The organism is Glutamicibacter sp. NPDC087583, assembly GCF_044743685.1.
In the GTDB taxonomy this organism is placed as follows: Bacteria; Actinomycetota; Actinomycetes; order Actinomycetales; family Micrococcaceae; genus Glutamicibacter.
In genome coordinates this window covers 1-225971 of record NZ_JBIUWY010000003.1, presented here as the reverse complement: position 1 = coordinate 225971, position 225971 = coordinate 1, and the positions used below count along the sequence as shown (strand labels likewise).

General features: G+C 60.7%; 214 protein-coding genes, 2 pseudogenes and 1 riboswitch (1 of these 217 running past the window's edge). Of the genes and pseudogenes, 103 read left to right on the top strand and 113 right to left on the bottom strand.

The genetic code is table 11. The features are described from left to right. Window positions 1-143, top strand: the 3' portion of a protein-coding gene (locus ACIOU9_RS10225) for a TetR/AcrR family transcriptional regulator (RefSeq protein WP_402696841.1). The gene continues 463 nt to the left of window position 1, outside the view; 143 of the gene's 606 nt are visible here — the last part of the coding sequence; its start codon lies beyond the left edge, outside the window; the stop codon is at window positions 141-143. Here ACIOU9_RS10225 and ACIOU9_RS10220 read toward each other — a convergent pair. The 7 genes from ACIOU9_RS10220 to glsA all read right to left on the bottom strand — a co-directional run bounded on the left by ACIOU9_RS10220 (window position 140) and on the right by glsA (window position 5615). Further along, window positions 140-1270: a signal peptidase I gene (locus ACIOU9_RS10220; RefSeq protein WP_402696839.1), complete on the bottom strand. Its 1131-nt coding sequence runs from the start codon at window positions 1268-1270 to the stop codon at window positions 140-142. The genes ACIOU9_RS10225 and ACIOU9_RS10220 overlap by 4 nt on opposite strands. A gap of 1 nt (window position 1271) precedes the next feature. After that, the gene (locus tag ACIOU9_RS10215; protein ID WP_332489202.1) at window positions 1272-1847 is read right to left on the bottom strand and encodes a hypothetical protein; all 576 of its coding nucleotides are present in this window, start codon (window positions 1845-1847) and stop codon (window positions 1272-1274) included. Continuing rightward, entirely contained in the window at window positions 1844-2530 is a 687-nt protein-coding gene (locus ACIOU9_RS10210; protein WP_332595419.1) for a hypothetical protein, read from the bottom strand. The genes ACIOU9_RS10215 and ACIOU9_RS10210 overlap by 4 nt, the downstream gene beginning before the upstream one ends. Beyond that, entirely contained in the window at window positions 2527-3024 is a 498-nt protein-coding gene (locus ACIOU9_RS10205) for a signal peptidase I (protein ID WP_402696838.1), read from the bottom strand. The genes ACIOU9_RS10210 and ACIOU9_RS10205 overlap by 4 nt, the downstream gene beginning before the upstream one ends. 68 nt (window positions 3025-3092) lie before the next feature. After that, entirely contained in the window at window positions 3093-3668 is a 576-nt protein-coding gene (locus tag ACIOU9_RS10200) for a hypothetical protein (RefSeq protein ID WP_402696837.1), read from the bottom strand. Between the two features lie 25 nt (window positions 3669-3693). Then, window positions 3694-4248: an alternate-type signal peptide domain-containing protein gene (locus ACIOU9_RS10195; RefSeq protein ID WP_332489206.1), complete on the bottom strand. Its 555-nt coding sequence runs from the start codon at window positions 4246-4248 to the stop codon at window positions 3694-3696. Window positions 4249-4586: 338 nt separating this feature from the next. After that, window positions 4587-5615 carry a glutaminase A gene (gene glsA, locus ACIOU9_RS10190; protein ID WP_105656141.1) on the bottom strand — a complete coding sequence of 343 codons (1029 nt, stop codon included), beginning with the start codon at window positions 5613-5615 and terminating at the stop codon, window positions 4587-4589. 244 nt (window positions 5616-5859) lie between these two features. Here glsA and ACIOU9_RS10185 point away from each other — a divergent pair, with 244 nt between their 5' ends. Together ACIOU9_RS10185 and ACIOU9_RS10180 are read left to right on the top strand one after the other, a co-directional pair. Continuing rightward, complete coding sequence (locus ACIOU9_RS10185; RefSeq protein ID WP_105656140.1) at window positions 5860-6282, top strand: acyl-CoA thioesterase; 423 nt, start codon at window positions 5860-5862, stop codon at window positions 6280-6282. Between the two features lie 198 nt (window positions 6283-6480). Further along, window positions 6481-6903, top strand: a complete 423-nt coding sequence (locus ACIOU9_RS10180; RefSeq protein WP_332489207.1) for a VOC family protein — start codon at window positions 6481-6483, stop codon at window positions 6901-6903. 4 nt (window positions 6904-6907) lie between these two features. Here ACIOU9_RS10180 and ACIOU9_RS10175 read toward each other — a convergent pair whose 3' ends face one another. Both ACIOU9_RS10175 and ACIOU9_RS10170 read right to left on the bottom strand, forming a co-directional pair. Further along, on the bottom strand, window positions 6908-7747 hold the full coding sequence (locus ACIOU9_RS10175; protein ID WP_400341351.1) for an SGNH/GDSL hydrolase family protein: 840 nt from the start codon (window positions 7745-7747) through the stop codon (window positions 6908-6910). A 71-nt stretch (window positions 7748-7818) separates the two neighbouring features. Then, window positions 7819-8427, bottom strand: a complete 609-nt coding sequence (locus ACIOU9_RS10170) for a GNAT family N-acetyltransferase (protein ID WP_402696836.1) — start codon at window positions 8425-8427, stop codon at window positions 7819-7821. 125 nt (window positions 8428-8552) lie between these two features. Between ACIOU9_RS10170 and ACIOU9_RS10165 the strand changes: the two genes are divergently transcribed. Genes ACIOU9_RS10165 through ACIOU9_RS10155 form a run of 3 tightly spaced genes read left to right on the top strand, consistent with a single transcriptional unit; the run spans window position 8553 to window position 11382 of the window. Next, a complete protein-coding gene (locus ACIOU9_RS10165) occupies window positions 8553-9845 on the top strand; it encodes a sensor histidine kinase (RefSeq protein WP_402696834.1) in 1293 nt (430 codons plus the stop codon). Then, window positions 9833-10522 (top strand): response regulator transcription factor, encoded by a 690-nt coding sequence (locus ACIOU9_RS10160; protein ID WP_332727922.1) that lies wholly within the window; start codon window positions 9833-9835, stop codon window positions 10520-10522. The genes ACIOU9_RS10165 and ACIOU9_RS10160 overlap by 13 nt, the downstream gene beginning before the upstream one ends. Continuing rightward, window positions 10519-11382, top strand: coding sequence for a hypothetical protein (locus tag ACIOU9_RS10155; protein WP_402696832.1), 864 nt, complete (start codon window positions 10519-10521; stop codon window positions 11380-11382). Before ACIOU9_RS10160 ends, ACIOU9_RS10155 begins: the two co-directional genes overlap by 4 nt. Before the next feature lie 86 nt (window positions 11383-11468). Here the strand turns inward: ACIOU9_RS10155 and ACIOU9_RS10150 are convergent, their stop codons facing one another. The 3 genes from ACIOU9_RS10150 to ACIOU9_RS10140 all read right to left on the bottom strand — a co-directional run bounded on the left by ACIOU9_RS10150 (window position 11469) and on the right by ACIOU9_RS10140 (window position 15111). Continuing rightward, window positions 11469-12296 carry a PspA/IM30 family protein gene (locus ACIOU9_RS10150; RefSeq protein ID WP_105656123.1) on the bottom strand — a complete coding sequence of 276 codons (828 nt, stop codon included), beginning with the start codon at window positions 12294-12296 and terminating at the stop codon, window positions 11469-11471. A gap of 84 nt (window positions 12297-12380) precedes the next feature. Further along, the gene (locus ACIOU9_RS10145) at window positions 12381-13100 is read right to left on the bottom strand and encodes an AAA family ATPase (RefSeq protein ID WP_402696830.1); all 720 of its coding nucleotides are present in this window, start codon (window positions 13098-13100) and stop codon (window positions 12381-12383) included. A gap of 112 nt (window positions 13101-13212) precedes the next feature. Further along, a complete protein-coding gene (locus tag ACIOU9_RS10140) occupies window positions 13213-15111 on the bottom strand; it encodes an FAD-dependent monooxygenase (RefSeq protein WP_402696828.1) in 1899 nt (632 codons plus the stop codon). Between the two features lie 169 nt (window positions 15112-15280). Between ACIOU9_RS10140 and ACIOU9_RS10135 the strand changes: the two genes are divergently transcribed. Further along, the gene (locus ACIOU9_RS10135; RefSeq protein WP_105656120.1) at window positions 15281-15946 is read left to right on the top strand and encodes an IclR family transcriptional regulator; all 666 of its coding nucleotides are present in this window, start codon (window positions 15281-15283) and stop codon (window positions 15944-15946) included. 408 nt (window positions 15947-16354) lie between these two features. Beyond that, window positions 16355-17119, top strand: a complete 765-nt coding sequence (locus tag ACIOU9_RS10130; RefSeq protein ID WP_133834164.1) for a DUF2786 domain-containing protein — start codon at window positions 16355-16357, stop codon at window positions 17117-17119. Here the strand turns inward: ACIOU9_RS10130 and ACIOU9_RS10125 are convergent. After that, on the bottom strand, window positions 17116-18363 hold the full coding sequence (locus ACIOU9_RS10125) for an MFS transporter (RefSeq protein WP_286134065.1): 1248 nt from the start codon (window positions 18361-18363) through the stop codon (window positions 17116-17118). The two genes, ACIOU9_RS10130 and ACIOU9_RS10125, sit on opposite strands and share 4 nt — an antisense overlap. A 115-nt stretch (window positions 18364-18478) precedes the next feature. Further along, on the bottom strand, window positions 18479-18937 hold the full coding sequence (locus tag ACIOU9_RS10120) for a GatB/YqeY domain-containing protein (RefSeq protein ID WP_332489211.1): 459 nt from the start codon (window positions 18935-18937) through the stop codon (window positions 18479-18481). 109 nt (window positions 18938-19046) lie between these two features. Here ACIOU9_RS10120 and ACIOU9_RS10115 point away from each other — a divergent pair, with 109 nt between their 5' ends. Then, window positions 19047-20471: a DUF4232 domain-containing protein gene (locus ACIOU9_RS10115; protein WP_402696825.1), complete on the top strand. Its 1425-nt coding sequence runs from the start codon at window positions 19047-19049 to the stop codon at window positions 20469-20471. Window positions 20472-20483: 12 nt separating this feature from the next. On the opposite strand, the gene ACIOU9_RS10110 is transcribed toward ACIOU9_RS10115, so the two are convergent. Both ACIOU9_RS10110 and ACIOU9_RS10105 read right to left on the bottom strand, forming a co-directional pair. Continuing rightward, complete coding sequence (locus ACIOU9_RS10110; protein ID WP_133834167.1) at window positions 20484-21758, bottom strand: carbamoyl-phosphate synthase; 1275 nt, start codon at window positions 21756-21758, stop codon at window positions 20484-20486. Window positions 21759-21771: 13 nt separating this feature from the next. Next, entirely contained in the window at window positions 21772-22914 is a 1143-nt protein-coding gene (locus ACIOU9_RS10105) for a peptidoglycan bridge formation glycyltransferase FemA/FemB family protein (protein ID WP_133834168.1), read from the bottom strand. Window positions 22915-23010: 96 nt separating this feature from the next. Between ACIOU9_RS10105 and ACIOU9_RS10100 the strand changes: the two genes are divergently transcribed. From ACIOU9_RS10100 to ACIOU9_RS10075, 6 genes are all read left to right on the top strand, one after another. After that, window positions 23011-23340, top strand: coding sequence for a metal-sensitive transcriptional regulator (locus ACIOU9_RS10100; RefSeq protein ID WP_105656113.1), 330 nt, complete (start codon window positions 23011-23013; stop codon window positions 23338-23340). Between the two features lie 59 nt (window positions 23341-23399). After that, window positions 23400-23714: a heavy-metal-associated domain-containing protein gene (locus ACIOU9_RS10095; protein ID WP_105656112.1), complete on the top strand. Its 315-nt coding sequence runs from the start codon at window positions 23400-23402 to the stop codon at window positions 23712-23714. 56 nt (window positions 23715-23770) lie between these two features. Then, window positions 23771-26029 (top strand): cation-translocating P-type ATPase, encoded by a 2259-nt coding sequence (locus ACIOU9_RS10090; protein ID WP_133834169.1) that lies wholly within the window; start codon window positions 23771-23773, stop codon window positions 26027-26029. Window positions 26030-26351: 322 nt separating this feature from the next. After that, window positions 26352-26463, top strand: a riboswitch (glycine riboswitch). Window positions 26464-26676: 213 nt separating this feature from the next. After that, entirely contained in the window at window positions 26677-28179 is a 1503-nt protein-coding gene (gene cycA / locus ACIOU9_RS10085) for a D-serine/D-alanine/glycine transporter (protein WP_402696823.1), read from the top strand. A gap of 258 nt (window positions 28180-28437) precedes the next feature. Further along, window positions 28438-28758 (top strand): helix-turn-helix domain-containing protein, encoded by a 321-nt coding sequence (locus ACIOU9_RS10080; RefSeq protein ID WP_402696783.1) that lies wholly within the window; start codon window positions 28438-28440, stop codon window positions 28756-28758. An 8-nt stretch (window positions 28759-28766) separates the two neighbouring features. Beyond that, complete coding sequence (locus ACIOU9_RS10075; protein WP_402696781.1) at window positions 28767-29609, top strand: IS3 family transposase; 843 nt, start codon at window positions 28767-28769, stop codon at window positions 29607-29609. A 122-nt stretch (window positions 29610-29731) separates the two neighbouring features. Here ACIOU9_RS10075 and ACIOU9_RS10070 read toward each other — a convergent pair whose 3' ends face one another. The 5 genes from ACIOU9_RS10070 to ACIOU9_RS10050 form a co-directional block, all read right to left on the bottom strand. Next, the gene (locus ACIOU9_RS10070; RefSeq protein ID WP_133835028.1) at window positions 29732-31180 is read right to left on the bottom strand and encodes a PepSY domain-containing protein; all 1449 of its coding nucleotides are present in this window, start codon (window positions 31178-31180) and stop codon (window positions 29732-29734) included. Window positions 31181-31225: 45 nt separating this feature from the next. Then, window positions 31226-32428 carry a Dyp-type peroxidase gene (locus tag ACIOU9_RS10065; RefSeq protein WP_402696821.1) on the bottom strand — a complete coding sequence of 401 codons (1203 nt, stop codon included), beginning with the start codon at window positions 32426-32428 and terminating at the stop codon, window positions 31226-31228. Continuing rightward, a complete protein-coding gene (locus ACIOU9_RS10060; protein ID WP_133835026.1) occupies window positions 32428-33000 on the bottom strand; it encodes a copper chaperone PCu(A)C in 573 nt (190 codons plus the stop codon). The genes ACIOU9_RS10065 and ACIOU9_RS10060 overlap by 1 nt, the downstream gene beginning before the upstream one ends. Before the next feature lie 394 nt (window positions 33001-33394). Further along, complete coding sequence (locus ACIOU9_RS10055; RefSeq protein ID WP_133835025.1) at window positions 33395-34018, bottom strand: hypothetical protein; 624 nt, start codon at window positions 34016-34018, stop codon at window positions 33395-33397. Between the two features lie 612 nt (window positions 34019-34630). Continuing rightward, window positions 34631-35011, bottom strand: a complete 381-nt coding sequence (locus ACIOU9_RS10050; RefSeq protein WP_166650874.1) for a hypothetical protein — start codon at window positions 35009-35011, stop codon at window positions 34631-34633. 708 nt (window positions 35012-35719) lie between these two features. On the opposite strand from ACIOU9_RS10050, the gene ACIOU9_RS10045 reads away from it, so the two are divergent. Next, entirely contained in the window at window positions 35720-37039 is a 1320-nt protein-coding gene (locus ACIOU9_RS10045; RefSeq protein WP_402696820.1) for an MFS transporter, read from the top strand. A 163-nt stretch (window positions 37040-37202) separates the two neighbouring features. Here the strand turns inward: ACIOU9_RS10045 and ACIOU9_RS10040 are convergent, their stop codons facing one another. Both ACIOU9_RS10040 and ACIOU9_RS10035 read right to left on the bottom strand, forming a co-directional pair. Continuing rightward, window positions 37203-39143, bottom strand: coding sequence for a heavy metal translocating P-type ATPase (locus ACIOU9_RS10040; protein ID WP_402696819.1), 1941 nt, complete (start codon window positions 39141-39143; stop codon window positions 37203-37205). Then, on the bottom strand, window positions 39140-39508 hold the full coding sequence (locus ACIOU9_RS10035; RefSeq protein WP_013350243.1) for a helix-turn-helix transcriptional regulator: 369 nt from the start codon (window positions 39506-39508) through the stop codon (window positions 39140-39142). The genes ACIOU9_RS10040 and ACIOU9_RS10035 overlap by 4 nt, the downstream gene beginning before the upstream one ends. 802 nt (window positions 39509-40310) lie before the next feature. Between ACIOU9_RS10035 and ACIOU9_RS10030 the strand changes: the two genes are divergently transcribed. The 3 genes from ACIOU9_RS10030 to ACIOU9_RS10020 are packed head-to-tail and all read left to right on the top strand — an operon-like array spanning window position 40311 to window position 42261. Then, entirely contained in the window at window positions 40311-40787 is a 477-nt protein-coding gene (locus tag ACIOU9_RS10030; RefSeq protein WP_402696818.1) for a S8 family serine peptidase, read from the top strand. A 2-nt stretch (window positions 40788-40789) separates the two neighbouring features. Next, window positions 40790-41650, top strand: a complete 861-nt coding sequence (locus tag ACIOU9_RS10025) for a hypothetical protein (protein ID WP_133835020.1) — start codon at window positions 40790-40792, stop codon at window positions 41648-41650. Then, window positions 41650-42261: a hypothetical protein gene (locus ACIOU9_RS10020; protein ID WP_402696816.1), complete on the top strand. Its 612-nt coding sequence runs from the start codon at window positions 41650-41652 to the stop codon at window positions 42259-42261. Before ACIOU9_RS10025 ends, ACIOU9_RS10020 begins: the two co-directional genes overlap by 1 nt. 535 nt (window positions 42262-42796) lie before the next feature. On the opposite strand, the gene ACIOU9_RS10015 is transcribed toward ACIOU9_RS10020, so the two are convergent. Further along, entirely contained in the window at window positions 42797-43792 is a 996-nt protein-coding gene (locus ACIOU9_RS10015; protein WP_402696815.1) for an arsenic resistance protein, read from the bottom strand. A gap of 154 nt (window positions 43793-43946) precedes the next feature. Continuing rightward, on the bottom strand, window positions 43947-44336 hold the full coding sequence (locus ACIOU9_RS10010; protein WP_133835017.1) for a heavy metal-responsive transcriptional regulator: 390 nt from the start codon (window positions 44334-44336) through the stop codon (window positions 43947-43949). A gap of 107 nt (window positions 44337-44443) precedes the next feature. Between ACIOU9_RS10010 and merA the strand changes: the two genes are divergently transcribed. The 4 genes from merA to ACIOU9_RS09990 all read left to right on the top strand — a co-directional run bounded on the left by merA (window position 44444) and on the right by ACIOU9_RS09990 (window position 49078). After that, entirely contained in the window at window positions 44444-45874 is a 1431-nt protein-coding gene (gene merA / locus ACIOU9_RS10005) for a mercury(II) reductase (protein WP_133835016.1), read from the top strand. A 283-nt stretch (window positions 45875-46157) separates the two neighbouring features. Beyond that, the gene (locus ACIOU9_RS10000) at window positions 46158-46751 is read left to right on the top strand and encodes a recombinase family protein (RefSeq protein WP_402696812.1); all 594 of its coding nucleotides are present in this window, start codon (window positions 46158-46160) and stop codon (window positions 46749-46751) included. Window positions 46752-46823: 72 nt separating this feature from the next. After that, window positions 46824-48266, top strand: coding sequence for a Mu transposase C-terminal domain-containing protein (locus ACIOU9_RS09995; protein WP_402696810.1), 1443 nt, complete (start codon window positions 46824-46826; stop codon window positions 48264-48266). Beyond that, window positions 48266-49078: an AAA family ATPase gene (locus ACIOU9_RS09990; protein WP_105553695.1), complete on the top strand. Its 813-nt coding sequence runs from the start codon at window positions 48266-48268 to the stop codon at window positions 49076-49078. The genes ACIOU9_RS09995 and ACIOU9_RS09990 overlap by 1 nt, the downstream gene beginning before the upstream one ends. A gap of 268 nt (window positions 49079-49346) precedes the next feature. Here the strand turns inward: ACIOU9_RS09990 and ACIOU9_RS09985 are convergent, their stop codons facing one another. After that, the gene (locus tag ACIOU9_RS09985) at window positions 49347-50012 is read right to left on the bottom strand and encodes a class C sortase (protein ID WP_402696959.1); all 666 of its coding nucleotides are present in this window, start codon (window positions 50010-50012) and stop codon (window positions 49347-49349) included. 244 nt (window positions 50013-50256) lie between these two features. Further along, window positions 50257-51126 carry a DUF1295 domain-containing protein gene (locus ACIOU9_RS09980; RefSeq protein WP_402696808.1) on the bottom strand — a complete coding sequence of 290 codons (870 nt, stop codon included), beginning with the start codon at window positions 51124-51126 and terminating at the stop codon, window positions 50257-50259. 550 nt (window positions 51127-51676) lie between these two features. On the opposite strand from ACIOU9_RS09980, the gene ACIOU9_RS09975 reads away from it, so the two are divergent. After that, window positions 51677-53539 carry a long-chain fatty acid--CoA ligase gene (locus tag ACIOU9_RS09975; protein ID WP_133835012.1) on the top strand — a complete coding sequence of 621 codons (1863 nt, stop codon included), beginning with the start codon at window positions 51677-51679 and terminating at the stop codon, window positions 53537-53539. A gap of 159 nt (window positions 53540-53698) precedes the next feature. After that, complete coding sequence (locus ACIOU9_RS09970) at window positions 53699-54394, top strand: fasciclin domain-containing protein (protein WP_133835011.1); 696 nt, start codon at window positions 53699-53701, stop codon at window positions 54392-54394. Window positions 54395-55031: 637 nt separating this feature from the next. Here the strand turns inward: ACIOU9_RS09970 and ACIOU9_RS09965 are convergent. After that, complete coding sequence (locus tag ACIOU9_RS09965; protein ID WP_402696806.1) at window positions 55032-55367, bottom strand: hypothetical protein; 336 nt, start codon at window positions 55365-55367, stop codon at window positions 55032-55034. A gap of 166 nt (window positions 55368-55533) precedes the next feature. Beyond that, on the bottom strand, window positions 55534-56304 hold the full coding sequence (locus ACIOU9_RS09960) for an MBL fold metallo-hydrolase (RefSeq protein ID WP_133835009.1): 771 nt from the start codon (window positions 56302-56304) through the stop codon (window positions 55534-55536). Between the two features lie 106 nt (window positions 56305-56410). On the opposite strand from ACIOU9_RS09960, the gene ACIOU9_RS09955 reads away from it, so the two are divergent. After that, window positions 56411-56860 (top strand): MarR family winged helix-turn-helix transcriptional regulator, encoded by a 450-nt coding sequence (locus ACIOU9_RS09955; protein ID WP_402696805.1) that lies wholly within the window; start codon window positions 56411-56413, stop codon window positions 56858-56860. 88 nt (window positions 56861-56948) lie between these two features. On the opposite strand, the gene ACIOU9_RS09950 is transcribed toward ACIOU9_RS09955, so the two are convergent. Further along, window positions 56949-57335: a VOC family protein gene (locus ACIOU9_RS09950; RefSeq protein ID WP_133835007.1), complete on the bottom strand. Its 387-nt coding sequence runs from the start codon at window positions 57333-57335 to the stop codon at window positions 56949-56951. A 140-nt stretch (window positions 57336-57475) separates the two neighbouring features. Here ACIOU9_RS09950 and ACIOU9_RS09945 point away from each other — a divergent pair, with 140 nt between their 5' ends. Then, entirely contained in the window at window positions 57476-60001 is a 2526-nt protein-coding gene (locus ACIOU9_RS09945; protein ID WP_133835006.1) for an excinuclease ABC subunit UvrA, read from the top strand. 28 nt (window positions 60002-60029) lie between these two features. Here ACIOU9_RS09945 and ACIOU9_RS09940 read toward each other — a convergent pair whose 3' ends face one another. Next, window positions 60030-60872 carry an NmrA family NAD(P)-binding protein gene (locus ACIOU9_RS09940; protein ID WP_402696803.1) on the bottom strand — a complete coding sequence of 281 codons (843 nt, stop codon included), beginning with the start codon at window positions 60870-60872 and terminating at the stop codon, window positions 60030-60032. 99 nt (window positions 60873-60971) lie between these two features. Between ACIOU9_RS09940 and ACIOU9_RS09935 the strand changes: the two genes are divergently transcribed. Continuing rightward, window positions 60972-61316: a helix-turn-helix domain-containing protein gene (locus ACIOU9_RS09935; RefSeq protein ID WP_286172339.1), complete on the top strand. Its 345-nt coding sequence runs from the start codon at window positions 60972-60974 to the stop codon at window positions 61314-61316. Between the two features lie 1579 nt (window positions 61317-62895). Here ACIOU9_RS09935 and ACIOU9_RS09930 read toward each other — a convergent pair. Further along, window positions 62896-63225 (bottom strand): carboxymuconolactone decarboxylase family protein, encoded by a 330-nt coding sequence (locus ACIOU9_RS09930; protein WP_133835002.1) that lies wholly within the window; start codon window positions 63223-63225, stop codon window positions 62896-62898. A gap of 223 nt (window positions 63226-63448) precedes the next feature. On the opposite strand from ACIOU9_RS09930, the gene ACIOU9_RS09925 reads away from it, so the two are divergent. Then, window positions 63449-64093 (top strand): substrate-binding domain-containing protein, encoded by a 645-nt coding sequence (locus ACIOU9_RS09925; protein WP_402696801.1) that lies wholly within the window; start codon window positions 63449-63451, stop codon window positions 64091-64093. A gap of 50 nt (window positions 64094-64143) precedes the next feature. Here ACIOU9_RS09925 and ACIOU9_RS09920 read toward each other — a convergent pair whose 3' ends face one another. Further along, a complete protein-coding gene (locus ACIOU9_RS09920; protein WP_133835000.1) occupies window positions 64144-64755 on the bottom strand; it encodes a TetR/AcrR family transcriptional regulator in 612 nt (203 codons plus the stop codon). A 288-nt stretch (window positions 64756-65043) separates the two neighbouring features. Here ACIOU9_RS09920 and ACIOU9_RS09915 point away from each other — a divergent pair, with 288 nt between their 5' ends. Then, the gene (locus ACIOU9_RS09915; protein WP_402696799.1) at window positions 65044-65673 is read left to right on the top strand and encodes an isochorismatase family protein; all 630 of its coding nucleotides are present in this window, start codon (window positions 65044-65046) and stop codon (window positions 65671-65673) included. A gap of 147 nt (window positions 65674-65820) precedes the next feature. Next, window positions 65821-66258, top strand: a complete 438-nt coding sequence (locus tag ACIOU9_RS09910) for an OsmC family protein (protein ID WP_208294306.1) — start codon at window positions 65821-65823, stop codon at window positions 66256-66258. Between the two features lie 128 nt (window positions 66259-66386). Here the strand turns inward: ACIOU9_RS09910 and ACIOU9_RS09905 are convergent, their stop codons facing one another. Next, window positions 66387-66794, bottom strand: a complete 408-nt coding sequence (locus ACIOU9_RS09905; RefSeq protein ID WP_133834998.1) for a nuclear transport factor 2 family protein — start codon at window positions 66792-66794, stop codon at window positions 66387-66389. On the opposite strand from ACIOU9_RS09905, the gene ACIOU9_RS09900 reads away from it, so the two are divergent. Next, complete coding sequence (locus ACIOU9_RS09900) at window positions 66681-67277, top strand: winged helix-turn-helix transcriptional regulator (RefSeq protein ID WP_402696797.1); 597 nt, start codon at window positions 66681-66683, stop codon at window positions 67275-67277. The two genes, ACIOU9_RS09905 and ACIOU9_RS09900, sit on opposite strands and share 114 nt — an antisense overlap. 138 nt (window positions 67278-67415) lie before the next feature. On the opposite strand, the gene trxA is transcribed toward ACIOU9_RS09900, so the two are convergent. From trxA to ACIOU9_RS09885, 3 genes are all read right to left on the bottom strand, one after another. Further along, window positions 67416-67742, bottom strand: coding sequence for a thioredoxin (gene trxA / locus ACIOU9_RS09895; protein WP_402696796.1), 327 nt, complete (start codon window positions 67740-67742; stop codon window positions 67416-67418). Window positions 67743-68366: 624 nt separating this feature from the next. Then, the gene (locus ACIOU9_RS09890; RefSeq protein ID WP_402696794.1) at window positions 68367-69158 is read right to left on the bottom strand and encodes an IclR family transcriptional regulator; all 792 of its coding nucleotides are present in this window, start codon (window positions 69156-69158) and stop codon (window positions 68367-68369) included. Window positions 69159-69483: 325 nt separating this feature from the next. After that, a complete protein-coding gene (locus ACIOU9_RS09885) occupies window positions 69484-70056 on the bottom strand; it encodes an OsmC family protein (protein WP_402696792.1) in 573 nt (190 codons plus the stop codon). A gap of 710 nt (window positions 70057-70766) precedes the next feature. Here ACIOU9_RS09885 and ACIOU9_RS09880 point away from each other — a divergent pair. Both ACIOU9_RS09880 and ACIOU9_RS09875 read left to right on the top strand, forming a co-directional pair. Continuing rightward, complete coding sequence (locus ACIOU9_RS09880) at window positions 70767-72026, top strand: MalY/PatB family protein (RefSeq protein WP_402696788.1); 1260 nt, start codon at window positions 70767-70769, stop codon at window positions 72024-72026. Window positions 72027-72241: 215 nt separating this feature from the next. Then, on the top strand, window positions 72242-73708 hold the full coding sequence (locus tag ACIOU9_RS09875) for an amino acid permease (protein WP_402696787.1): 1467 nt from the start codon (window positions 72242-72244) through the stop codon (window positions 73706-73708). A gap of 544 nt (window positions 73709-74252) precedes the next feature. Here the strand turns inward: ACIOU9_RS09875 and ACIOU9_RS09870 are convergent. Together ACIOU9_RS09870 and ACIOU9_RS09865 are read right to left on the bottom strand one after the other, a co-directional pair. Beyond that, window positions 74253-75541, bottom strand: a protein-coding gene (locus tag ACIOU9_RS09870; protein WP_402696957.1) for an IS3 family transposase whose coding sequence is annotated in 2 segments (ribosomal slippage) — window positions 74253-75268 and window positions 75268-75541 — 1290 coding nt in all. Because the reading frame shifts where the segments join, the coding sequence is not laid out codon by codon here. 928 nt (window positions 75542-76469) lie between these two features. After that, the gene (locus tag ACIOU9_RS09865; RefSeq protein ID WP_402696785.1) at window positions 76470-77390 is read right to left on the bottom strand and encodes an AEC family transporter; all 921 of its coding nucleotides are present in this window, start codon (window positions 77388-77390) and stop codon (window positions 76470-76472) included. Window positions 77391-77446: 56 nt separating this feature from the next. On the opposite strand from ACIOU9_RS09865, the gene ACIOU9_RS09860 reads away from it, so the two are divergent. The 4 genes from ACIOU9_RS09860 to ACIOU9_RS09845 all read left to right on the top strand — a co-directional run bounded on the left by ACIOU9_RS09860 (window position 77447) and on the right by ACIOU9_RS09845 (window position 80298). Further along, on the top strand, window positions 77447-77962 hold the full coding sequence (locus tag ACIOU9_RS09860; RefSeq protein ID WP_286172337.1) for a CGNR zinc finger domain-containing protein: 516 nt from the start codon (window positions 77447-77449) through the stop codon (window positions 77960-77962). Window positions 77963-78626: 664 nt separating this feature from the next. After that, window positions 78627-78947, top strand: coding sequence for a helix-turn-helix domain-containing protein (locus tag ACIOU9_RS09855; RefSeq protein WP_402696783.1), 321 nt, complete (start codon window positions 78627-78629; stop codon window positions 78945-78947). An 8-nt stretch (window positions 78948-78955) separates the two neighbouring features. After that, window positions 78956-79798, top strand: a complete 843-nt coding sequence (locus ACIOU9_RS09850) for an IS3 family transposase (RefSeq protein ID WP_402696781.1) — start codon at window positions 78956-78958, stop codon at window positions 79796-79798. A 176-nt stretch (window positions 79799-79974) separates the two neighbouring features. Further along, entirely contained in the window at window positions 79975-80298 is a 324-nt protein-coding gene (locus ACIOU9_RS09845) for a 4a-hydroxytetrahydrobiopterin dehydratase (RefSeq protein WP_402696779.1), read from the top strand. On the opposite strand, the gene ACIOU9_RS09840 is transcribed toward ACIOU9_RS09845, so the two are convergent. The 4 genes from ACIOU9_RS09840 to ACIOU9_RS09825 form a co-directional block, all read right to left on the bottom strand. Then, window positions 80282-81337, bottom strand: coding sequence for an FUSC family protein (locus tag ACIOU9_RS09840; protein ID WP_332502702.1), 1056 nt, complete (start codon window positions 81335-81337; stop codon window positions 80282-80284). The two genes, ACIOU9_RS09845 and ACIOU9_RS09840, sit on opposite strands and share 17 nt — an antisense overlap. Continuing rightward, entirely contained in the window at window positions 81334-81786 is a 453-nt protein-coding gene (locus ACIOU9_RS09835; protein WP_105662061.1) for a MarR family winged helix-turn-helix transcriptional regulator, read from the bottom strand. The genes ACIOU9_RS09840 and ACIOU9_RS09835 overlap by 4 nt, the downstream gene beginning before the upstream one ends. Window positions 81787-81956: 170 nt before the next feature. Beyond that, a complete protein-coding gene (locus ACIOU9_RS09830; RefSeq protein WP_332489047.1) occupies window positions 81957-83480 on the bottom strand; it encodes a GMC family oxidoreductase N-terminal domain-containing protein in 1524 nt (507 codons plus the stop codon). 127 nt (window positions 83481-83607) lie between these two features. Further along, complete coding sequence (locus tag ACIOU9_RS09825; protein ID WP_105656105.1) at window positions 83608-84585, bottom strand: DMT family transporter; 978 nt, start codon at window positions 84583-84585, stop codon at window positions 83608-83610. A gap of 125 nt (window positions 84586-84710) precedes the next feature. Here ACIOU9_RS09825 and ACIOU9_RS09820 point away from each other — a divergent pair, with 125 nt between their 5' ends. Beyond that, window positions 84711-85262: a CGNR zinc finger domain-containing protein gene (locus ACIOU9_RS09820; protein ID WP_105656104.1), complete on the top strand. Its 552-nt coding sequence runs from the start codon at window positions 84711-84713 to the stop codon at window positions 85260-85262. 322 nt (window positions 85263-85584) lie between these two features. Further along, on the top strand, window positions 85585-85893 hold the full coding sequence (locus tag ACIOU9_RS09815) for a hypothetical protein (RefSeq protein ID WP_105656103.1): 309 nt from the start codon (window positions 85585-85587) through the stop codon (window positions 85891-85893). Window positions 85894-85909: 16 nt separating this feature from the next. Here the strand turns inward: ACIOU9_RS09815 and rraA are convergent, their stop codons facing one another. From rraA to ACIOU9_RS09785, 6 genes are all read right to left on the bottom strand, one after another. After that, a complete protein-coding gene (gene rraA, locus ACIOU9_RS09810; RefSeq protein ID WP_105656102.1) occupies window positions 85910-86386 on the bottom strand; it encodes a ribonuclease E activity regulator RraA in 477 nt (158 codons plus the stop codon). A gap of 83 nt (window positions 86387-86469) precedes the next feature. Beyond that, window positions 86470-87864 (bottom strand): amino acid permease, encoded by a 1395-nt coding sequence (locus ACIOU9_RS09805; protein ID WP_402696956.1) that lies wholly within the window; start codon window positions 87862-87864, stop codon window positions 86470-86472. Between the two features lie 207 nt (window positions 87865-88071). Further along, entirely contained in the window at window positions 88072-88365 is a 294-nt protein-coding gene (locus tag ACIOU9_RS09800; protein ID WP_286134039.1) for a hypothetical protein, read from the bottom strand. 38 nt (window positions 88366-88403) lie between these two features. Further along, window positions 88404-88997, bottom strand: coding sequence for a DUF308 domain-containing protein (locus ACIOU9_RS09795; protein WP_332499084.1), 594 nt, complete (start codon window positions 88995-88997; stop codon window positions 88404-88406). A gap of 56 nt (window positions 88998-89053) precedes the next feature. Next, a complete protein-coding gene (locus ACIOU9_RS09790) occupies window positions 89054-90274 on the bottom strand; it encodes an alpha-hydroxy acid oxidase (RefSeq protein WP_402696777.1) in 1221 nt (406 codons plus the stop codon). Between the two features lie 34 nt (window positions 90275-90308). Continuing rightward, window positions 90309-91622: an MFS transporter gene (locus tag ACIOU9_RS09785; RefSeq protein WP_133834824.1), complete on the bottom strand. Its 1314-nt coding sequence runs from the start codon at window positions 91620-91622 to the stop codon at window positions 90309-90311. 130 nt (window positions 91623-91752) lie between these two features. On the opposite strand from ACIOU9_RS09785, the gene ACIOU9_RS09780 reads away from it, so the two are divergent. The 3 genes from ACIOU9_RS09780 to ACIOU9_RS09770 are packed head-to-tail and all read left to right on the top strand — an operon-like array spanning window position 91753 to window position 92904. Next, window positions 91753-92388 (top strand): GntR family transcriptional regulator, encoded by a 636-nt coding sequence (locus ACIOU9_RS09780; RefSeq protein ID WP_105656097.1) that lies wholly within the window; start codon window positions 91753-91755, stop codon window positions 92386-92388. 20 nt (window positions 92389-92408) lie between these two features. Continuing rightward, a complete protein-coding gene (locus ACIOU9_RS09775) occupies window positions 92409-92771 on the top strand; it encodes a hypothetical protein (protein ID WP_133834823.1) in 363 nt (120 codons plus the stop codon). Further along, a complete protein-coding gene (locus tag ACIOU9_RS09770; RefSeq protein WP_166650859.1) occupies window positions 92749-92904 on the top strand; it encodes a hypothetical protein in 156 nt (51 codons plus the stop codon). The genes ACIOU9_RS09775 and ACIOU9_RS09770 overlap by 23 nt, the downstream gene beginning before the upstream one ends. A 29-nt stretch (window positions 92905-92933) precedes the next feature. Here the strand turns inward: ACIOU9_RS09770 and ACIOU9_RS09765 are convergent, their stop codons facing one another. Further along, window positions 92934-94274 carry an MATE family efflux transporter gene (locus ACIOU9_RS09765; protein WP_133834822.1) on the bottom strand — a complete coding sequence of 447 codons (1341 nt, stop codon included), beginning with the start codon at window positions 94272-94274 and terminating at the stop codon, window positions 92934-92936. Window positions 94275-94426: 152 nt separating this feature from the next. Between ACIOU9_RS09765 and ACIOU9_RS09760 the strand changes: the two genes are divergently transcribed. Then, window positions 94427-95260, top strand: a complete 834-nt coding sequence (locus tag ACIOU9_RS09760; protein ID WP_286172311.1) for a hydrolase — start codon at window positions 94427-94429, stop codon at window positions 95258-95260. Between the two features lie 41 nt (window positions 95261-95301). Here ACIOU9_RS09760 and ACIOU9_RS09755 read toward each other — a convergent pair whose 3' ends face one another. From ACIOU9_RS09755 to ACIOU9_RS09715, 9 genes are all read right to left on the bottom strand, one after another. Next, on the bottom strand, window positions 95302-96501 hold the full coding sequence (locus ACIOU9_RS09755; protein ID WP_133834821.1) for an MFS transporter: 1200 nt from the start codon (window positions 96499-96501) through the stop codon (window positions 95302-95304). Window positions 96502-96504: 3 nt separating this feature from the next. Further along, the gene (locus ACIOU9_RS09750; RefSeq protein ID WP_133834820.1) at window positions 96505-97275 is read right to left on the bottom strand and encodes a CPBP family intramembrane glutamic endopeptidase; all 771 of its coding nucleotides are present in this window, start codon (window positions 97273-97275) and stop codon (window positions 96505-96507) included. 138 nt (window positions 97276-97413) lie between these two features. Continuing rightward, the gene (aqpZ, locus tag ACIOU9_RS09745) at window positions 97414-98178 is read right to left on the bottom strand and encodes an aquaporin Z (protein WP_133834819.1); all 765 of its coding nucleotides are present in this window, start codon (window positions 98176-98178) and stop codon (window positions 97414-97416) included. Between the two features lie 158 nt (window positions 98179-98336). After that, a complete protein-coding gene (locus tag ACIOU9_RS09740; RefSeq protein ID WP_402696773.1) occupies window positions 98337-99395 on the bottom strand; it encodes an FUSC family protein in 1059 nt (352 codons plus the stop codon). A gap of 200 nt (window positions 99396-99595) precedes the next feature. Next, window positions 99596-100519 carry a LysR family transcriptional regulator gene (locus ACIOU9_RS09735; RefSeq protein WP_208294295.1) on the bottom strand — a complete coding sequence of 308 codons (924 nt, stop codon included), beginning with the start codon at window positions 100517-100519 and terminating at the stop codon, window positions 99596-99598. 149 nt (window positions 100520-100668) lie between these two features. Further along, a complete protein-coding gene (locus tag ACIOU9_RS09730; protein WP_402696772.1) occupies window positions 100669-102753 on the bottom strand; it encodes an ABC transporter ATP-binding protein in 2085 nt (694 codons plus the stop codon). After that, entirely contained in the window at window positions 102754-104487 is a 1734-nt protein-coding gene (locus tag ACIOU9_RS09725; protein WP_402696770.1) for an ABC transporter ATP-binding protein, read from the bottom strand. 256 nt (window positions 104488-104743) lie between these two features. After that, complete coding sequence (locus ACIOU9_RS09720; protein ID WP_402696768.1) at window positions 104744-105994, bottom strand: amidohydrolase; 1251 nt, start codon at window positions 105992-105994, stop codon at window positions 104744-104746. 140 nt (window positions 105995-106134) lie between these two features. Beyond that, on the bottom strand, window positions 106135-106785 hold the full coding sequence (locus ACIOU9_RS09715) for a 4a-hydroxytetrahydrobiopterin dehydratase (RefSeq protein ID WP_402696767.1): 651 nt from the start codon (window positions 106783-106785) through the stop codon (window positions 106135-106137). 190 nt (window positions 106786-106975) lie between these two features. On the opposite strand from ACIOU9_RS09715, the gene ACIOU9_RS09710 reads away from it, so the two are divergent. Continuing rightward, a complete protein-coding gene (locus ACIOU9_RS09710) occupies window positions 106976-107512 on the top strand; it encodes a hypothetical protein (RefSeq protein WP_402696765.1) in 537 nt (178 codons plus the stop codon). Next, entirely contained in the window at window positions 107512-107967 is a 456-nt protein-coding gene (locus tag ACIOU9_RS09705; RefSeq protein ID WP_133834812.1) for a DUF421 domain-containing protein, read from the top strand. Before ACIOU9_RS09710 ends, ACIOU9_RS09705 begins: the two co-directional genes overlap by 1 nt. Window positions 107968-108041: 74 nt before the next feature. On the opposite strand, the gene ACIOU9_RS09700 is transcribed toward ACIOU9_RS09705, so the two are convergent. The 3 genes from ACIOU9_RS09700 to ACIOU9_RS09690 form a co-directional block, all read right to left on the bottom strand. Beyond that, window positions 108042-108380, bottom strand: coding sequence for a hypothetical protein (locus tag ACIOU9_RS09700; protein WP_105656083.1), 339 nt, complete (start codon window positions 108378-108380; stop codon window positions 108042-108044). After that, complete coding sequence (locus ACIOU9_RS09695) at window positions 108371-108967, bottom strand: cysteine hydrolase family protein (RefSeq protein ID WP_402696764.1); 597 nt, start codon at window positions 108965-108967, stop codon at window positions 108371-108373. Before ACIOU9_RS09695 ends, ACIOU9_RS09700 begins: the two co-directional genes overlap by 10 nt. A 245-nt stretch (window positions 108968-109212) precedes the next feature. Continuing rightward, complete coding sequence (locus ACIOU9_RS09690) at window positions 109213-109467, bottom strand: hypothetical protein (RefSeq protein ID WP_332503937.1); 255 nt, start codon at window positions 109465-109467, stop codon at window positions 109213-109215. 193 nt (window positions 109468-109660) lie between these two features. Here ACIOU9_RS09690 and ACIOU9_RS09685 point away from each other — a divergent pair, with 193 nt between their 5' ends. Then, window positions 109661-110077 carry a CBS domain-containing protein gene (locus ACIOU9_RS09685; RefSeq protein ID WP_402696762.1) on the top strand — a complete coding sequence of 139 codons (417 nt, stop codon included), beginning with the start codon at window positions 109661-109663 and terminating at the stop codon, window positions 110075-110077. Window positions 110078-110181: 104 nt separating this feature from the next. Here ACIOU9_RS09685 and ACIOU9_RS09680 read toward each other — a convergent pair whose 3' ends face one another. From ACIOU9_RS09680 to ACIOU9_RS09670, 3 genes are read right to left on the bottom strand one after another with little or no spacing between them, the layout of a single operon-like run. After that, complete coding sequence (locus tag ACIOU9_RS09680; protein WP_332595009.1) at window positions 110182-110430, bottom strand: hypothetical protein; 249 nt, start codon at window positions 110428-110430, stop codon at window positions 110182-110184. A gap of 27 nt (window positions 110431-110457) precedes the next feature. Beyond that, window positions 110458-110613 (bottom strand): hypothetical protein, encoded by a 156-nt coding sequence (locus ACIOU9_RS09675; RefSeq protein WP_181149051.1) that lies wholly within the window; start codon window positions 110611-110613, stop codon window positions 110458-110460. Window positions 110614-110637: 24 nt separating this feature from the next. Further along, entirely contained in the window at window positions 110638-110898 is a 261-nt protein-coding gene (locus ACIOU9_RS09670; protein ID WP_332727876.1) for a Rho termination factor N-terminal domain-containing protein, read from the bottom strand. Window positions 110899-111209: 311 nt separating this feature from the next. Between ACIOU9_RS09670 and ACIOU9_RS09665 the strand changes: the two genes are divergently transcribed. Continuing rightward, entirely contained in the window at window positions 111210-112130 is a 921-nt protein-coding gene (locus tag ACIOU9_RS09665; RefSeq protein ID WP_402696761.1) for an SDR family oxidoreductase, read from the top strand. A 37-nt stretch (window positions 112131-112167) separates the two neighbouring features. Here the strand turns inward: ACIOU9_RS09665 and ACIOU9_RS09660 are convergent, their stop codons facing one another. Then, window positions 112168-113262 (bottom strand): hypothetical protein, encoded by a 1095-nt coding sequence (locus ACIOU9_RS09660; protein WP_400341423.1) that lies wholly within the window; start codon window positions 113260-113262, stop codon window positions 112168-112170. Window positions 113263-113507: 245 nt separating this feature from the next. Here ACIOU9_RS09660 and ACIOU9_RS09655 point away from each other — a divergent pair, with 245 nt between their 5' ends. Both ACIOU9_RS09655 and ACIOU9_RS09650 read left to right on the top strand, forming a co-directional pair. Next, window positions 113508-113678 carry a hypothetical protein gene (locus tag ACIOU9_RS09655; protein ID WP_359185095.1) on the top strand — a complete coding sequence of 57 codons (171 nt, stop codon included), beginning with the start codon at window positions 113508-113510 and terminating at the stop codon, window positions 113676-113678. Window positions 113679-113725: 47 nt separating this feature from the next. Next, a complete protein-coding gene (locus tag ACIOU9_RS09650) occupies window positions 113726-114898 on the top strand; it encodes an alcohol dehydrogenase catalytic domain-containing protein (RefSeq protein ID WP_402696760.1) in 1173 nt (390 codons plus the stop codon). Between the two features lie 3 nt (window positions 114899-114901). Here the strand turns inward: ACIOU9_RS09650 and ACIOU9_RS09645 are convergent, their stop codons facing one another. Further along, window positions 114902-115867, bottom strand: coding sequence for a Ku protein (locus ACIOU9_RS09645; protein WP_402696759.1), 966 nt, complete (start codon window positions 115865-115867; stop codon window positions 114902-114904). Between the two features lie 164 nt (window positions 115868-116031). On the opposite strand from ACIOU9_RS09645, the gene ACIOU9_RS09640 reads away from it, so the two are divergent. The 3 genes from ACIOU9_RS09640 (at window position 116032) to bcp (ending at window position 119682) form a co-directional block, all read left to right on the top strand. Further along, the gene (locus tag ACIOU9_RS09640; RefSeq protein ID WP_402696758.1) at window positions 116032-118548 is read left to right on the top strand and encodes an ATP-dependent DNA ligase; all 2517 of its coding nucleotides are present in this window, start codon (window positions 116032-116034) and stop codon (window positions 118546-118548) included. Between the two features lie 14 nt (window positions 118549-118562). Continuing rightward, window positions 118563-118820: a DUF4235 domain-containing protein gene (locus ACIOU9_RS09635; protein ID WP_105656071.1), complete on the top strand. Its 258-nt coding sequence runs from the start codon at window positions 118563-118565 to the stop codon at window positions 118818-118820. A gap of 385 nt (window positions 118821-119205) precedes the next feature. Then, window positions 119206-119682 (top strand): thioredoxin-dependent thiol peroxidase, encoded by a 477-nt coding sequence (bcp, locus tag ACIOU9_RS09630; protein WP_402696757.1) that lies wholly within the window; start codon window positions 119206-119208, stop codon window positions 119680-119682. Window positions 119683-119796: 114 nt separating this feature from the next. Here the strand turns inward: bcp and ACIOU9_RS09625 are convergent, their stop codons facing one another. From ACIOU9_RS09625 to ACIOU9_RS09610, 4 genes and pseudogenes are all read right to left on the bottom strand, one after another. Continuing rightward, window positions 119797-120876, bottom strand: coding sequence for a YbdK family carboxylate-amine ligase (locus ACIOU9_RS09625; protein ID WP_402696756.1), 1080 nt, complete (start codon window positions 120874-120876; stop codon window positions 119797-119799). A 328-nt stretch (window positions 120877-121204) separates the two neighbouring features. Beyond that, window positions 121205-122196, bottom strand: a pseudogene (locus ACIOU9_RS09620) (IS481 family transposase). Next, window positions 122193-123371: a Cmx/CmrA family chloramphenicol efflux MFS transporter gene (locus tag ACIOU9_RS09615; RefSeq protein WP_332595015.1), complete on the bottom strand. Its 1179-nt coding sequence runs from the start codon at window positions 123369-123371 to the stop codon at window positions 122193-122195. Before ACIOU9_RS09615 ends, ACIOU9_RS09620 begins: the two are co-directional and overlap by 4 nt. A 21-nt stretch (window positions 123372-123392) precedes the next feature. After that, the gene (locus ACIOU9_RS09610) at window positions 123393-123446 is read right to left on the bottom strand and encodes a chloramphenicol resistance leader peptide (RefSeq protein ID WP_402696954.1); all 54 of its coding nucleotides are present in this window, start codon (window positions 123444-123446) and stop codon (window positions 123393-123395) included. Window positions 123447-124123: 677 nt separating this feature from the next. Between ACIOU9_RS09610 and ACIOU9_RS09605 the strand changes: the two genes are divergently transcribed. Next, on the top strand, window positions 124124-124441 hold the full coding sequence (locus ACIOU9_RS09605; protein ID WP_286134036.1) for a hypothetical protein: 318 nt from the start codon (window positions 124124-124126) through the stop codon (window positions 124439-124441). Between the two features lie 142 nt (window positions 124442-124583). Here the strand turns inward: ACIOU9_RS09605 and ACIOU9_RS09600 are convergent, their stop codons facing one another. Then, window positions 124584-125960, bottom strand: coding sequence for an NAD-dependent succinate-semialdehyde dehydrogenase (locus tag ACIOU9_RS09600; RefSeq protein ID WP_402696753.1), 1377 nt, complete (start codon window positions 125958-125960; stop codon window positions 124584-124586). A gap of 430 nt (window positions 125961-126390) precedes the next feature. On the opposite strand from ACIOU9_RS09600, the gene ACIOU9_RS09595 reads away from it, so the two are divergent. From ACIOU9_RS09595 to ACIOU9_RS09570, 6 genes are all read left to right on the top strand, one after another. Then, complete coding sequence (locus ACIOU9_RS09595) at window positions 126391-127263, top strand: hypothetical protein (RefSeq protein WP_402696752.1); 873 nt, start codon at window positions 126391-126393, stop codon at window positions 127261-127263. A gap of 9 nt (window positions 127264-127272) precedes the next feature. Further along, entirely contained in the window at window positions 127273-127698 is a 426-nt protein-coding gene (locus ACIOU9_RS09590; RefSeq protein ID WP_105656065.1) for a phage holin family protein, read from the top strand. Continuing rightward, complete coding sequence (locus ACIOU9_RS09585; RefSeq protein WP_105656064.1) at window positions 127695-128273, top strand: DUF3618 domain-containing protein; 579 nt, start codon at window positions 127695-127697, stop codon at window positions 128271-128273. Before ACIOU9_RS09590 ends, ACIOU9_RS09585 begins: the two co-directional genes overlap by 4 nt. 155 nt (window positions 128274-128428) lie before the next feature. Further along, entirely contained in the window at window positions 128429-129811 is a 1383-nt protein-coding gene (locus tag ACIOU9_RS09580; protein WP_181148758.1) for a deoxyribodipyrimidine photo-lyase, read from the top strand. 316 nt (window positions 129812-130127) lie between these two features. After that, entirely contained in the window at window positions 130128-130538 is a 411-nt protein-coding gene (locus ACIOU9_RS09575; protein WP_105656372.1) for a DUF4383 domain-containing protein, read from the top strand. Further along, a complete protein-coding gene (locus ACIOU9_RS09570; RefSeq protein ID WP_105656063.1) occupies window positions 130535-131209 on the top strand; it encodes a hypothetical protein in 675 nt (224 codons plus the stop codon). Before ACIOU9_RS09575 ends, ACIOU9_RS09570 begins: the two co-directional genes overlap by 4 nt. A gap of 52 nt (window positions 131210-131261) precedes the next feature. Here ACIOU9_RS09570 and ACIOU9_RS09565 read toward each other — a convergent pair whose 3' ends face one another. Beyond that, complete coding sequence (locus ACIOU9_RS09565) at window positions 131262-132323, bottom strand: 2,3-butanediol dehydrogenase (protein WP_402696749.1); 1062 nt, start codon at window positions 132321-132323, stop codon at window positions 131262-131264. A gap of 186 nt (window positions 132324-132509) precedes the next feature. Between ACIOU9_RS09565 and ACIOU9_RS09560 the strand changes: the two genes are divergently transcribed. From ACIOU9_RS09560 to ACIOU9_RS09530, 7 genes are all read left to right on the top strand, one after another. Continuing rightward, window positions 132510-133040 carry a very short patch repair endonuclease gene (locus tag ACIOU9_RS09560; protein WP_219844105.1) on the top strand — a complete coding sequence of 177 codons (531 nt, stop codon included), beginning with the start codon at window positions 132510-132512 and terminating at the stop codon, window positions 133038-133040. Window positions 133041-133095: 55 nt separating this feature from the next. Further along, a complete protein-coding gene (locus ACIOU9_RS09555) occupies window positions 133096-134379 on the top strand; it encodes an MFS transporter (RefSeq protein ID WP_181148757.1) in 1284 nt (427 codons plus the stop codon). A 216-nt stretch (window positions 134380-134595) separates the two neighbouring features. Further along, window positions 134596-136140 (top strand): ABC transporter substrate-binding protein, encoded by a 1545-nt coding sequence (locus tag ACIOU9_RS09550; protein ID WP_105656060.1) that lies wholly within the window; start codon window positions 134596-134598, stop codon window positions 136138-136140. Between the two features lies 1 nt (window position 136141). Next, a complete protein-coding gene (locus tag ACIOU9_RS09545) occupies window positions 136142-137095 on the top strand; it encodes an ABC transporter permease (protein ID WP_286134035.1) in 954 nt (317 codons plus the stop codon). After that, window positions 137088-137939 (top strand): ABC transporter permease, encoded by an 852-nt coding sequence (locus tag ACIOU9_RS09540; RefSeq protein ID WP_286134034.1) that lies wholly within the window; start codon window positions 137088-137090, stop codon window positions 137937-137939. The genes ACIOU9_RS09545 and ACIOU9_RS09540 overlap by 8 nt, the downstream gene beginning before the upstream one ends. Further along, a complete protein-coding gene (locus tag ACIOU9_RS09535) occupies window positions 137932-139470 on the top strand; it encodes an ABC transporter ATP-binding protein (RefSeq protein ID WP_105656058.1) in 1539 nt (512 codons plus the stop codon). The genes ACIOU9_RS09540 and ACIOU9_RS09535 overlap by 8 nt, the downstream gene beginning before the upstream one ends. A gap of 68 nt (window positions 139471-139538) precedes the next feature. Next, a complete protein-coding gene (locus tag ACIOU9_RS09530; protein WP_181148756.1) occupies window positions 139539-140378 on the top strand; it encodes a transporter substrate-binding domain-containing protein in 840 nt (279 codons plus the stop codon). 104 nt (window positions 140379-140482) lie between these two features. Here the strand turns inward: ACIOU9_RS09530 and ACIOU9_RS09525 are convergent, their stop codons facing one another. Beyond that, window positions 140483-141256, bottom strand: coding sequence for an SDR family NAD(P)-dependent oxidoreductase (locus ACIOU9_RS09525; RefSeq protein ID WP_105656057.1), 774 nt, complete (start codon window positions 141254-141256; stop codon window positions 140483-140485). Window positions 141257-141501: 245 nt separating this feature from the next. Here ACIOU9_RS09525 and ACIOU9_RS09520 point away from each other — a divergent pair, with 245 nt between their 5' ends. The 6 genes from ACIOU9_RS09520 to ACIOU9_RS09495 all read left to right on the top strand — a co-directional run bounded on the left by ACIOU9_RS09520 (window position 141502) and on the right by ACIOU9_RS09495 (window position 148167). Next, window positions 141502-142839, top strand: a complete 1338-nt coding sequence (locus ACIOU9_RS09520; protein ID WP_105656056.1) for an MFS transporter — start codon at window positions 141502-141504, stop codon at window positions 142837-142839. A 53-nt stretch (window positions 142840-142892) separates the two neighbouring features. After that, a complete protein-coding gene (locus ACIOU9_RS09515) occupies window positions 142893-143777 on the top strand; it encodes a transketolase (protein WP_105656055.1) in 885 nt (294 codons plus the stop codon). Then, window positions 143778-144770 carry a transketolase family protein gene (locus ACIOU9_RS09510; RefSeq protein WP_105656054.1) on the top strand — a complete coding sequence of 331 codons (993 nt, stop codon included), beginning with the start codon at window positions 143778-143780 and terminating at the stop codon, window positions 144768-144770. A gap of 124 nt (window positions 144771-144894) precedes the next feature. Continuing rightward, window positions 144895-145557: a GntR family transcriptional regulator gene (locus ACIOU9_RS09505; protein WP_105656053.1), complete on the top strand. Its 663-nt coding sequence runs from the start codon at window positions 144895-144897 to the stop codon at window positions 145555-145557. A gap of 673 nt (window positions 145558-146230) precedes the next feature. Next, on the top strand, window positions 146231-146884 hold the full coding sequence (locus ACIOU9_RS09500; protein WP_402696744.1) for a helix-turn-helix domain-containing protein: 654 nt from the start codon (window positions 146231-146233) through the stop codon (window positions 146882-146884). Next, complete coding sequence (locus ACIOU9_RS09495; RefSeq protein WP_402696743.1) at window positions 146881-148167, top strand: type II toxin-antitoxin system HipA family toxin; 1287 nt, start codon at window positions 146881-146883, stop codon at window positions 148165-148167. Before ACIOU9_RS09500 ends, ACIOU9_RS09495 begins: the two co-directional genes overlap by 4 nt. A gap of 83 nt (window positions 148168-148250) precedes the next feature. Here the strand turns inward: ACIOU9_RS09495 and ACIOU9_RS09490 are convergent, their stop codons facing one another. The 4 genes from ACIOU9_RS09490 to ACIOU9_RS09475 form a co-directional block, all read right to left on the bottom strand. Beyond that, window positions 148251-149324 carry an alkene reductase gene (locus ACIOU9_RS09490; protein ID WP_105659175.1) on the bottom strand — a complete coding sequence of 358 codons (1074 nt, stop codon included), beginning with the start codon at window positions 149322-149324 and terminating at the stop codon, window positions 148251-148253. A 211-nt stretch (window positions 149325-149535) separates the two neighbouring features. Then, entirely contained in the window at window positions 149536-150288 is a 753-nt protein-coding gene (locus ACIOU9_RS09485) for an SDR family NAD(P)-dependent oxidoreductase (protein ID WP_105659174.1), read from the bottom strand. A gap of 179 nt (window positions 150289-150467) precedes the next feature. Next, entirely contained in the window at window positions 150468-151265 is a 798-nt protein-coding gene (locus tag ACIOU9_RS09480; RefSeq protein WP_105659173.1) for an IclR family transcriptional regulator, read from the bottom strand. Window positions 151266-151358: 93 nt separating this feature from the next. After that, entirely contained in the window at window positions 151359-152720 is a 1362-nt protein-coding gene (locus tag ACIOU9_RS09475) for a flavin monoamine oxidase family protein (protein WP_286172303.1), read from the bottom strand. 73 nt (window positions 152721-152793) lie between these two features. On the opposite strand from ACIOU9_RS09475, the gene ACIOU9_RS09470 reads away from it, so the two are divergent. Continuing rightward, window positions 152794-154170, top strand: a complete 1377-nt coding sequence (locus ACIOU9_RS09470; protein WP_402696741.1) for a PucR family transcriptional regulator — start codon at window positions 152794-152796, stop codon at window positions 154168-154170. 107 nt (window positions 154171-154277) lie between these two features. Here ACIOU9_RS09470 and ACIOU9_RS09465 read toward each other — a convergent pair whose 3' ends face one another. The 15 genes from ACIOU9_RS09465 to ACIOU9_RS09395 all read right to left on the bottom strand — a co-directional run bounded on the left by ACIOU9_RS09465 (window position 154278) and on the right by ACIOU9_RS09395 (window position 170439). Continuing rightward, on the bottom strand, window positions 154278-155789 hold the full coding sequence (locus ACIOU9_RS09465) for an MFS transporter (RefSeq protein ID WP_286134432.1): 1512 nt from the start codon (window positions 155787-155789) through the stop codon (window positions 154278-154280). 530 nt (window positions 155790-156319) lie between these two features. Then, the gene (locus tag ACIOU9_RS09460; protein WP_105659169.1) at window positions 156320-156505 is read right to left on the bottom strand and encodes a hypothetical protein; all 186 of its coding nucleotides are present in this window, start codon (window positions 156503-156505) and stop codon (window positions 156320-156322) included. Beyond that, the gene (locus tag ACIOU9_RS09455; protein ID WP_402696740.1) at window positions 156502-156891 is read right to left on the bottom strand and encodes a riboflavin kinase; all 390 of its coding nucleotides are present in this window, start codon (window positions 156889-156891) and stop codon (window positions 156502-156504) included. Before ACIOU9_RS09455 ends, ACIOU9_RS09460 begins: the two co-directional genes overlap by 4 nt. A 36-nt stretch (window positions 156892-156927) precedes the next feature. Further along, window positions 156928-158406 (bottom strand): aldehyde dehydrogenase (NADP(+)), encoded by a 1479-nt coding sequence (locus ACIOU9_RS09450; protein WP_402696738.1) that lies wholly within the window; start codon window positions 158404-158406, stop codon window positions 156928-156930. Between the two features lie 31 nt (window positions 158407-158437). Further along, a complete protein-coding gene (locus ACIOU9_RS09445; protein ID WP_402696736.1) occupies window positions 158438-159244 on the bottom strand; it encodes a 2-keto-4-pentenoate hydratase in 807 nt (268 codons plus the stop codon). Window positions 159245-159339: 95 nt separating this feature from the next. Continuing rightward, window positions 159340-159765, bottom strand: a complete 426-nt coding sequence (locus ACIOU9_RS09440; RefSeq protein WP_332489374.1) for an ester cyclase — start codon at window positions 159763-159765, stop codon at window positions 159340-159342. Window positions 159766-159769: 4 nt separating this feature from the next. After that, entirely contained in the window at window positions 159770-160303 is a 534-nt protein-coding gene (locus ACIOU9_RS09435; protein ID WP_208294291.1) for a flavin reductase family protein, read from the bottom strand. A gap of 9 nt (window positions 160304-160312) precedes the next feature. Further along, the gene (locus ACIOU9_RS09430; RefSeq protein WP_402696734.1) at window positions 160313-161701 is read right to left on the bottom strand and encodes an LLM class flavin-dependent oxidoreductase; all 1389 of its coding nucleotides are present in this window, start codon (window positions 161699-161701) and stop codon (window positions 160313-160315) included. Between the two features lie 531 nt (window positions 161702-162232). Continuing rightward, the gene (locus tag ACIOU9_RS09425; RefSeq protein ID WP_402696733.1) at window positions 162233-163624 is read right to left on the bottom strand and encodes an ATP-binding cassette domain-containing protein; all 1392 of its coding nucleotides are present in this window, start codon (window positions 163622-163624) and stop codon (window positions 162233-162235) included. Continuing rightward, complete coding sequence (locus ACIOU9_RS09420; protein ID WP_402696731.1) at window positions 163621-164379, bottom strand: energy-coupling factor transporter transmembrane component T family protein; 759 nt, start codon at window positions 164377-164379, stop codon at window positions 163621-163623. The genes ACIOU9_RS09425 and ACIOU9_RS09420 overlap by 4 nt, the downstream gene beginning before the upstream one ends. Window positions 164380-164386: 7 nt before the next feature. After that, window positions 164387-165193 carry a glycosyl transferase family 9 gene (locus ACIOU9_RS09415; RefSeq protein ID WP_105659162.1) on the bottom strand — a complete coding sequence of 269 codons (807 nt, stop codon included), beginning with the start codon at window positions 165191-165193 and terminating at the stop codon, window positions 164387-164389. A gap of 117 nt (window positions 165194-165310) precedes the next feature. Next, complete coding sequence (locus ACIOU9_RS09410; RefSeq protein WP_402696730.1) at window positions 165311-166408, bottom strand: nucleoside hydrolase; 1098 nt, start codon at window positions 166406-166408, stop codon at window positions 165311-165313. A 37-nt stretch (window positions 166409-166445) separates the two neighbouring features. Next, complete coding sequence (locus ACIOU9_RS09405) at window positions 166446-169430, bottom strand: DUF3427 domain-containing protein (protein ID WP_402696728.1); 2985 nt, start codon at window positions 169428-169430, stop codon at window positions 166446-166448. Next, window positions 169430-169819, bottom strand: a complete 390-nt coding sequence (locus ACIOU9_RS09400; protein WP_133834774.1) for a (deoxy)nucleoside triphosphate pyrophosphohydrolase — start codon at window positions 169817-169819, stop codon at window positions 169430-169432. Before ACIOU9_RS09400 ends, ACIOU9_RS09405 begins: the two co-directional genes overlap by 1 nt. 305 nt (window positions 169820-170124) lie before the next feature. Next, window positions 170125-170439: a restriction endonuclease gene (locus tag ACIOU9_RS09395; RefSeq protein ID WP_402696727.1), complete on the bottom strand. Its 315-nt coding sequence runs from the start codon at window positions 170437-170439 to the stop codon at window positions 170125-170127. On the opposite strand from ACIOU9_RS09395, the gene ACIOU9_RS09390 reads away from it, so the two are divergent. Both ACIOU9_RS09390 and ACIOU9_RS09385 read left to right on the top strand, forming a co-directional pair. Then, window positions 170433-171014: a recombinase family protein gene (locus ACIOU9_RS09390; protein WP_402696725.1), complete on the top strand. Its 582-nt coding sequence runs from the start codon at window positions 170433-170435 to the stop codon at window positions 171012-171014. The genes ACIOU9_RS09395 and ACIOU9_RS09390 overlap by 7 nt on opposite strands. A gap of 49 nt (window positions 171015-171063) precedes the next feature. Next, window positions 171064-171918, top strand: coding sequence for a hypothetical protein (locus ACIOU9_RS09385; protein ID WP_402696723.1), 855 nt, complete (start codon window positions 171064-171066; stop codon window positions 171916-171918). A gap of 140 nt (window positions 171919-172058) precedes the next feature. Here the strand turns inward: ACIOU9_RS09385 and ACIOU9_RS09380 are convergent, their stop codons facing one another. Continuing rightward, a complete protein-coding gene (locus tag ACIOU9_RS09380; RefSeq protein WP_402696722.1) occupies window positions 172059-173378 on the bottom strand; it encodes a hypothetical protein in 1320 nt (439 codons plus the stop codon). Between the two features lie 835 nt (window positions 173379-174213). Between ACIOU9_RS09380 and ACIOU9_RS09375 the strand changes: the two genes are divergently transcribed. Genes ACIOU9_RS09375 through ACIOU9_RS09365 form a run of 3 tightly spaced genes read left to right on the top strand, consistent with a single transcriptional unit; the run spans window position 174214 to window position 182100 of the window. Beyond that, on the top strand, window positions 174214-177765 hold the full coding sequence (locus ACIOU9_RS09375) for a TerB N-terminal domain-containing protein (protein WP_402696953.1): 3552 nt from the start codon (window positions 174214-174216) through the stop codon (window positions 177763-177765). Further along, a complete protein-coding gene (locus ACIOU9_RS09370; protein ID WP_402696721.1) occupies window positions 177762-179177 on the top strand; it encodes an ATP-binding protein in 1416 nt (471 codons plus the stop codon). The genes ACIOU9_RS09375 and ACIOU9_RS09370 overlap by 4 nt, the downstream gene beginning before the upstream one ends. 4 nt (window positions 179178-179181) lie before the next feature. Further along, the gene (locus tag ACIOU9_RS09365) at window positions 179182-182100 is read left to right on the top strand and encodes an exonuclease domain-containing protein (RefSeq protein WP_402696720.1); all 2919 of its coding nucleotides are present in this window, start codon (window positions 179182-179184) and stop codon (window positions 182098-182100) included. Between the two features lie 500 nt (window positions 182101-182600). Here the strand turns inward: ACIOU9_RS09365 and ACIOU9_RS09360 are convergent, their stop codons facing one another. Further along, window positions 182601-183047, bottom strand: a complete 447-nt coding sequence (locus ACIOU9_RS09360; protein WP_402696718.1) for an SRPBCC family protein — start codon at window positions 183045-183047, stop codon at window positions 182601-182603. A 786-nt stretch (window positions 183048-183833) separates the two neighbouring features. On the opposite strand from ACIOU9_RS09360, the gene ACIOU9_RS09355 reads away from it, so the two are divergent. Then, window positions 183834-185363, top strand: a complete 1530-nt coding sequence (locus ACIOU9_RS09355; RefSeq protein WP_332499456.1) for an ATP-binding protein — start codon at window positions 183834-183836, stop codon at window positions 185361-185363. Between the two features lie 173 nt (window positions 185364-185536). Here ACIOU9_RS09355 and ACIOU9_RS09350 read toward each other — a convergent pair whose 3' ends face one another. After that, entirely contained in the window at window positions 185537-186256 is a 720-nt protein-coding gene (locus tag ACIOU9_RS09350) for an ankyrin repeat domain-containing protein (RefSeq protein WP_402696717.1), read from the bottom strand. A 210-nt stretch (window positions 186257-186466) separates the two neighbouring features. Here ACIOU9_RS09350 and ACIOU9_RS09345 point away from each other — a divergent pair, with 210 nt between their 5' ends. The 3 genes from ACIOU9_RS09345 (at window position 186467) to ACIOU9_RS09335 (ending at window position 188933) form a co-directional block, all read left to right on the top strand. Next, window positions 186467-187609 (top strand): sensor histidine kinase, encoded by a 1143-nt coding sequence (locus tag ACIOU9_RS09345; protein WP_402696715.1) that lies wholly within the window; start codon window positions 186467-186469, stop codon window positions 187607-187609. After that, window positions 187606-188232 (top strand): response regulator, encoded by a 627-nt coding sequence (locus ACIOU9_RS09340; RefSeq protein ID WP_402696713.1) that lies wholly within the window; start codon window positions 187606-187608, stop codon window positions 188230-188232. Before ACIOU9_RS09345 ends, ACIOU9_RS09340 begins: the two co-directional genes overlap by 4 nt. Before the next feature lie 152 nt (window positions 188233-188384). Beyond that, the gene (locus ACIOU9_RS09335) at window positions 188385-188933 is read left to right on the top strand and encodes a DUF4822 domain-containing protein (RefSeq protein ID WP_332489366.1); all 549 of its coding nucleotides are present in this window, start codon (window positions 188385-188387) and stop codon (window positions 188931-188933) included. A gap of 201 nt (window positions 188934-189134) precedes the next feature. Here ACIOU9_RS09335 and ACIOU9_RS09330 read toward each other — a convergent pair whose 3' ends face one another. The 3 genes from ACIOU9_RS09330 to ACIOU9_RS09320 all read right to left on the bottom strand — a co-directional run bounded on the left by ACIOU9_RS09330 (window position 189135) and on the right by ACIOU9_RS09320 (window position 192303). Next, window positions 189135-189605, bottom strand: coding sequence for a GNAT family N-acetyltransferase (locus ACIOU9_RS09330; RefSeq protein ID WP_402696711.1), 471 nt, complete (start codon window positions 189603-189605; stop codon window positions 189135-189137). 70 nt (window positions 189606-189675) lie between these two features. Further along, on the bottom strand, window positions 189676-191040 hold the full coding sequence (locus ACIOU9_RS09325; protein ID WP_402696709.1) for an MFS transporter: 1365 nt from the start codon (window positions 191038-191040) through the stop codon (window positions 189676-189678). A gap of 177 nt (window positions 191041-191217) precedes the next feature. Further along, complete coding sequence (locus ACIOU9_RS09320) at window positions 191218-192303, bottom strand: YbdK family carboxylate-amine ligase (RefSeq protein WP_402696708.1); 1086 nt, start codon at window positions 192301-192303, stop codon at window positions 191218-191220. A gap of 421 nt (window positions 192304-192724) precedes the next feature. Between ACIOU9_RS09320 and ACIOU9_RS09315 the strand changes: the two genes are divergently transcribed. Together ACIOU9_RS09315 and ACIOU9_RS09310 are read left to right on the top strand one after the other, a co-directional pair. Continuing rightward, window positions 192725-193519, top strand: coding sequence for a YsnF/AvaK domain-containing protein (locus ACIOU9_RS09315; protein WP_402696706.1), 795 nt, complete (start codon window positions 192725-192727; stop codon window positions 193517-193519). A gap of 241 nt (window positions 193520-193760) precedes the next feature. Further along, window positions 193761-194228: a DUF4383 domain-containing protein gene (locus ACIOU9_RS09310; protein ID WP_402696704.1), complete on the top strand. Its 468-nt coding sequence runs from the start codon at window positions 193761-193763 to the stop codon at window positions 194226-194228. Between the two features lie 152 nt (window positions 194229-194380). On the opposite strand, the gene ACIOU9_RS09305 is transcribed toward ACIOU9_RS09310, so the two are convergent. The 5 genes from ACIOU9_RS09305 to ACIOU9_RS09285 form a co-directional block, all read right to left on the bottom strand. Beyond that, window positions 194381-194689 (bottom strand): DUF4193 family protein, encoded by a 309-nt coding sequence (locus ACIOU9_RS09305; protein WP_402696702.1) that lies wholly within the window; start codon window positions 194687-194689, stop codon window positions 194381-194383. A 160-nt stretch (window positions 194690-194849) separates the two neighbouring features. After that, the gene (locus ACIOU9_RS09300) at window positions 194850-195404 is read right to left on the bottom strand and encodes a type 1 glutamine amidotransferase domain-containing protein (RefSeq protein WP_105658754.1); all 555 of its coding nucleotides are present in this window, start codon (window positions 195402-195404) and stop codon (window positions 194850-194852) included. Between the two features lie 204 nt (window positions 195405-195608). Then, on the bottom strand, window positions 195609-197138 hold the full coding sequence (locus tag ACIOU9_RS09295; protein WP_133834760.1) for a tripartite tricarboxylate transporter permease: 1530 nt from the start codon (window positions 197136-197138) through the stop codon (window positions 195609-195611). Continuing rightward, entirely contained in the window at window positions 197139-197705 is a 567-nt protein-coding gene (locus ACIOU9_RS09290) for a tripartite tricarboxylate transporter TctB family protein (RefSeq protein WP_402696700.1), read from the bottom strand. It lies immediately after the preceding gene. Continuing rightward, complete coding sequence (locus ACIOU9_RS09285) at window positions 197702-198685, bottom strand: tripartite tricarboxylate transporter substrate-binding protein (protein ID WP_332499251.1); 984 nt, start codon at window positions 198683-198685, stop codon at window positions 197702-197704. Before ACIOU9_RS09285 ends, ACIOU9_RS09290 begins: the two co-directional genes overlap by 4 nt. Window positions 198686-198843: 158 nt before the next feature. On the opposite strand from ACIOU9_RS09285, the gene ACIOU9_RS09280 reads away from it, so the two are divergent. The 4 genes from ACIOU9_RS09280 to ACIOU9_RS09265 all read left to right on the top strand — a co-directional run bounded on the left by ACIOU9_RS09280 (window position 198844) and on the right by ACIOU9_RS09265 (window position 203551). Then, window positions 198844-200481 carry an ATP-binding protein gene (locus ACIOU9_RS09280; RefSeq protein WP_402696698.1) on the top strand — a complete coding sequence of 546 codons (1638 nt, stop codon included), beginning with the start codon at window positions 198844-198846 and terminating at the stop codon, window positions 200479-200481. After that, window positions 200474-201238, top strand: a complete 765-nt coding sequence (locus ACIOU9_RS09275; RefSeq protein WP_402696697.1) for a response regulator — start codon at window positions 200474-200476, stop codon at window positions 201236-201238. Before ACIOU9_RS09280 ends, ACIOU9_RS09275 begins: the two co-directional genes overlap by 8 nt. A 95-nt stretch (window positions 201239-201333) precedes the next feature. Beyond that, the gene (gene tcuA, locus ACIOU9_RS09270) at window positions 201334-202821 is read left to right on the top strand and encodes an FAD-dependent tricarballylate dehydrogenase TcuA (RefSeq protein ID WP_359198290.1); all 1488 of its coding nucleotides are present in this window, start codon (window positions 201334-201336) and stop codon (window positions 202819-202821) included. 88 nt (window positions 202822-202909) lie between these two features. Next, window positions 202910-203551 carry a GntR family transcriptional regulator gene (locus ACIOU9_RS09265; protein WP_359198293.1) on the top strand — a complete coding sequence of 214 codons (642 nt, stop codon included), beginning with the start codon at window positions 202910-202912 and terminating at the stop codon, window positions 203549-203551. A 385-nt stretch (window positions 203552-203936) separates the two neighbouring features. Here ACIOU9_RS09265 and ACIOU9_RS09260 read toward each other — a convergent pair whose 3' ends face one another. Both ACIOU9_RS09260 and ACIOU9_RS09255 read right to left on the bottom strand, forming a co-directional pair. Continuing rightward, window positions 203937-205073, bottom strand: coding sequence for an alpha-D-ribose 1-methylphosphonate 5-triphosphate diphosphatase (locus tag ACIOU9_RS09260; protein WP_402696695.1), 1137 nt, complete (start codon window positions 205071-205073; stop codon window positions 203937-203939). Next, entirely contained in the window at window positions 205067-205783 is a 717-nt protein-coding gene (locus ACIOU9_RS09255) for a GntR family transcriptional regulator (protein WP_402696694.1), read from the bottom strand. Before ACIOU9_RS09255 ends, ACIOU9_RS09260 begins: the two co-directional genes overlap by 7 nt. A 180-nt stretch (window positions 205784-205963) precedes the next feature. Between ACIOU9_RS09255 and ACIOU9_RS09250 the strand changes: the two genes are divergently transcribed. The 7 genes from ACIOU9_RS09250 to nhaA all read left to right on the top strand — a co-directional run bounded on the left by ACIOU9_RS09250 (window position 205964) and on the right by nhaA (window position 212873). After that, the gene (locus ACIOU9_RS09250; RefSeq protein WP_402696693.1) at window positions 205964-206917 is read left to right on the top strand and encodes a phosphate/phosphite/phosphonate ABC transporter substrate-binding protein; all 954 of its coding nucleotides are present in this window, start codon (window positions 205964-205966) and stop codon (window positions 206915-206917) included. Between the two features lie 41 nt (window positions 206918-206958). Beyond that, on the top strand, window positions 206959-207738 hold the full coding sequence (phnC, locus tag ACIOU9_RS09245) for a phosphonate ABC transporter ATP-binding protein (RefSeq protein ID WP_402696691.1): 780 nt from the start codon (window positions 206959-206961) through the stop codon (window positions 207736-207738). Beyond that, window positions 207735-209402, top strand: a complete 1668-nt coding sequence (phnE, locus tag ACIOU9_RS09240) for a phosphonate ABC transporter, permease protein PhnE (RefSeq protein WP_402696689.1) — start codon at window positions 207735-207737, stop codon at window positions 209400-209402. Before phnC ends, phnE begins: the two co-directional genes overlap by 4 nt. Continuing rightward, window positions 209378-210451, top strand: a complete 1074-nt coding sequence (locus ACIOU9_RS09235) for a zinc-binding dehydrogenase (protein WP_402696687.1) — start codon at window positions 209378-209380, stop codon at window positions 210449-210451. The genes phnE and ACIOU9_RS09235 overlap by 25 nt, the downstream gene beginning before the upstream one ends. A 28-nt stretch (window positions 210452-210479) precedes the next feature. Further along, window positions 210480-211166, top strand: coding sequence for a phosphonatase-like hydrolase (locus tag ACIOU9_RS09230; protein WP_332489313.1), 687 nt, complete (start codon window positions 210480-210482; stop codon window positions 211164-211166). A 181-nt stretch (window positions 211167-211347) separates the two neighbouring features. Next, window positions 211348-211509, top strand: a complete 162-nt coding sequence (locus tag ACIOU9_RS09225; protein ID WP_166650850.1) for a hypothetical protein — start codon at window positions 211348-211350, stop codon at window positions 211507-211509. Window positions 211510-211595: 86 nt separating this feature from the next. Next, entirely contained in the window at window positions 211596-212873 is a 1278-nt protein-coding gene (gene nhaA / locus ACIOU9_RS09220) for a Na+/H+ antiporter NhaA (RefSeq protein WP_402696685.1), read from the top strand. A gap of 54 nt (window positions 212874-212927) precedes the next feature. Here the strand turns inward: nhaA and pstS are convergent, their stop codons facing one another. Then, a complete protein-coding gene (pstS, locus tag ACIOU9_RS09215) occupies window positions 212928-214004 on the bottom strand; it encodes a phosphate ABC transporter substrate-binding protein PstS (RefSeq protein ID WP_402696951.1) in 1077 nt (358 codons plus the stop codon). Window positions 214005-214214: 210 nt separating this feature from the next. Next, a complete protein-coding gene (locus ACIOU9_RS09210) occupies window positions 214215-214376 on the bottom strand; it encodes a hypothetical protein (protein ID WP_402696684.1) in 162 nt (53 codons plus the stop codon). Between the two features lie 196 nt (window positions 214377-214572). On the opposite strand from ACIOU9_RS09210, the gene ACIOU9_RS09205 reads away from it, so the two are divergent. Genes ACIOU9_RS09205 through ACIOU9_RS09190 form a run of 4 tightly spaced genes read left to right on the top strand, consistent with a single transcriptional unit; the run spans window position 214573 to window position 219346 of the window. Continuing rightward, window positions 214573-215277, top strand: a complete 705-nt coding sequence (locus tag ACIOU9_RS09205; RefSeq protein WP_402696683.1) for an ATP-binding cassette domain-containing protein — start codon at window positions 214573-214575, stop codon at window positions 215275-215277. Beyond that, a complete protein-coding gene (locus ACIOU9_RS09200; RefSeq protein ID WP_105658744.1) occupies window positions 215274-215948 on the top strand; it encodes an ATP-binding cassette domain-containing protein in 675 nt (224 codons plus the stop codon). The genes ACIOU9_RS09205 and ACIOU9_RS09200 overlap by 4 nt, the downstream gene beginning before the upstream one ends. Before the next feature lie 57 nt (window positions 215949-216005). Then, window positions 216006-217541 carry an ABC transporter substrate-binding protein gene (locus ACIOU9_RS09195; RefSeq protein ID WP_402696681.1) on the top strand — a complete coding sequence of 512 codons (1536 nt, stop codon included), beginning with the start codon at window positions 216006-216008 and terminating at the stop codon, window positions 217539-217541. Next, the gene (locus ACIOU9_RS09190) at window positions 217541-219346 is read left to right on the top strand and encodes an ABC transporter permease subunit (RefSeq protein WP_402696679.1); all 1806 of its coding nucleotides are present in this window, start codon (window positions 217541-217543) and stop codon (window positions 219344-219346) included. Before ACIOU9_RS09195 ends, ACIOU9_RS09190 begins: the two co-directional genes overlap by 1 nt. A 118-nt stretch (window positions 219347-219464) precedes the next feature. Here ACIOU9_RS09190 and ACIOU9_RS09185 read toward each other — a convergent pair whose 3' ends face one another. From ACIOU9_RS09185 to arsB, 3 genes are read right to left on the bottom strand one after another with little or no spacing between them, the layout of a single operon-like run. After that, entirely contained in the window at window positions 219465-220892 is a 1428-nt protein-coding gene (locus tag ACIOU9_RS09185) for an FAD-dependent oxidoreductase (RefSeq protein ID WP_402696677.1), read from the bottom strand. 42 nt (window positions 220893-220934) lie between these two features. After that, window positions 220935-221348, bottom strand: a complete 414-nt coding sequence (locus ACIOU9_RS09180; RefSeq protein ID WP_402696676.1) for an arsenate reductase ArsC — start codon at window positions 221346-221348, stop codon at window positions 220935-220937. An 11-nt stretch (window positions 221349-221359) separates the two neighbouring features. After that, window positions 221360-222415 carry an ACR3 family arsenite efflux transporter gene (gene arsB / locus ACIOU9_RS09175; RefSeq protein ID WP_402696675.1) on the bottom strand — a complete coding sequence of 352 codons (1056 nt, stop codon included), beginning with the start codon at window positions 222413-222415 and terminating at the stop codon, window positions 221360-221362. A 143-nt stretch (window positions 222416-222558) separates the two neighbouring features. Between arsB and ACIOU9_RS09170 the strand changes: the two genes are divergently transcribed. Further along, window positions 222559-222933 (top strand): ArsR/SmtB family transcription factor, encoded by a 375-nt coding sequence (locus ACIOU9_RS09170; RefSeq protein ID WP_402696674.1) that lies wholly within the window; start codon window positions 222559-222561, stop codon window positions 222931-222933. 179 nt (window positions 222934-223112) lie between these two features. On the opposite strand, the gene ACIOU9_RS09165 is transcribed toward ACIOU9_RS09170, so the two are convergent. Together ACIOU9_RS09165 and ACIOU9_RS09160 are read right to left on the bottom strand one after the other, a co-directional pair. After that, window positions 223113-223328 carry a CDGSH iron-sulfur domain-containing protein gene (locus ACIOU9_RS09165; protein ID WP_402471566.1) on the bottom strand — a complete coding sequence of 72 codons (216 nt, stop codon included), beginning with the start codon at window positions 223326-223328 and terminating at the stop codon, window positions 223113-223115. Next, complete coding sequence (locus ACIOU9_RS09160; RefSeq protein WP_402696672.1) at window positions 223325-224353, bottom strand: iron-containing redox enzyme family protein; 1029 nt, start codon at window positions 224351-224353, stop codon at window positions 223325-223327. The genes ACIOU9_RS09165 and ACIOU9_RS09160 overlap by 4 nt, the downstream gene beginning before the upstream one ends. Before the next feature lie 920 nt (window positions 224354-225273). On the opposite strand from ACIOU9_RS09160, the gene ACIOU9_RS09155 reads away from it, so the two are divergent. Together ACIOU9_RS09155 and ACIOU9_RS09150 are read left to right on the top strand one after the other, a co-directional pair. Beyond that, window positions 225274-225510: a hypothetical protein gene (locus tag ACIOU9_RS09155; protein WP_105658704.1), complete on the top strand. Its 237-nt coding sequence runs from the start codon at window positions 225274-225276 to the stop codon at window positions 225508-225510. A gap of 146 nt (window positions 225511-225656) precedes the next feature. Next, a pseudogene (locus tag ACIOU9_RS09150) lies at window positions 225657-225971 on the top strand (acyl-CoA desaturase); the annotation flags it as partial.

The window sequence follows — 225971 nt, the reverse complement described above, 5'->3', positions numbered from 1 at the left end:
ATGTATGGGAAATCGACGGAGAGTCGACACGCGCTTTCAGCGAGTCACTGCCCACTGCCCTGGGCGACGAGGACCGGGCGTCAAAGACCTTTGCGGTGGGCCTTGATCTGATTATCAATGGTCTATATTCGCTGCCAGACTAGTGCGGTTGGCAGGTTAGACGCTTGTTGATGCCCAGAAGTCCGGCGCTGCCATGAATTTGAGTAAAGCTCACGGGGGCTGAACTCCATGATCCGTAATTCGCCCTGATAGCCACCGTGAATTTTCTGTCGAAGCCTACGAGCAAATCCAGCAGGGCGCCCAGTAGACCCTGGCTCGAAGACAGGGATGTCGTGTAGCTTCGTGTGTTGCCAGCAAGCGACTCTGTCTTTACCGTCGAGCTGCCATTGAGTTGTCCGGTGATGGTATAGGACGTTGGTTCTGGTCCGGAAACTGACCAATCGAATCGGATGGTTTGCTGGTCCCCGACGTTGTCTGTGCATTGAGCGTTGGCTGGAGGCAGAGCTGTGAGCGCAGTAGCCGTGGCGGAAGCCGCCGCTTGGCTGGAGAAAGCTGCCTGGGTTTGTTCGATTTGGATCGGCAAAATGCACAACGTGAGTATTGAAAACATGCCAGCCATCTGAATCAGGGTCCGTCGCCGAGATCGTTGCGACATGGATTCCCGCCCAGCTCCGGATACCCGAAATTCAGTGGCTTGATGCTCGCGACCGGCAAAAGGGCCTGGGTCCATTTCGGCCTCATTCATGCCCTGTCCTGATGAAAGTCGGCCGCTTCCACCATCCCTCTTGATGAACGCGACATAGAGCAGGTAGGCGCACAGCAGTCCGCCGAGAAAATAGGCCCATGGCTGGGACAGCCACGATACGACGTAGCCCAGGACCGGTACACTGGCCAGCAGCTTGTCGACGCTGTCCACCGCATACGGTTGCAGGTCCGCGACGGGATTGGCATCACCCTTGAGGATCAGCCCCGCGTCCGTCTTTTCGACAACCCGGTGCGTCACCCGCACTTCGTCACTGATCACCACCGAAACCACCTCGCCCGTGGCGACGTCCTCTACCGAGGTCGGAACAGCCAGCCCCAGGGAACCGGTGGGGATGCCCGGTCCCATTGATCCCGAGGCGAAAACCAGGGGCTTGATCCCGAAAGCCAACGCCAGCACCGCCATGACCAGGCACAGGGTCCCGGCCGCGGCGCAGGCGTTCAGCACGAGGCGCTGGAACAGCGTCAGAGAAGATCCTGTGCGGGGTCCAGTTCGATTCGACTTCATCTCATGAACCCACCGTCGAAGTGAAGTCCAGGGTGATTGCCGTCGTGGCGCCCTGCAGGGTATTGGCCGCGGTTACTGGCAGCGAGTACTGCACGCACAGGGTTTCGCTGCTGCCGGCGGCCAAGGGCCTGGCGGCCGAGGCACTGCCGAACTGGGATCCAGCGTTCTTCGACAGCAGCGTGGTTCCGCCCGAGCAAGTAACGCTGGAGCCGGTGCCGCTGACCGTGGCGCCTGTTTTTACAACGATATTGAGTGCCGCCCCCAGCGCAGCGTTGCCCGATTCGGTGATTCTTCCGCCGAAAACATAGGGCGCCGAGATGGAACCGGTGTTCTTCACTGTCACGACGGATGCCGATGTCGAGCCCGGAAACAGGTTATTGCCGCTGATGGGCATCTGGTAGCTGGCCGAGGTTGCGCTGGTCGCAGTAGCTCCAACTCCCAGGGCAACGGTGGCCGTGCTGACGTTCGAGGTAGCCGTCGCTTGTCCGGTCCATGAGGCCAGCGTCGAGACGGTGCCGAATCCTACGAGGATGCCCAAGGACAGAATTGCCTTGATGCGCATTGAACGGTCGCTCATTCTTCCACTCCGTCCGTTTCAAGTTCCTTTTGTTTCCTGCGTTGCGCAGCAAGCAACGATAATCCCCCGATACCCGCGATGCCTGCCGCTGCAAGCAGCGCCGCACCGCGGAACCCGGTATCTCCGAGCCCATCATGCCGCTCGGGAGGATCCGATTGGGGCAGCTCTTCCCTCGGCGCATCGCTGTCGGGCGAATCCCCTTCGTCAGGCGGCCGCGAAGAATCCGGAGCTTGCCCATCTCCGCCTGCTAATTCGACGGCGTCGATGCGCACCTGCAACGAAGGCACCTGCTGGTCCTCCGACTCATTTTTCGCCGACCAGGGCAGTCCGACCCTCAGTCCGAATTCCGCGGCTTTGTCCGGTTCCAACCGGACTACCGTGGCTCCGGCTGTTTCGAAATAGATCCTGGTTGACGCAGCGGGCTCGATCGTCCGGATGCGGACTTCGATATCCGACTCCCGGTCATTGCGAATCCACAATGATCCTGTGGATTCAACGCCCGGCGCCAAGACCGGGGCTCCTCCAAATACCTGCGGTGGGGCATCGGAATAGACCCGGCCGTCCAAGCTGTAGCTTAGGCCCTGGTCAGTTTCCGCGGCTGATGCGGGCAGTGCTAGACCGAGTGCCGCGCAGGGAATCACGGCCGTCATGGCCGCACTGGCTGCAAGAAAACGGAGCTTCATCGATGCCCTTTCCCCTGCCGTTCACGCCATGCCCCGCCGAACATCACCAGCGAATACACGATCAATCCGCTCGTTGCGATCCAGGTCAGCCACGTTCTCTGCTGGAGTGACAGAGCGCTGTTCACGTATCCCAGGAGCGGGACGGAATACCAGAGCTCGCCCCGGATCTGTTCGGGTTGCACCGGAGCGTCATCGGTGTTGTTTGCATCCCCGCGGAAAATGAATTGTTCTTCCCCGCCCAGGCTCGCGCCGATAGCGGAAACACGGTGCGTAACGACTTCAGGCTCACCTGATTCCAGCTGGTAGGTGGCAACCTCGCCAATGCGAAGGTGCTGCGGGTCAATCGGCTTCACCACCACCAAAGTACCGGGCGGCAAATGCGGCCGCATGGATCCGGTGAGCACGGTATACGCCGTCGCCCCGCCCAATTTCGGAACCACGATCATGACGGCAATCAGGGCAAGGACGATGAACAGCACGAGCCAGGAAAGCACCTGACCGCACCACCACCGGATCCCTGTGCGTTCCTGCTGTTCCCTGCGCCGGACGCGATTCCCAATTGTCATCGTTGCTGCCCCGCGAACCCCAGCTTGAGCGCTACTTTCCCGCCGGAAGCCGTTTGAGGTGCTCCAGAGGGAACCGAAACACGAATGCACAAGGCCTCATTCGCCATCGCCGGCGCGGCGCGCAGCACCCTGGCAGCTGCGAAGGAGGCGGTGGATCCCAGCGGCCCGGCATACAGCCGTTCCCCGGCCAACGGCTGGTCGGCTTCGCAGGCCGCTTGGTCCATGCCGGAATAGATGCTCAGTTGCAAAGCGCTGGACAGGGCACGATCAGCGGCAGTCGGCGAAGCGGTCGCATTGACCGCCCCATCCAGCTGATAGGTCAAGTCCACAGTGCCAGCATTGGTGATCACCAGTGGTGCTTGCGTAAACGCCCCGGGGATCAGCTCGCTGCTGGACAGATTGGCGAACTGGTGCTCGGTTTCGCCACCGGCCAGTAATGCCAGCGAACCGGTTTTCAAGGCTGGCGGATCCACCGTGCTTTCGGCGCGCCAAGTTGCGGCCGTGCCTTGCGCGCTGATACCCAGCAGCAAGAGCACAACCGCGACCATGGCGAACTTCAAGGGTTTGGGCATGCACCAGCCAATCCACGTTCCATGACTAAGCGCGGACTTGGTCCAAGGTCAGCGTCAGCGCTTCAAGATCCAGCGGCTGGTCGTAGGTCGACGGCGGGGTGTCCCCCACCGCTCCTTCGGCAAAGGTGACGGTGATCAGGAATGGAACTGAATAGGTGCCCGGATCGGCAAAGCTCAGTGTGCCGTCAGCTTCCTCCGTAATCCCCGGCGCCGATGCATCGACCTGCAGAGCGACGGTCACGTATCCTTCCAACGCTCCCAGCGCCGTAGCCGCCTGGTCGACGCTCAGCGATCCAGCAATGTTCTTGCCTTCGGCATCGATGGTGGCGGTCTGGCTGAACGCAACAACGTCCCCGGGAACGAGCTGCTGGGTTGCCGGGTCGAACGGCTCGGGCGCTTCCGGATTGCTGATGTCCTGCCAGCTGCCCTCCCCGTTGGTCGTCAAGTTCAGGTGGCCGGTTTCCACGGTGCCCGCGTCAATAGTCTGCTGCGCCTGCCAGCGCGCGATCGTTCCAGCGCCGCCGAGCAACAGCGCTCCGGCTGCAACAGCAGCAATGGTTGCCTTGGTTACTTTCTTCATGAATTACGCATCCTCAAAGTTTCAGGTGCCCCCAGTGACACACACTTTAAGTAAAGCTTGTTTAGTAGGTTTTACAACCCCCGGACGTCACATGTCGCTGCCGCCGGCCTGCACCACGAAAGGGAACAACCCAACCGCCGTGGAAGCGTCTTCTCAGAGCATTGACAATTTCGGACAACCCGCACCTGACCAGTATCTTTGCACGAGGATTCCAACTCTCGAAAAGATCCGGCGCCGGATGGCGAAAGATGGACGGCACAGGCCATCCACCTGTCCATGAAAGTCTAGCTAGTTGGCGAATCAATCCGCCTTTTGGACAATGCGCGAAACGCCCGGGATCAGCTTTCCCGGTCCGGAGCCGAAGCGAAGAGGTTCAGGCCCATGGCACGCGAAAGCTGCCCGATGGCAAGCTGCGCCCGCACCGAGTTCCCGGCCATATCCAAGGGTGGCGAGAACGCGCCAATGGCGCCCTTGCCCGGAGCGACCGCGACAATGCCGCCAGACACCCCGGACTTCGCCGGGATGCCGATCTCGAACAGCCACTCGCCGGAACGCTCGTACAAGCCGTTGGAGGCCACGGTCGCCAGGGTATCGCGGCATACGTCTGCATCGACGACGCGCTTTCCGGTCACCGGGTTCACTCCGCCATCGGCCAGCGTCGCGCCCATGACGGCAAGATCATGCGCGCTGATATTCAGCGAGCACTGCTTGGTGTACACATCAACGGCATCCGCAGGTTCGTTCTCCAGCCGCCCATAGCTCTTGAGCAAATGCCCCAGGGCCTTATTGCGTTCGTTGGCCAGCGATTCGGAGTGGTAGACCTCGTCATCCAGGCTCAGCGCCCGGCCGGCAAAGGCGGAGAGCCCTTCCCGGACGTTCTCCCACTTCTTGGCAGCGGTCTTGCCGGGCATCATTGCTGTCGTGGCGATGGCGCCGGCATTGACCATGGGGTTCATCGGCAAGCCGTTGTTCAATTCGACGGCCATCACAGAGTTGAAAGACATGCCCGTATTGTTCACGCCGATGCGTTCGCGAACGACCTCGCGCCCGTGCTCCTGCACCACCAGCGCGTAGACGAACATCTTGGAGATCGACTGGATCGAGAACAGGTGATCGCAATCGCCAACCATGTGGACAGAGCCGCCGACGTGGGACATGGCGATGCCAAAGAGATTGGGGTCCGCTTGGCCCAGGATCGGAATGTAGTGGGCAAGGAGCCCGTCGTCGGCATCCGCGTATCGCTCATGGGCTTCCTTGAGCAGGGAATCGATGCGATCATGTTCCAGCTCACCGGTAGAAACTTGCTGAACGACGTCGTCGAAATCGGTGGGAATAGTTTCGTTATTCCCTTCCGAAGGATAGGTCATTTTCACCTGCCTTTTAGTCCTGGGTCCGTTGATTCATGCTGCTTGATTTGACCTTATCAACAGCATTGCCGCTTAGCACCTTGGATACAGCCATCAACAGGCAGGAAGCATTGGGCCAGTTCTCCCGGCGCCCGCTCCAATCACGTGTCCACTTGGTGCTCAATGCATGAATCGCATGTGTTTTCCCCTACATTGTGGAGCAACTTACAGCGCAATGCACCCGATCTGACTTAGCATTTTGTGTATGGCTAAGGGTATTACTTTTCATACGCGCAAGTGGGTTCGCCCAGAAGACTTGAACGCAAACGGCACGCTGTTCGGCGGCAGCCTGTTGCGCTGGATCGACGAAGAAGCTGCGATCTACTCGATCATCCAGCTGGGCAACAAGCACGTTGTCACCAAGTTCATGTCCGAGATCAACTTCATCGCCTCCGCAAAGGAAGGCGACCTGATCGAGATGGGCCTGACCGCTATCGACTTCGGCCGGACTTCGGTCACCCTGCGCGCAGAGGTGCGCAACATCTTCACCCAGGAATCGATCCTGACCATCGAGAAGATCGTCTTCGTGAACATCGGCGAAGATGGCAAGCCGGCACCGCACGGCTACGACCACATCACCTACACCCGCGATCGCATCCCGCTGGAAATCACCAAGGCACTGATCTAGTCCCCGTTTGAATGCCCGAAGCCCTCAAGAATTCAAGGGTTTGATTCAAGGCCCCGCACGGCCGCGCTTAACTGCGTGCCCTAGCGGGGCCTTGTTTCATTTCAAGGTTAATCCCGCATAGCTCTTGCGCTCGGTTCATGCGTCCAGCAAAGTTGTTTTTGCACTGAGGAATTCCCCCGACGCAGAAGCGAGAAACCCATGGGCCAGATGATTTTCGTCAACCTACCGACCGCCGATCTAGCCAGAGCCGACAAGTTCTACGAGGCCATGGGCTTCACCAAGAACACGACGTTCTCCGATGAAAATGCCACCTCATGGATCATCGCCGAGAACATTCTCGTAATGGTCCTGCGCCAAGAGTTCTTCGCAAGCTTCCTGGTCAACGGCGATAAGCCGGCGCTCGGAAGCGGCCTGCGCGAAACCCTCAATGCCCTCTCGGCAGAAACCCGTGAAGGCGTCGACGACTTCGTTGCGCGGGCCGAGGCCGGTGGCGGCAGCGTCTACCGCCCGGCAGATGAGCCATTCCCGGGCATGTACCAGGCAGCCGTCCAGGACCCGGATGGCCACGTCTGGGAAATCGCGTGGATGAGTCCAGAAGCAATGGAAAACCCAGGCAGCTAGGCTGCTAGCCGACCTCGGAATTCCGCAGGTGCCGCAGCTCTTCTGCTTTGCGGCGCTTGCGGAACTGCTTCTTCATCCCCTTGGCCGGATGCATCGGCTCCGGCCAGCGGGGACGCAACTGGTCCCCAAGGGTAATACCGCGCATGCGCCGCCCGAACATCGGTAGCACCCACTGCCTCAGCCATTCCACGTCGCGCTGCGTGGCCTGCCAGAATCCGACCCGGTCCGCGGCGCCAAAAGGATCGAAAACCAGCTGGTGCGGATACCCGAGGATCTCCAGGATCCTGATGGCCATGTAGCGATGGCCGGCACGATTCATGTGCAGCTTGTCGATATCCCACATGCGCTTATCCCGGTAGGCCTCCCAATTCCAGTAGTCAACGAGCACTACTGAGTCCGGATAGCGTTCAGCGAGCCGGCGCACGTGGTCATTGAAGCGCCAGTTGCGCCGCTTGAACGGGGCGAGCACCGGGTGCACGGGGATATCGAACCCAGTGAACAGCAGGACCTTGGCACCCGTGGAAACCAGGGCTTCGACAGCTTGCGAGTATCGGGCAAGGAATTCCTTCATGTCCTTGCGGAATTCCAGGATGTCGTTGCCGCCGGCATAAAAGGTGATCACCTCCGGCCTGAGTTCCAGGGCTACGGGGATCTGCTCGTCGATAATCGACTGGAGTCGTCGGCTGCGGATTCCCAGGTTCACGTACTGCCACTCGGGATCCGCTTTGGATAGCTGCTTGGCCACGCGATCGGCCCATCCGCGTACCCCGTTGGGCAGCCTGGGTTCCCAGTCCCCCACGCCTTCGGTAAAGGAATCCCCGATCGCCATAAACAGCCGTCCCATGCTACCGACGCTAGAAGCCGAAAGTGCATAGCATGAAGCTTGCGGTTGAATTTCTGGTAAACCCTGGCGGTTCAGAAAACCATGCGCATGATCAGCCGGGGCATCCTGCTGGCCTGGGCGTCGCTGACCCCGACGACCTCGAACCCGGCCTGCTCGAACATCTTCCTGGTTCCGACGAAGGCCATGGTCAGGTCCATCCGCCCTGCCGGATCCACGGGGTAGGCTTCGACCGCCTGCGCCCCGAGGTCCCGCGCATACTGCACTGCGCCTTGGACCATTTCCCGATTCACGCCCTGGCGGCGATAGCCGCTGCGCACCACCATGCAGGTGATGCTCCAGGCCTCCAGATCATCCACGGGCCTGATGAGCTTGGACTTTTCCAGCAGTGGGATCCTCGATCGCGGAGCGATGCTGCACCAGCCCACCGGTTCCCCTGCGCGATAGGCGATCACTCCCGGGGCAATCGGCTCGGTGCTCAGCGAGCGCATGGCGGCGAACCGGTCCCCTGCACCTCGTTCCCTGATCTCGGCAGCACCGATCCGGTGCGACAAGCACCAGCAATGATTCTGCCTCCGGCTCGGATTCACTACCGTCGCGAAGTCATCCATGCGTTCTTCGGCCAGGGGCCTGATCTCGATGGGCGCTGTTCCTGCCGCCTGCGAATCCTGGTTCGTGTCCATCTGCCCATCCTGCGCTCCGAAAAGCCAAAAGGGCACCCTGGGAGGCAAATTCTTCGGGTTTTCCATAATGAAGAACTCCGGTTCCCTCGGTGTTGGCGCTGACCTGCGCGCTCTAGTGTTGAGGTATGACTTCGACACCTAAGGTTCTACCGGGCACCGCACCTGCCCGTCCCCCGCTGAGATTGGGCATGACGCTGCTGCATATGGCATTGTTCGGGTCTGCCGGCCTGATCCTGTTTTCGCTGCTGCTGGCCTGGCTCTCGGTAGGCGTCGCGCTGACCCCGATCCTCGGTTTGGGCCTGCTCGTCTTGGCCGGATTGGTCTATGCGCTCTTCGGCCTGGCCCGCTTCGAGCTGACTCGAGTCAGCAACCTCTACGACATGGACGTCGCTCCGCTGACCTGGCGGCCACGCCGCCGTGAAGGCTTTGGCGAATACGTCCGTTCGCTCGGGCGCAATGTGTCCAACGGACGCATGTGGGCGTTGCTGGGAAGCTTGCTCTTCTCCTGCCTGGCCGGCTCGCTGATGCTCACTGCCCTGCAAATGGCCGTGCGTTCGTCCATCGTTGCCTTCGCCCCGGTCTTGCAGGCAGATAGTGCCGACCCGCTGGGAACCGTTCCCGGGCTGTGGGGCTTCCAGACCCCGGTAAGCCAGGCACCTTGGCTGGTGCTGGCGGCGCTGCTGGGAATAGCAGTGGTTATCGGCTTGGTTTTCTTGCACCGGATGGTCACCGTGGGAATCGTCGGCTCTATTGCCCGCGAGAGTGCACTGGTCGAACGCGTGCGCACCACCGCGGTGCAGCGCGAAGGAGCGGTGCGCGCCGCAGAGGTGGAGCGCACCCGCATCGAACGCGACCTGCACGATGGGGTCCAGCCCCGGCTGGTCTCCGTGGCCATGACCTTGGGGCTTGCGCACCAGCAGATCGACAGCGATCCGCAGCAGGCCAAGGAACTGGTGGCCGAAGCCCACGCTTCAACCAAGTCCGCGATTACCGAACTGCGCCAGCTCACCCGCGGAATCTACGCGTCGGTGCTCGATGACCGCGGACTGGATGCGGCGCTCTCGGCTATCGCAGGCCGCTCGCATATCCCGGTTGGCCTGGATATCCAGCTCAATGGGCGCTATCCGCGCGTGGCCGAAGCAGCGGTGTACTTCGCCATTGCCGAGGCGCTGACCAATGCTGCCAAGCATTCGCGGGCCCAGCGCTGCCAGATCACCGTGAGGGTCCGGGAGCATGAGGGCCAGCAAAGCCTGTGGGCCCGCATCGAGGACAACGGCACCGGCGGGGCGCGCATCACCCCCGGCGGCGGCCTGGATGGAATCAATAATCGGGTGCTCGCCGCCGGCGGCACCTTTAGCCTGGACAGCCCCCAGGGCGGGCCAACTGCAGTGGAGGTGAACGTGCCATGCGCGTACTGATTTGCGAGGATTCGGTCCTGCTGCGTGAAGGGCTGGTCAGGTTGCTGGCCCACAGCGGCCACCATGTTGTCGCGGATTTGCCCGAAACCAGCGGGCTGATGGATTTCCTGGACAACTCGTCCGCCGATGATTTCCCGCAGATCTGCATCCTGGATGTCCGTCTCCCGCCGACCTACACGGATGAAGGCATCCGTGCGGCGCTGGAACTGCGCAAGAAGTATCCGGATCTGCCGGTGCTGGTGCTCTCCCAGTACGTCGAGGAGCGCTACGCCTCGGAACTGATTTCCACCCAGTCCGGAGCGATCGGCTACCTGCTCAAGGACCGTGTTGCGGATGTCAGCGAGTTCATTGCTTCGCTGGAGCAGATTGCAGGTGGTGGAACCGTCTTGGACCAGGAAGTGGTGGCACAGCTGTTGACTCGACGCAATCACGATGACCGCATGCAGAAGCTGACCGACCGGGAACGCACAGTCCTGGCCGCACTGGCCGAAGGAAAATCCAACCAGGCGATCGCCGCGCTGCTCTTCCTCTCGGAGGCCAGCGTAGAAAAGTACATCACTTCCATCTTCCAGAAACTCGGCTTGGAAGCCGACGGAACGGGCAACCGGCGCGTGCTGGCAGCCCTGGCTCATATTGAAACCCTGGGCACCAACCGCACAGACAGGACAGGATCATGACTACCACGCAAACCATGCCGCTACCGCCAAACCCACCGGCGCCACCCAACAACGGCAAGCCGCTGAATATCATCCTCGCGGTGCTCGGCGGGCTGGTCATTCTCACCTTGGTCATCGCCACGGCACGCAGCGCCTTTGCTTCGGTCTCCCGGGAGCATTCGGTCCACGAAGCAGAGGTCTCCGGGGTGACCGCCTTGGAAGTTTCGGCGAGCTCGGGACGCTTCGATCTGGTCTTTGCGGACACCGACAAGGCAACACTTGAAGTCAAAAGCGCCAAGTCCGCGAGCTGGAAGCTGCATCGGGAGCACGATCGGCTCATCGTCGAAGCCCCGAATGCCTGGGACAACTTCTGCTTCTTCGGCTGCGGATTCGATGACAACGAGGCTACGCTGGTGCTTCCGCAATCCATGAACAATGGAACGCTGGATGCGGACTTCGAGCTGTCCGCCGGATCCTTCAACGCAGTCGGTGCCTACAAGGACCTGGTGGTTGAAGTCGGTGCCGGGGAGCTGAACCTCGCCGGCAGCGCGCACACCGCCGATATCGGCTTGGGCGCAGGGGAAGCAACGGTGCGATTGGGCGATGTCCGAAGCGCCCGGTTTGATATCTCGGCCGGCGAACTCATTGGCGAACTCTCGGGCAAGGCGCCCAAGAGCATCGAGGGCAGCGTCAGCGCCGGCTCGCTGGAGCTGGAACTGCCCGAGGCCACCTACGACCTGCGGCAGAATACGGCCGCCGGTTCCGTCGAGAACCTTCTCGCCACCGATCCGAACTCCCCCAACAAGATCACGATCGATGTCTCCGCAGGCAGTGCCACCTTGAGTCCCGCAGGAACCGCCCAGGAATCGGTTGGCCGCTAGACCCGGTTTCCACGAAAAAGGCAAAGCGTCCCTTCCCGGATCAGTAGTGATCCGGGAAGGGACGCTTTGCCGCTTTTGGCTAGGACCTAGGCTTGGTTCTTCTTCAAGGCGGCCAAGCGTGCCTCGATCTCGGAAACCTGCGGTGCGCCGGCTTCGATCTGTGCGGCGCCGTCGGCTTCCTCGAGGATGTCCTGCGGGGCGTTGCTGGCCTTCAAGGCTGCCAAGCGCGCATCGACTTCGGTCTCGGCACCAAGGTCTTCCAGCTGCGCGAACTGCGCATCGAGGGAAGACGCCGCCAGTTCCTGCGCACCGCGGACCTTGGCTTCGTCCTGGCGGATCTGCTGCTCGAAGCGGCTGATCTCGCTGGTCGGGTCGTTGATGTCCAGGGCCTTGAGGGTGTCCATCATCTGATTCTGGGTCTTGGCATTGCGCGCGCGGGCCACCAGCTCATCGCGCTTGGCCACCAGTTCCTGGCGCTTGGTCTGCATGGTGTTCAGACCGGTCTTCAGCTTGGCGACGACATCACGCTGGGTGGTGATCGTGGATCCCAGGTTCTTGGCGCGCTTCTCGGCGTCCATCTGGCGCTGGATGGCCACAGTGGCCAGCTGGTTGAACTTCTGCTGGTTGGTGCTGTCACCGGCGGCAGAATATTCATCAGCCTTGTTCGACGCGGCCAGAGCCTTGTTGCCCCAATCCTTGGCTTCCTGCTGGAACTTGGCGTGGTCGTCCTCGGCCATGCGCAGGTTGCCGATGGTCTGGGCGACCGCCTGCTCGGCCTGGGCAATGTTGTTGGTGTATTCGCGAACCGACTGGTCCAGCATCTTCTTCGGATCCTCCAGAGCATCCAAAGCGGCATTGGCGTTAGCCTTGCCGATACCGAACATTCGAGCCCAAATTGAGCGCTTCTTGGCCATAGTGCGTCCCTTCGTCTTCCGTTGCTTAAAGCTTAGGGGAATTAGCTGCGCCGCTCTAACCGAAGACCACGCTGCGTCGGCAATCTAGTCATTGAAATGGCGCAGGTACCGTCCCGGGGCATCCAGGAAAAGCCGCCAGTTCCGCACCATGTCCAACTCGTCGTAGTCCGATTCGCGGATGCCCCACTCCCCGATTTCATAGATTCGCGCCTCCGGCAAGGAAGCAAGAATTGGCGAGTGGGTGGAGAGAATTACCTGGGAACCGGAACGCAGCAGATCTGCAATATGCGAGAGCAGCATGAGGCAGCCATTGAAGGACAGCGCTGATTCGGCTTCGTCGAAGACCCACAACCCGTTGACATACGAGCGCTCGGTGAAGAACTCGACGAAGGATTCGCCATGGCTCTGGAAATTGTGCTTTCCGCGCGAGCCGATGGAGCCCAGATAGGCGAAGTGCCCGTGCATGGTTTCCGCGCGCAAGAACACGCCGGCCTTGGACGCACCGGCTCCGCGTTCCAATTGCAGGTGCGAGGACAACCCGGATTCGGTGGGTTGGGTCTGGTGCATGCTGTTGCGGGTTCCGCCCTCGGCATTCAGCCCAAAGGCCGCTGCAATCGCCTCGACAAGAGTTGATTTTCCCGCGCCGTTTTCCCCCACCAGCACAGTCAGCTGGCCCAGTTCAAGGCCCTCGTCAAGCAGTTGCTGCACCGCCGGGATCTGGGCGACCCAGTCGGAACGATCCATGGGTGCCTTGGGATGTTCGGTGATGCGGCGAACCGGCAGCGTGTCGAAAAGTGCGCTCATGCACCCGAGGCTACCAGCAGCGCGCGACAGCTTGGCGGCAGTTATGCAGGCTTGGCCCCTTGGCCGCACCCATGGTTCAGCAGGGTGCGGCCAAAAGAGCCACTAGGGTTTTCTAGCCGTTGACCGGAAGCATGTTCCCGGCGAAGAACCCGGCAATCTCCTCACGCGCATCCAGCGGGAAGATCCCGGCGACGTACTGATCCGGGCGGACCACCACGATGGCGCCGTCCTTGCTGATTTCGCGGTCGCGGAAGATGTCGCGGCCGTGCCCGGCTGCGAATACCTGGTTGATGTCGTGCAGGCCGTACGGGACCTTCAGCGGCTGGAAGGCCTTGGGCACATCATGCAGCTCGACCTGCGTATAGTCCTGCTGGTAGATGGCCTTGGTATCGAAAACGGCATCCTCGTCCCCGCCCGCCGGAGTGTACAGGTTGCGCGGCGATGCCGGATCGGCGCTCCACCAAGCGGCGAAGTCGGCCATTGCGGTGCCCTCCAGTGCCGGTGCAGCCGCGTCGGCGAAGGCGTAGATGCGCCAGCGTCCGTCAGCCTCGTGGAAGTGGCCCAGGTGGCGCCAGCGGTTATCCGAACGGCGAATGACCTCGGCGGACTTGAAGCGCTTGCCCACCGGGAAGCCCGGGGCCAGATCCTGGTGCTCCAGGCCGGCGGTGATCGGCGATTGGGTGTACTGCGTCATGAACCCGGCAGGGAATTCCTGGGTCTTGGTGTAGTACTTCTCCAGCTCGTCAGGGTCTTCCCAATCGTCCACCGACTTGGCCATCAGGGTGGACCATTCCTTGTCGAAGGCGATCAGGTTCTGCGCGATGACCTTGCGTTCCCCGGCGTAGGTATCCAGCAGCGCATCCGGGGCGCGGCCTTCGAGCACGGCGGCCAGCTTCCAGCCCAGGTTGAAGCCGTCCTGGATGGACACGTTCATGCCCTGCCCGGCCTTGGCCGAGTGGGTGTGGCAGGCATCGCCCATGATGAAGGCGCGCGCGCAGCGGGTGCCGCGCTCCTCATCGGAAACGTCGTCGAAGCCGTCGGTGATCCGGTGGGCCACCTCGTAGACCGAGAACCAGGCGACGTTCTTCACGTCCATGGTGTACGGATGGATGATGCGGTTGGCCGTGGCCACGATTTCCTCGACCGGGGTGTTGCGGATGGCCCCGGCATCCTCGGCGGTCAGCTCGCCCAGGTCCACGTAGAAGCGGACCAGATAGCCGCCCTCGCGCGGGATAAGCAGGATATTGCCCGCGTCATGGGACTGGATGGAGCATTTGACCTGGATGTCCGGGAAGTCGGTGTTGACCATGACGTCCATGACGCCCCAGGCATGCAGGGCCGCATCGCCGTGCAGCTTGTGGCCCAGCGAGCGGCGCACCTGGCTGCGCGCGCCGTCGCCGCCAACCAGGTACTTGGCCTTCACGGTGCGCTCTTCGCCAGTACGCGGCCCCGCCACGTACTTGATGCGCGCGGACACCGGGTATTCGGCGTCCGGGTCGATCTCGCAGCCGAGGTATTCCACGCCGTAGTCCGGGGTGATTTTGCCCGGCGCGCGTTCGGCGTCACGCAGGAAGTAGTCCAGGATGCGCGACTGGTTCACGTAGATGTGCGGGAACTCGCTCATTCCGGTGGAGTCGTCGGCAGCACGCGAATGGCGCTTGATGTTCGCCGGGTTCTCGGGGTCCGGGGTCCAGAAGCACATTTCGACATTGCGGTAGGCCTCTTCGACAACCTCGTTGGCGAAGCCGAAAGCCTGGAAGGTTTCCACCGAGCGGGCCTGGATGCCGTCGGCCTGGCCGACGTCGAGCCGGCCCGGGCGCATCTCGATGGCGCGGGCGTTGATGCTCGGGAAGCGCGAGAGCTGCGCGGTCACCACGGCGGCCGCCGGACCGGTTCCAACGATCAGCACATCCATTTCATCGGGAATTTGCTCGGCGCGGTCGATGCCGTAGCCGGCCGCTTCCTTGACCCGTGGATCCCCGGAAACGTATCCCCTGTGGTGAATCTGCATAATGTGGCTCCCCTATCGCTGTGCCGCTGAACTTCATTGTCTCTATAATTGCGACACTGTTCTAACTATAGAAACAATCGTAGCTTTCACGTAGGCTGTAGGCAAGACGTGGATCACACCGGGAACAGCACGGCAGGCATCTGCGCAGGCCAGATGGAATGATTGGAACATGAGCAAAACCACCGAAGGCGGTTCGCAGACCCTGGGCCGCGGGCTAGAGGCACTGACCCTGATCGGGGAATCCGCGACGCCGCTGAGCGTCTCGGAACTCGCCGGACTGCTGGGCGTGCACCGCTCCATGGCCTACCGGCTGGTCAAGACCTTCGAGCAGTACGGTTTCGTGGAACGCAATCCTGCAGGCGAGCTCGAGTTGGGAGCCCGCCTGGGCGCGCTGGCGCGCAACGTCGCCAAGTCCCTGCAGGCCGCGGCCGCACCGCATCTGGCCACTGTCTCCGATGAGCTGCAGATGACGGCGCTGCTTGTCGTCTTCGATGGCGAGGCAGCCGTTACCCTGAGCACCGCAGAACCCCGGCTCGCCGATGCCACCGTGGCCCAGCGCCCGGGCACCCGCCATCCGATCGACAACGGCGCACCGGGACGGGTCATCCGTTCCATGCTCAATCCCCAGGAGCACCCGGCCAAGGACTTCGAATTCAGCCATGACGAAGTGATCCCGGGGTTGACCTCGATTGCCGTTCCGCTGGTGCTCCCGCAGGGCAAGCCCGCGGCCATCGCCGTCATCTACCCGCCGCTGGAACGCGATCGCAACCACATTGCAGCCGTGCTTACGGCCGCCTCGGCACGCATCTCGGCAAGCCTGGGCATCCGCTCGTGAGCGGTACCTGCCCGCACGCTGCGCTAGCTAGGCGGTGCAGGCCTCATTGGAGCACCCCGCATCACGCGGACGGTAGGTCTGGGTTCCTTCGACCTTCTCCCACACTATGTGGCGGTGCTGCCCGCAGCGATCGCATGAAGGAGCCAGGTACGTGGCCCGCTCTTCCATGGTGTATGCACGAAAATCACCCATCACAACCTCCGATGACCAGCCGCGAAGCGAAGTTCGCGGGCCTGCTGGACCTGCTTGGTGCCTTCACTCTACGCGCGGTTTGCACAACCGGCTAGGGTCCACTGGCGGCAGTTACCCACAGCCCCTCAAGCAGGGCTCTGCACCTCGTGGCAAACTAATGCAGAGAACCGGATATGACCGCTTCGCCACCGCCGGACCGCTAGCAAGGAAGAAGCCATGAGCACCTCTGAGCAAAAGCTGCAACGCTTGAAAGAACGCATTGCCCTATTGCTGAACAAGGCCGAGAACACCACTTATCCGCACGAAGCGCAGGCCTTCCAGGAACATGCCGAACGGCTCATGGTGCGCTATGGCATCGGCCGTGCGGAACTGGATGCCGACTCGGCCCACCGGGGCAAGAAGAAGGAAGCCATTATCGAGGAGCACTTCGATATGCGCGGCGTCTACCGCCTGGGACAGCGCGATGGCCTGTCCGCGGTGGGCCGGGCCTTCCGCACGGTGTCCATGCTGCAAAGCAACTACTCGACCTCGTGCAGGCTGTACATCATCGGCCATGAATCGGATGTAGCTACCGTCAAGAATCTCTTCGCCTCCTTGGTTGTCCAGGCGACTGCCGCCATGGCCCACTGGTGGGCACAGGAGGGCAAGCTCTACGCGAACTGGTACACCGATTCCGAGAAAACCATTGAACGCCGCGAATTCCAGCGCAGCTTCTACCTGCAAGTCGCTTCGCGCATCGCCATCCTCTACCAGGAAGAAAGCGTGCACAGCGGCAGCGGGACCGAACTGGTCCTGGCTAGCCGCAAGGAACAGGTCGACGAATTCGTCAGCAACCAATATCCGTTCCTGCGCCGCAGCAGGAACCGCGCCGCAGCCGGAAGCGCCAATGCCTCATTGGCCGGACGGGTCGCAGGAAGCCAGGCAGATCTCGGTTTCGACAAGCACGTCGACTCAGCCGCGACCGGCGAAGTCGCCAGCTAGCGCACTTGCTCTAGTTGCGTGTCCTCGATGTAGCGCGGACGCCCGGCCATGATGCCGACCAGGGTCTGGAAAACGATCAAGCCGGCAATAAGCCACATTGGCGCAACCCATGAACCCGAAGTTTCGTGCAGCACCCCGACCAGGAACGGACCGGGGAACGCCAGCAGATAGCCCGCAGACTGGCCGAAGGTGGAGAGCTTCGAGACACCCGCGGCGGTGCGGGCCTTCAAGCCGATCATGGTCAAGGCCAGCGGGAAGTTCGACCCGCAAATGCCCAGCAGCACCGCCCACAGCACCGCTCCCTGGACCGGAGCAAGCAGCATGCCGATGATCGCGATGATGCCCACGGCACCGTTGAAGATCACCAGTGGCGCCTGGTTCGAGAATTTGGCAGCGAGCGCCGGCATCACGAAGGACAAAGGCACGCCCACACCCAGCAGGATCGCCAGCAGGGATCCAGCGAATGCCGGCGAGACTCCCAAGTCGATGAAGATCTTGGGCAGCCACCCCATGAAGATATAAGCCACGGCGGACTGCCCGCCGAAGAACAACGCCACCCACCATGCGGTGGCGTTCTTGCTCATCGGCCCGATGCCGGCCGCATCATTTGAGTTACTGGCAAGATGCTGCTGCTGGGCTGCGATTTGGTTGCGCATCCCGAAGTACACCAAAAGCCACAGCACCAGCGCCAGCAAGGCCAGAATTGCCCAGAATCCCAAGCCCACGCGCCAGTTTCCGCCGAGCATCTGATTCACCGGCACGGCGACCCCCGCAACTCCGGAAGCACCCAAGGCAACCGCCGTAGTGTAGGCGCCGGTGACAATCCCGATCTTTCCCGGGAACCAGCGCTTGACCAGTACCGGCATGAGAATGTTGCCCACCGCGATGCCCGCAAGGGCCAATGCGGTGCACAGCAGGAAGAATCCGGTCCCCGGAGCCACCGCGCGCAGGGCAATGCCCAACAGGACAGCACCCATGGCTGAGGCCACCACTAGTTCCGGTCCGCGCTTCCCGGCCAGCCGCGGCGCCAAGGGACCCAGCAGCGCGAAGCACAGTGGAGGGATGCCGGTGATCATTCCGGCCACGAAGCCATTCATCTGCAGGTCGCCAATCACCAGATCAAGCAGGGACCCCAAGGAGGTGACGGCAGGACGCAGGTTCAGCGAGGCCAGGATGATGGCAAGGATCAGCAGTGCGCCAGAGCCCTTGGACAGGGTGGCGCGGTTTTTCGGGAAGTCAGGCATGGTATCCACAGACTATCTGCTTCAAAACCCGGATCCCATCCCCGTTGCCTGGACTACGGCAACGGGCCGCCCCAAAAGTGGGACGGCCCGTGCCGAATGAAAAGTCCAGTGTTGGCTAGCCCAGTTTGGCGCGCACCATCTGGGAGACAGCCTTGCCATCGAAGCGGCCAGCGATTTCGGCGCCGACCAGCTTCATGGCCTGGCCCATGTCCTTCATGGTCAGGTCGTGATCGGCTGCAAGTTCGGCCATGATCCTATCGACAATGTCCTGGGCTTGCGCTTCGTCAAGCATCTTGGGCAGGTACGTGGAGATGAAGGCGGCTTCGGCCAATTCGCGTTCAGCCAATTCGGTGCGGCCGTCCTTGGCGGCCAGGCCAGCAGTTTCCTCGCGGTTGCCGACTTCCTTGCGAAGCAGGTTCTCGACATCCTGGTCGTTGAGCTCGCTGGGGTTCTTTCCCGACTTCTCCTTGGTGCCGATGGCACTGAGGATATTGCGCAGGGTCGTCTTCTCCAGCTCGTTGCCGGCCTTCAGATGGGCGATGCTGTCATCGCGCAGGCGATCTTTCAAACTCATGGGAACTCGCTTTCAATACGTGTGCTTGAAATTTTACTCGCATTATCCGGTTATCGTTTTCCGGAGTACCAGCGGTCAAGCATGAGGTCGCATTTGATACAGTAGCCAGATGAATTCACTGCGCGCTGGAGCTAGCGTCATCGCACTGGCTCTTATCGCAGCCATCCTGGTGATCTGGCAGCCATGGAATTCCTGCGACGCGCCCGATGAAGTTTGCGATTTCGTTGCAGCCGTCGAGGACCGGGACGGGGTCCTTGGCGTCCAGATGTCCTCCGAGGTCATGGATCACGATGTCTTGGCCGCACCGGATCTGTCAGTTGACCTGCAATTCGTGCTATTGGATCAGCTCGATCCTGCACAAGCGGAAGTAATCGTGCGGGAGATGGCACAACAGATCCAGGCTGGGGCCCATGCCCTGAGCTTGCGGAACATCGACCTGGCCTTTGTCGCCGGTGAACCCCAGAATATCCCAGGCTCAAAGACGAAAACCTACCCACTGGAAGTCTCCGACAATTTTTCGCACTTTGGAGGCGAAGAGCAAGCGAAGCCTGGTCTTCTCGGTGAGAGGGCTTCATTCGCATTCCGCCTACGCGAGCTCGGCGCGGCAAGTGCGGCTAACTACTCGGCCACGGCGTTTAATTTGGAGCAGCTGCTGGCGCTGGGAAAATTCGCTGCACAGGCCAAGCACCCCACCGATTTGGCACTAGCAGATCGATCCGTGCGCTATTCGCCCGCGAAACGCACTGATATTCCCGAGCTCCAGCTTCTTATCGAGGCGGCCAAGCGAGGTGTCTTCGAGAGCGCCAGCATTGATCATTCCGGATTGAACCTGGTCCTCGGCAACGAGGCGCCAGCAGAGGCGGAAAAGGAAACCCGCTTATGGCTGGAGCGGCATGGTCCCTTTGGCGAGCCCATGCCCTACAAGCTGGCATCGCCTCGATACGAGGTCCTTGCTGAAGGCTGGGTTGGAAACAAGAAACCACAATGGCTGATTCCCAAGCCTGTGGTTCTTCCCGACAAGGTCAAAAGCTGGCCAGCGAATCAGCCAGCTCCGTTGTGCGCAGAGGGGGACTTGGAAATAGCCCTCGGCGCACCCGATGCAGCTGCCGGTTCACGGTACATGGCGGTCTACGCCAAGAACATTTCTGCTCGCTCGTGCGCGTTGCAGTCCTACCCGCAGATCGATTTCCTCAATGAGGCCGGCGATGCCCAGCCAGATATCGAGCTGCAGCCCGAACCGGATATCCTCCTTGAACGCGTTGCCATCCCTTCCGGCGAAGCGGTGATTTCGACGCTGGATTGGAATGCCATGTCAACGTCCCAGGATCCGGATGAAACCGTTGCCCTGGTCATCGCCGCAGCCAAGGGAATGAAACCGGTCCAGCTCGCACCCCAATACGATGGCCAGCCGACGTCCCTTGACATCCTGGACGGGGCGCAGATCGCCCAAAGCCCCTGGGTCCAGGCGCGCGACGGGTGGGCAATTCCTGGAGACGCCTTCAAACCGCAACCACCGGCCACTCCTAGGCCCTAGGCCTGGGCAAGCCTACTGGGTGCGCGGCGGGAACGCCTTGAACTTGCGGTAGTGGTTGGCCGCATTCAACAGCAGATAGAGCTTGCGGCGAGGGTTCTTCTCGGCTGCGAACTTCAACGGGTTCGAGACCTTGCCGGCCTTGAGCAGTGCTTCCGCCTTGCGGCCGGTTCCGCTGTCCAGGAAGCGGCGCAGCAAGTGGTGCGGCAGCACGGTGAATAGCCGCTGGCGCGACAGCTGCAAGACTCCTGTCCCGGTGTCCACCACCGCGTCGGTTTCCGGGTTCGACTGATCGAACGGCGCGCCGAGGAACTCGGTGACATAGAAACGGGCCGGGTTCACCCCGGCTGCGGTCAGGTAGAAGTGGTTGCGGCCCAGGCGCGGGTTGATCTCGAAGAATTTGATCTGGCCATCGCGGTGATCGTATTTGGCATCGATCATGGCAATTCCGCGCCAGCCCAGTTCTTCGAGCATGCGCGCGCCATCGGCGGCCATCGCATCGTTGCGACCGGTGACAATGGCAGCCGAATTGCCCAGCACCAGCGGGGCATGCTCCTCGATCACCACTTCGCCGTAGCCGGCGAAGATGACCTTTTCTTCCTGGGTGGCGAAGTAGGTGCACAGGCGCATCGCGTCATCTCCGCCCGGAATGTACTCCTGGAAGATGTAGCCCGAGTCGTAGCCGCTGCCATCGATTCTGGAAATCAGGGCTTCGAGGTCGGCACGGCTGTCGATGGTGTGGATCTTCTGCTTGCCCTCGAACTTGGCGGCGATCCAATCCGCGGAGCTCGATGGCTTGCCGATGACCGGGTAGTCGAAGGAACCAACCAGCGAATCCAGCGGGGTTCCCGGGTAATACACGGCGGTGCGCGGGTGGGCGATGCCCAATTTTTCGGCGAGCGCGTAGAAGTTCTCTTTCAGTGCCGCACCCTCGATGGTTTCCAGCTGGGGGTACGGGATGACGTACTGTTCCTCAAGCTGCTCACGGTTCTTGGCGATCAGCATGATGTGGAAGTCCAGGGAGCCGAAAAGCATCAGCGGCCGATCCGCCGCGGCCTTCAGCTCATCGGCCAGCTCGACCAGGGCCGCGACTACGCGTCCCTCGTCGGCCATGGAGCCGATGGGGCGCAGTTCGATGGCTACCGAGTGCTCGATGACGCCGTTGCCGGCAGCCGGCAGAACCACCGAGCGTACCCCGTAGGCCTCGTAGAATTCGCGCGCCAAGGTGTAGGTGCCGATGTCCCCGCCGAGGATGACCGGGACAAATGGCTGGGTTGGATCGATTGCCAAAGTGGTGTTTTCCCTACTTCTTGCGCCAGTTCATGTATTTTTCGAAGGCCCACGCCAGGGGCTTGTTCAGCGCCAGGTCCCACTCGCCGTTGGTCTGCACGATGTCGCAGCCGGTGTTGGTCTTGAACTTGGTCAGCCCCGAGAGGTGGTGCTCCTTGTCCAGGGTCGCGCTCACGCCGCCCTGGTCCAGATAGCGGCAACCTGCCTCGATGGAATCGATGACCATGTGCTGCATGATCGCCTTCGGCGCGAACAGCTTGCGCTGCTCCGAGGAGGAAGCGCCGTACAGGTACCAGGCCAGGTTCGAGGAACGGATGACAATGGATGCGGCCAGGTCCACGCCTTCATTGCTGGCGATGTACAGGGTGCAGGAGCCCGGCACCGCTTCGTTGAGCACGGTGTGCATCTTCTCGAAGTATCCCAGCGGGCGGCCGGTGAAGTCCTGGCGGTCCGCGGTGTGGTTGTACAGGGCATGGAAGCGGGCCATGTCCTTGGTCTGGCCGACTTCGATTTCCAGGGTGCTCTTCAGCGCCTTGCGGGTCTCGTTGCGGGTGGTCGCCGAGTAGCTGGCCATGACCTGGTCCACGTCCAGCTGGTTGCCGTCATCATCTTGCAACGCCACGCGGGCCACGAATTCCGGCTGGCCCGCAGCGAAGTCCAGACCCACATCTTCTTTGGAGAAGCCCATTTCCAGCAAGGCGTCATTCAGCGCTAGCGCGGTGCCTGAGGTGCTCTGGGTTTCAAGGTCAGCGAGCTGGGTGAACCCTTCCTTGCCCAGGTTCTTGCGCACCGCGGCGGCACCCCAGGTGCGCACGGCCAGTCCCGGGCCCATCTTCAGCTGGAATGCGCCACGATTCTTCAGGTAGGCGGCCAGCGGCTGGATTACCTGTCCAGGCGCATAGGTGCCGAAGTCGATGACCGGGCCATCGGGGATGTAGGCGAGGGTCTTCTTGATGACCGGGGCTGCACGATGCAGCACCAGTGCCGCGCCTACCAGCTCGTCTTCCTCGAACCAGCCGAGGGATTCACCGCGCCAGCCGCCCTTGACCTGGGCCCATTCGGGACGCTGCAGGAAGCTGACGTCTTGGGCGGTCTCAAGGAATGCTGAGTGCTCGGTGCCGGAAATCGGACGCACATGAAGTTCGTTGTGGCTCACGGGTGAAATCCTACCGTGCTTCCCTCTCCGGCTGGGGGATGCTGGATACCCCTAGGGGGTACTTGACTTAATACCCCTAGGGGGTATGATCGAAATATGGATACCAACCACACGCCACATGAAACAGCTGAGCACCACGGCTATCACGCGGATAAAAGCGCGTTGGAACGACGCCTGAAGCGCATTGAAGGCCAGGTGCGCGGAGTGGCCAAGATGGTCGATGAAGACAAGTACTGCATCGACATCCTGACCCAAATCTCCGCTATCAACGCGGCATTGCACAAGGTCAGCGTGCAGCTGATCGATGACCATATCGGCCATTGCGTGGTTGATGCGGCCAAGTCATCCATCGAGACGGGTGATCCATCCATCGTGCAAGACAAAATCGCCGAGGCCACGGCCGCCATCTCCCGTTTGGTGCGCTGAGCGCGCCCCAACGGACCCATTTCCAATTCACACAGAATTCATCGAAAGAGAGCAAGATCATGAGCCACAACTGCAATTGCGGATGCTCCTCGGAAAAGAACTCCAACCAGGGCCTGCAGATCATTCCCCGCGAGCAGAGCACCCCGCTGACTAGCCATGTGGAAATCAAGATCTCCGGCATGACCTGCGGCCACTGCGTATCCTCTGTCACCGAGGAGCTCAAGGAGCTTGACGGGGTGCAAGAGGTCGAAGTGTTCCTCGATGCGAAGGGCGTGTCCACCGCCAACGTCACCACCAGCGCAACCGTAAGCGAAGAAAGCATTCGCAATGCCATCGACGAGGCTGGTTACACCGTCGAAGCAATTAACGCCTAGCCGCAAAAAAGCCAGGCACCAAGCCACAACGGCAAGAAAGTGCAAGGTCGTAAATCATGACTTCCCATGCCCCGCATGAAACAATCCCCGAATTGCGCACCGTCGATCTGGACATCCAGGGAATGACCTGCGCCTCGTGCGTGAATCGGGTGGAACGCAAACTCGGCAAGCTGCCCGGTGTCAGCGCGACGGTGAACCTGCCCCTGGAAACCGCCAAGGTCCAGGTCCCAGCCGATGTCACCGATGAAGCACTGATCGATACGGTGCAAGCCGCCGGCTATACCGCTTCCCTCAAGCACCCGCCCAAACCTGCGGGTTCGGATCACCAGGGAGATGGTGAGCATGAGCACGGCGGGCACGAGCACCTGGTGCCCAACCACCTGCTGCGCCGCCTGCTGGTCTCCGCGATCTTCACCATCCCGCTGTTCATCATTTCCATGATTCCCGCAGCGCAGTTCCCGCACTGGGGTTGGGTCGCCTTCGCGCTGGCCACTCCCGTGGTCTTCTACGGCGCCTGGCCTTTCCACAAGGCAGCGGCCGTCAACGCACGGCACCTGGCCTCGACCATGGACACCCTGGTTTCCCTCGGTGTGCTCGCGGCCTACTTCTTCTCTGCAGTGCAGCTGATCCTCGATCCGCAGCTGACTGCCCATGTCGGCATGTCCATGTCCGAGCATGCGCTCTACTTTGAAACGGCCGGCGTCGTGGCCACCTTGCTGCTGCTAGGCCGCTTCCTGGAGCACCGCGCCAAGTCCTCGGCATCCGATGCGCTGAAGTCCCTGCTGAACCTGGGCGCCAAGGATGCAGTGGTGCTTCGCGACGGCACGGAAGTGAAGATCCCTGCCGGGCAGGTGCAGGTCGGGGACCATTTCGTGGTGCGCCCCGGCGAGAAGATCGCCACCGACGGCGTGGTCATTGACGGCGCCAGCGCGGTAGACACCTCGCTGCTGACCGGTGAATCGGTACCGCAGAGAGTTGCGCCCGGCGATGAAGTCACCGGCGCGACCCTGAATGCCTCGGGCCGGCTGGTGATTGAAGCTACCCGCGTTGGCGCGGACACCACCTTGGCCCAGATGGGCAAGCTGGTCTCCGAAGCCCAGTCGGGCAAGGCGCCCATTGCCCGCCTGGCTGACCGGATTTCCTCCGTCTTCGTGCCGATCGTACTGGCCATTGCGCTGCTCACGTTCATGATCTGGTTCTTTGCCAGCGGCGATCCCTACCAGGCGTTCACCGCTGCGGTCGCCGTGCTGGTCATCGCCTGCCCCTGCGCATTGGGACTGGCGACCCCGATCGGCTTGCTGGTCGGTAGCGGACGCGGCGCGCAGCTGGGCATCCTGATCCGCGGCCCGCAGGTCCTGGAAGATACCCGCAAGCTGGACACCATCGTGCTGGACAAGACCGGCACCGTGACCACCGGGATCATGACCCATCAAGGCACCAAGGCCATCGACGGGGTCGATCCCAATGAGGTCCTGGCCTTGGCCGGTGCCGTGGAACACCATTCCGAGCATCCGATCGCCCAGGCCATCGCCAAGGCCGCAGCCGGCTTGGGTCCATTGCCCGAGGCCAGCGACTTCGATTCGGATCCAGGCGGCGGCGTGGTCGGCACGGTCAACGGGCATCGCGTTGCCGTAGGCCGCTTCAGCTGGCTCGAAGCCCAGGGCACCTCCTTGGATGACTCCGCCAAGGCCATGCTCGCGGAAGCCGAACAGGCCGGCGCGACCGCCATCCTGGTCGCGGTGGACCAGCAGTTCCAAGCTGTGATCTCGGTGGCGGACAAGATCAAGGACAGCTCCGCGAAAGCTATTGCCGAACTCCAGGAGCGCGGCCTGCGCGTGGTGCTGCTGACCGGCGACAACCAATCGGTGGCTACCGAGGTCGCCGCCCAGGTAGGCATCAAGGCCGAAGACGTATTCGCCGGGGTCTTCCCCGCCGACAAGGCCAAGGCGATCACATCGCTGCAGGAGCAGGGCAAGGTCGTGGCCATGGTGGGTGATGGCGTGAATGACGCACCGGCACTGGCACAGGCCGACCTCGGCATCGCGATGGGCTCGGGCACCGATGTGGCCATCGAAGCCGCGGACATTACCCTGATGGGCAACGACCTGCATCAGGTCACGCAGGCCATCGATCTGTCGGCCAGGACCCTGTCCACCATCAAGATGAACCTGTTCTGGGCCTTCGCCTACAACACTGCCGGCATTCCGATTGCGGCCCTGGGTTTGCTGAACCCGATGATCGCCGGAGCGGCCATGGCAGCCAGCTCGGTGCTGGTGGTACTGAACTCGTTGCGACTGCGACGGTTCGGGAAGTAGGCCTCCGGGCTTCCACAGCGGGGCATCGGTTGATCCGATGCCCCGCTTAGCCGTATCCATGCCCCTTGCTTCCCGAATCATTACGAAGCAGAAAATCCCCCATTTCGCCCGCCACTTTCCCCGATTGGCGTGTCCAAGCGGTTATCCGGGGCCTGGAGTGTGAAATTGCGACTTGCACCACGTTCGTTTTTCTGCGCATACTGTGATGGCAATCACCACATATGCCGTTGATGCGTGCGGGAGAGATCCGTCCACACCATGGGCGGGCGCCGTAGGAGCAATTTCCTCCCCGGGAAACTCTCAGGCACCCGTACCGCCACGAAGAGGCAAATCTGGAAAGCAGCACGGTTCCGCCGCGCTCACCGAAGGAGCAATCTTCGCCCAGTAGTCGGGCCGAAGTGAAAACTCTCAGGTATACATACAGATTGGGGAGGGACCTAGAACAGTGCCGCACCGAGCGCACCGGTTTCGAGGTACTCCCCGTGGCTTAACCGGCTCCTGCTCCTTGCGCAGCTTGCCGGGCATGCCAGCTGGAATCCTCCGTACCGGATGTGTTCAACGAAGCCAGTCCCTGCGCTCCAAGCCATGAAGGCTTGGAGGCAGGACACCTTCAGGGCGTCACGCCACACTCCTGGAAGGCAACCAGCATGAGTACCACCAGTTCTGATCCCACTCTCGAGCGCGGGCTCTCCAATCGTCACATCCAGCTGATCGCCATTGGCGGCGCTATCGGCACCGGCCTGTTCATGGGCTCGGGCAAGACCATTTCGGTCGCCGGCCCGTCGGTCATCTTCGTTTACATGATCATCGGCTTCATGCTCTTCTTCGTCATGCGCGCCATGGGCGAGCTGCTGCTGAGCAACCTCGAATACAAGACCTTCGCCGACTTCGCCGGGGACCTGCTGGGCCCGTGGGCGGCGTTCTTCACCGGCTGGACCTACTGGTTCTGCTGGGTAGTCACCGGCATTGCCGACGTGGTGGCCATCGCCCACTACGTCGCCTTCTGGTGGGGCGACCTTCCGCTGTGGATCCCGGCGCTGGGCTGCATCGCACTGCTGCTGGTGCTGAACCTGGCCACCGTGAAGGCCTTCGGCGAAACCGAATTCTGGTTCGCGCTGATCAAGATCGTGGCCATCGGCGCGCTGATCGTAGTCGGCCTGGTCATGGTCATCACCGGCTTCGAGCACGACTCGGCCACCGCTTCCTTCTCCAACCTGTGGACCGAAGGCGGCATGTTCCCCACCGGCTTCATGGGCTTCGTCGCCGGCTTCCAGATTGCGGTGTTCGCGTTCGTGGGCATCGAGCTGGTCGGCACGACCGCAGCGGAAACCAAGGACCCGGAAAAGACGCTGCCCAAGGCGATCAATTCGATCCCCATCCGCATCCTGTTCTTCTACGTCGGAGCCTTGATCATCTTGATGACCGTGGAACCGTGGAACCTGTTCTCCGCCGAGCAGTCCCCGTTCGTGGGCATGTTCGCCCTGGCCGGCCTGGCCGGTGCCGCGGGCATCATCAACTTCGTGGTGCTCACCTCCGCGACCTCCAGCGCCAACTCTGGGATCTATTCGACCTCGCGCATGCTGCGCGGCCTGTCCATGGAAGGCGATGCGCCCCAGGGCTTCGCCAAGCTTTCAAGCCGCAAGGTGCCGAAGAACGCACTGATGTTCTCCTGCATGTTCCTGCTGGCAGGCGTCGCATTGCTCTACAGTGGCGACTCGGTGATGGGCGCCTTCACCCTGGTCACCACAGTCTCGGCCCTGTGCTTCATGTTCGTGTGGACCATCATCCTGCTCAGCTACCTGGTCTTCCGCGCACGCCGCCCGCACCTGCATGACGCCTCGAAGTTCAAGGTGCCCGGCGGGGTCGTCATGCCCTACGTGGTACTCGGCTTCTTCGGCTTCATCCTCTGGGCATTGACCACCCAGGTTGATACCTTCAGCGCCCTGCTGATCACCCCGGCATGGTTCCTGATCCTGGGCGCAGGCTACCTGTACATCCGCCGCACCCCCCAGCACCAGGCACTGCGCGCCGCGCACCTGGCCAAGGTGGCGCACGAACGCTATGAGGCCGCCGCCTACCGTGAAGCGAAGTTCTTCGCCAAGCTTGAAGCGGAAACCGCGGAGCAGGTCTCCGAGGATATCCACCAGTAGCCCGGGCACCTGACAGGTCTCTCGATCAGGCCCCGGCATTGAACTGCTCCCCGAAAGTTGGACTGTAAAGGTCAACAACTTTAGGGGAGCATTTTCATGCACGCACGAAGCACACTATCCGAGTACCAACGCGAGCAACTCGTGGAACTCTTCGAGCAAGGCTATGGATATAGGTCTGTGGCATCAGTGATTAAAGTCGGTACATCCGCGAGCAAGCGCCTCTACAATCAGTGGCGGTTACATGGCAGGCTATGCCTCATGCAGAAACCAGCAAAAAAGCAGTATTCCTTCGAGACCAAGAAGGAAATCGTTGACCGGTTCCTTGCAGGTGAAACTGCCATGGAACTTGCCGCAAAGTTCAACGTCAGTTCCGACGTGTTGGTTGCCGATTGGGTGCGGTTATGGCGAAAAGGCGGCGACGACGCACTGATGCCCAAACCTAAAGGACACCCAAAAGGCTCCGTACCTAAATCGCCTTTGAGCGAAGAAGACAAGCTCCGCCAAGAAAATAAACGACTGCTAGCCAAGGTCGCTTACCTGGAAAAACTCCGAGACTTGAGGGATCAGGGGCATCGCTGAAAACCCAGGTGATTGTCACCCTCAAGTCAGAACACGACCTCGCAGACCTGCTGGCCGTAGCTGGCTTAGCCAGGTCAACCTATTACTACCATCTGAAGTTGATGGATCAGACAGCTCCGTATGCGGACCTCAAAGCAGCCATCACCACGTCGTTTGAGAACAGCAAACGACGCTACGGGTACCGAAGAGTCCACATGGACCTGCGCGCTCAAGGATGGGCCATCGGCATAAAGCTGGTCCGTAAGCTCATGAGAATCCTAAATTTTCAGTCCAAAGCGCGCCCTAAGCGACGCTACAACTCGTACCAGGGCGAGCAGAGCAAGATCGCTGAAAACCTGTTAGCGCGGCACTTTGATGTTGATACACCGGACACTGTTTACGTCAGTGACGTGACCGAGTTCAGGGTTGACCAGGAGAAACTGTATTTGCCTCCCATCATGGATCTGTTTGACCACAGCATCTTGAGCTACACGATCGCTTCGTCACCAACTACGGCGTTCACTAATCAGAGCTTGGCTCAAGCCTTAGGTTCGAAAGATTTCGGGAAGAAGCTGCTGGTCCATACGGATCAAGGATTCCAGTATCAGCATTGGTCGTGGAAGGCTTTGCTGCAGGAGCATGGTGCGGTGCAGTCCATGTCTCGTAAAGGGAACTGCTTCGATAACTCGGTCATGGAGAATTTCTTCGGTCATCTCAAGTCGGAGATGTTCCATGGAGAGCACTTCGCAGATTTCGAGGATCTCAAGGTGGAGATTGAGACGTACATTGATTGGTACAACGTCAGTCGGCGTCAGGAACGACTGAAGGGTATGACGCCGATGGAATATCGATGCCATACCCTTGCAGCCTAAGCAGGACTATTATTTAGCTCGTCCAACTTTTGGGACCCAGTTCACATCAATAGATTCTGGGGCTATTAGGCACTCCGGGCAACAGGCCGAGGGCACAGTTCAGACAAGGTGCTGATTGATTCTTATTCGGGGGCTAGGCGTTTAGTTTTAGCCCGTTGCATCCGGCCAACAATCACATCAATTAGGAGAAACGCTGCGAGGCTGATTCCCATGAGCGGCAAGAAAACCCCTACAGCGACAGCCGCACATAGCACCAGCAGAGTTCCCCACCATGGGGCACGGGTCAATCCGCCACGGGAAGGAGTTTTGCCCATGCGTCGTGCAGGATTATTGATTGGACGGCGTTTCCACCACATTACGTAACCGAGAACCACCATGGTGGTGATCCCGGATGCGAGAAGGAACAGCAGGATCTGATTCAGCACCCCGAACATGGATCCCATATGGATATCGATGCCCCACCGCGAGAGCTTCGCAGCGAGGCTGAAGTCCTTGAAATCAACACGGTCAACCACTTCTAGACTTTGACCATTAATAGAGGTTGCATCAACCTCAGTTGGGTAGGACCGTTGAATTTCTTGCACCACCCATGCTTTCCCTTCCGCAGCAGGAGGCTTGATCTCAACCAGCCCGGTATTAACGTTCACTTCTTGGGCAATGGAGAGCATGGTGTCGAAAGCTGCCGGATTCACCGACTCACCGATTGGAGCAACGGCGGCCCCGTGGTGATGGGCGTGCTCATCACTGGCACTATCTTCGGCGGCTGATAAATCGGTGGCCACCGCGGGGGTACCCCAGCTTAGTGCGCTACGCAGCTCACTGACGTTCGCACCGCCGTAGGTCGACCACGTGATACCGGTAGCGGAAAGGAAGAACGCCCCGAGCAGGATCCAGATGCCAAGGGATCCGTGCAAGCTTGCCAGCCGACGATAGCCAGTGGCTTTGATATTGGGGCGGATGAGATCCTTTTTGCGTCTCGTTCTCTTGATCCTCAAGATCCACAAACCCAATCCAGCAAGGGCAATAACACCCAACCAGGAGGCTCCCAGTTCGCTATAAAGTCGTCCCGGTTCACCAAGCTGCAGGTTGCGGTGCAAATGGTCAATCCAGGTTCTCAGCGGAAGGGCACCGCTGGTCCCGTAGGCGGTGAGATCACCGCGGATTTCCGCGGTAGCAGGGTCAACAAAAATGGCTCTGGTTTCGCTGGCACCAAGATTCTCGTCGGCGTACATCATTCTGGTGGTATCCCCGGGGTTCGGGGCCGGGCGGACGGCCACTAGCGCGTCACCACCGCCCATATAGGCATTGGCTGTTTCCACTTGATCAGCCAGTGGCAAGTAGGAATCAGCAACGGGCGCGTGAAGCTCCTTGGAGTAGATCGCTTGTTCGATTTGGGGTGTGATCGCGTACAAAGCGCCGCTGACGGCAGACACGAGGATGAACGGGCCGATGAAGATTCCTGCGTAGAAGTGCAGTCTCAGTAGCAGCTGCCCGAACCAGCCTTTGCGGGCAGTCCTCGGCGGGACGGACGGTGGTCGTGATTCCGGGGTTGTAGTTTCCAAAAGCGTCATGAATGATCCTTGGGGGAAGAGCATGAAGAATGCAGGTGGCGGTAGCTAGGACGAGAAAAGTGTTTCACCGATGAAGCCTCCCTCAGCGCATCCCGGCGGGACCAGGAAGACAGCAGATCCAATGGGCGTGGTCCATTGGTTCAGCGCGTCAAGGTCCGCTAAGCGTTGTTGCATCGGGGTAAATTGCTTAGCCACGCTCTTTTGGTAGGACACGAAGATCAGCCCGGAATTGGAGATTTCGTTCCCGCCCGGTAAGTCGTCGTAGTTGTATCCGCGCCGGAAAATCCTTTCATCGGTGTTCTCCGAGCGGGCTCGTCGAATATGCGAATGAGCGGCGATAACGGTCAGTCCCAACTCATTCGTCGCCGCGAAATCTGGCTCATCATGTTCTGCGGTTCCAGTGGTTGGCGCCCCGTTAGCCAAGGTACGCCCGATACTGAACTCCCGGCCGGAACGGTCCAGCTCATCCCATGTATCAACGTCCATGCGGATACGTCGAATCACCATGGTGGTACTCCCATCCGCGTTCCACACCAGAGCATTGAAATCCTCAGTCCCGGGTTGAGGGTTGACGGTTCCATCGACTTGCCCGAACAGATTGCGCATTGTGGTGCCACTGGCTTCGGATCCCCGGGAGCGGCGGAACCCGGTTTGCACCCATTTCACCGAGGCAAACCGGCGAGCATCCTTGAGCAGCATCCGCTGAGCATGAGCAACGGTCAGAGGATCATCGGAAGCGATATGCAGCACCAGGTCTCCGCCGTTCCAATGCTCCTCAAGCTGATCGATGGTGAACTTCGGTAGTGGCTGGATCTCTGCGCCCGAAGACCCAGCAAGTTCCACGAGCTTCGGCCCGAATCCAAAGGTCACGGTCAAGCGTGCGGGAACCACGCCCAGTTCAGGCTCAGTGTCCGCTAGGGCCGGCTGACCTTGAGTCAGCCTTGCCGCATCGTCGCTGAGCAAGCGCAACAGACGGCCTAAGGATTCACGGTCAAGAGCATCTCGCAAGTTCAATGCGATGTAGGTTGCATGGGTCTGAGGCTCGGTGGTGATCCCTGCCTGATGGGCACCGTAGAAGGGAATCATGCTGTAGCCGTGCAATGGCTCCGAAGCACCAGCCGGCGCAGCAGTGCTGGTCAGCGAATCGACCCCGAGAGCAGCAATCGCCCCCAGGCCCGCGGCGGCCCCGCCGAACAGTACCCCTCGCCGGCTAGGGCGTGTCGTAGTGGATGTCTTTGCATAGGGCATTAGTGATCGTGAGCGCTTTCCGAAGCCGAGTCATCCATCTTCATCTCGTTATGCTCCATGCCCTCGTGCTCGGAGCCTTCATAGTTTTCATTTGCTCCTGCGAAGTCCTTCACCGGCGCGGTGATATCAAAGGTGGTCTCATCAGAGAATTTCAGGGTCATACGCACCTCACTGCCTGGTTGCAGTGGTTCGGTCAGATCCATGAGCATGATGTGATTCCCTCCTGGCTCCAGGTGTAATTCGCTGTGGGCGGGGATGGTGAAACCACCAGTCTTTTCACGCATCACCATGGCTCCGGATTCGTTAGCCAATGTTTCGTGTAGTTCCAGATCAGTGGAGGCGGGACTGGTCACCGAGGTGACAGTAACATCTTGTTCTCCTGTGTTTTTGATGGTGCCGAATCCTGCGGACATTCCTTCGTTGGCAGCTTTCACCCACGGATCGGTCATTGTGATGGAGGCACCGGCCGGGGTGGAGCTGCTGTTTTCAGCGGGATTGGCAGCACAACCTGCCAAGGCGATCAATACGGCAGAGGACAGGGCAATGGTGCGCAGGGCAAAAGAGGTTTTCACGGTTGTTCCTAAGAAAATGAGGGAAGCGCCAGTTGATGCTTCAAAGCAGTGGTGCTGCGCAGTTGCAAACCAGGGAGATGCCCACAGGTTGTTAAGGCATCTGGCGCTGGGCACAGCAAAGTACAAGAGTGGCCTTGATCAAAAGGCCGTGTAAAAGTGCGATGTAAGAGCCTTCGGCATACGACCATCGGCTGATCCGGGAGTCTCTAGAAATACCAGCTCATATCGCTGGTGGCTAGAGCGAGAATCGTTGCGACCAAGTACCTATCGAGGCTGCGCTAGAGGAGAAGAATCAGCAAATCATCCATTGACGGTCATGAAAAACAACCCGCCGGTTCACTAGAAAGGGGGAGCGGAACGGGTCTCAGACCGTGTGTCGTATGCAAGGGTGACCTTACACCGTTGTTAGTGCCGGTGGTCCTCTGCGAACAATAGAGGTGGCATATACGGCCACTGTGTATGCAGGGATTTCGCGTAGCTCGGTAGGAACTGACTGTGGCAGAACCGGCTGATAGACGAATTTAATAATCCGCCACAGCAGTTTCCAGGTGAACAAATCAACGATGTCAGAGGCCACAATGAATAGTTGCTCACTGCGGTGCAGGACGAGAACTGTAGCTAGGCCCGCCATAAGATGGGCCAAGAGCATAGTGTTATCGCCATGGCTCATGGCGGCAACGTTAGTTGAAGTGGCTACATCGACGGTCATGGACATTCCATGATGCGCATGCAGGGCCTGCTCAGCGGTCGATATCGAGGAGTCCTCGGCGCCCATCGAGAACAGAAGATGGAAGATCACCTGACTGAACCCCACCATGCCAGCAAGTCGCTTGAGCGTGAACCTTTTGCCGCTAAGCAACATGCATACGAGGACCGAAAGCGATAAAGGTAATGCGACATTCAGGACTTCCGGTACAGCTCCTCCCGCGAGCACGTGTGAGGTCAGAGAAACGAACGTCGCGAAGAGCGCGGCGGCGGTGCCTCTGAGAGCACGTGTTGAGCGGGAAGATTTGCGCACGGTTCCAAGTATTCCAGACCGGGTGCTACATTTCTACATCGTGTAAAAATATTCCAACCCTGGTGGTGCAGCTCTGGTGCAAGGGGACTCATAACGTATGCCTTCGACACACTCATTACGGGATTACCCGAATCCATGACAGCGACCTTTATTTGGTGGTTAAATCACGGCATTGTTTAGCACCACAGACATCCTGCCCTGAGGAAAATAACTTGGACGCCATCTATCAGCTCCGACGGTTGAATGCCGCGCAGACGTCAAAGCTTCACCGGAGTGCCCCAATGCACGTTTGTATATTGGGGCCATGAACACCATGGAAACAGTCCAGGCCGAACCACACGAGTCAGAGGATTCACCCTGCTATCGAGTCAATTTCTGGGAACAACTCCGTCCTGGATACGGATGGAATTTAGACGTTTTTGTACTAGTTGAGGTGCACGACGTCGCAGAGGCGCTGCGGTGGAGGAGAACGCGCGTAGGCGGCTCTTCGAACTATTCGCAGAAATGCACCCCGGGCCGGACAAACCGTTCGGAACTCCACGAAAAACCTCGCTCATACGATTGCTCGGAAGCAATCCCAACGCCGCTTAGACATGAGCTTGGTAGCATAATTTAGCGGTTGAATCGCAGATTTAGATGATGTACGAAGGGTGATTCCAGCATCTGCAGCCTTGATGGCAACGGTTGCAACGCAGCAGGCGGCAAGTCCCTGCAGGACGTACTCGACAGGGAAGCTGCAATATCCACGCCCACGAGAGCCGCTGACTCGTCGCCCTTCAACGAAAATTTATTGACTCGTGATTCATCACGAACACCGCCCTGCGCGGTGGTTCCGGTCTCAGATGCGAGACTTACACCATCAGCGCAAGTGCCATGAGCTTTAAACGTGAACTTTCCAAGATTTCGGTCGCCTGTCACCGCTTCGAAAGTCTTTCGCGGGACATCGGCTTCGACCCTGTTGACGATATCTAACTGGGTTTCTACGAGGCACATACTGGCTCCCTTATTGATTTTGATCCGCATGCATCAACTGGCAATCATCAGCCCTCGGATACATATCAGAAATATGAAAATTCTCGGAAGCCAATACATATTGGCCATCAGTCGGAACACTGCTCCATTATAAGAACCCTTTACGCTTCAAACGCAAGCATTAGGACGAAATGTGCCTATTTATTTAAAAATTGTGGAATGTTGTTCCGTTTTTGTGTAGTGTTCCATTTATTCAACAGTGACTAAAATCACTTTGGGTGCCAGTTGGGGTCATTCGCCCCAAATCAATCCACACAAGGGAACCAGAGGCGTATTTACGCGCTGGCCAAGAATTTGGCGCACACATGAGCAAACTCACCGCAGAAAACTCACGCACATTGTGTCTGCCATCCTGACTACCGACTTCCTGGACTGAGACAGTGGCGCTGTACACGCGAGACTGAACTTCGCGATCTCCCAATCGATCCTTACAGATGAGATGCTGCGTATGACCCAGCAGGCCCTGCACTCCCGTACCTAGAGGGGCAATCGGCAGCAACGAGTGAAGTGTAATCCGCTGAAAATTTCAGCGAAATTCGGCTTCCGATCCCTTTTACGACGTCAACGATCGGGTTCCCGTGGACTCGATCAACATCGTCCAGCAACTACTGACCGATCTGATCCCCGACAATTATTCCCTCTTCCCTACGAACCACCCTGGAGCTAGATATGACTATGAAGGCCTCCTCCAACATCCGCACAGGACGACCGCAACCGCCATCCCAATCCCCACGCCGTTCGGCCCTCACCACCGGCGTTGGCCTATGCGTTGAATACTATGATTGGGCCGTTTACGCGATTTTCGCCCCGTTCTTCGCCACACAGATCTTCAACCCCAACGATCCGACCTCGGCCATTCTTGCGACCCTCGCCATCTTTGCCGTGGGATTCGTCGCCCGTCCATTTGGCGGCCTCATCTTCGGATGGGTTAGCGACAGGATCGGACGCAAGCCTTCCATGACAATCGCAGTCGGACTCGCTGCCTTAGGCAGCCTGGCAATCAGTCTCACACCGACCTACGCGGCGGTCGGCGTTCTCGCCCCAATTCTGCTTCTGGTCGCCCGGCTCCTCCAAGGCCTCGCACACGGTGGGGAACTTCCCTCTGCCCAGACCTATCTGGCCGAAGTTGCCCCGCGTGAACGTCGCGGCCTATGGTCATCCATTATCTACATCGCTGCCACGGTCGGAGTCATCTTCGGAACGCTCTTGGGGTCCCTTCTCACGGGGCTTCTTACCGTAGATCAAATGGCCACCTTCGGCTGGCGCATTCCATTCTTCATCGGCGCAGTATTCGGCCTCTACGGCCTCTTCATGCGAGCGCGCATGTCCGAAACCGAAGCTTTCGAAGGCATTCGCAACAAGCATGTTGACGCCGTCGCTAAACCATCGCTCTGGACCTCGATTGTCGAACACCGCAAGCAAGCTTTCCAGGTTGTCGGCATGACTGTGGGTGCAACCATCATCTTCTACGTGTGGTCTGTTAATGCTCCCGCACACGCCATTACCAGTCTCAATATCGCTTCTGGACCGGCCCTCTTGGCTGCGACACTGGCGAACATTGTTTTCATCGCTGCCCTCCCCCTGTGGGGAAGATTGAGCGACCGGATTGGACGAAAGCCGGTGATGTTGATCGGCCTCCTGGGAGCAGCGGCTCTGCACTTCCCCATGACGTGGTTTATTCGGGACGCGGCATGGCAACTTGGAGTATCAATGTCGGTGATGCTTATCTTCGTGGCCGCTATCACTTCCATCACCCCGGCAGTGTATGCAGAGATGTTCCCCCCTCACATCCGCACTGTTGGAGTCGCCGTGCCCTATGCCTTGTGCGTTGCAGTCTTTGGTGGCACTGCCCCGTATCTACAAACGCTGTTCAGCGAAGCCGTGGGGCAGCCCTGGATGTTCAATCTCTACGCCGTGGCGCTTCTATTCACTAGTGCGGCTGTCGTCCGATCCCTTCCTGAGACAAAGGGCAAAGACATGAATCAATGATTCAGACGCACGCTCTGTGACTGTTAGTTTCAATTGGCGGTTTATTACCAGTAAAAATGGCGCATCGCTTAGCACGATTCACTTTGGTTCTAAATGGTTGAAGGCAGGGTGCTAATTTCCTGGTGGAAATAGTGCCCCGCCTTCAACAGCAACGAAACCAGCGCTAATGCAGGTCGTTGCCAGATTGCTGTGTGAGCTGCTTGCGGTGGACGCGGGCAGCACGAAGGCCGTTGGCAATCACGATGACTTCTGCCACCTCGTGTACCAGCACTACCGCAGCTAATCCAAGCACTCCGGTAATAGCCAAGGGCAGCAGGACAACGATGATCGCCATTGACAAGATGATGTTCTGATTCATGATCGCTCGGCCCCGTCGCGCATGGGACAAGGCTTGCGGGATCAGTCTCAAGTCATGGCCGGTGAAGGCTACGTCGGCTGATTCTATGGCGGCATCGGCACCGGTAGCGCCCATCGCAATCCCCACGGTAGCGCTAGCCAAGGCAGGGGCATCGTTGATCCCGTCACCGATCATCCCTGTAGGAACCTGCTGCACCGACGAAGCGATTTCACGGGCCTTGTCTTCAGGTCGCAGTTCGGCATGAACGGTGTCTATACCGGCGATTGAAGCCAGCGCGTGGGCAGTACGGGAGTTATCGCCGGTGAGCATCACCACGTCGATTCCCTGGTTATGCAGGTCTCGAATTGCCTCGGCCGCTTCAGGGCGTAGTTCATCGCGCACGCCGATCACGCCAATGACCTGCTCTGCACGGGTGACCATGACGCAGGTTTGCCCGGAGGCCTCCATGGATTCAACAGCGGAAGCAAGCGATCCTGGGGCAATCCATCGAGGACTGCCGACCCCGACCTGAACACCATCCAGGACGCCGGTAATGCCGTGTCCTGGCTCTTCGTTAACCGCCGCTGCCTCCGGTATCGCGGGTACTGCTGCGGTGATGGCCGTAGCTAGAGGGTGGGTGCTGTGCTGTTCCAGGGCGGCAGCAACGGCGAGCACCTCTTCGCGAGTCGCATCATCAACGGTCTGGACTTGCGTGACCACTGGCTGATTGCGTGTGAGTGTTCCAGTTTTATCTACCGCGATGCGGCGCAGGGAACCAAGCCGTTCGAAGGCTGCTCCGCTTTTGATGATGACACCGAACTTGCTGGCAGCTCCGATGGCGGAAACAACGGTGACAGGAACGGCGATGGCCATCGCGCAAGGCGAGGCTGCGACCAGCACGATCAGTGCGCGGGTGATCCAGGTTTCGGGATCGCCGAAGATCGCTCCAAGCACAGCAACCAGTACGGCCAGGACGATGACACCGGGAACCAGCGGGCGGGCAATGCGGTCAGCGAGCCGTGCCCGTTCGCCACGTTCCGACTGGGCTTGCTCGACCAGGCTCACCAACGTGGTCAGGGAGTTGTCCGTGCCGTTTGCCGTTGCAGTGACTACTAGCGCGCCGGATGAATTGATGGAACCAGCAGCAACCTGGTCGCCTACGGTTACTTCCACGGGAATTGATTCCCCCGTGATAGCGGAGGTGTCCAAGCTGCTTGATCCTTGGCTGACCACGCCATCGGTTGCCAAGCGTTCACCAGGCTTCACGCGCAGGGCATCGCCAATCTTGATCTCTGCTGCACTGACCACGACCGGTGCGTCGTCACGGATGACGGTGGCCGTTTCCGGGACGAGCTTCAACAAAGAGCGCAGGCCCGAGCGTGCCCTGTCCATGGCTTTGTCTTCCAGGGCTTCGGCAATGGAATACAGGAATGCCAGGGCTGCAGCTTCTTCGATATATCCGAGGATGACCGCACCGGTGGCGCTGATGGTCATCAGCAGCCCAATGCCGAGTTTCCGTTTCGTGAACAGGTTTCGCAGGGCGCCGGGCACAAAGGTAAAAGCGCCCAGCAGCAGGCCGATCCAAAACAGCACCAAGGCCACGATGGCGGCGCTTTCGCCGTGGGTGCTCCATTCAAGGACGAGCCCAGCGAGGAAGAAAACGCCTGAGGCTATGGGAACGAGCACGTGCCAATCCCGCCACCAGGGCAGTTCCTCTTCGAATTCTTCGGTGGGTTCCGGTGAATCGCAACCGCAGGCGGAACTCATGCTTGCTCCTCGTGTTCTCGATCGGCGCTGGTGGCGCAGTCAGGGCAGGAAGAGTCCAGGCAAGGTACTTGATCATCGACGGCCAACGTCACGTCAACCAGGGCGCTCAGGGCGGTGGTGAGGTGAGGATCGGTGATTTCGTACCGGGTTTTGCGGCCTTCCATTTTCGCCACGACAATTCCGCAGCCGCGCAGGCAGGTCAAATGGTTGGAAACGTTGGCGCGGCTCAGTCCTAGGGCCTGGGCAAGTTCCGCTGGGTATCCGGGTTCGTGCAGCAAGGACAGGAGGATGCGTGACCGGGTGGGGTCGGCCATGGCGCGGCCAAGCCGGTTCATCGCATCGATCCGTGATTCAATGTTCATCATACGATGTACTGTACAGCACTTGATGTACTAGTGGCACCGCCCAAAATCGGTCGTTTTTGAAATACTGAAAAGACAATTATGGTGAAAATTTCTGACGGCTGAAAACTCAGCAGGGTTAGAGGTGCGTTTCGTCGTAAAACTCAGTGCCTTAAACTATGCGTCGATACATCATCCATTCTACGAGTATTGATACATTCAGAAGGATGGGCGTGTACCTCGCTTGCTTGCCGCCAACAGGTGTGGGTCTGGTGGTCTGACCTATCCGTTGGTGTTTCCCTCCCTTATCAAGGCAGGGCCTCGTGGGTTCTAGTGACGATTCTGGTGAACCTGATATAAGGATGAATTTCGAGTAATGCAGCACAACCATGATTCTTGGTGACACAGATTCACGAAATCTATATCAGGTAATAAAGTGAAAATAAAGCAGATTAAATACTTCTAGTTCTCACTCTTAGTCAATCGTTGTGGTAAACCTTGCGTGACAACATCAATATTCGTGATCGGACTAACATTGAAGAGCCTACTCCTAACAGTGATATGGGTTATCGCCTCGGCCCTCTTGATCTGTTCCTGTGCGAGCTCCAGCAGATCCGACAATCTCATCGAAATCGCAGTCATCGACTCACACCTGCCTGACGGGACAGCCTATGAATGCTTCAATATTGAGCATCAGAGCATAAGCAACGAACCTGTCGTCAATTCTGGGACCGCAGTTCATCACGCGGAAGTCACACTTTCGCACCTTCTCGAATTGACCGCGGAAACGTGCCCTGATTGGAGTTCCAGAGTGCGGATTAGGCACGTGCAGCTTTCCGGTGAAGTTTCCGCTAGTAGTAGAGAACTGACCGAGGCCATCACCTCGTTATCAGATTCCAGCGTCGATCTCACGGTTATCGCGTTGACATCTGGGACCTCGAGCCGGAGTCTTGAAGACGCAATTCAGGAATTGGTTGATACGGGGGCACCCATCCTCGCTGCATCGGGAAACAGACCGGGTATGTCTCCGGGATTCCCTGCCAGATTCGACGGAGTACTTTCGATCGGCGCACTGGACAGTAGTCAAAAACCGGCATCTTTCAGCGCGCAGAAAAACGTCGATGTCTTTTTGTCCGGCGAGAACATTCCATACGTCACATCGTCTGGAGACATCGATAGTAGCAGCGGCACCTCTGTGGCGACTGCTATTGCTGCCAATCAGATCCTTAAAGGGATTCTTGCGGGAAAAACTCCATCCGAAGGAATAGCAGAACTTATACAACAAAATAGAAGGATCGAATAAAAATGAAAGTACTAGTCTGGCTTGTCCTTGTACCAAGCCTCGTTCTTGGTCTGATGCCACACGGTGGAGAAGTTACTGACCCTGCAATGACCTCAGAAACACAAACCGTTGTTTATTCTGAGGATGCGCTTGAGGAATCACTCTCCGAAGAAGGTCTTGAACTCCTTGAAGCCGAGATCGACAGCGAAGAAGTTTCAGTTGAAACAACCACCGAACTAGATTCTGGTGAAGAAATTTCACAGTCTCTCGTCTTGGACAATGATTCAGGTACCGCAGAATTCACGGTCGAAAGCGAAAGCGAGGACATCGTTAGTGGAACCTATCAGGTAGATGTACTCCAGGTTGATGAAGAGCTCATCTGGTTTACGGTTACAAACCCTGATACCGGCGAAAAATCAGAATATCGATCTGATCAAGCAGACTACTCGGTAATTCCTCTGGCATTGATCCTAGTTCCTTCACTGGGAGCAATTTTTAAGGCTCTATTCCTTGCCTCGGCCGTAGTTGTGATCGCTGGTGTAACTTATATAGCAGCCGACAAAGCGATTGCAGGTATCAGGGAGGCTATTCGCAAGAAAAAGAATCCGCCTGCTCATTACAAAGTTGTACGCCGCACAAACGGCTTGCTCATTGGTGACGGAATGTCGAAGAACGAGGCCGTGTCGCGTGCTCGAGCCAGCGGTGATGTATGGTCAACTACCAAAGCCGGGGCAAGGTCTGTGGCTTATAGCGTGAGAAGCAAAACACCGGTTGGCCCTGAAAAAGACAAGACCAATTCCTCCAAGAAGTATTGTCACTACCACCCATCAGGACGCAGTCCTGGATCACACGCCTTCTACGGTGTTGCCGGCCAGGCATGCTGATGGAGGAAAAAGATGGAGCTGATCAAATGACCGTGACTCCCATAGATCCACGAGAATTGATGAAGAGGTGGGAAGCCGCAAAGTTGCCCTCGGTGACTCCGACACAGGTACGCGCGCTCCTTGAAGACAACTATAAGGCCTACGGAATTCCTGTTCATTTGATGGAACCTGATGGATTCGAATTCGATGAGGAAGTGCGGGAGGACCTGATTGATGCGTTGTTTACCATCACCAATCCCGCGGTTCTCCTGAAACTAAGAAATGGGCGGCCGGTCGCTGTCGATGAAGATGCCGTTGAAGACGCCGAGTTCTACTGGCAGGAGCTTTTCCATGGCGACATGCTGGAACTCCCATATCGGGTTCTTTCGGCCCAGCATGCCTTGGGACAACGGGTCTCGGTGTTGCTTGAGCGCGAAGGAAGTTTCATCACCGGCTTCAAGGTCTATGGGGTGGCAGGAGACAAACTCAACCGGTACCTCACCGCGGTCATTGGTTTCCCGCCGCGCCGTGAACAAGATCCGGAAGATGGGCCCTTCATGCGTGCGGGAGACCTGACGGACCCCGTGTTTGTGGACTACCTCGAAGCAACAGCTGAATCCGGGCTCATCTAGGCAACGCATAGGCGCTGCATTGAGTTGGATTAAATGCTCTGGGGCTATTACAGAGTTAGTCAACGCCCCGGCGAGAATGAGTGAGTGGCCTACAGGATGGCAGGTGCCGTGTTGTAGGTCATTTCCTTTCTTGCTCTCACCGGCAGGTTCCCCTGACGGTGGAAGTCTTCTTCCTAACCCAGATTTTCTAGTACGTGAATAATTTAGCGATGCTACCAAGCCACGGCTGGTGCACGGCATCCGGAACGTTTCAGTTCGTCGCAGGATTCGAAAATTCTCACGATGTCTGAAACGGGGTGGATTAACAACCTGAAAAATCGGGCAAATTAGACTGCTTGGTTGCTATTTAGACTTGCGTGGGTACCGTTTGACTTGAAAATTCCGTGATAACGACAGCGTGTTCGAGGTGAGACGTCTTCCAACCTATAGGTTGCAAGACGTCTCATGGAACCCCGATCCCACGGTTGTGACTATCAACTTGGGGCGGCGGTTAAACCACGGCATTGTTTGGCGGCAGTGGCCCGGATGGGCAAAATTAGGCTGGTTGACGGTGTTGTTCAGTCCGAATGATCCGGGGCAGAAACCTGACGAAGAGGACCATGCCGATGAGCTCGACAAGCGTCTGGGTGACCACGACCAATGCGGCCAGGGCCAGAGGTTCGGGCAAGGCGAGGGCGAGCGGGAGCACGACCAGTGAATTGCGGGTCGCGCCGCTAAATACGACTGCACGCGTGGCGGCGACATCGAGACGTGCCCATCTGGCCGCCAGCATTCCCAGCGGCACCATCACCAACAGGAACGCAGCGTAAAGCGGCACCACCGCCAGCAGCGAGCCAACTTCCTGGCCGACTCCGGTGATTTGTGAACCGACGACCACCGCCAGGGTCACCATCATCAGGGGAACCATCAGGGCCTGCATGATGTCCATGATGATCCTGCCCGCCGCGGCCTTGCGCGCCAGCGCCTGTGTCAGGGTTGCCGCCGTCAGGGGAATGAGGATCAAGACGATGAGGGCCTCGACGAAGGGTGCGGGGTCGATGGCCGAGGCCACGTCGGGGCCGACGAAAAGCAGCAGGTAGAGGGGCAGCAGCAGCATCTGGAGCAGCATCAAGACCGGGGCGGCGGCCAGCAGCCTGTCGCTGGCCCCGCCGGCCAGGCCGGTGAACACGATGACGTAGTCGATGCAGGGGGTCAGCAGGACCAGCAGCACCCCGAGCAGCAGGGCCTGGTCCCCGGCGATGAAGCGGGTCAGTCCGAACACCACGACGGGGACCACGATGAAGTTCAGCACCAGCACGGTTCCCATGAACCGCAGGTCCTTGGCGGCCTTGCCGATGGAGGCGAACGGGATGCCCAGGAACGTTGCGTAGAGCAGCAGCCCGAGGACCGGGTTGATCGAGTGTTCCAATGCTCCGGCCGAGCCGGGGGCAAGGAACCCGACGCCGCCGCCGATGAGGATGGCCACGAGGTACAGGCCGATCTGGTGGTGTTCCATCCGTGCAATGAGGTTCTGGGTTTTCACCATGCCCATGTTAGGCGACGCGGGCGGTCGAGCAGGAGTTGATGCCCGAGTGACCGTGGTGAAGGACAGTGAACCGACTGCGGGACCTGGGCATTTCGCGTTCATGGCCCCGCGGGGTGCCGCTGGGCGTCACCCCACGACACCATCCGACCAGGTCTGCCACTCAGATGTAGCGGCAGACCTGGTCGGCGGAGCAGGAGTCCGGCTCCGGATCCCTCGCCTTTGCGTGGAGCTGGGAAATGCTTTCCCGGAGGACCAGCAGTTCGGCGATCTGGGCATCGAGCTCCCTGAGCCGCAACCCCAGCAGGCCTTGGACGTGCGAGCACGGGGCCTGGCCGTGTTCGCGGATCTTCAGGATCTGCCGGATCTGGGCGAGGGTGAGCCCGGCGGCCTGGCCGCGGTGGATAAACCCGACCAGCCCCACGGCACCGTCGCTGTAGTCCCGGTAGCCGGAAGCCAGACGCTCGGCCGGAGGAAGCAACCCCGAATCCTCGTAGAAGCGCAGGGTCTTGGTCGTGGTTCCGGTCGCTTGCGCAAGTTGTCCGATTCTCATGTTCGCTGACTCCCCTTTCAGTGGTCACCGCACTTGACCTTCCACTGTACTGGAAGGTTCATGATGGTGCATAGGAAGTTTTGCACTACAGGGAAGAGGTAGCTGGAATGACAAACGAACGGTTCGATCTGGCGATTGTTGGTTCCGGGGGCGGCGCGTTCGCGGCCGCGATCCGGGCCACCGGCTTGGGCAAGCGCGTCGTGATGGTGGAGCGTGGCACCGTGGGCGGGACATGCGTGAACACCGGATGCGTGCCCTCAAAAGCACTCCTGGCCGCCGCGGAGGCCCGCCACGTGGCGTTGGACTCGGCCCGCTTCCCGGGCGTGGCGGCCTCGGCGGGCCCGGTGGACATGCCGGCCCTGGTCCAGAGCAAGGCCGCGCTGGTGGAAAGCATGCGAACGGAAAAGTACATTGAACTGGCCGCCGGCCACGGGTGGACCATGCTCGAAGGGGAGGCCTCGTTCACCGGAACCCAGGACGAACCCCGACTCCGGGTCGCCTCCCCGGACGGTGCCGAAAAAACGATCGAGGCCGACCACTATCTCGTGGCCACCGGCTCCGCCCCCTGGACGCCTCCCGTCCCTGGACTGGACGAGACAGGGTACCTGACCTCGACGACGGCGATGGAACTGGACGAGGTCCCCGAATCAATGCTGATCATGGGCGGGGGCTATGTTGCCCTGGAAATGGCGCAGCTTTTCTCCCGGCTCGGTTCCCGGGTGACCATGCTGGTCCGTTCCCGGCTGGCCTCGCAGGAGGAACCGGAGGCATCCAAGGCATTGGCCGAAGTTTTTGCCGACGAGGGGATCCGGGTGGTCCGGCGGGCCTCCGCGGAGACTGTGGAGCGCGATCACGCCAACGGAGGGGTCCTGGTCTCGGCATCCGTGGCCGGCGGCAGGGAAACGTTCCGGGCATCCCGGCTCCTGGTAGCCACAGGCCGACGCCCCGTCATCGACGGGTTGAATCTTGACGCCGTCGGCGTGAAGACCGGCGCCACGGGCGAGATCGTGATTGATTCCCGCCTGGCCACGTCCAACCCGCGCATTTGGGCTGCCGGGGACGTGGCCGGACACCGGGAGTTCGTTTACGTCGCCGCGGCCCACGGCGCCCTGGCCGTGGACAATGCGCTCACCGACGCCGTCGCCGAGGTTGACTACCGGCACCTGCCCCGGGTCACCTTCACCAGTCCCGCCATCGGGTCGGTCGGCTTGACGGAGAAGGAAGCCGTCGCTGCCGGGATCCGCTGCGAGTGCCGGGTCCTGCCCCTGGAGTACGTGCCGCGAGCCGTGGTCAACCGCGACACCCGCGGCTTCATCAAGGTCGTCGCCGAGCTCGGCACCGGACGGATCCTGGGTATTTCCGCCGTCGCCAGGGACGCCGGGGAACTGGCCGCCGCCGGTGTCTACATCCTCGAAGCGGGGATGACCACCGCACAGGTCGCCGCCGCCTGGAGCCCCTACCTGACGATGGCCGAGGGCATCAGGATCGCCGCCAAGGCCTTCACCACCGACATCGCCAAACTGTCCTGCTGCGCCTAAGCGAAACCCACCTGAAGCAGAGGACTTCGGGTGATTCAATCTCAGGTGTTCGCTGCACTACAGCCGCAGTGGCGCACCTACCAACAGGGGAAAGCGGTCAGACCAACCGCTGACGGTCGCGAGGCGTCTTGAAAACCTAAAGCTTTTTGAGACGCTACCTAGAGTAGAAACTTGTCTCATCAAATACTTGGAAAACGCGGGCTGTATTTGTCTTATAAACTCGTCCCAACGTAAAACGTCTTACCTGCTTGCCGCACAGGGGTTTTTGAGTCACACTGGGCAGGTGAGGCATTTGGGATACACACGAGTGAGCACTTCGAGCCAAGACGCGGCCTTGCAATTCGACGCTCTTGCTGCAGCGGGGGTGCAGAAACGCGACGTGTTCGCCGATGTGACGTCCGGCAGCCGGAGCGCGATTGAGCGGCCCGGGATGAAGAAACTGCTCGAGTACGCGCAGTCCGGGGACACCGTGGTGGTCTGGCGAGTAGACCGGCTCGGGCGATCCCTGATCGATGTTTTGAACACCGTGAACCTCTTGCGTGAGCGCGGGGTGAATGTCCGCTCCATTTCCGATGGGATCGACCCGGCCACGTCGACCGGGCGGATGATGCTGAACATGCTGGCCTCGTTGGCCGAGTACGAGCGCGAGCTGATCGTTGAACGAGTCAATGCCGGCATTGCTGCCGCCCGGCAATCCGGAACCCGTTTCGGCCGGCCGGTCTCTGACCCGGTGGTGATTGCCGATAAGCTCGCGATCGCCAAAGATGCCCGCGCCAGGGGACGCACCGCCGAAGACGCAGCACGTCTGGTTGGCTGGAGCCGCGCGACGTTCTACCGCCACTTGGGCCAAGAATCCGCCTCTGTCAAGAGCCTGTGATCGGCCATGTCCCGGCGAAGCGAACCGCGCAGGGACGCACCGCTGGGACAAAACCAGAATGGCAGCAGTACCGTGAAAGCAGGAACCTCTTACAGCGGCCTGATCAAGGCAACGGCACGCTGGGAAATACTGCGGCAACACGTCGAAGACGGAGTGCCGCTGACGGTCTTGGCTGAGGAACACCATATCGGCCTGAGGACACTGCAGCGATGGCACCAGAGCTTCAAGCTCCAGGGGAAGCCTGGTCTGGAACCGGTGGCACAGGGCAAACGCGGACGCCGGATGCCCAGCGACTTCGTGAAGCTGGTCGAAGGCCTCGCCTTAGCTAAACTGCCCAGGACGACGGCAGCCATCCACCAGCAAGCTAACAAGGTGGCGCTCCACCAGGGATGGGCACCGGTTTCCTACTCAACCATCCGCTCGATTGTCGGCGAGATAGATCCCGGGATGATGACACTGGCGCAGCAAGGCGCGGCGGTGTACCGCGATAAGTACGAACTGGTCTGGCGCCGCCGCGCCGAATGTCCGAACGCGGTGTGGCAGGCTGATCATACCGAGCTCGACATTCTGGTTTTTGACACTGGTCATCGGCCGGTTCGCCCGTGGCTCACCACGATCATGGATGATTACTCGCGAGCCCTGTGCGGGTACATGATCTTCACCGGTGCTCCCTCATCCTTGAATACGGCATTGGCGTTGCGTGAGGCGATCTGGCCCAAAAAGACAGCTGATTGGCCGATGTGCGGAATCCCTGATGTGCTCTACGTGGACCACGGAACCGATTTCACGAGCCACCACATGGCGCAGGCCGCCAGAGACCTGCACTTCGAAATCACTTTCTCTGCAGTAGCCCGGCCACAGGGCAGAGGAAAGATTGAGCGTTTCTTCGGTACGTTGAATACCGAGCTTTTGGCCCGGCTACCGGGTTACTTGCACAACGTACGCAATCCCAAACCCGGACTATCGATTAGTGAACTGGACACGGCGCTAGGTGAGTTCATTGGGCAGAATTACCACCAGCGTGAACACCAAGAGATCAAAGAAACACCTCAAAAAGCGTGGCAGGGCAACGGCTGGTTGCCGCGTCTGCCTGAATCCATCGATGAACTGAACCTGCTGCTGCTCACGGTCGCCAAACCTCGAATCGTCCACCGCGATGGGGTGCACTTCCAAGGGCTACGCTACATATCTCCCTTGCTGGCTGCCTATGTCGGAGAATCCGTCATCCTTCGCTACGACCCGCGAGACGTTGCCGAGATTCAGGTCTTTCATCGTGGCCAGCACATCTGCAAAGCTGTGGATCCCACGCACGAACGATCCATCATGACCTTTAAGGACATCCAGAAAGCACGCTCTGCACGAAAGCGTCAGCTGCGCGGACAAATCAATGAACGAATCGCCACCGTCGCGGAATTTCTACCGGCCGGGCAACCAACCACGGAGGCACCCCAGCCTGATCCGGCGGTCCACCGAACCAAGAAAACGAAGCTGCGCACTTACGCGGAGGACGAGTAATGGGACCAACAACTTTTATCGCAACGAAGGAGCACCGCCGCTTCACTGAGTTCGCCAATGCGGTGCGTCGGCAGCGGACTATCGGGGTCTGCTATGGACAAGCTGGAATTGGCAAAACCCTATCGGCTAAACGTTATGCCAACTGGAGCCCGAAAGCCGAGGCGTTAATAGAGGAATGGGGCCGACGGGAGGACAGTGACCTCCAGATCTACAAGGATCTGGCCAAAACGCGGACCGTCTTCTTCACCCCAGGGGTTCTGACGACGCCTAAGCAAATCAAGGATGAACTCTCTCTGGTCACCACCCGGACCTCGATCTGTATCCATCAACATCTCGATACTTTAGGTGCCACGACGGGCCCGATGAATCAAGACAAGCATGTTGAGCTGATCATCGTCGACGAGTCGGAGCGACTCAACGCCACTGCCTTAGAAGTGCTACGAGATAGGTATGACAGGAACAATATCGCGCTGATGCTGATTGGGATGCCTGGCATCGAAAAGCAGTTCAGTCGATATCCTCAGCTCTATAGCCGTGTTGGTTTTGCTCACGAGTACCGTCCGCTTGCTCAGGATGAACTGCATTTCGTTCTGCAACGAAAGTGGCGTGCCCTCGGAAAAACTCTGGACTTGGAGGACTTCACCGATACGCAAGCTGTCGCGGCGATCGCCCGTATCACGCGCGGTAATTTCCGGCTGATCGATCGACTCTTCACACAGATGCAGCGAGTCATGAAAATCAATGAGCTGGACACGATTACCGATGATGTTGTTGAAGCTGCGCGATCCACGCTAGTGATCGGAATCAGTTGAACCGCCAATATTAGGTGCGCAGAAACCGCCAAACGAAGTTAACAATCACACCCCCGGTGAAAAATCCGCGGAAACTCAAGGGTCCGAGATTCTCACAGCTATGTGTTGTAACCCATGGCGTAGCGCCGCGTTTGCGCCATTAGTAGTGAGACAGATTAGAAAAACGGTGGGTTCCAGTCTCGAGCTTTCGACCCGGGCCATACGAATCGACTTCTTGAAGCCGTGAAATTCACAGATAATGGGGTCATGCTGCGACGAGGACAGATCTCTAAACTCTAGCGGCCGGCTTCTGAGAACGGGTATAGAACACATACCATAGGCAACCTGTTGCGCTGAGCCCCAACCCGAGGGCCCACCATGGGAATCCAATAGAGTCGACACTTTGCCCAGCATCTGCAGGAGTTGGCAATACAGGTTCGGCCGTGACAATAATCCGGTGTGAGTTGACACCGATGGGGGTGCAGTTCACCAACGAAATCAGGTCGTGGCCTGCTTGCGGCCTGAGCAATGCCGTTTCAGTGGGGAGTACTACGGAACTATCGATGATGCGATACACCAGAGTCTGGCCATACACATCGATTTCAATATCATCGCCTACGGTCACTTTATCCAGATCGGTGAACATTGCTGCCTGCGGTAGACCGCGGTGCCCGGTCATCACCGCGTGGGTTCCTTGTCCACCTACAGGCAAGGCTGTGCCTTCAAGATGACCTGCGCCTTCCAGAAGGACATCTTCGGCGGTACCGTGATACACCGGGATCTTTACGTCAATACTCGGTATTCGCAGACGCGCCATCAATCCGTCGTCATTTGGCTCCAACAGATCCCAGTACGGATCATCTGTCTTTTGAGTTTTCTTCTGCACCGCAGCGAACGGGTCAACAATTCTCGTTCCATCAGCCAGCGACGCATTAGTGGCGGAAGCATCATAAATTTCCGAGGCTCAGCATCGCAGTGGCAATCAGACCCACTATCCAGCATGGCCGGTTGGCAGATGCGCACTGGCCAGGTTGGCCCGCGCTGTCACCTGCGATGCAGGGCAACCTACGCCTGTCGACGATGCGCAGCCCGCTTTATCTGGTCTAGATTCGTTTTGCATCTCGACGACTTCACATAGAGCAAATTCTAGAAGTGCCAGAGTCTAGAGAGCATCAGCAACTATTTCAGCAAACCGTTTCCTACCAGAACTTAGGAATAAGCACCGGCGTGTTTTCCTTGTAGGTTTCATAGTCGGCGCGGCCTCCCCATTTTGATTCAGCTTTCGCTTCAAGCAGCGGGATTCCGCTGATCTTGATGAGCAACACGGCGACGAATACCGGTGAGATCATCACAACCCACTGCCAGTGCTGCAACGCCGGAGCGGCCACAACAGCCACGCCAATCCAAAGCAGAATCTCTCCGAAATAGTTCGGATGGCGAGATTTGGACCAGAGTCCGGAGGAGATGAATTTCCCTTGATTTTCCGGGTCGCGTTTGAAAATTGATTTCTGGTGATCGGCTAGGCTTTCCACACCCAACCCAATCGCCCAGATGACGAGTCCGACCAGTGCGAATCCGTCCAATTCACTAGAGTATTCCGAGGTCATAGCAGCCCAAGCAGTAGCAGCAGTGAAAGAGACCCAGAGACCCTGAACGGTCCAGGCGCTGAGAAACCGCATAAAAGACGGTTTGATCTGGTCGAAGCGATCATCTTTGCCGTCCCTAGTGACACGGCTGAAGAGGAAGATTCCCAGCCTAAGAGTCCAGGCCAGGACCATGAATGCCAGTAGCAGCGATCTTGAATGAACTTCAGGGACTAAGAGAAGCAGGAGCAATGTGACTGCTGTATAGGTCAGGGTTCCGGTCAGGTCGTAGAATCTCTCTGTTTGCCTTAGGAATGAAGGTATGAATGCGATCCATTGGGCTATAAAGGACGCCAGTACAGCCAGAGCGAAGAGGGGCATCGAACCCCATGTAATCCCGCCATCACTACCGGACAATGCAAGCAGCACACCTAGCAGAAGCACTACAGGCATAGCGGTCAGCGCCTTGCGTTCCTTGCTCTTCATTATGAGGTTTCCTCCGTTAAATTTCCCTCAGAGACGATCCAGTGATCCTGCGATACTTTTATCCAAGAGTCGCCTCATCATATTCTCTGGGACCGGGCAATACTATTGGACACAGGGTGAGCCAAAGCTTTTGACGGAATCGCGGCTTGACGCTTCTCATGGCATCTCTTCGCGGGGCTATCGTCTAAGAGATGCTTGCTGTTGGCGGAGGATCGCAGAAACAGCTTTCGTCCCCAGAACTGTTCACGACCTGTTAATTGGCCGGACTGAACAAATCAAGCATTCTGAATGCTGGACGAAAACCGTTCTAATCTCGATTGACTAGTTGTTACGTCGAAACGGAACGCATAGCTTGGCTTCAAGCCCCGCACTAAACAAGCTTGAAACCAAGCTATGCGAACCTTGCCTCGTCCCTGCTTATGCTGCCTATCTGAGATGATAGCGCCCAACAATGCCTACCTTGAATGACGCCTGACCGAGAAGTAGTCCACAGCAGGCTAGTCCTGTCCGTATTTGATATCCACCGTTACCCTGCCCGGAAGGACGAGCTATGAGGGAATTTGCGACGCCGCTATTGGCCACTTCGCACATGCACAGGAATGCCACCGATCTCTTGATGGAGCGCCTGAAGAATTCGCCTGAGCATATAGCATTCGAAGTTCGATCTGCTGATGGTCCCGTTGCTGCCCCCTGGAAGCAAATAACTACTCGAGAATTTTTTCTCGAAGTGCAGGCATTGGCTAAGGGGCTCATCGCTAGTGGGCTGCAACCTGGAAACAAGCTTGTGATTATGTCACCTACACGCTACGAATGGGCTCAGGTGGATATGGCGGCATGGTTTGCAGGTGCGGTCGTGGTCCCTATTTATGAAACTTCGTCGCTTGATCAGGTCACAGCCATACTTGCCGATTGCTCCCCAAAATTTATAGTTGCTGGAAGCACCGACCACGCCTCGATTCTCGAGCGCGGGCTAAGTGGCGCGGGAATATGCGGGTCGAGAATCTGGACAATGGACACCCGGAACGATCTCGATCTTGAGGATCTTGTTGACGAAGGGAAATCTATCGCCGATGGTGCTGTTGAAGAACGACGATTGTTGGCAACGTCAGAGACGATAGCGACTATCGTCTACACTTCGGGAACGACGGCAGCACCCAAGGGCGCTTTAATTACGCACGGTAACCTCGTTGGCTTAGTACTCAATGTTGCTGCCGCTTACACTGAAGTGGTTAAGGAGACAGGAAATACGATTATTTTCCTTCCCATGGCCCACGTTCTGGCTCGTGGTCTACAGCTGATTTGTTTGGCTAACGGGATGCGCATCGCGCATCTCTCAGAACCCAAAGAAGTAATACCGTCTTTGGAATTCCTCAAACCCACATTTCTCGTAGTAGTGCCACGGGTGCTACAGAAGATCCAAGACTCCGCAGCACAGGCCGCCAATCAGAAACGCCTGAATCGTATTTGGAAGTGGGCCAGCGACACGGCAACGCAGTGGGGCGCGATGGCTGAGGGACACGATACCGGTTCGTCGAAGCAAGCTTCTCCTAGCCTTAGGATGAGACATTTCATTTTTGATCGGATTTTCTACTCGCGTCTAAGAAAAGTAGTCGGCGGTCGTCTTGAGTACCTGCTATCAGGAGCTGCAACCCTAGATAGAGAAGTTTCCCTCTTTTTCAGGGGTATTGGCTTGCCAGTAATCGAGGGCTATGGGCTGACAGAAACTACAGCGCCGCTAACGGGAAATATGCCCGGGTCGATCAAGTCTGGGACCGTGGGAGTTCCGATGCCTGGGACCACTGTACGAATATCGGACGACGGTGAGGTGCTCGCACAAGGAATCGGCGTATTTGCTGGATATACCAATCCCGAAGATAACGAAGACGCTTTCACCGATGGCTTCTTCCGTACAGGAGACCTGGGATCCTTGGACAACCTTGGGCGCATCACGCTGAAGGGAAGAATCAAAGATGTCATAGTAACTGCGGGAGGGAAGACAATATCCCCCAGCATATGGGAAGGATACGTCGAAACTGAGCCATTGATTGCCCACGCGGTAATGGTTGGAGAAGGTAAGCCGTTCTTGGGATGCCTCGTACTGATTGACCCGGAAGCAGTCAAACAGTGGGCCTCTAGCCAAGGGATTACAGACGCATCCCTTTTTCAGCCTCGCACAGAAGGGTCAATTGACAGGATTAGAAACGGGCTCTTGTTTCAAGTCGTCCTCGACTCCGTCAGCTCAGCCAATAAGCGGGTAGCAAGAAGTGAACAAGTCAAAGAGTTTCTTATGCTTTCTACCGATTTAGGGGAAAACAGTGAACTGCTGACACCGACTTTGAAACTCAAGCGAAGTAAGTTTCTTGAGAGAGCAAACGGCTTCGTCAACGAGCTCTATGCCTCGGCTAAGCGCTAGCAATCAGTCATGATATGAGCCCCCTAATGTGCGGAACAGAAAATCTTTAAATAAGTTCCAATCCGCGAAGCGCTTTGCCCCGAATGCCCTGTGAAAACCCAAACCAAGAGGTTTGGAAAACCAACTGGCCCAACGGGGTCGCCAGGTAAGGAGTTCGACATGAAAACCATGCAGCGCAAGACAGTGGGACTGCTCTCGATTGCCGCGGTCGCCGCGTTCGGATTGAGCGCCTGCTCGATGGACAACAGCGCCGAGTCCACTCCCAGCAGCGAAAGTTCGTCATCGAGCATGGCTTCTAGCAGCCCGGAAGCATCTGAGGATTCGGGAATGGCCAGCGAATCGGCCATGGACCCAACCGCCAACCTTGTTGGTTCAGGATGTGCGGCGTACGCAGAAGCAGTGCCCGAAGGTGACGGCTCCGTTGCTGGCATGGCCCAGGATCCGGTAGCCGTGGCAGCATCAAACAACCCGTTGCTGACCACCCTCACCAAGGCCGTTTCGGGCGAGCTGAACAAGGACGTGGATCTGGTGGACACGCTCAACGGCGATGAGTTCACCGTCTTCGCACCGGTGGATGACGCATTCAAGGCCATTTCAGAAAAAGACCTGAACGCTGTTGTGTCGGATGCCGACATGCTGACCAAGGTGCTGACCTACCATGTGGTCCCAGGCCAGATAACTCCCGATGAGTTGAAGGGTGATCTGGAAACCGTTGAAGGTGACAAGGTCAAGATCAGCGGCAGCGGCGATGACTTGATGGTCAACGATGCCAAGGTCATTTGCGGTGGCGTGCAGACTGCCAATGCCACCGTTTACCTCGTTGATTCGGTGCTGATGCCACCGGCAAAGAAGTAGTACTACAGCATCAAGCTGAAGAAGCCAGGGGACGGGCGATGCACGATTTGGGGGGCCGTTCCCTGGCTTCCGTCTACCCAAGATTTGACCTGCAGCTACTGCCCTGAACGAGAGCAATGTCCTTGACGGTATGGGGTCGTTGAACCCAAGATCCCGAATTGGGCAGTCGAAATCACCGACTGTTCAGCGCCGGATGAAGCTCTCTTGCTTCAAGCCGCACAAGGAGATGAAGCAGCTACGCAGCCTTATGGCGGACTTGTCCCAAGGGTGTTCGGTTTTGACGCCCGTCAACTGAGCGATGAAGTCCAAAGGCAGGAAGCCGCACAATGAATATTTTCAGACGATTAACGACATGTTGATGGCTTCGCCACTGTGCGAACTACCGCACTAACTTGGCTGCTGAAGATCGTCCACCAGTCTGCCGTTGGACAGATCCGCTTCACTTCAGAGCGCCCGAAACCTGTGCTGGGAATCGCTGTTGAAACCTCTTAAGCAAGGTATCAACCATTGCAGGGAAGAGCGGTACGTCCTGATGAGGTCAAACGCATGATCGAAGCTCTCTACCAACTGACTGAAGCGCAAAGAGGTACGATCCAACTGGTCTATTTCGGGGTTTGACGCATTGTGAGATTCCTGATCATGCCCAACTACCTGTGGTGATCGTGAAAGCCGGCTCACGAGACAGAATGAAGGAAATACGAGAATTGCTGGGAGCCATGTCATGGGCAAGCACAAAAGTAGACTGTTCAGCGGCTTCGCCCTGAATGCGCTGAGCCAAACTCAACGTGATCAGGCGCTGCAGTATGAGGCCAATGCCGCCACGCTCGAGCAAGAGCTTGCTTCTTTGAAACAAACTGCTGCCTACCTTGCTCTCACCGTCCCTGAGGTGAAGCCGCCACCGAGAATTAAGACCTACGTCATGGATGCGATTCGCACCGTTGAACAGGTTCCCGCAAGAGTTGATGAGAGTCAATGCGAGCATTCCACAACGGAAGCAAGAGCTCTGCTTTACTCTCATAACGAATTGGCTGGAAGTATGCAGAGCGTTCACAGAAAGTCGCAGAAGTTCTTTGCCCCATTAGTGTGCCGTCGCGTTGCTGCCTTCGCTGATCCCAGAAGATCGACGGCGTGCCGATCGCCTATGTGTACACAAGCTTGTCGGCCAGGCCTGCTTCAGCGAACGCTAGAGTGAGGTCGGCTCGGGTGCCTTGGAAGTGCGCCCACCCTTCGAAGTGGGCAGGGATCACACGACGAGCGTCCAATGCGCGTGCTACCCAAGTGGCCTGAGTGTTGTTGAGGGTCACGAGCTGCGCCTCGAGCATGGGCTCATGGCGGACCCCGCCAAGAAACAGCACCGCTGTATCGATCGGCGCACACCTATCTGCGATCTGCTGGACATAGTCCAGCGATGCGTTGTCGCCGCTGATGTAGACGCTGGGGTGACCTACTGCAGTGAGGAGGAACCCGATAACGTCGCCGGAGACCGGTTCGCTGCCCTCTGGTCCGTGGCGTGCAGGCAGCCCGGTAATCGTCACCTCGGTACCGTCGGGAGCGATGAGTGTTGCTTCCTCCCAGAACGCGACCCCCTTTGCATTGCCGCCAAGACGGCCAGCACCGGAGACGGTTGTGTAGACGACCGGTACGCGAGGAAGGAACTGGCGGCCCGACTCATCGAGATTGTCATCATGCTCGTCGTGGGAGAGCAACACCGCGTCGATGTGCCCCACCTCGTCCGGGCCGAGGGGTGACCCGGCGGTCTTGGTCATGGCGTATCCAGGCATGACGGGGTACTCCCCCGGTGCATCGAAGGTGGGGTCGGTGAGGAAGCGCAAGCCAGCGTACTCGATCAACACGGTCGGGCCGCTGAGGACGCGTACAGGGATGTGGGTGGGGACGGTCTGGGTGGTCATGAGATTCTCTTTCAGGAGTAGAATGTATTGCTTACAGATAGTTCCATGGAAACAATATTTGGTTCGCCTCGGTCAGCAGGATCGACGCGGACAGGTGAGGTGAGAAATGACGGAATTGCGGGTGCTTTATCACGATCTGGTGCGCTTCGAAACCGAGCTGTGGACGGCGATCGATGCGCGGCTACGCGCTGACTGCGATATGCAGTTGACATGGTTCGAGATCATGCAGCTCCTGCGCCACCGTGAAGGGCAGCGCGTCCATGACGTGGCGCGGGAATTCGTGATCACGGTAGGCGGGGCCAGCAAGGTCATCGATCGAATCGAGGCCGCGGGGCTCTGCCGACGGGTCCCGAATCCGAATGATCGCCGGTCCACGCTGATTGTGCTGACAGCTGCGGGGAAGGCGAGGGTGGACGAGACAGCCCCGGTGTTCGAGGACGAGCTCGCCCGGCGCTTCTCGGCCATACTGGGATCTGCTGAGCTCGACCGGATGGCGGCAGGGCTCCGTCTCTTGCGTTCCGCTTCGGACACTGACGATCGATCCAAGATCGTCTGACGCCGATGTATTTTCACAAGAATATCCGTCCTGGCTAAGGGAGACGTCGCAGGTCCGTGTTGCCTCCCGTAACCGTGGACAGCATCGGTCAGTCCGTTGGAGCGGGCATCGAATACACGCCGAAGTGGTGGCCGTTGGCGTCGCGCAGGCGGGCGAAGCTCACTCCGGACGCGTCGACGACGGGCTCCATCGTGACTTCGGCACCGAGCTCCTTGGCTCTCGCAATCGTGGCCGGGATGTCCTCGACGAGGACATAGAAGACGGCGTAGTCCTCGAAGCGTCCGGCGTGGTCGAAGATCCCGCCGGACGGGCCTGGCGAGCCCGGAGTGATGGCGGCGTGGTATTCGACGCCTTCGAGGTCGGTGTTGAGCTTGAACTGCCAGCCGAACAGCTCGCTGTAGAACTTCTTCACCTCCTCGGGCTTGTCGCTTCCAATCTCGAACCAGGACACTGAACCGATTGCTGGGACACTCATGACCCGCTCCTATTCTTCCCCGTACGGGGAACTCTTCGACTCGCCGCATGGACACGCGGTGGCGACACCAGTCTACCGGATATAGTTGACATGGAATGTACATGTGCTGTGAACGCGGTGCCTGACAACTTGGAGGTCCGATGGATAGTGAACACTCTGGCCGGCCCGTTGCGGGGGGCCCGTTGGTGACCGCGGTGCGGGGCGCGCGGATGCACAACCTGCGGAACATCGATGTCGATGTTCCGCTGCGGCGGCTGGTCGCGATTGCAGGGGTGTCGGGGTCGGGGAAGTCGTCGCTGGCGATGGGGGTGCTCTACGCCGAGGGATCCAGGCGGTACATCGAGGCTCTGTCGACCTACACGCGCCGGCGCATGTCCCACTCTGCTCGTGCGAGTGTCGACTCCGTGCGGCATGTCCCGGCAGCCCTGGCGTTGCGCCAGCGGCCGGGCGTGCCCGGGGTGCGGTCGACGTTCGGGACGTCGACGGAGCTTCTGAACGTGCTACGGGTGATGTTCTCGCGGCTCGGCTCGCATCTGTGCCCAAACGGTCACCGTCTGTCTCCGACGATCGATGTGGCCGCGAACAAGGATCTCATTTGTCCGGTGTGCGCAGCTGAGTTCTATCCACCAGGTGCGGAGTCTCTGGCATTCAACTCCGATGGGGCGTGCCCGAACTGCGCGGGAACGGGCACGGTGCGCGACATCGACGACGCGACGCTGATCCCTGACCTATCCCGGTCGATCGCCGAAGGCGCCGTCGCCCCCTGGGGGATGTTCGGTCTCTCAGTGATGCCGCAGGTCGTTGCCGCATTCGGTGTGCGCATCAACGTCCCCTATGCCGAGCTCACCCCGCAGGAGCGAGAGATCGTGCTCGACGGGCCCGCTGAGAAGCGCGAGATCGAGGTCCCATCGAAGACCGGGAAGCTGTTCGAGCTGAACTTCACCTACCGCAGCGCCCGTCAAGCCGTGCGGGAAGCAATGAATAACGCCACCAGTGAGAAAGGCCTGGCTCGCGTGCAGCGGTTCATCACCGCGCACACCTGTCCTACCTGCCACGGCACCCGCCTGTCCGAAGCAGCTCGCGGCACCCGAGTTGACGGCATGAATCTCGCCCAGGCCACCGTCCTCACGCTCGCCGAGACGATGGCATGGGTGCCGGCGGTTCCTGCCACTCTGCCTGCGGACATGCGTCCCATGGCGAAGATGATCGCCCGGCAGTTTACCGAGATGGGTCACCGCCTGATCGAGCTGGGCCTGGGCTACCTCACGCTCGATCGGCCCAGCTCCACCCTGTCGACCGGAGAACGGCAGCGTGTGCAGCTGGCGCGGGCGGTCCGCAACGAGACCACCGGCGTGCTGTACGTGCTCGACGAGCCATCGATCGGGCTGCACCCGGCTAACATTGACGGTCTGATCGGCGTCATGCGGGACCTCCTCGACGGCGGCAACTCCGTCGTACTCGTCGACCATGATGTGCAGGTCCTGCGCGAAGCTGATTGGATGATCGAGATCGGTCCCGGCTCCGGCTCTTCCGGGGGAACTATCCTCGCCCAAGGGACGATCGACGCCGTCCAGGAGAATCCAGCGTCACTCATCGGGCCGTTCCTGTCTGGCAGCGAGACGGCGGTCATCCGCGATCGCGCGAGCAAAGACACGGTGTTCTCCCGCGGGGTGATCCGTCTGAAGACCGCCCCGATCCACACGGTCCACGCGCTCGAGGCCGAGATTCCAAAGGGCCGTCTCACCGCTGTTACCGGGATGTCCGGGTCGGGGAAGACGACCCTCATTCTTGACAGCCTCGTGCCCGCCCTCGCTGCCGCTCACGATGACGTCCCGCTCCCCGGGCACGTCATCTCCCTCGACACGGCAGACCTGACCCGGGCAGACGTCGTCGACGCGACCCCAATAGGTACCAATGTCCGCTCCACCGTCGCCACCTATAGCGGTATCCTCGACGACCTTCGTCGCGCCTACGCCAGCCTCCCGTCCGCGAAGAACGCCGGCCTGAACGCAGGGAACTTCTCCTACAACACCGGATCGCTACGTTGCCCGAGGTGCGAGGGCACAGGCCAGGTCGTTCTGGACGTGCAGTTCCTACCCGACGTCGACATCCCCTGTCCCGACTGCGGCGGCACCCGCTACAGCCCCGCCGCCTCCGAACACCAGTTGCCCACCACTGACGGGCGCCGGTCCCTGCCCGAGCTGCTCGGCACCACCGTCGCCGACGCCGCGACGCTGCTCGGAGCCCGGACCAGGGTGCGCAAGAAGCTGTCGACACTGATCGATCTCGGCCTGGGTTACCTCACCCTCGGCGAGGACACTCCCGCCCTGTCCGGCGGCGAGGCTCAGCGGCTGAAGCTAGCCGCCGAGCTCGGCCGCAAGCACACCGGCACGGTGTTCGTATTTGACGAGCCCTCTGTCGGCCTGCACCCGCTGGACATCCGCACGCTACTGGGTGTGCTGGACCAGTTGCTGGCGACCGGGGCGACCGTGATCGTCATCGAGCACGACCTGGACATGATCGCCAACGCCGACTATGTGATCGATCTCGGCCCCGGAGGCGGCACGGATGGCGGACGCATCATCGCCACCGGCACCCCCGAGGCCATCGCCGCATCCGCCGCGAGCATCACGGGACAGTACCTCGCCGCGACCTCACGACCCTGACAGGGTCGTGAGGTCGCGGCGCCAGGGATCAAACTCCGAGATCCCGCAACCACCGCTCGACACTGCGCGGTTTGAGATCGAGCAGCACCTGTGCCGAACGCGCCTCTGGAATGAGCTCCCCGGGCTGATGCTGGCGATGCTCATAGGAGGCGATCACCGGTGCGACCGCGGCCTCGCCGAACAGAGGGATGATCAGCTCCCCGTACCGTGCGGGGCTGATCGCCTCGAAGCGCACATCTTGCCCGAGGTATCGAGTGAAGCCCGCGGCAAGGTCCGCGCCAGTCAGGCCGGGAAGAGCTCCGACGGAAACGATTCCCGTGACCGAATGGTCAGTCAGCAGACGGGAGACGACGTCAGCGACGTCAAGGTGGGAGATCCACGAGACTGCATAGTCCGGGCGGATCGGGTAGCGCAGAGCACCCTCGTCCCGTGTGGGTCCCATCGTCGCCGTCAGGAGCAGATTCTCGAGGAAGAGCCGCGGCTCGACAATCGCGTAGGACACCCCTGAGGAGGCCAATTCACGGGCGAGTACGTCCACAGCATCTGTCCCTTCACCGGTGGGATCGAGAGAAAATCCGCTGGTGGAGAAGACGACGCGTGCCGGCTTCGCCCGACGAATCGCCACGGCGATTGTGTGAGCGAAGGCGAGCTGGTCTTCGGGACGTCCCAGGGGCAGGTGTACGAACACCCCCTTCGCGCCGCGATACGCGTCAGCGAGCGAGTCGACAGAGGAGTTGTCGATGGCGATTGCCGCGCCGTCGATCTTCGAGATGTCTCGGACCGCGGCGACGGCATCGAGTCCAGCTGAGGTGAGAGCAGTGAATACAGGGGAACCTTGAGCGCCGGTCGCGCCGTGGATGATGTATGTCATGAATCAATTACTGCACATGATGCATCGGTTACATCAAGTGCAGTAATGGAGTATCGTGGATATGTGAGATTCAACCACTGCGACCTGCAGGAGTGTGGTGTGGCTCGTTTCCTGTCCCTGCTCGACGGGCCATGGGCCACGCTCATCGTGCGCGAACTGCTCAAGGGACCGCATCGCTTCAACGAACTGGCAGAGGTACTGCCTCGCATCAGCGCGCACACGCTAACCAGTCGGCTCCGCACGTTCGAGAAGCACGGCCTGGTCACCCGCACCGCGTATCCCGAGATTCCACCCCGAGTCGTTTATGAGCTGACACCTGCCGGGCAGGACCTCCGCCCCGTCTTGGAAGCAATGAATTCCTGGGCCATGACCCTGCCCGCGAGCGTCTTCGAGATCGCCGAGGACGCCGGCAGCGGCCACTCCCGTTCGCCTGCCGATTCCTAGCCGGCCATAGGCTGTCTAATTCCGGGCCGCTTCAGATCATTCAGCGCGAGTGGATGGGTCCCATGCGGCTCGCAGAACTATGGTATCGATTAGGCTCCTGGTGGAGTCGTTGGAGTTCCAGCAGGTCGAAGCAGCATGGTTTAGGGTAGGATCAGATCGCCGAGTTGCTGAACACCAGCCAGCAGATGGGGCTCAAGGAGTACAACAATTGGATCGGCCTCTCCATCGATGTATCGAGGTAAGTTCACATGAACTATCAAGTGATTTCGAGAGGTACGTATACTCGTGTTGGACGAGGAACGACGATCAGAAAATCCGAAAATCGATAACGAACATGTGTTTCTTCCTCTGTACATGTCGAGGGCCAAGCGAACGATACTCCCGTCGAACAAGGTTTCACTCTTTCTGGCGCGAGGAAAGCGTTTCCAGACGTGAATACGCGCCATGCTGCGCAGCTCGAAGTTCGAGAGCCCGAACCAGTGAAGTCGACAAAACACATATCGAGCTCCAACGCAAGCGGCAGATTTGTCTACAGGGACATGCCCTAAGATGTGTCCAAATAGGCCGTCCAAGACGTAGCTCTATTCAACGTGTTGAACGACGAACCGTCTGCTCATATCTGAGAAGTGTTGCTTGAACTCGGCATAGCCCCGGAGTCCTGCCGCCTTCACCGAGTGAACTTGCGAGAGGAGTATATGAAGGAGGTATTCATTCGACCACCGCCGTCCCGCTCCTGAAGGTCCAGTTGCGGTCTGGGCGCCATTGTCGAACTTGGATCAATGGTTGGAGCGGAACGCGAATAGGTTTGAGGACACAGACAGTGGAATGCCATCAGAGTGGGAAGCCGAGGCGGATGAACCCGCAGTACTAAGTCGCGAAAGATATCGTTGGTTGACACGGATCGCCCCACCCCATCCAGTGGGTACATTCGTCCCCCGGTGCTTTCAATGTTGGACCCCAAAGTCCCCGAATCAGCCTAAATATGCAAGGATCGAGCATCGAGGTCGCTAGCTTATTTGACCGCATTGGAGCGGTTGGAGGTAGAAGTACTCGTTACTGGCAGATGATAATTCCTACGTCCCAACAAACAGGCGAAGAATCCACCACGTTGCCGGTCCGCGGTCTCTCGCTGTTTCAAGGTGCGCGGCCCAACATACCACTGCGCCGCGGAAACGGTCCGCTGGACATGCTGGCCACATCCGGCCCACGTCGCCTTGCCGCACACGTGGCACTTAGATATGCAATGTAGGGCGTTATATAAATACCCCGTAGGATACACAAAAGTGAACAAGTTCCCTACAGTTCGAGGAGCGGTAACGAAAGGCCCCCAGTTCACCTGCCTCAACATCATCTAGCCGCTCGCTGCCATGTACAAGGCCACCGACCCCGACCTCGAGGAATGCCACATCAGCTAGGGTGCTCTCAAGGATTATACGAATACCTCAACCGTTGGTCAGACTCCGTCGGGCGACGAGTTGAAAAGCTCTTCCGACAGCTGGCCTAAGACGACAAAACCGACAACAAGACCAGGCCCCTCACGCTCAGCCCTGTTATCCTCCCGGACGAAGCCGGGCGTAGGTCACTTGTCTTCAGCGATAGCCTTCATCGCCTTCCAGCCGTGAGTGACCCCGCCGCCGGCGCGCAGGGCGGCCGCGACCATGACCGCCTCAGCAACGTCAGCCTTGGATGCACCGGCCTTGACGGCACGCTTGGCGTGGTCCTCAATGCAGAACGGGCACTGCGTGGTCACCGCCACCCCGACAGCGATCAACTCACGGGTGGCGAGATCGAGGTTTCCGGCGTCCTTCTTGAACACGGCCTTGTCGAATCCGAAAAAGGCCGAGACCATCTCCGGCGCGGACTCCTTGATGTCGGCCATGAACGCGGTTTCCTCATTGTGGTTGTGCATTGCTTCTCCTTCTCGATCGATTGTTTCTAGGTTAGTTCGGTGTGCCCGATCCCGCCGGGGCCGGGCGAGTGGTCATCGCACGCTCTTGACTTTCAGCACCGCCAGACGATCTCCGACAGCACCCGCCGCCGGGTGCTAGATGTCGCCGCGCGCCTGGGTTACACCCCGTCCGCGGCTGCGCGGACGCTGAAGCGAGGACGATCCGGTGTCGTGCTCTACAATCTTGAAGCCCTGGCCACTCGGCTCGGCCTCGGGACTGCTGCTGACCGAGCTTACTGCGGGCTTCGACGCGGTGGGCCTGACTCTGATGACGCACATCGAAGGGGCGGGGGGGCGCGGCGTCGAAGCTGCATGGAGCGACATCGCTCCTGCTGCAGTGCTGTCCTACACTTTCGTGGATCCGAATTCAGATCGTGTTATGCGCACTGCCGGCGTGCAGTGCGTGGCCGTACTCTTCTCCGGCGAGTCCGACGGGAGCGCGCGCTTCGTCCGGCCCGACTCCAGGATCGGTCGGCTGCAGGCAGAGCACCTCATCGCGGCCGGGCACACGAGAATCGGCTATGCCTACCCCGAGTCGCCTTTGCTTAGGGATTTCGCCGAACCGCGGCTTGAAGGTGTTCGGGCAGCATGTGCGGACGCTGGCATTGCTGCGCCGGAGGTACGTACTGTGCCGCTCGACGCCCAATTCGCCGCTGCCGCGATCGAGCACTGGCGAGGGCTGGACGATCCTATGACGGCGATCTGCGCCTACGTCGCCGAGGCTCGGCGCATCGAACATGAAGTGACATCGGCCCTGCATGAAGGCGCCGCCCCCGAGGCGACCGATCCCGCCAATCTCTTCACCACGGTCGTTCCGGAATCCGCTTGACAAAAACACAGCCCCTTTTACGGCTTTGCCCCGGCAGTTCTCCTGCTCAATCAGAGTCGGAGTTCTTCAGCAGGTGCCGCGAGTGCAGTCCCGGTTGCCAGCAGATCGACCAGCGGAATGACAGCATCGAAGGCGGAAGCACCCTCCTCTAGCGAGGCGATCTTCGCCCCGTCGAGCAGAGCCATTAGCTGCCTGGCTATCCGGTCCCGGCTGCGCGGATCGCTGTCGTCGAGGCAGCGGTCGAACCTTTGCAGCAGCGACTGCCGCTGATCAGCAAGCACCCGGGAAATCCCCCCGGAATCGTCGAGATGCTCCGCCGCCGCTGCTATGAAGCAGCAGCCCGCATACCAGTCCTGAGCAGCTGCAGCCGCCGCAAGGTCGAAGACCGCTCTGATCAGCAGTCCCCCATGGACCCCTCTCCGTTCGAGGGAATCGATCTCCCGCTCAGAGCGCTCAGCCTGGCGTTCTAGATACGCACGCACGAGATCCTCTTTCGATGAGAAGTGTGCATACAAGGTGGCCTTGGCGACCCCGGCCTCCGAGATCACCCTGGCCACGCCCACGGCACGGACTCCGTGCTCGGCGAAGAGCCGCGAGGCCGCGTCTAAGATCCTCGTGCGTGCGGAGGGTCCTTCCTGTGGTGAATGGTCTGGCATCGTCATGGGCTTGACGATACCAGACCGACCGGTCTACCCTGAAAACCAGGCAGACCGGTCGGTCTGGTTGTTTGACTGAGAGTGAAGGAAATCCACATGGGGGCTGCGGGCAGCACCGAGTTGTGATTCAACCATCCTTCAAGACTCCACAACCATCGGCTGACCGGGCCACTCTAGCAGCAACATGTCAATGAGGTAGCGGGACCTAACCCCGATGATATGCCGCCCTCCGCTCGCTTGACCACCAACCAAGCATCCAACCCAGCATCACCCATCACATACAGGAGAGAAATCATGACCGCACCAAAACGCGCCCTAATCGTCATCGACGCCCAGCAGGAATACTTCGAAGGACTCCTCCCCATCCAGCACCCGGACCGCGATACCTCGATTGCCCGCATCGATGACGCGATCCAAGCAGCCAAGCAGGCCGGCATCCCGGTCGTACTTGTGCAACACGAACTGCCCGCCGAATCCCCAGTCTTCGCCTCCGGGTCGCCAACCTACGACAACCACCTCGCGGTCGCCGCGCACGAAAATCACGCAACACATCGCGTGCACAAAAAATTCTCCAGTATCTTTGCCAACACCGACCTCGCGGCATGGCTGCGCGAGCAGTCCGTCGATACCATCACACTGGTCGGGTACATGACCAACAACTGCGTGGTCGCATCAGCGGCCGCAGCCGAGCCACTCAACTTCGCGGTCGAGGTCCTCTCCGACGCAACCGGAGCGATCGACCTGGCAAATGAGGCCGGACGAGCCTCCGCACAGCAGGTTCACGAAACACTCATGGCTCTGCTGCACTCGAACTGGGCCTCCGTCACAGATACCGGAATCTGGACCACGGCCCTGCAAACCGACCAGGCTCTAGCCAAAAGCGATCTCGTCACATCCGCAACACAAGGCCGTACCAACGCCTGACGAGGAACTCCCAGTAACAAGTTGCAGCGTCGCCCGGCATTCGAAGAACGCCGGGACCATACTAGCCCTCTGCAAAATCGCTTTTCCAATCGCTCATCTTTCCCAGATATTGACAATCACCCCAAAAGAAACAAGGAGAAAACGATCATGGCAGGACACGCCCCAATCCCCGAACTCGTCGCTCAACGCACTTCGTCCGGCACCTACACCGTTCGCAATAGCGCCGGTGCCGAGCTGCGCATCGGGGCACCCGGTGCCGCCGGCGCATTCTCACCCGTCGAACTGCTGCAGGCCGCGCTTGCTGGCTGCGCTTCCCTTTCCGCCGAAGCGCAACTAGTAAGCAGACTCGGCGAAGAGTTCGACGCCGTCACGACCGTAAATGCGGTTTACGACGCAGAGCAGAACCGAGTGGAGGAGCTCATCACGAGAATCACGGTGGACTCATCGGAACTCGACCAAAGCGATCACGACAGGCTGGTCTCAAGCGCGGTGCGGATCATCGACAAGCTGTGCACAGTGAAGCGATCACTCAACGCCGGCATCGAAGCCACCACCGAACTTGAAAGTCAGGAGTGCGGTAGCTGACCTGCCCCTGAATAAAGTTTGCCCTAGCCGTATCATGCGAGGCATGTCCTAGACGGCTAATGGGCAACGAGACAGAGCAGCCCCGCGTCCATTAGTCGCGGGGCTGCTCTGTCGTTGACATTGCGTGCTCAGCCGCGACCCCAGAATGCGTCCTCTGCGGCTCCGTCCTCGGAGAACAAATGCACGGCGACGATCTTGCCGTCGCGGATCGTCAGTAGATCCACTCCTGCCATGTCCATCGATGCACTGGAGCGTGCACCGGTAAAGCGTACTGGGACGGCAACGAATTCGCCGTTGACCATCGCAGAACCGGTCACGGCAAGCTGGAAGCTGCCCTCGCTGGCTTCCATCATCCCGCCGAGCAGCGTACCGACGCCCTCGACACCGACATGCTCCCCGGAGAACTGGTTGGCTCCCGGCTGATGCCACACAACCTCCGGGCTCAGCTGAGCCATCGCGGTGGGAACGTCGCCGTTACCCAAGGCATCAAAATACGCGGCCGCGACTTCGGCGGGGGCGGTCTGGTTCTGGGCCATGGAATCTCCTTAATCGTGCGGTATATGGATACACTAATGGTAACTATCGGTAACCTGTTACCTCAACGTAACTGCAGAAAAGAGTGCAACATGGACGAACAGCCGCCGTGGAACGTGATGGTCGCGTCGTGCCCGTCGCGCACATCGCTGGCGCGAATAGCTAATAAATGGACCGCAATGACAGTGATCGCTCTCAGTAAGGGCCGTCTGCGATTCGGGGAGATCCGCAAGGCCGTGGACGGGATCAGCGGGAAAGTTCTGGCCGATACCCTGCGCGACCTAGAGCGCGACGGGATTGTCTCGCGGACTGCGTATGACCAGATGCCTCCACGCGTGGAGTACGAGCTCACCGACCTCGGGCAGACGCTGAGGCAGCCGCTCGAGGCGCTCGGCCAATGGGCCGAGACGCACTTCACCGAGGTTGAGACCGCCCGCGCTTCCTACGACGAGAAGTTGGCGGCCGCCGATATCGCGGTGAGATGACACCGGATGCTGGGTGGGCTTCCACTCGTGGGATCAATCCAGTCAGATCCGAATCGAGTGCTTCTGGCCCCGAAGCAAGGACGTCAGAAGCCCTCGAATTTCCCTTCGAGGGCTTCTCCGGCAATACGGATTTTGGGACTAATCGCCCAGGAATGCCGATAGCCGTTCCTCGAAAGATTCCTTGGACATCGCACCAACGAAAGAACCAGCAGATTGGCCATTGTCAAAGATTCTGAAGGCAGGGATAGATGAGACCGAGTACTGCTGAGCCAGTTGTGGATTATCGTCGACGTTGATCTTGACGACCTTGATCTTTCCAGAGTTCTCCTGAGCCAACGTGTCCAGGATTGGAGCTACTGCTCGGCATGGTGGACACCATGGTGCCCAAAAGTCTACGAGGACTGGAATATCGCTTTGGAGGACTTCAGCCTGGAATGTGGACGTGGTTGCAGATTGAACTGACATGATTTTTCTTTCTGTGATGTGCAAACTTTGGCTATGGGAAGATCCTGGACTCATCTGCTGTCTATGATCTGAGAGAGGCTTTCGTTAAGGAAAGTCTGACGGCAATTGGCAGGCGTCTTGGTGTTATCGAAATAGCGCGGGTCCTAGGGCCGATAGCAATCGTGCGCAATTTGAAATGGTTCTCGACCAATACGTATGCGGCCCCAAATGTAGCTAAAGGAAACCGTGGAAAGGCCACAAGGGCGCTATATCGTATTTGAGTTTCTCATCGGTCATATCGAAATCTACACGGTGCAGTACTTGTGCTCTGCTGCATGACGTTTCAGGCTGGTCTATCGCACGTCAAACACCATTAAAACTCGTTAACTTGCTGACGCCAGCGAGGAAAGAACAACAAATGATGTCCCGGGTGGGAGTAACCAAACGGCGGATGCAGGACTCGGCATTCCTCAGCTGCTCCGCATGTCGATCATGGCCTTGGATGAATTCTTCCTACCCAAAGAATCACAGGAATTGATTCCCTCAAACATCAAGTCCTGGGTTGGCCTGCTAAAGGACAGGAACATATTCTGCAGAGATCCTTAAATTAGATCGTCTGCGAAGCATAGACCAGTTGGAATAATCTTACAGAGCAGACGAGAGGAGCCGGCGAACGTCTGACTGGCCAAATTCAGAATTGATCATTTTGAACTTTTCAGACAGCTCAGTTGCCTCTTGTTGCATCCAACGAACGAGTTGCGATCTACGGGGTTCTTCCAATCGGGCATCAATGGCCTCCAGCGAAATGGCCGCGACGGCTGCCCCGTCTGCCCCAAGGACTGGTACACCGATGCCACCGGCACCATCGATCCATACTCTCGGAGCGGTTGAGTAGCCCAGTTGTTGAGACTGTTCAATAAGGAAGGGCAGCTTCGCAAAATCCTGGTTTTGACTCAACCCGTCCTCATTAGAGGCGCCCAAGATCAATTCTTCGATGAGGTTCTGGGGTTGCCCGGTCAGCAGTGCGAGACTACCGCCACAGGTCCCCAGCGACCGATAGTCACCTACGCGGATAAGCGTAGTTTTAATCGGGTAATCACCTACGTGACGGTCGATGCACAACGCTTTGTCGCCGATTCGAACAACAAGATACAGTGTGTCACCAGTGAGTTCCGCGAGGCGTTCCAAATGGGGTGTTGCCAAATCGACAATGCCATGACGATTAGAAGCCCTGATGCCGATTGGAACAAGGGGAAGCCCGAGATAGTAGACGGACTCATCCTCCGACAGCTCAAGCCAACCCAAATTGACCAGCGTGCCGAGAATCCGATGTGTCGTGGTTTTTGACAATTCCGAGTCGTTGACGATGGTAGTAAAACGGCATCCATCTACCCCAGCATCGGCAACAACCTGGATAATCCGGGTTGCGCGCTCCACACTACGGACACTCTCAGACTGGTTTTCTCCCACTTACTGCCTACTCTCATTGGCTACACATGGCTAACGAACAGGATACCCCGATGAAAGATATACATTTAGCCTACTTCAATCCTGATCTCTCGGCTCGAGCAAGGTACTACAAACCAGCCGTCGGCTCGGTCCTATCTAAACCGGAAGGATGATGTCCGAACCGACGGCAGCGTTGATAATGCCTTACTTTACGAAGATTAAGAGCAGACCGTGTGTTTTTGCTCGAAGACCGAGTACTTGTTCAATTTTTGAAGCACGTCACCACTTCAATCCCAGCGCTCCTTCTAGAACCCTAAAGTAGGGTGGTGACGACATCCACCGGACGAGCCAACGTGTCACGAATGGGCGATCGACGTTCGACAACCGCGACGAGTTCAGCCAGCTGCTCGCGGCTTGCCTCCGGAGCATCAATGTCAACATTGATGCGGATCTGGCTTGCTCCAGGGTGCTCTTCGGGAGCAATTTCCAAGAACGATGCTACATCAAAGTCACCTTCCACCTGCACGTTGAAAGCACGAAGGGTGATTCCAGCGTCAGCCGCTTTCATGGCGAGGCTTGCCGTGTAGCACGCAGCAAGTGCTTGCAGGACGTATTCAGACGGAGAAACATCCGTGTCATCGCCCAAGAGTGCCGGCGGCTCGTCACTCTTCATGCTGAACTTGTTAACCCGTGATTCATCGCGGACACCTGCCTGAGTAATAGCTCCGGTGCCGGATTCCAGGCTCACGCCGCCGGCCCATGTGCCTTGAACTTCAAACGTGAACTTTCCAAGATTTCGATCGGCCTCAACTGCTTTGGTGGTCTGTCGCAGGACATTGACATCGATTCCTTTGTTGATATCTGACTGAGTTTCTACGAGTTCCATTTTCGCTCCCTAGGTTATTTGTGATCCGAGTACATGACTAAATGACATGGCGATAACTTGTACCCGGATACGAACCAGTAAACATGAAAACCATCCCCAGATCAACATGCAAGTTCCATTCGTGAGTATATAGTGATCAAAAATGGAACTTGATATTCGCTCGACTACGTATTTTTGCTCATATCAAGAAATTTATGGGTAAGTTATGGTTCTAAGTTCCGCTTTAGTGTAATCTTCCATTTATTCGGAAGTGACTCCCGTCACCTCTATTGTTGGCTTGAGTGTTCCATCTCGAGTATGCGGCCAGCATGAACGGTCGCATCTTTACGGGCTGGCCAAGAACTTAGGTAAATACATGAACAAAAATTAGCTCGAAAGTCTCGCTAAAGGACTCGAAGCAAGGATCTCTGGAAATGACCCTAAACGACGGCTTGCCGCTGAAACTATGGGAACGGGATATCTCGTGATTTCTTAACCGAGGGTAGGGCGAGCAAGTTTGCTGACAGCCCAGAGTCTGTTCCAGTTGCAGAAGGGAACCTAGCCTCTTTCAGACCCTTCTGATCTGAGTCTTGTCCCGAGCATGGACAGCTTATGCATGCCATGTTGAGTACCGATGTCCTGGCCCAACGAGGCGACAACCCGCGTACATCACAAAATGCCCTAAGAATAAACAAACCAACGAATATGAACTAACTTGAGGTGACCCCAAGATGCAAACTCCTTTGAACGCACTCGGTTCAGCAGAAAACCTAGTCCGCCAAGATGAAAACCCATCAAATCCGCTGGAAGAACTCAATCTGGCACAGCTGCGAAAACGAACGAGCATGAAATGGGCAGCACATCCGGAAAACGTTCTACCCCTATGGGTTGCCGAAATGGACGTCAACCTAGCTCCTCCCATTGCCGAATGCTTAAAAAAGACGGTTGACTCGGGCGATACCGGATACCCAGCGGGAACGCAATTGGCCGAAGCAGTGAAGTGCTTCGCCTCTGAGCGTTGGGGCTGGAATGGATTAGCTGTGGAACGCACCGCGATTGTTCCGGACGTGATGATGGGCATTGTCGAAGTGTTGCGACTGATCACCGACCGAGGCGACAACGTCGTAGTCAGTCCCCCGGTCTATGCCCCTTTCTATGCCTTCGTCAGCCACGATGGCAGAAATATCATCGAGGCTCCCTTGGGAGGCGACCTGCGCATATCCATGGAAAATCTGGATAAGGCCTTTGCCCAAGCCACTATCGGAGGTAAACGAGCCGCATACCTTATGAGCAACCCACACAACCCCACCGGGACCGTACACACTGCAGCCGAACTTACTGCCGTGGCCCAGTTGGCACGCGCTCACGGGGTTCGCGTCATTTCCGACGAAATCCACGCACCACTGATCTTGGCAGGTGCCACTTTCACGCCCTACCTCAGCGTCCCGGGCTCGGAAAATGCCTTCGCTTTGACTTCTGCGTCCAAAGCCTGGAATCTTGCCGGACTCAAAGCGGCGCTGGCCTATGCCGGTGAAGAAGCCGCAGAAGATCTAGCGCGTATGCCCGAAGAAGTCAGCCACGGACCAAGTCATCTAGGGATCATAGCCCACACTGTCGCTTTCAACCAAGGCAGACCATGGCTGGACTCACTGCTCCAAGGCCTTGATGATAACCGTGCATTACTGGGCAAAATTTTGGCCGAGCATATGCCACAGGTGGGCTACAAGGCCCCTGAGGGAACGTACTTGGCGTGGCTGGACTTCAGCGACATGGGAATTACGGAAGAAGCCCAAGATGGGAAGCTAGCCACCGTCGCCGAACTATCCGGGCCGGCTCAGTTCTTCATCGACCACGCCCAAGTAGCTCTGAGCTCCGGCCACGTCTTCGGAAGCGGCGGATCAGGCCACGCAAGACTCAACTTCGCAACGTCCAAGTCGATTCTCAAAGATGGACTACTACGCATGGCCAGTTCTTTGAAAGCCCTCCATTAGAGATCAGTCCATGGCCACAAAATGTGCATTCTCAAGATGAGATAGCAACCGACAATGTTCCAGTTCCGCGTTCCCCAAAGAATCCACGGCTTCCCGCAAAGGATTCACTGACTTGACGATCGAAGAAGACGGCTACTAAGTGCCGGAACCCACATCTCATTGGATTCGCAGATAAACGGTCTATCTGACCAGTGAAGTGTCCAAGAAAGGATCACATGAAAACCTCTAAAACCTCGCGGGATAGCCTAGCAGGAACGGCGAAGACCGACTCGGTCATCGAGCTAGAAGACAACGGCTATCAAAAGAACCTTACGGGACGGCAGATCAATATGATTGCCATCGGAGGTTCGATCGGCACTGGTCTCTTCCTTGGAGCCGGAGAACGATTAGAATCTGCAGGACCATCGCTGGTCTTCTCTTACGCTATTTGTGGCATCTTTGCATTCTTCATCTTGCGCGCGCTTGGCGAGCTTATTTTGCATCGGCCCACTTCTGGTTCATTTGTATCGTATGCGCGTGAATTTTTCGGAGAGAAGGCCGCCTTCGTCTCGGGATGGTTCTATTGGATCGTTTGGGCGGCAACCACAATTGTCGACATCACTGCGGCGGCAATCTACATGAATTTCTTCGGAAACTACGTGTCTTGGATAGCAGATGTCCCGCAGTGGCTATGGGCATTGCTCGCACTCATCCTGGTTCTGTCGCTTAATCTGGTTTCAGTCAAGGTGTTCGGGGAGCTCGAATTCTGGTTCGCCTTGATCAAGGTAGCTGCACTGGTGGCGTTTATGCTGGTGGGAATCTACTTCGTAGTATTTGGAACCCCTATCGATGGCCACGAAGTTGGTATTGGAATGATTGCGCAAAACGGTGGCCTCTTCCCCAATGGTCTACTGCCGATGATCATGCTGATGCAAGGAGTTGTATTCGCCTTCGCCTCGATCGAAATGGTCGGCACCGCAGCAGGAGAAACAAAACACCCTGAAAAGATCATGCCCAAAGCAATTAATTCGGTAATTTTCCGCATCGCAGTGTTCTACGTGGGATCCGTCGGACTACTTGCTCTGCTGCTGCCTTACACCTATTACAAAGCTGGAGAAAGCCCATTCGTGACGTTCTTCTCCGCAATCGGAATTGATGGAATCGATGTCGTGATGAACTTTGTTGTCCTCACTGCGGCCCTCTCCTCACTAAACGCTGGTTTGTACACGACAGGCCGGACTCTACGATCTATGGCTCTGGCCGGATCTGCACCACGCATGGCCCGCAAGATGACTCGCAGGGGCGTTCCGGTCGGAGGAATCGCTATCACCGCATTTGTGGCATTGCTTGGAGTCCCGTTGAACTACTTGATGCCGGGAGACGTGTTCGAAATAGTGCTGAGCGTCGCTGCAGTGGGCATTATCGTCGCGTGGGCAACCATCATCGCTTGCCAGCTCAAATTGCAGCGCTTATCGCGCCAAGGCAGTCTAGTCCGCCCGTCGTTTCGCCTGATTGGTGCTCCCTACACTGGGTATGCAACATTGTTGTTCCTTGGCGTCGTGCTGGTAATGGTGTTTGTGGAGTCCCCAGCTACCTTGGTCGTAACTGCTGTGTGCTCCACAATGATTTGCATCGGATGGTTTGGTTGCCGCGGGCGAATCCGATCAATTGCACAAGCAGGGTACAGCCGAGTAAAGAATTAGGGGACTTCGATAGAACACTCGGATAATAACAATTTGCCATAGCCGGCCTTCTTCAATGTGAAAACCCGAAGCATCCGGAGATCTTTGCCGGCGCTAATGATGTACTTCATGGCAAATTCGAACGCTGCGAGAGATCTGCGGCAAGAGAAAGCGACGTTCTGACAGTGCATCCGCATTAGAGCACAATACAGTTTTGGTGTTATCGAATTCTAGATAGCGTAGTAACACCTGGCTTGGCTTCAAATAATAGTTCTTGCGAAGAGCTCGGTTGAGATATCTCAACCGAGCTCTTCGCAAGAACGACGCCTGAGCCGTCAGCGTAGCCCTCCTTCACGTTCTTTGAGACTGCGTTTGCCGAGTTGGAATCCCTTGGGAAAGCCAAGCTTAGCAAGCCGTTGGTGTTTCAGTGCACCTTCGCTGCCGTGGGCTGATCGAGTCATGGGCTAGAGTCATTTTTATCGGCGGCCGAGGTATAAACTTGTGTGTTGCCATCGCAGCTCCTTACCCCTAAACCAGACACGTTCAGTATGAACCGTCCCGGAAATCATGCCGCCGTCTTATGTGCGGCTGCGTCGGGTAACGAGCCTGTCATTTCATCATAGTAGGCTCGCTCAAATTCCTCTGGAGTTTGGTGATCCAGCGAGGAATGCAAGCGATCATTGTTGTACCAAAAGACCCAGCCGAAGGCGACCTCAACGACGTCGGATTCGGTCTTCAACGCACCAGTACGGAACGGTGAACCCTTGGCCATGGTCTCGTTCTTGAACAAGCCCATCACCGTCTCCGCGGCGGCATTATCGTAAGCGTCGCCGACACTGCCAATCGACGGAACCAGCCCCTCAATTTCCAAAGTGTCGGTGTACCGGATCGAGGTGTATTGGCTTCCCGCGTCCGAGTGATGCAAAAGCCCCTTGTCAACCGGCCTTTTGCTGTGTTTTCGGCGCCACAGGGCCATTTTCAGGCACTGCTCCACGAAAGCGGTGTCTTTCACAGTGGAGGTTTCCCAGCCGACGATGGCCCGCGAATACAGATCGATCACCAACGCCACGTAGACGAACCCGGAATACACCGGCACGTAGGTGAAGTCCGTGACCCAAATCCGGTTTGGTGCCTCTGCCGTGAAGTCTCGGTTCAGCAGGTCACCGGCCCTGCGTCCGTCCTTGCCAGGGATCGTGGTGCGGGTCTTGCGGCCCCGGATCATGCCGTTCATGCCCTCGTCACGCATGAGCCGGTCAACGGTGTGTTTGGAGACCGCGGGGAAGCCGTTGCGCCGCAGCCAAGCGGTCATCTTTCGCCGGCCATAAAGGATTTCTGGCTTCGGTCTTCCTTTAGCGTCTAACACTTTGAGGCTGCGTAACGTGTCAATGACCTTCGCATCTTCAACTGCTCGCAGGGCCGGTGGCCTTGTTTTCCAGGCCCGGTAGGTTCGTGCGGCAACCTGCACGCCCTGCTCACGCAGGACGGCGCAGATCGACTCGACCGCATGACCTTCGGCCCGCTGCTCATCAACGAATCGGCAGATTAGCGGCGGCGAGGGTCGAGTTCCCTCGCGAAGAAAATTGAGGCAGCTTTCAAGATTTCGTTGGCTTCCTTCAAATCCCGATTCTCCGCCCGCAACGCCTTGAGCTCATCGAGTTCGGTAGTGGTTGGGCCGTCCTTCTCACCGGTGTCGGCCTGGGCCTGGAGCACCCAGCGACGCAATGATTCGGGACCGACATCCAGCTTCGGAGCCAGGGCCTTGCACGCTGCATAAATGGAAGGGTACTCGGAGAGCCGGTCCACAACCATCGCTACGGCGCGTTCACGAACTTCGGCAGGGTATTTCTTGGGCATGGTTGCTATCTTTCTCTCGAAAGACAGCGGCATCAAATCAGGGACGGTTCATTCTACACAGGCGACTTGCAGGTTTTACGGTCCGGCAGGCATTTATGCTGCTGGGAGCTGTGCATCATGTGGCTGATAGCTTAGACCGAAATTGCGGGCGAGTTCCTAGGGCACCGTCGAAACTGCTCGGGGCACCGCTCTGTAATCGGACACATCGCGGTATTGATTGTGAAAAGCCCACAGAATCGCTTACATGCAGCTGTCACAAATCGATTTCGTCAGCAAGGCAAGGTCCGAAAAATGAAAAGCGAATACTGTCCCATCGACTAGAATTTAGCTAGTCACGCCTATTTTTCTTCCATGAAACGAGGATCCAAGTGGATGCGACGGCTGTTCGACTTCCGAATGCTGAGGTCCCATTTATAAGCCCTGCGGACGTGGACCCGGCAGTTGTGATCAGTAAGTGACGCGAAATTTAGGTGCCGCTGGTTCTCAAATACTCCTCACGCTTCCCGCCGTGACTTCGATCATCTCCACTGCGGATTTATATGCCATTTGAAATCAAACGTCCACGATGATGCCAGGCTTCCTTCGTGCAATCGAGGCAATCTTCGTCCGGCTCAATGCAGCTCTGATCCTTCCCGCTCTGGGGTAGTTGCTTTTTATGGTCATAGGCAGGGGCATCCAGGGATTCGGAGTGAAATCGTGACCCATAGATAGTATCTACTGAGGTTGAGCCTAGGTCGCCACCTTGGAAATGTTTTCGATTCGGCCCAAGGAATGCAGAAATTGTTCGTAACCGAAATCTTGAATGGCGACGGAGGATTTGCCATGCCTCGGGCATTCTTGGTGCTACTCCCCCGTCAAGTACAACTCGCAGGTTTTGAGAATGACCCCGAGTTTATCGGATAGCGGATGGCTGGCCACGACACGGAAACTAAAATGTAAAGTGGTTGGCGATCGCGACCATTAGGGGAATCGTTCCCAGAGCACAAATGGTCTGCGTACCAGTGATTGCGGCAATCAGGCGTGTGTCTCCACCCATGCGGGCTGCCAGAACGTTGGCGCTCGGGGCAGTTGGCACAGCGCAGATCAAGACGATGGCGGACAAGCTGGTCCCCGTCACCCCAAGGGGGATTGCGATCGCCATTGCTGCCACTGGAAGGATAGCCAGCTTCAGGATTGTTGCGATGCCAATATCGAGCACATCGCGCCAGCGGAAATTAAAGCTCAGTGCTGCTCCGGCAATGAGTGTTCCGCACACCAGCGCTGGAGCGGCGAGCATGTTGAGCGTGGATCCCAGAAATCCCGGCAAGGGTATAGACAGGGTATTAATCAATAATCCACCCGCACACGAAAGGATTAGTGGATTGAACATCAGTTCCTGCCATAGCCGGAGCTTACCGCCGTAGCGCTGCTTTGCCCCATAGACGGAAAGTGCGCTGACGCAGATGATGTTCACCAAGGGAACAACGACCGCACAAGCAAGTGCAAAGCTGGCAATACCGGCAGACCCATGAAGCGCAGACACGAAAATCAGACCGATATAGGTGTTGATGCGGATTGAACCTTGCACAAGAGAAGTTAATTGCGGACCGTTTGCGCGAACAAGCTTACCCAATCCTAAAGCGAGCCCGGCTACCGCTAAAACCGGTATCAGCAGACTGAATAGCAATGGCCCCGGCTCGATGATGGAAAGATCGGCGCTCCCGATGCTAGTAACAAACAAGGCCGGTGTAAAAATCCAGTAGCTCATCCACGACAAACCCTCCCAGAATCCTCCCTTGTCAGGGAGGTATCTGCGCAGAAATATCCCTGCGATGAGGATTAGTAGAATAGGAAAAATTGCGGCGCTCACGACATTCACACCCTTGACTATGGTGCAATGGGTTAGTGCATTTCAACCATGACAATATGACTGGTTCGCTCCTTGCCGCCGACTTGGTGACTTTACTGGGCCGCGGGTGGGACATTCAGCATCTGCGAGAGCTCTTGTCCAATCATGAGATTCGTCAGATCACACTCACCACGGAAAAATCCCAGCAAATACTTGCGTGGGCAACGCTTCTCGAGCCAGCCTTCACCGCTGAGAGCGTAGATGCGCGCCTGGAGTCGATCAATATCTTGCTAGCGAAAGGTGCAACAAAGACCTATGTGACAGCCCACGATGGGTTGCGACCCCATCTGCATTTTGCTTCCGAGGATCAAGATCTCGTGGCGCGAGTCAAAGCCGTCACCGCGGGAGGTCTGGCAATTTTCACCGTGGAATCCGGAGGCCAAAGGCTAGGTACCTGCCAGAGACAAGGTTGCACCGTTGCTTACGTCGATACCAGCCGCAATGGGTTACGCACCTATTGCTCCGCTCGCTGCGGAAACCGAGATGCCGTGGATCGCCACCGCTCCAGCTCCAGAAGAGATTCTCAACATTAAGTAAGCCGAGCTCAAAACCGGACAGTTTCAGCTTAGCTAATTAAGCAAACCACCGTTCTATATGGTCTCGTATAAACGCGAAGCTGCACAAAGCAGCGCGCTCTTCTTCTTTGAGGTTCTCATTTGTGGAAGGCGTAATGACTACACAACGCAGTATGCACTAGACCATTAATGCTAAACAGTGGTAACAACCTAACCTACGGAACAAGGACATCCTCAGATCAGAAAGTATTACCCGATGTTCAACACCTCGCCGCAGCCTCAGATTGAACTGACCGCAGAAAGCATAACTAAGCCGTTAGGCCTTGAGTAGAAAAATTCAAATCATTCCTGCTTCAGGAAGGGCAATTGCCCAGGCAACAAAATTCTCTAGACCTCTCCCCCCTGTCCAGTAGCACATCTGCCAGAACCGTTAGATTTGAGACGATGGATAATAGCCCCGGAATGAACTGCTCCCCGAAAGTTGGACTGTAAAAGTCAACAACTTTAGGGGAGCATTTTCATGCACGCACGAAGCACACTATCCGAGTACCAACGCGAGCAACTCGTGGAACTCTTCGAGCAAGGCTATGGATATAGGTCTGTGGCATCAGTGATTAAAGTCGGTACATCCGCGAGCAAGCGCCTCTACAATCAGTGGCGGTTACATGGCAGGCTATGCCTCATGCAGAAACCAGCAAAAAAGCAGTATTCCTTCGAGACCAAGAAGGAAATCGTTGACCGGTTCCTTGCAGGTGAAACTGCCATGGAACTTGCCGCAAAGTTCAACGTCAGTTCCGACGTGTTGGTTGCCGATTGGGTGCGGTTATGGCGAAAAGGCGGCGACGACGCACTGATGCCCAAACCTAAAGGACACCCAAAAGGCTCCGTACCTAAATCGCCTTTGAGCGAAGAAGACAAGCTCCGCCAAGAAAATAAACGACTGCTAGCCAAGGTCGCTTACCTGGAAAAACTCCGAGACTTGAGGGATCAGGGGCATCGCTGAAAACCCAGGTGATTGTCACCCTCAAGTCAGAACACGACCTCGCAGACCTGCTGGCCGTAGCTGGCTTAGCCAGGTCAACCTATTACTACCATCTGAAGTTGATGGATCAGACAGCTCCGTATGCGGACCTCAAAGCAGCCATCACCACGTCGTTTGAGAACAGCAAACGACGCTACGGGTACCGAAGAGTCCACATGGACCTGCGCGCTCAAGGATGGGCCATCGGCATAAAGCTGGTCCGTAAGCTCATGAGAATCCTAAATTTTCAGTCCAAAGCGCGCCCTAAGCGACGCTACAACTCGTACCAGGGCGAGCAGAGCAAGATCGCTGAAAACCTGTTAGCGCGGCACTTTGATGTTGATACACCGGACACTGTTTACGTCAGTGACGTGACCGAGTTCAGGGTTGACCAGGAGAAACTGTATTTGCCTCCCATCATGGATCTGTTTGACCACAGCATCTTGAGCTACACGATCGCTTCGTCACCAACTACGGCGTTCACTAATCAGAGCTTGGCTCAAGCCTTAGGTTCGAAAGATTTCGGGAAGAAGCTGCTGGTCCATACGGATCAAGGATTCCAGTATCAGCATTGGTCGTGGAAGGCTTTGCTGCAGGAGCATGGTGCGGTGCAGTCCATGTCTCGTAAAGGGAACTGCTTCGATAACTCGGTCATGGAGAATTTCTTCGGTCATCTCAAGTCGGAGATGTTCCATGGAGAGCACTTCGCAGATTTCGAGGATCTCAAGGTGGAGATTGAGACGTACATTGATTGGTACAACGTCAGTCGGCGTCAGGAACGACTGAAGGGTATGACGCCGATGGAATATCGATGCCATACCCTTGCAGCCTAAGCAGGACTATTATTTAGCTCGTCCAACTTTTGGGACCCAGTTCACATCGCCAGATGCCGGGGCCAAACTGCATAGTCGCTGGGATCGCTACCGCGATCGCCGGGGTCGATGCGATCATGATGGCAGGCAGCAACCACTTGCATAGTCCGACCCGCTGCCGCTTGGAGGAGAGAACCATGGCATCAACCGGTCCGTTACCGCGCTTCGAATTCGATCAGAGGCTGGGCGCCTTGCCTGATTGGAAGCGTGATGACTTGGGTTTGCGGGCCGCTTACCGTTTCGATTGCGCGAGCACGGCCTTGCAGTTCATTGTCCAGGTAGGCCTGCGCGCCGAGCAGGACAACCGGCATCCGCACCTGGAGTGGCGGGTTACCATCGTCGAGCTGCGCCTAACGCACAACCAGCCCGAGCATCTGGGAACACTGGACCTGGAATTAGCCCGCCATATCTCCATCGAGGCCGTCAAGCTCGAAGCGCAGGTTGTCACCGAGCACTGGTAGCCCCCGGCGTTCGGCCTTGGCGGCGGCGGGCCACCAGCAGCGAAATGGCGATGCTCTGCACCGCACCCACCAAAGCGCCCAGCGCCGTCATGGAAATGCGGTCGATGAGCAGGGACGCGGCCGGTTCAGGGCTGACCAGGTGGACCATGAGCAGTGCGGTGACCGTCATGAATACCATCCCCACCGCATAGTTGCGCAGAATCACCAGCTCGATGACGAACTGCGAGGCCAGCGCAGCGGCCAGGATTACCCAGACCGGGGAATCGAAGGCGAAAACTATTGCGGTCAGCGCTACGCCAATGCAGGTGCCTGCGCAGCGCTGCAGCCCGCGGGCTACCCGCGCATAGGCATCAGCGCCGGTGACTGCGGCGATCGCGCCGAGACTGGCCCAGTACCAGTGGCCGTCGCTGAGCAGATGCCCTGCGATTCCCGCCAGCAGCACGCCCGTGCCCATTTGGAGCGATTGGGCCATGGCCCGGCGCGAGGGCGACCAGGCGTATCCGGAGCGCAGGGTATGAAGCAGGTTGGCTTTGCGCATCGACAGGCCAAGCATCAGCAGCATGCTGAAGGCCATTGTTCCGCCGCCGGCCAGCAGCACCCCGGTGAAGCTTTGCGAAGTGGCCGGGATGCCCAGGCAGGCGCCGCCGGCGAAGACCGCGAAGACCGGTCCCGGCGGCATCCAGCGCGTGGCATGGGAGACGTAGTTGGCGCCAAAACCAATGAATGCCAGCACGAGCACGCGTACCGGGAACGGTGCCTCGATGAGCGAAAAATAGGTGCCCAGCAGCATTGCGGCCAGTTGCACGATACCTGCCGAGAGCTGCTGCCAGAAACGCGGCGCGTACGCGTCGAAACGGCCGAAGACCGCGCAGAAGGCGCCGAACGCTGCATACATTGCCCAGTCAAGGCGGCCAAGGCCGGCCAACAGGATCAGCGGCGCGGCCAGGCTGATCGTCGCCTTGGCTGCCGGGATGAGCGACGGGCGGTGAGGGGCCACGACGACGCTGCGCTGCACTATTTCTTCTAAGTGGCGCTTCACTGGCGTGCCTCGCCGTCCTGCGTAGCGACCAGCTGCAGCAAGGCGCGCAGCTGCTCCCGCTGCGGCTCATCCAATGCGCCGAAGACCTTGGCTTCGTTATGCGAGGCAGCCTCCATCGCCCGGGCAGCGAATTTTCGGCCCTCGGGAGTCAGCGTGATGACGTTGCGGCGGCGGTCCTCCGGATCAACTTCGCGTTCCAGGATCCCACGGCTCGACAGCTGATCGAGGTAGGCCACCAGATGGCCGCGGTTCACATTCGAGCGATCTGCCAAGTCGTTCTGGGAGATGCCGCCGAACTCCTCCAGCGCGCAGATGATGGTGAAATGATGCCGGGACAAGGACTCGGATTCCATCAGCTCGGTGAGCTCCTGGGTGCCGATGCGTCCGGCTCGGGCGGTGAGATAGCTCAGCGAGTTCCATTGGAACTGCGGAATCCGGTGTTCGTTCATCCCTTCAAAATATCATTTCAGCTTGAAACGATTTCGCCCTGAAGCAGTTTATTCGATGTATCTCACACGCAGCTGGCGCGCGTTCCATCGCCAGCTGCGGTCCGCGGAATCGTCGTCTTTTGGAAGGTGAGGGCTCGTTCTCCGTGGCCACGGCCATATTGCGCCGCCTGTCAGAGCCGAAGATCAGCCAGGAGGAATTTGGCGCCCAGTTCGCCGATGAGGATGGCCGGGGCATTGGTGTTGCCGGTGGTGATCTTGGGCATGATCGAGGCATCGATGACGCGCAGCCCTTCCAAGCCGCGTACCCGCAGCTGCGGATCCACCACGGCCTGCGCATCCGTGCCCATGCGGCAGGTACCCACCTGGTGGTGGTAGGTCACGACGTTGTTCCGAATGTAATCCTCCAGCTGCTCATCGCCGCGTATTTCTTCGCCCGGGTAGATTTCCCTCGCTCCCCAGTCCCCGGCCAAGGCATCTTGCTCCACCATCGCGCGGCATTGCTTCATCGATACCAGGAATGCCTGCATATCCCGCGGATCATCCAGCGCATTCAAATCGATGTTCACTGGGTCATCCAGGCCGGGCCCGCCCAGGGTGATTTCGCCGCGGCTGTGCGGGGTGACGATCCCGGAGTGCAAGGTGAAGGCAGTGCCGTCGACCGGTTCCATGCCCGGGGAGTACATGGGCACGGCGAAGAAGATCGGCTGGGTGTCCGGGCGATCCAGGCCCTCGCGGGATCGGGTGAACATGTGCGATTGCGAGACGGAGACCCCGGCACGCGGGGCGGGTATCGCGCGGGTGGTGGTTTCGGCAATCACCGGTGCCAGCAGGTGGTCATGCAGGTTCTTTCCGACCTGATCCAGCTCATGCAGCGGCATGACGCCCGCGGCTTCGAGCTCGGCCACCGGGCCGATGCCTGAGCGCAACAGGATTTGCGGGGATCCCAGGGCACCGGCGCTGAGCACCACCTCATCCGCGCGCAGCTCCTGCAGCTGCCCGCCGATCCGATAGCGCACGCCTACCGCGGATCCGGATTCGAGGATCACCGAATGCACCTCGGCATCCGTGATGATTTCCATGCGCTCGCGCACCGGCTTCAGATAGGCCTTCCAGGTGTTGATGCGTTCGCCGCCAGCAACGTTGATCTGCTCCTTGGAAACGCCTTCCAGCTGCTCGCCGTTGTAGTCGGGATTGAACCGGATTCCGGACTGCACCGCGGCGTCGATAATTGACTGGTGGATCTCATCCAGCTCGTAGTCGTTGTCCACCGGCACCAGCCCATCGCTGCCGTGGAATTCGCTGGCGCCGCCAGAGAAGTTCTCGATTTCCTTGTAGATCGGCAGGACATTCTTCCAGGCCCACTGCTCGCCGCAGTCCTTGGCCCAGTCATCGAAATCCTGCGGGGCGCAGCGCACCCAGATGGTCGCATTCAGCGCGTGGGAACCGCCGAGCACCTTGCCCCGTGGCAGGTGCATCGGCTTGTTCGCTGCCCCGGCCATCGGGACGGTGTGGTAATCCCAGTCGTCCTTGCTATGCCACAGCTCGCCCATGCGCGAGAGGTCGTGGATGGCAGGGTTGGTGTCCTCGGAGCCAGCTTCGAACAAGGTCACCCGCGCCCCGGCATCCACGAGCCGGCGCGCGACCACCGAGCCAGCCGAACCTGCGCCTACGACTATGACCGACTTGCTGCCCATGGATTTTCCTCCAGTTAGGATGCCTGCGAAACTTGTTTCTCCCAGCCTGTACAGGCCAGCGGGTTTTCCCTTGGCATCCGGCGCACAACAATTGGCATCGCGTGCGCGTTTTTACCCTACGGGCCGCTTAGATCCCCTTCCGTGCCGCACGCAGTTCATCGACACGCACCAGCACCACGCCGCACACAATCAGCAGGCCGCCGAACAGCTGCACCGCACCCGGCAGCTCGGAGAGCAGCAGCCAAGCCCACAGCACCGCGAAAAGCACCTCGGTCAAGGAGATGAAGCTGGCCACCTTGGACCCCAGTTCCCGGGCGGCCATCACACCGGTGGTGTAGGAGAACACGGTGGCGATCAGGATCAGCCCGGTCAAGGCCAACCACCACGGGGTTTCATATCCAGCAAATGATCCGCTGCCGGCGGCCCACTGCATTGGAAGGATTCCCAAGCCGCCAACCAGCAGCATGGTTAGCGCGCCAACGGCCATGCCACCGGCCGACAGCATGATGGGTGGCAGCGCGCCATCGACCTTGGCGCTAATGAAGAAGTAGACCGTCAGGCCCACCGCTGCCCCCAAGCCCCAGAGCACGCCGATCGGATCAATCCGCGTGGTGCCGGTCAGATCCAGCACCGCCACCAGGCCCGCCAATGACAATAGGGTGCCGGCGATCGTTGCCGCCGACGGGCGCTTCTGGTGCTTGGCCCAGAGCACCAGCACGATGAGCACCGGAGCCAGATACTCCAGCAGCAAAGCCACCCCGACATCCAAGCGCTGCACCGCCAAGAAATAGCACAGCTGGCAGGCTCCCACTCCAAACAATCCGAAGAGCACAATCGACACCCAGTTGGTGCGCAGCAACGTCCAGCGGCCGCGCATCGCCAGGACCGCAGGGATCGCCAGGACCAGCGCGGCGCCGGCCATGCGTGCGGCCACGGCCGCAGTGGGACTCCACCCTGCTTCGAAAAGCCCCTTGGCGAAGGAGCCGGAAATCCCGAAGGCCGCGGAGGATGCCAGCGCAATCCAGATCCCCCGGGACTGGCTTTGACGCAGTACTGGACTGCCGGCAGTGGCGGCCGGAAGGCCGGAATCAGACAGGTCGCTCATGAGGATCTTTGAAGTCTTTCGCGGAGAATTTCATGCCGCCGTTAAGGGGCAAATGGGGGGTATGAGCATGACGATACGGTTAGGCTTGAGTGGCAGTCAATCTACCCAGCTTCCAGGAACGAATTATGACCTTTGCACCAGATATCGAAGCTTCATTGAAGTCCGTGGTGAACCTTCTGAATACCGAGGTGCAAATCGTGGATATGCTCTCCACCGTCGCTGATCTCGATGAGTTCCTTGATGCCGAGAATTTCGAAGGCTCCCGCGCGCACAACCAGGCAGAGCTTCGCTCCATTCGCCAGTTGCGTTCCCAGCTGAAGAACATCTGGATAGGTACCGAAGAAGAATCCGTCTTCCGGGTCAATGCGATCCTGCGCAACGCCAACGCCCAGCCTCAATTGATCAAGAGCGAATCGCTGGGTTACCACCTGCACGCCACCACCAACAGCACCCCGCTCTACGACCGCATGGCCGTGGACGCCGCGATGGCACTGGCGGAAGTGATCCGCTCCGGCGGATTGCAGCGGCTGCGGATCTGCGCCTCGGAGGACTGCGAGGCGGCCCTGCTGGATCTGTCGCGCAACCGCTCCAAGCTGTACTGCGATACCGGCAACTGCGCCAACCGCGAGCACGTGCGCGCCTACCGTGCGCGCAAAGCCGGAAAACGTATCGACTAGCCAGAACCCCGACACTGAGCACACCAAGTCTAGTTTCGTCCGTGATCGGCCAGCGCCCCTGCGCACTTCATCACCACGCTGCCATCCCAATCTCGGTGGCAACACCCCCCGGATCATTGGTTAGACAGGGGCAAGACACCATGCCGAGATTGGTCGGCCGACAGTCCCTATGATCCTCTTTTTAGGGACTATCAAAAAGATAACGGGCCAGCACGTGGCCAAAATGGCGTTGGGCGATGCCCCTCGCCTTTTACCTTGCCCGGGCCATATGATGAACACACAACCGGGATACCGGCAGTTGCAGTAGTGGAAGGGGCAGGTCATGACTCAGGAAACCCACGCTTCGGATGATTACGAGGCACGGATAGAAGCAGCTGAGAGCGGACCATTGAAAGCCGCGGCCCGCTGGGTTGTAGCTCTGGCTTCTGCCACGCTGGGCGATGCCGAGTACGAAGCGAACGAGCCCCAGGTAGTCGTGCATTCCCGCCAAGACGATTCGGTACTGCTGCGCATGACAACCTCCAGCCTCGAAGAAGCTGAGCGGCTGATCGTCCAGATCCGCGCGGATTTGGAGGCCTTGGGCACCGAGGAGTTCAAAGCGGAATGGGAAGGCGCAGGCGACAAGCCCTAGCTGGATGGGCCAGCGGCTAGTTTTCGACAAGAATCCCGTCGATATCCGCATACACCATCGCGCCCGGTCGGACCTTCACATCCCCGATGCTGATCACTTCATCCACCGAACCGTGCGAGCGCTTGACGGTTTTGCGCGGGTTGCTGCCCAGTGCCTTGATCCCGAGTTCCATCTCAGCCAGTGCCGCACGGTCGCGTACGGCGCCGCTGATGATGACCCCGGCCCAGCCATTGGCTTCGGCATTCGCGGCAATCATGTCACCCATCAGGGCGTAACGCAGGGATGCTCCCCCATCGACCACGAGCACTGCGCCATTGCCCGGGAAGCTCAGGATCTCCTTGACCAGGCCGTTGTCCTCATGGCACTTCACGGTACGTGCCGGCCCGTGGAAGGACAGCCGCCCGCCAAAGTCCTGGAATTGAGCCGAGACGGACTGCAGTGCATCCCCATGCTGGTCGTAGAGGTCGGCGGTGCTGATCGGTTCCTGGTGCATGGTGTTTCCTTCATGAGCTGCGATAGTGGTCCACCACACAGCTTAGCCCGCAGTGCCCGCAACCCCAGCGCATGACGAAAGTGTCAGAGATTCAGTTCCGCTTCATAGGCCTTGGCGTCCAAGGCGCCGAGGCGCGAATTGCGGCGGCCGAAGCCCAGATAGATCGCAGCTCCCACAGCCATCCAGATGGCGAAGACCAGCCAGGTGATGCCAGCCAGGTTGAACATCAGGAACAGGCAGGCAGAGATGCCCAGAATCGGGGTCACCGGATACAGCGGGACGCGGAAGGTCCGTGGGGTATCCGGCTGGGTTTTGCGCAGGTACATTACCGAGACACCTACCAACGAGAAGGCGAACAGGGTGCCGATGCTGGTCGCTTCGGCCAGCTGGCCCAGAGGAATCAGCGAGGCGGCAATGGCCACGACCGCGCCGGTGACGTAGGTGCCGATGAACGGGGTGCGGGTGCTGGGCGAAACCTTGGCGAAGAAGCGCGGGATCAGGCCGTCGCGGCCCATGGAGAGCAGGATGCGCGTCTGCCCGTACAGGGTGGTCAGCACCACCGAGACGATCGCGATCACCGAAGCCAGGGCGAAGGCCAAGACCATCCACTTCTGTCCGGTGATCTCGGAAACGATCTGCACCAGGGCGGCTTCCGATTCGGCGAACCAGTTCCACTCCCGGGCGCCAATGGCGGCTACAGCAACCAGCACGTAAATGGTGGTTACCAGCACCATGGCGATCATGATTGCCCGCGGCAGGTCCTTCTGCGGATTCTTGGCTTCCTCGCCGGCGGTCGAGGCCGCGTCGAAGCCGATGTAGGAGAAGAAGACCATGGACGCTGCCCCGGTCACGCCCGCGGCGCCCATGGGCAGCAGCGGAGCGAAGTTCCCGGCATTGAAAGCGGTGAAGGCGACCACCACGAAGAAGACGAGGATGGCGATCTTCACGATCACCATGACGGTGTTGGCCAGGGCCGATTCGCGGGCACCGCGAACCAGCAGCAGGGTCGCCAAGATGACCACGATCAATGCCGAGAGGTTGATGACGCCGCCGTCGCCCGGGCCGGCGGCCAGGGCCTGGGGCAAAGCCAGGCCGAAGATCTCCAGCGTCTGGTTCACGTAGGCGCCGGCACCCACCGCCACCGCTGCCGCGGAAACTGCGTATTCCAAGACCAGGCACCAACCGCACACCCAGGCCATGCCTTCGCCCAGCGTGGCGTAGGAATAGGAATAGCTGGAGCCGGAGACCGGGACCATGCCCGCCATTTCGGCATAGGAGACCGCCGAAAGCAGCGCGGTGATGCCGGCAAGCACGAAGGCGATCCAGATCGCCGGTCCGGCGACCGGAACGGCAGATCCGAGGATCACCAGGATGCCGGTGCCCAGGGTGGCTCCGACGGAGATCATGACTAGCTGGGTGACGCCCAGCGAGCGCTTGAGCGTCCCGAGCCCGGCGTTGTTCGCTGCGTCGTTGGCCATCGCCTGGATGGACTTGCGCCGTCGCAGCTGCTTGCCCAGTGGGGTGCGGCCATGCTGATCAGAGATACTCGTGCTACTCACTTGAAATCCTTGGTGCGTGCTTGAGGCGTCCTGCCTCGATCAATTGGCCCGGCAAACGACAACGCGCTGGGACTATCTGTGGATGGACAGTCCCAGCGCGTCATGCCGCGTGGCTAAGCTTTATTATCAGTCTTCAAACTTCTTGTCCGGGTTGGATGAGGATCGGTTTACCCCGGTCCCCTTTCCCAGGTCAGGATCATTGTCCTTGGCGGCCATGGTCATCACCGAGATGACCAGCAGGCTTGCGACAAAGGCGATGCCGAAACAGGCCAAACCGATATCGAAGCGCAAGGGATTCTGCGATCCGCCGGTGGAGCTAACCAGGCCGACCACGCCGGCGACGATGGCCAGGATCAGCGAGAAGCTCAGTGGGCCCTTGATTGACTGGCTCCACGGTTGCTTCTTCTTGTTGTTTCCCACCAGGAACTCCGTTTCTACTTTTACTGCAGACCTAAAGACTAGTTGCTTTCCTGGTCCGGCGAATTGATCGTGGTCGGGGCGGCTGCCTTCGTTTCATGGCGATGGCCGAAGGCGGCAATCAGCGCGAAAACGGCCAGAACGATAGTTCCGCCGCCAATCAGGCCGAACAATGCGTGCGCATCCATGCCACCGCTGAAGCACAGCGAAATGGCCAAGATCACGCCCACCGCGCCGGTAACCAGCTGGTTCCTGAACGGCGGGAAGGCCTCGCGATGCTTGGCAAAGACGATGAGCTCGGCAATGCCTCCGGCCAGGAATGCAAAGGCACCCACATAGCCGACCCAGGCAATCGAGCTGACGAAGATGGTGGCGATACCAGCCAGAAGCATCAGTCCCGCACCCAGCGCGTAGGGGGCGCGCGACTTCTCCGGCGCGCTTTCCACAGATACGTACTGCCACATGAACACGCCCGTGACAACGAGGAACGCTGCCGTGGAGTAAGTGACAACCTTGTCATCTGCGCCGATCCAGAAAATCGACATCAGGGCATAGGCCAGGGCTGTCAGGCCGCGCAGGAATACTGGGCGGAAAACTTCTGAAGCTTGAACTGGGGTGGTTTTTGGTGCAGGCACAATTTCTATTCTACCGCTCATAGAACTAACCGCCACTTCGCCCGGGGTTAATCACATCAGCCACGGCGGCGAATCAGCGACTGGTCCAGATCCCCGATGCTCGCCGCGCCCATCAGCTGCATAGTCACTTCCACTTCCTTGGCCAGCAATTCGATGGCACGGCTTACGCCTTCCTCTCCCCCAGCCATCAGGCCGTAGAGGTAGGCGCGGCCAATCAGCACGAAGTCCGCTCCGGCGCACAGCGCGGCGACAATGTCCGCGCCGGACATGATGCCCGAATCCATGATGATTTCCATGTCCTCACCGACTTCGGCACGCACTTCGCCCAAGGCCTCGAAGGCGATCGGCGCGCGGTCCAGCTGCCGGCCGCCATGATTGGAGACCACCAGTCCGTCAGCACCGGCGGCCTGGGCCTGGGCAGCGTCTTCGCTGGTGAGCACGCCCTTGACGAAAAGCTGGCCCTTCCACAGCTCGCGGATCCATTTCAGATCCTCGAAGTCCAGGGAGGAATCGAACATGGAGTTGATGATCGTTGGCAGGTCTGCCGACGTATCCGACAGCGATGCGAACTTCAGCGAATCGGTGGTCAAGAAGTTGTACCACCATTCGGGTCGGTACGACGCATCGAGCACGGTCTTCACGGTCAATTCCGGCGGGATCTTCATGCCGTTGCGGGTATCGCGGTGGCGTTGGCCGGCCACCGGGGTGTCCACGGTGACCAGCAAGGTGTCATAGCCCGCTGCAGCGGCACGTTCCACCAGCGCCCTGGACTTCTCCCGGTCCTTCCACAGATAGAGCTGGAACCATTTGCGGCCCTCGGGGGCCGCCTCGGCGACCTCCTCGATGGATCGGGTGCCCATGGTGGACAGGCTGAAGGGAATCCCTGCTTCTCGGGCAGCCCGCGAGCCGCCGATTTCGCCCTCGGAGTGCATGAAACGGGTGAAGCCGGTGGGGGCGATGCCGAAGGGCAATGCCGATGGGGCACCGGCAATGGTGGTGGAAAGATCCGACTGCGCGGTTCCGTGCAGGATTCGCGGCAACAGCTCAACGCTGTCGAACACCGCTCGGGCTCGGGTCGCGGTGATTTCTCGCCCGGCAGCGCCATCTACATAGTCGAAGGCCGCGGCGGGGGTGCGGCGCTTGGCGATCTTGCGCAGATCCCAGATGTCGGCGGCACCGGCCAGCCGGGCGGCGCGAGGGCTAGTGGAGGGGAGCTTGAACTTCATCAGGCTGACCAGTTCGGCCACGTCGGGCAGTTGGCGCTTGAGATTACCCATGGATTGTTCCTTTGCTTCGGTGGAAATTGCCGGTCTAGTACAGGGTGCGCGAGCTTGCGCGGGTGCCGATGAAGATTGCAATGGCCGAGGACAGGCAGCACAGCGCCAGGTATCCCGCTGGCATCGCGATGGAGCCGTTGCCCGCCTGCAAGAGCGCAGCGGCAATCAGCGGCGAGAGCCCAGCGACGATGGCGCCGTTCAGTTCGCGCGCGATGGCAATCCCGGAGAAGCGCACCGAGACGGGGAACAGCTCGGTGAGGAAGGCCCCTTGGGCACCGGAAGTGCACGGGATCACCAGCGCGTAGCCGGCGGCGATGCCCAGGAACCCGAAGGCGAACTCGCCAGTGGAGATCAGTGCGAAGATCGGGAAAGCCAGGATCAAGCCTGAAATGTTTCCCGCCGCCAGCACCTTGGAAGCGCCGAACCGATCGGCGAGCCAGCCGCCCACCGGCGTGAGCAATACGGAGACCAAGGAGCCCAGGGTGACCGCCAGCAGCGCATGGCTGCGTTCCATGCCGCTGGTGACCATCAGGCTCAGCGCGAAGACCGCAAGGATGTAGTTCACCGCGTTATGCCCGGTGATGGCCAGGAAGCCCAGGGCCACGCGGCGCCAGTGCGCGGCGAAAACCTGCACGATGGGGAGCTTGGCCTGCTGCTGCTCGGCACGGGCCGAGGCCATGGCGGCGGCATAGTCAGGGGTCTCTTCCAGCTTGTTGCGGATGTAGATGGCCACGACGAACAGCAGTGCCGAGACCAGGAATGGGATGCGCCAGGCCCACCCGAGCAGTACCTCGTCACCGGCCAGCGAGACCAGGAAGAAGCACACGGTGGCCAGGGCGATGCCCAGCGGCGGGGTGGAGAGCACCAGCGAGGTGTAGAACCCGCGTTTTCTCGGCTCCACGTATTCGGCCACCAGCGTCATGGCACCGGTCAGTTCCGCGCCAGCGCCGAATCCCTGGATCAGGCGCAGCAGCACCAGCAGGCCCACGGACCACACGCCCCAGGTCTGCGCGGTCGGCAGCAGGCCGATGCCCACGGTGGCGATGCCCATCAGGATGACCGAGAGCAGCATGGCCGGGCGGCGCCCGAACCGGTCCCCCAGGTGGCCGATGAGCACACCGCCCAGCGGGCGGGCCACGAAGCCCACCGCGAAGGTCGCAAAGGACGCGATCGAGGCCGCCGCTTCTCCGGCTCCGGCGAAGAACAGCGGACCGATCACCACCGATGCGGCCGCGCCATACAGCGCGTAGTCGTACCATTCAATGGCCGTGCCGAAGACAGAGGCGAACAGGGCCCGGCGCCGGTTGCGCGCTTGCTGCGTGCTGGCAGAGTTCTGGGTGATCGGCACAGTCGTAGTCCTTGCGATAAAGTGGTGTTCCGTAAGATACCTGAAATATATTTCATCCCAGACTAGAGTGTTGCCCAGAGCGATAGCTAGATCAGGTCGCCAAGTTACGCCCCTTAGGAATCGGAAAACCATGGCCAGCTCGCTCTCCGAACAGCTCACGCTCACCTTGCGCGAACGCATCAACCGCGGGGAACTTGCCCCGGGAAGCCTGATCATCGAACCGGCACTGGCCCAGGAGTTCGAGGTCTCCAAGACCCCGGTGCGCGAGTCCCTGCGCCAGCTCACCAGCGAGGGCCTGCTGCAGGTGCTGCCCAAGAAGGGCTATCTGGTTCGCGCCATCTCGATGAATGATGTCTATGAAGTCCTGGAACTGCGCAGCTTGCTCGAACCGCATGTGGCGGGGCAGGTAGCCAGCATGCATTCGGCAGCGCTTGTAGTTTCCCTGGCCGGGCACCTTGAAGCCCAGCAAAAGCTGGCGGTCTCCGACCCCATTGCCTCCATGCATGCCGCCCAGTGCTTCCATAGCGAACTGGCCGCGGCATCGCGCAACTCCCGCATTGTGGACAGCCTGGAGAACTGCTTCACGCAAACCGCCCGAGCCCACTACGTCTTGCCTTCCATGCAGCCATACATGTCCCAATCGGACGAGCTGGCCGAGCACCAGTCGATCTTTGCCGCCATACAGAATTCAGATCCTTCAGCGGCCGCCGAGGCCATGACGCTGCATCTGGAATCCATCCGCCGAGCCATGCTGGGACATCACTAGCGGCCAACCACTGGTGCATCATGGGCAAGGCACACAGCATCGCCGTGCTTGCCGGCGCTGTCGTCAGCACCGATGCCATGCCAGAAGGCCTGCGCTCACTGAACGAGTCCGCTGACGACTTTCTGGTTCAAGCTGGATCCAACGCCAAGCACAGGCAGACGATGCCCGATAACCGGATTGAGCGGCTTGGCGTGCATGACTCGCTCTTCTCCTGCGCCGTGGGCAGCCTGCTGCAATTCCGCCAGCCAGGGGACGTGGACTTCTTCGTGGTCCGCGAGAACATCTTCGAAGGCATCGAACGCCGTCATCCGGAAAACGGTAGCGTCCTGTACCAGTATCGGCCACGCCCTCGAATACGCATTGGAGCTCGCGCAAACCGGTAGCGCCAAGCACCTGACCAGCCCGGCGCAACAGCTCGTTGCCCAGCCCGGATCCGGGTGCCGGGGCACCACCAGCTCACTGGACCATGCGGTCACCCATGAGATTGCCGCCCAGGCAATGGAGCTCCAGGAGTAATCGGTGGCGAGCGGCCCGGTGGCCTGGGTTCAGCTGCCCAACCGCATCCAAGCGCTGTTCCTGGCACGCAGGGACAGGCTCACGCCGCGAGCTGCCATGTAGCCGATGGCGAAAGCAACCCAGATCCACAGAATCGCTGACGTGGAGTCCTGGGCAAAGACCTGAACCGCCCAGAGCATCGGCACGTAGAGAACAAGGTTGGCTACGCCTACCAACCCGAGATAGCGGGCATCCCCCGCACCGATGAGCACGCCGTCCAGCACGAACACCAAACCGCACAACGGCTGGGACAATGCCAGCACCCATAGCCCAACGGTGGCCAGCTGGCGGATCTGCTCATCCGGGGTGAAGATCATCGGGAAGACCCACGAGGTGGCAAGCAGCAGGATCCCGGTTACCACGCCGAAGCAGATGCCCCAGCGGCTCATGATCCCGGTGAGCTTGCGGACCTGCTCTGCATCCCCGCGGCCCAGCTCCTGGCCAATCATGGCCTGGGCCGCAATAGCCAACGCATCCAGTGCAAAGGCCAGGAAACTGAAGATCGTGAAGACCAGCTGGTGCGCTGCCAGTGTCTGGGTGCCGGCGTTGGTGGCGACAAGAACCGTGAGGAGCAACGCCGCGCGCATGCTCAGGTTGCGCAGCATCAACCAGGAACCGACTTGCCCGGTGGAAATGAACCCGGACCAGCTCGGCGCCATGGAAATTCCTTGCTTGCGGATTCTTGGCAAGATCATCCACAAATACACCACCGCCATCATCCACTGGGCGATCGATGTGCCAAGCGCGGCACCGGCTACGGACATATCGGCCCAGTAGACCAGCACGAAGTTCAGGACGATATTCAATCCGAAGCCAGCGGTGGCCACGATCAGCGGTGTTTTCGTGTCCTGCATGCCACGCAGCACGCCGGTGGCTGCCAGGACCAGCAGCATCGCGGTCAGGCCAGGCATCGAGTACTTGATGTAATCGACGGCGAATCCAGCGGTTTCCCCTTCGCCGCCCATCAAGCCCACAAGCCGATCGGCACTGAAGTATCCGAGCAGCGACAGCGCCACCCCGAGGACTATGGCAAACCACATGCCATCACGCCCCGCCGCCATGGCCTTGCCGGGGTTGCCTGCGCCCAGGGCCCTGGCTACAGCTGGCGTGGTGGCATAGGCCAAGAAGATCATCAACCCCACCGCAGTGTGCAGCACCGTGGTGCCCAGTGCGGCGCCGGCCAGCTCGGCCACACCAAGGTGGCCCACGATGGCCGAATCGGCCATCAAGAACAGCGGCTCGGCGATCAAAGCACCCAAGGCGGGAACTGCCAAGGCAAGGATCTGCCGGGCCAAGCTCCGCGGGGATTCGGTGGGGGTTGAAGGATTCACAACCTCAACTCTACGAAGCAGAGTGGACTTTCACCATTTGCTTGCGCGCAGGAGGATTCCCGGTGCAGTCCTCTTTCCTGCGTCCGGAGCGAGTACTAGGTTTGGAAGCAAGCAGGGCACAGCCAGCACCGCCAGCAGAAGACAGGTTTCCCATGGGACAAGAACATATTGGCCATTGGCAATGCGCGGGTTGCGCCGTGGAGTTCCCGCCGGGCCCGCAACCCACCGGCACCTGCCCCATCTGCGCCGATGAACGCCAGTACATTCCGGGCGGAATCCAGCGTTGGGTGCGCACCGAAGACCTGGCAGCAGCCGGCCACCAGCTGACGATCACTTCGCTGGAGCCGGGACTGAATGCGATTGCTTCTCCCGAAATCGGCATAGGCCAAAGCTCCTTGCTCGTGGAGACCACCGCGGGCAACCTGCTCTTCGACGTGCCCGGGCTGATTACCGGAGAAATCATTGATTGGCTGGATAGCCGCGGAAAGCTGGCGGCCATTGTGGCGAGCCATCCGCACATGTACGGGGTGCAGCAGCAATACAGCCAGGCGCTGGGTGATGCGCCGATCCTCGTCGCCGAGAAAGATGCGCAGTGGGTCCAGTATTCCTCAGCCGCCGTCAGGTCCTGGTCCCAGCCTTTTGAGGTGCTGCCCGGGATCAGGCTGATGCAGCTCGGCGGCCACTTCCCGGGCAGCACTGCGGCTGTTTGGGAAGCAGGGGCCGATGGCCGCGGAGTCCTGCTGGCTGGCGACGCGATTTTCCCCGTGGCCGATGGCAATGCGACCTTCTTGCGCAGCTACCCCAACCGCATCCCGCTCTCGGCTGCCGTGGTGCGGCGCATGGCCAAGGATCTGGAGCCGGTGAAGTTCGACCGCCTCTACAACAACTTCGCGGCCTGCATCCAGGCCGATGCCCACCGGGTGGTCCAGTTCTCTGCGGAACGCTATGCCAGGTGGGTATCAGGAGAATTCGACGATCTGACCTGATATTTCGCGCAAAGTTGAGTATTCCGAATGCGGAATATGAATTATCCGCGAAGGGATGGGTCCCTTTTGGAGAGCAAGGAAGCCATGATCAGGGCAACCACCTGCAACGCGCCAACGCAGAGCACGACGCTGGCCCAGCCGTAGTGCATGAAGGGGATGCCGATGAGCCAGCCAAGCAGTGACGAGCCCACGTAGTAGAACAAGTTGTACAGGCTGGAGGCCTGCGCCCTGGCTCCGGTGGCCAGCACCGGCACCCACCCGCTGGCGACCGCGTGGGCCGCGAAGAAGCCAGCGGTGAAGATCAGCAACCCGCTGATGATCACGACCAGGTTCCCGGCCAGGGTCAGCAGCAAGCCCAGGGCGCTGGTGAGAATGCTGATGCGCAGGGTATTTCGCCGTCCAGCCTTGGCGACGAGTTTGCTGCTGGCCACCGAGGTGTAGGTTCCAGAAAGGTAGGCCAAGAAGACCAGTGCCGCCCACGAAGCCGGAATCAGGTAGGGCGGTGCTTCCAGCCGGAAAGCCAGGTAGTTGTAGACGGCCACGAATCCGCCCATGAGCAAGAATCCCTGGGCATAGACCAGTGCCATTTTGCCATGCAATGCATGTGCGAACTTCTTGGCGATGCTGCGCAGGTTCTGGCCGTGGATGGGGTCGAAGCCCTGGGCGCTGGGCGCCTTGAACAGGAAGAAGAGCGTCGCCAGGCCAGCCATGATGCTCACTGCCGCGACGCCCCAGCGCCAGCCGGCGGGGTCTGCGACAAAGCTGGCGACCAAGCGTCCGGCCAGCCCGCCAAGGGTGGTGCCGGAGATATAGGTGCCGCTGGCCACGGCAACGGCTCGCGGATTGACCTCGTCAACGAGGAAGGCCAGTGCAGAGCCGGGAACACCTGCCAAGGCAATTCCCTCGAAGAACCGGATCGCCACCAGGAACTCGAAGCTTGGCGACAGGCAGCTGAGCAGTCCCAGGGCAACCGAAGAGATCAGGGCGATGCTGATGACCTTGCGGCGCCCGACGCGGTCGGAAATGATGGCCCATGGAGTCACGGCCAACGCCAGCCCCAGGGTCGCTGATGAAACGGCAAGTGCCGTGTGCGAAGAGGTGATGTGGAAATAGCCGGCGATCACCGGCAGCAGCCCCTGCACCGCATAGAGCTGGGAGAACGTGGCAACGCCGCCGGCAAAAAGCGCCAGCAGCATGCCCCGATAGGCGGGGGTGTTCGGTTCGAGTCCGGTAAATGCCACTGCCTAGGCTCCAGCGGGAAGCAGCGGGTAGATCAGGTACACCACCAGCAGCGCTACGGCATTGTTAATGACATGCAGCATGTAGGAGTAGGCCAGCGACTTGCCGCTGAGGATGTAGGCAACACCCATCATGAGGCCCAGCATGAAGTACGGCACGACCTCCAGCCACGAGCCGATGCCCGCGCCAATGAAGTGGATGCTGGCGAACAGCACCGTGGAGATCAGTGCGCAAATCCAGACGTTGAGCTTGCGTGAAAGCTTGCCAATGAGCAGATGGCGGAACAGGTATTCCTCGACGAATGGGCCGAAGAGCGCAGTGACGACCAGCATGACCGGCAGCGGCACCGTTCCGGCCATGGATTCCAGGGCCGCCTGGTTCTCGCTGGTGGCCGCTTGGCCCGTCAATGCGGCGATGATTCCGTTGGCCATGATGGTCAGGAACCAGCCACCGGGCAGCATCAGCCATTTGGCCCAGGGGTGGTAGCGCATGGTCTTGAACGACTCGAAGAACTGCGGACCGCACTGGATCATCGCGAGAATGAAGAAGGTGACATACAGGATCAGGTTGATCCCGAACAGCGCCTGTTCCTGGGTGGAGAAGGCGCCCATGTAGCCAGGGATCAAGCCGATGAGGCCTGCTGCGCCCCCGACAAAGAAGACGAGGTAGGCAAGAACTGTCCAGAAGTCGCCCTTGGTGAATTGCCCGGCGTTGAAGACGCGTTGCTTGGGCCGCGGAGCCGAATAGGGGTTCATGTACTCTGGCCGTTGTTGCATATGACAAGCCTAATCGCCTTCCATGTGGATTTCCCAAGTTCATCGTTCCACGTGAAAGGTCGAACCCAGTCCAGCCGACGTCGAAGTCTGCTGGACTGGGTTCAGCGAGCTGCGGTAACCGCGAGCTCCCATCATCTGCTAGTTCTTGTCGAAACCTTCGCGACCCTTGTCCACGAAGGCCGGGAAGAGCACCTTGTAGCTGACACCGGCAATGGCCGCACCGATAACCGGTGCCAGGATAAACAGCCATACCTGGCCCAAGGCTTCCGGGCCGGCGAACCATGCGACGCCCAGGGAACGTGCCGGGTTGACCGAGGTATTGGTGATGGGAATGGACACCAGGTGGATCAGGGTCAATGACAGGCCGATAGCGATCGGCGCGAAACCCTGCGGCGCGCGCTTGTCGGTGGAGCCGAGGATCACGTACAGGAAGATCGCAGTCAAAACGATCTCTGCGACCAGTGCCGCAACCAGCGAATAGCCATCTGGTGATCGCTCCCCATAGCCATTGGAAGCGAAACCGGATTCGACTGCGTTGAATCCGTCCTTGCCCGAAGCGATCCAGAACAGCACGGCACCCGCCACCGAAGCAGCGACGATCTGCGTGACGATGTACGGGAGGACATCCTTCCACGGGGTGCGCCCGGCAAAGGCCGTGCCCAGGGTGACGGCAGGGTTGAAATGGCCGCCGGAGATATGCCCTACTGCGTACGCCATGACCAGCACAGTGAAACCGAAAGCCAGAGCTACGCCCAGGAATCCGATGCCCATGTTCACGGTTTCATCTGCGATGACCTTGGCTGCGAAGATCGCTGAACCACAGCCACCGAAGACCAGCACGAATGTGCCCAAGAATTCTGCCGATAGTTTTGCGCCAACAGTTGGCACAGCTGCATCTGACATGCTTTTTCCTTATCCTCGATGAATTATGCGAGTTCAAGGCCAGCTTATGTCCTGCCGATGGGGCTGCGGTAGGCCTGCGGCTACTTAATAGATCTCGTTCGCCTTATTTTTCTTCTGGGTTCATGCTTCTGATCTACCGCGCCGCAGTTGCGGCGTTTCTAGATCGTGGTTCGGGGCTGCCGTTCGAAAATTGAAGCGGCCGCAATGCCGACAACGACACCGAGAAGATTTCCCATAGCGCAGTCCCACACCATCTGGGATCCGCTCTTCGGATTAGCCAGCTGAAGCATCAGGATAATCAGCGGCGTGAAAAAGCTGAGGGCAAGGCCGTAGTTCCGGACCATATAGGCCTCGGTTGGGAACATCAGCAAGATGATGCAGCAGCCGATCATCAGTTCGCTGGGAGTCAGGGCCGTGATCCCAAACAACACGCCTATACCGGCCAGGGTTCCCCCGATGCGGTGAGCCCCACGTCGCAACCGTCCCCGGGCGTTGCCGACGGCAAGCGGAACGGCCGCCCCGGCCATGGTCCATTGGAGATGCTCGACCTGCAGAGTAATCCCGACAGCTCCAGCTAGGAAGACAACTATCAGGTAGGTGCATGCCCTGCGCAGGATGCGGGGCCATGGAATCGCGAGGCCTTCCGAGCCGCACTCTTCCACTCGTCCGAAGCGTGCGGCTTGGCCGAGCAGGATGCTGAACAGAGCGGTGGCGACGAACGCGGCCAGGCCATCAAGGGCGGGAAGCTCCCCCACCGGCAAAGTTCCCAACGCACCAAACGCAAAGAGCGGAAAGAAGGCACCGCCGGGCTTGAGCCCATATCGATCAGCGATCAATGAGCTGAAGGCCGCCCAGAACATTCCTCCGGCAAGCAGCATCCACCCGCGCATACCCAAGGGGGCCATGGCGATCCCGCAAATTCCTGCACACAGCATCAGTGCAGCTCCGAGCACCTGGTCCTTCAGTCGCTGCGAGCGATGCGGAGTTCGGCCGTACATCCCGACAATGGAGCCGAAAACAGCGTAGGCAAGGAGGTCCGTTCTGCCAATCAGCAGCAGTGCAATCCCCGGAAGTCCCAATCCGAGGCCTACGCGCAGGGCCGGGCGGATCTCTGGGCTGTGCGAAATGGCGAAGAGCTGCCAATTCACGAGCGAACCGCGCGTGAATTTGAACTTACCAATGGCTGTGGAGACCGGAGCTGCTCTGCCTGCCGTCATCATGGAATCCCGAGTCGTCCTGGCAATTATCTGATTGCTTGCATCCCTCGGATCCCATGGTGCCTCAAGATGGTCAGGTTCCACTGTTCTCTCCGCTCCCAGTTGCACGGCCCAATTCCTAAGCGACTTGGGGTCTGGTTCTAGGTTCAGGGATTACCATTGATCAGATCCAATAATTAGATCCGATGATTCAGTAAGTGCTACTTATGATTCCTGCTGAGATGCATATCGACCGCAGGGAATGTGCTAGAAATTATCTTTTCGAGCGCCTGCGACATCAGGGTTAATGGACTGCTGTCTTCCATTACAAGAGAAATTTGCGAGGTAACTTGCGGATCATCCAGCCTGTAAAGCTCAATACCAGGCAGAGCTCCCAAGGGTGGCAACCACTGGCGCGGAACTATGCTGGCCCAGTTCCCCGTGGACACATGCGCGAGCAACGTGACTATCGAGTCGCATTCGATTCGCGGCGAGACTACCAGATCGTGCCGGCTGAGCGTCTGGTCGAGGACCTGGCGCCCTCGAAGAGATGAGTCGAGGAGGCATAAGGGCAACTCCAACGCCGTCGCCCAAGCCGTCGTTGCGCCCTCGGGGAGCATCCCCGGCGCAGTGAGCAGCACATGTTCCTCGGCATAGAGCGGATAGACCAGCAGTCCAGCTAGGTCCTGCGGCTCCGCGTAGATAAGGCCCGCGTCAAGCTCGTAGTTCCTGATCTGACGGACGATGTCCGCCGAATGGAGACTCGCCTGGACGTTGATGCCCACTTGCGGATGCGCACGGGCAAACTTGTCGGTGAGGGTTGCAACAGTTGAAGAGGCAGCAGGAACCGTTCCCAATCGAAGTGTTCCGTTCAGGCCATTCTCGTAATGGGAGATTTCCTGTCTCAGCGAGGCATGGTCTTTCAGGATTTTCCGAGCCCATTTGAGAACCGTCTCGCCTTCAACGGTCAGTCCTTGGAAGGCATGGCCCCGGCGGACCAATGGCGCGCCCAGTTCCTTTTCGAGTTTTCGAATGCCCTCTGATAATGCTGGCTGGGAGACCGCGCATTCTTCAGCTGCCCGGGCAAAATGTCCCTCATTGGCCAGTGCCACCAGATATTCCAACTGTCTAAGCATCATGTTCATATTGCATCATTTCCTGCAGGAACAAGTGCTATCGATGGCCTGGGGGCGTGCCGCAGCGGTTCGATCAGAAGCAGGCCTGGCAATGCAAAAAGACCCCGGCACCGGCAGTGAAAATCTGCCAGATGCCGGGGTCTTCGCGACTCAAGGTCCTACTCGGTTTCTTCCTTTGCTTCCGGTGCCATGTCACTGGCCACCGTGGCTCCGGCCGCTACCGCGGGCACCGCAGCCGTATCCGGATTCGCATCCACATCCTCGGCCGGGCCGGCGAACTGCGACTGGTACAGCCGGTAGTAGGCGCCCTGGGTCCCCAGCAGGTGCTCGTGGTTGCCCTGCTCCACGATCCGGCCGGACTCCATCACCAAGATGGTGTCCGCGTCGCGGATCGTGGACAGCCGGTGGGCAATCACGAAGCTGGTGCGGTCGCTGCGCAGCGCAGCCATCGCCTGCTGCACCAGCAATTCGGTACGGGTATCCACCGAGCTGGTCGCCTCGTCCAGGATCAGCAGCGACGGGTTGGCCACGAACGCGCGGGCGATGGTGATCAGCTGCTTCTCGCCGGCCGACACGTTGGTGCCTTCCTCGTCGATGATGGTGTCGTAGCCATCGGGCAGCGCGCGCACGAAACGGTCCACGAAGGTCGCCTTCGCGGCCGCGATCACTTCCTCATCGGTGGCATCCAGCCGGCCGTAGCGGATGTTCTCCATGATGCTTCCGCCGAAGAGCCATGCGTCCTGCAGCACCATGCCCACCTTCGAGCGGAGGTCAGCGCGGGAAAGGTCGGTGATATCGCGGTTATCGAGCATGATCTTCCCGGAGTTCAGCTCGTAGAAGCGCATCACCAGGTTCACCAGCGTGGTCTTGCCCGCGCCGGTCGGCCCGACAATCGCCACCGTGTGCCCCGGATCCGCATCGAAGGACAGGTCCTCAATCAGCGGCTTGTCCGGGGAGTAGGAGAAGGACACATTCTTGAAGGAGACATGCCCGTCGGCGCGGGCAGGAAGGCTGTCCTGCGCGTGATCCGGTTCCTGTTCCTCCGCGTCCAGCAGCTCGAAGGTGCGTTCAGCCGAAGCCACGCCGGACTGCAGCATGTTCGCCACGCCGGCAATCTGGCCCAGCGGCTGGGTGAACTCGCGGCTGTACTGGATGAACGCGGTCGCGTCGCCCAGGCTCATCGTGCCCGAAGCCACGCGCAGCCCGCCCACCACGGCGATGCCCACGTAGGCCAGGTAGGACACGAAGTTCATCACCGGCATGATCATGCCCGAGACGAACTGGGCGCCGAAGCTGGCCTTGTACAGTTCCTCGTTGCGGGCGGTGAAGCGGTCCACCATGTCCGCTTCGCGGCCGAAGACCTTCATCAGCTCGTGGCCGGAGAAGGATTCCTCGATCTGCCCGTTCAGCGCCCCGGTGTTCTTCCACTGCGCGGTGAACAGCTTCTGCGCCCGGGTGCCGATAATGCCCGCGGCAGCTGCCGACAGCGGCAGGGCCACCAGCGCGATCAGCGCCATCTGCCAGGAGACCACGAACATCATGATCACGATGCCGATAACGGTCATGGCCGAGGAGACCAGCTGGCTCAGCGCCTGCTGCAGCGCATTCTGGATGTTGTCCACGTCGTTGGTCACGCGCGAGAGCAGATCGCCCCGCTGGCGCGTGTCGAAGTAGTTCAGCGGCAGCTTGTTGATCTTGTCCTCGACGTCCTTGCGCAGGTTGTAGACCACGCGCATGACCAGCTTGTTCAGCAGCCAGCCCGAGGCCCACGAGAAGAGCGAAGCGACGAAGTACATGGAGAGCACGATCAGGATGTACTGCGAAAGCTGGGTGAAGTCGATGCCCTGCCCGGGGACGAAGTTCACCTTGGAGAGCATGTCGGCCTGGGTTCCCTGCCCGGAGTCGCGCAGCTGCTGGATCACCAGCTCCGCGGGCGTGCCGGCCGGGATGTTCTTGCCGATCAGCCCGGCGAAGATCACGTCCATGGCCTTGCCCAGGATCCGCGGTGCGATCACCGAGAGCACCACGTACACGGTGATCAGCGCGAACACCAGGACCATGCCCAGCTTGTACGGGGACATCAGCCCGACCAGGCGCTTGGCCGATGGCCAGAAATGCTCGGCCTTGCGCACCGGGGCGCCGCCGCTCCAGTCGTCGGCTCCCGCCGCGGCATCGAATTCATTGACGTCCGCAAGCTCGCTTTCGAGCTGCTCCGGATCGATATTCTTCTGCTTCTTCGCCATTTAGGCCACCTCCTCCACGCTCAGCTGGGATGCCACGATTTCCTGATAGGTTTCCGAGGTTTCGAGCAGGTGCTCGTGGGTACCCCGGGCCACGATTTCGCCATGGTCCAGGACCAGGATCTGGTCCGCACCGGTAATGGTCGATACGCGCTGGGCCACGATGATCACCGCGGCGTCCTTGGTCGGTTCGGCCAGGGCCGCACGCAGCCTGGCATCGGTGTTCACATCCAGGGCCGAGAAGGAATCATCGAACAGGTAGGTGCTCGGCTTCGCGGCCAGGGCCCGGGCAATGCACAGGCGCTGGCGCTGGCCGCCGGACACGTTGGTGCCGCCCTGGGAGATCTTCGAATCCAGCTGGCCTTCGCGTTCGGCTACGAAGCCGTCGGCCTGGGCCACCCTCAGCGCATCCCACAGGTCTTCTTCGGTAGCGTCCTGTGCGCCGAAGCGCAGGTTGCTGGCGATGGTCCCGGAGAACAGGTAGGGGCGCTGGGGCACCGCGGAGATGTTCCGCGAAATGGTGTCTCGTCCCAGTTCCCTCAGCGGCACCCCGCCGATCAGGATTTCGCCTTCGGTGGCGTCGTAGAGCCGCGGGATCAGGTTCAGCAAGGTGGTCTTGCCGGCACCGGTGGAACCGATGATGGCAGTGGTCTGCCCCGGCTTGGCGGTGAAGGAGATATCGTTGAGCACCGGCGCCTCGGCGCCGGGGTATCCGAAGCTGACGTTCTTGAATTCCACGGTGCCCGGGGTGGGCAGCGCGATTTGCCGTTCGGCGGCGTCGAGCATGCTCGGCTCGCTATCGAGCACCTCGGAGATGCGGTCGGCCGAGACCATGGCACGGGGAATCATCATGGCCATGAAGGTACCCATCATGACCGCCATCAGGATCTGCAGCAGGTACTGCAGGAAGGCGGTCAGCGCGCCGACCTCCACCTGGTTGTTATCCACCCGGTGCCCGCCGAACCACAGCACGGCGGCGGTGGACAGGTGCAGGATCATGGTGATCGCCGGGAACATCAGCACGAACAGGTTGCCGACCTTGACACCGAGGTCGGTCAGCTTCTGGTTGGCATCGGCATAGCGCTGCGTCTCATGCTCTTCGCGCACGAAGGCGCGCACCACGCGGATGCCGGTGATCTGCTCGCGCAGCACGCCGTTGATCCCGTCGATGCGGGTCTGCATATCGCGGAACAGCGGCATGAGCTTGATGACCAGCAGGCCCACGACAATGAGCACCAGCGGTACCGAAACCCAAACGAGCCAGGACAGTCCGGGATCTTCGCGGATCGCCATGATCACGCCGCCGATGGACATGATCGGCGCGGTGATCATGAAGTTCAACGCCATCAAGGTGAGCATCTGGATCTGCTGCACGTCGTTGGTGCCGCGGGTGATCAAGGTGGCGGCGCCGAATTTGTTGACGTCCTGTGCCGAGAAGGTCGAGACCTTCTCGAAGACCGACTGGCGGATGTCGCGGCCCACGCTCATGGAGGTCTTGGCCCCGAAGTAGACGGCGGCAACCGCGGTGGCTACCTGGATGAGGGCCACCACCAGCATCAGTCCGCCGGTGCGCCAGATGTAGTCGATATCGGCTTCGACCACGCCGACGTCGATGATCCTGGCGTTCAGGCTAGGGAGATAAAGAGTGGCCACGGTGGTGGCCAGTTGCAAAATGACTACGGCAATGATCCACCCCGTGTACGGCTTGGAGTGTTTCAAGATGAGCTTGAGAAGCATGTGGAAAATCCTCGCTGGCATCAAGCTCTCCGGCATGCTGGACCTTCGGATTAAGGGCAGCGTGATTGAAGAGCGATTGCCAGTCTAGCGCTCGCCTTGGACACTTTGAATCATCCTTGCGATTGATTTTTATCAATCACTGGCAGGCACCCGCATTCCCGCAGGATCCCGGGCATGGTGGCGTTAATCATAAACCGTGTACTTACCGGCAGGACAGGTGCCGGTTACTTGCCACCAGCTCCTCTTGCGGTGGACATCACCGTTCTGCCGAGTCCTGTGCCCCGCGGCCCAGGTAGGCCAGCGCGGCCACCACCTGGGTGCGGGTCGCGGTTTCCAATGTCGGGTTGATGGCCGGGGCGAAGAACGGCGAGTGGTTTGCCGGAATCTTCGAGGCGACAGTCCCTTCGGCGAGCGCTGCCTGGTAGGTCTTTGGATCGGCGCAGCCCACGGTCCAGTAGACGTACGGGATCCCAAAGGCATCGGGAATGGTGCTGAAGTCTTCCGAGGCGGTGGCCGGGTCAGCCTGGTAGACCTGCCCGTCGGCGAAATGCTCTTCAAAGGCCTTGGTGACCTTCTCGTTGGCCGCCGCGTCATTGCTGGTCAGCGGGAACTGGTCGTAGAACTCGAAGTCCGGTTCCTTGGGCGAGCCGGCCGCGGCGCATTCGCCGCGCACGATGCGTTCGATGGAGTCGATGACGTGCTGGCGCAGCTGGAGATCATAGGTGCGAATGTTCAGCAGCAGCTGGGCCCGGTCCGGGATGATGTTCGCGGCGCTACCGGCATTCAACGCGCCGACGGTCAATACTGCGAACTGCCCGGGCCGGGTTTCACGCGAAACAATGGTCTGCAGCTTGAGCACGATGGACGAGGCCAGGACTACCGGGTCCACCGAATTATGCGGCATCGAGCCGTGCGCACCGCGCCCGTAGACGGTGATGCGCAGGCTGTCGCCGGCGGAAAGGATCGGTCCCGCGGTGGTGCCGATCCTCCCCGCTTCGACGGGCATCACGTGCTGGGCCAGCGCCGCATCGGGCTTCGGTATCCTCTCCACCAGCCCGTCGGCCACCATGGCCTTGGCCCCTGCGGCGGTCTCCTCGGCTGGCTGGAACAACGCCAGATAGGTGCCGGACCAGCGCTCGCGGTTCCCGGCCAGGAACTTGGCCGCGCCCAGCAGGGTGGCCATGTGCATGTCATGGCCGCAGGCGTGCATGGCACCGGGGACCGTGGAGGAATATTCCAGCCCGGTGTCCTCGGCGACCGGCAGGGCATCCATGTCGGCCCGGGCCAGTACCACAGGCCCCTCGCCATTGCGCAGGATTCCGACGATTCCGGTACCGCCGATCAGGCAGGTTTCATAGCCCAGATCCTCAAGTTCCTCGCAGATTCGCGCCGAGGTCTCGTGCTCGGCCAGGCCCAGTTCCGGGTGCCGGTGGAAATGCTTATAGAGCTCCTCCTGCCAGGGCAGCTGCTGCGAGATCGAGGCGGTGATTTCCTGTGCAGTGCCCATCGGGTTCCTTCCATCGCGCCCAGCATCCGAGCCGCCAAGGCCCCGCTGGCTTATCCGCTGTCAATCTATCCCCTGGCGGCAGGACAGTCCAGATTCCGGCCGATTGCAACGGGAGCAATGGCCGGCTCAGGCCAAGGCCGCTAGCGGTCCTGCTCGGTGCAGATGCAGAAGCGGTTGCCCTGGTGGTCGCTGGCTATGGTGAAACCCGGAGCGCTGCGCTCATCGAGCACCGCACCTTGGCTTTCCAGCCGCGAAAGCACGGCAGCGCTTTCGGCGTGGGGAACCCACACATCCAGATGCAGCCGGGAGGGATGAGGCGTCGGGGTGCGCTGGAACCAGATGGCCGGCAATCTGCCCGCTGGATCGGCGAGGCTGCCGTCGGGCTGCTCGCGGTAGCCCAGGCCGGCGGCCCACTGTCCGGATATGGCTTGGGCGTCGTCGGTGTCGATGCCGATTTCCACCACCTTGATCAAATCCAGGCGCGCTTTGGCATGCAAGGCGGCGGCCCGCTGCGAGATTTCCGAGGCCAGCGCGAGGTCCCTTTCGGTGATGTCGCCACCGGCGTCGTGGGACACGGTCGAAACAAACAAGAGGTTGTAGCGCCAGTCCACATCAGGATGGTGGTTGGCCATCTGCGCTGCGCCAGCGATATCGCTGAACAATTCGATGGCCTCTGCCGAACTCTTGGTCTCGTACACCGCGCAGAGCTTGCCGGCCAGCTTGCGCCACTGCGGCAGAGTCTCCAGCCGGGAGGCCAATTCGGTGCTTTCAATGCGGTCGTTTACGGTCATGATCTCCTCCTCCTGGTGCAACTGTGGCACCACTTCCGGGCCGGCTCAAGCGGTCGGCCGCAATGCACAGGTTGGCAACAGCGCCAGCCGCTGCGAACTGGATGCCGCCTGTGAACCGGAACTCGGCTGGTCCTGGCGCAGGCGAATCGGCTTAGCCTCGATAGCAAGAGCGCAAGGAGGGCAGAATCCCATGCTGAATATCTTCCAGGCCAAGATCAGCGACTCGACGCTGGATGACATCACCTCGGAGGACAGCAATCGCAGACGCCGGCTGCTGAGCCTCGCCGCCCTGCTCGTGATTGCAGCCTTCGTACTGGCGGCTCTGCTCGGCGCATTCGACCAGAAGAAGAGCATTGAACAACAGGCCGACGGCTTCACGGTCCAGCTGCAGTTTCCCGCGGTGGTCCGTGCCGGCAATGAAATCCAGCTGAGGATTGGGATCAGCTCTGCCGACCCTTTGCCCGAGACCGTCACGCTGGACCTGAGCGAGGACTATCTCATGCTCTTCGAGGACTTCTCGGCCTTTCCCGAACCCGAGTCCGAGTCGAGCCGAGCTGATGGAACCATTGGATTCGAGGTGGCCCCGGCACCGGGGTCGCGGCAGATGGTTGCCACCCTCACGGGCCGGGCTTCGGACGAATGGTCGCCGAGCGCCAAGGGCGTGCTCGGAATTACGGTCAACGGCGAAAGCACCGACCTGAAGATCAGAACTTGGAGGATCCCCTGATGGAAATAGTCATCCGCGCAGCCACCGCCTTCATCATCCTGTGGCTGGTCACGCGCGCCGCCGGCAGATCGACCCTGGGCGAGCTCAGTTCCTTCGAGCTGGTGCTGTTCGTCGTCCTGGGCGACCTGGTGCAGCAGGGCATCACCATGGAGGACCGTTCGCTCACCGGCAGCCTGCTGGCAGTATTCACCATGGTGGTTCTGGCCGCTGCGCTGAACTTCGCCAATATGCGCTGGCCCAAGCTGGGCAAGCTGATGCAGGGCCGCCCGATTGTGCTGATCCGCGACGGGGTCCTGGACCGCAAGGCCCTGCACAACGAGCGCATTGGGCTGGACGAATTGAGCATGCTCGCCCGCCAGGCTGGCATCGAGAACTACAGCAGCATCCGGCTGGCGATCCTGGAAGCCAGCGGCAAGATTTCCTTCTTCACCCAGGAAGCCGAATCCCGTCCGTGACCATGGGATGGCAAGGGCAGAAGGGGCATCCCTGCATGGGATGCCCCTTCTGCGGTTCTCAGCCCGCCGGCGCGCTACTGCTGATCGGGTGTTTCCCGCTGGTCCGGCAGGTTGGCGGTCCGCTCGGCGTCCAGCCCTTGCTCGTCATCCTGGTCGGGGTAGTCCAGCAGCGTATCGTCGACCGGACGCTGCCCGTCAATCGGTTCGGGAAGCAGCGTTTCGGGATTGAGCGCCAAGGGATCGCCGTCGTTTTCCTCCAGCACCCGGTCTGCTCCGCGCAATGGATCCTCGGCGTCCTGGGCCTGGGGTGCATCCGATGACCCAGCCGCCGGCTGGCTATCGCGCCCATCCAACGGCTCGTCCGTGTCCGAGTCCTTGCGCACGTCGTCGAATTCAGAATTATTCAGTGACATTCCAGCTCCTTCTCGTGTTTCCAATCGGAAATGATTTCCAAGGTGGTCTTCAGCTTCTGCCGATGCTGCTTGCGCATGAATTCCAAGGTAGTCCCTTCGAAATCCGGGTCGGCCGATGCGGTGGCGTCGGTGGCCACCGCCACCGGCAAGTTCGCAGCGAAGGCATCGGCCGCGGTGGCGGAGATGCACGTCTCGGAGGAAACCCCGGCGAGTACCAGCGAACTGGCGCGGTGCTGCAGCAGCAGGTCCTTGAGCGCCGTATTCCAGAACGCGCTGTCCCTGCGCTTGACCACTTCGATGGCCCCGTCCAGTTCCAGCTCCGCCAGGTACGCGGCCTGCTCCGTTCCTTCGAACAGGTAGCCCTGGTCGTCTTCGAGCATCTTCAGCGTCCAGGTGGATTTGTCTTCCTTGTGCACGGTGCGCACGCTGATCACCGGGTATCCGGACGCTCTCGCCGCTACGGCCAGCTGGTTGCAGCGGGCTGCCAGATCCTGGCGGGCCAGTGCCAGAGCCGGATCCTCGAAGAATCCTTCTTGCAGGTCAATGAGCAGCAGCGCAGGGTGGCTGAAGTCGCTTGTCGCGCTCATGGCTCAGCGTGTTCGGCGCAGTGCTGGCAGCAGTACGCCTTCGGGCCGTGGTGGACGGCGTGGCCCAGAATGGCGCAACCGCAGTGCGCGCACCTTTCGGCCATGGCGTGGATGGCGCATTCAAAACTGTCGAAGCGGCCCGAGCGCCCGTTCCGGCTGAGCGTGAACACCGTTTCGCTTGCATTGCCGCAGATATCGCAGGTCTGCATGGGTTGCCTCCTGAACTCGGATTGGCCATGGGACAGCTAGCGGTCCCCGTCGCCTTCGGAATACTGGTCTTCCGGGGAATCGTCGAGGTCGGGGTCGGCTCCTTGGACAGGAGGCAGGTGATTCCCGGGCTGCTCCAGGTCCTCTTCTGACGGTTCCCCGGAGTCGGCTGGCAGGTGTTCGTCGTCGGGTTGCCCCAGCGGCCAGAGATTCTCAACCAGGTCCTTGTCGGGATCCTTGAATCTGTCGGCAGCATGCGAAATGGCATCTTTGGCTTTGTCGATGAATCCCATGGTCATTCTCCTCACGTTGCGTTTCCCGGTTCTCTACCAACTACCAGCTATTGGCGGCACAAGTACATGATTAATCGGCTGTTGCCAGAGTCGAGGGGGCGCATCTGCAAGCTCGCTGGCAATGGTTGAAGACCTGCTTGTTGTGCTGGAGCGTGGAGGGTGTCCCACAGGAATACGCGAAAGGAGCACGATCATGGTTGCAGCCAAGGAACTAATGACCTCGCCTGCCAAATGCGTCAAGGAGCAGGACTCGATTCAAGTCGCCGCCCAGATGATGAAGGACCTCGGGGTCGGCATGCTGCCGATCTGCGGCAAAGACAACCGCCTGGCCGGCACGATCACCGACCGCGACATTGTCATCAACTGCGTTGCTGACGGCGTCGTGACTTCCAGCACCAAGGTGGCCGATTACGCCCAGGGCAAGCCGGTCACCATCGGAGCAGACGACTCGGTCGAAGAAGCCATCCGCACCATGCAGGAACACCAGGTGCGCAGGCTTCCGGTCATCGACGGGCATTCGCTAGTCGGCATGCTCGCCCAGGCGGACATTGCCCGCTATTACGACCAGCAGAGCACCGGCAATCTGGTCGAGGGGATTTCCCAGGACTAGAGCAGCCAGCTCAGCAGGATCGCAGGGCAGAGCGTCCGGGAAAACCATGGTTTTCCCGGAAGCTCTGCCCTTGTTCTCCTGCGATTCTCCTGGCGGGAACGCCGTCACCGTCCGTTGGCGTCTGTGCCTCCCCGCGGATCGTCCAAGGAGCTCGGTCCCCGGATTACGCGGTACAGGCCGTAGATGAAGACCAATGCGCCCCAGCCGGCCACGATCCATAGCGGCCCTGAGGTGCTGTCCGGCGCTGCGAGCAGCGCATAGATGGCGAATCCTACGGCCACGAGCCCGCCGACAATCGCCAGCCACAGGCCAGCGCGATGTTTGCGGGTGCTGTCCGCTGCTTTGCCAGTCATGGCGTGTCCTTTCGCTGGCAGGAAGGTTCAACCTGCGTCATAGCGTTCTTCCCTTTCCTCGGATTCATCTTCGGTGTTCTCGTTGATGCTGCCGCGGCGAACCACGCGCTCGTCCCCTGGCTGGGCATCCTCATCCGGTTGGGTGGTGCGAGCCGGATTCTCGGGCTTCTCGCGTTCACTCATTGTGTCTCCTTCCGTGGCGGTCTGCTATGAATTGCGCAGGGCTTCGATGAGTTCGGCCTTGCGCATTTTCGAACGGCCATTAATCCCGATTTCCTTGGCCCGGTCCTGCAGTTCCCGGACCGTCCAGTCCTCGTAGTCTCCGGCTTTGCCTCCGCGCTTGCCCACTGCTGACCGGCCATCGCGGGCGGCGGCGTTGGCGATGCGCGCCGACTTCTGCTTGGAGTTCCCCTCCTCGCGCAGCTCCTCGTAGAGTTCTTCATCCTTGATCCGGCTCTTGCCTGCCATGGGTTTCCTCCCTCGTACGCTTCGCCAGCTGGCCCTTTGCAGTGCCAGCACTGTGCGTTCCACGCTAGCCACTTCACTGATCAGGGGACAGTGCCCCTGCCGGACTTTGCGCTGAATCCCAGACTTCAGCGGTAGCACAATTCATGCAGCGGGGTGCGAAACTGGATCTTCGCAGAAAAAAGTCTGGCTGTTGCCGCCGAAGGTGGATGTGATCCTCGCGCAGCGGAAGGCCCGGAGCAAACTGGATGTGAACCCGGACGCCGCTGAGCGCACCGCGGCGGCGTCCTGCCGCAACAGCAGGAGGAGATCCCATGCCCGAGAAGAATCCCCAGGACCGCACTGAGCCGCTCGGTACCGAAAGCGAAGGCCGCGCCGGCAAGGAAAAGATCAGCCCGCCCGAACAGCGCCAGGAGGAACCCGGCCTGGACCGGGACCTGAAGCCCAAGGCGGATCACGGCGAGCGCAGCTACAAGGGCCGGGACCGGCTGGCCGGAAAACGCGCCCTGGTCACCGGCGGCGACTCCGGCATTGGCGCGGCGGTGGCCATCGCCTTTGCCCGCGAAGGGGCCAAGGTCGCCTTGGCCTATCTGCCCGCCGAACAGCCTGATGCCGATGCCATCGCCGGGGTCCTGGAAGATGCGGGAGTCGAAGTCCACCTGCTGCCCGGGGACCTGCGGGACCGCAATTACCGCGATTCATTGATCGATGAGGCGGTGACCGCGCTGGATGGCTTGGACATCCTAGTGAACAACGCCGGCAAGCAGATCAGCGTCGAGTCCCTGGAAGAGCTGAGCGACGAGCAGGTCGAAGCCACCTTCGATGTGAATATTTTCGCGATGTTCGCCTTGAGCCGCGCAGCCCTGCAGGTGCTTCCCGAAGGCGGCTCCATCATCAACACCACCTCCATCCAGGCCTTCGATCCGTCGGACCACCTGATGGACTATGCCGCCACCAAGGGCGCGATCAGCAACTTCACCAAGTCGCTGGCGTCCCAAGCAGCGAAGAAGGGCATCCGGGTTAATGCCGTGGCTCCGGGCCCCATCTGGACTCCATTGCAGCCTTCGGATGGCCAGCCGATCGAGGCGCTGCCTGAGTTCGGCCACGATACCTGGCTTGGCCGGGCCGGCCAGCCGGTGGAAGTGGCCCCGGCCTATGTGTTCCTGGCCAGCGATGAGGCTTCCTACGTGGTCGGTTCCACGGTGCACGTGAACGGCGGCAAGAACCAGCCGTAGAACGGCGAACAGGTCCCCGGGCGATAGGGCCCGGGGATCATTCCACGTCATCCTTGCTGATGGTGAATTCCATATTCCTCCGCTCGTATTCGCGCTGGCTGAAGGTGGCGCGCTGGACTTCCTTGACCTCGTCAAAGCTGGAGCCGATGGCTCCGCCCATGGTTCCCAGCGAGGATGCCAGCCAGGCAAGGTTGATGTACTCGGCCAGCGTGACATCGTGGCGCAGCTGGTAGGCGAGGTATTCCTGGTCAATGACAATCAGAGAGCCTGCCAGCAGGGCGAGGAACAAGAGCAGGTACATGACTGTCGCGGCAAACCCGACCGTCAGCACGGTGGCCGCGTTGTAGACGACCATCCGCTCGCGGCGGCGGTTGCCCTTGGGCCTCTCCCACAACCGGTTGTGCAGCAGCAGCCAGAGCGTGAGGATCAGGATGCTTGAGACCGTGATCAGCGAAAGCCGCCCGGCAGGCAGGTAGTCGGCCATGGACCAGATGCTCGTGTAGAACACGCCGAAAGCACCGGTGGCCACCGCACCTGCCATCGCGGAGGAAAGCCGCGGCACCAGTTTCCACGGCTGGTTGCTGCGCACCATCCCAGCGATCAGCAGCAACCGCCCGCGCAAACCCTCGATGCTCGAGATGCGGTTCTGCTCGTTCTGCCCGTCCTGCCGGCTGGCGTGCACGCTCATCGCCCGTCCCAGCGGGGTCGGAGGCGGAGCCGGCTGCTTGCCGGTAGCCAATTCCCTGACCAGTTCGGCCAGTTCCCGTGCCACGGTGCGCGGTCGGGCCAACCCGAGGCTGGGCATGGAAAGCACGGCCGAGGCATCCTCGACGGAAATCACCGAACGCACGGGTCGGTTCTGCACATAGTGCGGGGCATCGGTGAGGTAGATGATGAAGTCCCAGCCATGCTTTTCCCGCAGCCTGGGCACCTTGTCGTTCAACGCGACCCGTCCGCTCTCCCCCAAGGGCAGGGAAAAGGGAGCTACCTGCACGTCCCATTGCTGCTCGTGCTCCTGCAGCTTCTCCATGACCCCTTCCAGCCGGGCAGCGATCCGATTGGCCATCGCGTCGGCTATGCCAGGGTCGGCAATTAATCCCACCGTGCGCTTCTCGGGCTCTTGCACGCTCATCAGCACCTCGCAGCTCTCAGGGCAGCAGCTTGGCCCGCTCCCACAGCACACACTAGGAAGTCGCGCCCGGGCCTGCAGTGCCGTTCAGCAACCTTGCAGGAATCAGCACCGGCAGTGCACGCTTGATCCCTGGAATTCCGGGGATCCCCGACTCACAGGCAATGCCCATCAAACTTGCCTTGTTGCCTGCTGCCCGGTGTGGAATGGTCGGTGCCATCGCCCATCTGATGAAGAAAGGACCATCCATGGAATCCAACCAGCCAGAAGAAGAGCGGCACGCGGGGATCACTCCAACGCCCGATGAGCCCGCGGAGGAAAAGGAGAATTCTGTCGGGGACCACGAAGACGCGTTCGAGCAGCCAGCCGAGGAGCAGGACCCGGACCAGGTGGACACCGACCAGTTCAATACCGACTGATCCGCGTTTGTGTTCCGCCGGCAACGATACGACTAGGAGATAACCTCTTGAAAGCATTGACATGGCAAGGCAAGCGAAAGATCGGTTTCAGCGATGTCCCGGATCCGGTGATCCAGGATCCCGGGGACATCATCATCAAGGTCACTTCCACCGCGATTTGCGGATCGGACCTGCATCTCTATGAGCTGCTGGGCCCCTACATGCATGCCGGCGACGTGCTGGGCCACGAAACCATGGGCATCGTCCAGGAAGTTGGCAGCGGCATAACCAAGCTGTCGGTAGGCGACCGGGTAGTCATCCCGTTCAACATCTCCTGCGGCCACTGCTGGATGTGCCAGCACGACCTGCAGTCGCAGTGCGAGACCACCCAGGTGCGCAAGCACGGCAAGGGCGCCCAATTCTTCGGGTACTCCGAACTCTATGGACAGGTGCCCGGCGGCCAAGCCGAATACCTGCGTGTGCCCCATGCCGATTACGGTGCGGTGAAAGTTGGCGACCAGCTGCCCGACCACCGCTACCTTTTCCTCTCCGATATCCTGCCCACCGCGTGGCAGGGCGTGCACTACGCCAATGTCCCCGACGGCGGAACCCTCGCGGTCTACGGGCTCGGGCCGGTGGGCCAGCTCGCCGCGCGCATCGGCCGGCATCTGGGCTATGAGGTGCTGGGCATCGACCCGGTGGCAGAACGCCGCGCCATGGCCGAGCGCCACGGCATCCAGACCCTGGACTTCACCAAGGACACCGTGGGCGAATTGCGCGGGCGCACCGGTCGCGGCCCCGATGCCGTGCTCGATGCGGTGGGCATGGAAGCCCATGGTTCCCCGGTTTCTTCGATGTTCCAGCAGGCCACCGGGTTGCTGCCGGACAAGGCCGCGCAGCTGGCCATGGAGAACGTCTCCGCGGACCGCACCAGCGTGCTGGATTCGGCCATCGATGCCGTGCGCCGCGGCGGCACCTTGTCGATCAGCGGCGTCTATGCCGGGGCCGCCACCCCGATGCCGATGGTGAAGCTGTTCGACAAGCAGATCCAGATCCGCCAGGGCCAATGCAATGTGCGCTCATGGACCCAGAAGCTGCTGCCGCTGGCCGAGGATGCAGCCGATCCGCTGGGCCTGGACGACTTGGTCACCCACGAGCAGCCGCTCTCGAACGGTCCGGCGATGTACGAGACCTTCCAGAAGAAGCAGGATGCGTGCATCAAGGTAGTGCTCAAGCCCTAGCGGCTAGGCGCTTTTCTTCCCGGAACCGGAGGCCTTCTTCTTGTGTGGCGAGGAGGAGGCCTCCTTTGCCGTTGCCTTCTTCGTGGCTGGCTTCTTGGCTGCCGTTTTCTTCGCAGGTTTCTTCGCCGCTGGCTTCTTCGCCGCAGAGGCCTTCCCATCCTTGGCTGCCTTGGCCGGGACCTTGGCATTTCGCCCGTCAATGCTGCGTTTGAGCGCCTCCATCAGATCGATGACCTCCCCGGACTCGCTGCCCTGGTCCTGGGAACCGAAGGTCGCCTCCGTATCCAGGTCCTCGCCCTGCTCAATTTTCGCTTCGATCAGCGCCTGCAGCTGGACTTGGTAGTCATCCTGGAACTCGTGCGGCGTGAAATCACTGCTGTACTGGTCTACCAGAGCGGCAGACATCTTCAGTTCCTGCTCGCTGATCCGCGGTGATTTCTCCGGTGCCACTGCCTCGGCATCGCGCAGCTCGTCCGCCCACATGACCGCTTGCAGCACCATCACCTTGGATCGGACACGCAAGATGCCCAGCCGGGTCTTCTGGCGCAGGGCGAAGCGCACCACTGCCAGCTTCTCGGTGTCCTGAAGCGTTCGGCGCAATAGCTCGTAGGCCTTGGGCGATTTGGAGTCCGCCTGGAGATAGTAGCTCTTCTCCAGCATCAGGGGATCTACTTGGCTGGCCGGGACGAACTGGACCACCTCGATTTCGCGGCTCTTCTCCGCAGGCAACGCGTCCATGTCCTCATCGGTGAGCACAATGGTCCGTTCTCCGTCCTCATAGGCCTTGTCCAGATCCTTGTAGGCGATTTTCTTCCCGCACACTTCGCATCGGCGCTCGTAGCGGATCCGTCCGCCGTCCTTGTCATGGACCTGGTGCAGGTCGATGTCGTGGTCCTCGGTGGCGCCGTAGGCCTTGACCGGCACGTTCACCAGGCCGAAGGCAATTGATCCAGTCCAGATAGCTCGCATGGGCATAGTGAAGCATCTTTCCAGCCAGTGTGTCACTGCCCTAGTGATTCTGGCAGGCGGCGCTGAGGTTCGGCAGCGCGAAACGCAAAGCTTGCTTGGAACGCTGGATTCCCCGGCGCCGCTCGGGAAGATTGGTCCTCATAAGGCAAAGCAAAGGACAGCGCATGGCACGCAGGGAGCAAACCGTCACCGTCGCGGGGCACACGCTAAAGGTCAGCAATCTGGGTAAGGTCCTGTACCCGCAGACCGGGACCACCAAGGGCGAAGTCATGGACTACTTCCAGCAGGTGGCCCCGGTGCTGATTCCGCATGCCGCGTGGCGCCCGGCCACCCGCAAGCGCTGGGTGGACGGCGTGGGGACCCCCGAAGAACCGGGCAAGGTGTTTTTCCGCAAGGATCTCGAGGACTCTGCCCCAGGCTGGATTCCCTCGGCCAAGCTGCAGCACAAGACCCACTCCAATATCTATCCGCTAGTCAACAACGAGGCGGTGCTGGCCTGGATGGCCCAGGTGGCTGCGCTGGAAATCCATGTTCCCCAGTGGCGCTTCGATTCCTCGCTGGAACCTGCCAATCCGGACCGGCTGGTGCTGGACCTGGATCCCGGTCCGGGCGCCGGCTTGGAGCAGTGCGCTGAAGTCGCCCTGATCTGCCGGGAGATTCTCGACGGCATGGACCTGCCCAGCTTTCCAGTGACCTCCGGTTCCAAGGGCATCCACCTCTATGCCGGACTGGATGGCAAATACACCTCGGAGCAAGTCAACGAGGTGGCCAAGGAATTGGCCTCCACCTTGCAGAAGGAGCATCCGCAACTGGTTCTCGCCAGCATGAAGCGCTCGCTGCGCGAAAACAAGGTGTTCGTGGACTGGAGCCAGAATAACGCCTCGAAGACTACCGTCTGTCCGTATTCGCTGCGCGGCCGGGCACGGCCCACTGTCGCGGCCCCGCGGACCTGGGAAGAAATCGAAGCGCCGGGTTTGGAGCAGCTGGACTTCCACGAGGTGCTGGACCGCCTTGCTGATGGAATCGATCCGCTGGGGCAGCTGGCCTCGGGACAACAGCAGGACCCCGATCGCCTAGCGGTCTACCGCTCCAAGCGCGATGCGGCGCTGACACCTGAACCGGTGCCGGAGCAATCCGGGAATTCCCAGTCCGTGCAGCCGGGCGGAAAGGACGGCACCGGGCTGTCCTTTGTCATCCAGGAACATCATGCCCGCGCGCTGCATTGGGATTTCCGCCTGGAGCACGACGGAGTGCTGGTCTCCTGGGCGGTGCCCAAAGGCCCACCCCTGGAACCAGGAATCCAGCGCTTAGCGGTCATGACCGAAGACCATCCGCTCTCCTACGCAAGCTTCGAAGGCAGTATCCCCAAGGGCCAATACGGTGCCGGGGAAGTATCGATCTGGGATTCGGGCAGTTGCACCATCGAGAAGTGGCGCGAAGGCAAAGAAGTCATCGCAGTGCTCACCGGCTCCCGCGAGGGTGGGCTGGGCGGAGTGGACCGGCGGTTCGTGCTGATCCAGGCCGCAGGGATGGGCGGCAAGGACAATTGGTTGCTGCAGCTGGCCAAGGAACAGCCGGTAGGAGCCGATGCGGGAACGTCCGCTGATTCCGGTGACGGAGAACCGGAGGCTGCTCGCGAGCCTAGCGCCAAGCAGGCCGTGGCTGATCTGTCGGGCCAAGCGTTGCGCCCCATGCTGGCCACTGCCGGCACTGCTCGGGAGATCTCCGGCGAGCGAGGTTGGAGCTTTGAAATGAAATGGGACGGCTACCGCGCGTTGGCAGTAGTCGATGACGCCAAAACCAAGCTGATCAGCCGCAACGGCCACGACCTGACCGGAGACTTCCCGGAACTCGAAATCCTCGGTTCGCTGCTGCCGGAGCGCTGTGTGGTGGACGGGGAAATCGTCGCCCTGGATTCTTCGGGCCGCCCTGACTTCTCGCTGCTCCAGCAACGGGTGTCCCACCAGCGGAAGAAACGCACGAAGCAGGCCTCGGCCATCAGGATCCAGTACCTGGTCTTCGACGTGCTGCAATTGCCATATGACAAGGATGCAGGACTGGTGGATCTGACTGCCCTGCCCTACGAACAACGCCGCCAGCGGCTTGCGGGCCTGGATCTCGACCACCAGTACGTGCAGGTGCCGCCGGCCCACACCGGGACCTTGGAGCAGGCCATCGAGACCAGCCGTGCGCTGGGCCTGGAAGGCGTGGTGGCCAAGGAACGCGACTCCGTCTACGAGCTGGGCCGGCGCAGCACCAGCTGGGTGAAGCTCAAGCACCAGCGGCACCAGGAAGCTGTGGTGATTGGCTGGCGGTCTGGACAGGGGTCGCGTAGCCGCAGCCTGGCCTCGCTGCTGCTGGCCATTCCGGGAAATGGCGGCTTGGAATACGCCGGCCGGGTGGGCACCGGATTCAGCGACGCGCAACTGGCCGAAATCCGCGAGCGGCTTGAAAAGATCGAACGCAAGACTCCCCCGGCCAAGAACATCCCGGCAGCGCATCAAAGCGATGCGCACTGGGTGAGCCCGAAATACGTGGCAGAAGTCCGATACAGCGAACTGACCTCGGACCGCCTTCTGCGCCATCCGGTGTGGCGTGGCTGGCGCGATGAGAAGCAACCGGATGAGGTCCGCTGGGAACCGGCGGATCCGACCGGGAACCAAACTCCAACTAACCGCTAACAGAGGAGCAGAACATGAAATTGCTGGTAAAGATCTTCGGAACCCTGATTTCGCTCGGTGCAGGCTGGCTCGGAGCCAAGCTCGTCTCCGGGGTCTGGCATAAAGCCATGGGTGAAGAACCGCCATCGCTGGCCAACCCCGAAAAGCAGCAGCAGGCCGCCGTAGGCAAGGTGCTGGCGTTCGCCGTGATCTCGGGGGCAAGCGCTTCTGCCATCCAGGCCATGGCCAAACGGTGGACGCGTTCCCTCGAAGCCAAGGCCGCTAATCGCTAGCAGGCCGCATTCTGGCCGGTGCCCGGAGGCACCGGGTCGCGCCGCTGTTGCCAGTTGCCCGGCTCGGTGTTTCCGTCGGTGCCGTGCAGCGTTCTGCCCGGTGTCCATTGCCCTAGTGCATCGCGGATGGCTGAAGGCCTGCGGAAATGGCATGGCGATTATTTGGCCGGTCGACAGCTTCTCCAGCAGGCAGAACTGCCAACGGGAACGCAAGCTTTTGCAGCATTCAAGCCTTCCTTGATGCCTCGGAAGTGTGCGTCACGGTCCATGGCGAGGTTATTGCCTTCCAGAAGTCCGTCGGAAATATATCCCAGAAATCTCTGGCAATGAGTGCATCCACTGAATTAGAATGAAAACAAAATATCACTATATGAAAGTTGAATCGATGACTGCCCATTCTTCTCCGCTCACCGCCGGCCGGCCAGCGCCAGCCTTCTCCCTGCAAGATGCCAAGGGAGAGACCATCTCGCTTTCGGATTATTCAGGGCAGCAAGTCATCGTGTATTTCTACCCCAAGGCCGCAACTCCCGGCTGCACCACCGAGGCCTGCGATTTCCGCGACAACCTCAATTCCCTGCAGGCCGCAGGATTCTCCGTCCTGGGCATTTCTCCGGACACGCCAGAAGAGCTGGCAGCCTTCACCAGCGATGAATCGCTGAACTTCCCGTTGCTTTCCGACCCGGGCAACGAAGTTGCCAAAGCCTACGGCTCCTATGGTGAAAAGAACATCGGCGGGAAAACCGTCGTCGGCACCCTGCGCTCCACCGCAGTCATCGATGAAGACGGCAGCATCCACCAAATTGAATATGCCGTGGATGCCCAAGGGCATGTGGCGCGACTTCGCGATTCTCTCGGAGTCTAGAGGATTCCGTACCCGGATCATTCCGGTGCCAGCCCGGATGCTTCGAGCCGGGGCCAGCCTTAACCGGCCCCGGCCACACCCTGCAGACTGCGTTGAGGATCCCTGAACAGCAAGCTACATCTGCATCTCGGAATGGGCATTGGCCAACAGATGCGTGAAAGCACCACGCTCGAATGCGGCCCGCTGGCGGACCGCGCCATTGCCTGTCTCCAGCATGTTCCTGAGTGAAATCACGGCATAGTCGTAATCTCCATGTTCCTTCAGTGCGCCCTCAATGAGTCGGAGCATTCTGCGGGCCAGTTCCTCCACAGCGACCGGCTCTCCGGTTCGCGTGTCCACATGCACTCCGGTGATTCCGTTCTTGGCCGCTTGCCACAGTGACAGATCCAGGACTTCGGGCAGATACTCGAGCGCATCGAATTCGCCGGCCACCGCAGTCTCGACCAGCCCTCGCATGAGCACGGCCAGCAACACCGAATCCTGCGCTCGCAACTGCGAATCCGCGACCCGAATTTCGAGTGTCGGGTACTTTTCCGACAACCGGGCAGACCATCCGATATGGCCAGGGTCGGGAACCGCATCGGTTCCATTGATTCGCGCAAGCCGAGTCCCATAGTCTTTCGAATCCTTGAAGTACGGCGGAATCCCCTGGACGGACCACTTTCGGTAATGAATGGTTCTCCACGATGAAAAGTTGCTGTCGACCCCTCTCCAATACGGAGAATTGGCGCCCAGGGCGCAAAGAAATGGCAGCCAGCCACGCAAGAAGTTCAGCGCACGAATTCCCGCTTCGGAATCAGGGATGGACACATGGACGTGCAAACCGCACATGTAATGCTCTGACGCTATTCCGGAAACGAAGTTGCCGATTTCCCGATACCTTGCATTATCGGTCAGCTCCGGAGCCTGCTGGGCAATCATCGGCGCCGCGCCCAAACCCGCGACCAGCAGGCCGCGGGACGCCGCTTCGCCTGCCAGAGCCCTGCGGAAACTTCCCAGCTCATGCAGGGCCTGATCCCGGTCTTCGCAGATGGCGCTGGCATGCTCTATTTGGCAAGCAAGCAATTCGTTCTGCACTTCGCCATCTCGTTGCGAATCCAGCGCTTGCCGTAACGCTTCTTTATCCGTGCTGGCCGGCAACCCTGTTTCTGCGTCGAACATGAAGAATTCTTCTTCAATGCCAAAGGTGCTCATTTCGTGCCTCCCGGAATATGGTTGCTAGGGCGTCGGACCAGCAACCGGCCTGTGTGGACTTACTGCTGGCTAATCTGGTCTGCCTGATGCGAACTAGCGGGGAGCTGCTCATCTTTCTTCTTGCGCGGAACGGAATGCCGCATGATCAATCCCCTTTCAGCTAGGCTGCGAATTTCCGGATGGCCGCAGCTTCATCCGCCTCGGCGGCTTGCGTTCTGCGTAAGCGGATTCTGAAACAGTAGATCCCGTAGCCTGGCTGCATCTGCTTGCCCGATGGATTCTCATGTTTTTCCCATCAACCCAGAATGAATCGGACATGAAATCTGAACTAGCTGTGAGGTCCAGGGACATTGTTTAGTCGGGCGAAGGGTGCGCAGCCAATCGCTGAGTGGTGTCGGTGGTGGTTGTAGAAGTGGAGCCAGCCGGGCAGAGCCAGGCGTCGCTCGGCGTTTGAACCGTAAAACTTGGCATAAGCCCACCCGCCCCCGAGTGTGCGGTGGAACCGCTCGATCGTCCCGTTCGTCTGCGGCTGGTAGGGAGGTGCTCGCTTGTGTCTGATGCCAAGCCGAGCGCAGAAGTCCCTCCAAAGGTGGGATCTGTAGGCCGACCCGTTGTCGGATAGGACTCGCTCGACGGTCACGCCCCGTTCAGCGAACCAGGCCACAGCGCGTTCGAGAACTCCCACCGCTGTGCTTGCCCGCTCGTCCATGCAGATCTCTGCATAAGCGGCTCGGGGGTGGTCGTCGATCACTGTGTGAACGAACGCCGTTCCGGTCCGCGGCTTGTGGTCTTTGCCTCTGGGCAGTCCCGGAGTGGCGGTTCTGTTCCGTGCGCCTTGCTGCCGACCAACGTAACGATGTCCACCACCGTCGGGGATATTCCCGAACTTCGTGACATCGACATGGATCAACGATCCCGGATAAGGGTGCCCATGTCGCCGCAAGGGCTCACCAGTGACACGATCGATACGGGAGAGGCGGTTCACGCGGCAACGGGCGAGGACCGCGTGAACCCTGGACGCCGGGAGACCAAGTCACGCAGCGATCTGGGCTGGACCAGCCGAAGTCGCAAGCGCAGATTGATGATCTGCTTCTTCTTGGCATGCTCGGGCGTCCTGCCTGGATTGCAATGCGGCCTGCTGGAGCGATGCTGCATCCCATGCCCACCCTCTTCCCGTCAACGACCGGCCCCCTTCCGGGCAGTGATCGGAGAGAGCATATACATCTTCGCTGCCATCGTGGCCGGATAGCCGTCTTCAACGATCAGACGGGCTATCCGGAGACGGGTACGAGGCGTGAGCAGCGCATTTGGATCAGTCATCGATTGGCCTCCGCAGTGGTTTCCAAAAGCGTGCGCCGGCTCAGCACCATGGTCAAGAGCGCGGCCGCCGCCAATGCCGCGGCCACCCAGACCGGCGCGAGCACCCCCAACCCTGCCGCGAGCCCGAACGCGCCAAGCACAGGACCCGCCGCGGCACCGAGGTTCAATGCCGCGGTTGCGTACGAACCGCCCATCGTTGGAGCAGCCGACGCTGCATACAGCACACGCGTGATCAAGGTGCTGCCAATGCCGAACGACAGGAAGCCCTGAACGAAGACGAGGACGATAAGCGCAACGGGATGCGACGCGACCAATGCCAATCCGATCCATCCTGTCAGCAGCAGCGGGCCGCCGACTGCAAGCACGACGCCGGGGCGTTGATCTGACAGTCGCCCAGCGATCGTGACGCCAAGGAATGATCCGACGCCGAACATCACCAGTGCGAAGGACACCCACCCATCAGCCATCCCCGCAGTCTCGGTCACTACGGGGGCGAGGAAGGTGAACGCCGCAAAGGTCCCTCCGTTGATCAGCGCTCCAAGTGCCATGGCCAGGATGAGCCGCGGCGTCGCCAACTGGCTGAGCTCGGCACGAAGCCTTGGCGAGGACCCGGCAGTTGCGGTCTGACCGGCATTGTTCGTGATCCCTCGAACGACTCCGAAGACCGCCGGAATACAGAGGATGGCGACTGCCCAGAACGTCGTTCGCCAGCCCAACGCTGTGCCGAGCAGAGACCCAGCGGGGACACCCGCGACGGTTGCGATCGTCGTGCCGGAGAGCAGGATCGACAGTGCACGCCCCTTCTGGTTCGCTGGCACGAGAGTAGTGGCCGTGCTCAGTGCTACCGCGAGGAATCCTGCGTTTGCAAGAGCGCTGAGCACCCGGGTGATGAGGAGGAGAGCGAACACGGGTGTCATCGCTCCGATGACGTGGCTTCCCGCGAACACGAGAAGGCAGACGATCAACGTGAGCCGCGGTGGCCAACGGCGAGCGAATGCCGCCATCACTGGCGCGCCGATGACCATACCGATCGCGAAGGCCGAAGTCAGCAGGCCCGCCGTGCCGACCGAGACGTCAAGCTCGGTCGCGATCGCGGGGAGCAATCCCGCGAGCATGAATTCTGAAGTGCCCATGACGAAAACCGCCAAGGCAAGCATGTAGAGAGCAAAAGGCATCGAGTACTCCGAGGTGAGAAATCAAGAAATGGTTCTTCTTGTCACCACGGCCAGCACCCCGGTTACGCCAGACATACGCCCACACAGATCGTGGGCGTCGTAACTACTGGTTGAAGGGGCTGGCGGTGTGACCGACAACCCCGGACTTGTCTGACTCGGGACTCGACATATCCCGAACTCTACAGCGCTCGACTGCGCGTGGTGTGGATAGACACGTCCCTAATCGGCACGACGTCGTTGCGCGCGGGGGCAGAACACTGTCCCTGGACATCACAACTGGCTCTGGAAGCGGCAACGATCTGCCCGCATCTGCGGGGAACAGCAAGCACGGCTGTGGACGTTGGAAATGCGGTCCGTTCCGGCGTACATACGAAGCCTAGCGACGGGCAGTCCGCGGCAGACCAAACAAACTACTGACTAGGCCGGAAGCTAAGTTCAAAAAGCTCTCCTCTGAGCCTGAAAATTAGCTGAGAACCCAGGGCCACCCCTCCCGGTCGCAGATCAAGTGGCCTAGGTTTGAAACACACTCCGCTTCTCAACGACGGCGAGCCTTGCCTGCCGGCAGGCTAATCCGCAATCTGCGAAGTGGCGTGACTTATGGGGTGCACTCGAGAGTTACGAACAAAGTGGAGGTAGTACTAATGCCAGGACGTATAGTCAGGTCCAAGACTGCTGAACGTGTCGCCGAACTCCTGGGGTCGCGCGAAGGACGCTCCCATCTGAGCGAGTACGGGTGGATCCAAGGAATGCCCGTGATCATTGCACAACTCAACGAGCCGGTAGACGACGTCATGGGCCTCGCTTCCGTTCACAATTGCGCTGTTCTCGTGGCGATACTGGACGCCCAGGGCGAGCAGCTTCGTTTCATCCATGTCTCGCCTCCCAACGGTGCTCTCCGGATCGTCGATGAGACTCCTGCGAATACCCGGATCTGCACGCTCTTCGAGCAAGCGGAGGAAAGCGGCATGCTGGCCTTCCGAGTTCGGTATTGGACCCACACGGCAATTGCCAACGCCCTGCCAGTCTTCACCCCGGAAGAACAGTGGCCGCTGGCGATGACGCGCAGCTAGCTGCCGGGGCACTGGAGGCCCCGCCCAGGTGCCGCTGATTCAACGGCTCGCTGCTAACCGCATATAGGCCATTTTCGACTGACGGTCCTGGCTTTTCCGGAATTCCTCGGGAAAGCCAGGACCGTTGCCGCAATCCCCTGGCTCAGCGCCCGGCGATCTTCACCAACTTGTGGTTGATGAATTCGTCCATGCCGTACTTGCCCAGCTCGCGGCCGATGCCCGAGCGCTTCACGCCGCCAAAGGGCAGCTCAGGGTAGGAAGCCGAAGGCTCGTTGACGGCGACCATGCCGCTTTGCAGCTGCACTGAAACGCGCTCTGCGCGTTCCATGTCCCGGGTGTGGATGGAAGCTCCCAGCCCGTACTCGGTGTTGTTGGCCAAAGCCACGGCTTCCTCTTCGCCATCCACCTTGTAGAGTACGGCGACCGGGCCGAAGAGCTCCTCGGAGAAGGCGCGCATCTCGGGGGTCACCCCGGCAAGGATGGTCGGCTCGTAGAATGCGCCCTCGCCCTGGATCGGCTTGCCGCCGGCCAAGACCTGGGCACCCTTGTCGATGGCGTCCTGCACCTGTGCGGCCAAGCCGTCGCGGGCCGCGGCCGAGGACAGCGGGCCGAGGAAGTTCTCCGGCTGGGCCGGGTCGCCCACCTTGATTCCGGCCACCTGCTCCACCAGCGCCTGGGAGAAGTCCTCGTAGACCGATGAATCGATAATGAAGCGCTTGGCCGCATTGCAGGCCTGGCCGGTGTTCCCGAAGCGGGCGCGCATGCCCAGCTTGGCGGTGCGCGCCACGTCCGCGTCGTCGAAGACCACGAATGGATCCGAGCCGCCCAGTTCCAGCACCACCTTCTTCAGGTTGCGCCCGGCAATCTCTGCCACGGCGGATCCGGCGCGCTCGGAACCGGTCAGGGATACTCCCTGCACCCGGCGGTCGGCGATGATGTCCGCGACCTGGTCATTGGTGGCGAAGATGTTCACATACGCGCCCTGCGGGGCTCCTGCTTCCTTGAAGATCTCTTCCATGGCCAGCGCCGACTCCGGGCACTGCGGCGCGTGCTTGAGCAGGATGGTGTTGCCGTTCATCAGGTTCGGCCCGGCGAAGCGTGCCACCTGGTAGTACGGGAAATTCCACGGCATGATGCCCAGCAGCGCACCGACCGCTTCCTTGCGCACCAGCGCCTTGCCGCCCGAAGCGATCTCCAGCTCCTCGTCGGCCAGGTACCCCGGACCGTTCTTGGCGTAGTAGCGGTAGATCGCCGCCACGATGCCGATTTCCCCCAGCGACTGCTTGATGGGCTTGCCCATCTCGCGGGTGATGATCGCGGCCAGCTGATCGGCGCGTGCCTCGTAGATGTCAGCCACCCGCTCCAGCAGGGCGACGCGTTCCTCCAGTGCGGAGACCGACCACTGGGTGTAGGCGTTGTGCGCCTCGGCGATGGCATCCTGGATCTGCGCATCGGTGGCAGTCGGGTAGGTTGCTTCGACTACGCCGGTGGCGGGATTGGTAACGGCATAAGTGGACATGGTGCTCCTTCGAAGATTCGCTTGTTGGACACTTAGCGCCCAGTCTTCCAGCTCCCGTCGCCAATGCCCCGGACTCGTCGGGTATTGGCGTGTTCGCCACGGAAACTGCCGCTGCTCCTCCAAAGCTGCGAACTGGGCCGCAGCAGGGATTGCAGTACTGCTGGACTCCTCGCAGCTGCGCCGGGTGGTGCGCTGGACGCTCGGGATCCGGCTCGATCCTACTCGCTTGCCTCCTGCTTTCCTGGAAGCTCCGAGCTGTCGCCACCGAACCTGAATGCTTCCTGCGGATTGGCCGCGATCTGTGACCTGCGGCGCGCTCTTGCCTAGCGTCGTAGGCAACCAGCAGCGCTCCGCACGGACTGCGGAGCCGGATGCGCGGCCACCTGCCGCGCCACCCGCAGCTGACGACAGCAGCAGAGGAAGGGAAGACATGAGCACCAACGATTACACCAGTTCGAATCCATTCCCCGATGACCCGCGCAGCACCCCGCAACCCGGAACCGTCCGCCACGGCTTGAACGATCCGGATCCGTTGACCGAGCCGCAAACCGACCTGTTCCCTTCGGGCACTGTCGAACCGGTACCGGCCGACGCGCATGATTCCGATGACCTGCAGTCCGCAGGAAGCGGCAGTACGTCGGGCAAAGCGCAGGCAGCCCAGGATCTGGCGAGCGAGGGCCAGGAATCCGCCACCCACGTACTTGACAGCGCCAAGCAGGAAGCCTCGATGCTCGCTGATCAGGCCAAGGACCAGGCCACCCACCTGTGGGATGAACTCGGCTCCGACCTGAAGGAGCAGACCTCCGCGCAGCAGCGCAAGGTCGCGGCCAACCTGCGCGACATCAGCGATGAGTTCCGCGCCATGCTGGACCAGTCCAGCGCGAGCGGAACCGCCTCCATGCTGGTGGACCAGGCTTCGCATCACAGCGGCCAGGCCGCCGATTGGCTCGAACAGCGCGAGCCGCACGACTTGCTGGATGAGGTCAAGGGCTTTGCACGCAAACGCCCTGCCGCCTTCTTGGGGCTGGCGCTGGGCGCCGGCCTGCTGGCAGGACGCATGACCCGGAATGCCAGCGAGCCGAAGAAAGGCACAGGGCGCCGCGACCAGGAGCCACGCCCCGGCACCACCAGCGCACCGAACGCAGCGGCCGGAGATGGACCGGGGCCGGTGCGGGTTGACCCGTCCTTCCACGGAACCACCCGCGTGGATTCTGCAGGCAACCCGGTCCATGCCGATTCGGTGGACGTTGACCCGCTGCGCTCCTACCCTCCTGGGGATCCGCGCAGCACCGACTACCGCTAGGAGCATTCGATGACTCACACGACGCCAGATCCCGATTCCGATTCCGCAGAACATGAACGCAGTTCCCTCGGCGCCCTGTTCAATGACCTGACCCAGAACGTATCGCTGCTGGTTCGCCAAGAGATCGAGCTGGCAAAGACGGAGTTGAAGGAGTCGGCCAGCTCCGCCGGCAAGGGTGCGGGCATGTACGCCGGTGCCGGTGTTGCCGGCCATTTCGTCTTGCTGTTCCTTTCCGTTGCGGCTTTCTTCGGATTGTCGCTCTGGATTGGCTACGGCTTCTCGGCCTTGGCGGTCGCCGCCCTCTGGGCGGTGATCGGTCTGGTCTTGGCAAGCGCAGCCAAGAAGAAGATGCAAGAGATCAAGGGACTGCCTAATACCGCCGAGACAGTCAAGAGGATCCCATCAGCTTTTATTCCGAAGGATGATGCACCATGAGCAAGAATTCAGAAGAACTCCGCGCGGAAATCGCCCAGACACGAGGCGACATGCAACAGGATGTGGATGCGATTGCCGACAGGGTCAGTCCCAGCCACATTGCCCACCGACAATCCGAAAAGGTCAAGGACTCATTCAGGAAGGTGAAGGACTCCGTCATGGGAACCGGTGAATCAACAAGCGACCAGCTGCACCACTACAGTGAAGACGCCGCGGAAGCCGTCAGGGACGCACCGCACAGGGTGGTGGAGCAGACCAAGGGCAATCCGCTGGCCGCCGGAATCATCGCCTTCGGGGCAGGACTGCTGGCCTCGTCGCTGCTTCCGGGGACCCAGAAAGAAGCCGAGCTGGTCCAGCGGGTCAAGGACAAGGCAGAACCGCTGGCCGAAGAGGCCAAGGATGCGGCGAAGCGGATTGCCGAAGACCTGCGGGAGCCTGCGCGGCAGGCCGCCGAGGACCTGCGGGATTCCGCGCAGGAATCCGTGCAGACCGTGAAATCCGAAGCCAACTCCGAAGCCGAGCATCTGCACGGCGAAGCGAAGGACACGGTCAAGGAGATGGGTAACGGCTCCTGATCCCTAGGCGCGGCAAGAGGCTGGTGCGTGCAATCACTGATTGGAACCACCAGCCTCTTGCTCTGCCCGGTAGGCGCTGAGCCAGTCGGGGAATCCACCGTGATTTAGCTAGCTAAGCTAAATAACCACTAGGATGAGTCCATGGAGAATCCCAAATGACTCAGTCTGCTTTGCCTACGCAGCTGGTATGGTTCCGCGATGATCTGCGCACCAGCGATCACCCAGCGTTGGATGCCGCGCTTTCTTCCGGTCCGGTGATCGCGGTGTATGCCCTGGACCAGGAATCTGCCGGCATCCGCCCGCTGGGCGGCGCGGCCAAATGGTGGCTGCATCAGGCGCTGGAGGACCTTCGCAGATCGCTGGAAAAACTGGGAATCCCGCTCATCCTGCGCCAAGGGCAGGCCGCCGGGATCATCAGCGAACTCGTGCACGAAGGCAACGTGCAGACCGTGCACTGGAACCGCCGCTACGGACACGCCGAACGCGCCGTCGACATGCAGATCAAGCAGGACCTCCACGCGCGAGGCGTCCACGCCCACAGCTACAGCGGGACGCTCCTACATGAGCCCTGGGAGCTGCTGACCAAGAACAACACCGGCTACAAGGTCTTCACGCCCTTCTACAACGCGTTGCGCGACAGCGAGATCCGGCCTCCGTTGCCCGCGCCACAGGCACAAGAACCCCTCCCGGACACTAATCTTCCCGCCAGCGACGAGTTGGAGAGCTTGGAATTATTGCCGGCTTTGGACTGGATTGACGGGCTCGCCGCGCAATGGGAACCCGGAGAAGCATCTGCGCGCCAGCGCCTGGAGCAGGTGCTGGAATCGATCGCCGAAGACTACCCGGAGCACCATGACCGCCCCGATCTGGACGGAACGTCTGCCCTCTCCCCCGCCTTGCGCTGGGGGCATGTCAGCGCAAGCCAGATGTGGGAGGCGCTGGGCCGTCTGGCCGCCGTAAATCCCGAGGCTTCCGACGGTGCCACCGCGATGCGCCGCCAGCTCGCCTGGCGGGATTTCTGCTGGCACCTGTACTACCATCACCCGCAGCTTCCGGAGCGGAATCTGCGTGCGCAGTTCGATCATTTCGACTGGGCCTGGCCTGAGGCAGACCCGCAGGCCGCGGAATATATGAGCTGTTGGCAACAAGGACGCACCGGTTTCGGTCTAGTGGACGCCGGCATGCAGCAGCTTTGGCAGACCGGATGGATGCATAACCGGGTGCGGATGGTGGCAGCCAGCCTGCTGGTCAAGAACCTGCAAGTGCATTGGAAGGTCGGCGAGCGCTGGTTCTGGGACACCTTGGTAGATGCGGATCTCGCCAGCAATACTGCCAATTGGCAGTGGGTCGCTGGAAGCGGCGCCGACGCGGCACCGTACTTCAGGGTGTTCAACCCGGAACTGCAGGCCAAGAAATTCGATCCCCAGGGAAGCTACACGGCTCGATTCGCGCCGCTGGCCGCGGAGCCCATTGTGGACCTGAAGCAATCGCGGCAGGCTGCATTGGATGCTTACGAGCAGATGAAACTCAGCTCATAGTCGCGAAGCGTCTGGCAGCGCGAAGATGAAGCCCGCAGATCCACGATGACCTGCTATTCGCTGTTTCGGCCCAACGCATCTTCGGCTCGCTCTCTCAACGCATCAGCTTCCTTGCCGAGGGATCCAGAGCCTCCCCAACCGAACACCAATGCGAAAACGCCTACCGCATCCTTGGGTGCCTCCGGTGCCGGCAAATAAGTCCAATCAAGACCAATCCGCCTTCCGTCCTTCTCCGAAGAACTTCTACAGGGTTCCTTCCGGAACCCGCAGAACTCGACACGGACTAGAATCCGTGTCCCAGGAAGGACTGATTGCCATGCGCACATCGCCTAACCGCTTGCTCGCAACGATTTTCGGGGCCGTGTACCTCCTTGTCGGCCTGCTCGGGTTCCTTGTCACTGCCGGCGTGGATTTCTTCGCAACAGAGGGCGGGAAGCTGATCATTTTCGAGGTCAATCCACTTCACAACGTCATCCACCTGGCCATCGGCGCAGCACTGCTCATCGCTGGGCTCGGATCCGTGCGTGCTTCCAGGCTCGCCAACACCACGGTGGGCGCCGTCTACCTCCTGGTTGGCATCCTCGGCCTCTTCTTGGCCTCTACAGCACTGAACATCATTGCCCTGAACGGTGCGGATAACGTCCTGCACCTAGCCAGCGCGATTGTCCTGCTGTCGGTAGGCCTGTCCCAGGACCGGACGTCAGCAGCCCATACTGCACGGTCATGATTTCCCACGAGGCCATGGAGCCTGCCACCGAACCTGCCACGCAAGGGCGAGATGCAGTTGCGGGCTCCGTTACCTTCGGCGGCCTCTATGCCGGGATCGCTGGACTGGGAGTCGCGGCGCTGGCCGCGGCCTCCTCCGCCAGCCTGGCATCGGCATTCGGCGACGGGTCCGCCTCAGCACCGTGGTGGGCGTGGCTCGGCGCGATAGCATCCGCGGCCTGGGCCGGGGTGGCGCTGGTGTACGCCGTTGCCAGCCTGCTGAAGGCAGCGGCCCCTGCCGTGAAGCTTGCGGTCCCCTGCCTGGCGCTCGTCTCCTCCGTGCATTTAGCCAGCATTGTTGCCGGTCTTTGGGGGTTCCCGGAGGGAGCGAAGAATCTGGATCTCACTATTGCTTCCTTGCTGCTGCTTGAACTGTCGGTGCTGGCGGTCTTCGTGTGGCAGCGCAAGCGGCGGAAGAACTATCCGCACCGGGCAGTGCGTTCCAGCAGCCTAGTTGTCCTCGGGAGCATGTTTGCCGGTTCAGTTGCGGTTGCGGCGGTTGCCAGTTTGGGGTTGGCAGCTTCGTCCGCCGGAGAACTGGCGGTACCGCATTCCGAGCACGGCACTCATCATTCGGGAGACATCGACCCGGGAATCATTGGGAAAATGAAACAGGCAGAACACCACCACTAGCCGCAGCCAGGGGGCCAGTGCCAGTGATCCAACTGGCCCCGATAGCTGCAGGCTAGGCCCGCGGATCAACAATGATCTTCACGTGTTCCTCATTGTTGTTGATCAGCTGGTCGAACCCTTCGGAAACCAGCTCGTCGAGCCCGATGCGCCCGGTGATGAACGGGGCCAGGTCCAGTTTGCCGCTTTGCACCAGGGCAATGGTGTCCGGATGGTCATTGGCGTAGCCGATGGTGCCGCGCAGGTCGATTTCCTTCAAGACCAGATTGGGCATGTCCACTTGCGGCTTATGCCCCCAAATCGAAACGTTGACGATCACCCCGCCGGAAGCCACCGCGTCCAGGAGCATATCCAGCACCACCGGGACCGAGGAGCACTCGAATCCGGCATCGGCCCCGCGTCCTCCGGTCGCCTCGCGCACCTTGTCCGCCACGTCCCCGTCCCTCGGATCAAAGACCTCGTCGGCAACCCCGGTTTCCCGCGCCTTGGCCTTGCGGGCCTCGGAGAGTTCCGAGATGTAGACCGTCAGCCCTTTGGCCTTAAGCACCGCTGCGGTCAGGAGGCCGATCGGGCCGGCACCGCCCACGATGGCTATCTGCCCTGCCTGGACGCCGGAGCGGACGAAGGCGTGGTGGGCCACCGACAGCGGCTCGATCAGCGCGGCCTCATCCAGGGGAATCTTGCCGATCGGATGCACCCAGCGGCGTTCCACGACAATTTTCTCCGATAGCCCTCCGCCGCGACCGCCCAGGCCGATGAAGTTCATGTCCTCGGAGAGCTGGTACTGCTGGCCCTTGCCGGTGTCCACATCTTCATGGATGATGTACGGTTCCACCACGACGTGCTCGCCGACTTCAAGTCCGGTGACGCCCTCGCCCAGGGCGGTAATGGTTCCGGAGAACTCATGGCCCATGGTCACCGGCGCGCTCTCTCCCGAGATCGGGTGCGGATGCCCGGCCGGCGGGATGAAGATCGGGCCCTCCAGGTATTCGTGCAGATCGGTGCCGCAGATGCCGCACCAGGCCACGTCGATGGCCACCGTTCCGGGCTTCAGCACCGGCTCATCGATGTCCTCGATCCGGATGTCCTTCTGGCCGTAGTACCGTGCTGCGCGCATGGCTCCCCCTCGATTCTTCTGCCTGTTGCCGACCGGCCCGATCCCGGCCGGCCATTCCAGCTCCAAGCTACTGCGGCAGCCAAGGTTTGGGAACCGTTGCAAGAGGTTTCATCCGATGGCACCGGCAAGCCATCCAGCCAAAGCCCAGCCAGCAGTGCGCGGCCTGTTCGCGGCGCACAATGGACTATGGACATCATGTCGGCGGCGCAGCGCTCGGCGCTCATGTCGCGCATCTCCAGCAAGAACACCGGACCGGAACTGGTCCTGCGCCGGTTGCTGCATGCCGCCGGGTACCGCTACAGCGTGCACGGCGTCCTGCCCGCACGGCAAGTTGCCCAGCTGCGTGCTGCGCATCCCGGCATCCCGCTGCGGGGCGGAAAGCTTCCCGGATCCCCGGATCTGGTCTTCAGCGCCCGGCGCAAGGCCATCTTCGTCAACGGCTGCTTCTGGCACGGCCACGACTGCCCGGTGGGCCAGCGGCGCCCCGCATCCAATACCGGGTACTGGAACCCCAAGCTGGATGCCAACATCGCCCGGGACCAGCGCAATCGCGATAGCCTGGCGGCACTTGGCTGGGAATCGCTGACGCTCTGGGAATGCGAGCTGAAGGCGATGGATGGCGTCTTGGACAGGGCAGCAAGTTTCCTCGGACCGGTACGGATCCTGCCGGGCAGCCCCGGCGGGCAGGACCCGTCCCAGGGCACCGGAGTTGGCTAAGATCAAAGAGTCCGCCCGATCTGCCCGCAGCGCACCTGCCCGTTCCCCGAGGTCCATGAAAACCAGCACGTCCCGCTTCGAAGTCCCGGTACTGCTGGGAACCCAGACGCTGTTCAATATCGGCTTCTACGCCGTGGTTCCCTTTCTTGCCGTAGTGCTGGCCAACGACTTCCTGTTGGCAGGCGCCGCGGTGGGCCTGATCCTGGGCATCCGGACCTTCGCCCAGCAGGGCCTCTTCCTGGCCGGAGGCAGCCTGGCCGATCGCTTCGGTGCCCGGCGCATGATCCTTATTGGCTGCGCAGTGCGCGCCGCCGGGTTCCTCACGCTGGCCGCCTCGCTGTCCTTGGGCGACCCGAAGCTCTGGTTGTTCATCCTTGGTACATTGCTCACCGGATTCGGCGGGGCGCTTTTCTCTCCGGGCCTGAGCATTCTGGTGGGCGCTGCCCAGAGCGCGCGCGACAGGGGCCAACCCACGGGAGCCAAGCGGGCCACGCTCTTTGCCTGGCTGAGCGTCACCGGAGAAATCGGCGCGGTGGCCGGACCGTTGGTGGGAGCGGCACTGTGGGACTGGGGGTTCGCGGCCGTTGCAGGTTTCGGGGCAATCTTCTTCATCGCCATCGGACTGTTCCTGGCTGCGGCATTGCGCCGCTACGCTCCGGAAGGCACTTCACCGGATCATGCCGGGCCACGAGCCAAGCGGCAGGCCCGGCCTGGCAGCCTGCGCCGATGCCTGGCGGACCGGAAATTCGTGGCCTTCTGCGCCTTGCATGCCTCTGACCTGCTGGCATACAACCAGCTCTATTTGGCCATTCCCCTGGAATTGGAACGCACGGGTCTGCCCACCCAGTGGCTGGGACTGGTTTTCGCGTGGATCTCCGTGCTGACCCTGGGCTTGCAATTGCCCATCGCATGGCTCGCCGCACGGATCGGCGCGGCAGCGACCCTGCGTTGCGGATATGTCTCCAGCGCCCTGGGTTTCGGCGTACTCGCCTTTCTCCCCGCCACGGCTTTTGGCGAGAATACCGCGGCGGTACGCATCTTGTGCGCGGTCACCCTGCTGGCCTTGGGGCATATGAGCGTGCACCCTGCAGCTCTTTCGCTCGTTCCCGGATTCGCCGGACACCGGGGTACCGGATCCTACTTCGGCTTGCTGTCCAGTTGCGGCGGCCTGGCGGTGCTACTGGGGAATTTGCTGGTGGGCTGGCTCTTGTCCCAGGCCGGCCAGGGCCACGTCCCCGGATTCCTGCCGTGGCTGGTTCTCATCATTCCGCTGGTCGTTGCTTCTTGGCTTGGCGCATCGCTCGTGAGGCGCTCAGGCCTGCAGACCCAGGGTGCGTGAACTGCGACACATGACGCGCTGCCCTCGCAGAATTTCCACGGGGCACCCCAAGTTTGCACTACTCAGCTTCCACTCTTTCCAGGCTCTCTGCGGGGGCTTTTCCTCCGCTTTCCCTGCCGGGTCATAATCAGCAAAACGAGGCAACTAATTAGGGTACGCTTACCGAGGCTCTATTGCATTAGATGCCAATCCATCACGTAATACCGAAGGATTTCCATGAAACTTGGACGATTGAGCGTTGCCGCAGGTTTTGCGGCCATTGCCCTGGCGCTGACCGCCTGCAGCTCCACCTCTGCGAGCTCCGCCCCGGAACAAGCCGCGGACTCGGAAGCCCGCGTGGTCGTGGCCAATTTCCGCGCCCCGGTATCCAACTGGGCGTTGGAAAGCGACGACGCCTATGTGCTCTCCATCGCCGGTTGCTTGGAAACCCTGGCCAAATACAACCAGAGCACCAAAACCGTTGAACCGATGCTCGCTGCTTCCTGGAAGCAGTCCTCGGATACCGAATGGGATTTCGAGCTGCGCAAGAACGTACTGTTCCAGGATGGCACCGCCATGGATGCCAAGGCCGTTGCCGGCTCGCTGAACCACGTCCTTGAGGCCACCGCTCCAGCCCGTGCGGTGAACCCCAAGACCATCAAGAAGGTCCAGGCCCTCGACGCTGATACCGTGCGCGTCACCACACCCGCCGCGGATCCGTTGCTGCCCTACCGCATGGCCAGCGTGAACGCCGGAGTGCTTTCCCCTGCCGCGTACACCGGCAAGGGCATCGACCCGATGAAGCACTGCACCGGACCATTTGCCCCGGTCTCCGAAAAAGCCGGGCAGTCCCTGACCTTGGACCGCAACGCGAATTACTGGGACGGAGAGGTGAAGCTGGCCGGCGGCGAAATCCGCTACATCACCGAAGGCGCCACCCGCGCCACCCAGGTCCAGACCGGAGAAGCGGACATTTCCATGTCCATCCCGACCACCAGCCTGGCGGCGCTGGAAGCCGATAGCAAGATCAGCGTGCTCAAGGCCGACTCGCCTCGCACCTCGACCTTGTACCTGAACAACTCGCGCGCTCCATTCGAGAGCAGGGAGCTACGCAAGGCCGCCACCATGGCCCTGGATCTGCCGGCCATGGCCGCCAGCATCTACGAAGGCGCAGCGCAGCCTGCCACCGGCCCCTTCGCCCCGAGCGAGCCCTGGGCCAACCCGGATCTGGCCGTACCGCAGGTGAATATCGAAGAAGCCAAGAAGCTGGTGGAAGCTTCCGGATACCAGCAGGACAAGCCGCTGGAAATCATTGCGATCACCGAACGCGCGGAGTTCGCCGGCGTGGGGGCCATCATCCAGGAGCAGCTCAAGCAGATCGGCTTGCAGGCCAATGTGGTGACCAAGTCCTACGGCGCCGCAGAACCCGATGTGCTGGCCGGCAACTACGACATGATCCTCAGCCAGCGCAACCGGATGATCGACATTGCCGATCCGATCGGTTTCCTGCAGTCCGACTACACCTGCGAGGGCGGCTACAACCTGAGCCACTACTGCAACAAGGACTACGACCAGCTGATCGGCCAGGCACTGGCAGAGAAGGACGAGGCCCAGCGCCACGACCTGTACCGCCAGGCAGGGGATCTGCTCGCCGACGACGCCGCGAACCTCTGGCTGGTCAACGAGCAGGCTATCGACGGCGTGGGAGCCAAGGTCCAGGGCTATGTCCAGGACCCGCTGACCCGCTACGTGCTGACCAAGGATCTGGCGAAGACCAGCTAGCGTGTCTCCTCTAGCCATCATGCTGCGCCGGGCCATTGGACTCGGCGCAGCAGTTCTGCTCTCATCCTTCGCGGTATTCCTGGTCCCCTTCGTTTCCCCCGGGGACCCCGTGCGGTCCTTGCTGCGCGCCCGCATGGACATCGGGGCCGCCGACGAGGCAACGGTGCAGGCCTACGCACAGCAATTCGGCCTGCACGACCCGATGCTGGTGCAGTTCGGACGGTGGCTGGGCCGCTTCGCCACTGGAGACATGGGCATCTCGCATATCAGCGGCACCCCGGTAGCCGACCAGGTGCTGCCGGCTATTGGCGTCACCCTGTCCTTGGCCGGCAGCGCCCTGGTGGTGGCCATCGCCGTGTCCATTGTCCTGGGAGTGCTTTCGGCCACCCGTGCCGGGAGGTGGCCCGATAGGCTGATCACCTCTGCGACCCATGCACTGATCGCGATCCCCGAATACGCGCTGGCTCCCCTGTTAGTCCTGCTCTTCGCGGTGCGTTGGTCATTGCTTCCCTCTGCCGGTTTCGATTCCCCTGCCTCGTTGGTGCTCCCGGTCTTCATTCTGGCCTTGCGCCCCATCAGCTTCTTCACCGTAGCGGTGCGTTCGGGGGTGTGCCAAGCTTTGGACTCCGAGCATGTGCTGGCGGCCCGTGCCCGCGGGCTGAGCAGCACCCAAGCTTTGGTTCGCCATGTGGTTCCCCATGGATTGCTGCCGTTGTGGACCATGGTGGGTGTCTGGTTTGCCGGGTTGCTGGGCGGGTCGGTCATCGTGGAAGTCATCTTTGCCATTCCCGGAATGGGCCGGCTGATCTTCGACTCCATTGTTGATGCCGATATCCCGGTAGCCCAGGGCGGCGTGGTGGTGGTAGTGACCTGTGCCGTGGTGGTGACCGGAATCGTTGACTTGGTGCACAAGATCAGTGATCCCAATGTGAGGATTGGTGTACGACATGGCTAGGAATCATTCCAGGGAAATCCTGCTTTTCCCTCCCGCGTTCATCTTGCTGGCGGTGGTCGTCCTGACCATCGCCGCTCCGTGGATTTCCCCCTACAACCCCGACGCCCAGAACCTGGCGGACCGGTTGCAAGGTCCCAGCCTGTCCCACCTGCTGGGCACCGATGCCCTGGGCCGCGACACCTTGAGCAGGGTGCTGCACGGTGGCCGGTTCTCGCTATCGGTAGCACTGATCACCACGCTGTTCGCACTGCTGGTTGGCACCGCACTGGGCCTGCTCAGCGCGGTGCGCGGCGGGTGGCTGGATGAGCTCTTCCTGCGCGTGAACGACTTGCTGCTCGCGCTGCCCGAAATCGTGATTGCGCTGCTGATCATCGCGGTCATGGGTCCCGGATTCTTCACCATGGTGCTTTCCGTGGGCGTCGTGGCATGGACTCCCACCGCACGGTTGGTGCGTTCCATGGCGGCCCAGGCGTTATCCACCCACCATGTCGAAGCCTCCAGGCATGTCGGCGCTTCGCGCTGGTTCATCCTGCGCCACCACGTCCTGCCCTTCGTGGCTGGACCGGTGCTGGCCCAGGCGGCATTGCGCTTCGGGCTGCTGCTGGTATTGCTCGGCTCATTGTCCTATCTGGGCATCGGCGTCCAACCGCCGCAGTCCGACTGGGGTTCAATGCTGGCCGAAGCCCAGCCTCATGCCATCCGCTCCCCTTGGGGCCTGATTGCGCCGGGCGCGGCCATCTTCCTGGTCAGCTTCTGCGTCACCTTGCTGGGCAATCGAATCACCCACGTGCTGGGCGGGCAGGACGTGCTGGCCACCGAAGCCAAGGCGGAAGCCCATGACTAGAGAACTTGAATTCATTGATCTTTCGGTCAGCTCCGGCGATCAGCGATTGCTTTCCGAAGCACGCGGCGCCCTGCGAGCCGGCGAATTGGTGGCGGTTGTCGGACGTTCCGGTTCCGGCAAGACGCTGCTCACCAAGGCGATCATCGGCCTGCTGCCCCAGCAGCTGCGTGCAGAGGGCCAGATCCTGCTTGACGGCCAGCGCCTTGACCAGCTGGGCGAGAAGGCCATGGACTCGGTGCGCGGACGGCGCATCAGCATGCTGTTCCAGCAGCCCAAGCGCGTGATGAACCCGCGGCTGACCATCCGCGCGCATCTGCTTGAAGCCCTGGGAGCCCACGGCTGGGGCAAAGCCCGCCAGCACGAGCAGCAGGTGCTGTCCTTGCTCGAAGAAGTAGGCCTGTCCCCTGCCCAGCAGATTGCCGGCCAGCGCCCGGACCAGCTTTCCGGCGGGATGGCCCAACGCGCCATGCTGGCCATCGCCTTGGCCGCTGACCCGGAGTTCATTTTGGCTGATGAACCAACGTCATCCTTGGACTCGATTCTCAAGGCCGAAGTGCTGCAATTGTTGCGCCGCAAGCAGCAGGAACGTGGCGTGGGCGTCCTGTTCATCACCCACGACATCGCCAGCATCCAGCACATCGCCGACCGCGTCGTAGTAGTCAGCGACGGGCAAATTGTGGACCAGTGCCCCACCGCGCAGATCTTTTCCAGGGACCGTCACGCCAAGACACGCGAGCTGGTGGAAGCCAGCTTGCCTCCCCTGCGCACGCCACGCGTTATGGATTCCGCATGCTTGCTGGAAGCGGTGGATGCGGGCAAGAACTACACGCGCCGCGCGAAGGGACCGGCAGCATTGAAGCCCACAAGCTTGCGCCTGCACGGCGGCCAGGTCCTGGGAGTGGTGGGCCGCTCCGGTTCGGGCAAGAGCACCTTCGCCAGGCTGCTGGCCGGGTTGGAAGAGCCGACGACCGGACAGATCATCGATACGCACCACAATGGCGAAGCGACGCGGGTGCAGGTGATCGCCCAGGAACCGTACTCGTCCTTCGATCCCCGGCTTTCGATCCGCACGTCGATGAGCGCGGCGGTGCACCGGCTGCCGGCAATCCAGGCCGGCGAACGCATGACGCAAGCCATGGCCCAGGTGGGATTGGCCGAGCAATTACTGGATCGCCGGCCCGGCCAGTGCTCCGGCGGCCAGCTCCAGCGCCTGGCTATCGCGCGGGCGCTGCTGACCGAACCCCAGGTATTGATCTGCGATGAGTCCACCTCGGCACTGGATTCGGTAGCCCAGCGCCACGTCCTAGACCTGCTGCTTGATTTGCGCGAGCACATGGGGCTGAGCCTGGTGGTCATCTCCCACGACATGGACGTGATCCGCTACGTGAGTGACGACGTGGCAGTGTTCTACGAGGGCAAGCTGGTGGAGCATCGTCCGCTCAACGAGTTCCTGGGCAATGCGGAACATCAGCACAGCAAGGATCTCGTGGCCGCGCTGGACCTCACCGCAGCGGTTCCTTCCGCCGGCTGATTTCTGCTCGCGTAAGAAAACCCGGAACTCTTGTGCCCTGACTTGGACCGCTTATAGATTGATGGACTATGACCGACAGTTCGCAGAAGAATCCGTCCATCACCCGCCGCTTGCCATTGCTGGCCCTATGCGCAGCCTTGTTCCTTGCAGGCTGTTCCGCTCCAGCCCCGGATTCCGGCGACGCCCAGGAGCCAGCTTCCGAGAGCACCCGGCTGGCCAGCGTAGCTGAAGCCGGAACGCTGAAGGTCTGCACCACCGGGGACTACCGGCCGTTCACCTATCTTGACCCGGACACCGGGCAATGGTCGGGAATCGACATCACGATGGCCAAGAATCTTGCCGAGTCGATGGGCGCAGAGCCCGAGTTCATCCAGACCTCCTGGAAGGACTTGATGCCGGACTTCCTCTCCGAATGCGATATCGCCGTGGGCGGGGTATCCATTTCTATGGAACGCGCCCAGCAGGCCTACTACAGCGAAGCCACCCTGGACGAGGGCAAGACGCCCATCACCTTGTGCGAGAACGTGCAGAAGTACGACACGGTCAAGGAAATCAACCAGCCCGGGGTCCGTTCCATCACTCCGATTGGCGGGACCAACGAGAAGTTCGCCGACGCGAACTACCCGAAGGGCGAGATCATCCGTTTCGAGGACAACAACAAGATCTTCGATGAGATCATTGCCGGGCGTGCCGACGTGATGACCACCGACGCCTCGGAGACCCGCTGGGTGGCCAACGAGCACCCCGAGCTGTGCGCGGTGCACCCGGATCAGCCATTCAATTTCTCCCAGAAGGCGTACCTGCTGCCGCTGGGCGATGACGAGTTCCAGGAATACGTGAACCAGTGGCTGAACATGGCCAAGAACGATGGGACTCTCGCGGCTGCCGAGAAGCCCTGGTTCGGATAGCCGCCGCCAGAACATGACAATAGGCCAGCGGCCACGCCCCGAACTTTCTCGGGGCGTGGCCGCTGGCTTCTTCTTTTCCTTGTACTGGCACAAGCCAGGAACTGCTAATGCATGTGGCTGCCACCGTTGATGTCAATGGTGGTGCCGGTCAGGTAGGAAGCACCTTCTGAGGCTAAGAAGCCAATGACCGATGCGACTTCCCCAGTGGCTGCGGTGCGCCCAATGGGGATGCCCGCGGCAATGGCCGCCTCCTGCTCGTCGGTGCTGCCAACACGGATGTTGGTATCCACAGCGCCCGGCGCAATCGCATTGACGGTGACGCCGCTGGCCGAGATTTCGCGGGCCAGCGCCTTGGTGAACCCGAGGATTGCCGCTTTCGCCGAGGAATAGGGGACTTTGCCGAAGACTCCGCCGCCCCGCTGGGCAGAGACAGAGGACATGTTGATCACACGTCCCCATCCGCTCTCGATCATTTCCGGCAGGAATGCCTTAGTCACCAGGTACGTGCCCGTGGCGTTGACGTTCATGATCTTGTTCCAGATCTCCAAAGTCGTATCCAGGAAATCCACCGGGGAGGTAATCCCCGCGATGTTCACGACGGCACCGGTAGGAGGCAGTTCCCCCGCGGCGACGCGGGCTGCCACCGCCGCCTGGGCCGCGGCGACCGAGGATTCGTCGGCAACGTCGATCTGGTGGCCGAATGCCGGCACGCCAAATTCCTCTGCAATCTCCGTGGCTACGCGCTCGGATGCGGAGTGGTCCAGATCCAGAATCGCTATGCCCCAGCCTTCCCGGGCCAGGTGCCGGGCGGTTTCGATGCCGATCCCCTGTGGCGAGGTGGCACCGGTTAGTACTGCAGTGCGCTGGGTTTGATTCATCGGATTCCTGCTTTCAATACGGCCCGCCCGAACAACGATGAGGCGAACTTGGTGGTTGCGGTGCTCTGCTCTGGACAAACGCACCAGAAGTTTGTGGTGCACACCACGATAGTTTTGTTTACTGTTGACAGTCAACTGTTAAATTTTCTCTTGACAGAACTTGTGCCGTCGCTCACACTTCTATTAGTGTTGACTGTCAACAATGAAAATTGCCCGCATCCCACAACTCACGAAGGGAGCCACTCATGAGCAGCGAAGCTCTAGAAATGCGTGGCCCGATCCACGGCACCAAGGACGCCAAGCGCGTCGCGATAGGCTCCAGCGTTGGAGCCACCATTGAAACCTACGATTTCATCGGCTTCGGCACCGCGGCCGCCCTGTATTTCGGACACGTATTCTTCCCCGGCGCTGACCCGCTCACGGGAACGCTTGCATCCTTCGCCACCTTGGGCGTAGGTTTCGCTGCCCGTCCCTTGGGCGGGATCATCGGCGGCCATCTCGGTGACAAGATCGGGCGCAAGCCGGTGCTTGTCACTTCGCTGATCGTCATGGGTCTTGCCACATTCTTCATCGGCGTGCTGCCCACCTACGAGCAGGTCGGCGTGCTGGCTCCAGCGCTTCTGGTCTTCGTGCGCATCGTCCAGGGCCTGGCCTTCGGCGCCGAATGGGGCGGGGCAATCCTGATGACCTACGAACACGCGCCATGGAAGCAAAAGGGCAGGTTCACCGGGATTGTCCAGTCCGGATTCCCGGTAGGGCTGCTGCTGGCCAATCTGGTGTTCCTGGTCAGCGTGCAGTTGCCTGGCGACTGGGGATGGCGTGTTCCGTTCCTGGCCAGCCTGCTGCTGGTGATCGTGGGACTGGTCATCCGTTCGAAGGTCCCGGAGTCCCCGGTCTTCGATGATGTGAAGAAATCAGGGCAGATCGTCAAGTCGCCGATCAAGGATGTCATTCGCACCGACTGGCGCAATATCCTGCGCGGCATCGGGCTTCGCATTGCCGAGACCGCGGGCTACGCGGTCTCCATCACCTACATGATTTCCTACCTGCACACCACTGGCTTGGCCGCGAACTGGCAGACGCTGACCGCCTTGAGCATCGCCTCGGCCATCGGCATCTACGCGACCTACCGCTGGGGCCGGCTCACCGACCGCGTTGGACGTCGCTCCGTCTACCTCTTCGCTTGCGCCTTTGCCGCGCTCTTCGGCATTCCGATGTTCCTCATGGTCAACACCGGCTCGTTCCTGATGATCATTGCCACGATCGTGATCTCCTATGCCATCTGCCAGAACTCCATGGCAGGTGCCCAGGGGGCCTGGTTCCCGGAGCTCTTCCAGGCCAAGACCCGCTCCTCCGGCGCCTCACTGGCTTACCAGATTTCGGCCATGGTTTCCGGTTTCACCCCGTTCATCACCACTTTGCTTTTCATGCAGTTCGGCTGGATGGGCCCGGCCGCGCTCTTCATCGGCTACGCGCTAATCGGCCTGTGGGCGGCTCTGGTGACCAAGGAAACCTGGGGCCCTCGCGAACGCCACCTTGCTGACCAAGCCATCGCCGAGAATCCGCAGGCAAGTTGCGTCTGACCCCGGGCAGCCACCCCGAACACCGACCCGTTGAATTCCCGAAAGGACATCCCATGGCAATTGCAGCCACCGAAGACCAGGCGCTGAATCTGGACCAGCGCACCAAAAGGGTCCACGACGCCGCGTACCGCATCCGCCACCACTCGCTGAATATGGGCGAGGTGCAGGGCCAAGGTTACGTCGGGCAGGCATTGGGCGCCGCGGACATGTTCGCCGCCGTCTACGCGGACCAGCTGGACTTCCGCCCGGCAGAACCGGACTGGGAAGACCGCGACCGCTTCCTGCTTTCCACCGGCCACTACGCCATCGGCTTCTATGCCGCACTGGCCGAAGCGGGAATCATCCCGGTGGAAGAGCTGGAAACCTACGGTTCGGACGATTCCCGGCTCCCGATGTCCGGAATGTCCACCTACACCCCCGGCATGGAGATCTCCGGAGGCTCCCTGGGGCACGGCCTGTCCATCGCAGTGGGCATGACCCTGGGACTGCGCCACCAGAACAGGACCCAGCGGGTGATCAATTTCCTCTCCGATGGCGAACTGGATGAAGGCTCCACCTGGGAAGCGGCCATGGGAGCCGCCCACCACCAGCTGGGCCAGCTGACCGCCATGGTGGACATCAATGCCCTGCAGGCCGATGGCGCGACCGCCGGGGTGCTGCGCACCGAACCGGTCACCGAGAAATGGGAAGCCTTCGGCTGGTACGCCCAGCGGATCAACGGCAATGACCCGCGAGCGCTGCTGCAGGCCTTCGACAACATCGCGGCCCAAGCGGCCCTCGCCTCGCGCCCCTCGGTCATCCTGTGCGACACCAAGGTAGGCCGCGGCGTTCCGCTGCTGGAAAACCGCGAGAAAGCCCACTTCATGCGCATTGAAGACAACGAATGGCAGATCTGCCGCGACCAACTCACCGAAGGCTTCGAAGGGAGCAACTCCTAAATGTCTGCCACCGCTAAACCACGACTGAAAACCTCGGCCATGATCGCTTCCTTCGCGGAGCCGGGCCAGAAGACCGCGCCAGCGCCTTTCGGCCATGCCCTGGCCAAGGCGGCCGACCAGGATCCGCGCATCGTGGGCCTGACCGCCGATCTGGGCAAGTACACGGATATGCACATCTTCGCCCAGCAGCATCCCGAACGCTTCTTCCAGATGGGCATGGCCGAGCAGCTGCTGTTCGGAGCCGCCGCGGGATTCGCCGAAACCGGGATGATCCCCTTTGCTTCCACCTATTCGGTGTTCGCGGCCCGACGGGCCTATGACTTCCTGTGCCTGGATATCGCCGAGCCGAACCTCAATGTGAATATCGTGGGCGGCCTGCCCGGGCTGACCACCGGCTATGGCCCGAGCCACCAGGCCACCGAGGACATTGCCATTTTCCGCGGGATGCCGAACCTGACCATTGTGGATCCCTGCGACTCGGTGGACATCGAGCAATCGGTGCCGCAGCTAGCGGCCTGCGAAGGGCCAACCTACCTGCGCCTGCTGCGTGGCAAGGTGCCTACCGTCCTGGATGAATACGACTACAGCTTCGAATTGGGCAAGGCAAAAGTACTACGCGGCGGACGTGACGTCGTCTTCGTCTCCAGCGGCCTGATGACCATGCGCGCGCTGGATGCCGCGAAGGAACTGGCCAAGCACAACGTGGATGTTTCGGTGGTGCACTCCCCCACCATCAAGCCCTTCGACTCGGAAACAGTCCTGAAGGAGGTTGGAGGGGACCGCCTGGTGGTCACGCTGGAAAACCACTCGGTCATCGGCGGGTTGTTCGAGACCCTGGCCTCCACCATGATCCGCGGCGGGGTTTCCTCTAAGGTCGTTCCCATCGGCCTGCCCGATGAATTCTTGGACGCAGGCGCGTTGCCGACACTCCATGACCGCTACGGGTTGTCGATCAGCGCAATTGTGTCCAAGGTCCTCTCCGAACTCGGCTAGCTCGCCGGGTAATCCACCAGAACGATCGCCTTTGGCGGGTGCGTTGCTCTCGACGCACCCGCCAAAGGCGCTAAAATCAACAGTTAACAATCAACAGTTGATCTCCAAGATTGAGGGGCGCTTTATGGCTATGGCCGATTCTTCCTTGGTGGGGCTTCGGAAAAAGAGCCTGCGCGAGCAGGCTCTGATCGCCCTGCGCCGCGCCATCACGACCGGTGAACTGGAGCAAGGCACCCACCTAGTGGAAACAGAGCTGTCTGCCTCCATGCAGATCAGCCGGGGCACCTTGCGCGAAGCCTTGCGCCAGCTGGAGCAGGAGGGCCTGGTCTCCGCAGGCGAACGCGGCCGGTTGTCAGTTCGCCACCTGGACAACAAGGAAATCCAGGACATCTTCGCGGTGCGTGCCTCGCTGGAAACCCTGGCGGCAACGACGTTGCTGCAGCGCGAAGACCTTTCAGACGCTCTCGCGCAACTGCGCTCCGCGGTCAGCACCATGGAGCAACTCGAGGGCCATGAAATCGAGGAGCGGATCGAAGCGGATCTCGAGTTCCACCGCACTCTGTGCCGGCTGTCCGAGAATGACACCTTGCTGCATGCCTGGGAGCAGCTTGAGGGCTCCATCCGCATGTCCATCATGTTCGGCGGCTACGAACGCGGGGTGCGCAATATGGATGTCGCACGGCATTTCAAGCTGGTGGACACCATCGAAGCTGGCGACAGGGCCGCGGTAAGCGCGGAAATCTCCGAGCATATGCGCATTGCCGCCGAAACCCTGATGGGCTCATAGGACTCTTCTGCGGTCTGCCCATCTCGCTCCTCGAGGTGTTTGTGCTACGCCTCGATGCGGCGGGGCCCAACCGGACTTGTACCGGTTACGGTAATACGGTCTGGAAAGCCGGACGTTCATCGAACAAAGCGTTCAGTCGCCCCTGACAATGGTGCCGGACGGGATCGTTGATCCGCTCCTTTTTCCACGTGCTGCTCCTCGACTGGTTACGTCGCCACCACGAACCACCAAGCGGATAGTGATAGCAACACGGATCCTTACTATCATTTTCTAAGAAAGTGATAGTAAGGGGAATTCATACCATCGCTTTGGAGGGACCCATAGCCGGCTCCCTTTACGCCTGGCCTGCGTTCAGCTCCCCTATTTTGAGGTACCAAGAGCACTTCTGACTGCCGAAAATCCTCATACTCTTTTCCGGTGCTGAAGTTCGGCGATCGAGATGACCTGGACTTTGCGCAAATGAAAAAGCTCATCAAGAGCGATTTGACGCAAAAGCTTTCGCTATTGAAACCTCCCTGTTGCCCAGTGACCTAAGCCTACGCGCACGATCATTCACATTAATCAATGTGAACAAACGTATACTTTCGTAAAAGTGTACGTATATTCACCTTCTTGATTGTGCACGTACGTTCACTTATAATAATGTGTATATACGTGCACAACAGGAGGTTTCATGAATCGCGACGTTTCGTCCCAAAAGGAACTCGGAGCATTCGTGCATGATGCCCGGATGAAACTCGGCCTCACTCAAGAAGCCCTAGCCGACCGCGCAGGCGTTTCGCGCAAATGGCTTATAGGCCTGGAGCAGGGTGTACGCACGAGAGCTGAACTCGGCAAGGTGTTAGATACCTTTGAAGCACTCGGGATATCAATAAATCTTTCTTTCAATGCTGAACCCGAAATCGAGTCATCAGATGAAGACCGCTACCATTCGATAGCTCGTATCTCTCCGGCCGCGTCGGAAGCAATTAGAAAAGCCTCGAGTTTGGATCAGTCCTCTTTCCCAAGATTGGCACCCTCGAACATAGGTCAATCGGCCTTCCGAAAACTAGCCGCATCGGGTCTCGGCGAATCCTCATTCCAAAAGTTCGCCAAAGAACTGCGCAACCAAACAGGCATCCGAAACCTAGCCGCCTCCGATCTCGGTCAATCGGCGTTGCAACAGTCCCTTAGAAAAGGGTTGCCTAGTTCAGATGCTTCGACTTTCGATCGCAACTCAAGCACCGCGAACGACGTAGAAAGCGAGCAGGATCAAGCACTTCTTGATAATGACGAATGCAATGAACCGGACAATAAAGATGAGAACAACGAACAGGGCCCGCGATGAAAGAACTCGTGACCTTTTTATACGGGCAGCCTGTCGAAATCCTTCAACAAGATCATTCCGGTAACAGAAAATTTCAATTCGTCCCACAAGATTCTAGACAAGCCAGATTATCCCTGGCAATGCCCTATCGAGAGACCCCTTACCAGCGCTCTATTACTGATCCGTTCATCGAGGGGCTAATTCCGGAAGGCGAAGCTGTCCGCCAGTCGTTCGCTGATGACTTTGGCATTTCGGCAAAGAATCCCTTCGCCTTACTTGAGCATATTGGGTTTGAATGTGCAGGAGCAGTGCAGTTCGTACGGCCGGATGAAATTGATGAGTTAACGCGTTCCGCAGGTGAACTCGTGGCTTGCAACGACAATGAAATCGGTCAACGCATCAGGGTTTTATTTTCGTCTCCGAAAGGATCGTGGACTGTCGGTCGTGAAAGGTGGTCACTAGCTGGAGCTCAAAGCAAATTCGCTTTGAGATGGCAGGACGGATGGCATGAAGCCACTGGCAGCGAACCGACAACCCACATTTTCAAGCCCGGCATCCAAGATTTTCGAGATCAAGCACTCAATGAGCACCTATGCCTGAAGACTTTGGGACGCATGGGATTACAAGTTGCCGAAACCAACTTCACGCAGTTTGACGGGCAATCGACAATCGTGGTGAAACGGTACGATCGGCTTATTGAGGGAAACAACGTCTATCGGGTCCATCAAGAAGACTTCTGCCAGGCCACTTCGACCTTACCTACAAACAAGTACGAGTCGAACCGAGGACCCAGCGCACTCAAGATCATTAAGACCCTTCGAGAAGCTCGTGCTCCTGAAACTGAAGTTCAAAAATTCATTGAAGGCCTAATAGGAAATTACCTTTTGGGAGCTCCCGACGCACACGGCAAGAACTACTCGATACTCCATCTCCCTGATGGCCGTGTGCAGCTTGCGCCATTTTATGACATCGCATCTGGCTTGCCCTACGAACACGTTAGTAACGACGGTTTTCCGAAGAAAAACGATGGATTGCGGAAGGCCGCCATGTCCATCGGGGGCGAGCGACAGTTCGGGAGAGTCTCATCAAAGCATTGGTCAAGATTTGCTCGTGAAGCAAAAATAGATGAAGAGTGGTTGCGGATGACAGTGAGTGCGATGACGTACGCTCTGCCTATCGCCATGGCAGAAGTTTTCGAAAACGAATCCGAGGCCATAGGCAACAGCGAACTACCGAGCAAGCTTTATCCAAAGGTCGAACATCTCTGTGCGACAACTCAAACTCTTCTAGAGCATGACGTGTAGCTCGCTGGATCTGGAGAAGCCACCGCTTCCGTTTACGAACGGAAGCGGTGGCTTCATCTAAACTAAGTCAGAAGTTTTAGAGGCTAGTTCTCCCAGAATGGGTAGTCGATGTAGCCCTTTGGACCTTCAGTGTAGAAGGTCGCAAAATCTGGTTCATTCAGCGGCAGCTGTTCCTTCCAGCGGCGCACCAGATCCGGGTTGGCAATCGCAGGGCGTCCCACGACAACCGCTTCGCCCCAGCCTTCGGAAGCCACGCGTGCGGCTTCCTCATAGGTGGTGATCTCCGCGAAGCCGGTGTTCAGCAGCACCGGTCCGCCAAATGCCTCGCGCAGCGACTGGACCAGCTCGCCGGCTGGGTCATGGTGCAGGATGCTCAGGTTGGCCAGCCCCAGTGGCGCGATGCCCTGGACCAGCGCAGTGTAGGTAGCCAGCACATCCGCACGATCGTTTTCCACGGCACCCTGGACATTGTGTTCCGGCGAAATGCGCAGGCCGGTCTTGCCAGCGCCAATGGCGTTGGCTACTGCGGTCACGACTTCGATGACAAAGCTGGCCCGGTTCTCCGGGGAACCACCGTAGTTGTCGTTGCGGGTGTTGGCCGAAGGCGCCAGGAACTCGTGCAGCAGGTAGCCGTTGGCCCCGTGAAGCTCCACGCCGTCGAATCCGGCGGCGATGGCGTTGCGCGAAGCGGTGACGAATTCTTCGATGATCCTTGGGAGTTCTCCGGTGGCCAGGGCATGCGGAACCGGGTACGCGTGCTTGCCGGTGTAGGTGCGTGACTCGCCTTCAACTGCTATGGCGCTTGGCGCCTCGACGTAGTTTGCACCGGTGGTTTCCGGGTGGGTGACTCGTCCGGCGTGCATGATCTGGGCAACGATGAGGCCGCCTTCGGCGTGCACCGCATCGGTGACCTCCTTCCAGCCGGCAATCTGCTCCTCTGTGACCAGGCCCGGCTGGCGGACGAAGCCCTGGCCGGCAAAGCTCGGGTAGGTGCCCTCGCTGACGATCAGGCCCAGGGACGCGCGCTGGCGGTAGTACTCGACTACATCTGCGTTGGGCACGCCGTCCTTGCCAGAGCGAGAGCGGGTGAGCGGTGCCATGACCAGGCGGTTGGACAGCTTGAGGTCGCCGAGGGCGAGAGGGGAAAACAGATCCATGGGGCGGGACTCCTGAATTGGAAATTGTAGTTGCACAGCGTAACTACCTCCGCAAGCAACTTATTCCGTTTCGGCTAAAAACATGAGCTGGCTAACGGCTCCAAGGCATTGGAATCGCCTGAGGCTCATTGCTTGGATTCGCGGGCTCGCCAGGAGCAATAAACCAGCGGATGCGGCACAGCTCCGCACCGCATCCGCTTGATCCGACGGGCTATACGGCGGTGTAGCCACCGTCGACCAGGTGGTAGCTGCCGGTCACGAAGGACGCGGCATCGCTGGCCAGGAAGGCCACTAGCGCCGCCACTTCTTCCGGCTTGCCCAAGCGGGCGATCGGGTGCTTGTCGACCAGCGCGTCATAGGCTTTCTTGGGCATCTGCTGCAGCAGCGGGGTGTCGATGAAGCCCGGGGCCACGCTGTTCACGCGTACCCCTGAGGTGGCATACTCCACGGCGGCCGTCTTGCTCAGGCCCACCACGGCATGCTTCGTGGAAACGTAGGCGGAGCTGCCGGCGAAGCCCACCGAGCCGAGGATCGAGGCCATGTTCACGATGGACCCTCCCCCGTTCTCGCTCATGGCGTTGGCCTGGGCGCGGGTTCCGCGGAAGACGGCGTTGAGGTTCACGGAGATGACCTTGTCCCAGTCCTCGTCGGTCAGCTCGCCCACCTTGGCGGCGCGGCCGCCGATGCCTGCGTTGTTGACGCCGATCTTCAATGGAGCCATGGCGTTGGCCGCCTTGATGGTTTCGTCGATGACAGCCGAAGAACTGGCATCTCCTGCAACAGCTACGGCTTCTCCGCCTGCGGCCTTGATGGTTTCCACGGTAGCGCCAGCGGCCTGTGCATTGAGGTCCTGGACCACCACTTTGGTTCCGTTGGCGGCTAAGAGGATGGCGATAGCCTGCCCAATGCCCGAACCGGCGCCGGTGACTACTGCCGAACGATCTGCTACATCATACTGAGCCATGATGGACCCACTTTCCGTTTCAAGATGGTCACGGGATTTCCGTTGGCCTCATACCTTGGACGCTACTCCGATCCATCTCGAAAGTCGATGACGTGTCAATCAAAGGTCTATGAGCTCAGTCACTGCTCCGCAGAGCCAACCAGGCGACGCAGGTTGCTGCACGCCAGCATTGCCCGGGCCTATTCCCCGGTCATCGAAACGATGCGTCGGCGTACCATCTTGGCACCTTCGAGCAGGCCCTCGATCTTCTGCACTTCCAGCTTTTCAGTGTCCACACGGTGGCGCGGTGCCATGTAGGCGAGCATTCCGATGAGATCGTTGCCAGCGCCGCGGATCGGGACCGCCACGGAAATGATTCCCACTTCCAGCTCGTCAATGGTGCTTGCCCAGCCGCGTTCGCGGATCTGATCCAGCTCGGCGTCCAAGGCTTTCCATGTGGTGATCGTTTGGCTCGTCAGCTTTTCCAGCTTGCTTCCGGTAGCAATGCGGATCGATTCCTTATCCAGTTCGGAAAGGAGCAGCTTTCCGGTAGCCGAGGCATGCAATGGCCAGCGCTGGCCCTGCAGCTCGGTCATCGACATGCCAATGGCGCGCGGAGACGCTTGCTGCACGAGATCCAGGTCGTACTTCCCGTGGCGCACGCTCAGCGTCACCGTTTCGTTGAGCATGTCGGCGATCTCCACTACCACGTCGCTGACCCTGGATAGCAACCCCGGGGTGGGATCAACGTCCTGGGCAATGCGGGCCAGATCCCAGCCGAGGGTGTAGTGCGTGTCCTGGCGGTCGACGAACCCTTCTTCTTCCAGGGTCAGCAAGAGGCGGAAGACCGTGGCCCGGGCCAAGCCGATCTGCTTGGCGATCTCCGTGACCGTCAAGGGTTCCCCCCTGGCGGCAAGGGCGCGCAGCACCGCGATTGCCCGTGAAACCGACCGGTTTGCCGCCATGCCGCCAGAGGATTTTCCACTTGTTTCTCCCATGGAGGGGAACCAGCCTTTCGAATAGTCTTCTATTCAGCCTAGCCGGTTGACCGCAGGGTGAACACTCTGCCCATAAATCGAGCCAAGGCCCGATTACCCTTCGAGTGCGGCGCGCACCTCACGGGATACCCGCAACCCGCTCTCGATAGCACCGTCGAAGAAGCCGGCCCAAAGGTTGGCCAGGTCGCTGCCGGCCAGGTGCACTGCCCCTTCGGCACGCTGCAGCTCGGCTTGGCCCGTGGTGTAGGCCTGCGGCCGGTGGATGAGCCAGGTTTCCTTGGCGTAGGGATCCGCGTTCCAGTCGTGGGCCGCGATTTCCAGGACTTCCAGGTCATCGCGCCAGGCACGCAGCGCTTCCTGCACGTCCTCGATACTGGTGATGTCCAAGCGTGAGGCGTCGGCGCCGAAGGAGACCAGTACTGCATCCTCTTCGCCCACGAATTCCGTGCGTACCACCGAGAGCGGGTGCTCCTGGGTGGAGTACGCGAAGAATGGCTTGATCGGACCCTTCACCCGGATCCAGAGCTTGAGCCCCTGTGATGCGGTACCTGCCTGGCTCACCTCGCGCTTGACCGGCGACAGCGCAGGCTGGATATCCAGCTCGTGCAGGATGTTCAGCGGAACGGTGACAATGACCCGGCGAGCGCGCAAGCTCTCGCCGCTTGCCAGTACCACGGTGGCGCCCTGCTCATCGTGGGCAATCGAGGCCACTGGCGCATTCAGGCGGATCTCTCCGGGAACGTCGGATGCAATGGCCTTGACCAGCTGGTCATTGCCATCTTCCAGCCGGTAAACGGCGCTGGCCTCATGCATGACGCGCCATGCTCCGGAGGTGGCCGCGGTCCAGCGGATCGCTGCGCTGAAGCCGACCTGGTCCAGCGGCCCATTGCAATGCCCCACCCAGGCCGCTTCATTGGCCTGGCGCTCGTCATCGCTCAGATCCAGGCGGTCAAGGGCCTGCTGCAAGGTCAGCTGATCGGCCTGCGCGAACTGATCGTCATTGGAGACCAAGTCGGGGCGCGGCAGGAGCTTTCCGCTTTCGCCTACCAGGGCGTGCATGCCGTGGTCGATCAGGTCCATGAAGCCGGCCAGGTCCCCGCGCTGCACCTTGCCATCGGCATACCAGAAGGTCTCCTCGGACTTCGGGCCGCGGCCCGCGCGCAGTCCGTAGCGGGTGACCTCGGCCCACACGTGCGGCTGGGTCCAGTGCAGCCAGTTTCCGCCCAGCTCCAGGTGCTTGCCCAGGCGGTCCTCGGTGTAGAGGCGGCCGCCCATGCGGTCGCGCGCTTCGAGCACGGTGACCGAGTAGTCGGCTGCGCCCAGTTCGCGGGCGGCGGTCAGTCCGGCCAGGCCGGCGCCGATGATGATGACATCTGAGTCGTAAGTGTTGTCCATGGTTTTCCGGTCCTTTTCATGTGCCAGTCGTGTACTGGTAGCCACTGTATGGTGCGGCATCCCGGAGATCACTTATGCGGATGTATGATATTCATACTATTTTCATCACTGCGCACAAAACCCTGGAGAAAAGATGGCGGAACTGCTCACGATCGCCAAACTCATTTCTGATCCGGCCTTGGATACCAAGGTGATCGCCGGCCAGTCAGGCCTTGGACGCATCGTGCGCTGGGCGCAGACCAGCGAATCCGCTGAGCCGTGGCGCTGGCTGGGTAACGAGGAACTATTGATGTCCCTGGGCCTGAATATCCCCGCGGAAGCCCAAGAGCAGGCCGATTTCGTCCGCAAGGCGGATGCTGCGGGGATTGCAGGGCTGATCATTGGCCAGGATGGGCTCGCACCCGAGCTCACACGCGAGATGCTGCAGGCGGCCGATGAACTGACCTTCCCGGTGCTGTCCACGGGACCGCAAACCCCCTTCGTGGTGATCGCCCGGACAGTGGCCGCCGTGACCACCAACCAGCTGAACCGCTCGGTCCTGCTACTTTCCCGGATGTACCAGGAAGCCGGATCGCAGAACCGGAAGGGCAAGCGCAGCGGCGACTGGGTGGAAAAGCTGTGCTCGGTGGACATTGCTGTCCAGGACACGATGACCGGATGCCCAGTGATCGGCACACTGCCCACGAATGCGCATCGCCGCCACTCCCTGTCCACCATCCGCCCCACCCAATTGCTCGTCCCGGCCGACGCGCAACTGGATGCCCTGCTGCTGGTGCACCTCAAGCAGATCCTCGCGGTCGATGCCAATTCGCTGCTCCAGGATGCCGGCAATGCCGTCGCCGCGGCCGAAACTTCCCTGCGGCTGGGCCTGGCCGGCAAGCTGGGCGAACAGGATATCGATGGCGGTGCATGGATCACTGGGGAGCCCGGATTCCGGGTCGCCTGCGCCCCGGGAAAGCTGCTCGATGCCGTGGCGATGTCCCTGTCCTTGCACGGGTTGATGCCGCTAGCCACGTCGTGGAAGAACAACTCCATCGCCGTAGTGCGCGAGAAGGATCTTCCGGTGCTACGGACGATCGCCAGCGAATTGCAGGCCACTTTCGGACTAAGCTCACCGCAGCAGCGCTTCGCGGACCTCGAAGGCGCGGCGCAAGAAGCGCAGGGGGCGATTCCTTCTGAACCCCGGCCCGGAGAACTCGTTGAATTCTCCGGACTGCAGGTGTCACTGCTGGCCCGATCCGCCTCGGAAGCCGAGCGAATCGTCAGCATGGTGCTCGGCCCGCTGGCAGGCTCCAGCAACCAGGTAGCCGTGTACCGGGATTCCCTTTTCGCCTTGCTGGACCGCGACCTGCAATGGCAGCACACCGCAAATTTCTTGGGCATCCACCGGCAGACCTTGGCCTACCGGATCAAGCAGGCCGAATTGCTGACCGGGCGCAGCGTACGCAAAGTAGTGGATATCTCGGACTTCTACCTCGCGCGCAAGGCCTGGCCCGTGGTGCAGGCCTAGCCAGTACGCACCGGCTCCAGCGGATAATTCCCGCAATGCAAACCGCCCGGTGCGCGTTCCCTCCATCGGGAACGCCCACCGGGCGGTTGCTGCGAGGCATATCGAAGCTAGCTACTTGTTTCCGGAGCACGCGCTGGCACTGGGGCGAGAAGCATGGTGGAGGTATCCAGCAGCTCATTTTCATCCTGTCCCTTGGCCAGGGCCAGCGCTTCTTCGCGCGTGCGCACCACGGGCACCGAACCTAGCAGCGGACGAGATGCCGTCTCGCGCAGCTTGAAGGTGGCACAGAGCGCAATAACCGAGAAGAACATGATGTAGTAGGCCGGCGCGAAGTGGTTGCCCGTGGTATTCACCAGGATCTGGCTGACCAGCGGCGTGGTTCCGCCGAAAATGGAAATCGACAGGTTGTGGGTGACGCCCATTCCGCCGTAGCGCGAAGCGGTGGGGAACAGCTCGGACATGACAGCTCCGGTCATGGCCAGGAAGAACGCGCTGGGCAGGGCCACCATGAACAGCGAGAGGTACAGCGACCACATCGTGCCAACATGCATCAGCGCGAAGGCCGGCACCAGCAGGACCAGGTTGCCGATGGTCGCGATCATGTAGATCGGCCGCCGACCGATCTTGTCCGACCAGTTGGCTATCACGGGGATCAGCACCGCCTGGAGGACCAGCACCACCACAGCTGCCACCGCGGTATGCACCGCTGGCGAGCCGATCTCCGCTTCGAGATAGGTGGGCATGTAGCTGGTGAGCATATATCCGGAGGTGCCGTCCGCGGCGATCAAGGCGCAGCCGATGAGGATCTGCGGCCAGTAGTGGCGGAAGATGTTCGGCAGATTGTGGCGGACGAACATTGGATGGACCTCGCCGACCTCGGCAGCCTCGCGGGCCGCTTCGAAGGTCGGGGATTCCGGGATCTTGCTGCGCAGCGAAATCGCCACGATGCCCAGCGGCAGTGCCACCAGGAACGGAATGCGCCAGCCGCCGGCGAGCATCGCATTCTCGCCCCACGCCGAGGTGGTGATCGCGGAGGTGGCAGCGACAACTGCCGCACCGGCAGCGAAGCCGAGCATCGATCCCGAGTTCAGCAGGGAGGTCATGAATCCGCGGCGGTCATCCGGGGAGAACTCGGCCACGTAGGTTGCGGCGCCGGAGTATTCGCCGCCGGTGGAGAAGCCCTGCAGCATCTTGAGCAGGTACAGCGGGACGATCACCCACAGGCCGACCTGCCCAGCGGTGGGAAGCAAGCCAATCAGCGTGGTGGCTCCGGCCATCAGGGCGATGGTGAAGAACATGACCTTGCGCCGGCCGATCTTGTCCCCGAGCGGGCCCAGGATCATTCCGCCCAGCGGGCGGACGATGAAGGATACGGCGAAACCGAACAGCGTTACCAGCAGGCCCATGCTCTGGTCCATGCCTTCGGTGAAGACCGCGGTCATGGTCACTGCCAGATAGCCGTAGACCCCGATGTCATACCATTCGATGAAATTGCCAATGCCCGCGCCGATCTGTGCGCGGCGCAATTCCTTCTTGTCGACGACAATGCAGTCATCGGCGCGGAGCCTGCGCGATACCTTGGGCAACGCGGGACGCTGCATTCTCGATGATTCGCTCATCGTATTCTCTTTCCTGCCGGGAATTGGTTTCGAGATCTGATGCTCTCGCTGCGCATGAACTGCTGTGGAATTTTCACTTGCAATAGCGAAACAAGAACTTCATAACGTTCACCAGATGATCATGCTAGTTATCTAGTGAACACGACACTTCGGTGATGCACAACACATTCAGCAAAACATTTCATCGTCGGACCCAGCTCCGGGGCCCGGAAATTCAAGGAGTTCAGCTGCACGAACAGAGCTGACAAGGAGACTGAGATGATTTTTGCCGCCCTGGGCGTTGCGCAGAAATGTCCCGGATTAAACCCGCGACGGCGCAGGAGCATTGCCCATATGACCGGGCCCATAGCGGCACGAGGGCACCAAGGCAGCACCAGAAAGCCGCGCGAGACAGCGGGATGATCCCGCGGAGATTCGCGCGGCTTAGTTGGAGAAGGTACCAGGAATTTTGCCGACGGCGCGTCAGTGCCGCGGCGTCCAGCGCCTGGGAGCCAGGGGCCCACTCCAGCACGCCCGGTCGCTGCAGGAAGCTACTTCCCGCTGTCCATGTAGTGGATGCAACGGCGGGCCAGGCTCTTGCTCACCCCGGCCTTTTGCGCGATGCGCTTGGCATCGCGGATCGGCACCGGGATGCCCTGGCGTTCAATGACGGTCGCCACCCGCTGCACCGCCCAGGACGGCGGCGCAGCCGGGGGCGCCATTGCGATCCCGCTCATGCAAGGACGCTTTCCCGCAGCTGTGCCGCGCGTCGCGTCTCGGCCACATCCCGATGCAGCTGCTCCACCAGGGTTCCAGCATCCGCATATTCAACTTGCGGGCGCTGGAATTCCAGTAGGCGCACCACCAGGTGCTGACCGTAGAGGTCCCCGGAGAAGCCGAGCAGATGCGCTTCGAGCAGCACCTGCCCGCCGGTGCGGTAGAACGTGGCGCGCCGGCCGATGGACACGCAGGCAGGCACCTGGCGCCCATCGGGCAGCAGCACTTCGGCACCCCACACGCCATCGAGCTGGTCATCTTGCAGCATGGGGATATTCGCGGTGCGGAAGCCGAGTTCTCGCCCGCGGGCGTCTCCGTGCTCGACGATTCCTTCAATGGCATGCATGGGCTATTCCCTCGTGTTGGTACTTCGCGGTTCCGCTCAGCGGCCGCGCGGCTGGCCGTTGACCAGCTGCGGAACGCTATCCGGGTTGGCATCCTGCAGCTGTGCCGGGAGCAGATGCTGCGGGAAGTTCTGGTAGGCCACCGGGCGCACGAACCGCTCGATCGCGGCGGCACCGACCGAGGTGGTCCCCACCGCGGTGGTGGCCGGGTAGGGGCCGCCATGCTGCTGGGCGTAGGTCACCGAAACCCCGGTGGGCCACTGGTTCCACAGCACGCGTCCGGCCTTGTTCGCCAGCACCGCGACCAGCTCTTTGACGCGGTCGCCTTCTTCGCCGTGGATGGTTGCGGTCAGCTGGCCCTCGAAGGTCTGCGCCGCAGCCACCAGCTGCTGCTCGGAGTCGTATTCCACGACCAGTGCAGTCGGCCCGAAGCACTCGGCCTGCAAGGCCTGCGGATCTGCCAGCAGCTCGTCGATGCCGGTGATCAGCAAGGTGGGCGAAGGCTGCTCGCCCAGCGGTTCGCCGCCCTGCGCGAGCACCTCGACACCGGGGTGCGCGGACAGCTGGTCCAGCACCTGCCCGTAGCCTTCGCGGATGCGCTGGTTCAGCAGCCCGGCCCCAGCCGGGAGCGCGGCCTCGGACAGCAACGGGCGCAAGCCCGAGCCGCGCGGGATGAACAGCGTTCCGGGCTTGGTGCACAGCTGCCCGGCGCTGGTGGTGAAGGAGCCGATGAAATCGGCGACGATCTGCTCGCCGCGCACGCTGGCAGCCTGCTCGGTGACGAACACCGGGTTGTTGCTGCCCAGCTCCCCGTAGAAGGGAATTGGTTCATCGCGGGAAACAGCCAGGTCCATCAGGGCCCGGCCCCCGGGGATGGAACCGGTGAATCCTGCGGCCTTGATCCGCGGATCCAGCAGGACGGTGCGCCCGGCTTCGGTTCCGAAGACGACCTGGAATAGCCCGTCTGGCGCGCCAGCCCCAGCCAAGGCATCGTTGACCACCTGGGCGGTGAGCCGCGAGAGTTCCAGATGCCCATGGTGCGCCTTGACGATGACCGGGTTGCCCGCCGCCAGCGCCGAGGCGCTGTCGCCGCCGGCCACCGAGAAGGCGAAGGGGAAGTTGCTGGCCGCGAAGACCACGACCGGACCGAGCGGAATGCGGGTGCGCCGCAGATCCGGGCGGGCGGCTCCCATGGGCCACTGCGCATCGGCATGGTCGATGCGCGCGTCGAGGTATCCGCCATCGCGCAGCAGTTCCCCGAAGAAGCGCAGCTGGAAGGTGGTGCGCTTCAGTTCCCCGCGAAGGCGCAGCTCGGGCAGGTTGGTCTCGGCCATGGCTACCGGAACCAGCTGGTCCGCGGCGGCATCCAGCGCATCGCCCACGACGTCCAGGATTCCGGCTCGCTGGGCCGGGCTGGTAGCGGCCCAGGTGCCGAAGCTGTCCTGCGCGGCGGCAAGATAGGCTTCCAGCTGCCCGGTGGTGGTGTTTTCGGTAGTTGGCGCAATGCTCAGGGACATTTTCAAGCTCTTTTCTGCTCTGTGGAGCGGTTCAGGAATGCGTGGCGGAACTAGGTTCCGGCGTGTAGTCGAAGGAGATTTCTCCCCAGCCTTCGAAGCGGCCGGTGACCGCCGTGCCGGGGACCATCTTCTCGGCGGCCAGGCAGCTGCCGGGCAGGATGAATTGGCCGGCCTTCAGGGTCACGCCGTATTCGGCGATGCGCCGGCATAGCCAGGCGATGGCCGATACAGGATTGCCGTGGATGGCGTTGGTGTTCCCGCGGGCCACTTCTTGGCCGTCGAATTCAATGCAACCGGGCTGGTTCGCGAGATTGACCTCGGAGAGCTTGCGCGGCTGCCCGCCGAGAATCACCCCTCCCACCGAACCGTTATCGGCCAGGGTGTCGAACAGGCCAATCTTCCAGTCCTTAATCCGGGAGTCGATGATTTCCAGTGCGGGCACCACGAAGTCGGTGGCGGCCATGACGTCCGCTGCGGTGACATGCTTGCCGCCCAGGTCCTTCTTCAGCACGAAGCCAGGTTCAAGCTCAATGAAAGGCTCTATGAAGTCGGCGGCGCTGATCGGCAGGTTCTCCGGGTAGAACTGGCTGGCCAGCAGGTAGCCGTAGTCCGGTTCATCCACCCCGAACTTGCTCTGCATGGCCTTGGCGATGTTGCCCAGCTTGAAGCCGGAGATGCTGTCTCCCGCTTCGACATTCAGCCGGATGATCTCCTGCTGCACGCGGAAGGCATCGGCCACCGTGGGGCCTGCGGAATGATCGATCAGGCTTTCCAATGGCTGGCGTGATTCCTTGGCGGAAATCAGGCGCTGGGCAGTCTGGGTAATGTTGATTGGCAAAGGGATCTCCATCCTCACCTCGGGCGGCGCGGGCCGCCGGAATGTCTTGGGCAGACGGGGCGGCGGCTTGCCTGCCGCCCCGTCGCTGCTGCTTGCTACTTCTTGATCCGCTGGTCGCCCAGATGCCAGATGCTCATGGCCGAAAGCATTTCGCGTGGATCCCAGACCACCGATTCTTCGGTGACCTTGCCATCGCAGTGGCTGATGAAGGTCGCGCCGGTCACGGTCACCGTGCGGCCGGTCGGCGGGACGCCCATGAATTCGCCGGTGTGCACCCCGGTGCTGCGCCAGTGGATTGCTGCCAGGTTGTCGTCCTCGATGGCCCGCAGGATTTCCATGTTGAAGTCGCTGAAGGCCTGGTGGGATTCGGTGATCTGGTTCAACAGGTCATCGATGCGCTCTTCGCCGGTCTTGGAGTAGCGCACGTAGTCTTCGGATACCAGATCCGCAAAAGCCGCGGTATTGCCCTTGCTCCACGCCTCGGTCCAGGCGGAGGTGATGCGTTCCAGGATTGATGCCATGATGCTAGGCCTTTGCAGTTGGGGCCGGTGCCGGCCAAAGGTTGAAATCTCCGAATTTTCCGCCGCGGAAGAGCAGCGCTTCACGCTCTGTGGCTTCCATGGTTTCCACTCCGCCGACAATCATGTAGTGGTCTCCGGCAACGACTTCCGAAAGCACTTCGCAGTCGATCCAGGCCGAGGCCCCGGCGATGCGCGGGGTGCCGTTGGCACCGATCTCGTAGTCGATGCCCTCGAACTTGTCCACGCCCTTGCGGGAGAGCGCCCGGCTGACCGGAAGCTGCTCGGTGGACAGGATGTTCGCGGTGAAGCGGCCCAGGGAGCGCAGGGTCGGCCAGGTGCTCGAGCCCTTGTCGACGCAGAAGGTGACCAGTGGCGGTTCCAGCGACAGGGACATGAAGGTTCCCACGACGAAGCCCATGGGCTTGCCGGCGGCGGTCATGCCGGTGATGGCGGTGACGCCGGTGGGCAGGGCGCCGAAGACCTTGCGGTATTCGGCCGGATCAATCCCCGTGTTCTGCGGGGTCACAATGATGGACATGGGGAACTCCTAGCTGGCTTGTGCGGTGGTCTGCTGGTTCAGTGCTGCGCCTGGGTGGTCCAGGGGCAGCCGGGCGTTGCCTTCTCCGAAGAGCGTCTCGCGCAGGGTGGACCCGGCGAAGGAGGTGCGCATGGCGCCTCGGCGCTGCAGTTCGGGAACGACGAATTCGGCGAAGTCCTTGATGTCCTGGAACTTGACGGCATTGGCCAGGTTGAAGCCGCTGGCCCCGGTCTGCTCCATCCAGGAAATCAGCTCATCCGCGCAGGTTTCCGGTCCGCCCACGATGACCGGCGAGGTGCCGCCGATGCCGATGTACTCGGCGATGTCACGGGTGGTCCAGTCCTTGGACGGGTCCATTTTCAGGAAGAAGTTCAGCATGGTCTGCCCGGCGTTCGTATCGATGTCCTTCAGCGGGACATCCGGGTCGAAAGCCGACAGGTCCACCCCGGCCCAGCTGCTGTAGCGGGCCATGGCTCCGTCGTAGGAGACCAGCTTGAGGTACTCCTCGTATTTGGCCTGCGCCTCTTCATCGGTGGCAGCGCTGATGACGGTGATCATCTGCAAGGTGGCGATGCTCTCCGGGTTGCGCCCGAATTCCAGCGCCTTGGCCTTCAGCCCGTCGACCTGCTTCTTCAGCGCTTCCTTGGTCATCGCATTCAGGAAGACAGCCTCGGCTGTCTTGGCGGCCAGGGCCACGCCGCGCGGGGATCCGCCAGCCTGGAAGATCACCGGGGTGCGCTGCGGCGAAGGTTCGCACAGGTGGATGCCCGGAACGCTGAAGTGCTCGCCCTGGTGCTCGATATTGTGCACGCGACTGGGGTCCACGTAGGTGGAGGTCGCGGCATCGCGCAGCACTGCGTCTTCGTCCCACGAAGTCTCCCAGAGCTTCATGGCCACGGTGATGAATTCCTCGGCGCGGGCGTAGCGGTCGTCATGGGCTTCGGCGGCTTCGAGTCCGGCGATGTTCCGCGCTGCGCTGTTGGTATAAGAGGTGACGACGTTCCATCCCACTCGGCCATCGGTCAGGTGATCCAGAGTGGAGAACTTGCGCGCCAGCTTGTACGGGGCATCGTAGGCGGTGGAGGAAGTGACACCGAAGCTCAGGTTCCTGGTTACCGCGGCCATGGCCGGAATCAGGTACGAAGGATCATTGGCCGGGATCTGCGCGCCATCCTTCAGGGAATCGTTCACCGAGCCCTTGTAGGTCTCGTGGTAGCCGTCGTTGTCTGCAAAGAAAATCCCGTCAAAGCAGGCAGCTTCGAGGAGTTTCGCGTACTCGACCCAATAGCCGAGCGACTTGTATTCACCACCCCGGTCCTTCGGGTGCCGCCATGTGCCAGCGGAAAGATGCGCCGGGCCGTTGAAGTCGAACGCGAAAACGCGCATCTCCTTTGTCATGTTGAATCCCTTCAATGTGTTCACTAGATGAACTATGTGTTTATTCAGTGATCACAGACTAGGGTGTCGAAGGCAACACCGTCAAGCGGTAAAGGAGTTCTATTTCACATGGATCGGCAATTGTGACAAGCAAGCTCGCAGGCGGGCATTGCAGCAAAATCCAGCCGCTTCGGATTCCTCCACGTCACTTCGCGTACGCGACGGATTGAAGGCATGAAATCTGGTGACGCCAAGAGAATGTTGGTGCGAGGAGGAGCCAGCGGAGCAGTCGGAGCAGTTCTCTCGATGAGTTGACCTACGACTGCGTTTTTACCTTGGTTTGGGGACCAATTCCTTGCACGGCCGGAATGATGACTCAGCTCGCGAGGTGCAATAATGGCTGACCGAATAGACGAGTACCCACAATCCACCGGGGCAGAAGGGTGTGAATTCACCGTACGGCGTGCATGGCGCAGAGACTTGATTACCTTGGAGCGCACCGGGAATAGGCTTGGCCCAGACGCGGGCGCCTATCCCGCAGCAGAAAAATTGCTACGACAGCTGGTGCACCCTGTGCGCGGTGGACGACATGAACCGCTCATCGTGGGAGGAGAACAGCACCGCTCCCCCGCGTTCGAGTACGGAATCGATGGCCCCGTGCAGGCAGTGAAGCCCCGCCGAATCCAGCGCCTCGGTTGGTTCGTCAAGGAGGAGCAGCTGCGGTTCGCGCACCAGCACGGTGGCCAAGGCAACGAGCCGGCGGGCCGAAGCCGGCAGCTCATAAGGATGGGTCTGCGCAAAGGATTCCAGACCCAGCTGTGCAAGCACCAACGGCACGCGGTCACGTTGGACGCTCTTCTTGGGAAGGCCAAAGGCGACCTCCCGGGCTACGGTACATTCGAAGAGCTGGTCCGATGGGTTCTGCAGGAGCATCCCCGCATCACCTGCCACCCGCACTTTTCCGGCAGTTGGCTTGACCAGCCCTGCGGCGGCTTTGAGCAGTGTCGTCTTGCCCGTTCCGTTGGCGCCGGCCAGCCCCACGCATTCACCGGCACGGACTTCGAGGTCAAGGTTGGAGAGGACCGGGGCGCTGGCGCCTTTGTATCCGAGTTGCACGCCGGAAAAGCCCAGGAAAGGCTTTGCAGATGCAGCGGGGACAGATGGTCTTTTTGACTTGGAAAGCAACGCAGTGGTTGCAGCGCCTGCAATTGCCCGCTGCAAAGTTCCCTCCGCCAAGTTCCACAGTGAATCCGCTTCGGCGTCCCATGCTTCTGTCGTCCGGCTCAGCACCACAAGTGCAGTGCCTTCGGCACGCAACTTGGTGATCATCGAGGTCACGGTCTGAGTTGCCTTGGAATCCAACCCGGCCAACGGTTCATCGAGCACAATGATTGACGGTTTCGCTGCGGACAACGCGGCGAGTGCGACCAGGCGTTCTTGGCCGCCTGAAAGCTTGGCGGGATCGCGTTCCAGCAGATGGTCCAGGGACAGCCGCGTGGATAGCTCGTCGATGAGCCCTGCCATCTTTTCACGGGGCATTCCTTCGTTCTCCCGTGCGAAGACCAGCTCTTCTGCAACCGTCTGGCGAATCCCCGAGAGGTAGAGCCCGGCATCCTGGGGCAGCAGTCCTACGTGCCTGGCCCAGCCGGCGACGTCGATTCGTGGCGGATGCTCCGGAGAGTAATCGATCCGTTGCCCCGCCAGGGTGACCGTTCCCTGGCATTGGTCCGCTCCCGGCCGCGGAAGCATGCCAGCTAATACTCCGCCCAGCGTGGACTTCCCGGATCCAGAGTCGCCGGCGATGACAGTCAGGGAACCTGGGGAGAATTCCAACTCGATCTCGCCCAAGGTCTCGGCGTGCGCCTCGGAGTAGCGGAAGCTTCCCAGCCTGAGGTGCAGCGCCGCCGTGGTTCCGGCAGGTGCACGGTGATCCATATCCATCATGAGGCTCCCCCGAGAGGCACCAGAATCGCTACCGGCACCAGCACCGAACACAGCAGGGCAACCCAGCGGATGCCCCTTTGGATCTGCGAATCTGCGACACGGCGCAATCTGCTGTGCTCGCCGCGGGCGGGGAAACCGCGCGCGGCCAGATGCACCGAACGGTCATGGGCATCTTGCACCGAGGAGAGCACCAGCGGTACTGCCCGCAGCTTCAGGCGCTGCAGCCAGCCGGCCAAGCCCCGGCCGGTTCCTGCTTTCCGCAAGGCCTGGGCTTGGCCAATGGCATGCTGCTTTTCCATCATTTGCGGAAGAAGGAACAGCGTGGATGCCAACAGGTATCCCGCCTGCGGCGGAGCCGGAGACAAGTCGATAGCTGCCACCAGCTGGTGCTTGTCGATCAGCAGTCCGCAAAGCAAACCCGCCACCACCAGCACGGCAGTGCGCAAGGCCAGTGCCATGGCGATCTCCACTCCCCCAAGCGTCAGGCTGACTGGTCCCCATGCCGCGATCACCGCCGAAGAATCCTGCGAAGCCAGCCCATGGATCATCAGCAAGGACAGGAGGGTCGGGAGCATGATGGCACCGCTGAGCGCGGCGAGTTTGCGGGCTTTGCCCGCAACTGCGCCAATGGCCAGGCAAAGGACTATTACCGCGCAGCTCAGCCACCAGCGGCTGGCAGCCGTGGCCACCGAAACGGTGAGCACGGCTAGGCAAAGCACGGTAAAAGGATGCAACTCAGCGATGCGGCGCTTCATGGGTGGCCTACTTGTTTCCGCTCTTGCCCAGCACCTTGTAGCGGCGGATGAATTCAAAAGAACCGCTCAAGCGCTTCGGCAAGGCGAAGACCAGCAACGCCGCGATGAGGAAGACAATTGCCTTGTCTCCCGGGTCAGAGATCAGGGCCTGCTTGGTGACCGCGGAGAGCAGTGAATCCCCCATGGAGCGGAAGGCCGCAACCACTGCGCCGGTACCGACACCCGAGGTGCCGCCATAGACGAAGGCAGCCACCGGGGAGGAGACCACGCCAACCAGTACACCAGAAACCAGACCCGCGATTGGGGCAAGGTATGGCCGGCGCAGGGCGCCGTAGCGAGCGGCGGTTCCCGCAAGAAAACCAACCAGTGCGGCTCCGGCAGCGAACGGCAAAACGGTGGGGGCAAACAGTGACCAGATCAGCGTGCTGAGCACACCGGTGGCGGCACCGGCACGGCGGCCGGCCAAGAAGCCCACGAGAACAGTACCGATGGAATCCAGGTAGAGCGGGACCATGACGGACCCGACGAATTGGCCCAGGATGATGTTCAGTGCCAGCGCGACCGGAATCAGTGTCAGGGCGGAGACCGGCAGATCCGGCAGCACGGCGAGCAGCAGCAGGACGGCTGCAATCAGGTAGGCAGCGAAAGTTGCCAAGGCAACTCCCTGGCCCAAGCCCTCGACGATTCCCGCGGGTTGGGTGATGACCAGGAACAGGTAGGTTCCAACGAGCAACAGGGTTCCAGCGGCGCCGAGCACCCGGCGGCGCAGGAGCTGGGTCGCTGATGCTTCGGGCAAGAGAAGGTTCGGTGACATGATGAGGCAATCCTGGGGATACGAATTTGGCTGCGCGCAAGATTGCTCCCGCAACGCGTGAATGGCGGGTCTATGTCACCTCGACCCGGTAGACGATTCTAGCCCACCTGCCTGTGCTCAGGAATTCTCGTTGAGTTTCCTTGCCAGTGCACCGAGACGCTGGACCAGCTCGGCAAACCCTGCCTCAGGATCATTTGCCGCAACCACCTGGGCATTCGCCGGCTTGCCCCACAGCCCGCGGAAATCGGCCACCGTGGTACCGAAGAGCAATTGCGATTCTGTCTCTACGTCCACCGTTGCGAGGCGGGTTTGGTACTCAAGCGTCCCCGCGGCGACACCAGCGGCAAAGTAGTCGTGCACGTGGGCAATGTAGCCCTGGTCGTATTTCCTGTGGAATTCGAAGTAGAAGCGCAGGGCATCGGAGAGATAGCGCACCAGCGGACTGGAGGACTTGCTCAACGTCCCCTCCGGGTCGCTGGCCTGGACTATTTCCGGTTCATCGCATCCAGCTTCAATGGAGAGCTTCGTCAGGAACTCCGGCTGCATTTCGAAGCGCTCCGTGGTGTCCAGAGAGCAGACAATCGGCAACTTCGAGGAGTCCAATCCTTGTTCAGAGGCAGCAGAGTAGGCAGCAAATACTTCCTTTGCGGCGTGTGGGTCTACGTGTGTGTTCCACTCGGCCGTCGGTGTTGTATTCCCTTGGTAGTAGAAAGCACCGCCCATGATCACTACCTTGCGCAGCAACCAGGGAAGTCTAGGTTCTTCGCGTAGCGCTAGTGCGAAGTTAGTCAACGGGGCGCTGAGCAGGACCGTCAGCTCTCTCGGGTTAGCTCGGGCTGCTTCAATCCAGTAGTCCACTGCGCCAACATCTGTTGAAGATTCGGATTCTGAATCTGGAAGAGTCGCGTAACCAACACCTTGCGTACCGTGAGTTTCCGGTGTGGTCACCAGCGAAATCTGCAGAGGCTCCCGTGCACCAATGAGTACCGGAACTTCGGGGCGGCCGCAGAGCGCCAACAGAGCTCGATTATTCGCAGCGACTTGTTCGACGTCGACATTTCCAGGCGTGCTGGTGAGGGCCTCTATCTTTACGTGGTCGCAGGCGCACAGGAACGCGAGCGCCAAGGCATCGTCGATACCTGTGTCGTTATCAATTAGAAGACGAATCTGTGGTTCGCCTTCATCCCGTTCCGCATCGGATCGTACTGCATTCAATCGCACTCCTAGAAGCTCTAGAAAATCATCGGCCAGACTACGTCAGGTTTACATTCGGGCTCAAATAGTCGTACAGAGCGTTGTCGATCGCTTTCTCAAAATGCAGGTTCATCGTGACAACGTCAAGCTGCTCTTGGTTCTTTCCAGACATGTGAGTCTGCTCGGCATTACGTGAATCGGCCTGGCCTAAGTAAAAGAATTCGGTACCTTCCGCATCGTCTTTCTTAACGAAGACGTACAGATCAACCTCGTTATCCACTATTCGCCGGACTTCATCGCTCTGTAGCGTTCGCCTTGATCGCGTGAACCATCGCAGATGGGAAGGATCAACCAGTTCATCCTGGTACGCGGTACTAGCCGAGATATCGTCAGATTTGTGCAGCGTCACAAAAATCGGGCAGGTCTTCGATTCTGGGTCGACTTTGTACCCGTAAAGCGTCGAAGTCCACTTTCGTGGCAGTCCCAGAAGACGTGTCACTTCCTTTCGGGAATACTGTCCTCCAACGATAAACGGATCTCCAGCAACATACCGGTCTCGCACTAGGGCCATGCCCGTTTGTATGATGTCGTCCACTTCGTTGGTGAATGCACGGTGTGAACGATATGAACTGAGAAAACCAGGATCAGCCGATATGGACTCTCCATCGATGTTCGCCAAGCGAATTCCATATCGACTTTGATCAACTTGTCCGTGATTAGCAAGATTCAGAGTTTCTACGGTGCTCATCAATTCGCGATGGGCCGCGTCGATTCCTTCGTTGAGGAGCGCTGCTTGGAATTGGGGCAAGGTTACCGACCCGTGTGAAAGCAACTCACGGACAAGCACGAACTCATGAATTCTCTTCGACGTCAGGACTTCATGCGATAGTAGTGACAACGCTTTGAGCTCATCCTGGCTAAGCTCATGATCAATCCGCAAAAGACTCTTGACCAACGCTGGATAGTTTTCCTTCTTCGTTGCCAGCAATACCGGATCGACCGATTCAAATCGATAAAAATCAAAGAGCTTCGGTGCGCGTCCGACGCGGTTCTGCATCGACTGCATCGCACCGCGGAGCTTTTGAATGCTGTCCAGAGCAGTTGTACGGATGGAATCAAGTACACGCTGCTGCGAGACCTTATCGAATCGAACACTCGATAACCCTGCAAGTACGCCCGCCTGTTCGGTGGAAATAAGCTTCTCTTTCAGCGACTCTTTGTTCAGCGATTCATCGCCGAAAAGCGCGATCGGGATCATGTAGTTGTTCGCGTAGTTGCCAATGAAGTCGATCACCACCAAGTAGTCCTTCATCGGTGCTTTACGCAAACCGCGTCCAAGCTGCTGCACGAACACTATGGCCGATTGCGTTTGGCGAAGCATCACAACCTGATTCACTGTGGGGATATCCACCCCCTCATTGAAGATGTCGACGGTGAGGATGTAGTCGAGTTCTCCGCGTTCCAGCTGCCCAACTACTCGTTCTCGCTGTTCCACGGAATCGTCACCGCTGAGACTCACCGTCCGCAAAGTTTTCCCTCGCAGTTGCTGCTGGTTCAGCGCTGCAGATAGAGCAGCAGCTTCCATTTTACGAGAACAGAAAATAAGCCCCTTCGGGGCAACACCCGCCTGCCCATATTTAGCCAGCGCGTCAATAATGTGGTGAACACGGTCCGCCGTAACTAGATGTCCCAGATCATCTGTGCTGTCTAGGATCGTCTGGTCATCAAGCGTTACGTCGGCTATCCCGTAGTAATGAAATGGGCTCAGCATGTTCTCTTCCAACGCGTGATTCAAGCGAATCTCATACGGCACGTTGTAGTCGAAAAACTCAAAAACATTGAATCCATCGCTACGTTCTGGTGTGGCTGTCAGGCCAAGCAGGAAAGTAGGTTCGAGGTATCCAAGGACCTTCTTGTATGTTGGAGAACCAACGCGATGCGCCTCGTCAACGATGATGTAGTCAAAAGTGTCTGATTGAATTTCGTGCAGCACACTATCTTGGGACAATGTCTGCACCGTTGCGAAAACAAACTTGCGGTCGCTTTGTTTGGAGACACCCGCAAGTTTGCCAAAATCGTTGTAGTCGCTACCGATGACGCGGCGGTACTCTTGGATGGTTTTATCGAGGATCTGCTCGCGGTGAACGATAAATAAGAACCGGCCAGGATGAGCTGCCCGTACTTCCAATGCCGAGAGGATCGTCTTTCCCGTACCGGTAGCCGAAATAACTATGGCCTTCGACGCCCCGCTCGTCCGAACCTGTTCCAGCGCTTTGAGCGCCTCCGTTTGCATCTGATTCGGGAGGATCGGCATGAGCAACTCGGACGACACAGCACTATCCGGCGACTGGCCGCTCACTTCAAGATCTTGTTCAGCCGCTATCGGCAGAAGATGCTCATCAACGTCAGTTCGAGGGGCAGTTGCTACTTTCCGACGTATCGGAGGAGGCGTGTACTGTTCCGCATACGCATCTATCCACCGTTGGCTCAGTGCTTCGGATTCTTCAAGCTGGTTCTGGGTCAACAAAGATAGCTGGTCAGCTAGATCGCTGCCCTCGGATGCAGAAACTTTCAAGTTCCATTCATGATTTTTCACGATGGCGTTACCGGTCAAATTTGAACTTCCGATCATGGCCGTAACCATATTCTCGGTTTTGAAAATATAACCCTTCGGGTGAAAGGCTCCCGCTTTGTGAATTCGAACGTTGATCCCTAGAGTTTCAAGGTTCAGTAACTCGCTAAAAGCCGATGGCGAATTAAAGCCCAAATAGTCGGAGGTGACAATCGTTCCTCGACCCGAAAATTCCACGAGCTCCTGTTTAAGTAAAGCAATCGCATTCGGGGTTACAAAAGCGACGGAGAAAATGAATTCATCACAACGGGCAAGCTCTTCGCGAAGGATGCGCAGAACTGTATTTCCGTCAGCGTTCAATACGACACGAGGGTGGTGATGGCGGCGAGATTGCTGTTTCCCGTCTAAGAATCCAAAAGTGACGTCTCTAGAGAGACCGCTACCAAGAACGAGATCAGCGTTTGTCTTCACTACGCCGCCTGGATGATTTCCACCGCGGGAATGTCCGCTGGCGCCCACTCCAGGGACATGAGTTCATCGCGTTTGAGCCACTTTGCATCTTCATGCTCTGTTAGCTGCGGTTCTCCTTCGACTAACTCGCAATAGAAGGTTGTCAGTGTGACAATTCCGAAGTCATATTCATAGGTGGTACTCGTGACTTCAGAATCTACTTTGACCGTGCAGAGAAGTTCTTCTCGGATCTCGCGCTCTAAGGCTTTACGAGGTGTTTCTTCTTCTTCGATTTTGCCACCAGGGAATTCCCACATGCCGCCGAGACTTCCGTTTAGGCCTCGTTGAGCGCAGAGGATTTCATCGTTCCTGACGATAACAGCACCAACAACATTGATTTGCTTCTTCAAACTGATTCTCCTCTGACGTCAATCTCGAATCGCGACTTCCGATAGTTGCGATCCTATCGGTCTGTCCAGACGGAATCACATTGGACCGCATGCTGAACGTTTTCGAACTTGAATTTTCCGTCTCCGTTTATTTATCGCGCGATCAGGTGGACTTGACTCACCAAAAGTTTGATGGCAGAACAAAATTCACTCGATAAGTTGGTGCAGAGCCTCGACGACGCCTCTGACAGACTATTGCTGAAGGGACACAGCCGCGAAACTACGAGTAGGATCCATTGCCCTAAGTTTTCACCGGAACAACCCAATCATTGCTTATTGGTCAACTCGAAGAAGTCCTTATCGATGTCCACGACGTCGTAGCTTCTCTCAATTTGGACGCTAACGCGGTACTTAAACAGGAGAGGGACCAGGCGATTTCCGTCGAACATAATAATGCGAGTCGGGATGCCGGACGCATAGTCTTTGGCGTGCTGAGTAAAGGCACTAGTCGTGATGAACACACCCTTGGTTGCCGAAACCCCAAGTATGGCGCCTACTAATGCCTGGATTGTTTCTCGGTCGATGTTGCTTCGATCGATCGAATCCCCCGTAGCCCAAACGCTACACTTGGGGCATGTCACCGCACCTGGTCGGGTACGCCCGCGTCTCCACCAACCAACAGGACCTCAGCTCCCAACAAGCCGGTCTCAAAGCACTCGGCGTCCCTGACGAGTTAGTCTACGTCGACCACGGCCTCACCGGGAGGAACCGCGAACGCCCCGGACTCGAACAGGCCCTCGCCACCTGCCGCGCCGGCGACACCCTTGCCATCACCAAGCTCGACCGCCTCGCGCGCTCCCTGCCCGACGCGCGGGACATCGTCGAGAACCTCACGAAGCGCAATATCAAGCTCAGCCTCGGCGGATCCATCCACGACCCCAGCGTCCCCGTCGGCAATCCGCTCTTGAATGTCCTGGCCATGGCCGCCGAATTCGACTCCGACCTCATCCGCGCTCGCACCCGCGCAGGCATGCAGATCGCCAAAGGCAGGCTCCGAGGCAAGCAACCCAAGCTCTCCCCGATCCAGGAAAAACACATCGTCGCCCTCCACCACGGTGGCAAGCACACCAGCGCCGAAATCGCTGAACTCTTCGGAGTCGCACGAAGCATGGTGTACCGCATAGTGGAGCGAACCTCCGCCGACAGCGCAAAGTAGCGGCTACCGGAATTCCAGACACACAATAGTCAGTTGGAGAGATTTGCGAATGTACAGTTCCCCCGCCAGCGCGTCCGTCGAAGATTCAATCGCTTCCAGCAAGCAGATATTGCTGATGCGCCTTGCGCACGATCAAGAAATTGCCATGGATCTCAATGAGTTTTCTCGTGCTGAGCCGGGGAGCGTTTTGGAGCAAGATGATCGAGCTCTAGGAGGCTATCCTCTTACTGCGCTGGTCCTAGATTTACTAACAACGGCTGCCCACCTTTCCGATAATCTTCGGCAGCTCATTGTGGTGGAAACAAAGGATGGACCAAACATCACAGCTCCGCTGCATGGTCCGTATTCTCTTGTTCGTGCTCACCTGGAAGCAACGAGCCAGGCATTGTGGCTTATGGCGCCTACTGCGCGAAAGGCAAGAATCAAGAGGTGCATCCGGCACTGGCTCAACGAGGTGAAACTCCTGAACGGCTTCCAAATGGAATGGTCGAAATCGTTCGCCACACCGAAACCAGTTAGCTTTGAAGATTTGCGAGTAATCGCCGCCGGAGCGAGCCTGCCCATTGAGGGGTTTCCCGCGGGGAAGGACTGGAAGCCTGCCGGGTCGGGAGATATTTTGAAGTCCCTGGAGTTCGCTCACGAAGGACCGACGACGACCTGGTTCAATGCTTGGCAAATATGTAGTGGCTTTGCGCATGGCAAGCAGTGGGCTTCAATGATGTTCAATGCAAGAACCTCTGCCTCCGATGATGAAGAAGGCTCTGATCCCGTGGATGAGTTGAGTACGTCCTTGCCCGTGCTGGCTAGTCTCGTTCATGAGGCCGGTTTGCTTTTTGATGAAGCAGCCGGACGCTATGGCCAATTGTCAACAACACCGGATGCGGTTTGGCCTCCCCGACACTAAGCAGCTACATTGACCGTCACTCGGCTTTGATGCTTCGCGAATGAGTTAGGCACGGTATCCACCTAGACCAATCAGTTTTTCCAAGACATCGACCAGTGGCACAGATTCACCAACAGTCGACGCCGCGTCGTGAAAGAAATTCAGGTTGTCAAACCGGGGTTAGTTGAACCTTCAAATTCATCCCTTACGACAACAACTCCTCTGTCCCTTTCCAATGCATTGTTGATGATCTTCGAGATTTCGTCAGTAGCGCTCGCTGCGGAACCGATAAATCCATCTTTCAAGAAGTCAATGAAACGGGTGTTGCTGAGCCATCGCCCGGCCGTTTCCCAACCGATGTTCTTCCCACCTTTGGGTCCCAAAATCTCCTTCGATACTAATACTCGTTCGAAGAGGCTCAGCGGGAAATACATTCCCTTTGCTAGCCCACTTTGAGTTTTTCGCTTCATGTCGTCCTCACAAAGCTTGATGTAGAAGGGCTCGCTGTTTAGCCTCCAGTCCGCTACTTCCTGGCTTGTGACCTCAGCAGGCATTATGTTTTTCATCCGGGTCAGCTCTATGCCAAGCTGTTCGTCAGGACGATATGACCATTTGCTAGTTGTTGTGTTCTTTCGCATCCGCTTGTATTGGACCAGGACGTATCCCGGGTAGTGCGCCCTGTAGTAAATCAGGTCCGTACCTGTTACGCGTTCTAGTTCTTCTTTGTCTGCATAGATGATCGATACTTTCCGTCTCGCATCTTTCCTATCCACAAAGTGCGCTACATCGTAGATCTGTCCGTCAATTTCGAGCCAGTCTTCAAACACCCCAGCGTCGTGTCTGATTATGGCTGCTTCTGATGCCGTGCCGTTGGTGACCTGGCTCAAAAATGGCAGGTCCGATGCAGAAAGTTCCACGTCCGAAAGCAGTGGTGCTGCGTCAATTCCTGCGATCGTCAGGCCTAATACAACGGCATCTTTCTGCTCTGCTTGAGCAATTCCAAGCTCGGTGTAGTTAGCGCCTCTACTCTGCAATTCAAGTAGGCTGTCCAAAATTTCGCCTGTTTCCGCGTTCAGCACGCGCAATGAGTTGAAGACCTCCGCTGACGCTTTGGGTGGAAGAATTCCTCCACCGCGCAAAACTGCCATAGCGTGATGCCTACTGACGTTGTCCATTAGATCTATGACAGCATCAATTCCGGTTGGGGAAAAACAACTAATATGCTTCAGCCGAACTTTGACATCTAAGTCTCCTGAGTTTCCCAGACTGCGGGCCAAAGCCATGCCCAGCATGTGGTCTTCGACGGCGATCAATACAATCCGCTCGACTTGTGGAGAATATGGTTCCTTCCCATGGTTGAGGGAAGGCAGATTCACCGTAACCCAATCCCGTCCATACTCGTCCATTCTCGAAACCAGTCGTTCCCATTGGCCTTCGCCGAATCTAACTACGACTCGTTTTTCTGCAGACTTCTCAGCCATCAATTCCCCCCGAAAGTATTTCCATATTTGAGACTATTTCAAGGTTGCAGGATAGACGATGCCTCATAGAGTGTCTTGAATCAACGATCTTGCGGCGAAATTGAATGAGACATGTGATTGAGACCGTCTGAATCCCATGCAACTTCGATGTGGGCGCTCAACCTACTAGCCGCTCTCAATTCAACAACATCTCATCAAAGTATTCATAGTTGAGATACACGTGACCTCGAGATCTCGGTGCATAAAGCGAAGCCTGGGTGTGTCATCTGACACGGAGATTTACCCGGTCCCTCTTTTTCAACCTTGAATGACAGCCAAAGCGGTCACCGTTTCTCAGGTCAATGATGCCTGCGCCGATCAAGAGCTTGGAAGGAAAGCTGGTATCGCGCGAAGCTTCGGCAGCGTTCCCTCGCACTACTTCACGATTAAAGTACCTGAGTACATCAGGCCGCAGCGCTTGAGCTGCCGAACAATGCCTAAGAAGGTTCGGTGGACAACATCGATGTGGCGGTCAAGTCCGGGTATCTCTATGAGACAACTAAGACACAATCTGAGCGGTGTCGGTTGCAGGCGGATAGTGCACTCGTTTATACGCAGCCCATCTGATGGCCACATGACTGCATTCAGCACGTCGGCCGGTCCGTGTCTTAAAAGTGGTTCGTCACCTTCAGACGTGGGATGCACGAGCGGTTATCGAAGCAACCTGAATGTCCCGTGAAATTCCAGATGGTGCAACCATCCAGACTAACCATTTGAGGCCAAACTGCATCGTCATGTGATTAGCGGATGCTACGGACAACGCGCCTCTTACCGAGATTCATCGAGAAAAGATCGTATGCTGAGAACAGGTTTCACCGTATGCCTGCGACTGCTTCGACTTCTTCGCCCGCCTATCCGATCGCGTGCCCAGTTGAAGAAGCGCTCGAGCTGGCCGCGACAATATGGCACCCTGGTCCGATCAGGAGATCGGACCAGTGCTATCTACACTGGGGGGGAAGCAATAATGGGGTTTTATGTTCGGAAGAGCCTGAAGGCTGGCCCGTATAGATTCAACTTGAGTCGAACAGGGGTAGGCGTGAGCACCGGTGTTCCCGGCTTTCGTATCGGATCAGGTCCCCGCGGGAACCTTGTTCGGATGAGCACCGATGGCATCAATTATCAGACCAGTTTCGGCAAAGGGCAATCTCCGGCACCTGAAGAGTACGCTCCTGCCAATCCTGCCCCACCTACTTCAACATCGTCCGACATCGTTTTTGAGGATCAAACGGGGGCGAGCATCCAGACGCTCCTGCCAACATCCTCGGATGACCTCATTTCACAGCTAAATGGTGCCTCGCGGCGTAAGCCGCTGACTCGTTGGGTAGTACTTGCGATTCTTCTGCTGGGCTTGATGACGATGCCCTTTGGCTTCTTGGTGTTCCTTCTAGGAGTACCGCTGGTTTGGTGGGCGGTCTTATCTGACCGGGCCCGAAAATCTGCCGTCGTTTTTTATGACGTCGACGACGAATATGCGCGTCGCTTTCAGTCTCTCTTTGATGCCGGGCAGTATGTGGCACAGTCGAAGGGACTTTGGCGGATTGATGAATCGGCTTCTCTCAACGTGGGGTACCAACAGAAAGTTAACGCCGGCGCCGGATCGCTGGTCGGGAGAGCTGGAGCCTCCTTCTCCGATCAAGGCCCCAAAGGGCTGGTCACCAATATCACGGTTCCAGGGATGACGTCGGGCCGTTCATCGATCTACTTCTTACCTGACCGCATTCTCGTCGCCGAAAAGGGACATTTCACAGACTTCGGCTACGACGCCTTGCAGGTTCTTGAGCGAGACGTCGAATTCATTGAGTCTCCCGGATCAGTTCCTTCGGACGGCATTCAGCTCGGCACGACTTGGCAGTACGTGAACAAGAAAGGCGGACCGGATCGCCGTTTCAAAAACAATCCCGTTCTGCCCATCATGAGATATACGAACATTCAGCTGTCGACGTCCGCTGGTTTCCGCTGGATCCTTCAACTGTCCCAGACGGAATCGGCCAAGAATTTCGCTGAGGAATTGCGGGGTCGCGCGGCACTCCCCCAACGAGGCTGGGTCGGCGAGGACTCCATCCCACTCAAGCCGCCGACCGCTCTGCATCCCGGACCTCCATCGATGCCGCTGGAATCTACGACATCGAGCGCGACAGACGTACTCAACGTCAACGCGTCTACAGGTGGCGCACCGCGACCCAGGGTTGGCTCCTTGGCCAAGGCGCGGTGGTACGCGCCGGATGAAACGGTTCGGGTTGGCAGTGAGCTCCGGGTGCCCGGGATGATCTATGCCGGCAAGACGCTCTCGTCGCCACGTGGCGGCACGGAGCCTTCACTAGTCGATCCGTCTCTTCGCATCGACCTAAAAAACCCCGACTGGTCCGGGCAGTGCTTGGGCTATTGGCCGTCCTACGCGGACATTACCCCAGCGGGAAGAGCAGCCTACCTCAGCTGGCTCGCCCAGGGGCGGAGGACCCCGGACATCCCAATCGGCTACGTCTTCTTATTCATGTACGGGCTCGAACGGCGCGTCCTTCTCGATATCGCAGACCAGCCGGACCTGGCAGGAGAACTGGTACAGGTCCGTGCCGAGATGGTTGACCTGCTCCGCTTATACGGCGATAGCAGCGGCTCATTCTCTAGCTATGCTTCCCAATTTCTTGATGTTATCGACTTCCTTATGCTGCAGGCACCGACTGCAGCTCAGCTTCAACCTCCGACTTTGGCAGAGCCACGATGGCTCGTTCCCACGAGTCTTAAGGTCCAACTGGGCGACTTGGCAGCCGACGGCAAGCCGATCCCGGCTGAGTGGGCACTTGCATGGGCATGGTTTCATCCCGAGATTACGGTGCGGACACCGGCCACCCGCTGCACGGAGGAATTCACGCGCTTGTTCCACATCAGATACGAACAAAAATACGCGGAAGGTTTTTCCGTCAGGCCTGGAAAATCCAGGATGAAGCTCAATTACCGGACTGCAAGTTCCCAAATCGGTTCTGTGGACTTGTCCATGAGTCACATACCGGATGTTTTCGCGCAGCAAGCACCAGCCAAGAAACTCTCTGCACTGATTGAGGAGGTTACTGCCGAATTGGACTCCTATAGTCGTTGGCTGGGCCGTAACCCGGACAAGGCCGGAACCCTGGTTGCCGCTGCCCTTCTACCGCCTGATCTGATCGCCGAAGCCACCGGTTCAGTCCATGAATTCCGGGGTTGGGTGGCGGCAAAACTCGACGAATTCGATACAACGCAGCTTACCGGGGCGGAGCTCTTTGAACATTGGCCATCCGCGGGTGCAGACAAGCTCAGCAAACCCGACACGGTAAATTTGGCCACACTCTTGGCCAATCTGGGTGCAGGGCTGGAGCCCGATGTCCGGTTCGGAGGCCCCACGATCGCGGCCAATGCTCCGGTGATCCTGTTCCGCAGTCAACCCGGCAGCCCGCACTCACCAACCTCGGCCTACAGTACCGCATTGACGATGGTGCATTTGGCAGCGGCTGTAACAGCCGCAGACGGTCATGTCGCGCCGGCGGAACTGGACCATCTCACGGCCCACCTGGAATCATCCCTGCAGCTGACAAGTTCTGAACGCACCCGCTTGCAAGCACACTTGAAGTGGCTAGGGGCGACAGAGGTAAAACTGACGGGCCTCACCAAACGCCTCAACAGTCTCACTGAGGACCAAAAGATTTCGGTGGCTGACATGCTTGTTACTTTGGCTGCCGCCGACGGACATATTGCTCCTGCCGAGGTCAGCACTTTGCAGAAGATCTACAAGCTGCTCGGCCTTGATGGCTCCACCGTTGCAAGCAAAATACATGCGGTGATGGCTACGGGAACAACCCCAGCCACGCAACCTGTTACGGTTCGCCCAGCAGGACAGGAGGATGCGGGCTACCCGATACCTCCGCGCCCGACAGCTCCCGTTGATTCCCTGACCGAGACTGGAAGCGGGTTCGCCCTGGATCCGAAGGTCATACAGGCCAAAATGGCTGAAACTCTGGTCATATCAGATCTATTGACAAAGATCTTCGACAACGAATCACAAGAGCTCGAACCGGCATCAACGCAACCAGAAACGCTCGAAGAACCCACGCCAGGGGTCGCACACAAGCAGTTCTCGCCAGCCAACGTAGTCGGAGGTCTCGACCCGGCTCATTCGATGCTCGTGCACGCCTTGGCTGGGCTGGAACAACTCAACTGGAATGAATTCCAAGATCTGGCCGCCCTACATGGCCTTCTTCCGGAGGGCGCCCGAGACACCCTCAATGAAGCAGCATTTGAAGCCTCCGAAGAACCCCTCATCGAAGGCGAAGAAACCTTGACCGTCAACGCCTACGCCTTGCAGGAGCTTCTTTCATGACCATTCCTTCACTCCCCACCATCCGGCCCCGTGAACGCGACTCACTCCTCCAGTCCCTGCGCGCCGGCGTTGTCCCACGAATTGGCCAACAGCACGTTCAGGTTGGACGGGCCAACGAAGTGCAGGCATTGCTCTCGGACATCAACCGCATCAACGACGGAGGCTCCGGAAGCCGCTTCGTCATCGGTGACTACGGTTCAGGCAAGACTTTCTTCCTTCACGTTGTCCGCTCCATCGCCCTCCAGCAAAAGCTTGTCACCGTCCACGCCGATTTGTCGCCCGATCGACGCTTGCACGCCACCGGCGGACAAGCCCGAAGCCTGTATGCCGAGTTGATGCGCAACATGTCCACCAGGGCCAAACCCGAAGGCGGAGCCATGTCCAGCGTTGTCGAGCGCTTCGTCACCCAGGCGCTGACCGAATCCCGAGCCTCCGGTGAAGCAGTGGAAAGCATCATCCGCCGAAACTTGGACTCACTCTCCGAACTCACCGGAGGTTATGACTTCGCGGAAGTCATCGCCAAATATTGGCAGGGACACGATAGCGGCAACGAACAGCTCAAGTCGGACGCCGTCCGATGGCTGCGCGGAGAATTCACCACCCGAACCGACGCACGCATCGCCTTGGGCGTGCGAACCATCGTGGACGACGCCAATTTCTACGACCAACTGAAGCTCCTGGCACGGTTCGTCCGTCTTGCGGGCTTCGGTGGAATCTTCATTTGCTTGGACGAGATGGTGAACCTCTACAAGCTGGCGAACAGCCAGGCCCGCAATTCGAATTACGAGCAAATCCTGAGGATCCTGAATGACTCGACCCAGGGATCAGCGTCAGGTCTCGGGTTCATATTTGGCGGGACTCCCGATTTCCTCCTCGATCCCCGCCGCGGACTCTACTCATACGCTGCCTTGCAGTCGCGTCTGGAAGAGAACAGCTATGCCGTCGATGGACTCGTGGACTACTCCGGACCCGTACTGCGCTTGGCCAGCCTGACACCGGAAGACTTTTATGTCTTGCTCACCAAGCTCAGGCATGTGCAGGCGGCCGGAGACAAATCGGCCTATCTCGTCAGTGACGAGGGCATTGCCGCATACATGCATCACTGTGCTGAACGGATTGGTGACGCTTACTTCCGGACCCCCCGAAATACGATCAAGGGCTTTCTGGACCTTCTCGCAGTGCTGGAGCAAAACCCTGAACATAATTGGCAGGACCTGCTTTCCGGCGTCACGCTCGAGAGGGAATCAAACCCCGGCCTCGCGCCCCTGGAACTCCCAGAACAAGGCGTTGAATCGACTGCGCGGAAGATCGCACAGTCGCCTGTACCCGGATCCACCGGCGCCCAGGTCCAGATTCAGGAGAACCCCCTGAGCCAGAGCACCGACGATGATCTTTCGGTCTTCAAGCTCTGAGGATGTGAGCGTTCCCGCCGCAGCATTCGCACGCCTGCACAAACACGTCCAGGCTTGGATTTGGGCCCAGAAGTGGCATCAGCTGCGCTCAACTCAGGCGGAAGCAGTGGACCCCATCCTGCGGGGGAACACCGACGTCATCATCAGTGCCCCCACCGCCAGCGGCAAAACCGAAGCGGCATGGCTGCCGATCCTTTCAGCTCTGGCTGAGCAAAGGGACAGCGGCCCGGTGCCCTCCGGCGTCAAAGCCCTCTACCTTTCACCGCTGAAGGCCCTGATCAACGACCAGTACGGGCGACTTGAAAGCTTGGCCGAAAGCGTCGACATGCCGGTACACCGCCGCCATGGCGACGTCACCGGGGGTGCCCGCAGGGCCCTGCGGGAAACACCTGACGGCTTATTACTGATTACGCCGGAGTCACTCGAAGCTATGTTCGTCACGCAGGGAACCCGCCTTCCAGGGATCCTGAACGGACTTCAGTACATTGTGGTCGATGAGATGCACTCCTTCATCGGAACTGAACGAGGGGCACAGGTCCAGTCACTGCTGCATCGTGTGGAGCTAGCCCTCCGGCGAAGAATCCCGCGCATCGGGCTCTCTGCCACGCTGGCGGACTTAACCGTCGCTGCGGAATTCCTGCGCCCGAAACAGGGAGCCGCTGTTCAACTGATCGGTGAGAACAGCGATGACAAAGCCGAATTGCGCATGCAGCTGCGCGGCTACATCGGTTCTGGCCCCGCCTCGGCCCATACCGCTGATGAGGAAGAATTTGATGCCGGTGTCGACAAAAAAGCCATAGCTGAACACCTGTTCCGAAATCTTCGCGGTCAGGACAACCTGGTCTTCGCGAATTCGCGCTCCAACGTGGAAACCTATGCTGACCTCCTCAAACAAATAAGCGAACGTAACCGAGTAGTCAATGAGTTTTTCCCTCATCATGGAAATCTGTCCAAGGAATTCCGTGAGGACGTGGAGTCCCGGCTGCGCGCTTCGGGAACCCCGGCCACCGCGGTCTGTACGTCGACACTTGAAATGGGCATTGACATCGGATCCGCTGACACGGTGGTCCAGATAGGGGCTCCGGGAAGCGTTTCAGCCCTCAGGCAACGGCTGGGTCGGTCGGGACGTCGGGGCGGCGCTGCAACCCTACGTCTATATGTTTCAGAGCAAGTAGTGGATCACCGCACACCTCCCGTGGACCAACTCCGCGCTCAGACGTTTGAGACTGTGGCGACCATAGAGTTGCTGCTTGAAAGATGGTACGAACCGCCGAACACCAATGGACTCCATCTCTCAACGCTGATCCAACAAGTGCTGTCCGTGATAGCCCAGCATGGAGGTGCAACGGCTGCGGAAATTTACGGTGCCCTTTGCGAAGCGGGACCTTTCGGGCACGTCGACCGGCCGATGTTTATCAGATTGCTTCGGGGACTGGGCGAGGAAGACCTCATAATGCAGGCCTCGGATGGAACTCTGCTTCCAGGGCGCGTTGGTGATCGGCTTGTCAATCACTACAGCTTCTACAGCGCATTCCAGTCCGCTGAGGAGTACCGTCTCATCACATCGGGGCGCACTTTGGGCTCTATTCCGATCGACCACCCCGTTATCGAAGGCAATCTTCTGATCTTCGCCGGACGGCGCTGGCGAGTCCTAATGGTAGACACGGCCAACAAGGTTATTGACCTCGCCCAAGCCCGTGGCGGGAGGCCTCCGGCTTTTTCCGGGGGTGGCGCGGAGATCGCCGATGGCATCCGGCAGCGGATGCGTCTGCTGTATGAGGGAGAGGATATTCCTGCCTACCTCGATCTCGGCGCACAGACCCTCCTGTCCGAAGGGAGGGCCGCGTACAAGAGAATGAATTTGGCAAAGCAGCCGCTAATTTCATGGGGCGATGACATAATTCTGTTCCCCTGGGCTGGCGACCGGATCATGAACACCCTACATGTGCTGCTCACGTCTTACGGCCTTGACGTAAGTCTCGATGGCGTGGCATTGAATCTCAGGAAGACATCCCCTGAACAATTGGGCACCCTGCTAAGAAAACTCGCAGCGTCGGAAAAACCTGAACCACCCGCTCTGGCGAAAAACGTCGCTGTGAAAAACAGGGACAAGCATGACATGTATTTGGATGATAACTTGCTCACCCTGTCCTATGCGGCAAGTTCTCTGGATATTGACACGACTTGGCCAGTACTTCGACGCCTCTCTGAATCGTGTGAAGCCTCTGGCGCCGACCCTAAGAATTCCGAAGTCTCCTTCCCTGAGAGTATGTCCTTCCCACCCGGCAATACCTCGACTGAACGCTGCACGGTGCCTTTTGCCGTTGTGGATGTCGAGACAACAGGATTCTCCGCACAAAGAGATCGGATCGTGGAGATCGCGATCGTCCGGCTCGACGCGACAGGTGTCATCAGCACATGGTCAACGCTGATCAATCCGGATCGGCCGACCGGACCAGTACATTTCCATGGCATCCGCCCTGGAGATGTTGTTTCCGCTCCACGATTTGCCGAGGTCCTGGACGAAATTGCCCAACAGCTCGCTGGAGCCGTAGTAGTAGCCCACAACGCTTCCTTCGACATCAGCTTCTTGATCAATGAATTCGCACGTGCCGGAGTGCAGGCCCCGTCCTGGCCCACACTGTGCACCATGCAGCTAAGCAAGAAATCCCATCCAGACCATCCCGCCACGCTTGCCGAAACCTGCAGGAGACTCAACATAGAAGCAGGAAAGGCGCATACCGCACTGGCCGATGCGACAGCAACGGCGCAAGTGTTGATGGCGTACGTAGAAAGGAGCAACGAGATGGGAAGTCCGGACCTTTTCACCCTTCCTCCCCTTCCAGTTACCCCGCCCTGGAATCCTTCCAAGGCCTCGGGCCGGACACCCGTGAATACCAAGCCGCGAAGCGGAAAACGCTAAGTTGGTGTACTTGATCGCGTGGGCCAGAACGCGATCGAGCAGCAACGTCATCGACATCGCCTCTACATGAATCGTCGTTCCGGAAGATAGCGGTCCGACGGCATCGATGCGATCCGCGAAGTCCGCTTTAAGGATTTCGCTGCGGACACCACGGCAATGATTGATGACGGATTCTCCGTTTGAACCGCCTCTGCCAGAAAACCGGGTTGCCCGTCATTGAAGGACCGCTCATTACCTACTGAGTGGACGAGGAATCCTAAGGATCTCTGAGCCCGCAGGCGCCGAAGAGCGCGGCCCAGTCCGAATGGCAGGCTCAGGCGTAGGCGTTCTTGGAAGCAACGGCCAACCGGTCGGCCACCACCGTGAAGAGCATCATCACCCGCTCGATGATGAAAAAGCCCGCGTTGATCCGCCCCGGATTGCCGTATTACCCCAGCTGACCGCCGATGGGCATGCTGATTTGCCCCGTCGTCGACGAGCTACTCAGGGCAAAGGGCCCCTTACTCGGAGACCTCGGGGAACTGCGCGGCCAGCCGTTCCAGGGTGCGTTCCATATTGGGCCCGGTGCTCCGTGTGAAGCCCATCAGCCTCAGCAGCCATTGGTGCCGAACCCGGCTCGCGTCCCAGGTTTCGCTGACCATTGTCCCGGACCCGACTGCTTCCAGCTCGTAGCGCCAGCGATGCCCGCTGAAGTGCCGCCAGGCGATCTGCCGGTCCTGCTCGAATTCCACCACCGTATTGCTGATCCGGTAAGGGACCCCCAGACGCATCTGCATGCCGAACTCGCTGCCCAGCGTGAGTTTGCTCCCCTCGGCGTTCGAGGCCCGCACCGTTCCGGAGCCGTCGATGACCGGGTGCATGACCGGATCCCTGAGCAGTTCGAAGATCTCTGAAGGCGCGGCGGCAACGAGGCGGCGGCGGGTTTGCAGATACGGGGATGGATTCATCAGGCCATCCTATTCCGCATCTGATCCTGAGCCCGGTAGCCGGGCGTATCCCCCGACGTTGTTTTTATGCCATTCATGGTTCACCTTCACCCTCAGGAAGGGAAATCGATGAGCAAGTTAAGCACACCGGCCATTAGCGTGCGAGAAGCGATCAGGACCTTGTACTTTGGATTATGGCTCCGCACGAGACACTGATCTGTTACTTACCCTGTCCGACCTAACTGGAGGCGTCCCATAATCAATCATGCCAATCCCCTGTCTAACCGCCTGACCAGCACCATTGTGCAATGCCCCTGACGGACGCTGAATCTGGACCCTGAATTCCGGTCGTGGCTCAGACCCGCGGACGCCTAGCGCCCATACCTTGTCTTAGTTTCGAGGCCGCCAATCGAATGAAGCCAAGGATTCCACCCTGGAGTAACAGTGCCCCACGGTGGAATCCTTACCCTATTTGCGTCTCAGGAGAAGTGGATCCCGCCATCGATCAGGACCGTCTGGTCGGTCATGTGATCCGATTCCAGGGGTCGCACCGAACGCCAGCATGTTGCTGGCAACCCGAATCATCGAAGATACCCGCGTCCTCCTAGCCGCTGTAACAGGACCAGACCGGGGCCGGATGCATGCCTCGGCGAAGAACCTGAATATGGCGATTGGATGGTGAGTCGCCTACATAGGCTTCGCACCCTCCGATCAGCTAAGAGCGAGCAAGAGCATCTCCTGCTTAGCTTGAAGAAACTTTCGGTGACCCACGGATTAAAGGACAGTTAGACTGATAGCCTTCAGGACATGGATCCACAGCTGAGCGATTTCATCACGCACTTTGCATCTCTTGCTAAATTAGCCGAGCAGTCACTGCCGCAGGCTTCTGGCCGCCGGCTACGCCCAGCAGTGGCCGAATATCTGAGCATCGATCCCTCCACGCTTTCCGTGGTCACCGAATCCTTCGGACCGCACCGGCTGGCTGACGCCAACAATGTAATTGACGGACTGCTCGCTGCAGCCACTGACGTCCAGTTGCTCGGCCTGTCCGGCAATTCAAGACACCATTCAGATCTCTCCGAGTTGCTCACGCAGGGCTACGAACAGGGCCTGTTGGGCGAACCTGGCTATGTTCTGCTACCCATAGGCCCAGGTGAACACCAACGCTTCGTGAGCCTTGGCGTCTTTCTGTTCACATTGGGCGGGCATCCTACGGTTTTGTTGCTGCGTCAGGCCAATCCGCAGTACGGACGCAGTGCTGCCACCTTGGAAATCGTCTGCGCCGACGGCACAACCATCGATCGCTTCCTTTCTGGCTTCCGCGAAGGACTGCGTTCCAGCAGCATATTCCGCGGCCAGGTCATCTCTTTCTCCAACGATGAATACTCGGCGTCGGTGGCCGGCGTCAGCTTCCATCCGCGCCCACAGGTCACCGCCGACCAGGTGATCCTCCCGGAAGGCACGTTGGAACGCATCAGTACACAGGTCACCAGCATCGGAGACCGGCGCGAGGTGTTACTGCGCCACGGCGCACATCTGAAGCGCGGGGTACTGCTCTACGGTCCGCCAGGCACGGGCAAGACCCACACGGTCAGGCATCTGGTTTCCGAAGCCACCGACCACACGGTGGTGCTACTCTCGGGCAATACCTTGCAATTCATTAGCGAGGCCGCCCGCATGGCACGCGCCCTGCAACCGGCCGTGGTGGTGCTGGAGGACTGCGATCTGATCGCCGAGGACCGTTCCTTCGGCCACGGCCCGCAGCCGCTGCTTTTCGAGGTGCTCGATGCAATGGACGGGCTGGATTCTGATGCTGATGTTGTATTCCTGCTGACCACCAACCGCGTTGAGTCGCTGGAACGAGCTCTGGTTCAGCGTCCCGGGCGCATAGATTTAGCAGTGGAGATTCCCCGGCCTGATTTAGCTGGACGCCGCAAGCTGCTGGAACTCTATGGTTCCAAGATCCGGCTGGATTCCAAAACCCTGGACGAGGTAGCGGGAACTATCGAGGGGACGACCGCATCTCTTGCCCGCGAACTGATCCGTCGGTCGGTGCTTCTAGCGGCCTTGCAGGACGCCACTCCGACAGGACATCACCTGCGCGTAGCCGCGGGCGAGTTGATGGATGATTCAGCCGCCCTGACCCGCAGTTTCCTCGGCGGCACCAGCGATCCAGAATCCGAAACGGATACCGATGAGGACGGCGGTAGCTACTTCGGCTATGTGGAGGGATACCGCCCAGGCATCGCCACGAGCCCGGGATTCGGCGTCAGCGAATTTCAGTCAATCGATGACTTTGATTCCGAGCAAGATGAGACTTCGGGCAGCCGGGATTGATCGCCGCAAGATCCTCTTAATTCCAGCAGCGCCTCATCGACCCCATATCCGTTGTTCATGCTTCTGAGCGAATCGGGCGGGAACTTATCGCGGACTAATCTGGCTCTTCAGAAATAAGAGTGGAACCACCCCGCCAGGCAGCACGGCGATCGGCTCAATCCTGCGCCGGGGAACTACTGATGCGCGGCGATGGCTTCGGCCAGCTCGTCGAATCCGAGCCGGCGCGCATTCTCCAGGGCGGTGCGCCCCTGCGGGTCGGTGATCCCCGGATCCGCCCCGGCGGCCAGCAGCAGCCTGGCGGCCTCTTGCTGGTTTGGCCCTCCATCGCCAAGCAAGACGGCTTCTTGCAGCGCGGTCCATCCCGGATTGTTCACATGGTCAAGCGGAACACCTGCCTCGATGAGCATCTTCACGGTCTCCACATGGCCGTGCTCGCTGGCCGGAATGAGCGCGGTCCCTCCATAGCGGTTGAGGCTTTCAACGTCCGCCCCGTTCTGCAGCGCTAGTTCCAGAACCTCGTTGAACCCCTCGGCCCCGGCATAGAGAAAGGCCGAATCCTCAAGATCATCCTTGGCATTGACGTCCCCACCGGCGGCAATCAGTTCCCGCACCAGTTCCACGTCATCGTCCTTGGCCGCGCGGATCAGCCGCTGATCCAATTCATCCTGCTCCACGGCGGTGAGGCTCGCTTCCGGTGCCGTGGTTTCTGGAGATGCGGATTCGGTACTGGACGGTGCCGGAGGACCCACGAGTTTAGCTTCAGGCGCTGCCATGGAACACCCTGCGAGAACAGCCAAACCCGCAAGAGACAGCGCCCCGATGCCCAAGGCCCTTCTTCCATGGCCAGTAGCCTTGATCTCCGTGGCAGTTGATGGGTTCTGGTTCTTGCTCATGAGCGCTCCTTGCTGGGGATCTCCCGTAGTCCGGAAAACGGGCTTCCTCCCATCATCCAGCACCACGGCTGCTGCGGGCATCGTCCGATAGGCGATGAAAACCATCCAGAAGGCGGAGCACAAAACCTGTCCCAGGTCCTACCATGGGGAAAGCATCTACATCACGACAAAGGTCTTGCCATTCCTACCGCTACTGCTCCCCCTCAATTCATGCTTGCGCCACGAGCCAACATCGACACCCTGGTGCATGTCGGCTTTGCCGTGCTCATGTTCACCGCACTCATCCGCTACGTCCTGCGCCATGATCCGGTGGAAAATCTCTGGATTATGGTGCTCGCCGGCGTGGTCTGCGCGCTCTATCTGGTCACCGCATTCATGGTGAACCGGGGAAAGGGCCAGGCCCGATGGGTCGTCGTGCTGGTAGCGACTTCCTCCGTTCTGGTGCTCCTCGCACCGAGTTTCGCCTGGTGTTCCTTCGGACTCTTCTTCCTGTGCCGCAGGACGCTGCGCGGAATAGCCGGGTATTTGGCAGGCGGGCTGACCGTCCTGGCCGCGGCGTTGAGCTGGTACATGTTCAGCGATGACAGGGACATCGTCATGCTTCTCGGGCCCATCGCCATCGGCGCGATGCTGACCCTGATCTTGGACAGGATGGAACAGGACGCGGCAGAGCAGAGCAGGCTGAACGAAGAGATCTCCAGTGCTCAGCTGCAACTAGCGGCCAGCGAGCGCCGCGCCGGCATCATCACCGAGCGTGAACGCGTTGCCCGGGAAATACATGACACAGTGACCCAGGGCTTGGCCAGCAGCCTGTTGCTGCTCGAAGCAGCCAACCGGAATTGGCCTACCGCGGCCTCGCAGGATGAAGTCCGCCAGGCCAGCGAATTGCTCAGGCAGAACCTCATGGAAACCCGGCGGCTGGTCCATGACCTGGCTTCGCCTGCCACTGATGCAGGTCCGCTGCCCGAGGTGCTCCGCGAAGCCGCGGCCGCCTACCTCCCGGATCTCCAGCTGCATGTCGTGGGCACCGAGCGCGCTGTATCGCCCGAGGTCCGCCATGCCCTGCTGCGCGTGGTGCAAAGCGCCGCTGCCAACGTGAAGCTGCATTCCGGGGCGGACCAGGCCACCGTCACCATCGGTTTCCTCCAGGACACCGTCACCCTGGACATCCATGACAACGGCCGGGGCTTCACCCCGGAAAAGCTCCAGGCCCCCTCCCAGTCCGGCGGCTACGGGCTGCGCGCCATGAGGCGGCGCGTGGAACAACTCGGCGGGGAATTCTCAGTGGAAAGCACCCCGGGCTCCGGGACCATCATCGCCGCGCAGATCCCGAGCGAGGAGAACAACTCATGACAACATTTTCGGTGCTTCTGGTCGATGACCATCTCGTGGTCCGCAGCGGCCTGAAGGCGCTGCTTGATACCCAGCCGGATATCGAGGTCATCGCCGAGGCCGGCTCCGGCGAGGCCGCCCTGCGGATCCTTGAAAATCTTTCCCCCGATGTCGTGGTCATGGATTTGGCCATGGGCGCGGGCATGGACGGCATCGACGCGATCAAGGAAATCCGCCAGCGCAACGCCAAGCAGGCGGTGCTGGTGTTCACCACCTATGATTCAGATGCCGATATCGTGCGGGCCGTGGATGCCGGCGCCATGGGTTACCTGCTCAAGGATGCCGCTCCGGAGGAGATCTTCAGCGCCGTGCGCGGTGCCTCCAATGGAAAGAGCGTGATGAGCGCCCCGGTGGCCTCCAAGCTCTTCCGCAGGCTGCGCAACCCCGACGAGGCACTGACTCCCCGCGAGGCGGAATTGCTCAGCCTGCTGGTCGAGGGGCTTGGCAACAAGGAACTGAGCCAGCGGCTGTTCATCTCGGAAGCTACGGTCAAGACCCACCTGGCCCATATCTATGCCAAGCTGGGCGTGGAAACACGCGTCGAGGCGATCACCACCGCCCTCCGCCGGGAGGGCATGCGCTAGGTACCGCAAGGCGCTGGAAGACTCATCCACCAGGCCGCCAGTCCCAGCTTGATGGCCGATGTCTTTGCTGGCTTGAAACGACAAGATTGATTTATCACCAAGCCCCACCGGGCCTTAGTGGACATCATCTTTTGTGAATCGAGGCAGAACCCATGAAGAAGCACATCAATACCTCCAAGCTGCTCATGTCGCTGGGCGGCGTATCCTTGGCCATCGGGCTGCTGGCCGGGTGCACCTCCGGTGCCGAGGCCGGGCAGGCCAACGCAGGCAGCACCGCCGAAGCCACGCAGGGCGCATCAGCAGCCACCAGCACCATGACCCCGTCCGAGATCCTGTCCTCCACCGCCTGGGAAACCACCGGTGCCACGGATGCCCAGGGCGAAGCAGTGGAGCTCTCCGACAAGGATGTCAGCAACTTCGTGGGCAACGCCTACTTCCGCGCCGATGGAACCTTCGACATGTACAACCTGGATGACTCTCCCAAGATGCAGGGCGATTGGACCGTCAGCGACGATGGCAAGACCCGCAGCATCGTCGCCAAGGATGACGCTGGCAAGGTGCTGTTCACCCGCGATTCGCAGATCGTCACGCTCACCGGCGAAGAATTCACCTACCGCGTCTTCCCAGATCCTGAAAAGACCGATGTCTACTTCGATATCATCCACACCCCGACCAGCCACCCCGAGCCAGCTGTCTCCTGACGATCATATTAAGCAATCCATCAGCCCACCACTGCTAGGAACCCTCCGGAAGTGGCGGGCTGATGGACAGCCGGCAAGCAAGTTAGATTCAGCCAGTCCTCGCCAGCGCTCCAGCCTTGCCCGGAAACGACCGAATTTGGTGTCCTTCATGGCCTTTGCCGCGATGGGCGCAAGAATTCCTGGCATCGCCATGCCCAAGAGTTAGTCCAGTTCGAGGATCCGGGTCATGTAGATGCTGTTAGGGTCCTCCAGATAGGAACCGAAGGGCTGGCATTGCTGGAAGCCGTGCTTTCGGTACAGCGAGCGTGCAGGTGCGAAGAACTCCATCGCTCCCGTTTCAAGGGATATGCGCGATAGCTTGCGCTGCGCGGCATCCTCCAGAGCATGGAGCAGCAACCGGGAAGCGACGCCTTGCCCGCGGAAGTCCGGGTCCGTCCGCATGCTCTTGAGCTCCTCGTGGCCCGGCTCCAGTACCGCCAACGCGCAAGTCCCCACGATGCGCTGGTCCTTCTGCGCTGCCCAGAGCCGGACGGTTGGCTGGCGTAGCGCAGCCAAGTCCAATGCATGTTGGGACTCCAGCGGCGACTGCGGCGCCATGTCAGCAAGGTGGGCTTCAAGGAAAGCTCTCAGGGAGGGATCCTCGAAGTTTGCGGGTTCGATGGACAACGTCATGAGCGACAAGATATCAGCAATTTGTATCGCAGATGTTACGGGCAGCTAGTTGCCCTATCGCCACCAGACATCATAAATGCTCGGGACCGGCTTCTTCTGTGTGGCCTCCCGATGCTCCGGTGGCGCCCTCCTGCGGATACAGATCCGCTCCGGTGCGGTCCTTCAATGTCAGGGTTGCGATCAGCGAAGCGCCCACCCAGATGAACAGGTAGGTCGAGACCGCCACGGTGGTATTGAACTGGCCCACCAGCGCCGCGGCAATGGTCGGGGCGAATGCGCCACCGATCACCGAGCCCAGGGCGTAGCTGATCGAGAAACCGCTCAGGCGGATGCGGGACGGGAACAGCTCGGCATACAGCGCCGGCAACGGGCCGTAGGAGAAGCCCATGAAAGCGCCGAAGACCAACTGGGACACGGTGACCCAGGCCAGGTTCCGGGTTTCGATGAGCAGGAACAGCGGGAAGAGCCAGGCCAGCAGCAGCACCCAGCCGATGATGAACATCTTCTTGCGGCCAATGCGGTCCGAGACCACCCCGCCGATCCAGGTGGAGATCAGCCAGGCCAGCGAGCCGATGGTGATGATGTTCAGGATGTCGCCAGCCTGCAGTTCCAGCTTGTTCGTTGCATAGCCCAGGATGAAGCCGCCGGTGAGCATGTACCCGGCAGTGTTGTTGCCCATGAATACCAGCGTCGCCTGGATGACCTTCTTGGGGTGCTTGCTGAACAGCGTGGACAGCGGGGCCGACTCGGTCTGCTTGGTCCGGGCCATTTCCTCGAAGACCGGGGACTCCTCCACGCGCTGGCGGATGTAGTAGCCGATGAGGATCAGCACGAAGCTGAGCAGGAACGGGATGCGCCAGCCCCAGGCCATGAACTGCTCCGGGGAGAGAACGGCGGCGATAATGGCGCTGACCGCGGAAGCCAGCAGCATGCCGGCCGGGACGCCGAGCTGCGGGAAGGCGCCGAATTTGCCGCGGGCATGATCCGGCGCGTGCTCCACTGCCATCAATGCCGCACCGCCCCACTCGCCGCCGGCGGAGAAGCCCTGGACGATGCGCAGGAAGATCAGGAGAATCGGAGCCCAGATGCCGATGCTCGCATAAGTGGGCAGCAAGCCCACCAATGTGGTGCCGACGCCCATCAGGACCAGGGTGATGATCAGCACCGCTCGGCGGCCGTACTTGTCGCCCACCCGGCCCATCACGATCGCGCCCAACGGGCGGAAGAGGAAGCTGATGCCGACGGTGGCGAAAGCGATGATGGAGCCCAGCGACGCTTCGGCGGGAGTGAAGAATTGCGGGGCCAGGACCAGGGCCGCCGCATTGGCGTAGATGAAGTAGTCGTACCACTCCACGGTGGTGCCCACCATGGTCGCTCCCGCGACGCGTTTCTGCTCCTTGGTCATGCGCCCAGGTACTGCAGCTGGAGTGCTCATGATTCCCCCTCGATGTTGCGAGCATGCAGGAATCACTTTCCTCCGCCCCAGCACCCCCGTGCCGGCCGTTCATGCAGGATCGACTCCCTGCCTTGATAGTAGGCCTCTGCCGAACCCGCGGTATTTCTCCATGCGCGCCGCTCCCCTGGTTGTTCGCGCTGCTCCTGCAAAAACCTGTCAGGCTTGCGCGAACAGCTTGGCGGCATCAGCCACGACCTGCTTCGCTCCGCCCTGGTTCCAGCTCTCAAGTTGGCGCGTGGCACCATTGCCGAAATTCGCGAGCGAGTCCAGGTAATCGGCCACGAATTGTTCATCGCCATTGCGCTGCAATTGACGGCCCGCGTAATCGAGCACCCGCTGGATCATGGCCTTGGCAGGCACGAGAGTCCTGGATTCGCTATCGAAATAGGTGCCTTCCACTCCCGACTTCGCCGCCTGCCACAGGCCCAGGTCGAGAACCTCGGACGCTGCCGTGCTGGCAGGGCTGTCCGTTTCCGAAGCGGTATCCGCAATGGCCCGGATGAGTAGAGCCAGGGCCATGGATTCGCTGGCTGCCATCTGCGTGTCCGCCGCGCGGACTTCAATGGTCGGATGGTTCACCGACAAGCGGGCGAACCAGCCGATATGCCCCGGATCGAGCAACGCCCCGGAGGTGATCATGTCCTCGATGCGCTGCTGGTATTCCTGCGCTGTCGCAAATGCCGGAGGGATGCCTGCCGCAGACCATCTGCGGTAGTGCACCGTCCGCCAGGACGCGAAGCCGGTCGGCTCCCCGTTCCAGATGGGAGAGTTCGCGCCCATTCCCGCAATCAGCGGCAGCCAGCCGCGCAAGGCATTCAGCGCCCGGACTCCGGCGGCGGCATCCGGGATATGCACATGGATGTGCAGTCCGTTGATGAAATGCTCGCGGGCGATCCCCGGGACGAACTCGTGGATGGTTGTGTAGCGCTGGCCCTTGGTGAACTCCGTAGTGCTCGGAAGCCCCAGCGCCGTTCCCGACGCAAGGGGAAGCACCTGGTGTTCGCGGCAGATCCGCTCAATGGCGGTGCGCCGCAGCACCAGCGCTTCCACGGCTTCTTGCGCGGAGGTGCAGATTCCGGTGACGATTTCCAGCTGGCTGGCCAGAAGTTCGCGGTGGACCGTGGTGCCCGGCAGATCGAGGCCAAGCAGCTGGGCGCTGAGCTCATCGGGCATCGGCACCGGGGCGGCAGTTTCCGGATCCACGAGGAAGAATTCCTCTTCGATCCCAAAGGTCCTGGTCATGGATGCTGGTTCGCCTTCCTTGGGCAGCAATACGAACTGAACACTAGACGGCAGCTGGCCAGGGACGGCCGTTCTCCGGCAGGAAACCCAGCGATTTTCCAGCTTCGCAGCAGTTGCGGACGCGGCTGTTCTCAGGCGCCCGTTCACCCGCCTCGTCCTACGCCCGATAGCTGCCCCGGGCACCTGCTGACCGCTTTTCACAGCTGCTACTGAGCTTGCGGCCATGCAAGCACAAGCCCCGGCGCAAGGGCTTGCAAAGTGTGCCACGCTCTAATCACCGCGGCTTGGCAAAGCAAAGCAAGAAGCCAAGCTGCGGCCCTCACGCCCACGTGGAGGCGCAGCTTCAGCCGACCGGCCACTGGCCAGCCGGACTGGAATTACTGGATTGATCCGAAGTCGAACGCAGCAGGAGGACAGACCCATGATCAGCACAGAACAACTTCAGGAACTCAGCGCAATTGGCGGCACCGTCATTGGCCCCGACGGCCAGAAGATCGGCAAATTCGGCCAGATTTTCCTTGACGACCGCAGCGGGCAGCCGGAATGGGCGACCGTCCGCACGGGCTTCTTCGGCCTCTCCGAGAGCTTCGTTCCGCTCAGCCAGGCAACCGTCGCCGGCGATACGCTCTCGGTGCCCTATGGCAAGCAGACCGTCAAGGACGCCCCGAACATCGATCCGGAGGGCCAGCTCACCCCAGAGCAGGAGCAGGAGCTCTACCACTACTACAGCCTGTCCTACCAGGAAGCTGACCAGGCCGCCGTGCAGCCCGGCGTCCCGGGGACCGATGCCCGCGCCGAGTATTCGCGGGAAGACGTGCGTGATCCGGTGGACGGCACTTCCCAGGCCTCTGCCATCCGTTCCGAGGAGCGGCTGCATGTGGGAACCGAAAGCGTGGAAACCGGCAAGGTGCGCCTGCGCAAGCACGTGGTCACCGAGGATGTGGCCACCACGGTGCCGGTGAGCCATGAGGAAGTGCGGCTTGAGCGCGAGCCCATCACGGATGCCGAAGCCGCTGGCACCAGCGGGGAACTGGCTGAGGACGAGCAGGAGGTGACCTTGCACGAGGAGCGTCCTGTCGTAGAGAAGACTGTTGAGCCAGTTGAGCGGGTCAGCCTGGAAAAGGAAACAGTCATCGAGGAAGAACGCCTCGAAGCGCAGTTGCGCAAGGAACAGGTGCAGGCCGAGGGCTGGGAAGGCGGCCGGCAAACCCGCTAGCGCTGGCGCGCTGGCTTAGCGCAGGAGCTGAACCTGCACGCAGCGGTGATCGGGGCGGAATCCGGCGGGTGCCGGGTTCCGCCCCGATCCACGCACCTCCGTTGCTGGACGTTCCCTAGGTACTGGAAGATTCCCGTGCCATCCAGTCGGCAATCCCCTAGCGTGGCTTGCATGACGGCGGCCAGCATGCCTGGCCAACGTTTCCTTCCGATCGCAACAGCCAGAATGAAGGAGCAAGATCATGGAACATCCAAAAGATCCTGTCATAGCAACACGTCCGCTGGTGCAAAAGGCCGCATTAGCGATCGGCATCGTGTTCTTCCTGGTCGGCGTCCTCGGATTCATTCCGGGAATCACCACCAACTACGGATCGCTCTCTGGTGCCGGCCACCACTCTGAAGCCAAGCTGCTGGGAATTTTCCAGGTCTCGTACCTGCACAATGCCGTGCATCTGTTCTTCGGTGTTGCCGGCTATCTGATGGCGCGAACCGTGCCTGCTGCCCGCAGCTACCTCATTGGCGGCGGAATCATCTACCTGGCCCTGTGGGTCTACGGGCTGGTCATTGATTTCGACAGCGCCGCCAACTTCATCCCGCTGAACGATGCCGATAACTGGCTGCATCTGGGGCTCGGTGCGCTCATGATCATCTTGGGATTGTTCCTCTCCCGCAAGGCGACTGGACAGCATCGGGACCCGCAAGCGGCTTGACCAGATGCTCAATTGCTGAAGCGGGCACCCCGGCATGCCGGGGTGCCCGCTTTGTCCATGCAACCATGGCAAAGTCCTCAGCGTCATCGCCATACCCAACGCCTTGGAATGCCTAGATCGCCGAACGCCGGGATTCTGGGAATCCCAGGAATCTAGGCGAGTTCGCTGGCGCAGTCGCGGCAGATGGCGCCTAGGCCAGTCTTCTGCACGGCTTGGCTGCGATGGCGGATAGTGAAGCAACTGGCGCAGTGGAACTCATCCGCTGCTTGCGGGGGGACTTCAACGCTCAGCTCTTCCTCGACGATGGCGCCAGGGAGCTCCACGCCATCGGAAAGGTCGGTTTCTTCAAGCTCGGCCACAACGCTCTTCGCGTCGGGGGCATCGGCTTGTTGCACGTCCTTGAGCGTCTTCTCGGACGCCGCGGCGAAATCCGGACGAACCTCGTCATAATCTGCAGCCATGTTCCTGCCTCCACAGGTGGGAGAATACGCGACAACCACAACGTAGTGGCGTGCCACTGGTTCGCCAAGTCCCCGGATGGCGGGCTTTGGTCCCAGCGCAGCGAAGCCGCCGTCCGGAAGGTTGGCTTCGACGGCGGCTTGGCCGGCTGGCGGCCAATTGCTAGGAGCTGAGCTCCGCGGCAATGGCGCTGTTGAACGCATCGAGGTCGCCTGGATTGCGCGAGGTAATCAGCACGAAGCCGTTTGCCGGGCAGCGGAAAACCTGTTCGTCCTTCCAGGTGCCGCCGGCATTGACGACATCGGTCTTGATCGAGGTGTACGAGGTCAAGGTCTTGCCCTTGGCCAATCCGGTTTCCACCAGCAGCCATGGCCCATGGCAGATGGAAGCGATCGGCCGGCCCGAACCGGCAAAGGACTTGGCAATGCGCTGGGCATCGGCATCCAAGCGGAGATTGTCGGCATTCAGCGTCCCGCCGGGGATCAGCAGCAGGTCGAAATCCTGTTCGTTCACTGCCGCCAGCGCTTCACCGGCTTCGAAGACCTCCCCCAGATCCCAATCGCCGACCAGCGACTTGACCTGGCCGGCCTCCGGGGCCGCGATCACCACTTCCGCACCGGCTTGGCGCAAGTGCTCCACTGGCTTCTTCAGCTCATCCTGCTCGACTCCGCGGTTGGAAACTGCCGCAAGAACTTTCTTGCCTGCTAGGTCTGGCATATTCATGCTCCTTTCATCGTCCACAGCCCACTGTGCTCTGGGCAGCTACCGCAGGCAAGCCGCAGTCAGGAAGCGTCCAGCCGCCGGCTTCGGATCGGGACGTCGCCGTGCTGCCATGCGCCTTGAACGCGCACAGCAGGCCTTGCCGCGGTAGAGGCGGCAAGGCCTGCTGTGCTGTGCTGTGCTTTGCTGTAAAGGAGATGATCAGGCGTTGATCAGCTGGGCATCTTCCTTGGCCTTCTTGCTAGCACGCACGTGCTTGTAGGCGGTGAATGCCAGCGTCAGTGCGAGGATCGAGTACAGGGTAATCGTGATTCCGCTGGAAACCAGGATGCCCGCGTCGCCTTCCGAGACGGTCAGTGCACGGCGCAGTTCTGTTTCGGCCAGCGGGCCGAGGATCACTGCAATCAGAACCGGAGCCAAGGGGATCTCGTAGCGACGCATCACGAATCCAACCAGTCCCACACCCAGCAGGATCCACAGATCCAGCAGCGCGGCGCTGATGGCGTAGACGCCGAGGACCGAGAGCACGGTAATGCCTGCGTACAGGTAGTGGCGCGGGACCAGCAGCAGCTTGGCCCACAGCACCGCGAACTGCATGTTCATGACCAGCAGGATCACTAGTCCGATGAACAGCGAGGCCAGCAGGGTCCACACCATGGGGCCGCTGCGTTCGAACAGCAGCGGGCCTGGCTGCATGCCGTACTGCTGGAAGGCGGCGATCATGATGGCCGCGGTAGCACTGGTGGGCAGGCCCAGGGCCAGCAAGGCGCCCATGGCGGTGCCGGCGGTGGCATTGCCAGCGGCTTCCGGAGCAGCCACGCCTCGGATGGAACCGATCTGGCCGAATTCGATATCGCCGCGGCGCTTGGCCAGGCGCTTTTCGGTGCCGTAGGCCAAGAAGGTCGGCACCTCGGAACCGCCAGCAGGGATGATGCCGAAAGGCAGGCCGAAAGCGGTACCGCGCAGCCATGCCGGCAGGGCCTTCTTGATGTCGTGGCGGTGCAGGCGCGGACGGCCGCTTGGCTTGATTTTCACAGCTTCCGGATCGCGGTGGATGCGCGAGGCAATGTGCAGCACTTCGCCCAGGGCCAGCAGGCCCACGGTGATCACCACAATGGAGATGCCGTCGAAGAGCTGCGGCAGGCCCAGGGTGTAGCGGATGGTTCCCGAAGGCCCATCCACCCCGACCATGGCCAAGACCAGTCCGATGCCCAGGGCCACCAGGCCCTTGACGATCGAATCGGAAACCACCGAGGAGATTGCAAGGAAGGCGAAGACCGCCAGCGCGAAGTATTCAGCCGGACCGAAAGCGGTGGCCAGCTTGACCAGGGTCGGGGCGAAGAACACCACGACGGTGGTGGCCAGCAGGCCGCCTATGAAGGCACCCATGGCCGCAGTTGCCAGGGCCTTGGCGGCCAGGCCGCTGCGGGCCATCCGGTGGCCTTCGAAGGTCGAGGCGATCGCCGAGGAATTGCCCGGCGTATTGAGCAGGATGCCCGAGGTGGAGTCGCCGAACAGCCCGCCATAGTAGACGCCGGCGAACATGATGAATGCCGCGGTGGGATCCAGCGAGAAGGTAATAGGCAGCAGCAGCGCCACGGCCATTGCCGAGCCCAGGCCGGGCAGCACGCCTACGGCGGTGCCCAGCAGGGCGCCAAGCAGCACCCACAGCAAGTTCATTGGGGTCAGTGCGTTTGAGAATCCCTCAAGCAGCAGATTGAGCTGTTCCATCTAGAGCAGTCCTTCCAGGAATCCCGCAGGCAGGTTCAATCCCAGTCCGGCGTTGAAAGCCAGCTGGATCACGCAAGAGAAGAGCAGTGCAATACTCACGTCGAATAGCGCTTTCTTGCTGCCCAGTGCGCGGGCAACGACCCAGAACAGGGCTGCCGCGCTGATGATCCAGCCGGCGTAGGGCAGGATCAGGATGAAGCCGATGACGCCGGCAACCACCATGCCCATGGTCTTCCAGTCCGACTGGGTCTTGTACTGCTTTTCTTCCGCGGCCGGCGCGGCTGCGCCGCCACGCGGGGAGCGGAAAATCTGGATGGTGTGGGCGATGACCACACCGTAGAGCAGCACGCACACAATGGTCGGGAAGAACTGCGGGCCGGGGACCGACTTGCCCAGTACCTCCATGGTGGCGGTCTGCCAGGTCAGGAAGACCGCCAGGGCCAGTACCAGAGCCGGGACGATCAGTTCGCTGCGCCCGCTGAAGAAGTTCTGGGCAGGGGCGGCGTTACGGCGGGTGCCGGTGCCGTTGCCGGTGCCTTCTGTTGCTTGGGGTGCTTGAATGCTCATAGTCCCAGTCCCTTGACGATTTGTTCCGTGACTTCGATTTCGCTGTCCACGTAGTCTTCGAATTCCTTGCCGATCATGAAGCTGTCGGTCCAGTTGTTGCGCTCCAGCGCATCTTTCCACTGCTCGGATTCATGGATTTCGTGGACCATGTCCACGAAGACCTGCTTGTCCTCTTCGGTGATGCCCGGGGCACCGACGAAGCCGCGCCAGTTGGCCATGACCGCGTCAACTCCCTGTTCCTTGAAGGTCGGGACGTCGACCCCCGGCAGCCGTTCTTCGGAGGAGATGGCCAGCGCCCGCAGGTTTCCGGCCTCGATCTGGTCAGCTACTTCGTTGTAGCCGGACATGCCGCCAACGGTGGTGCCTGCCAGCATCGAGGTCAGTGCCTCGCCGCCGCCGGAGTAGGCGATGTAGTTGGCCTTGGACGGGTCGATGCCCACTTCCTGGGCCACCGCACCGGTGAGCAGGTGGTCAATCGAACCCAGCGAACCGCCGGCAATCGAGGTTTTCCCCGGGTCCTTCTTCCAGGCCGCGATGAACTCGTCCAGGGTCTTGATCTCGGACTTGGCCGGCACTACCAGCACCGCGTAGTCATCAGACATGCGCGCGATCAGCTCCACGTCCTTCATGGTGGCCTCGGAGTTGGCCAGCTCGATGGCGCCGATCATCACCCCGCCGGTGGCCATGAGCATGTCGTGGCGCCCGGTCATCTGCACGAATTGGCTCAAGCCGATGGTGCCGCCAGCTCCGGGGATGTTCGTGACCTGCACGTTGTTCACTGCGCCGATGGACTTCAGTGCCTGCTGGGCTTCACGGGCGAAGCCGTCCCAGCCGCCGCCGGGCGAGGCAGGGGCCATGATGACCAACTTGTTCCGCGCCGAGGACTCTCCGCCCGACGCTGCCGCGTTGGTGAATGCGAGTCCCGCTACCGCCACGACGACAACGCCGTACAGGGACCGGCTCAAGATGCGTTTGCTCACCATTTTCCGTAACCTCATTGTTAGTGATTCACCTCACCGATTCCCGGTGCGGCCTTTCCCAGTGTGCAGTCAAAGTGAGCCGAAACACACCGGGAATGCGGTTCTGGTCATAACGGGCAATTAAGAAAATAAAAACAACGGGAGCAAGCGGGTCCACCATGCAATGGATAAAGAACAGCCAGCGCTTCCGCGTTCGCATCCTGTTCCTGCAATTAGCCATCGTGCTGATCACGCTGCTGGCAGTTTCGGTGATCGTGATGCGCTTCGAGATCAACCGGGTGGAGGACAGCGCTTTCAGCCGCGTCGCCCTGGTGGCCGAGGAAACGGCCCAGCTGGCCCCGATTGGCCACGCGCTGGCAAAAGATCCCGAAAACGCAGCCGAAGTCGTCGCCCCGCTGGCCCACCTGGCCGAATCGGCATCCGGAGTGGACTATGTGACCATTGCCGATCTGAACGGCATCCGCGTGGCCCACCCCGATCCCGGGTCCATCGGCCAGCCGGTTTCCTCGGATCATGAATCCATCCGCAACGGCGAAACCTTCAGGGGCGTGGAGGAAGGCCCCCTGGGCGTCACCCTGCGGGTGAAGCAACCGGTCTTCGAGGAGGGGAAGATTGTTGGCACCATCTCCGTGGGCATCCTGCAAAGCAAGGTGCGCGCCAGCCTGGTTGATATCGTCTGGGCGTTCGCGCCGTGGATTATCCTGGCCGTGGCCATCGGCTCCCTGGCGGCCGCGCTGGTGGAACGGGCCATTCGCAGGATCTACCGGGTTGACCCCGAAGAGGTGGATTCGCTGAAGCAGGCGCAGCAGGCCGTGCTCTACGGAGTCAGCGATGGCGTGCTGGGCGTGGATGGCAATGGCCGGCTCACCTTGGTCAACGGCGAAGCGCGCCGGCTGCTGGATCTTCCCGAAGACGCCGTGGGCCAGCAAGCCGAAGAGGTCCTGGACCAGAGCCTGGTGGACCTGCTGCGCAGCGATTCCCCCGAGGCCGAATCGGTGCAGAACGTGCTCTCCGGAGAGCGTGTGCTGATCGCCACCCGCCGCGAGGCGATGCTGGGACCCAAGCACTATGGACGCACCCTGACCTTGACCGACCACACCGAACTGGAAGAGACCTTGCGCGAGTTGCGCGGCCAGAGGTCCTTGGCCGATACGCTGCGCGCCCAGGCCCACGAATTCACCAACCGCTTGCACCTGCTCTCGGGGCTGATGTCCATCGGCGAATACGAAGAAGCCAAGGAGCATATCCAGCGTTTCTCCGGCGCTCGCGGCGAGCATCCGGAAACGCACCTGGGCGACCCCACCCTGTCAGCGCTATTCGTTGCCAAGCAGGCCGTGGCCAGCGAAGCCGGGGTCCGGCTGGAACTGCACCCGTTCTCCGCGGTGGTGCCCGGAACCGCGATTGACGACGATGCCATCACCGTCGCCTCGAACCTGCTGGCCAACGCCATCGAGGCCGCCGGTGATGGCGGCGTGGTGTCATTGCACTTGAACGCCGGGCCCACCGGCATGCGCATCGCGGTCAGCGATTCCGGCCCGGGCATCAAGGAAGGCGACGCGGCCCGCCTGGTGCAGCTTGGCTACAGCAGCAAAACCGGGGCGCCGGGGGCAGTCCACGGACGGGGCATCGGCTTGGCCCTGGTTGACCGCATCCGGACCCGGCGCGGTGGCGTGCTGAAGTTCGGGTCCAGTGATCTGGGCGGAGCCGAGGTCATTGCCGCCTGGCCTCCGTCGAAGCGCCCTATGGTTAAGCAGAGCATTCCCGTTCCCGTGCAAGGAGATTACTTCAATGATTAAGACACTCGTGGTCGATGACGACTTCGCAGTGGCCGGGCTGCACCGCCGCTACCTGCAGGGCATGGAGCATTTTGAAGTGGTCGGCGTGCTGGAGCGCGGTTCCGGCGTGGTTCCCTTTGTGCAGTCCGGGCAGGTGGATCTGGTCTTGCTCGATGTGCACCTGCCGGATCTGACCGGGCTGGAAGTATTGGCCCAGCTGCGTGCGGCTGGGTCCGACGCGCACGTCATCATGATTACCGCCAACAATGAACGCGATGCGGTGCGCCAAGCAGTAGGCCACGGCGTCGAGGATTATCTGGTCAAGCCCTTCACCGTGGACGAGTTCAAGCAGCGCCTGGCGCTCTATGCCCAACGCGTTTCGGAGCAGCCCGAAGCGGTGGCGCAGCCAGAGGAGCAGATCGACGAGCTGGGCCAGGCCGAGATCGACCAGCTGCTCCAGGCCGCCAGTGGACGAGGGGATGCCAGGATCCCCGAAGTCCTCGAACTGGCACCCGGGGCCGTTACCGGCGCGCAAACCGAGCGGTTGCCCAAGGGCTTCACCGCACCGACCATGGCGCTGGTCGGAGAAGCCTTGCGCAGCGCACCGGGCCATCCGGATGGCACCTTGTCTTCCTTGGAGGTTGCCGAAATTTGCGGGATCTCACGGGTCAGTGCCCGGCGCTACCTGGACTTCCTGGTCACGGCGGGCAAGGCCCAGCTGCGTCCGCGCTACGGTTCGGCAGGCCGTCCCGAGCACCGGTATTCGTGGGTCGGCTAAATTTCCTGCACTTCACTGGCTTTTAATGCACATTAGTGTATACACTAATTTCGGATCCACGTTTTCCCACGTCTTAATTTCCGAAAGGTCATCCCATGACAACCCATGCTCAGGAAACCGCTGCCAACGTCGCAGACGTCATCGTGGTCGGCGGCGGCAACGCTGCCTTCACCGCAGCGCACGCAGCAGTGACCCGCGGCCGCAAGGTACTGCTCCTGGAGAAGGCACCCCGCGACCAGTTCGGCGGCAACAGCTACTACACCGCAGGCGCAACCCGCATCGCGCACAACGGCCTGGAAGACCTGCAGGACCTGGTCGAATTCGATGAGCGCCACCCGCTCTCCGAAGTTCCGCCCTACTCCGAGGCCGACTACGCCGGCGACATCGCCAAGGTAACCGAAGGCCGCAACGACAAGGAAATGACCGAAGTCCTGGTCAAGGAAGCAGCACCCGGCCTGCGCTGGCTCAAATCCCTGGGCCTGAAGTACCGGCTGATGTACGAACGCCAGACCTACAAGACCCCCGAGGGCGGCTACCTGTTCTGGGGCGGCCTGCACGTGGGCAACGTCGACGGCGGCGAAGGCCTGATGAAGGACCACCTGGAAGTAGCCCAGAAGCTGGGCACCGAAGTCCGTTTCGAGCAGGACGTCTACGGCCTGATCGTGGAAGAGGGCAAGGTGGTGGGCGTCAAGGTCCGCGCCAACGGCGAAGAGCAGGAACTGCGCGCCGAGTCGGTCATCCTCGGCGCTGGCGGCTTCGAATCCAGCCCGCAATGGCGCCAGGAGCACCTGGGCGAAGGCTGGCAGAACGCCAAGGTCCGCGGCACCCCATTCAACAATGGCGAGATGCTGGCCGCCGGCCTGGAAATCGGCGCCGCCAAGGGCGGGGACTGGAGCACCTGCCACTCGGTCCAATGGGACGCGCTGACCCCGAAGAACGAATCAAACCGCGAGCTGACCAACCGCCTGACCCGCCAGTCCTACCCGCTGGGGATCATCGTGAACAACCGCGGCGAGCGCTTCCTGGATGAGGGCGCGGACTTCCGCAACCTGACCTACGCCAAGTACGGCAAGGTCATCTTGCAGCAGCCGGACTCCATCGCCTACCAGGTCTTCGACGCTTCGCTGCGTCCGATGCTGCGCGCCGAAGAGTACGAGATGCCGGAGATCTCCGAGGTCATCGCCGACACCGTTGAGGAATTGGCGCAGAAGATCGGCGTGGATCCAGCGGCGCTGTCCAAGACCGTCTCGGAATTCAATGCTTCCATCGACACCTCCATCGCCTACGACCCGAACGTGCTCGATGGGCGCGCCGCGAAGGTGACTCCCCCCAAGAGCAACTGGGCCAACCCGCTGGAGACCGGCCCGTTCTACGCCTACCCGGTCACCTGCGGCATCACCTTCACCTTCGGTGGCCTGAAGGGCAACACCGACGGCCAGGTGCTGGACGAGAACGGCGAGATCATCGAAGGCCTGTACGTCTGCGGCGAAATGCTCGGCGGCCTGTTCTCGGCCAACTACCCGGGCGGTTCCGGCCTGGCTGCCGGTGTGGTCTTCGGCCGGCGTGCCGGTAACCTTGCCTAAGTACTAAATCCCATTGTTCCGCCAGTACGCCTGTACTGGCGGAACAATGGTTTTACCCGCCATCCAGCCTTAGACGAGAATGGGGATCATGGCCAAGCTCGATTCGGATTCAATCCATGCCCAGCTCAAGGACGACTTGCTGCAAGGCGCATTCCAGCCCGGGGATGCCCTGCGCGAGGTCGCCCTGGCAGAACGCTTTGGAGTTTCCCGCACCCCGGTGCGCGAAGCCCTGACCCGCCTGCTGCATGAAGGGTTGCTGGAACGCCGCGCCCGCGGTCTTTTCGTCAAGGAAATCGACCCCGAGCAGATCATGCAGGTCTACGACCTGCGCATCCTGCTCGAGGGCCAGGCCGCCCAGGAAGCCGCCTCGGTGCGCACCGAAGTGGACCTCATGCGGCTGCAGGCCCTGGTTGACCGGGACCGCGCACTGTCCGAACCAGATGACGCCACCCGCTTGGCCACCAACATCGAGTTCCACCGCGCGCTCTGGCGCGCCGCTCATAACCCGGTGCTGGAGGATCTGCTGGAGCGACTGGCCACCCACCAGATCCATGCCCCGACATCCACGCTCTCGGTCGGCTCGCGGTGGACCGAAGCGCTGGAGGAGCACCAGTGCATCGTGGACAACATCCGCGAGCGCGACAGCGCCAAGGCCAGCGGACTCATCCAGGCGCACATGGCCACCGCCAAGGCGCTGCGCTTGAAGATGTTCGCCAGCCTAATGCATTAGCGTCGGGCCCACGGCAGCCGGTTCCTAGACCCCGGCTCGCCCATTGGCAAGGACAAGCAATGAAATTCAGCGCGCTCCAAAGCATGCACGTCGCATCAGGGATTTGCGCACTTGTCGCTCCCCGCATGACCCGCAATCCCGGGGAGAATGGCGGATTCGTCGAGTTGCTGCAATATCAGCCGTCTCAAGCGGACTGGCAGGCTGTCCAGGAGACCGGGCACCTTTGTCCCTCCGGGACCATCCAACTCGACAAGCACCGGATACCAACGGCATTAAAGGCTGACCGAGCCGAGAACGCAGCGGGCTCCGAACCAACCGACTGGCCCTGACTTTCCCCGGTTTCCAACGTCCGGGGTACTGCGGTGCGTCCTGGCTGCCCTGATTATTATGCGCTCAGGGTACGCATCACTCGGGGACGCTCGTTCACCTCCGCACAGAGCACCAGATCGGCGCGGTACCCCGCAGCCACCACACCCCGGTCATCGAGTCCAGCGGCTCGGGCCGGGTTCTCGGTGATCAGGCGCATGGCATCCAAAGGTGCCAGCAGCCCCGTCTGCGCCAAGGCATAGGCCGCCATCAGCATGCTCGATGGCAAGTAATCCGAAGCCAAGATGCCCAACGCCCCGGCCTGGGCCAAGTCGATGGCTGCCACGTTTCCCGAGTGGGATTTGCCGAGCAGAATATTCGGCGCCCCGGCCACGGTCGCAATCCCCTGCTGGGTGGCATGGACGGCAGCTTCGAGCGTTGTCGGGAATTCGGCGATCACCGCATTGCGCGCAACCAGCGCATCAATTTCCGCCGGCGTCACCGGGTCATGGCCCATCAGGCGGATCTCACCGTCTCCGGCGGCCTCGCCCAGCCACGTCAAGGTTTCCTCCTTGAACGGAAGCTGCTGGTCACGCTCCGCCACCAACTGGTCAACGTGCGCTGCTGCCCGTTGCGGATCCATGTGCTGCGCCTCGCGCAACCAGCGTTCCATCACCGTGCGATCGCGGTATTGGCCTTGTCCTGGGGTGTGGTCTTCATAGGAAACCAGCGGAACCTGATCAGGCTCCAGCACCCGGCGCAGCATCCCCAGGCCCTCGCGGCAGCGCACATCCAGCCGATGCAGCACCCGATGGTCCATCCGCGGGTTCGTGTAGCCGCGGATGGCCTCGCGGATTTCCGGGGCGTTGGGCGAACCAATGGGCAAGCCGACCGGGGACTTCGCTTGGAAGGACACTGCATGGAATGCGGTGGTTACGCCGGCGGCCAGCAGATTCCCCTCGGCGGCCTGCATGGCAATGTCCACCGGAAGCCTGGCCCCGGGCCGGGGGCGGTATTCGCGTGCAAGGGCATCGCTATGCAGATCAACGATTCCGGGCAGGCACAGCTGCCCGCGGCCATCGATATCCGCGCCCAAGCCCGCGCGGTGATCGCGGATTTCCTCGATCCGCCCATCGACCACGCTGATCAGCTGGTCATCCAGCACTCCGTGCTCGGCCAGCAGGCGCACATGGCCGAGGGTGTAGCTTTCTACCATTTGCCTACCTCTGTCACCACGTCGAAGACGTCCGGTTTCAGGTAGCTTTCCACATACTCCAGCCGGGCACCGCTGCCAGCGCAGCTCACCAGGCCCCTGAGCAGGATCTGCGGCGGGCGTCCGCGCAGCTTCAGCACGGCACAGATTTCTTCGGGTGGAGAGGACAACCGGCTCTGGCTCCATTGGCGCACCGGCTGGTAGTTGTAATGCCTGCGCAGAACTGCGTCCAGGGATTCATCGGCCTCCAGCACCGAGGCAAGCTTGGGCACGCGCGCGGCGGGCAGCACAGAGGTGGCCGTGCTGACGGCAGCCCCGTCAATGAAGCGCACCCGGTTGAGCACTGCCACTTGCGCGTTAGCCGGCAGGGCCAGAATTTCACGTTCCGTGGCGTTTGCCGGGCGGGTGAAGGGCTTGGCGTTCTCGGTGCGCGGCTCTCCTCCTGCTGAGCGCACGGTCTTGGTGAAGGACGGGGCGAGCTCCGGCCCGATGCGGTATTCATAGCGACGGGTGCGAAATGAGCCACTGCCCTTAACCCGGCGGATCAGCCAACGGCGTTCCAACTCGTCCAATGCTGCCCTAATGGTCTGCCGATTCACCCCAAAGCGGTTGCCCAGATCGTGTTCGGAGGGCAACGGAAGATGCGATGGCAGGTCCTGGTACTGTTCCATAATCTGCTGGGACAGCTTGAGATAGGTGGCTTCTGTTGACATGACATAAGGGTAGCGCAGAATCCTCGAAATTCCTTATGAATCCAGCGAATAAACCTTAGGTGAACATTGCCCAAACTACGCCAATCTGTCTAGACAAATATCTCTTGGAGCCAGCATGCTGGAAAAGAAAGATCAACCATGCTTCGCCCCAAACACTCTTCTTGGAACAGGTACCCATCCATGAAACGCAAACTCGCACTGGCCACCACTGCCCTTCTGGCCGCCACCACCTTGGCCGCCTGCTCCCCGGCAGAATCTGCCACTACCGAATCGGGATTCCCTGCCGAAATCGTCATCGGCGCCATCCCAAATGAGAACTCCGCCGATCTCACCGGAACCTACGAGCCGCTGATCCAGATGCTTGAAGCCGAAACAGGCGCCGAAGTGAAACTGCAGCAAGCCAGCGACTATGCGGGCATAGTCGAGGGGTTGATTGCAGACCGCGTGGATATCGCCTTCCTGGGCCCCTTCTCATATGTCATTGCCACCACCAACGAGGCTGATATCAAGCCATTGGGTGCATTGGCGGGTAAGAAGGGCGAAGCCTCGGGCTATTACTCGCTGGGCATCACCCAAGGCGGCAACGACGAGGTCACCTCCCTTGCGGACTTCTCCGGCAGGGACACTTGCTTCGTGGATCCCGGTTCCACCTCCGGTTTCCTCTACCCGTCGGCCGGCCTGATTGAAGAAGGCGTGATCGCCAGCGGCAAGGAATCGGATGTCAGCGCCGCGCTCAAGCCGATCTACGCTGGCGGCCACGACGCCTCGGCGCTGGCCGTGAAGAACGGCGACTGCGAAGTCGGCTTCTCCATGCAGTCAATGATTGAAGAAACCCTGCCCGGCTCCGGAGAACTGGCCGAGGGAGACCTGAAATCGGTCTGGACCTCGGAAATGATCCCTGGCTCGGTCTTCGCCGTGCGCAACTCGCTGGGCGAGGAAACCACCGCCAAGCTCACCGAGCTGTTCACCGAGAAGGCCAACGCCGACTACTTCGAATCCCAGGGCTACTGCAACGATGAGGATTGCCTGATCACCGGCGAGCATGCCTGGGGCGTTGTTCCGGCCACCGACAAGGACTATGACGGCATCCGCAGCGTCTGCACCTCGACCAAGTCCGAGAAGTGCCAGTCATGAGCCTCGTCCAATCCCCTGCGCAAACTTTAGGAACGGGCACCATGGCAGCTGACAACACCGCAATCCGCACTACTGCCCTAGCCAAGAGCTTCGGCGACGCCCCTGCGTTGAAGGGTGTTGACCTGAGCATCGCCAAGGGCGAATTGACTGTGTTGCTTGGCCTGTCCGGCTCAGGCAAGTCCACCTTGCTGCGCTGCCTGAACGGATTGCACTCGATTACCTCCGGTGAAGCCACTGTGCTGGGCACCGAGCTGCATAAGGCCCCATCCCGCAAGCTGCGCGCCCTGCGTGCCAAGGTCGGGTTCATCTTCCAGCACTTCAACCTGGTGGGCCGCCTGACCTGCCTGGAAAATGTGCTGATCGGTGCCGCCGGGCGCATCCGCGGGCCGCGCTACGGGCTTCTGAGCTATTCCAAGTCCCAGCGCCGCGAAGCACTGGGCTACCTGGAGCGCGTCGGTTTGGGCGAACTGGCTTTCCAACGCGCTGATTCCCTTTCCGGCGGCCAGCAGCAGCGCGTTGCCATTGCCCGCGCCCTGATGCAGAAGCCAGCGGTCATCCTGGCCGATGAACCGGTGGCCTCGCTTGATCCGCAGAACTCGGCCAACGTCATGGATCTGCTATTCCAGGTCTGCCTGGAAAACAAGATCACCGTGGTGTGCACCTTGCACCAGGTAGATCTCGCACTGCAGTGGGCAGACCGCATCGTCGGCCTGCGCAACGGCGAAAAGGTGCTGGACGCCCGGGCCTCGGAACTGGATAAGGACCGTGTGCTGGAGATTTACCAGCAGCTGGAACCTACCGGGCAGGCCGCGGCACAATGACCTTGAAGACCTCACCGCATCCTCCGGCATCAACCACGCGCGCCGAGCGCCCGGAAGGCGAAGTGCTGCTGCCGCGCGCCGGCCGCGAGAAGATCACCTTCTGGATACTGCTAGCAGCGCTCATCCCGCTGACTTTGGCCAGCGCCCGGAAGATCGAGTTCGACGTGGCGGCCCTGGGCGGCGGCTTCGGCGATGTGCTGAACCTGCTGGGCCGCATGCTCCCACCGGAGCTCAGCGACCCTCCTCGCATCAGCGAACTGCTGCTGGAAACCCTGATGATGGCGTTGCTGGGCACCGTACTGGCCACCGCCATCTCCATTCCGCTGGCCTTCCTGGCTGCCTCGAACACTTCCCCGCACCCAGCAGTGCAGCGTGCCGCACGAGGGATCATCACCCTGTGCCGCGCCATCCCGGACCTGGTCTTCGCGGTGCTGTTCGTCCGCGCCCTGGGCATCGGCGTGCTGCCGGGCATCCTGGCCCTGGGCCTGCACTCGGTAGGCATGATGGCCAAGCTCTTCGCCGATGCCATCGAGGCCACGGACGCCGGGCCGCGCGAAGCGGTACGCTCCACCGGGGCCTCCCGCCTGGGCGAACTGCTCATGGGCGTGCTTCCGCAGGTCATCCCGGCCTGGCTGGGCACCTTCATCTACCGCGTGGACATCAATTTGCGCACCTCGGTAGTGCTCGGCTTCGTCGGCGCCGGCGGCATCGGCTTCGCCCTGCAGGATGCCTTGCGTGGGCTGATGTACGAAAGCGCCATGGGCATCGTGTTGATCATCCTGCTGGTTATCGCCGGCATGGAAATCCTCTCCGTGCTGCTGCGCCGGACCCTGCTGAACCCGCCGAACACCGGTCCGGCGCCGAAGCTGCCAGCCGCCGATTCCGTCCTGCTGGGCCCGATGACCGGCGAGCGCTCCGCCCGCCTGCTGGCCGGGCTGCTGGTCCTGGCCGCCACCTGCTATTCCTTCATCCACCTGCGGATCAACCCGCTGGCCCCGTTCTTGCAGTTCAATGAACTGCTGGCAGTGTTCGGCAAGCTGCTGCCGCCCTCCATCGAAGGGATGGAGGAGCTGCTGTTCACCGCGGTGCTCGAAACGCTGTCCATTGGAGTGGTTTCCACGGTGGCTGGCGCGCTGCTGGCCATTCCAGTTGGCATCCTGGCCGCTTCCAATGTCGCACCGTCGCGCACGCTCTATGCGCTCAGCCGCGGGCTGATCCTGGTCGTGCGCGCGATCCCGGAATTGATCCTCGCGGTAGTCTTCGTGGCCGCCATCGGCCTCGGCCCGATGGCCGGAGCCATGGCGCTGGCAGTGGGAACCATCGGCTTCCTGGGCAAGCTGGTGGCGGATTCCATCGAGGAGATCTCCGCCGGCCCGCTGGAAGCAGTCCGGGCCGTGGGCGGCGGCTGGTGGGACCAGCTGCTGGGCGCGGTGATCCCGCAGGCCCTGCCGCAATTGGTGGGCCACTGGATGTACATGCTGGATGTCAACATCCGCACTTCAACGGTGCTGGGCATCGTGGGCGCCGGCGGCATCGGCTTCCTGCTCATGGAATCGGTCCGCACCCTGAACTTCAACGTGGCCGGCACGATCATCCTGATCATCTTCGTGCTGGTCTTCCTCATCGAAAGGCTCTCCGCATGGATGCGCAAGCTACTCGCCTGAAAACCACGGCCCAGATATGGGTGGGCGGGCAGGAATTCGAATCCCGCGAATTCGACCTTCCAGAACTAACTGGGTCGCAGGCCATCGCCCAAATCGATCTGGCGACCGTGTGCGGCTCGGATGCCCATACGGTCACCGGCCGGCGAACAGGAGCGTGCCCCTCGATCCTGGGCCACGAGGCAGTGGGCACCTTGGTGGCGATCGGCCCGAACGGAGCCCGGGACGCCTTGGGCCGGGACCTGTCCATCGGCGACCGGGTCATCTGGAGCGTCACCGTGTCCTGCGGCGCCTGCGACCGGTGCCTGGCCGGGCGCAGCGCCAAATGCCGCACCCTGCTCAAGACCGGGCACGAAGCCCTGGATGGGCCGTGGGGAATATCCGGCGGCTACGCCTCGCATATCCACCTGCCCGAAGGGATCACGCTGGTAGCGGTGCCCGATGAGTTGTCGGATGCGGCGGCGGCCCCCGCAGCTTGCGCCACGGCCACCGTCATGGCGGTGCTGGAAGCAGCCGGCGATGTGAGCGGGCAACGCGTACTGGTCAGCGGGGCAGGAATGCTCGGATTGGTAGCGTGCGCGGCGGCCCGCCAGCGCGGTGCGGCCAGCGTCGTGGCCAGCGACATCAATCCCGGACGTCTGGAACTGGCCCGGGCCTTCGGGGCCACGGACACCCTGCAAGCCCCCGGCAAGCCGCAGCCCAGCAGCTTCGACGTGGCGGTGGACCTGTCCGGAGCGCAGCCTGCGCTGGCCGCGGCACTGGATGCCCTGGACGTCGGCGGGCGCTTGGTCGTAGCCGGTTCGGTCTCCCCCGGCCCCGCCTTGTGCGTGGATCCCGAACGCGTGGTCCGCTTCCTGCTGGGCATCACCGGCGTGCACAACTACGAGCCACGTCACCTGCAGCAGGCCATTGCCTTCCTGATGGCAACGCGGGATCTCTACGACTGGGATTCCCTGGTCGCCGCGCCGCGCCCGGCCCGCGAGCTGGCGCACCTCATGGCCCCGCCGCAGGGCAGGATCCTGCGCAACTCCATCACTTTCAACAGCAATTAATGAACCAGAATCCGAGAGCAGGAGCATCATGATCAAACTAGTCGTCCTCGATATGGCAGGGACTACCGTGAATGAGCACGGGGACGTGTACCGCGCATTGGAAAGTTCGGTCACCGCCGCCGGCGCCACCGTGCATGCCCAGGACCTGCAAGCCTGGATGGGCGTGGACAAGACCGAGGCCATCGCCGCGTTGCTGGAGCTGGGCGGGATCAGCCCGGATCCGTCCCTGGTGGCCCGCCAATTCGACCTCTTCCGGCAGCTGTTGGCGCAGGCCTACGCCGAGAATCCTCCAGAGGCCCTGCCGGGAGTGGACGCCGCGCTGGCCGAACTCAGATCCCGGGGCGTCAAGATCGCTTTGAGCACCGGCTTCTCCAGCGATGTGGCCGCTCCGATCCTGGATACCCTGGGTTGGGGAATCGGCGAGGGAGAACTGCTCGATGCCGTGGTGACCAGCGATATGGTGGCCGCTGGACGCCCGGCGCCTTACATGATCCATCGGGCCATGGAAGCCACCGGCATCCATGATGTCCGGACCGTGCTCGCCGGGGGCGACACGGTGGTGGATGTCCTGGCCGCGCGCCATGCCGGAGTACGCGTCCTTGGAGTGCTCACCGGAGCCTTGGAACGCGGAGATTTCGCGGAACACTACCACGATTGGATCCTGGACAGTGTTGCGCAACTGCCCGCGGTGCTGGAAGACGAGGCCCTGGTTTAGCAGTCCGCAGCACCCGGCTGGTGCCGCAGTTCCCCAGGTAGCTGCGGCACCAGCTTGGCTCGGCAACCGCATCGACGGACCCTCGCAGATCAGCTGCCAGCCTGATGCACTAGCGGCAAGCCCACGGCAGCCGGGACGTCTCGAGTTAGGCCAATGCATCGCTGGTCTGTAGACTGGAAGCATGGCTCTGGTTGTCTCAACGCATGCGCAGCGGCTTCTCGCTGCCGTTTTCCCCAAGGGAAAACTGCTGACCAAGCTAGCCAGCGGCACCAATGGGTGGTTGAGTTCCTGGGGAACCAACGCCCACGGCGAGATCGCCGGCTGCCCGCCACCGCGCCACTAGTTGCGCGGTCCCGATTCCTGGTTTTTCTCCGGTGGATTCCGCGTGCCCTCGTGCCCTTTTCCCGGATCCCAGAAAGACCCGTTACTTTGCCATACCCCTCAACTGGCGTATCCCGCCAAGCACCCCACGCCCTGTGGCGTGGAATCCGCCAAACCCTCAAGCAGGACTCGATGGGCGGGCTGCTGCTGCTCTGCGCCACCCTCGCCGCCTTGGTCCTGGCCAATTCCCCTGCAGCCCCATGGTACGAGGGGTTGCGCGACTTCCGTTTCGGCCCCGAGTCCCTGCACTTGAATCTCTCGGTCGGAGCCTGGGCCGCTGACGGCCTGCTCGCCATCTTCTTCTTCGTTGTCGGCTTGGAACTCAAGGAAGAATTCGTTGTCGGCAAATTGCGCAATCCGCGCACGGCGATCGTTCCGGTGGCCGCAGCCGTAGGCGGCGTGGCGCTGCCGGCACTGTTCTACGTCCTTGTCATCTCCGCATCGGGAAGCTCCGCCATCAACGGCTGGGCAATCCCCGCAGCCACTGATATCGCCTTCGCGATCGCCGTGATCGCAGTGGTGGGCAAGTTCCTGCCCCCTGCCCTGCGCACCTTCCTGCTCACGCTGGCGGTGGTCGATGACCTGCTGGCCATTTCCATCATCGCCATTTTCTACACCGATGACCTGACCTGGCTGCCGCTGCTCCTCGCGCTGCTGCCACTGGCGGCATTCGCGCTGGCAGTGCAGCGCGGGGTCCGCGCCTGGTGGGTCCTGATCCCGCTCGGCGCCACCGTCTGGGCATTGGTGCATGCCTCGGGAATCCACGCCACGGTGGCCGGCGTGCTGCTGGGCTTCATGGTTCCGGTGATTGCCACCCAGCGGGCGCATGTGCGCACCGGGAGCACCGAGCAGGGCGAAGCGATCCACGAAGGCCTGGCCGCCCACTTCGCGGACCGGTGGTCCATTCCCTCATCCATCATCGCCATTCCGGTGTTCGCCTTCTTCGCTGCCGGTGTTCCGGTCGGCGGCCTGTCCGGACTGGGCGAAGCGCTGGCCAGCCCGGTGGCACTGGGCATCATTGCCGGCCTGGTGCTGGGCAAGTCGATGGGCATCACCGCCGCCACCTTCCTGGTCACCAGGCTTCCGGGAATCAAGCTGGATGGCAGCATCAAATGGCCTGATGTGCTGGGGCTGTCCTTCGTGGCAGGCATCGGCTTCACCGTCTCCCTGCTGGTCGGCGAGCTGGCCTTCGGCCAGGGCGGCGAGGAAGCGCAGTACGTGAAGGTCGGGGTGCTGTGCGGTTCGCTGCTGGCCGCGGTCATCGGCGCGGCGCTGCTCGGGTCGCGAAATCGCGCGTACCGCGCGGCGGCCAAGACTGCTGCATAGCTAGCCCTGCTGCATCCTTCCTGCGGATGGATGCAGCAGGGCTGTTCGCCCGAATCAGGAACGCGCGGTGATCGAATCGATGGCTTCGCGGGCATCTTCGGCCAGCTGCTGCGGCATCGGCGCGCTCTTGGCCGAGTCGGACGCTGTCTTCTGCCCCTGGTCGCTGACGACGTACTGGCCGAAGGTCTTGGCCAGTTCCATGGTCTGCGGATCCTCATAGCCGCTGCAGAACAGCAGGTAGGAGACCAGCACCATCGGGTACGCGCCGGCGGCGGTGGTCTTGCGGTCCAGTTCCAGGGCGATGTCATGCTCACCGCGGCCGTGGACCCGCTCTGATTCGGCCACTGCCTTGGCCGCTGATTCCCCGCTGACTGCCACGAATTCCTCGCCGACCTTCAGCTTCACCTTGCCCAGCGACATATCCACCAGGGAATCATCGGCATAGGTAACCGCGCCCACGGCGCGGGTCACGGTGGTCACCACGCCGGCATTGCCCTGGGCCTTCTCCAGGCCGGTGGCATCCGGCCAGCCGCCATCCGGCTCGTGCGGCCAGGCTTCGGGAGCAACCGCATGCAGGTACTCGGTGAAGTTCTCGGTCGTGCCCGAATCGTCGGCGCGCGCCACCCCGGTGATCGGCAGGTCGGGCAGCTGGACCTGCGGGTTCAGCTGGGCGATGGCCGGGTCCTGCCAGGAGCGGATCTCACCGGAGAAGATCCTGGCGATCGTTGGGGCATCCATGTTCAATTCCTTGATGCCCGGCAGGTTGAAGGCGATGCTGATCGGGGAAATATACGCCGGGATATTGATCGCACCCTGCGGGCCGCAGGTCTCGATGGAGCGCTGGACTTCCTCTTCCTTCAGGTAAGCGTCGGATCCGGCGAATTCGGTGCCGCCTGCCAAGAGCCCGGCACGTCCGGCGCCGGAGCCCACCGAGGCGTACTGCACCTGGACCTGGGGATGCATGGTGGAGAATTCGGTGGTCCAGGCGTTCATGGCGGAATTCTGCGCGGTGGATCCGCCACCGGTCAGCGTGCCTTGGAGGCTAGAGGTATTCGATTCAGCGGCCTTGCGCTGCTCTTCTCCCAGCGGGTAGTCCGACCCGCAGCCCGAAAGCAGCAGGACCAGGCCCATACTGGCAATCGCGGTGAAAGCGGCGGTTCGAGGCAGAGGTGGCCGGGCAGGTCCGGTGGTTCGCAAAACTTCTCCTGGGGTCCAAGGTGAACGGCGGGTGTACTTGAAATTCCAGTGAATCATCATCCCTGCACTTTCCGAAATCATTCCCTGGCCACAGCCGATGAATACTCGGCGGGCCCGCGGGCGTCGAATTGCTTTTCCAGACACCTAGTCCCCTCCGATGCCAGTCCTCGAGTCAATGGCAGCGAGGTCCTGCGTAGCGGACCCGGTGAGCCCAGGGCACACGACGATGGCGTCATGGGTTGCGCCCGGCTGGGATTGGCCGGTGCCACCGGAAGAACGCTTCGCCTGCCATAACGACTCCATCATCGCTTTCTCCTCTTGCTCAGTTTGCTGCCGCACCCTGATTCCACGGTATGCACAAGCGCCGAGGTTCGGTACGGCCACGAAAAATTAGGCGAATTCACCCAGCTTGGCCAGCAGCCGCGGCCCGCCACGGCCGCCTTGCCGATTCCGCAGGCTGATTTGCGCTGCCGAGAAAACTTAAGTGATAATGATTCTCATTATGACTCTTGAAGAGCCCGGGCTCGCCCGCCAGCCCCGCGCCCCACTGCCGCCCAGCCCGGCCTTGTGCCTGCGTAACGCGCGCCTGGGACTGCCCGGCGCCGCCAGCCCGCTGCTCGACGTCGAGGAGTTCATGCTTCTTCCCGGCGAGCGCGTGGTCATCACCGGCCCGTCGGGTGCTGGCAAGTCGCTGCTGCTGTCGATGATCACCGGGAACTGGGCACCCGGACTGGAATTCACCGGAACCCGCACTCCCGGATCAACGCGCATCGGCTACATCCCGCAGCGCGGCCAGGACGCCCTGCATCCGCTGCTGCCGCTGGGACGGCAACTGCGCAAGGCCACCGGCGCCAGCGCGCAGCAAGTCCGCGGCATCCTGCAAGACGCCGGGCTGGGCGATCCGCAGCTGCTCGCACGACGTCCCGCAGAACTCTCCGGAGGGCAAGCACAGCGCGCCGCCATAGCCCTGGCCGTGCTCAGCCAGGCCCCGGTGATCCTTGCCGATGAACCGACCAGCGCCCTGGACCACGCCGCCCGGGACCTCATCCTGGAACTGCTGGGCACCCTGCTGGGCCAGCAGCAGGCCCTGGTGCTGGTCACCCACGACGCGGCAGTTGCCCAGGCGCTGGCCACCCGGCACCTGGTCCTGGACTCCGGGAAGATCGCCAGCACCCGCGCGCCCCGGCTGGAACGGGTACCGGCTTGAGCATCCCCGCATTGGAAGTATCCGCGCTCAGCGCACTGCGCGGGCACGGCGCAGCCCGCCGACTGGTCCTGGAGCCCCTTGGCTTCACGCTGGCCCCGGGCGAATCGGTGGCCGTCACCGGGCCGTCCGGCGCCGGCAAATCCACCCTGGCCGACATCGTGCTGGGCCTGGAACTGCCGGACTCCGGAGAAATCCGCGTGCTGGGCCAGCACTGGAGCGCACCGAAGCGCAGCCACGCGCCAGCACGCCGCCGGTTGGTCCAAGGCGTGCCCCAGGATCCTGCCGCCGCCTTCGTGCCGCGCTGGAGCATCCGCACCTCGCTGCAGCAGGCCATCCACCGGCTGGCTCCCCCAGCCGGCCCCGGAACGGGCATCGACCGGGCTGCCGAGCTGGCGCAATTCGACACGGCACTGCTGGATCGGCGCCCGCACCAGCTCTCCGGAGGACAGTTGCAGCGGGCCGCGCTGGCCCGCGCCGTGGCAGTGAACCCCTCGGTGCTGGTGGCGGACGAGCCGACCAGCGCCCTGGATCCGGACACCGCCCAGGCAGTCGCCGGCCAGCTGCTCTCCACCGCCGCCAACTCGGGCATTGCCTTGCTGCTGATCACCCATGACCCGCAGCTGGCCGCGCAATGCTCGCGCACCATCGCCATCCGCCCACCGTCCCGATAACCCGCCCACCAGCTGATCACCCATCACCGATCACCCATCCCCAAGGACCTCGCACCCATGAATCGACCCCGCCCCAAGACCCTGGCTTTGCTCACCATCCCGCTGGCCGGGGCACTTGCCCTCAGCGGCTGCTTCTCCGCGGCCGCCGAGCAGGCCGGAAGCACCGACCGCATCTCCGTAGCCCACATGCAGCCGCCCCGCTCCGGGCTCAGCCCGCTCAGCGACGACGCGTTCAAGCTCTCGCGCTGGTCCACCGCCGAAACCCTGGTCAATCTCGACGCGTCCGGGGACGCCCAGCCGGCATTGGCTACCAGCTGGGAACGCAGCGGCGAGCTTGCCTGGGACTTCGAGATCCGCGAAGGCGTCAGCTTCCACAACGGCCAGCCGCTGACCGCCCAAACGGTGGCGAACTCCTTGCAGCGGGCCATCGACTCCACCCCGGTGCCGCGCATCCTGAACGGAACCGCATTGAAGGTCGCGGTGCGCGGGGAGCACGGGCTGCGGATCACCACCGCGGATCCCGACCCGCTGCTGCCTCAGCGGCTCTCCAGCCCGCAGCTGGCCATCTTCGCCGCCGAAGCCTACACCGCCAACGGGGTGGATCCGGCCGGCCACGGCACCGGCCCCTTCCAGATCGTGGACGTAGACGGGATTTCCGGGGCCACCCTGGACCGGTACGAGGGCTACTGGGGCGAAAAGGCCGCAGCCTCGGGCATCGACGTGAAGTTCGTGCCCGATGGCACCGCCCGCGCCGCCGCGCTGCGCACCTCGGAAGCAGATGTCATCGAGGCCATCCCCGCCGGGCAGGCCGCCACGGTGGACCAGGAGCTGCTCACCGAAGTGCCGATGCCGCGCACCAACACGCTGTACCTGAACACCGAGAAGGGCCCGTTCGCCGACCCGGCGGTGCGCGCCGCGGCCCGCGAAGCCATCGACCGGGCGGCCATCGTGGAGTCGGTGTACGAGAACCGCGCCGATATAGCCGAGGGCCTGCTCGGCCCGGCCCTGCCCTACGCCGCCGGGCTGCGCGATTCTGGAGAATACCGGCAGCTGCTGGCCCAGCGTGCCGAACCAGCCAAGGTCAAGGACGTGGAAATCACCCTGGGCACCTTCACCGACCGCGCCGAACTGCCAGAAGTCGCGGTGATCCTGGAGCAGCAGCTGGAAGCGGCCGGATTCATCGTGAAGCAGGATGTGCGCGAATACCAGTACATCGAGGCCGACGCACTGGACGGCGCCTTCGATGCCTTCATCCTCTCGCGCGCCACCGTGCTGGATTCCGGGGACCCGGTTGCGTACTTCGCCTCCGACTTCACCTGCGAAGGCGGCTTCGCCATCGCCCAGCTCTGCGACAAGGACGTGGACCAGGCGATCGCCCGAGCCTCGGAAACCGAAGCCGGGGAACAGCGCCAGCAGCAGATCATGCTGGCCGAAGCCCGGATCCTGGGCACCGACGCGGCCATCGCGCTGCTGCACGAACGCGTGATCCAGGGCGAGGGGCCCGCCGTGCGCGATGCCGCGCAGGATCCGCGCGAACGCGAGCTGATCACCGCGCAGACCCGCCTGGGCAGCGAGCAGGAACCGCAACGCTGATGAACTGGTTCGCTCTGAAGGCGCGGCGCCTCTCCTGGCCGTCCTTCGCATCCTGCCTGCTCAGCGCGCTGGCGCTGCTGCTGGTGGCCGGCGCCCTGCCCTGGCTTTCACGCACCGATCCGGCCGCGGCGGTGCTCCGCGCACGCTACGCCGAGCTGGAACCCACCGAGCAGGCCCTGGCCGCCGTGCGCGCGCAGCTGGGCCTGGACCAGGGCCCGCTGGCCACCAGCTTGCACTGGTGGTCCGGGGTGCTGCACGGGGATCTGGGCATCTCCTGGGTCAGCGGGGCAGAAATCGCTGACGGCGCCTGGCGGGCCCTGTCGGTCTCCGCCACGCTCACCGCCTTCGCCACCATAGTCGCACTGGCCGTGGCCTTCGCCTTGGTCCTGCCCGCCGCGCTGCGCGTGCTGCGCAATAAGCAGCATTCCGGGTCCGGTCCGCTGGGCGTGGCACTAACCGCCTTGCCCGAATTCCTGCTGGCCAGCTTGCTGCTGGTGCTGGTGGCGGTGCAGCTGCAATGGCTTCCACCCTACGGGTGGACCGGGCTGGACACCGCGATCCTGCCCGCACTGGCCCTGGGTGTCCCGGCCGGCGGATTGCTGGGCCGGCTGCTGGCCGATGCCATCGCCTCGGTGGCCGGAGAACGCTGGGCCGGGATCTGGCATCTGGCCGGGGCGCCTGCTCCGGCAATCCTCTCCGGGGTGCTGCGCCGGGCCGCCGCCGCGGTCATCGACCAGCTCGGCTTGGTGTTCATCGGCTTGCTCGGCGGCGCGGTGGCCGTGGAGCAGGTCTTCGCGGTGCCCGGACTTGGCCGCTACCTGCTCGGGGCGGCCAATGCGCAGGATATTCCCGCCCTGCAGGCCGGGCTGCTGCTGATGGCGGGATCGGCGCTGCTGATCGGAATGCTCACCGCAGCGGCCCGGCGCGCGCTGCGCGGCGGCACCCTGCCCGCAGGATCGCTGCCAGCCCCGCCCGAGGCGCGCGGCAACGGCAGGATCCAGCGCTGGACGGCGGCGATCACCTGCACCGCACTGCTGGCCATTCTGGCTTTCGGCCTGCCGCGCGACCCCTACACCCTCGCCTTCCAAAGGCTGCAAGCCCCGGGGGCCGGTTTGCCATTCGGCGCCGATTCCAGCGGACGGGATCTGCTGGCCCGCGTGGCCCACGGAACCTTGGGCACGGTAGGCCCGGCGCTGGGAATCGTGGCCTGCGCAATCCTGATCGGCCTGCTGCTAGCGGCAGCAGGCGAGATCTCGCGCGGGCCGGCGGTAATCGCCAACGCGACTCCGCCGATTCTGGCCGGGGTGGTCATCGCGGCCCTGCTGGGCCCCTCGGTGGGCGGTGCGGCGCTGGCCGTGCTCTGGGTGAGCTGGCCTCCGCTGGCCACGCATGCTGCCTCGCTGCTCGACGAAGCCCGGGCCATGCCGCATATCCGCTGGCTTCCGCTCTCCGGGGTGCCGCGCGGCCGGATCTGGGTCCAGCATCTGCTGCCCGCGGTGCTTCCGGCCTTGCTGAGGCACGGGATGCTGCGGCTGCCCGGGGTGGCACTGGCTTTGGCTGCCCTCGGATTCCTCGGGCTCGGGGCGCAGCCGCCCACCCCGGAGTGGGGCCTGCTGCTGGCCGAAGGCATCGGCTATGTCGAGCGGGCTCCGTGGACTGCCATCGCCCCGGCTACCGCGCTGGTGCTCACTTCCGTGTGCGCGGTGGCGCTCGCCGGAATCCCGGCCCCGCAGCGTGCCGGTACCCGAGGCACGGCAGCCCAGCAGGATCCGGCGGCCAGAAACACACCGGTCCCGGTGAGCTGATACGCGGTCCTATCCCGGGCCTGGAGGGAAAATGGAGCCAAGGGGAAATGCGGCATATGCCGCGTTGCCCCTTGGCTCCATCGAGTTTCCGTGGCGATCGCCCCTTGCCCAAGCTGGCTTACTGGGCGGCCACTTCGCTGTTGCCGTGCAGTGTTCCCGTGGCTAATCCCAGGCTCACCGGCTGCGGCGAGGTGCAGCAGCTGGCAGCTTCGGCGGGCTCGGTTCCGCAGGCGGTGTCGCTGGCCGCGGGGGCATCGCAGGAACCGCCCAGATCCGTGGAGCAGACCCCGGTTTCCGGCAGATCCAGTTCAACCCGGCCCGCCCCTTCGGCATCGCCGGACAAGCCAGCGGCAATGGAGCGCACCTGCTCGTAGCCGGTAGCCATCAGGAACGTCGGAGCCCGTCCATAGCTCTTCATTCCAACGATGTAGAAGTTCTTTTCCGGGTGCGCCAATTGCTTTTCGCCGTGCGCGCTGACCGTTCCGCAGCTGTGGAATTCCGGGTCGATCAATGGCCCGAGCTGGCGCGGGGCTTCAACGCATTCATCCAGGTCCAGGCGCAGTTCGGAGAGCATCTGCAGGTCCGGGCGGAAACCGGTGGCCGCGATGATGCGGTCAACGGCCAGCTCGCGCCCGTCAGCCAGTGACACGGATAGCTGCTCGCCGGCGCTCATCGAAGCCACGGAAACGTTTTCCAGCAGTTCCACATTGCCGTTCTCCACCAGCCGGCGCAGGGACGTGCCCAGCTGGCCCCGGGCTGGAAGCTGGTCAGCAGCTCCCCCGCCGTACAGGCGAATCGGGTTGGCCGCCCCGCGCAGGCCCCAGAGGATCCGGGTGTCCGGGAACTTCTTCTGCAACCGGCCCAGGGCAATGACGGTATTCGCCGCCGAATGCCCGGCGCCGAGCACCAGCAATTTCTTGCCCGCGAGCTCCTGCTCATCGGCGCCCAGCGGATCCGGAAGCCCGCAGATGATGAAGCCGCGCTCGCGCGCCTGCGCTTCACCGATGGCTTCGATTCCGGCCCGGCCTACCGGGCTTGGCTGGTTCCAGGTGCCACTGGCATCAACCACGGCACGACCGAGAATATCCACCGGGCCGCCAGGAGTTTCGGTGCGCACCAGGAACGGGGCTTCATCGCGGTGCGCGGTGCGTGCCTTGTCGGCGCCGCGGCCGTCGGCCAGCACGCGGCTGATTTTCTCCACGCGGTGGCCGTAGCGGATGCGCGGTGACAGTTGGGGGTGGGCGGCCAGCGGTTGGAGATATTCGCTGACCAACTCCGCGCCGGTGGGAAGCTTGGTGATCCGCGGTGCTTCCCAGCCTCCGGCGTATCCCTCGCTGGGGGTTTCCAGCAGCCGGCGGGCGGCCGCATCGATATTGAAGCGCCATGGGGAGAAGAGCTTGATGTGGGCCCATCGCGAAATCGCGGCGCCTGCGCTGGCTCCTGCTTCCAGGACGAGCACCTCCTGCCCGCGTTCGCGCAGGTGGGCGGCGGTGGCTAGGCCGATGGGGCCGGCGCCGATGACGATGACTGGAAGGTTCTCCTGCATGGGTTTCTCCTTGGCTACTGGAATTCTGGAGACGGTCTGCGCCTAGCTGGCTGGCAGCAGGTCGGCGATGAGGTTCTCAATCCGGGCACGGATTTCATCACGGATTGGCCGCACACCGTCAATGCCCTGCCCTGCCGGGTCTTCCAGCTTCCAATCTTCATAGCGCTTGCCCGGGAAGAATGGGCAGGCATCTCCGCAGCCCATAGTGATCACCACATCGGAGTCCTGCACGGCTTCGGTGGTCAGCACCTTGGGGATTTCCAAGGACATGTCGATGCCGACTTCTTTCATGGCTTCAACGGCGGCCGGATTGACCGAATCGGCCGGGGCGGAACCGGCCGAGCGGACCTCGATGCGCCCTCCGGAGAGGTGGGAGAGGAAGGCCGCGGCCATCTGGGAGCGTCCTGCGTTGTGCACGCAGACAAAGAGAACCGAAGGCTTTTCGGCAGCAGTCATGGGTGTTGTCCTTAGGAAGAAGTAGTGGAAGTGCTTACAGCAGGGAAGAATTTCCGGGACCACAGGGCCACGTAGACCAGGGCAACCAGGATCGGCACCTCGATCAGCGGGCCGACCACGCCGGCCAGGGCCTGGCCGCTGGTGGCGCCGAAGGTGGCGATGGCTACCGCGATGGCGAGCTCGAAGTTGTTGCCGGCGGCGGTGAACGCCAAGGTGGTGGTGCGCGGGTAGCCCAGCTTCAGCCAGTGGCCGATGAGCATTCCGGCACCGAAGACCACCACGAAGTAGGTCAGCAGCGGGATAGCCATGCGCAGCACATCCAGGGGCTTGGAGATGATGTTATCGCCCTGCAGCGCGAAGAGCAGCACGATGGTGAACAGCAGCCCGTACAGTGCCCACGGCCCGATTTTCGGCAGGAATTTTCCCTCGTACCAGTCGCGGCCCTTGGCCTTTTCGCCCAGGGTGCGGGTCAGGTAGCCGGCCACCAGCGGGATGCCCAGGAAGACCAGCACCGAGGCGGTGATGGCGGCTATGGAGAATTCGGCGCTGGTGGTTTCCAGCCCCAGCCACGATGGCAGCAGCTGCAGGTAGAACCAGCCCAGGGTACCGAAGGCGATGACCTGGAAGACGGAGTTGGTGGCCACCAGCACCGCGGCCGCTTCCCGGTCCCCGCAGGCCAAGTCATTCCAGATGAACACCATGGCGATGCAGCGGGCCAGGCCCACAATGATCAGGCCGGTGCGGTATTCGGGCAGGTCTGCGAGGAAGACCCACGCCAGCACGAACATGAACGCCGGGGCCAGGACCCAATTGATCACCAGCGAGGTGATCATCAGCTTCTTGTCGGCCAGCACGCGGCCGGTTTCGTTGTAGCGGACCTTGGCCAGCACCGGATACATCATGACCAGCAGGCCGATGGCGATGGGTACCGAGACCCCGGCCACGGTGAAGCGGTCCAGCAGCTCGCCCAGCTGAGGGAAGATGCGGCCCAGACCCAAGCCGACGCCCATGGCCAGCAGGATCCACAGGGCCAGGTAGCGGTCCAGGAAGGAAAGTTTTGCCGCCACGGGGGCAGTGTCTAGCGCAGGCGCGGGTGCCACTGATTCATCACTCCAAGAATAGGCATCGACGATTGTCGATGTTTTGAGTATGATGAATCATATCGACGTTTGTCAATCTCTGGCGCCAGCCAAGAAAAGAGCCAAGGTCCGTGAGCACAGCCACCGTGAATCCTGCCGGAGGAACTTCCCCAGCACCGGCAGCCGACGCCTGCTGCACGCCATCCCAAGGCGAGGCAATCCTCAACGCAGGAGAGGCCGAAGCGCTGGCACTGCGCTTCAAGGCCCTAGGCGATCCCAACCGCCTGCGCATCCTGTCCATCGTCTCCGCCAGCGAATCGGCCGAGACGTGCGTCTGCGACCTGCCCGAACCATTGGGCCTCAAGCAGCCGACGGTCTCGCACCACCTGAAAATCCTGGTGGAGGCCGGAATCCTGCACCGCGAAAAGCGCGGGGTGTGGGCGTACTACTCCGTGGTCCCCGGCGCCCTGGAATCCCTGGGCTCCAGCTTGGTTGCCAAGCCCTAGACAGGCTTGACGCAACTGCATTCCAGTCGGCTGGGATCGCGCCATCCGGGATCCACCAACTAGCCGCATTCCCGCGTCCGCGCAGGCAGCTCGGCAAACGGCATCAAACGATGCAGGTGCCGGCAGCGCCGGCCCGCTGCGGACCAGATGCGCAATAGCCCATTTCAGGATCCAGTGCCCTACTTCGGGCGCTCGAACTTCATGAGCTTGTGCGTGCCATCGCAAAAAGGCTTGATGGCAGAGCCCCCGCAGCGGCATAGCGCGACGGGCCCTTTCCGGGCCTCGATGGATTGCCCCTCGGCATCCACGATTTCAAAATCTCCCCTGAGCAGCAAGGGGCCCTGCGGGCAAACGGTAATCATGGCCGCTTCCGAAGCGCTGTGCCCCTCGCTCATACCACTGCCCCCGCTCCGGCATGCAACGCCGATCTGCCAGCTTCCCACGCGTCCAGGTACTTCGCGCCTGCCAACGCGTCAACCGCTGCCGCGGCTTGGGCTCCGAAGAGTATGTCGGGCACCAGATCCGGTTCGTCTTCAGCCAGTCCGCCCGCGAGGTCGCGGCCGGCAATTTGCTCATGGACAGCATCAGCTTCCACATGCTCATCGAAGTAATCGGTCACCGGGGATTCATATCCCAGGCGCCGGAACCCGCGGGCATAAGCGGCCTGGGGTATTGAGGAAGTCATCTCGTACAGTGCCAGGTGGCCAGTGATGGCTCCCCGAAGGCGCCGGTGCATGCCGAAGAGCGAAATCATGTTCACTGCCGCCAGCGTCACCGCCGGTATGCGGTCCACGTACGCGCCGAAATCATCACGCAACCCCACACCCTTCATGGTCTGCCTGAACAGCTCGCTATGCATTCGCGGCAGCTGCCCATTTCCGTATTCATCAGCCTGGATCTCCACCATGGCGGCTTTTGCACGGCCTTCGAGTTTCGGGATCGCCCAGGTATGCGGATCAGCTTCCTTGAGCTGGTAAATCGACTTCAGTATCAGGAATTCGCGTGCTTGGCCGGCAGTGGCCTTGCGCTGGATGAATTTCGAGACCGACGGTCCAGCATCATCAGCTGCGAGCTCGAACAGGGCTTGGGCCACCTTCGCGGAGCTGGGTTCCACTCTTGGAATCGGGCCTGCCGCCTCGCGCAGCGCTTGCTCGAAACCCTCCTCGATCCGGGCCCGAAGCGAAATGAGCCCGGGGTTCCATTCCCAGCGGTCATCGACTTCTTCGAATCCCCGATAGTGCAGTTCGTAGAGAACGAAAAGGCTCAGCTGCAGGTCCCCGTCATCCAGCACATCCGAAGCCGCAGCCAACCGATCTCTTGCGACCGTTGCCAGATAGGCCGCGTATTCCTCCGAGGGGTTGCACAGCAACGCATTGTTCAGCGCTTGGGACAGGTCTCCGCGGGGTACGGGCAGATGCATGATGCTCCTTCGTTCACACTGATCGCACGGTCAGCAATAGTGGCAGTAGGATGATCGTGCCAGCATCCCCGGGATATAACCACCATTGGGAGGAAAAGCCAAGGTAGCCCCTGATCGTGCTCCCCAACTATGTTCTCGACAGCACCTTATCCCTGAGGAACATAGGGCTGTCGGCCGGCCAATCTCGACATGATGTCTTGTCCCAGCTTTTCCATAGCCAGTGGGAGTTGCGACCGGGATTGGGTTGGGATCATGATGGCAACCGATTAGAGGCAGAACTTACCGGAGTCGTCAGAGAGCACCTGTCGCCGCCCACTCTTATTGGCACATTCAATCTGGCAAGTAAGCAGGTCATGCCGTGTAAAACTGCCGACAATACTGGCGCCCAGAAGTTGCTCGCACCTCTGACAACAAACCCGGTCCAGAATCTTTTGCTCCATATCCACACCCAACTGCTAGGTGTCGACTCGTTCATTTCCCCAAGATGAAAAACAGGTTCCCTAGGGCTGTCGCGTTGCCACTTTAGTATCGAGTAGGCCCGTCTGCTACTCCAGCAAGGGACCAATTACTTGGCATCAATCACTCGCTGCACTTTCTAATAACGAACTTTCAGGGCCGCACTGGTCGTCAGGTCCGTGCTCGCTAATCAAGGAGAGTCATGCCCCTAAGCCACTAATATCACAGCTTTGAAGCAGTGGGCCCGGGCACTTCAGAGGCACTGGAAGTTTCACAGAGTTACTACAGTTGCTCCATGGGCCCTACTGCGATCGATTATTCGGGCTCCAGCGCTGGGCGCTTGGCAGGCGCTGTATAACGAGAAGCTACTCCCTCAATACCCTGCTAGGCTCAAGATGCTGCCGACGTTGCGCCGCGTGTACGGAAGAAACATCCGAATTTATCTTCATCGATGGGAATATCTCATGGGCAACAGCCCTGAAGCAGCACTAGGTATCGCACTACTGACATCACTGGTCCGCCAAGACCGAGAAGCCTTCCTGATCATCGCCTCCGAGCTGGAAGGAGGCAACACGCAAGCCGTGGCGATCCTTGCACGGCTAGGTGAAGCAATGGTCGCGATGATCGCTGAGCTGCTGCAGATCGGCAACGAGGAAGCGCTCACACGCATCGCAGCGTCACTGGCTCTCAAAGCTGGATAGAACTCAAAGAAATATGTGAAAGAGCAGAATCTGACAGCGGAAGAACAGCGAGAGCGGCCGTGAACCTGAGTAGAATGGGGGTAATAGGCTCGGTCGGGTAATTTATTGTTCACGACGCAGCGAGCTCTTTCAATCAAGGATTATATTTGCCTCGCAGTTCTCTGCTGGACGTTCCAGCACCCACCGTTAAACCCGGTGATCCTCAAAGTTTCTTCCACGTCAAGAAGTTGGTCACCGAAGCTGGACTGGTCGGCCGCCGCCGCGGGCACTATCTCGGGTTGGGCATCGTACTGACGGTGCTGCTAGCCGGCACCGTTACCGGTTTCATCCTCCTAGGCGACAGCTGGTTCCAGTTGCTGATGGCCACAGCCTTGGGCCTGCTGCTCACCCAATTCGCGTTCCTGGCGCACGAGGCGGCACACCGCCAGATCCTGGCTTCGCACAAGCGCAATGACAAGCTG

What these genes read in the sequence shown, in the direction of transcription:
- trxA (WP_402696796.1), bottom strand. Translation starts at nt 67,742, where the DNA reads ATGTCAGTTCAATCTGCAACCACGTCCACATTCCAGGCTGAAGTCCTC.
- ACIOU9_RS09880 (WP_402696788.1), top strand. Translation starts at nt 70,767, where the DNA reads ATGCAAACTCCTTTGAACGCACTCGGTTCAGCAGAAAACCTAGTCCGC.
- ACIOU9_RS09535 (WP_105656058.1), top strand. Translation starts at nt 137,932, where the DNA reads ATGACTAGAGAACTTGAATTCATTGATCTTTCGGTCAGCTCCGGCGAT.
- ACIOU9_RS09315 (WP_402696706.1), top strand. Translation starts at nt 192,725, where the DNA reads ATGATCAGCACAGAACAACTTCAGGAACTCAGCGCAATTGGCGGCACC.
- ACIOU9_RS09360 (WP_402696718.1), bottom strand. Translation starts at nt 183,047, where the DNA reads ATGAATCCATCCCCGTATCTGCAAACCCGCCGCCGCCTCGTTGCCGCC.
- ACIOU9_RS09290 (WP_402696700.1), bottom strand. Translation starts at nt 197,705, where the DNA reads ATGAGCATTCAAGCACCCCAAGCAACAGAAGGCACCGGCAACGGCACC.
- ACIOU9_RS09920 (WP_133835000.1), bottom strand. Translation starts at nt 64,755, where the DNA reads ATGACGATGCCAGACCATTCACCACAGGAAGGACCCTCCGCACGCACG.
- glsA (WP_105656141.1), bottom strand. Translation starts at nt 5,615, where the DNA reads ATGACCTATCCTTCGGAAGGGAATAACGAAACTATTCCCACCGATTTC.
- ACIOU9_RS10135 (WP_105656120.1), top strand. Translation starts at nt 15,281, where the DNA reads ATGAGCAAAACCACCGAAGGCGGTTCGCAGACCCTGGGCCGCGGGCTA.
- ACIOU9_RS09930 (WP_133835002.1), bottom strand. Translation starts at nt 63,225, where the DNA reads ATGCACAACCACAATGAGGAAACCGCGTTCATGGCCGACATCAAGGAG.
- ACIOU9_RS09750 (WP_133834820.1), bottom strand. Translation starts at nt 97,275, where the DNA reads ATGCAACAACGGCCAGAGTACATGAACCCCTATTCGGCTCCGCGGCCC.
- ACIOU9_RS09420 (WP_402696731.1), bottom strand. Translation starts at nt 164,379, where the DNA reads ATGAAGCGCCGCATCGCTGAGTTGCATCCTTTTACCGTGCTTTGCCTA.
- ACIOU9_RS10195 (WP_332489206.1), bottom strand. Translation starts at nt 4,248, where the DNA reads ATGAAGAAAGTAACCAAGGCAACCATTGCTGCTGTTGCAGCCGGAGCG.
- ACIOU9_RS09180 (WP_402696676.1), bottom strand. Translation starts at nt 221,348, where the DNA reads ATGACTGCTGCCGAAAAGCCTTCGGTTCTCTTTGTCTGCGTGCACAAC.
- ACIOU9_RS09555 (WP_181148757.1), top strand. Translation starts at nt 133,096, where the DNA reads ATGAAAACCAGCACGTCCCGCTTCGAAGTCCCGGTACTGCTGGGAACC.
- ACIOU9_RS09905 (WP_133834998.1), bottom strand. Translation starts at nt 66,794, where the DNA reads ATGGCCCAGAACCAGACCGCCCCCGCCGAAGTCGCGGCCGCGTATTTT.
- ACIOU9_RS09665 (WP_402696761.1), top strand. Translation starts at nt 111,210, where the DNA reads ATGCCCGAGAAGAATCCCCAGGACCGCACTGAGCCGCTCGGTACCGAA.
- ACIOU9_RS10150 (WP_105656123.1), bottom strand. Translation starts at nt 12,296, where the DNA reads ATGGCCAAGAAGCGCTCAATTTGGGCTCGAATGTTCGGTATCGGCAAG.
- ACIOU9_RS09525 (WP_105656057.1), bottom strand. Translation starts at nt 141,256, where the DNA reads ATGAATCAAACCCAGCGCACTGCAGTACTAACCGGTGCCACCTCGCCA.
- ACIOU9_RS09455 (WP_402696740.1), bottom strand. Translation starts at nt 156,891, where the DNA reads ATGCATGCCATTGAAGGAATCGTCGAGCACGGAGACGCCCGCGGGCGA.
- ACIOU9_RS09675 (WP_181149051.1), bottom strand. Translation starts at nt 110,613, where the DNA reads ATGAGTGAACGCGAGAAGCCCGAGAATCCGGCTCGCACCACCCAACCG.
- ACIOU9_RS09155 (WP_105658704.1), top strand. Translation starts at nt 225,274, where the DNA reads ATGGGCAACAGCCCTGAAGCAGCACTAGGTATCGCACTACTGACATCA.
- ACIOU9_RS09160 (WP_402696672.1), bottom strand. Translation starts at nt 224,353, where the DNA reads ATGCATCTGCCCGTACCCCGCGGAGACCTGTCCCAAGCGCTGAACAAT.
- ACIOU9_RS09655 (WP_359185095.1), top strand. Translation starts at nt 113,508, where the DNA reads ATGGAATCCAACCAGCCAGAAGAAGAGCGGCACGCGGGGATCACTCCA.
- ACIOU9_RS10215 (WP_332489202.1), bottom strand. Translation starts at nt 1,847, where the DNA reads ATGAGCGACCGTTCAATGCGCATCAAGGCAATTCTGTCCTTGGGCATC.
- phnE (WP_402696689.1), top strand. Translation starts at nt 207,735, where the DNA reads ATGACCTTGAAGACCTCACCGCATCCTCCGGCATCAACCACGCGCGCC.
- ACIOU9_RS10115 (WP_402696825.1), top strand. Translation starts at nt 19,047, where the DNA reads ATGAATTCACTGCGCGCTGGAGCTAGCGTCATCGCACTGGCTCTTATC.
- ACIOU9_RS09950 (WP_133835007.1), bottom strand. Translation starts at nt 57,335, where the DNA reads ATGAGTGTCCCAGCAATCGGTTCAGTGTCCTGGTTCGAGATTGGAAGC.
- ACIOU9_RS09575 (WP_105656372.1), top strand. Translation starts at nt 130,128, where the DNA reads ATGCGCACATCGCCTAACCGCTTGCTCGCAACGATTTTCGGGGCCGTG.
- ACIOU9_RS09260 (WP_402696695.1), bottom strand. Translation starts at nt 205,073, where the DNA reads ATGGTAGAAAGCTACACCCTCGGCCATGTGCGCCTGCTGGCCGAGCAC.
- ACIOU9_RS09560 (WP_219844105.1), top strand. Translation starts at nt 132,510, where the DNA reads ATGGACATCATGTCGGCGGCGCAGCGCTCGGCGCTCATGTCGCGCATC.
- ACIOU9_RS10040 (WP_402696819.1), bottom strand. Translation starts at nt 39,143, where the DNA reads ATGAGTTCCGCCTGCGGTTGCGATTCACCGGAACCCACCGAAGAATTC.
- ACIOU9_RS10070 (WP_133835028.1), bottom strand. Translation starts at nt 31,180, where the DNA reads ATGACGCTTTTGGAAACTACAACCCCGGAATCACGACCACCGTCCGTC.
- ACIOU9_RS10200 (WP_402696837.1), bottom strand. Translation starts at nt 3,668, where the DNA reads ATGCCCAAACCCTTGAAGTTCGCCATGGTCGCGGTTGTGCTCTTGCTG.
- ACIOU9_RS10100 (WP_105656113.1), top strand. Translation starts at nt 23,011, where the DNA reads ATGGATACCAACCACACGCCACATGAAACAGCTGAGCACCACGGCTAT.
- ACIOU9_RS10145 (WP_402696830.1), bottom strand. Translation starts at nt 13,100, where the DNA reads ATGAGCGCACTTTTCGACACGCTGCCGGTTCGCCGCATCACCGAACAT.
- ACIOU9_RS09300 (WP_105658754.1), bottom strand. Translation starts at nt 195,404, where the DNA reads ATGCCAGACCTAGCAGGCAAGAAAGTTCTTGCGGCAGTTTCCAACCGC.
- tcuA (WP_359198290.1), top strand. Translation starts at nt 201,334, where the DNA reads ATGACAACCCATGCTCAGGAAACCGCTGCCAACGTCGCAGACGTCATC.
- merA (WP_133835016.1), top strand. Translation starts at nt 44,444, where the DNA reads ATGACAAACGAACGGTTCGATCTGGCGATTGTTGGTTCCGGGGGCGGC.
- ACIOU9_RS09635 (WP_105656071.1), top strand. Translation starts at nt 118,563, where the DNA reads ATGAAATTGCTGGTAAAGATCTTCGGAACCCTGATTTCGCTCGGTGCA.
- ACIOU9_RS09565 (WP_402696749.1), bottom strand. Translation starts at nt 132,323, where the DNA reads ATGCGCGCAGCACGGTACTACGGCCAGAAGGACATCCGGATCGAGGAC.
- ACIOU9_RS09660 (WP_400341423.1), bottom strand. Translation starts at nt 113,262, where the DNA reads ATGAGCGTGCAAGAGCCCGAGAAGCGCACGGTGGGATTAATTGCCGAC.
- ACIOU9_RS09490 (WP_105659175.1), bottom strand. Translation starts at nt 149,324, where the DNA reads ATGGATCTGTTTTCCCCTCTCGCCCTCGGCGACCTCAAGCTGTCCAAC.
- ACIOU9_RS09210 (WP_402696684.1), bottom strand. Translation starts at nt 214,376, where the DNA reads ATGATGGAGTCGTTATGGCAGGCGAAGCGTTCTTCCGGTGGCACCGGC.
- ACIOU9_RS09550 (WP_105656060.1), top strand. Translation starts at nt 134,596, where the DNA reads ATGAAACTTGGACGATTGAGCGTTGCCGCAGGTTTTGCGGCCATTGCC.
- ACIOU9_RS09820 (WP_105656104.1), top strand. Translation starts at nt 84,711, where the DNA reads ATGACCTTTGCACCAGATATCGAAGCTTCATTGAAGTCCGTGGTGAAC.
- ACIOU9_RS10020 (WP_402696816.1), top strand. Translation starts at nt 41,650, where the DNA reads ATGGAGGAAAAAGATGGAGCTGATCAAATGACCGTGACTCCCATAGAT.
- ACIOU9_RS10185 (WP_105656140.1), top strand. Translation starts at nt 5,860, where the DNA reads ATGGCTAAGGGTATTACTTTTCATACGCGCAAGTGGGTTCGCCCAGAA.
- pstS (WP_402696951.1), bottom strand. Translation starts at nt 214,004, where the DNA reads ATGGGCCTGGTCCTGCTGCTTTCGGGCTGCGGGTCGGACTACCCGCTG.
- ACIOU9_RS10065 (WP_402696821.1), bottom strand. Translation starts at nt 32,428, where the DNA reads ATGCCCTATGCAAAGACATCCACTACGACACGCCCTAGCCGGCGAGGG.
- ACIOU9_RS09960 (WP_133835009.1), bottom strand. Translation starts at nt 56,304, where the DNA reads ATGACCACCCAGACCGTCCCCACCCACATCCCTGTACGCGTCCTCAGC.
- ACIOU9_RS09715 (WP_402696767.1), bottom strand. Translation starts at nt 106,785, where the DNA reads ATGACCGTAAACGACCGCATTGAAAGCACCGAATTGGCCTCCCGGCTG.
- ACIOU9_RS09740 (WP_402696773.1), bottom strand. Translation starts at nt 99,395, where the DNA reads ATGACGGCAGGCAGAGCAGCTCCGGTCTCCACAGCCATTGGTAAGTTC.
- ACIOU9_RS09480 (WP_105659173.1), bottom strand. Translation starts at nt 151,265, where the DNA reads ATGGGAGAAACAAGTGGAAAATCCTCTGGCGGCATGGCGGCAAACCGG.
- ACIOU9_RS09720 (WP_402696768.1), bottom strand. Translation starts at nt 105,994, where the DNA reads ATGGGCACTGCACAGGAAATCACCGCCTCGATCTCGCAGCAGCTGCCC.
- ACIOU9_RS09855 (WP_402696783.1), top strand. Translation starts at nt 78,627, where the DNA reads ATGCAGAAACCAGCAAAAAAGCAGTATTCCTTCGAGACCAAGAAGGAA.
- ACIOU9_RS09775 (WP_133834823.1), top strand. Translation starts at nt 92,409, where the DNA reads ATGGGCAAGGCACACAGCATCGCCGTGCTTGCCGGCGCTGTCGTCAGC.
- ACIOU9_RS09710 (WP_402696765.1), top strand. Translation starts at nt 106,976, where the DNA reads ATGCTGAATATCTTCCAGGCCAAGATCAGCGACTCGACGCTGGATGAC.
- ACIOU9_RS09835 (WP_105662061.1), bottom strand. Translation starts at nt 81,786, where the DNA reads ATGAACGAACACCGGATTCCGCAGTTCCAATGGAACTCGCTGAGCTAT.
- ACIOU9_RS09725 (WP_402696770.1), bottom strand. Translation starts at nt 104,487, where the DNA reads ATGCTTCTCAAGCTCATCTTGAAACACTCCAAGCCGTACACGGGGTGG.
- ACIOU9_RS09520 (WP_105656056.1), top strand. Translation starts at nt 141,502, where the DNA reads ATGAGCAGCGAAGCTCTAGAAATGCGTGGCCCGATCCACGGCACCAAG.
- ACIOU9_RS09470 (WP_402696741.1), top strand. Translation starts at nt 152,794, where the DNA reads ATGGCGGAACTGCTCACGATCGCCAAACTCATTTCTGATCCGGCCTTG.
- ACIOU9_RS10045 (WP_402696820.1), top strand. Translation starts at nt 35,720, where the DNA reads ATGACTATGAAGGCCTCCTCCAACATCCGCACAGGACGACCGCAACCG.
- ACIOU9_RS09900 (WP_402696797.1), top strand. Translation starts at nt 66,681, where the DNA reads ATGCCACACAACCTCCGGGCTCAGCTGAGCCATCGCGGTGGGAACGTC.
- cycA (WP_402696823.1), top strand. Translation starts at nt 26,677, where the DNA reads ATGAGTACCACCAGTTCTGATCCCACTCTCGAGCGCGGGCTCTCCAAT.
- ACIOU9_RS09310 (WP_402696704.1), top strand. Translation starts at nt 193,761, where the DNA reads ATGGAACATCCAAAAGATCCTGTCATAGCAACACGTCCGCTGGTGCAA.
- ACIOU9_RS09280 (WP_402696698.1), top strand. Translation starts at nt 198,844, where the DNA reads ATGCAATGGATAAAGAACAGCCAGCGCTTCCGCGTTCGCATCCTGTTC.
- ACIOU9_RS09205 (WP_402696683.1), top strand. Translation starts at nt 214,573, where the DNA reads ATGACTCTTGAAGAGCCCGGGCTCGCCCGCCAGCCCCGCGCCCCACTG.
- ACIOU9_RS09345 (WP_402696715.1), top strand. Translation starts at nt 186,467, where the DNA reads ATGCTTGCGCCACGAGCCAACATCGACACCCTGGTGCATGTCGGCTTT.
- ACIOU9_RS10090 (WP_133834169.1), top strand. Translation starts at nt 23,771, where the DNA reads ATGACTTCCCATGCCCCGCATGAAACAATCCCCGAATTGCGCACCGTC.
- ACIOU9_RS09970 (WP_133835011.1), top strand. Translation starts at nt 53,699, where the DNA reads ATGAAAACCATGCAGCGCAAGACAGTGGGACTGCTCTCGATTGCCGCG.
- ACIOU9_RS09250 (WP_402696693.1), top strand. Translation starts at nt 205,964, where the DNA reads ATGAAACGCAAACTCGCACTGGCCACCACTGCCCTTCTGGCCGCCACC.
- ACIOU9_RS09845 (WP_402696779.1), top strand. Translation starts at nt 79,975, where the DNA reads ATGGCATCAACCGGTCCGTTACCGCGCTTCGAATTCGATCAGAGGCTG.
- ACIOU9_RS10155 (WP_402696832.1), top strand. Translation starts at nt 10,519, where the DNA reads ATGACTACCACGCAAACCATGCCGCTACCGCCAAACCCACCGGCGCCA.
- ACIOU9_RS09450 (WP_402696738.1), bottom strand. Translation starts at nt 158,406, where the DNA reads ATGTCCCTGAGCATTGCGCCAACTACCGAAAACACCACCACCGGGCAG.
- ACIOU9_RS09495 (WP_402696743.1), top strand. Translation starts at nt 146,881, where the DNA reads ATGAAAGAACTCGTGACCTTTTTATACGGGCAGCCTGTCGAAATCCTT.
- ACIOU9_RS09860 (WP_286172337.1), top strand. Translation starts at nt 77,447, where the DNA reads ATGACTGGTTCGCTCCTTGCCGCCGACTTGGTGACTTTACTGGGCCGC.
- ACIOU9_RS09235 (WP_402696687.1), top strand. Translation starts at nt 209,378, where the DNA reads ATGGATGCGCAAGCTACTCGCCTGAAAACCACGGCCCAGATATGGGTG.
- ACIOU9_RS09225 (WP_166650850.1), top strand. Translation starts at nt 211,348, where the DNA reads ATGGCTCTGGTTGTCTCAACGCATGCGCAGCGGCTTCTCGCTGCCGTT.
- ACIOU9_RS09825 (WP_105656105.1), bottom strand. Translation starts at nt 84,585, where the DNA reads ATGAGCGACCTGTCTGATTCCGGCCTTCCGGCCGCCACTGCCGGCAGT.
- ACIOU9_RS09730 (WP_402696772.1), bottom strand. Translation starts at nt 102,753, where the DNA reads ATGGCGAAGAAGCAGAAGAATATCGATCCGGAGCAGCTCGAAAGCGAG.
- ACIOU9_RS10015 (WP_402696815.1), bottom strand. Translation starts at nt 43,792, where the DNA reads ATGGGCATGGTGAAAACCCAGAACCTCATTGCACGGATGGAACACCAC.
- ACIOU9_RS10210 (WP_332595419.1), bottom strand. Translation starts at nt 2,530, where the DNA reads ATGAAGCTCCGTTTTCTTGCAGCCAGTGCGGCCATGACGGCCGTGATT.
- ACIOU9_RS09645 (WP_402696759.1), bottom strand. Translation starts at nt 115,867, where the DNA reads ATGCGAGCTATCTGGACTGGATCAATTGCCTTCGGCCTGGTGAACGTG.
- ACIOU9_RS09375 (WP_402696953.1), top strand. Translation starts at nt 174,214, where the DNA reads ATGCTGAGAACAGGTTTCACCGTATGCCTGCGACTGCTTCGACTTCTT.
- ACIOU9_RS09780 (WP_105656097.1), top strand. Translation starts at nt 91,753, where the DNA reads ATGGCCAGCTCGCTCTCCGAACAGCTCACGCTCACCTTGCGCGAACGC.
- ACIOU9_RS09530 (WP_181148756.1), top strand. Translation starts at nt 139,539, where the DNA reads ATGACCGACAGTTCGCAGAAGAATCCGTCCATCACCCGCCGCTTGCCA.
- ACIOU9_RS09265 (WP_359198293.1), top strand. Translation starts at nt 202,910, where the DNA reads ATGGCCAAGCTCGATTCGGATTCAATCCATGCCCAGCTCAAGGACGAC.
- ACIOU9_RS10050 (WP_166650874.1), bottom strand. Translation starts at nt 35,011, where the DNA reads ATGTGCCTCGTAGAAACCCAGTTAGATATCGTCAACAGGGTCGAAGCC.
- ACIOU9_RS09385 (WP_402696723.1), top strand. Translation starts at nt 171,064, where the DNA reads ATGTACAGTTCCCCCGCCAGCGCGTCCGTCGAAGATTCAATCGCTTCC.
- ACIOU9_RS09945 (WP_133835006.1), top strand. Translation starts at nt 57,476, where the DNA reads ATGGATAGTGAACACTCTGGCCGGCCCGTTGCGGGGGGCCCGTTGGTG.
- aqpZ (WP_133834819.1), bottom strand. Translation starts at nt 98,178, where the DNA reads ATGTCAGATGCAGCTGTGCCAACTGTTGGCGCAAAACTATCGGCAGAA.
- rraA (WP_105656102.1), bottom strand. Translation starts at nt 86,386, where the DNA reads ATGCACCAGGAACCGATCAGCACCGCCGACCTCTACGACCAGCATGGG.
- ACIOU9_RS09230 (WP_332489313.1), top strand. Translation starts at nt 210,480, where the DNA reads ATGATCAAACTAGTCGTCCTCGATATGGCAGGGACTACCGTGAATGAG.
- ACIOU9_RS10080 (WP_402696783.1), top strand. Translation starts at nt 28,438, where the DNA reads ATGCAGAAACCAGCAAAAAAGCAGTATTCCTTCGAGACCAAGAAGGAA.
- ACIOU9_RS09185 (WP_402696677.1), bottom strand. Translation starts at nt 220,892, where the DNA reads ATGCAGGAGAACCTTCCAGTCATCGTCATCGGCGCCGGCCCCATCGGC.
- ACIOU9_RS09390 (WP_402696725.1), top strand. Translation starts at nt 170,433, where the DNA reads ATGTCACCGCACCTGGTCGGGTACGCCCGCGTCTCCACCAACCAACAG.
- ACIOU9_RS10170 (WP_402696836.1), bottom strand. Translation starts at nt 8,427, where the DNA reads ATGGACACGAACCAGGATTCGCAGGCGGCAGGAACAGCGCCCATCGAG.
- ACIOU9_RS09165 (WP_402471566.1), bottom strand. Translation starts at nt 223,328, where the DNA reads ATGAGCGAGGGGCACAGCGCTTCGGAAGCGGCCATGATTACCGTTTGC.
- ACIOU9_RS09990 (WP_105553695.1), top strand. Translation starts at nt 48,266, where the DNA reads ATGGGACCAACAACTTTTATCGCAACGAAGGAGCACCGCCGCTTCACT.
- ACIOU9_RS10025 (WP_133835020.1), top strand. Translation starts at nt 40,790, where the DNA reads ATGAAAGTACTAGTCTGGCTTGTCCTTGTACCAAGCCTCGTTCTTGGT.
- ACIOU9_RS09335 (WP_332489366.1), top strand. Translation starts at nt 188,385, where the DNA reads ATGAAGAAGCACATCAATACCTCCAAGCTGCTCATGTCGCTGGGCGGC.
- phnC (WP_402696691.1), top strand. Translation starts at nt 206,959, where the DNA reads ATGGCAGCTGACAACACCGCAATCCGCACTACTGCCCTAGCCAAGAGC.
- ACIOU9_RS09670 (WP_332727876.1), bottom strand. Translation starts at nt 110,898, where the DNA reads ATGGCAGGCAAGAGCCGGATCAAGGATGAAGAACTCTACGAGGAGCTG.
- ACIOU9_RS10140 (WP_402696828.1), bottom strand. Translation starts at nt 15,111, where the DNA reads ATGCAGATTCACCACAGGGGATACGTTTCCGGGGATCCACGGGTCAAG.
- ACIOU9_RS09585 (WP_105656064.1), top strand. Translation starts at nt 127,695, where the DNA reads ATGAGCAAGAATTCAGAAGAACTCCGCGCGGAAATCGCCCAGACACGA.
- ACIOU9_RS09915 (WP_402696799.1), top strand. Translation starts at nt 65,044, where the DNA reads ATGACCGCACCAAAACGCGCCCTAATCGTCATCGACGCCCAGCAGGAA.
- ACIOU9_RS09790 (WP_402696777.1), bottom strand. Translation starts at nt 90,274, where the DNA reads ATGGGTAATCTCAAGCGCCAACTGCCCGACGTGGCCGAACTGGTCAGC.
- ACIOU9_RS09255 (WP_402696694.1), bottom strand. Translation starts at nt 205,783, where the DNA reads ATGTCAACAGAAGCCACCTATCTCAAGCTGTCCCAGCAGATTATGGAA.
- ACIOU9_RS09305 (WP_402696702.1), bottom strand. Translation starts at nt 194,689, where the DNA reads ATGGCTGCAGATTATGACGAGGTTCGTCCGGATTTCGCCGCGGCGTCC.
- ACIOU9_RS09580 (WP_181148758.1), top strand. Translation starts at nt 128,429, where the DNA reads ATGACTCAGTCTGCTTTGCCTACGCAGCTGGTATGGTTCCGCGATGAT.
- ACIOU9_RS09940 (WP_402696803.1), bottom strand. Translation starts at nt 60,872, where the DNA reads ATGACATACATCATCCACGGCGCGACCGGCGCTCAAGGTTCCCCTGTA.
- ACIOU9_RS09705 (WP_133834812.1), top strand. Translation starts at nt 107,512, where the DNA reads ATGGAAATAGTCATCCGCGCAGCCACCGCCTTCATCATCCTGTGGCTG.
- ACIOU9_RS10125 (WP_286134065.1), bottom strand. Translation starts at nt 18,363, where the DNA reads ATGCCTGACTTCCCGAAAAACCGCGCCACCCTGTCCAAGGGCTCTGGC.
- ACIOU9_RS09885 (WP_402696792.1), bottom strand. Translation starts at nt 70,056, where the DNA reads ATGGAACTCGTAGAAACTCAGTCAGATATCAACAAAGGAATCGATGTC.
- ACIOU9_RS09875 (WP_402696787.1), top strand. Translation starts at nt 72,242, where the DNA reads ATGAAAACCTCTAAAACCTCGCGGGATAGCCTAGCAGGAACGGCGAAG.
- ACIOU9_RS09735 (WP_208294295.1), bottom strand. Translation starts at nt 100,519, where the DNA reads ATGAACATGATGCTTAGACAGTTGGAATATCTGGTGGCACTGGCCAAT.
- ACIOU9_RS10010 (WP_133835017.1), bottom strand. Translation starts at nt 44,336, where the DNA reads ATGAGAATCGGACAACTTGCGCAAGCGACCGGAACCACGACCAAGACC.
- ACIOU9_RS09600 (WP_402696753.1), bottom strand. Translation starts at nt 125,960, where the DNA reads ATGTCCACTTATGCCGTTACCAATCCCGCCACCGGCGTAGTCGAAGCA.
- ACIOU9_RS09275 (WP_402696697.1), top strand. Translation starts at nt 200,474, where the DNA reads ATGATTAAGACACTCGTGGTCGATGACGACTTCGCAGTGGCCGGGCTG.
- ACIOU9_RS09910 (WP_208294306.1), top strand. Translation starts at nt 65,821, where the DNA reads ATGGCAGGACACGCCCCAATCCCCGAACTCGTCGCTCAACGCACTTCG.
- ACIOU9_RS10165 (WP_402696834.1), top strand. Translation starts at nt 8,553, where the DNA reads ATGACTTCGACACCTAAGGTTCTACCGGGCACCGCACCTGCCCGTCCC.
- ACIOU9_RS09320 (WP_402696708.1), bottom strand. Translation starts at nt 192,303, where the DNA reads ATGACCAGGACCTTTGGGATCGAAGAGGAATTCTTCCTCGTGGATCCG.
- ACIOU9_RS09510 (WP_105656054.1), top strand. Translation starts at nt 143,778, where the DNA reads ATGTCTGCCACCGCTAAACCACGACTGAAAACCTCGGCCATGATCGCT.
- ACIOU9_RS09595 (WP_402696752.1), top strand. Translation starts at nt 126,391, where the DNA reads ATGAGCACCAACGATTACACCAGTTCGAATCCATTCCCCGATGACCCG.
- ACIOU9_RS09805 (WP_402696956.1), bottom strand. Translation starts at nt 87,864, where the DNA reads ATGGCCAACGACGCAGCGAACAACGCCGGGCTCGGGACGCTCAAGCGC.
- ACIOU9_RS09590 (WP_105656065.1), top strand. Translation starts at nt 127,273, where the DNA reads ATGACTCACACGACGCCAGATCCCGATTCCGATTCCGCAGAACATGAA.
- ACIOU9_RS09465 (WP_286134432.1), bottom strand. Translation starts at nt 155,789, where the DNA reads ATGAGCGAATCATCGAGAATGCAGCGTCCCGCGTTGCCCAAGGTATCG.
- ACIOU9_RS09325 (WP_402696709.1), bottom strand. Translation starts at nt 191,040, where the DNA reads ATGAGCACTCCAGCTGCAGTACCTGGGCGCATGACCAAGGAGCAGAAA.
- ACIOU9_RS09955 (WP_402696805.1), top strand. Translation starts at nt 56,411, where the DNA reads ATGACGGAATTGCGGGTGCTTTATCACGATCTGGTGCGCTTCGAAACC.
- ACIOU9_RS09350 (WP_402696717.1), bottom strand. Translation starts at nt 186,256, where the DNA reads ATGAGCAAGAACCAGAACCCATCAACTGCCACGGAGATCAAGGCTACT.
- ACIOU9_RS09430 (WP_402696734.1), bottom strand. Translation starts at nt 161,701, where the DNA reads ATGACAAAGGAGATGCGCGTTTTCGCGTTCGACTTCAACGGCCCGGCG.
- ACIOU9_RS09415 (WP_105659162.1), bottom strand. Translation starts at nt 165,193, where the DNA reads ATGTCACCGAACCTTCTCTTGCCCGAAGCATCAGCGACCCAGCTCCTG.
- ACIOU9_RS09435 (WP_208294291.1), bottom strand. Translation starts at nt 160,303, where the DNA reads ATGTCCATCATTGTGACCCCGCAGAACACGGGGATTGATCCGGCCGAA.
- ACIOU9_RS09615 (WP_332595015.1), bottom strand. Translation starts at nt 123,371, where the DNA reads ATGCCTTTTGCTCTCTACATGCTTGCCTTGGCGGTTTTCGTCATGGGC.
- ACIOU9_RS09695 (WP_402696764.1), bottom strand. Translation starts at nt 108,967, where the DNA reads ATGAGCGCGACAAGCGACTTCAGCCACCCTGCGCTGCTGCTCATTGAC.
- ACIOU9_RS09190 (WP_402696679.1), top strand. Translation starts at nt 217,541, where the DNA reads ATGAACTGGTTCGCTCTGAAGGCGCGGCGCCTCTCCTGGCCGTCCTTC.
- ACIOU9_RS09515 (WP_105656055.1), top strand. Translation starts at nt 142,893, where the DNA reads ATGGCAATTGCAGCCACCGAAGACCAGGCGCTGAATCTGGACCAGCGC.
- ACIOU9_RS10160 (WP_332727922.1), top strand. Translation starts at nt 9,833, where the DNA reads ATGCGCGTACTGATTTGCGAGGATTCGGTCCTGCTGCGTGAAGGGCTG.
- ACIOU9_RS10035 (WP_013350243.1), bottom strand. Translation starts at nt 39,508, where the DNA reads ATGATGAACATTGAATCACGGATCGATGCGATGAACCGGCTTGGCCGC.
- ACIOU9_RS09570 (WP_105656063.1), top strand. Translation starts at nt 130,535, where the DNA reads ATGATTTCCCACGAGGCCATGGAGCCTGCCACCGAACCTGCCACGCAA.
- ACIOU9_RS09640 (WP_402696758.1), top strand. Translation starts at nt 116,032, where the DNA reads ATGGCACGCAGGGAGCAAACCGTCACCGTCGCGGGGCACACGCTAAAG.
- ACIOU9_RS09975 (WP_133835012.1), top strand. Translation starts at nt 51,677, where the DNA reads ATGAGGGAATTTGCGACGCCGCTATTGGCCACTTCGCACATGCACAGG.
- ACIOU9_RS09485 (WP_105659174.1), bottom strand. Translation starts at nt 150,288, where the DNA reads ATGGCTCAGTATGATGTAGCAGATCGTTCGGCAGTAGTCACCGGCGCC.
- ACIOU9_RS09330 (WP_402696711.1), bottom strand. Translation starts at nt 189,605, where the DNA reads ATGACGTTGTCCATCGAACCCGCAAACTTCGAGGATCCCTCCCTGAGA.
- ACIOU9_RS09700 (WP_105656083.1), bottom strand. Translation starts at nt 108,380, where the DNA reads ATGTCACTGAATAATTCTGAATTCGACGACGTGCGCAAGGACTCGGAC.
- ACIOU9_RS10095 (WP_105656112.1), top strand. Translation starts at nt 23,400, where the DNA reads ATGAGCCACAACTGCAATTGCGGATGCTCCTCGGAAAAGAACTCCAAC.
- ACIOU9_RS09690 (WP_332503937.1), bottom strand. Translation starts at nt 109,467, where the DNA reads ATGGGATTCATCGACAAAGCCAAAGATGCCATTTCGCATGCTGCCGAC.
- bcp (WP_402696757.1), top strand. Translation starts at nt 119,206, where the DNA reads ATGACTGCCCATTCTTCTCCGCTCACCGCCGGCCGGCCAGCGCCAGCC.
- ACIOU9_RS09505 (WP_105656053.1), top strand. Translation starts at nt 144,895, where the DNA reads ATGGCTATGGCCGATTCTTCCTTGGTGGGGCTTCGGAAAAAGAGCCTG.
- ACIOU9_RS10120 (WP_332489211.1), bottom strand. Translation starts at nt 18,937, where the DNA reads ATGAGTTTGAAAGATCGCCTGCGCGATGACAGCATCGCCCATCTGAAG.
- ACIOU9_RS10220 (WP_402696839.1), bottom strand. Translation starts at nt 1,270, where the DNA reads ATGAAGTCGAATCGAACTGGACCCCGCACAGGATCTTCTCTGACGCTG.
- ACIOU9_RS09425 (WP_402696733.1), bottom strand. Translation starts at nt 163,624, where the DNA reads ATGATGGATATGGATCACCGTGCACCTGCCGGAACCACGGCGGCGCTG.
- ACIOU9_RS09685 (WP_402696762.1), top strand. Translation starts at nt 109,661, where the DNA reads ATGGTTGCAGCCAAGGAACTAATGACCTCGCCTGCCAAATGCGTCAAG.
- ACIOU9_RS09340 (WP_402696713.1), top strand. Translation starts at nt 187,606, where the DNA reads ATGACAACATTTTCGGTGCTTCTGGTCGATGACCATCTCGTGGTCCGC.
- ACIOU9_RS09475 (WP_286172303.1), bottom strand. Translation starts at nt 152,720, where the DNA reads ATGCCGCACCATACAGTGGCTACCAGTACACGACTGGCACATGAAAAG.
- ACIOU9_RS09815 (WP_105656103.1), top strand. Translation starts at nt 85,585, where the DNA reads ATGACTCAGGAAACCCACGCTTCGGATGATTACGAGGCACGGATAGAA.
- ACIOU9_RS09195 (WP_402696681.1), top strand. Translation starts at nt 216,006, where the DNA reads ATGAATCGACCCCGCCCCAAGACCCTGGCTTTGCTCACCATCCCGCTG.
- ACIOU9_RS09680 (WP_332595009.1), bottom strand. Translation starts at nt 110,430, where the DNA reads ATGACTGGCAAAGCAGCGGACAGCACCCGCAAACATCGCGCTGGCCTG.
- ACIOU9_RS09540 (WP_286134034.1), top strand. Translation starts at nt 137,088, where the DNA reads ATGGCTAGGAATCATTCCAGGGAAATCCTGCTTTTCCCTCCCGCGTTC.
- ACIOU9_RS09830 (WP_332489047.1), bottom strand. Translation starts at nt 83,480, where the DNA reads ATGGGCAGCAAGTCGGTCATAGTCGTAGGCGCAGGTTCGGCTGGCTCG.
- ACIOU9_RS09500 (WP_402696744.1), top strand. Translation starts at nt 146,231, where the DNA reads ATGAATCGCGACGTTTCGTCCCAAAAGGAACTCGGAGCATTCGTGCAT.
- ACIOU9_RS09370 (WP_402696721.1), top strand. Translation starts at nt 177,762, where the DNA reads ATGACCATTCCTTCACTCCCCACCATCCGGCCCCGTGAACGCGACTCA.
- ACIOU9_RS09625 (WP_402696756.1), bottom strand. Translation starts at nt 120,876, where the DNA reads ATGAGCACCTTTGGCATTGAAGAAGAATTCTTCATGTTCGACGCAGAA.
- ACIOU9_RS09460 (WP_105659169.1), bottom strand. Translation starts at nt 156,505, where the DNA reads ATGAGCGGGATCGCAATGGCGCCCCCGGCTGCGCCGCCGTCCTGGGCG.
- ACIOU9_RS09980 (WP_402696808.1), bottom strand. Translation starts at nt 51,126, where the DNA reads ATGAAGAGCAAGGAACGCAAGGCGCTGACCGCTATGCCTGTAGTGCTT.
- ACIOU9_RS10130 (WP_133834164.1), top strand. Translation starts at nt 16,355, where the DNA reads ATGAGCACCTCTGAGCAAAAGCTGCAACGCTTGAAAGAACGCATTGCC.
- ACIOU9_RS09760 (WP_286172311.1), top strand. Translation starts at nt 94,427, where the DNA reads ATGGGACAAGAACATATTGGCCATTGGCAATGCGCGGGTTGCGCCGTG.
- ACIOU9_RS10175 (WP_400341351.1), bottom strand. Translation starts at nt 7,747, where the DNA reads ATGGGACGGCTGTTTATGGCGATCGGGGATTCCTTTACCGAAGGCGTG.
- ACIOU9_RS09440 (WP_332489374.1), bottom strand. Translation starts at nt 159,765, where the DNA reads ATGGCATCAATCCTGGAACGCATCACCTCCGCCTGGACCGAGGCGTGG.
- ACIOU9_RS10180 (WP_332489207.1), top strand. Translation starts at nt 6,481, where the DNA reads ATGGGCCAGATGATTTTCGTCAACCTACCGACCGCCGATCTAGCCAGA.
- ACIOU9_RS09380 (WP_402696722.1), bottom strand. Translation starts at nt 173,378, where the DNA reads ATGGCTGAGAAGTCTGCAGAAAAACGAGTCGTAGTTAGATTCGGCGAA.
- ACIOU9_RS09295 (WP_133834760.1), bottom strand. Translation starts at nt 197,138, where the DNA reads ATGGAACAGCTCAATCTGCTGCTTGAGGGATTCTCAAACGCACTGACC.
- ACIOU9_RS09355 (WP_332499456.1), top strand. Translation starts at nt 183,834, where the DNA reads ATGGATCCACAGCTGAGCGATTTCATCACGCACTTTGCATCTCTTGCT.